Source organism: Streptomyces sp. MGP-P1 (assembly GCF_057766565.1).
In genome coordinates this window covers 671549-899506 of sequence record NZ_JBYMEM010000005.1, presented here as the reverse complement: position 1 = coordinate 899506, position 227958 = coordinate 671549, and the positions used below count along the sequence as shown (strand labels likewise).

The following is a 227958-nucleotide window of genomic DNA, read 5'->3' as shown; positions in this document are numbered from 1 at the left end:
GGGGACCGGGGCGGATGCGGGCGGCGGGGTGAGGAGGTCACCAAGCCACGTGGGGAGGGGGGCCGGGGGCGCGTCGTGAATGATCTCGTACGAGCCGGTGCCCACGGTGCTGCCGGCAGCGACCACGTACCCGCCCCAGGCTCGCGTGTCGACCTTCCACCCCAGACGTCCTGCGCTCCCACGTAGCTGCTTTTCGGCAGGCGCGGTGAAGTACAGGTGCTGTCCGCCACGGCGGGTGCGCACGGTGTACGTCTCGGTCGGCAACCGCTCGCCCGCCCGCTCACACAGCGCGGCGAACACGTCCAGCCCATCGGCCATACCCGCCCACTCGGACGGTGCGGTGTCGTCAGCGTCCTTGGGCAGGTCCAGGTCCACCACGACGAGGCCGGCGGGACCGGTGGCGATCCCGACGTTGTACGGGGCGGACTCCCAGCACGCGCGGATGCTGGCACTGTCGAGAGTGGCGCGCTGCTCCGGGGTGCGGTGACCGTCCGCGCAACGCCCGGTGCCGGGGCAGGACCGCTCCGGGTGCCCCGCAGGGCGCTTGTCACCGGGACGGACGGGGAAGACGGGCCAGCCGCGCTCAGCAGCGGCCAGGGCGGCGTTCAACAGGTGTGTGCTCATGCTGCCGCCTCCTCGGTGCGGGTGAGGAACGCGGTACCGATCCATCGGGTGTAGGCGGGCGGCAGCGCCTCGCGCAGGGCCAGGTGGTCATGGGACCAGCCGATGCCCTTGGCCTCGCGGATCTCCTGCACGGTGGCCTTGCCTCCGCCCTTGCCGTAGGCGGCGACGTAGGAGCCGTCGAAGTATTCGCCGTGCCGCCACCCCCGCACCCTGCCCCGGTGCGCGGGGTGCGCGGGCTGCGTGGCGGTCCAGTTGCCCAGCTCGAAGTAGCGGTGCATCAGTACGGCCAAGGAGAACTGCTCACCGCACAGCCGGAGGTCTTTACGGACCTCGGAGCCGGCCACGTTCTCGATGACGTAGGGCCGGCCGACGACGTCGAGTGCCGCGCGGGTGGGCGCGATGAGGCGAGGGTGCCGGCGGCCGGTACGGGCGTTGCGGGCGGCGTTCGTGCCCTTGGTCGGCGCTCCCTCTCCCTGGCAGGGGGGTGAGGCGTGGATGAAGTCGAACTCGTGGCCGTGCTCACGGATGAACTCCACGGCGTCGCCCTGGTGGAAGGCGTCACCGCAGTAGTCGGGCTGGGCCTTGATGTCGACGCCGGTGACGTGCCAGCCGAGATCCTGGTAGCCGCGTGCCGCGCCACCGATGCAGCAGAACGCGTCCAGGACCCGGAAGCGGGATCGCCGGATGAGGGTGGGTTGAGTCATGCTGGGGGTTCTCCTGTTTCTGCGAAGGGACAAGGGAGCCGGGGCGGTCGCGGTCTTTGGCGAGAGGCGACCGCCCCGGGCATAGCTACTGGTTGTTCTTGTGCCAGATCGCGAACTCCTGGCGGACGTAGCCGCGAGGGTCACGGACGCTCTCCGGGTGGTCCGGGTGATAAGGCCCGTCCGCGTAGCCGGAGGGCCCGAGCCCGGCAGCGCTGTCGAGGTCCATGAGGTTGATGGCGGCGTCGACGGCGGCCTCCGGGGTCGCGTCGTGACCGAGGGCGAGTCCGAGCGCCATGCGGTCGAGGGCGGCCGCGCGGCGAAGCCAGTACTCACGGTTGAGGTCCGGGGACAGCGGCGTGTCCATGAGGATCTCGCGCGTCACTTCGAGTTCGTAGCCGATGCCCGGGGCGTCGGCGTAGGCCTGCTCCGGGGTGGGGAACGGGTTGGCGGCGGGGAGGTCGGCGGTGAAGTAGAGGCGCTCGCCACCGGAGGTGAGGGAGAAGCTGCTCCGGACGCGGCCGATGTTGAACTGAGACCGCAGGCCGGTGACGACGCTCTCGCGGTCGGCGCTCTCGCAGATGATGCGAATCTCGAACACGGGTCAGTGCTCCTTGGTGATGTCGACGGCGGGGAGTTCGGGGAGCCCGGCGCGAGTGAGCGCGGCGGGGTCGTAGCCGGGCAGTGCGGCGCGGGAGATGAGCGCGGTGGCGAGCTGTTCCGCGTAGGCCACGCCGGATCGGGCGACTTCGATCTGTGCCCCGGCGCGGAGGGCTTCGACGCGTTCGACGTGTCCGTGCTCATCGCGCCGGACGGTCGTCTGCCGCTCGTAGGCGACGGTGTCGCGGCGGTCGGCGCGCCAGTAGCGGGCAGCGATTCCGTACGCGGTGGCGGTGGCGAGCACCCACAGCAGCAGCGGCAGCGGGAGACCGTCCGCGTATCCGGCGACGCCTGCGAGCGCGAGCCCTCCGGAGGCGGCGAACGCGGTTCCGGCGATGACGGGGTCACCGGCGCGACCGGCCGATGCGAAAGCGCCGGCCGCCCCGGCTCCGGCAGCGAGCACGACCATCAAGGCCGCGTTGCCCACGGAGTGTTCGGCGCCATTCGCGTTCCAGATCCTCCCGAGGATCAGCACCGTGGACGTGGCAAGGGCCGGGGCCACTTTCGGCGCTGCGAGGGTGAGCCAGTGGCGTTGGACGAGGGGTTCGTTCATCGTCTGCCTCCTACAGGTCGGGGATGGCGTTGATGACGGCGGTGGTGAGTTCGTTGATGGGCCCGGACGCTCCGGTGGAGGCGAGGAAGAACCCGAACATCACGGCGATGAAGGCGGAGCCCCATCCGAGGGTCTTGGAGCGGAGCAGGAAGAACAGGACGAGGCCGAACAGGGCGACGAGGGAGACGGTGATGGCCATGCGGGGTTATCCCTTCGAGGTGGTCTTGAAGGCGGGCTTCCTGGGGGTGTCGGTGCCGTCGCGGTAGAGGCGCAGCCACACGTTGAAGAGGTGGCGGCCGACGCGGATGCGCTTGCGCTCGCCCCGGCAGCGGCGGCAGGTCTTGCCGGGCCGGAGGTTGCCGCGCCGGTCCTTCTTGAGCGCGTAACCGAAGCCCTTGCACTTGCGGCAGTCCCCGAACGGGCTGGCCGCGCACAGACTGACGTAACTGAGGGTGACTATAATCAGGCAGGCGCTAGCAAGGAGGATGAGGGTCATGGGGCGCCTTCCAGGCGGGGTTTCCGGTGTTTGCGCAGCTGGGGTGCTAGGTGCGAGATCCCTGATGAGGGCCGCTTTGGGCTGCTAGCGGGGGTGCTAGACCTAGCAGCGGTGGCTGCTAGGTCTAGCAGCGGTCCGCGTCAGCTCCCGGACCGGCTTCCGTCACGCACCGTGATTGCTTTGGTGATGTCGGCGCGGGCGATACCTCGGCGGGTGGTGCCCTTGCCCTTGTCGCTGGTGCCCCAGACGTCCTGTGCGGTGACGCCGTGGGGCTTGAGGTTCGAGGTGACCGTTTCGGCCTTCCACCCGGTGTAGACCTCGGGGCGCAGGGCGGTGAGGCGGGCGGCGATCTTCTCGTTCCACACCTTGTCCTCGTCGGCCGGCACAACCTTAAGGATGTCCGCGAGGAGGTCGAAGGAGGCTTCCCCGCTCTCCGGCTGCTGGCCGATGGCGTGGCCGGTGAGGTTGCCGTACTCCTCGCGCATCTTCCGGGCCCTGGCCACGACCTTCTCCGCGCCGACCGCGTCCACGAACGCGGACGCGACGATGCGCGGGTCGTCGCCCTCACCGGCCATCCAGCAGATGCCACGGTCGGTGCGGGAGAACATCGTGGCCCGGTACCCGGCCTTGTACATCGACGTGCCCAGCACCATGTCGTTGGCGGGCTGCCCCATGACCTTGAGGCAGAACCGCAGCACGGCGTTCGCTGAGATGCCGGTGGGCAGCGACTTCGCGTCCGGGCGCTGGGTGCCGAACAGCATCGTCATCCCCAGCGCCGGACCCCGCTTGCCCAGGTCGGTGCAGATCTCCTCGATCTCCGGCCCGTACTTGTCGTGCTCGAAGGGGACCTGGCACTCATCGAACCCGGCGACGATCGGGTGCAGCCCCAACGTCTTGTCGTTCGCCAGCTCCGGGGTCACCTTCGACTCCGGGCAGCGCGAGCGCGGCAGGGACTTGATGACCTTCGCCCTGCGCCGAAGTTCCGCCCGCAGCTCCCGCAGCGATTCCAGGACGTAGAGGATGTCCTCGTCCTCATCCCCGGCCCGGTAGCGGTGGCAGACCGGCTCCAGGGCGCCGAAGTCGCCGGTGCCCTTGAAGTCGAACGCGTACAGCTCCGCACGCGGGTCCAGGGCCGCGATCAGCAGGAACAGGCGCATCAGGAACGTCTTGCCCATGCGCGGGATGGACCCGACGATGACGGACGCGAACATCAGGGTCACGGCCACGTCGCCCATGCGCTGGTCGTTGCCGAACACGACCGGACTGAACAGGTCCACGCTGCCGGACTTCAGCAGCGGCCAGGCGGGCTTGGTGGTCTCGTTCATGGGCTTGTCACCCACCCACAGGATCAACCTGCCCTCGTGCTCGGTCGGGTCGGAGGAGGGCCACACACAGCCGACCTTGCGGCGCAGACCGGAGGCGAGGGGCTTGCGGGCCTCCATGATGTCCTCCGGGGTGACACCCCACGGAAGGTCCAGGTCAGCGCGGTATCCGGGCCCGTCCCGGGTGATCTCGGAGGTGAAGCGCATCCCGTTCATGTCGCCGCCCTTCTTGATGGCGGCCGACAGCTTCACGTTGCCGATGTTGTCCAGGGCGCGCAGCACGATCGGCCCGGTGAGCTTCTGCAGCTCGGTCTTCAGTACGGCCGGGCCGATGACCGGCTGATCCTGCGGTGAGCCCCAGTACCCGGCGACCAGCACCGCAGCCGACCCCAGCACGACCAGCAGCGCGGGAGCCATGACATACAGGGCCAAGGCCAGGCCGGTACCGAAGACGATGGAGACCAGCGTCACGAACGACCGCAGCCGCACCCGCCGGTCCCGCTGCCGCGACAGCTTCAGATACTCGGCGGTGTTCTCCCTGTAGACCTCGTATGCCCGCAACGGGGCGGCCTCGGCGTCCCACATCCACCGGTTACTCTCCTTCACCAGCCGGGCCGCACCCTGCGGGGCGCGCAGACCGAGCTGGAGCACGTACCAGGGGGTGCGGATGCCGTGGAAAGCGGTGGCGTAGAACGCGTTCGACGCGGCCCGCTGGGTGGTCGAGACGAACCCCGGCTTCGAGGTCAGCCAACTCGGGAGGATCTGCCGCCGCTTGTAGGTGGTGATACCCGGGTCGGGCAGGGCGGGCGAGTCGACCGGACGAAGCCGCGGCGACTCCTCCTCGTCGTCCGCCTCGGTCGGCGAGGCAGGGGTGGGTGCTCCGGCCGGTTCCGGGGCCGAAGCGGTGGGGCGCTTGGTGGTGATGTCGAAGACCTCGGCGTCGGGACGCTCGGGCGCTTCGGCCTGTTCGGTGACATGCGTGTCAGACACGATGAGTCCGTTCTCCAGGGTGGGTGTGGGCCCGGACGCCGGGGCGGGGAGCCGTCCGGGCCCGAGGGGCGGGGATCACGTCCGGTCAGGCGGCGAGCTGCGGGGAATCCGCGCAGGTCACGCACACACCGAGCGAGGTGGGGATGCGGTATCCGGCATCGGTGTTGCACTCGGGGCAGACCTGCCGGGCGGCGTTGGCCTTGGCGAGGGCCGCCCATTTGGCCGGCGTCATCGGCCGGACCGTCTTGGCCAGGTCGATCCGGTAGAGGTAGGCGACGCGGACGGGGCTGGTGCCCTTGCGCCAGTAGCGGCGCGAGTGCCACAGGACCTGTGCAGCGATGTCCTGCCCACCGGGCCTGAGCCCTGCCGCCCTGAGCTGACGGCGCGTGGCATAGCCGTCCGGGGCCATGCGCCACGGGAACGTGGGCACCCCGTAGCGGGCACCGGACGGGTCGTAGAAGCGACTGCCCATCAGGCGGCCTCCGCCTCAGACACCACCCGCTCGGTCCGCTCGGCCTTCAGCGCGTCCCGCAGGAGGCGGCCGTTGGCCGACGAGGTGCGGACCGCCTTGCGGATCGCTTCGGCCGTCAGCTTCTCGTCGGGCCAGTCGGCTGTTGCCGACCGTGCCTCGGCCAGCAGCTCATCCGGGGTGCGGGTCGGTCGGGGTGTGCGGGCCGACTGCGGTACCCGACCGGTCGCCCGGCGCGGGGCCGACTCGACAGCAGCCACCGGCCGCAGCACGGGCGGTTCAGTCGGCTTCACCGGCTCGACTTCCGCGACCGGCTCCGGGACGACTGCCGGGGCCGGTTCAGCCGACTCGGGAGCCGGGGGCTCGGTCACGGCCGCAGCCTCCTCGGGGGCCGACTCTTGCAGGTCAGACCCCAACCGATTTGTTAGCTCATGATCTGTTTCGTTCTGATCTGTGATCGGGGGTGCTCGGTGGTGGAGGACCTTGGCGACTAGGTCGGAGCCGAAGAAGATGGCCCCGACCGGAAGAGAGGTCGCCAGCAGGACTAGGGCCCAGTTGGCAGGGTCCCAGTCGGCCAACTGCATCCGGACCTCTCCCCCGCGCAGCGCGGGCACCAGGCCGTGCACGTAGTTGAGGACGAGGGACGCGGCGGTGTATCCGGCGAGCACCCTCAAGGCGAAGGCGCGGTCCCTGCCGGTGAGGACGAGGGTGGCGACGAGGGCCAGGGCCATCAGGCCGTCCACCACGAATGGGTAGAGGAAGGCTGCGGTCTCGTCGGCTCCGACCGTGCGCGCCACGTCGTGCTGTGCGTTCCACGAGACGCGGAAGGCCATGCCGACCACACCGACCAGAGCAGCGACCAGCAAGGTCTTGGCGAAGCGGTTCATGCCGCCGCCCCCGTTCCGCCCGTGGTGCCGGGCCGGCCCTCGCGGCGGCCGTTGACCGTCCGCACGGACGTGGCCGATCCGAGCGCCGGGGCGATGCTCCAGCCACCACCCTCCTGCTTGGTCCGGTACATCTGCTCATCCGCCCGGCGCAGCAGCGCGGACAGGTCAGCCTCACCGGAGCGCCAGCACAGGGCGGCGCCGATCGACGCGTACACGTCGATGCGCTGTCCCTCGAAGTCCACCGGCTGCTCCAGCCGGTCCAGCAGATCCGCGAGCTGCACCAGCAGGTTGCCCGTCACGGTGCCCATGCCCGCTTCCACCGTGGTGACGGCGGCGAACTCGTCCCCGCCCAGACGGCCCGCAACTCCGGCGTTGTCCTCGGCCCACTCGCCGAAGCGCTGCCCGGTGGCTCGGATCACGGCGTCTCCGGCGGCGTGGCCGAAGGTGTCGTTGATCTGCTTGAACCAATTGAGGTCGATCACGTATACGGCCCGCTGCTGGCCCTGGGCCAGGCTCTTGCGGGCTCGCTCCTCGAACGGGTCGCGCGTCCACAGACCGGTCAGCGGATCGCGCCGGGCCGCGTCGTACCGGCGGCGCATCCACAGACTGTGGACCGACCAGCCGGAGGCGAGCGGAAGGGCTGCGGACAGGGCCGCAAGGGTGTGACTCATGCCGCTTCCTCCGTCCCGGCGAAACGGCCGGCGGAGCGGGCGGCGCGCAGGAAGGGCACGGTGCGGGTGAGCGCGTCGGCGTAGAGCGCGTCCCACGCGGCGACCTCGTCACCGCCCGACCCCTCGGCGGCCAGCTCCGCGATGACCTCACGGGCCACGTCCAGACGGGCGGCCCGCTCCTGGGGGGACTCCGGGGTGAGCGGGCCCCGGAACAGGTCGCGGTCGAGACCGAGAGGCAGTTCGTCGTAGCCGAGGGCCAGTTCCTCGAACTCGGCCGGGTTGAGCACCTGGTGATTGCCGATGTACGTACGCATGGGTGTTCTCTCCTGAGAGGCGAAGGGAACCGGGGCGGCCTCGGTCTTTGGCGAGAGGCGGCCACCCCGGCAAGGGGGTGAAGCAGGAAGGGTCGTTCTCCGGCTCCCCCTCACCGCCTGTGCAAGACAGGCGGATCGGGCAACCGGCCGCAGCATGAACCCGCTGCGAACAGGTACGGGGTTGCGCTGTACATCACGCGGAAGACCGCGTGGCCGCCTACTTGGCCGAGGAGAGGCGGCATGATCCCCATTCAGTTGTCAAAGAGCAGTCACTCCCCGGCAAGCTCGGTAACCCCTGGTCAACAGGGGTTCCCGTCCTCACGGGACCTGTCGGGCGCTCTGCGGTCGTGCAGTTCAGGACCTGAGTCAGCGCCGCCGAACAAGTACTGCCGAACGAGAGGTACATGTAGCACGTGTTCCTCATCATGCGGAGAGAGATTCGCTCCGTCAAGCCCTTCGGCTGTTCGGGCCGCGAGCCCCGCGCTGTCGATGTGCTTACAGATTGGCCCCGGAAGGGCAGACGATCGACCCCGTACATGTACGACCCGAGGACGTCTTCGCTAGGGTGAAGTCGTCCCAAGTCGTCCCAGCAGGGAGAGCGCGACATGGCGAACGAGAGGCTCCGAGGCGCGATCGTTGAAAGCGGCCTCACCCTCGATCAAGTAGGCGCCCGTTTAGGGGTGTCAGCAAAGACAGTCGAGCGGTGGATCGGCGATCCGAAGCGAAAGCCCTACCGGCGATTCCAGTTCGCCACTGCATCGCTACTGCAATGCGAGGTTTCCTACCTGTGGCCCGAAGAGCGCACCTCAGCCGAGGTCACTGAGGCCGGGAACGCTGAGCTGATCAAGCTGTACCCGCACCGGTCTGTGGTGCCGAACCGGTTGTGGCCACAGCTCTACTCGCAGGCGCGGGAGCACTTCGATGTGCTCGTGTACTCAGGGTTCTGGCTTACCGAGGACCCGACGTTCCACCGTGTCGTCAAGGAGAAGTCGGCGGCCGGTGTGCGTATCCGGTTCATGCTCGGAAGTCCTGACAGCACCGCCGTGGCCGTTCGCGGCGAGGATGAAGGAATCGGCCCTGCGATGGCCAGCAAGATTCGCAATGCCCTCGTCAACTACAGCTCGCTCTTCGGGCTGCCCGGGGTGGAGTTCCGGCTACACGACACGACGCTCTACAACTCGATCTACCGTGCTGACGACGAGATGCTGGCCAATGGCCACCTGTACGGCGTCGGCGCGTACATGGCCCCAGTGCTGCACCTGCAACGCGTCCCAGGGGGCGAGCTGTTCGATGCATACGCTGAGAGCATCGAGCGGGTCTGGGAGTCGGCCCGCCCCATCTCATCCCCCACCTATGGAGGTCTGCCGGCATGAGCCGCATCGACTACTTCCGAGATCCCAACGCGCCCGAGGCCAACTCCGTCGTACCTTCGGTCACTGCGGTCGTCCGCGACGACGAGGGGCGGATTCTGATCATCCACAAGACCGACAACGACCTGTGGGCCCTTCCCGGGGGTGGCCATGACATCGGCGAGAGCATCGGGGACACGGTCGTCCGGGAGGTAGTTGAGGAGACCGGGATCATCGTGCAGGTCGACAGCATCGTGGGTCTGTACACGAACCCCGAACACGTACTGGCGTACGACGACGGAGAGGTTCGCCAGCAGTTCTCCATCTGTTTTCGCGCACACCCGACTGGCGGAGTCCTGCGAACGAGCAGCGAGTCGAAGAGGTCCGCTGGGTTGCCCCAGCGGACCTCGACAAGCTGAACATTCACCCGTCCATGCGTCTGCGCATCCAGCACGGACTGGACGACTCACGACGCGAGCCCTATATCGGCTAACTGTCGGCAGGCGCGGCGACAAGACGGCTCTCTACTCGCTCTGCGGCCGCATAGATCTCCGGTGCCGCACGCTGGATGAAGCGTCCGACGATCGTGTCGGGGCCGTACCGCTCCACGATCTCGCCCAGACGTTGCGCCGGTGTGGTGTGTCCACCGGTCGGCGTGGTCGTCATGTCGCAGAAGATCAAAGCGTCAACAAGCTCGGGGCGTTCGAGCTCGAACTCGCACTCCAGTTCTTGCCGGAGGCCCCGCTCCTCAGCTTCCAAGAGCGCACAGGAGTGGTGAGCCACCAGGCTAACCACTCGTTCGTCTGCGCCTTCCTGGTCTCGCAGGAACCGGGCGCCGTCCAACGGGTGAAAGCCGGTGGTGGCGATGCTCGGTGAGTAGCCGATGTCGTGTAGGACCGCAGCCGCTTCCAATAGCTCCGCATCATTGCCCAGAATCGGCGCCAGAGAGCGGGCGCGTCCAGCGACCCCGAGGACGTGTGCCCACCGGCGGGGGAGCGGTTCAGACAACAGCGCTTCGGATAGCGGGTACGCCCACTCATTCAGTCCCATGGCTGCCAAGGCTACGACCGGCCGACGGATGTCGGGAGGGCGCACACCGTGCGCCCCTTGCCGTGAACGGTGGCCAGCACGCCTGTCCCCTCCATGTGGGCCAGTACGCGCCGCACGGCCGTTCGCGACGCTCCGAAGCGCTCGCAGAGCTTTGACTCGGACGGATACGTGTCGCCGATCGTCAGCGAGTCTTCCGCGATCACGTCAGTCATCCGCTCGGCGAGGGAACGACGGTCGCCGCCTTGCGCGGTACGCCAGCCGATCCCTGGTACGGACTCCACGGAGCCCTCAGCTTCGAGCACCTTGAGAGCACGGCGGATCGTGTTTCGCGCGACCCCATGCGAGCGCGTGAGAGCAGCCTCCGATGGCAGCGGTCCGCTGATCTCCCCCTCTTCGATCCCCTTCCGCAGCGCCTCCGAGATGACCAGATAGGTACCGCGCGGACTCGCCTCCGACACTTCGGCTCCTCTCACGACACTCAATTGCTCGCTGCCAAGGGTCCCACGAGCGGTGGCAGCCCTACATGACCAAGGTTGTCGCAGATTCTTCACCTCCATCAAGACAGGGGTCTACTCGTTCAGCTCCCGGGCAGGACGCCTTACGATCCGCTACGCCAACCCAAGGTTGACCCATGCGCGCTCCAAGTCCTCTAGCATCCTCCTGTGCTCCAATTGCTGATTGACACCTCTGTATGGTTGAACATCGCTAAGCGCCGCGACGGCCAACAGATCATCGTTCCCTTGCGCGTCTTGCTGCACCAGAAAAAGCTAGAGCTTCTGGTACCCAACTTGATATTAGACGAGTTTGACCGAAACCGACCGCGCGCCGAGGCTGCAACGGAACAAAGCGTAAAGGAGAGATTCAGACTCCTGCGTCAGGACTTGCATGATTATGGCAATGATGACGCCCAGCGTTGGATTGCAGAGATGGCTCACCAGATCCCACATGTGAGCGCGCGATCTTTGCAGAATTTTTCTGAGATTTCTGACCTGCTGCGCCGAGGGACGCTAATGGAGCCGTCCGAAGAAGATTACTCGGCAGTTGTCCGGCGAGGCCTCGAAAAAAAGGCCCCCCTACATCAGGACAAGAACAGCGTTGCGGATGCACTCTTAATGGAGCAGTACTCTTCGGCCTTGAGGCCTGACATTGAGGAAGGGGATGAGTATGTTTTCGCGACGGCCAACTACACTGACTTCTCTTTTCCAAAGGGGGATCGTCGGCAACCGCACCCAGACTTTGCAGAGATTTTCGAATCCCCCAACTCGCATTACGTCTACGACGTCGATGGGCTTGTTGCGCTGCTCGGAGAAAAACTTGGCAGCGACTATTTCGATGAAGCCCAAGAAGTTCAGTTAATTCAGGCCGACACTGCAACCAGATCCTTGGCAGACATTTTGGCGGCAGAAAAAGAGTACTTTGACAAAATCTGGTACGGCCGAAGCCTCATGCACGAAGGCGAGACCGGGCAGATAGATCCAGACGTTTCGGATTCGCTGAAAGAGACAATCCATTCCGCCCGGGAGCGCATCGAAGAAGAATTTGGGGTCGGCAACCTGCCGCCTTTCGATAATTGGGAATGGGGTTTCATGCACGGGAAACTGTCAGCCCTTCGCTGGGTTCTGGGAGAAGAATGGGACTTTCTCGATACGTGACCTTCTGAGTCCTCTCCACCCGCCCTGGTGCGGACCATCTCGATTCTTTATCCCGCTCCAGGGCACATGGACTCCGCCAGGGTGTCATTTTTGCTGGAGTCAGAATGGGCTTTCCGCACTCAATTCCGGGTTGGAGTCAGGCAAGGCGTCGTTCTCAAAACGCAACGCCCTGTCGGCAGCATCGAGGAGATCGTCATAGGTCAGCACTTCGACGCGACTAAGGTGCGAGTTGTAGGTTCGGAGCGTCCTATCGACGATCTTCTTATCCACGCCCTGGATTTTATGTGCATTCCCAAGCACGACAGTTCCCCGAATGCGACACATGTCATAGGAATCCCCCAGCGAGTTGGCGAAAGTCCATTCCATCGCGGGCCCCTGATGGTCGAGCGCCCGAAGATAGTTCATCACCTGCCCCACTGCCTCATGCACTTCTTTGCCTACGATCCAGTGATTTCGGTGATTCTTCACGAGGCCGGGAATGGATGGCCCCTTGAGTTCTACGATGTGGAGCGTCCCATCGGCGCCAAGCAATGGAATGTCGTGCGAATCGAGCATCGTGAGACTGCGCCGCTGCGCAATGCCTACGTATCTGCCACCAAATAGCCAGTGATGCCCCTCCATAGCCCTCTGCATGTCAGTTTCAGTGGCGGAAGGTTGCTCTGCAAGATCTCGGAGAGTCTGCACCACCCTGCGCCGTTCAGCGATTACTGCGGACTCAACTGCGGAGAGGCCAGCTGCCGTTGTTGTTAGAGCAGCAACCATCTGTGGTAGGTCGCCATGGGTAGCCAGGAGAGATCCCAACCCGTGAGGGTCAATCTCGCCTGTTTCAAGCAGTCCGAGCAGCGAGGAAGCTGCCGATGCCGTGTCAATAACGCGGTAGCGCCCCTGCTTCCTCACGTCATTCGAAAGGAAGGCCATCAGCCTTTCAATCTCGCCATTCTCGCAGGACCATGAGTCCTTTACATTTTCGAAGTCAAACTCTGTGGCCCCCACTTTCCTTTCGTGTGATGTGAAGCGCAGGGTCTCAGTTCTAATCTCGTTAGTTGCGGGGTTACCGAAGGTCGAATAAGTGACCTTCTTGTAAACTTTCGGCCCATTCTTTATCTCGGCGCTTCGTGTTCCGAATCGCCCTGTACCTTCCTCCGCATCCAGGCCCCACATGTGCATCTCTTCACCAAGACTCACTATCAACCTCCACCAAAGAGACAGGGGCCCTGATTGTGACAGTCAGCGGGTCGCTTCGTGCGCGTTTGGTGAAATTCGAACTCTTGAACGAATCTATTGTTGCGGGCCCCTGCAGGGCCTCCTCCCTGTGCACGAGCCAGCTAGACGCAGTGCTGGAATCGGAGACCCGGGCGCCTAAGGGCGCACCGGCGACTCCAGAGCCGTCGGCCGACCGGCCGTCCGTCTCACTTTCCGTCTCATTCAGCTCCGTGCATCGGGGTTCACGCCCGTACGAGCCACAGCCGTTCTGCGGGTTGCGGACCGCCCTGAACGCGCGCGGACGCCTACGAACATGGCTCTGACCTGCACCAACAGAGTTGGAAAGCGTGATTGCGGCCGAGCGCGACGGAGGATCAAGTTTCTTTACTTCATCAAGGCGCCCGCGCTCCTGCCTTCGGCCCGCTCGGCGCTGCCGCCGCCGACGCGCGCCCGCAGTGGATAGGCCCGGAGGGCATGAGTCCAGAACCAAGCCCGCGGCTTCAAGACGATGCCTCCGGCGGGGGCGCTCAGACTCCGGGATGGACGGGGCACCGTTCGCGAGTGCCGGCCGGAGCGTGGCGAGCGTCGTGGGGCTCCCATCCCGACCACCTTCGACCCAGGCAGAGCCGAGCAATCGTGGCCCAGGGCGTCAAGGTCGTTCGTACAGTGGCGCGCTCCACCTTGACGCCCTGAACCACGACCGCTCCACGACGTGTGGGTCGAAGGCGGACGGGATGGGAGATGGAGCGAATGGTGAGATAGGGCAAGTGGGGCCGGCCGAGGATACGCCATGCGGGAACGCCTCAAGCTGGAGGCCGTAGGGTCCGTGAGCATGGAGCCCATCTCGACTACCGTGATCGTGAACCTGACTGACCACCCTGGCGTTGAGCCAGAGGTTTCTTGGATCCTTCCGCTGGACGCTCTCGATATGTCGGTTGAGGAGACTGTCGAGCAGCTCCAGGCCCTGACCTGGTCGACGGGCGAAGAATACCCCGTCATGAGTAGTTTGCAAAGCCGATATGGCATTCACAACTGGGGATCGTCATCCTCTTTCGCCGAGTTCATCCTCAGCCTGTCTGCCGGCGGACTTGGTTCGCTCGGCGCTACAGCCCTTGATGCCGCTGTACGAGAGAGCTTCAGGAAACTACGGGACCGGGCTCGTGGTGATGACTGGGGCGACGTGATCTCAGAGGAATACGCGCTGAGCGTAGCAAAATCTAGGATCGCGTCTCAGTACAACGTCGAAGCAGAGGCACTCACCGTCCACAGGGCTCAGACGGATGCCGTTGAGCGGTCACACGAGTTCGAGTTCACCCACACTGACGGCCGGTCTTTCGGAGCGGTCGTGGGGATCTTCAAGGACTCTCCTACGTGTACGCGCATCTGGCGCAGTGGCCCGGATGCCGCCTCCTGAGAGGACATCCTCGCACCCGGAAGCGCCCTCCCGTGGCCGTCTCGGAGCCACGGAAGGGCGCTCCGCGATGACCAAGGCTGACAACTTTCGATGGCTCAACAGCAAGTCCCGGCGTTGATCGGTTGCGCGACCGAAGGTCGGAAATTTGACCCGTAAATTCCAACGCTATGCATTTGCAAGCATCCTGCGCACCACAGCGGGATAGTCCTGCAAATCCTGAAAGTAGGAAACTGCGTTCCTGCCGAAGGCTTGATGAATGGTAGTTCCCGCCCGCGCGATCAGTGAAACTCGGCCACCGATTGCTTGGGCCAGGCCAAGTTCATAATAGCAACTCGGCCTTTCGAGGGAGAGGTCGGCGATTACCGCAGTTGCTTCTCCGATCGTGGCAACAACTGCTCGAAGGTCAAATTCCTTGCCAGCTGCAGGCAATCCTCGATCCAACGGAAAGTGCACCGAAAGCCCAAATTCGGCTGCGACCCTATCTAGGCAGACCCGCTTCTCCGAATAGTCAACATCCGAAGAAACAGGCATAATTGAGTAGATGTAGCGATCCATCATTTTCCCTTCTTTTCGGGTTGCTCTGAATTGCTGAATGGTGATGGATGATCAGTGACATTGTCCCAGCTAAGCGCCGAGAAGGTCACCACGGAGAGAAAAATCAAGGCGAAGATTGCACCGAAAGCGCGGGGGATGAATCGCTCTGCACTTGAGGATCGAAGTCCGCGTACGAACCCGCTCGCCGATGGAGCCTGAAGTGCCTGCACTCTAGAAAGTTCCTGCCACTCTTTGCCGAAGCAGTTGAAGGACTGCGCTGAAGACGGGCCGCTGGCGCCTTCGAATATTACGAGAGGCGCCATACTGTTCAACACCTCGAACTTAGCAGTATTAAGCGCCTTGAAGTCGTCAATTTGTCGGAGCCAAAAAAAGCACATCACGCAAGCGATCGCGCTCAGAACCAAGACTCCGATGATCCCCGCTAGGAGAAATGTGTCGTGAGAGGAGGCCCAGCCAAGTGTGACGCCGATTGCTAGAAGGCTCGCCGTTAGCACTGAGTAGTTCCAGCGATTCATCGCCAAACGTCTTTCGGTCACCTTCTCCGTCGTCTCGTAATAGAGGCGGTATTCTTCAAAGGAAACGGGAGGCTGAACTTGCGGAGGGGTCATGTGGCCTCATCTGGAGACGAAATAGCTTGATGCGGCTAAAGGCTAACAGTGATGCGGTGCTTGGAGGCGGTAGATGCCGGAGATCGTTACCTGATGGGCTGCATGACAAGTGACACGAAGGAAGTGCGTTGATGACGATGCTGCAGGAGCGCTTGGAGGGTCGCCTGGGGTGCCGACTGGACTAGTGCTAGCTGGGCAGGTCGGGGGTCCCACGGCCTCGCACTGCCGGCGGGGTCAGGAGTGCGACGGAGGAGCTCGGCTGCTCTGCTCCAAGAGTGGCGGCCCCGCACGGGCAGGCGGAGAGCCCAATGGGGGAGCCAGCGCCCGCGACCGGATGCGCACCCATGTGGACGGTCGTGGAGGGTAGACCGCTCCGATGTGAGCTTCCGTCGCGCTCAACCGCCGTCCACCTGAGCGCCTTCTTAGCCTCTCCTCAAAGGGACCGAAGCCATCGACTGAAACCAACAGTCAAGGTGCTTGAGCCACAACAGCCAGAGGATGCCTATAAAGATCCGATTTTGAGGGAGGCAACCCAGATCGACCTAATCAAGCACTAGGCCCTGGGGCGGGGATACAGCAGCGAAGTACAGCTACCTTTGTGACCGGCCCCATCCGTCAGTGCTCCCCCACACCCTCAGGGCGACCGGTTTGACCATCGCTGACCGATCCAGCTAGAGCTATGGATCAGGGGCTTGCGCCATTTCGCCGACAAAGCCAGTAGACGGCGGTCAGACTTGCAGCATGACGATTGATTCTGCGATCAACCCTGTAGTGGCAGCCCTCCCTGGAGGAGGCTGGATGGCTGAGTACAAGCAGGATGACGGCAGCCTAGAAGCCTATCCGCTCGTGGCCTGGCTCGTTCTCGCGGATGGTGAGATGGTTCCGAGAGATGCATCGGGTGAGGGCGACGCCCACGACCCCCGCGATGTAGGGAACTTCCAACGGCTTTACCACCCGGACGCTATCAGTTCTGATCCCGTGAATTGAGCTTCGGCGGTGCCACCCCCCCCGGCCGATGGGCCATGTGTGGGCCAGGGGGCAGGCATCGAGCCATCGGAGCATCGCTGCTGCAGGTCAGAGACTTGTGAGAGCAACTTATGGGACGGTCTTGAAAACCGTCGTCGCAGCGATGTGACCGTGGGTTCAAATCCCACACCCACCGCAGGCGAGAGGCCCCTGACCAGTACGTATGGTCGGGGGCCTCTGCCATGTCCGCTCCCTGCCAGGTACCGCTGTTCCCCCTGGTTTCCCGCTCTGTCGGGCACGGAAGGGGCACGCGGGGGGCACGGATCCGGAAGTTCAACAGCTGAAGCGGCTCCGATCGCGCTCGTATGGCAGCGACCTACGCTTGTTGTGTGCCCTTCTCCTGGGGAGAACGAGCCCGCATTGCTCTGGGGAGGGGAATCAGATGGCGAACTCGTGCGTGATCCCGGCGCAGATGTCGTCTTCGAATAGCAGTGCGATGTGGTAAACGTCGCTTTGCCACTGCAGGAGCACCTGATGGGGGCCTGCCACGCTAAAGCTGGAGTAGGGGCCCACCGCAGCGACGATCTCAACCTTGCTGCGGCCTGCCAAGTTGCCGAGCCCGGCAAAGCCCTGAGCTAGTGCTCGTCCACCGGGCAACAGTCCAGAGTCTTCACTCGTGATGCCTGCGAACTGGCCTTGATCGAAAAGGACTCCGATGTGGTAGCTCTCGCTTTGCCACTGGAGCAGGGTTTGCCCTGGCCCCATCATGCTCTGGCTGATTGGTGCACCGACTGAAGAGATGATCTCGTCCGCTGTGCGGCCGGTGAGGTCCCCTAGTTCGGCGAAGCTCTGTTGCAGTCTGTGCGCCGACAAACCAAACATGGCCCCTCCTCCACGTGATGACGGCCGCACTCTACGGGCCTCAAGTGGTGGGGCGAAGTGGAAAGGTTATAAGTCCGTGAAGGGCTGTGATGTCGGGTGAGTAGCAAGCGCTAACGCTGGGTGGGGATCTCGTAGACGATCTCGCAGTGCGCTGCGGGCATCACGATGTCCGCTGTCTCCACGGGACGGCTTTGGTCGCTGTAGTACGTCCTCCGGATATGCGTCACGAGTGCGGCCTTCTGGATGTCGAGTAGTGACGCCTCCTCGGCGGTTGCGTGCCTCGGTTCGGGCTGCTCGACCGCGTGGCTGATGGTGACTCCGATCACGGCTATGAGGTTCACGACCCCGGCCCCGGCGTGGGGCCCCTCGGGGAGAGCGACGAGGGTTCCGCCAGTGACGGCGTACGCTCCCAACTCGTCGACAACTGGAACGGCTTCCCGTCCGCAAGGAACTCGTACGTCGTCCGCACGCACAGCTCGCCCTCTGCGATCCCGAGCCGCGTCGCGATCTCCGCCGAGGCCTGCACCTTGGCGTCGGTCCGGCTCTCCCAGTCGGCCTGTAGGCGAAGGGACTTCATGTCCTGGCGGAAGGGGGGCCCACTGGGCTGCTCACGTGCCGACGATCGGACGACTCTTACGCGCTCCCGGGGCTCGGCGACGTACGTCCCTGATCCTGCCCGGCCTTCCAGGGCGCCTTGGGAGATCAGCAACTCCTATGCTCTGCGCCCCCCGACCAGGAGAATGCGGTCGGGGGCCTTGCGCGTGCGCGTCGTTCGGCGAGGCACCAAAGAGGGTGCGTCCACGGGGGCATTTCGCCGTAGCGTGGCCGAATGTTCGATTATCTGGAGATCGGTGTGCTGCCGCGAGGGTGCCGTTTCCCGCCCAGTCTGCGGATCCTGGTCAATGGCGAGGACGTGGTGGCGGGCGCGGTCGATGACGGAGGGCGGGGGCCGCTCGTCGTCGATGCCCTGCCGGCCGGCGGCCCCGGCCTGCTGTGGGCGACCGGCGAGGCTCGGCGGGTGGAGTTGGGGGAGCCGGAGTGTTCGGGAGGGTGCTGCGGGTATCTGACCGTGGTCGTTCAGCGTCTCGGGGGCATCGTGCAGTGGTCTGACTGGGAGGTCCCGTACAAGGAGGACGCTCCGCTGGAATTCCAATTCGACGCCGAGCAGTACGACGCGGAACTGGCCCGTACGGAAGGTGAGGTCGGGGCAGCCCGGTGACGCGCAGAGTCGGAGCGGCCGGGCGGCGGCGTTCCGAGACACTCCGCCGGGGCCGGTCCGAGCGGTGTCACTCCCCCGGGACGGGCCCGAGCGGTGTCCCTCGTCCGGGACGGGTCCGAGTGCGCCGAGGGCGGCGGGTGCGTCCTTCTTCCGTGTGACGGCGAGGACCGGTACGCCGTTGTCCTCGCACTCCACGACCACCGTCCGGCCGTCGTAGTCGGGACGGTCCGTGGGGTCCGTCAGGTAGGGCGGGCGGACACGGAGTGGAGTCAGGGTGCGCGGGGCGGCCTTGCGGTGGAAGGCGCCCGTGGGGTCGGGAGTCGTGGCCAGGACGTCGGGGCCCGCGACCAGGTAGCCCGCGTGGCCCGCGCACGGGACCTCGCCCATGATCAGGCCGGGGAAGCACGCCTCCTCGGTCGGCACGGACGGCCCCAGCGCGATCGTGTCGTCGCCGCGATGGCGCCGGTGCAGGAATGGGGCGGCCAGGGCGTAGAGCGCCAGGGACACCACGCAGGTCACACCGGGGAGTTGCAGAGCGTCACCGATGTTGTCGCTGTGCCGGGCAGCCTTCGCGCTTCGCGCCGAACGCGGTCAGGAACGTGCCGCCGGTGATCGTCAGGCCGACCTGTCAGGGAACGCCCGGGGCGAGCGCCTGTTCCTCCAGGCTGTCGCGGCCGAGGCAGCCAGGAACATCGCCCCGACGAGGCCGAGGAGCAGACCGATGGCGAGGGGCATCCGGAAGGACTCGCGCGGGTCCGCGTTCGTGTGGTGGCGGTCCGGCCCGAAGCCGACGTACCGGATCTGGTCCTGCCAGTACGTGACGTCGATGTTCGCTCCCGGACGGGCTGCCGGAAGCCGTTCCAGGTCGCTCTCGATCCGGGTGCGGGTGGACGTTCCGTCGGCCTCGGTGAGGTATAGCCAGTACGACGGTGTCTTGCGCCCGGTCTCCTTCTCGGTGCGGTCGAGCACCGCGGTGACCGTCCGCAGGCAGCCGGAACCGCCGCCACCGGGGGCCGTGCACGCGGGCGCGGTGGTGAAGGCGCGCTCGTCGTCGCGGGCGTCCGGCGCGGTGATCAGCAGCAACCAGGCCGCCACCAGGGAGAACAGGATGCCCGCTGCCAGGTGGGCGAACATCGGCCCACGGCGGGCGGGCGCTGCCACATGGCTTGGTGTCGGGGTCACCTCCGCATTCTGAGCCGGTGGGAGCGGAAGCGATATGAGTGACGCCCGCATGTTCTGAGGCCGCTTCCTGCCGGGATTCGGCAGTGGGCGGGAGCGGCGGGCCCCGGCGGAGCCGCCGGGCCCTCTCTCGGCGAGAACCCCGTCAGGCCGCGCCGTCCCGCTCCTCGCCCCGCCCCGAGGTCAGCCGTGCCGCCGAGGCGATCGCGGCGCGGGCCTCGTGTTCCGGCAGTCCGGTGCGGACGGCGGCGGCGGTGAGCCCGTCGGCCAGGGCGTCGCCGAAGCCGTGCTCGTAGGCGCGGCAGGCCGCCCAGAACAGGCGGGTGTTGCGCTGTCCCTCGTGGGCGGCCAGCACGAACTGGATCAGGCCCTCCCCGCGACGGGCCGCGGTCGCCGGTGCGCCGGGGCCCGGGCCGGCGGCCGGTCCGGACGTGGCGCCGGAGGCCGGGCTCGTAGCCGTGTGCGGGGCGCGGCCGGGCGGCGGGGCCAGGAGGCGGAGCAGGGCGCGGGGGCAGGAGGCCGGGGTGAGGTGGGCGGTGCCGGGGGCCAGGCGGTAGCGGCCGTGGGCGGTGACCGAGCCGGGTCCGACCAGGTAGCCGCCGCTGCCGCGGATGTCGATGCCCGGGGCGAGGCGGCCGGCGGAGTTGGGGACCGTGGCGTCGGCGGGGCCGGTCAGCCAGAGGTGGCGGCCGCCGCTCGGGGTGAGCACCGTGACCGTCGGCGGGATGGTGAACAGGTGCTGGAGGGCCAGCTGCCGCAGCGCGCCCGCCGCGTCGCTGCCGTACGCGGGGTCGACATCCAGATCGATGCCGACGAGGCGGTGCGGGGCCCGTCCGCAGGCGATGCCGTAGCCAGTGGCCCGGGGCGCGGCGGCGAAGAGGGCGCGGACGGCCGCGGGGTCGGTGGTGGCGTCGTGCACCCCGTGTCCCGGCAGCCCGCACTCGCCCCGGCAGTGCGTCGGCGGCTGCTTCCCCCGGTGTGGCGAGCGCAGCGCGGGGAGCTTGGTGGCGGAGAGCGGGAAGACGGGGAGGCCGCGCCCGGCGGCGGCGAGGGCATGGGCGAGGGCCAGGGTGGGGGTCTGCCGGTCGATGGTGGCCATGCCATTAGTTTCGTACATGTGTTCGAATAAAGGAAGGGGGGGCGGTGTGGAGCGGGGTGGAGGTGTTCGGGAGGGGTGGGTGGCGGAACGCTTCTTCCCGGGCGTGCCAACGGGTCTCCGAGGTCACCTCGCTGACCTGGACTTTCGTGAGGCGTGGGAGGTTTATCCGCTCTTCGTCATACGTGAGGGGGAATCGGGGGGTGGGGAGGGGTTCCCTGAGGGGGCGCTGGGCAACTCTGGTCTCGCGACGTTGTGAACAGCACCGGGGTTGTCGGCCAACTCCCCCGGAACCAGCCGAATATGAAGCCGCAATTCCGTTTCCTGGAGGAAATGACATGGCAAGTATCCGTACCGCTCGTGCCCTCGCCGTTGTCGCCGCTCTGCCCCTGACCGTCGCGCTCTGTGGCGGTGTTGCCATGGCGGACAACGGCTCCTTTGCGAACGACGGATCGAACGCGGCTGTGGCGACGGTCGGCGGCAGCGGTGTCGGCGGCATCAACACCGGCAACTCGTCCACCACCCAGCAGCAGGCGGTCGGGACCGGTGCGTCGAACCAGAACACGTCCGCCCAGGTGAACGACTCGGCCTTCGTGCCGATCGATCAGTCCGACCACAGCGTCGCGGTGAACTTCACGCCCATCTTCTGGTGATCCTCCTCGGACGACACGGACGACACGGACGACACGGACTGGACGGGTGAGCGGACTGGACGGGTGACGCGGTCGTCGGGACCTCCCGGGGGGTGGGTTCCGGCCGACCGAACGGCAGCCCGCGCGAAGGCACTCAGGTGCCCGCGCGCGGGCTGCCGCTGTCTTGACAGGGGCCCATGCCTGACGGGTAGTCAGAAACGTCGGAACGCGGACACCGGTCGCCGGGTACGCCGGTAACCGGACGGGGGCGCTCCGGCCTTTCCGTTCGGTAATCGCAGCTCTGGAGGCTCCTCCGTGCACCTCGCCCCGACGGAACGCCAGCAGCGGCGCCCGGCGCTGCCTCCACGCGTACGGCCTGGACCCGGAGGTCTTCGGGCATGTGGCGGTGGTCGACCGGCGCCACGGGGCGCGGAATCCGGAGGCGTACTTCCACGGGAAGCCGATCACCCTCGCCGACCACGCCGCGTCCCGCTGGATCGTGGAGCCGCTGCGGCTACTGGACTGCTGCCAGGAGAAGGACGGCGGCCAGGCCCTCGTCGTCACGAGCCTGGAGCGCGCCCGCGACCTGCCCCGACCGCCCGCCGTCGTCGTCGCTGCGGCCCAGGGCGTGGGCCGGTCGCAGGAACATATGACGAGCTTCTACCGGGACGGGCTGACCGGCCTGCCGGAGACCGTTGTGGTCGCCCGGCAGCTGTGGCGCGGCCCCGGACTGTCGCCGGCCGACATCGACGTGGGCATCCTCTACGACCACTTCACCCCGTTCGTCCTGATGCAGCTGGAGGAGTTCGGTTTCTGCGACCCCGGGGAGGCCGGGGCGTTCGTCGCTGCGGACGTGCTGCCCCTGAACACCCATGGGGGTCAGCTGGGGGAGGCGTACCTCCACGGGATGAACGGCGTCGCGGAGGTCGTCCGGCAGATCCGGGGAACCTCGGTGAACCAGGTGGCGGGGGCGGCGAGATCGCTGGTCACGGCGGGTACGGGGGTTCCGACGTCGGGCCTGGTCATCGGTGCGGACGGCTGAGCGACGACGCCCGGCCCCCTGGGGCTCTCGGGGGCGGACCCTTACGGCCGGGCGGAGGCCCGTCCACCTTCAGGAGGTGCAGGGTGCACACCCCCTACAACCTGAGGCGGACGAGCCTTCGGGACCTGGGGGCGATCCCCTCGGCGGCGCCCGCTCCTAGCGTGGAGTACATGACCACGCCAGTCTGCACGGGCGCCTCCAGGGCGGCCTCCGCCACCGCCGCCGGCCACCCTCACGCGCCCTACGCGTCCTTCTCCTCGTACGTACGGGCCCGTGGGCCGGTCCTGCTGCGTACCGCGCGCTCGCTCACCGCGAACCCGTGCGACGCGGAGGACCTGCTACAGACGGCGCTGGCCAAGACGTACGTCGCGTGGGAGCGGATCGAGGACCACCGGGCGCTGGACGGCTACGTGCGGCGGGCGCTGCTCAACACCCGCACCTCGCAGTGGCGCAAGCGCAAGGTCGACGAGTTCGCGTGCGAGGAGCTGCCTGAGCGGGAGGCCTTTCCGGCGCCGGACCCGGCCGAGCAGCAGTCGTTGCACGACGCGATGTGGCGAGCGGTGCTCAAGCTCCCGGACCGCCAGCGCGCGATGGTCGTCCTGCGCTATTACGAGGACCTGAGCGAGGCCCAGACGGCTGAGGTGCTCGGCGTGTCGATCGGTACGGTCAAGAGCGCGGTCTCCCGTGCCCTCGGCAAGCTCCGCGAGGACCCGGAGCTGACGCCGGTCCGCTGATCCGGACGGCCCGGAAGAGCCCACCACCGGTGCCGCCCCATGCTCCGCCGCGGGTGCGACGCAGGGCCCTGGGGGCAGGCTCGCCAGCAGGAATGTTCCCGCGAGTAGTGACATACCGCGTGGTATGTGCGCAGAATCAGCGGAACCTTACTGCCGCGTAGCGCCTACCGGGAGGACGCCGTGCTGAGCACCATGCAGGACGTACCGCTGACTGTCACCCGCATCCTCCACCACGGGATGACGATCCATGGGAAGTCGCAGGTCACGACCTGGACCGGCGAACCCGAGCCGCATCGTGTCACCTTCGCCGAGATCGGCGCGCGCGCCACCCGGCTGGCCAACGCGCTGCGCGACGAGCTGGGCGTCGACGGCGACCAACGGGTTGCGACGCTCATGTGGAACAACGCCGTCCACGTCGAGGCGTACCTCGCCATCCCCTCCATGGGCGCCGTGCTCCACACCCTCAACCTTCGGCTGCCGCCCGAGCAGCTCGCCTGGGTCGTCAACCACGCGGACGACAAGGTGGTGATCGTCAACGGCTCGCTGCTGCCGCTCCTCGTGCCGCTGCTGCCGCACCTGCCGAGCGTCGAGCACGTGGTCGTGTCCGGCCCCGGCGACCGCTCCGGCCTCGCCGACGTCGCGCCGCGCGTGCACGAGTACGAGGAACTGATCGCGGGCCGCCCCACTACGTACGACTGGCCGGAGCTGGACGAACGCCAGGCCGCGGCCATGTGCTACACCTCCGGCACCACGGGTGACCCCAAGGGCGTCGTCTACTCGCACCGCTCGATCTACCTGCACTCGATGCAGGGCAACATGACCGAGTCGATGGGGCTGACCGACAGGGACACCACGCTCGTCGTCGTGCCCCAGTTCCATGTGAACGCCTGGGGGCTGCCGCATTCCGCGTTCATGAGCGGCGTCAACATGCTCATGCCGGACCGCTTCCTCCAGCCCGCCCCGCTCGCCGACATGATCGAGAGCGAGCGCCCGACCCACGCCTCCGCCGTTCCCACCATCTGGCAGGGCCTGCTCGCCGAGGTCACCGCCAACCCGCGCGACCTCACCTCCATGGCCAACGTGACCATCGGCGGCGCGGCCTGTCCGCCCTCGCTGATGGAGGCGTACGACAAGCTCGGCGTCCGGCTCTGCCACGCCTGGGGCATGACGGAGACCTCGCCGATCGGTTCCATGGCCCACCCGCCCGCCGGCCTGAGCGCCGACGAGGAGTGGCTGTACCGGGTCACCCAGGGCCGCTTCCCCGCCGGGGTCGAGGCGCGGCTGGTCGGCCCCGGCGGGGAACACCTTCCGTGGGACGGCGAGTCGGCCGGCGAGCTGGAGGTCAGGGGCCCCTGGATCGCCGCCGCCTACTACGGCGGCGCCGACGGCGAGCACCTGCGCCCCGAGGACAAGTTCAGCGAGGACGGCTGGCTGAAGACCGGTGACGTCGGTGTGATCAGCACCGACGGCTACCTCACCCTCACCGACCGGGCCAAGGACGTCATCAAGTCGGGCGGCGAGTGGATCTCCAGCGTCGAACTGGAGAACGCGCTGATGGCCCACCCGGACGTCGCGGAGGCGGCCGTCGTCGCCGTGCCGGACGAGAAGTGGGGCGAACGGCCGCTCGCGACGGTGGTCCTCAAGGAGGGCGTCACCGGGACCGACTACGAGGCGCTGAAGGAGTTCCTCGCCGAGTCGGGCATCGCCAAGTGGCAGCTGCCGGAGCGCTGGTCGCTGATCGCCGCCGTGCCGAAGACGAGCGTCGGCAAGTTCGACAAGAAGGTGATCCGCAAGCAGTACGCGGAAGGCGAGCTGGACGTGACCCAGCTCTGAGGCTTCGGTTCCTCTTCTGTTTCACGTGAAACAGGGCGGGGCGGTACGGGACCACCCGCACCGCCCCCGCCCTGTTCCGCTTCCCGCGTCCGTCGAGGGGCCCTAGTTGGTGCCGATCTTCGCCAGCAGGTCCACGATCCGCGACTGGACCTCGTCGCTGGTCGACCGTTCCGCCAGGAAGAGGACGGTTTCACCCGACGCCAGCCGCGGCAGCTCCGCCTGGTCCATCCCGGCCGAGGTGTAGACGACCAGCGGGGTACGGTTCAGCTGCCCGTTGGCCCGCAGCCAGTCGATGATCCCGGCGCGTCGGCGGCGTACCTGCATCAGGTCCATCACCACGAGGTTCGGCCGCATCCGGCTCGCCAGGTCGACGGCCTCGCTGTCCGTCGCGGCACGCGCCACCTGCATCCCGCGCCGCTCCAGGGTCTGCGTCAGCGCCACCGCGATCTCCTCGTGCTCCTCGATCAGGAGCACCCGCGAGGGATGCTGCTCGCTGTCGCGGGGGGCCAGCGCCTTGAGCAGGACGGCCGGGTCGGCACCGTACGCCGCTTCCCGGGTCGCCTGCCCCAGACCGGCGGTGACCAGCACCGGGACCTCGGCCGCGACGGCCGCCTGGCGCAGCGACTGCAACGCGGTACGAGTGATGGGGCCGGTCAGCGGGTCGACGAAGAGCGCGGCGGGGAACGCGGCGATCTGGGCGTCGACCTCCTCGCGGGAGTTCACGATCACCGGACGGTAGCCCCGGTCGCTGAGGGCCTGCTGGGTCGGCACATCGGGCGCGGGCCAGACCAACAGCCGACGCGGGTTGTCCAGCGGCTCGGGCGGCAGCTCGTCGTCGACCGGGTGCGGGTGCGGCCGGTTGGCGACCTCGACCGCGCCTCCGGGCCCGTCCAGCGGCTCGGGACCCTCCGCCCCCTCGTCGGGCGCCCCTATGGCGTACGCGCGCCCCTCCGCGACGGGCGGCGCGAGCAGTTGCCCCTCACCGTAGGCGGCACCGGGCCCACCCTGCGCCGGCTGACCCGGCTGCTGACCCGGCTGACTCGGCCGACCGGGCTCAGGCATCTGGTCCGGCCCCTGATCCTCGCCCTGGCCCTGGGGGTGGGTGCGGGGCTGGTGCTGCTGCGGCCCGGGAGCCTGCGCGGAGCCCGCCGGCTGGGCCGGACCCGGCCGGTCGCCCTCCGGCGGGGCGGCGAGCTTGCGGCGCCTGCCGGCCCCGCCGAGGCTCTGATGCGGCTGGTTCTGCTGATGCGCGAGGTGCTGGGCGAACGGAACGCCCTGGCCCAGCGTTCGCACGCTGAAGGCCCTCCCCTGCGTCGAGTCGGGGTTGCTGCCGTCCGGCATCGGCTCCTCGGCGGGCAGCGGTTGCCGCCGCGCGTCCGGGTCCGGGTCGGGGACGCCCGCGTCACCGTCGGCCGGGTGCGTCACCGGGTCGGCGACGGCCGCGACGCCGGTGGTGTGGGCGGTCCGACCGGCGCCGGTCTGCCCGGTGTCGGGATGCGCGTTCTGTCCGGTGTCGCCCCAGGGGGCGAGGTCCTGCGCCGGGCTCTGAGCCTCCGGTACGCCGCTGTCGTGCGGGCCCGGCGCATGGGGCGCCGCCCCAGGGAGTCGGGGCGCGTGGGCCGCCCCGGGCGCGGCGGGGAAGCCCGGCCCGGAGGTTCCGTCCGTCTGCGGGCCGGGGTGCGCCGGGGCGACGGGGTGCGCCTGCGGAGGCGTGTGACCGACCTCCGGTGCGGTACGCGCGTGGTGCGTGCTCGCCCCGTCTCCGGGGGCCACCGGGGCGCCGGGGGCGAGCGGAGCCCGGTCCGCGTCGGCGGGTGGCAGGGCGAAGGCGGTGCGGGGCCCGGCCTCGGCCGCGGTGCGCTCCTGGGCGGCGGCCAGCGCGCGCCGGGCACGCCGCCCCCCGGGCTGCTGGGACTGCTCCGTCCCGGGGTGACCGCCGTTGCTTTCCATGCCGTTGTTGCCGTTGTTGCCGTTGTTGCCGTTGTTGCCGGAGGCGAGGGCGGGCAGGGCGGGGCGGGCGGGCTCACCCTCACGACGGGCCCGCCGCCCGGTGGGCGGTACGGGCTGCTGCGGGTCCACCGGGACGCCCTGCGGCGGCACGGTCTGCCCGAGCTGCGGGCGACCGCCGCCCTGGGCGTTCTCGGCCGCGGTGACGACCGACCCCTCGGAAGGGGCGGCGGCCGCCGCGGACGGGCCGGAGGGCAGGGCCAGCGCCGCCCGCTGCGGTGGCTGGGGCTGCTCTCGTACTGCGTCGCCCACAACCGTGCCCGGGGCCGCCTCGGCCGGGCTGGGCCGGCCGCGCCGCCGCCCGGAGCCCTCGCCCTGCTGGGCCGGGATCAGCTCGGAAGCCGGCTGCTCGCCGGGCGCGGCCGGTGCACGGCGCGCCCGCCGTCGCCCGGTCGGCTCGGCGTCCGGGCGGTCGTCGGGAGCGGGCGCCACGGCCTCGACCGCGTTGTCGCCGATGCTCTCCGTACCGGCGGGGCCGTCCAGGAACGCGTCGGTGGAGGACCTGCGCGCCCGGCGCCGGCCGCCGCTGGTGACGCCCGGGGCCCCCAGCCCTTCGGGCGACGAGGAGGCGACGGGGGGAGGTTCCGGCAGCAGGGCGGCGCCGTCCGTCTCCGGCGGCGCGATCGTGCCGGACGCGGTGCCGATGGGCAGGTCGAGCACGTACGCGCTGCCGTTCATGCCCGGCATCTCGTGCGTCTGGAGGACCCCGCCGTGCGCCCGGACGATGCCGCGCACGATCGGCTCGTGCACCGGGTCGCCGCCGGCGAACGGGCCGCGCACCTCGATCCGTACGACGTCACCGCGCTGGGCCGCGGCCACGACCACGGTGGAGTCGACATAGCCGCCCCCGGGAACGGCCCGGGTCTTGCCGGTCGAATCGACGCCGCAGACGTCCGCGACGAGGTGGGCGATGGCGGTCGCGAGCCGGGGCGCGTCGACCTCGGCCTCGATCGGCGGGGCGTGCACGGCGAATTGGGCGCGGCCGGGGCCGATCAGCTCGACCGCCCCGTCGATACCGCCCGTGACGATGCCGTCCACCATCGCCGGGGCCTTGTGCAGCCCCTCCACCCCCGCGTCCAGGCGCTGGTACCCCAGCACGTTGTCGACGAGCGTGGTCATCCGGGCGTACCCGGCGGCGAGATGGTGCAGGATCTGGTTGGCCTCGGGCCACAGCTGACCGGCCGGGTCGGAGGCGAGCGTGGACAGCTCGCCGCGCAGCTCCTCCAGGGGCCCGCGCAGCGAACCGCCGAGGACGGCGGTGAGCTGGGCGTGCTGGGCGCCCAGGGAGGCGAGCAGCTCGGCCTGTCCCTCGATCTCGGCGGCGTACCGCTCGCTACGGTCGGCGAGCTCGGCGGCGTGTGCCTCCTTCAGCGCCTCCAGCTCGGCGGCGTGCGCCTCCTTGAGCGCGGTGACCTCGGCTGAGTGGCTCGTGGTCAGCTCGGCGACGACGCTTCTGTGCTGCGTCGACAACTCCTCGTACGGGCGGCGGTCGGTGAACGTCATCACCGCGCCGACGAGCTGGTCCCCGTCCCGTACCGGCGCGGTCGTGAGGTCCACCGGCACCTGCGCGCCGCTCTTGGACCACAGCACCTGCCCACGCACCCGGTGCTTGCGCCCGGACTTGAGGGTGTCGGCGAGCGGGGAGTCCTCGTACGGGAACGGCTCGCCCTCCGCCCGCGAGTGCAGGATCAGCGGATGCAGCTCCTGGCCGCCGAGGTCGCTGGCCCGGAAGCCGAGGATCTGCGCGGCGGCGGGGTTGACGAGGACGACGCGCCCGTCCGTGTCCGTGCCGACCACGCCCTCGGAGGCGGCCCGCAGGATCATCTCGGTCTGCCGCTGCGAACGGGCCAGCTCCGCCTCGGTGTCGACGGTGCCGGAGAGGTCCCGCACGACGAGCATGAGTAGCTCGTCACCGGTGTAGCTGGAGTGGATGTCGTTGTACGCGGCCTGCCCGCTGTCGAGGCTCGCGCTGGTGACCTCGACCGGGTACTCGCGGCGGTCGGTGCGCCGCGCGGTCATCCGCGTCGGCTTGGTCCTGCCCTGCTCGTCCGCAGCCTCGGGCCGGCGCATCGAACCCGGGATCAGCTTGGAGTCGAACTCCGGCAGCAGATCGAGCAGTCCGCGACCGACGAGCGCGGTGCCCGGGGTCTCGAACATTTCGAGGGCGATGGCGTTGGCGTTGACGACCGTGCCGTTGCAATTGACAAGCAGAAGCCCGTCAGGAAGGGCATCGAGTATGGCTGCGAGGCGAGCAGTGCCTCGGGATGGCCTGCTGCTCACGACGACGCTTCCTCCCTGATTACCGCACCTTGCCGACAGCGGGCCCCATCTTGCCCCTCGGGCCGCAGACTGTCACGGGAGGAGTCTAAGGGCAGGGGAGGCCCCGGAGGCGGCGGATGAGGGGGAGCTCTCACCAAGGTTCTGTGCGCGGCGTGTACGCCGCGGGCCCATGACGTGAGCGTCCGCGCACCCTGTGACGTGCGCGGACGCGCGACGAGGCCGACCCCCTAGGGACGCGCGGGCCCCCGGAGCCGGCTGCGGCAGATACACGGAGGCGAGCGCATTTACGCCGTCGGCGACGGACTATCGAACGTCCGGGAGCACCGGCACGAGGCTGTTCCAGCGCGCGATCTCGCATCCGTCGCGGCGGCTCGCGGTGGTGTCCACGGCCCGCCCCTCCCAGGTGCCCACGATGCGCGCGGTGGCGTCGCCGCCGTGGATCATCGTGCACATCGTGCCCTCCGGGGTCGGCCGGAACAGCTCCTGCCGCCCGGACCGGGTGGTGCCGGCCTCCGCCAGCCGGTCACAGGCCGCCTGCCCCTGCGGATGACTGCCCCCGGTGGGCCCGCACTCCAGCTCGAAGGTGCCGTCGGCCCCGGCGACCCCGGTGTTCTCGACGGACACGGTGAGCCGCGTCAGGACCTCGCTCGGCTTCCCCGCGCCCTTCCCGCCCCCGCCCTCCAGGAACCCTGGCAGCGGGATGGGCATGGGCAGCGGCCCGAGGGAGGGCCGGGCGGCGGCGAACGGCCCAGAGGTGGGCACGGCGGCGGGCGTCGGACCCGAGGCCATGGGGCCGGAAGCGGTGGCGGTGGACGCCGGCACGGCGGTGGCGAGCGCGGCGAGCGAGACGACGGCGGTGAGAGCGAGACGGCGCAGCATGCGGAAGCTCCAGGATCTCTGCAGCGGGGTCGGCCACGGGCGGCGGTCACGGGTGATCACCGACCCGCCCGGGCGCCACGGCTGACGGACGACTGACGGGCGACGACGACTGACGGAGACCGGGGCCCCCACCCCTCTCTAACGCGCACCGCGCCCGGACGTTGCGGCACCACGCCGAACTGCTTTGCCCTGGCCCCCGGGGGCCTAGTAACGTGTGCGGCGATTGGTGGCACGACGCTCGACTGTGTCATCATCTGCACGCACCACTCGCGTCCGCGCGAGGTGTGCTGGAGGCGTCGCCTAGTCCGGTCTATGGCGCCGCACTGCTAATGCGGTTTGGGTCTTAAAGCCCATCGAGGGTTCAAATCCCTCCGCCTCCGCCCCGACCCGAAGCCCCGTGCCCCTGGCACGGGGCTTCGGCCGTTCCGGGACGCGCGAGCGCGCGGAGGGGGAGGCGGCACCCGGTTCATGGCTGGTTCAGGAGGGTGGCCGAGACGGCCCTCGGGAGGCTGTTTCCGCAGGTCGGCAGTGGTGCGACTAATGGATTTCGCGTCACGGCGCAGGTCATGTAATGTTGTTCTCGCAACGCCGACCGGGGAGAAAAAAGCCCGGAACGCCAAGCACTCGTAGCTTAACGGATAGAGCATCTGACTACGGATCAGAAGGTTGCAGGTTCGAATCCTGCCGAGTGCACAGCAGCCCAGAGGCCCCCAGGAGAAATCCCGGGGGCCTCTCGCGTTGTCCGGGAGCAGTTTCTAGGCGGCCTCGGCGGGCACCGCCGCTCGCTCCGCCGTGACCCGGCGGCGGCGGGTCGGCAGGCCCATCGTCGGGTTCGCTGCGCCCCAGGCCGCGGCCTTGCAGACCAGTTCCTTGTAGAGGGCGGCCGCGCGGCCGGTCAGGGCCGCGCTGACGGCTCGGTCGTCGGCGGTGACGTACTGGATCAGGCCCTCCTTGCGGCCGAGGGAGACGCACTGGTTGAAGTAGCGGGCCGAGATGGTCGGGAGCTTGGTGCCGGTGAGGCGGGCCGCGATGGCGTCGGCGGCCTGCCAGGCGGTGGGGACGCCCGAGGCGCAGGACATGCGCAGGGGCTTGCCGCCGGGGCCCGCGACCAGGGCCGCGTCGCCGATGGCGTACACGTCCGGGTGCGAGGTCGAGCGCATCGTGTCGTCGACCACGATCTGGCCGTTGTCGGCGGTCTCCAGGGTCGTGGCCCGGGCGATGGGGTGGACCGCGAAGCCCGTCGTCCAGACCGTGACCGCAGCCGGGATGTCGCCCTCGGTGGTGGTGACGCGGTCGGCCTCCACGGCGGTGACGGTGGTGTGTTCGTGCGCGGTGATCCGCAGGTGGGCGAAGACCTTCCTCAGGTGCCTGGCGCCCTTCGGGGAGAGCCAGTCGCCCAGTGCTCCTCGGGCGGCCAGGGAGACGTCCAGGTCCGGGCGGGTCTCGGCCAGTTCCGTCGCGGCCTCCACGCCGGTGAGGCCGCCGCCGACGACGACCACGGGCGTGCCGGGGGCGAGGGAGGCCAGGCGGTCGCGCAGGCGCAGGGCGCCGGGGCGGCCGGCGATGTCGTGGGCGTGTTCGGCGGCGCCGGGGACGGCGTGGGTGTTCCAGGCGCTGCCCAGGGCGTACACGAGGGTGTCGTACGGCAGGGTCTCCGGCTCACCGGTTCCGTCCGGGTCGGCGACGGAGACCGTTCGGCGGTCGGCGTCGATGCCCGTGACCTCGCCGAGGCGCAGCCGGACGGCGGTGCCGGCGAACATCTCGTGGAAGGGGCGGGGTCGGAGCTCCTGGCCCACCGCGAGCTGGTGCATCCGGACGCGCTCGACGAAGTCGGGTTCGGCGTTGACGAGGGTGATGGAGACGTCCTCGCGGCGCAGCCGCCTGGCGAGGCGTCCGGCGGCGCTCGCTCCGGTGTAGCCGGCTCCGATGACGATGACGCGGTGCTGCTGGAGGTTCTGCTGCATGTCCTTCGCTCCTGTCTCGCGCGGTTTCGCCCCTTGAACCGGGCAGCCCGGCGATTCCTGACAGGGGGGCGATGTGACCTGCGCCACGAGGGGGGCTAGGAGATGCGGAGGGCCGGTTCTCCGTGGGCCGTCGCCGCCCACTGACGTGTCGCGCGTTCGAGTTTGTCGGGGTTGGCCTGGTTGCGGAACGCGGCGATGCCGTCCGCCGTGATCTCCAGGCACATGACGCCGATGACCCGGCCGTCGACGGTTACCACGAGCGCGGGCAGCCCGTTGGCGTACGAGACGTGGACCTCCGCCGTGCCGCCGAGGAGGTTGCGAGCGGCCTGGTTGGGGGTGAACAGGCTCCGCATGAACTTCGCGACGGCCGACGCGCCCTCGAACGGCTTCGCGCGGGCCGGGACCTTTCCGCCGCCGTCGCCGATCGCGACGGCGTCCGCGGTGAGCAGCCGGACGAGCGGTTCGGTCCGGCCGCTGGTCGCGGCCGTGAGGAACTCCTCGACGATCCGCCGGGCGGCGGCCTCGTCGATCTCGGTCCGGGCCCTGCCCTGCGCGATGTGCTTCTTGGCGCGGTGGAAGATCTGCTGGCCGGAGGCCTCGGTGATGTCGAGGATCTCCGCGATCCTCCGGTGCGGGTAGTCGAAGGCCTCCCGCAGCACGTACACCACCCGCTCGTTGGGGGAGAGGCGCTCCATGAGGGCGAGGACCGCGTACGAGACCGATTCGCGCTGTTCGACGGTGTCGGCGGGGCCGAGCATCGGGTCCCCGGCGAGCAGCGGTTCGGGCAGCCACTGGCCCACGTAGGTCTCGCGGCGGGCGCGCGCCGAGGTGAGCTGGTTGAGGCAGAGGTTGGTGAGGGCCTTCGTCAGCCAGGCCTCGGGGACCTCGATGCGGTCGATGTCGGCGGACTGCCAGCGTAGGAAGGTGTCCTGGACGGCGTCCTCGGCATCGCTCGCGGAGCCGAGGAGGCGGTAGGCGATGGCCTTCAGCCGGGGCATGGAAGCCGCGAACAGGTCCGTCTGGTTCCCGGTCAGCGCCATGGGCCGGATCATAACGGCCGTCCGCGGGCGGTCGTTCGGAGGGCCGGTGGCGGGGTAACCGACGTTGTACGGGGCGTGACGGTCCCGTTCCTCTCGGAGGTCGGCGATGAGCTCGAAGGAGCACGGGCGGGAAGAGCGTTGGCAGGACCGGTGGTGGGCGATGGGGCTGCTGGTGCTGGTGGTGTGGGTCGGTATCCAGCTGGCCTTCTACGGATGGTCGGGGTGGCCGGGCATTCTGGTCGGCGGGTTCGTCTACGCGGGTTTGATGACGTGGCTTCTGACGCGGCGCCGGCGGCGGGACGCGCGTGCCGTGGGTACCGAGGCCGCCCGGGTGCCGGAGCTGGAGCGGCGCATCGCGAAGAACGGTGAACTGCCCGAGGACCCGGCCGAACAGGTCGCCATGGTGCGGTTGATCCGGCGGCGGGAGGAGAAGCTGCGGCGCAACCGGTGGTGGGCCCTTCCCTTCCTCGGGCTGCTCTTCCTCACCATGCCGTTCTTCTGGTTCGCCGCGGGCAACGTGCCGATCGGGCTGTGGGGCCTCGGTTTCGGCGTGGGGTTCATGGGCTGGATCATCTGGCTCAACCGGCGGTTCGAACGGCGCATGGCCGCGATGCGGCGGCGGATCGAGGGTGTCGGAGGCTACGCGTAGCATCGCCGGGCCGCCGCTCCGCGGTGGTCAGGAAGCGGTTGCGGCCGGAGAGCGCGAGGCCGTCCGCGTCCCGGACGGTGGGTTCGACCGGTGCTCCGGTGCCGGTGGAGGAGAGAGCGGGGTCCGGGTGTCCGGTGGGTGGTGGTGCGCCGGGGTGCGGTGGCCGGGGCAGGTGCCCGAGCTGGGGTGGAGCAGGGGCGGTGACCGGCGGGTGAGCGTGCTCGCGTACGGGGTCGGCCTCGGGTTCCGGGCCCTCGGGGAGCGGCACTGCGTGGGGGCCCGGGGGAATGCGTGCCCGCTGGGCGCTGTGGTGCCGGGGCGTTCGACCGGCGGGCGGTGTGCCGAGTGCGCGCGGCTGGACCGGGCGCACTCGGTGGCCGCCGACACGATGGCGGACGACCCCCGGACGTACCGCGTGTACCTCGCCTGGTTCGGGCCCGGCATGGTCAAGGTCGGGATCACCGGGGAGGAGCGGGGGGCGGCCCGGCTGCGGGAGCAGGGGGCCGTGGTCTTCAGCTGGCTGGGGCGGGGGCCGCTCATGGCGGCCCGGCGGACCGAGGAGGTGCTGCGGGCGGCCCTCGGAGTGCCCGACCGGATCCCGTACGCCAGGAAGCGGGCCGTGCGCGGGCGGCTTCCCGGGCCCGAGGAGCGGGCCGCCGAGGTGGCGGAGCTGTACGGGCGGGCCGCGCGGCTCGAAGGGCGCGGCTGGCCCGAGTCGTTGGAGCGGCTGCCGCTCGAAGTCGTCGATCAGGCGTCGGCCTTCGGGATCGACCGGGCGCCCGCTCCGGTGCGGTCGGTGCGGGAGCTGGTCGACGGGGGCGTCGTCGCGGGGCGGCTCGTCGCTGCGGCCGGGCCCGATCTGCATCTGGCGGTGGACGGCGTGGGCGTGGTCGTCCTGGACACGCGGCTGATCACCGGGTGGGACCTCGCGGCCGTGCCCGCGGGGGCCGTATCCGGGGAGGTTGCGTCCGCAGGGGCCGTATCCGCGGAGGCCGCGTCCACGGGGGCGGTGTCCGCCGTGGCGGAGGGTGATGTACGTGTCCCCCTCATCGACATCGGCGGCGGCGGTGTGCAGGGTGGGTTGTTCTGACCGTCGATCGAGGAGAGCGTCCGTGGGGCCGGAGAGCGATGACGTGGTGCGGTTCTGGGAGCGGCTCGGACTGCCCGGGATCATCGACGTGCACACCCACTTCATGCCGGAGCGGGTCCTGCGCAAGGTGTGGGCCTACTTCGACGCCGCCGGGCCCCTCACCGGCCTGGAGTGGCCGATCACCTACCGGTACGAGGAGGAGGCGCGGCTGGCGGTGCTGCGGTCGTTCGGGGTGCTGCGCTTCACCTCCATGCTCTACCCGCACAAGCCCGGCATGGCCCGCTGGCTGAACGGCTGGGCCGCCGACTTCGCCGCCCGGACCCCCGACTGTCTGCACACCGCGACCCTCTTCCCCGAGGAGGACGGGGAGGTGTACGTGAAGGAGGCCGTCGAGAAGGGGGCCAGGGTCTTCAAGTCGCACCTCCAGGTCGGCGCGTACGACCCCAACGACCCGCTCCTGGACCCCGTGTGGGGGCTGCTCGCGGAGGCCGGGATTCCGGTGGTGATCCACTGCGGGTCGGGGCCCGCGCCGGGGGCCCACACCGGGCCGGAGCCGATCGGGCGGCTGCTGGCGCGTCACCCCCGGCTGCGGCTGGTCGTCGCGCACATGGGGATGCCGGAGTACGCGGAGTTCCTGGCGCTGGCGGAGGCGTATCCGGAGCTCCGGCTCGACACGACGATGGCGTTCACCGACTTCAGCGAGGGGTTCAGCCCCTTCCCGCCGGCGGAGCGGGGGCGGCTCGCCGACCTCGGGGACCGCATCCTGCTGGGGACCGACTTCCCGAACATCCCCTACCCGTACGTCCATCAGCTCCAGGCGCTGGAGCGGCTCGGGATGGGGGAGGAGTGGTTGCGGGCGGTCTGCCACGGGAACGCCGCCGCGTTGTTCCCCGTACAGGGCCAGTAGAAGCCGCGCCGCTTTCTCAGGGAATTCACAGGAACGGGTCAGGCTTCTCTCACGGGTGCCTCACAGAGTGGTCCCCATGACGACGACGACCTCGCCCCAGGCGCGTACCGAACTGCTCAGGCCGGACCGCACCCCCGTGCGGGTCCTGGTCGTGGACGACGAGGCTCCGCTCGCCGAGCTGCTCTCGATGGCCCTGCGGTACGAGGGGTGGGAGGTGCGCAGCGCCGGGGACGGGGCCGGGGCCGTCCGGGCCGCGCGGGACTTCCGCCCGGACGCGGTGGTCCTGGACGTGATGCTCCCGGACATGGACGGGCTGTCCGTGCTGGGCCGGCTGCGTCGCGAGTACGACGATGTGCCGGTCCTCTTCCTGACCGCCCGGGACGCCGTGGAGGACCGGATCGCCGGGCTCACCGCGGGCGGCGACGACTACGTGACCAAGCCGTTCAGCCTGGAGGAGGTCGTGGCCCGGCTGCGCGGGCTCATCCGCCGCTCGGGCTCGGCCGTCGCCGCCGGCCGCGCTGAGTCCACGCTCGTCGTCGGGGACCTGGTGCTCGACGAGGACAGCCACGAGGTGAGCCGGGGCGGGGACGCGATCCACGTCACGGCCACCGAGTTCGAGCTGCTGCGCTTCCTGATGCGCAATCCGCGCCGGGTGCTCAGCAAGGCGCAGATCCTCGACCGGGTCTGGAACTACGACTTCGGCGGTCAGGCCAACGTCGTGGAGCTCTACATCTCCTACCTCCGCAAGAAGATCGACGCCGGGCGCACGCCGATGATCCACACCCGGCGCGGCGCGGGGTATCTGATCAAGCCGGGTGAGTAGGGGCCGGGGCGGTGTGGGGGTGCCGCGGCGGCCGTGGACGCTGCGGACGCGGCTCGTCGTCTCCGCCGTCTCGCTGATCGCCGTCGTCGCCGCTGTCATCGGGTCCGTCACCGCGATCGCCTTCCACAGCTACCTGTACGGCAAGCTCGACGACCAGCTGCACGCCGTCGCCGAGCGCGCCCAACGTCCGCCGGGCCCGGTGCCGCAGGCGTTGCGCGAGGCGGGTCCGCTCGGCTTCGTCGGCGGGGGCGGGCAGCCGCTCGGCACGTTCGGGGCCCTGCTCGGCGAGGACGGGGACGTCACCGCGTCGAAGGTCGTCGAGGACAGCGGGCTGCGGGCCCAGGAGAGCGCGAAGCCGCTGACCGGGGAGCAGCGGAGCGCCCTGGAGGCGGCCGCTGCGACCACCGGCGAGGGTGCCCGGAGCGTCGACCTTCCGGGGCTCGGCGGCTACCGGGTCGAGGCAGCCACCACCGCCGAGGGGTACACCGTCCTCGTGGGCATCCCCAGCGCCGAGGTGAGCGGTGCGCTGACCACCCTGATCGTCGTCGAGGTCTGCGTGACCGCCGCCGGGCTGCTGGCCGCGTCGATCGCGGGCACCGTGCTCGTCGGGGTCGCCCTGCGGCCGTTGCGCCGGGTCGCCGCCACGGCCACCCGGGTCTCCGAACTCCCCCTGCACAGCGGCGAGGTGGCCCTCCTGGAGCGGGTCCCGGGCGCCGAGGCCGATCCGCGCACGGAGGTCGGGCAGGTGGGCGCGGCGCTCAACCGGATGCTCGGGCACGTCGGTTCGGCGCTCGCCGCCCGCCAGGAGAGCGAGACGCGGGTCCGGCAGTTCGTCGCCGACGCCAGCCATGAGCTGCGCACTCCGCTGGCCTCGATCCGGGGCTACGCCGAGCTGACCCGGCGGGCCGCCGGGGGCCGGGAAGCGCCGGGGCCCGACCCGGTCACCCGGCACGCGCTGGGGCGGATCGAGTCGGAGGCGGACCGGATGACGGGCCTGGTGGAGGATCTGCTGCTGCTGGCCCGACTGGACGCCGGGCGCCCGCTCTCGTACGGGAGCACCGATCTGCTGCCGCTGGTCGTGGACGCGATCAGCGACGCCCGGGCGGCGGACCGGGGGGCGCCGGGTGGGGATGCCGGGGTGGTGGACCGGGGGGCGGCGGACCTGGGTGCGCCGGGCCACGGTGCGCCGGGCCTGGGTGCGCCGGGCCTGGGTGCGGCGGACCGGGGTAAGCCGGACCTGGGTGCGCAGGACCTGGGTGCGCAGGACCTGGGTGGGCCGGGCCCGGGTGGGCCGGGCCCGGGTGGGCCGGGCCTGGGTGCGCCGGGCTACGGTGCGCCGGGCCTGGGTGCGCCGGGCCAGGGCCTCCCGGACCGGAGTGCGCCGGGCCCGGATGTCCTGCACCGCTGGCGGCTCGAGCTGCCCGCCGAGCCCGTGACCGTACGCGCCGATCCCGAACGGTTCCAGCAGGTGCTGGTCAACCTGCTGGCCAACGCCCGCGCCCACACCCCGCCGGGGACCACCGTCACCGTGGCCGTACGGCCGTCCGCGCGCCCCGGGGGGCCGGTCACGCTGGAGGTGGGCGACGACGGGCCCGGCATCCCCCCGGAGTTGCTGCCGCACGTCTTCGAACGGTTTGCCCGCGGTGACGCCTCCCGCTCGCGCGGGGCCGGTACGGGCAGGGCGGCCGGGTCCACCGGGCTCGGCCTCGCCATCGTGCAGGCCGTCGTCTCCGCGCACGGCGGGCGCGTACGGGTGGAGTCGGAGCCGGGCCGCACGGTGTTCGTGATCGAGCTGCCGGCGGAAGCGCATGAAGCGCTCCGCACGCCCTCAGAGGGCAAGGACGGCGCGCACCCGCAGGGCAAGGACGGCGCGCACCCGCAGGGCAGGGACAGGGCGCACTCACAGGGCGGGGACAGGCTCAGCACACCGGTGTGACAGCGCGGTTGGCGAACGTCGGAGCATGACAACCGACAGCCTCCGGAGCGGCCCCGGCGCCACCGGCCGCAGCAGCGGGGGCGGCGTGCAGCGCGCCCGTCTGCCGGTCAGGGAGCACCTCCCGGCCCGTGGCCCGGCCACCGCCGCCGACGTCCCCGTGCTCGACGTCGTCGTCCCCGTGTACAACGAGGAGAAGGACCTCCGCCCCTGCGTCGTGCGGCTGAACGGCCATCTCGCGCGGACCTTCCCGTACCCCTTCCGCATCACCGTCGCCGACAACGCCAGCACCGACTCCACCCCCGCCGTCGCCGCGTCGCTCGCCGCGGAGCTGCCCGGGGTGCGGTACGTGCGGCTGGCGGAGAAGGGACGGGGGCGGGCGCTGCGTACGGTCTGGGCGGAGTCCGACGCGCCCGTCCTCGCCTACATGGACGTCGACCTCTCCACCGACCTCAACGCCCTCCTCCCGCTGGTCGCCCCGCTCATCTCCGGCCACTCCGACCTGGCCATCGGCTCCCGGCTGGCGCGGAGTGCGCGGGTGGTGCGGGGGCCGAAGCGGGAGTTCGTCTCGCGCGCCTACAACCTGATCCTGCGCTCCTCGCTGGCCGCCGGATTCAGCGACGCCCAGTGCGGGTTCAAGGCGATCCGGCGCGAGGTCGCCGAGCGGCTGCTGCCGATGGTGGAGGACAGCGGCTGGTTCTTCGACACCGAGCTGCTGGTCCTCGCCGAGCGGGCCGGGCTGCGCATCCACGAGGTGCCCGTCGACTGGATCGACGACCCCGCGTCGACGGTCCGGATCGTGCGGACGGCCGTCGAGGATCTGAGAGGGGTGTGGCGGGTGGGGCGGGCGCTGGCCGTCGGCGCGCTGCCCCTGGACCGGCTGGCCCGGCCCTTCGGGGACGACCCGCGCGACCGCGCGCTGGCCGGGGTGGAGCGTGGTCTGGCCCGCCAACTGGTCGGGTTCTGCTGCGTGGGCGCGCTGTCGACGCTGTTCTACCTCGCGCTGTACTCCCTCTTCCGGCTCGGCGTCGGCCCGCAGCTCGCCAACGGCGGCGCGCTGCTCGTCTCCACCGTCGCCAACACGGCCGCCAACCGCCGCTTCACCTTCGGGGTACGGGGCCGGGGCGGGGCCGTCCGCCACCAGGCGCAGGGGCTCGTGGTCTTCGCCGTCGGCCTCGCGCTGACCAGCGGCTCGCTGGCCGCGCTGGGGGCGACGAGCGGATCGCCCGCGCACGGCACGGAGCCGGCCGTGCTGATCATCGCCAACCTCGCGGCCACCGTGCTGCGTTTCCTGCTCCTGCGCGCCTGGGTCTTCCCCGAGCGTCGCACCACCGAACGGGACCACGTGGGGCGGCCGTTGCCCGCGGCGGCCGTCCTCCCGGTCCGCGACGAACCCGAGGATGTCCGATGACCACGCCCGCCGCTCCCGCGATGCCCGTCGCCACGCCGCCGACCGGTCGGGAAGGCCCCCCGCTGGGCGCGCCCGGCGCTGTACGGGCTGCTGCTGGCCGTCGGCCTCGCGTACTTCTGGAACCTCAGCGCCTCCGGATACGCCAACTCCTTCTACTCCGCGGCCGTCCAGGCGGGCAGCCAGAGCTGGAAGGCACTCTTCTTCGGCTCGCTGGACTCCGGAGGCGCCATCACCGTCGACAAGCCGCCCGCCGCGCTCTGGCCGATGGCCCTGTCGGTGCGGCTGTTCGGGCTGAACTCCTGGGCGATCCTGGCCCCCCAGGTCCTGATGGCGCTCGCCACGGCGGCCGTGCTGAACACCGCCGTACGCCGTCGTTTCGGGCCGGTCGCCGGGCTGATCGCGGTGGGCGTGTTCGCGTTGACTCCCGTCGCGGCGCTGATGTTCCGCTTCAACAACCCGGACGCGCTGCTCGCCCTGCTGATGACTGTCAGCGTCTGGTGCGTGCTGCGGGCCTTGGAGCGGGGGCGGACGAAGTGGCTGCTCTGGGCGGGCGCGGCGGTCGGGTTCGCGTTCCTGACGAAGACCCTCCAGGCGTTCCTGATCCTGCCGCCGCTGGCCGTGCTGTACGCGGTGTGCGCCCCCGTTCCCGTGACGAAGCGGCTCGGCCAACTCACCCTGTCCGCGCTGACGGCGGTCGTCGCCGGCGGCTGGTGGGTCGCGATCGTGGAGCTGACGCCGGCTTCCTCGCGCCCGTACGTCGGCGGCTCGCAGAACAACTCCTTCCTGGAGTTGACGTTCGGCTACAACGGGCTCGGCCGGATCAACGGCGAGGAGACCGGGAGCGTCGGTGGCGGTGGCGGTGGGGGCGGCGGTGGCTGGGGTGAGACCGGCATCGGCCGGATGTTCGACTCCGAGGTCGGCGGCCAGATCGCCTGGCTGCTTCCCGCCGCGCTGATCCTGCTGGTGGCCGGTCTCTGGCTGACCCGACGGGCGGCCCGGACCGACTCCGCGCGGGCCGCGCTCGTCGCCTGGGGCGGTGCGCTGGTCATGACCGCGGCCGTGTTCAGTTTCATGGCCGGGATCTTCCACCAGTACTACACGGTGGCCCTCGCCCCGTACGTCGCGGCGCTCGTCGCCATGGGCGTCACGGTGCTGTGGGAGGAGCGGGGCGCGTGGTGGCCGCGTGCGGTGCTCGCGGGCACGACCGTGGTGACGGTGGTCTGGGCGTACGTCCTGCTGGGCCGCACACCGGACTACCTGCCGTGGCTGCGGTGGGCGGTCCTGGCGGCCGGGCTGATCGGTGCGCTCGGGCTGCCGGCCGTGGGCCGGATCGGCGGCCGGGGGCTGACGGCCGCCGTGGTGGGGCTGAGCTGCGCGGCGTCGCTGGCGGGGCCGGCGGCGTACACCGTCTCCACCCTGAAAAGCGGCCACCAGGGCTCGATCGTGACCGCCGGACCTTCGGCCGGCTTCGGCAGGGGCGGGCCCGGGGGCGGTGGCGGCGGCCGGGGCGGACCCGGCGGCGGTGACGGCGGGCAGCGCGGCATGCCTACGTTGCCGGGAGGGGCCGCACCCGGAGGTACGGCACTGGGAGGGACCCCGCCCGGCGGTACGGGGGCGGGCGCGGGGGCGGGCACGGGCACGGCCCCCGGCTTCGGCGAAGGGATGAGGGGTGGCGGAGGCGGCGGCCTGGGCGGGCTGCTCAACGGCGCGGCCGTCGACGCCGAGGCGAAGGCGCTCCTGGAGAAGGACGCGGACGACTACACCTGGGTCGCCGCCGCCGTCGGCGCGCAGAACGCGGCCGGCTACCAACTCGCTTCCGGCGAGCCCGTGATGACGATCGGCGGATTCAACGGAAGCGACCCGTCACCGACGTTGGCCCAGTTCAGGAGTCACGTCGCCGAAGGGAAGATCCACTACTTCGTCTCGGGCGGAGAGCTGGGCGGAGAGCTGGGCGGCGGCCCGGACGGCGGGACGGAAGGCGGCGGCAGGGGCGGCGGCAACTCCGCTACCTCGTCGCGGATCTCCTCCTGGGTGACGGAGAACTTCACCGAGGTCGCCGTCGGCAGCGCCACGTTCTACGACCTGACACGGCCCGCGGGTTGAGGACGGGGCGTACGCGGGCGGGCTCAGAACCCGGCCGCGTACGTCCAGAAGTCCCGCATCACCTGCGGAGCGGCGGGCCCGGCCATCTCCATCTGGGTGAGCAGGACGGCGACGGTGCCCGTGGACGGGATGACGTGGGCCGTGGTGCCGGTGCCGCCGATCCAGCCGTAGCGGCCCCGTACGTTCCAGGGGGCCGCGATCTCGATGTCCACCGCCCCGCCGAATCCCCAGCCCTGCCCCTCCGTGAACAGCCCGCTCGCGGCGCGTTGGTCCGGGGTGAGGTGGTCGGTGATCATCTGGCGGACGGACTCGGCGGCCAGCACCCGGTGTCCTTCGTCGTTCAGACCCCCGGCGAGCAGCATCCGGCCGAACGCGGCCCAGTCGTCGACGGTCGAGACCAGGCCGCCCGCGCCGGACGGGAAGGCGGGCGGGCTGCTCCACTGCCCGTCCGGGCCGTCGACCAGCACCGGGTCGCTTCCGCTGTCCGCCCCGGCCCGGTAGTAGCCGGTGAACCGGTCCAGCGCGGCGGGCTCCACGGCGAACCCGGTGTCCGTCATGCCGAGGGGCTCGAACAGCCGCTCCGCCAGATACTCGGGCAGCGGGCGGTCGGCGACCCGGGCGATGAGGACGCCGAGGATGTCGGAGCACGTGTTGTAGAGCCAGCCGTCGCCCGGCTGGTGCAACAGGGGGATACGGGACAGCGCGGCCATCCAGGCGTCCGGCGCGAGGCCGGTCCGCGGCTGCGGCGGGCCCTGTTTCAGCTCGGCGAACAGCGGGGCGACGGCCGGGAGCGAGAAGTCGGAGGGGAAGCCGTAGCCGGCCCGGAAGGTCAGCAGGTCCAGCAGGGTGATCGGGCGGACCGCCGACACCACGTCGTCGACCGGGCTCTGCGGCGTCCGTACGACCAGGGGCGCGGCCAGCTCGGGAAGCCACGCCGCGACCGGGTCGGCGGGGGCGATCAGGCCGTCCTCGACGAGCGTCATGGCCGCCGCCGCCACGATCGGCTTGGTGATCGAGGCGATACGGAAGATCGAGTCCCGCCGCATCGGCGTGGACCCGGCCGTACCGGCCGTACCGGCCGCCGCCACCTCGGTCCTCCCGTCCCGGGCGACCAGGGCCACCGCGCCCGGCATCGACCCCTCGGCGATGTGGGCGTCCAGCAGTTCGGGCAGGGTCGTGGTGGTGCTCATGGGTCGTCCTTCGTCCGGTACCGCGTGTGCTGTCGGAGGCCTGCCCTCCGGGGGCGCCCCGCGGCGCGCGTCCGCGGGTGGTGGACCGGGCGCGGCCCTCGGACAGAAGGACGCGCGCCGGCCGTAAAAGGAGGCATGCGGGCCGAAAAAGATGACTCCCGGCCCGCCCGGGACTCATCGGCCCGGGCCCGGGTGGTGTGGGCCGAGTCCGGGACTCATCGGCCCGGTTCTGGGTGGTGTGGGCCGAGTGCGTGGGGCATGGGCCCGGACCCGGGTGCCGTGGGCCGAGTCCGTGGGGCATCGGCCCGGACCCGGGTGGTGTGGGCTGGGCCCGGGGCTCATCGGCCCGGCGCGCCGGGTCTTGCCGCCCGAGTCCGTGGGGCATGGGCCCCGTTCCGGCCCCGCTCCATCTCGGCGACGGCGGAGACGACGAGCCGTAACCCGTGGCCGCGGACGAACTCCTCGGTCGCGGGCCCCGTCCGGGCTCGTCCGTCCGAGCCCCGTCGGTGGGCTCACCGGCCCCTTCCTCCCCGTACCAGCAGGTCCGCCACCACCGGCCGGTGGTCGGAGGCGACGCTCTCCGGCACCCACGCCTTCCGTACCGTGATCGCGGCGCCCGGCCTGCCCTTCGACACTGCCACGTAGTCGATCCGCTTGACCGGGTCCCCCGCCGGGAAGGTCGGCGCCCCCGGGTCGGCGTCCGCCAGTTCCCGCCACAGCGGGGCCAGTTCGGGGGCGGCCGGCTCCGCGTTGAAGTCGCCGAGGAGGATCCGCGGGCCCGGGTCCTCGGCCATGATCCGCCGGGTGTCGGCGACCTGGGCGACGCGGACGGCGGGATCCGGGCGGTAGTCGAGGTGGGTCACGTACACGTGCACGGGCAGCCCTCGCACCCGTACGACGACCTCGCCGAACCCCGGGGCGGGGGCGGGGGCCGGGTTCGGGTCCTGGGTGGAGAGCCGGGTGATCTCGTGGTTCTCGGCGCTCACGATCCGGTGCCGCGACAGCACGGCCACCCCGTACTCCGCCCGGGGGCCGCCCGGTCGGGCCGGGTCCAGGCTGTAGATGGGGGCGAAGGAGACGTGCATGCGCAGTCGCCGCGCCAGCTCTCCCGCGAGATCCCGCCACTCGCTGCGGTCGCCCCAGTGCCGGTCGACCTCCTGAAGGCCGATCACATCCGCTTGCATCGAACGGAGTTCGGCTGTCTGACGGTCCAGGTCGAAGGCGCCGTCCACGCCCGCCCCGGCGTGGATGTTGTACGTGGCGACCCGCAGCGGCACGTCCCCGCGGGAAGGGGGGTGGGTCGTGGTGACGGCGGCGGCGGGCGGCGCGACGAGCGCACCCAAGAGGGACGCGGCGAACAGGAGTTGAGGGATACGAGAGGTACGGCGACGCTGCGACATGGCTCTCCAACCGGCCGAAAATCGCGCACTTTGTCAGGTCAGCGTCGAGAACCGTACCGTCCGGCCGCCGCGCGGGCCCCACCGGCGCGGCCGGTTCGATGGCGCGGAATTGACTTGTACGTCGTACAGGACGTGCCATACGCTGTATATCAATGATCTGCCGTACGCCGCCGCACAGCGCCGAGCCTCGCGTGCGCTACGGCCACTCCGGAGCGAGCTGTCACCGCACCGGACCCCCGGAGCCCAAGGAGTCCGCATGACGGCACCCGCCGCACAACGACCAGACCTCGCCCGTCAGGGGCATCCGCGGCGCTGGCTGATCCTCGGCGTCATCTGCCTGGCCCAGCTCACGGTGCTGCTCGACAACACCGTCCTCAACGTCGCGATCCCCTCCCTCACCTCGGAGCTGGACGCCTCCACCGCCGACGTGCAGTGGATGATCAACGCCTACTCACTCGTCCAGGCCGGGCTGCTGCTCACCGCGGGCAGCTCCGCCGACCGCTACGGGCGCAAGAAGATGCTGATCGTGGGCCTCGCCCTCTTCGGCGTCGGCTCGCTCGCGGCCGGGCTCTCCCAGTCCTCGGGCCAGCTCATCGCGGCCCGCGCCGGGATGGGGGTCGGCGGCGCGCTGCTGCTCACCACGACCCTCGCCGTCGTGGTCCAGATCTTCGACGACGCCGAGCGGGTCAAGGCGATCGGGATCTGGTCCACGGTCTCCTCCCTCGGCTTCGCGGCGGGTCCGCTGTTCGGCGGGTTCGTGCTCGACCACTTCTGGTGGGGCGCGATCTTCCTCATCAACATCCCGGTCGCCCTGATCGCCCTGGCCGCCGTCGCCCGGCTCGTACCGGAGTCGAAGAGCGGCCGGGGAGAGCGGCCGGACCTGCTGGGCGCGCTGCTCTCCACGATCGGCATGACCGCCGTCGTCTTCGCGATCATCTCCGGCCCCGAGCACGGCTGGGCGTCCGGCCAGGTGCTGCTGACGGCGTCTCTCGGAGTCGCGGTGCTGGCCGGATTCGTGCTGTGGGAGCTGCGCGTTCCCCACCCGATGCTCGACATGCACTTCTTCCGGAACCAGAAGTTCGTCGGCGCGGTGGCGGGGGCCCTCCTGGTCGCCTTCGGGATGACCGGATCGCTCTTCCTGCTCACCCAGCATCTTCAGTTCGTCCTCGGTTACGGGCCGTTGGAGGCGGGCCTGCGGACGGCTCCGATGGCGCTCACCGTGGTCGTCCTCAACCTCATGGGCCTCGGCGCGCGCATGGTCCAGAAGTTCGGCACGCCCGCCGTCATCGCGGTGGGGATGAGCTGCCTGGCGGCCGGTCTCGCCGCGATCGCGGTGCTCGGCGGGGGCGACGGTGGGTACGGCGGGATGCTGTTCGGCCTGGTCGTGATGGGTGCGGGCGTCGCCCTGGCGATGCCCGCGATGGCCAACGCCATCATGAGCGCGATCCCGCCGGAGAAGGCCGGGGTGGGCGCGGGGGTCAACGGCATGCTCGCGGAGTTCGGCAACGGACTGGGGGTCGCGGTGCTCGGCGCGGTGCTGAACGCCCGCTTCGCCGCTCTCGTCCCGGCCGCCGTCGGCGCCGCCTCGCTGCCCGCGGCGCTGGCCGCCGCCGACGGACCCGCCGCCCGGGAGGAGATCAAGGACGCCTTCGCCTCGGGCCTGGAGGTCAGCCAACTGGTCGGCGCTGCCGCGGTGCTGGCGGGCGGGCTGCTCGCGGCGCTGCTGCTGCGCCGGGCCGAGCGGGCGGAGACGTCGCCGACCGGGGCTGCGAAGGCACGGCCTGTCGACGTCACAGAGATGCCGGTGGCCGACGCCATGGAGACGTCGGTGGCCGACGCCACAGAGATGCCGGTGGCCGAGGCCGGGAAGGCCGGGGCTGTGAAGGCCGAGGCCGGGAAGGCCGGGAACGGGGCAGACTCGACGGGACCGGCGGCATAGCATCGGACCGGACGCGCGTACCGGACCGTCAGTGTCCGGTACGCCGTCCTTCCGGCAGGACGGCTCGGTCCCGCCCTTCCGGCAGGACCGCTCGGGGGAGTGTCCGCGCAAGACGAGGAGAGTGCGCCATGGTGTCCGAGTCCGACCGCGATTCCGACCGGGAGTCCGTGCCCGAGCCGGGGACCGGTGCCGGCACCGGGGGCGGGCCCGGGGCGGGGGCCGAGACCGATCCGGCGAACAACGCCGCGCGGACCAGCGTATGGCTGGACCGCCGGGCCCCCTCGCGCTCGCGCAGGACCGAGTCCCCGGTGGGCCTGGACCGCAACCGGATCACCGAGGCGTCGGTGCGGCTGCTGGACGCCGACGGGCTGGCCAAGTTCTCGATGCGCCGGCTCGCCGCCGAGCTGGACGTCACCGCGATGTCCCTCTACTGGTACGTCGACACCAAGGACGACCTGCTGGAACTGGCGCTCGACTCGGTCTACGCCGAGATCGCCCCGCCCCGCGAGGACGCCGACTGGCGGGACCGGCTGCGGGAGCTGGCCCGCAGCTACCGCGAACTCCTCGTCCGCCACATCTGGATCTCCCCGCTGGCCGGGACGTTCCTCAACATCGGCCCGAACTCCATGCTGTTCTCGTACGCCGTCCAGGACATCGTCCGGGCCACCGGGCTGCCCCTGGAACGGCAGACCGGCGCGCTCTCGGCGGTCTTCCAGTTCGTGTACGGATTCGGCACCGTCGAGGGCCACTTCAAGGCGCGGTGCGACGCGACCGGGCTGACCCAGGACGAGTACCACCACCAGGCGCTGAGCACGATCAGGGCGCAGCCGCACCTGCGACAGATCACCGAGGCGTCGGACGAACTGATGGCGGCCCGGGGTGGGAAGACGGTCGAGGAGATGCGCGAACGGGACTTCGTCTTCGCGCTGGACCTGCTGATCGCGGGCATCGAGGCGGTGCGCGACCGGAGCGGGTCAGCGGCTCAGTAGTGCCTCGCCGAGGGCCGCTCGGTGCTCGTGCCGGTCCTTCGGGGGACGGGGGACGCTCAGTACCCGCGCCCCGCGTCCACCGCCAGCTCGGGCCTGCGGCCCGCCGTCACGGCCTCCCAGCAGGCGGTGAAGTCGACGGAGACGTCCTCGTCGGTGGTGATCCCCGAGGAGTGCGAGGTGATGACCGTACGGGGCAGCTTCCACACCGGGTCGCCGGGCCCGGCCGGTTCCTCCGGCAGCACGTCCAGCACCGCCCGTCGCACCCGGCCGTCCCGCAGCGCGGTCTCCAGCGCCCCCATGTCGACGGTCGCGCCCCGCCCCACGTTGACGAACGTCGCCCCGCGCACCGCCGCGAACCGGGCGGCCCCGAAGAAGCCCTCCGTGGCCCCGGTCAACGGCAGCGTGGAGATCACCCAACGGGCCTGGCCCAGCACCTCGTCGTCCTCGGCGGCCCCGATCACGCGGTCGAAGCCGGGCACCACCCGGGCGGTGCCCGGCGCGGGCCCGAAGCGCGTCGTGCGGGCGACGCCCACGGTGCGTACCCCGCAGGCGCCCAGTAGCCGCCCGACGGCCGCGCCGATGCGGCCGGTCCCGTAGATCAGGGCGGTCTGCCCGGCGACGAGCTCCGAGGGGAGGCGCTCCCAGTGCGCGCGGGCGTGCAGGGCGGTGAACTCCGGCACGGACTGGCACTCGGCGAGCATCCAGGCCAGGACGTACTGGGCGATCCGCTCGCCCATCCGGCCCACGGTCCGGGTCAGGAGCGCCGAGCCGGGCCAGGGGCCCCCGGCGAACAGCGGGTCCGTCCCCGCGTTGACGCTGTGGAACCAGAGCAGCCGGCCCGTCCGCAGTGCGTCGGGCAGCGTCTCGCCCACGCACAGCAGGGGCCCGTCGGACGTCGGGGGGACGTCCTCCAGGAGCTCCGCGTCCCGCCCGGTGAGCCGCTCCAGCTCCCGTACGAGTCCGCCGTCGAGCGAGGGCGCGACCAGCAGCCGGGCCTTGGCGAGGGCGTCGGGCGAGGGCAGCGGGGTCGGGACGGGCATCCCGCACGCGAGGAGCGAGTGGGGCTGCCCCGGAACGGGCGCCGGCGGAACGGGAACCGACGCAACGGGCGTCGGCGGAACGGTCTCGGCGTTCCCGCTCTCCCCGTCCCCTGTGGCTTCTCCGGTCATCGCGCGGTCAGCTCCCCGGGGCCAGGTGGGCCGGGAAGCCGCCGGTGGCGACGGGGCCCCAGCGCTCCGGGGTGACCCGGATGATCGACTTGCCCTGCTTCACCATCGCCGCCCGGTACTCGTCCCAGTCCGGGTGCTCGCCCGAGATGTTCCGGAAGTACTCGACGAGCGGCTCGACCGAGTCCGGGGCGTCGATGACCTCCGCCGAACCGTCGACCTGCACCCACGGCCCGTCCCACTCGTCCGACAGCACGATCACGCTGACCCGTTCGTCGCGCCGCGCGTTGCGGGTCTTGGCGCGCTCGGGGTACGTCGACATGACGATCCGCCCCGCGTCGTCCACGCCGCAGGTAAGCGGGGAGCCCTGGGGGCGGCCGTCGGCCCGGGTGGTGAGCAGGACCGCCCGGTGCCGGGGGCGTACGAACGCCAGCAACTCGTCGAGCTCCACGGCGGTGTTGGTCGCGATGTTCGGTGCCATGCCCACCACCCTACGACCGGGCCGGGGCGGGCCCGGGGCAGCGCCTCGCCGAGGGCTAACCGGGCAGCGCCTCGCCCTGTACCGCCTGGATGTCCAGTTCCACGCGCAGGGTGGTGCCGATCGCGGAGATGCCCGCCTGGACGACCTGGTTGTAGTTCATCGCGAAGTCGGCGCGGCGCAGTTCGGCGGTGGCGTGGAAGGCCGCGCGCACCCCGCCCCACGGGTCGGGCCCGGTGCCGAGGTAGCTGAGGTCCAGGTCCACGGGGCGTGAGACGCCGTGCATGGTCAGTTCGCCGTGCACGGTCCAGCGGTCGGGTCCCGCCGGGTCCAGCGCGGTGGAGCGGTAGGCGATCTCCGGGTACCGGTCCACGTCCAGGAAGTCCGGCGAGCGCAGGTGCTTGTCCCGCATCTCGTTGCCGGTGTCGATGCCGGCCGCCCTGATCACCGCCTCGACCCGGGAGCGGGAGACGTCCTCCGCGATCTCGATCCGGCCGCCGAAGTCGGTGAAGCGGCCGTGCACGCTGGAGATCCCCAGGTGCTGGGCGACCGCGCCGACCGAGGAGTGCGCTGGGTCCAGCGACCAGACGCCCGGCGGCGGCAGCTCCACCCCGCCCTGGCGGGCCAGCACGATCTGGCCGCCCTCGATCCGGCCGCTCGCGGTGACGAGGGCCGTGGAGGCGGCGGGCGCGTACCCGACCGCCGTGACGATCACCGTGTACGCGCCGGCCGCCAGGGAACCGTCCGTCCGGACGGCCCCGTCCTCGTCGGCCGCGGCGCGCAGCACCTGGGCGCCGGTCATGTCGGTGACGGTGACGACGGCGTGCTGGACCGCCCAGCCGTCCCGTGTCCGTACCTGTGCGCGAAGTCCCATCCCGTATCTCTCTCCTAGCTCGATGACCCGCGGCCGCCCCGAAGGAACCCGGGGCCGCATGGGTCGGGCCCCGGGGCGGTCACGGCAGGCCGTCCCCTGCTCGCCGTACCCGCCACCGGGGCCCGTTTCCACCCGGTCGTGACAGCCTCTCCGCTGGAAGTGCCGTCCGACCAGGGGTCTTCGCGATCCCTTCACGTGCTCGCGCGCATCCCTATAGGTGCACGCGCGCCCGTTCCGCGGGGATCAGTCACTCACCCGGGTGGGCGAGTTCGATGTCGTGCCCGTCGACTCCCGGGCCGCTCACGGTCAGCGATCCGGCCACCGGCGGGTAGCCGGTCGCGATGACCGCGTACTCGCCCGCGTCCAGGTCGGTGAACGCGTACGCCCCGTCCTCGCCGGTCGTCGCGGTGGCGACCACGTTGCCCGCCGCGTCGATCAGCGTGACCCGCGCGTCGGTCAGCGGGCTCCGGGCGGACCCGGCCCGCACGACGCCCCGGACCAGCGCACCGGACCGCAGCGCGGCCTCGACGCGGGTGACGCCCTGGCCGCCGATCTCCACCGGCAGCGCCAGCGGACGGAAGCCCGCGGCGTTGACCGCGACGGTCACGGAGCCCGGGATCAGCTCGCCGAAGGCGAACTCCCCGGACGGGCCGGACGCGCCGGTGGCCAGCACGTCGCCCCGGACGTCGGTCACGACGACCATCGCGCCGTCGACGGGTGCGCCGGACTCCGCGGCCTTGACGTTCCCGGCCAGTCCGCTCGTACCGGAGAGCAGGATGTCGAAGGCCAGCGGCTCCTCGCCGACGACCACCGTGGACGCCTGCGGCTGGAAGCCGTCGGCGGAGGCGATCAGCACGTAGCTGCCGGAACCGGGGGCGTCCAGGGTGTAGCCGCCGTCGGGCCGGGCCACGGAGCGGCCGAGCTGCCGCCCGCCCAGCGAGATCAGGGTGACGGCGGCGCGGGCGACCGGAGCGCCCTCCGCACCACGCACCACACCGTGCACCGGGGTGCCGCCCTGTACGCCGCCGCTGTCGACGGTGTCGTACGAGGGCGAGGGCGAGGTCGAGGCCGAGGTCGAGGCGTAGGCGAGGGCGGGGTCGGAGGCAGAGCCACGGGCGGTGTCGACCGAGGTGGCCCCGGCCGCGCCCTCGGAGACCGGACCCGTGACCGCGCCGACGGTGGCGGGTACGGGGATCTCGGCCGTCTCGACGGCGGCGGAGGCATCGGCCGAGGCGCCGGCGGCCGCATCGGCGGGGGCGTCGGTCGCCACGCTGCTCTTCAACGCGACCTCCTTGATGAAGAGCGTCACGACGAAGGCGACGAGCGCGGCCGGGGCGGCGTACAGGAAGACGTCGCCGACACCGTGTCCGTACGCGGCCTCCATGACCAGGCGCAGGGGCTCGGGCAGCTTGTCCAGGTCGGGGATGCCCCCGCCGCCGGTACCGCCGTGGCCGAACGCCGCGCCCTCCGGGCCGAGGTCGGCGATGCCGTCCTTGACGTAGTGGGTGACCCGGTTGCCCAGGACCGCGCCGAGCGCGGAGACGCCGATCGCGCCGCCGAGGGAGCGGAAGAACGTGACGACGGAGCTCGCGGAACCGAGGTCCTCGGGGGCGACCTGGTTCTGGGTGGCGAGGACCAGGTTCTGCATCATCATGCCGATGCCGAGCCCCATGACGAACATGTAGACCGCGACGTGCCAGTACGCGGTGTCGTACCGGATCGTGCCGAGCATCCCGAGCCCGGCCGTGACCAGGAAACCACCGGTGACCAGCCACCCCTTCCAGCGCCCGGTCTTGGTGATGACCTGGCCGGAGATGGTCGAGGAGAGGAAGAGACCCGTGATCATCGGGATGGTCATCACACCGGACATCGTCGGCGACTTGCCGCGCGCCAGCTGGAAGTACTGGCTGAAGAAGACGGTGCCCGCGAACATCGCGATGCCCACGAACAGTGAGGCGATCGAGGCGAGGGTGATGGTGCGGTTGCGGAAGAGGCGCAGCGGGATGATCGGCTCGGCGGCCCGCGACTCGGTGAGGACGAAGAGCAGGCCGAGCAGGACGGAGCCCCCGACCATCACGCCACTCTGCCACGACAGCCAGTCGTACTTGTCGCCCGCGAAGGTCACCCAGACCAGCAGCAGGGAGACGGCGGCGCTGATGAAGAACGCGCCGGTCCAGTCGACCTTGACGCCCTCGCGCTTGACGACCGGAAGCTTCAGGGTCTTCTGGAGCACGATCAGCGCGATGATCGCGAACGGCACGCCCACGTAGAAGCACCAGCGCCAGCCCATCCAGCTGGTGTCGGTGATGACGCCGCCGAGCAGCGGACCGCCGACGGTGGCGACGGCGAAGACCGCGCCCAGGTAGCCGCTGTAACGGCCGCGCTCGCGCGGGGCGATCATCGCGGCCATGACGATCTGCGCGAGGGCGGAGAGACCGCCGACGCCGATGCCCTGGACGACCCGGCAGGCGATGAGCATGCCGCTGCTGGTCGACAGACCGGCGACGACCGAGCCCAGGACGTAGATGATCAGGGCTATCTGGACCAGCAGCTTCTTGCTGAAGAGGTCCGAGAGCTTGCCCCAGAGCGGGGTGGTGGCGGTCATGGCCAGCAGCGAGGCCGTCACGACCCAGGTGTAGGCGCTCTGACCGCCGCCGAGGTCGGAGATGATCTCGGGCAGGGCGTTGGAGACGACCGTCGACGACAGGATCGCGACGAACATGCCGAGCAGCAGCCCGGTCAGCGCTTCCATGATCTGCCGGTGTGTCATCGGCGTGCCGTCGGGGGCGCCGGAGGCGGGGGCGCCACCGTGCCCTCCGTGCTTGGCGTGGCCGCCCCGCACACCGGTGGGTGTGGTCGTAGCCATTGAGTTCCTTATCCGTGCGAATTTGCTTCTGTTACACAGGTGTACGGGTGTGGGCCTCGTCGCCGAGACCGGTCCTGCACTCGCCGGTGTGACGTCCGGGGGCGCAGCCGCCGGATCCGCGACAGGCGAAGCTGTCACGCAGCCGGGACAGCAGCGCGATGAGCCGGCCGACGTCGTCGTCGGACCAGTCCTGGAGGTTGTGGGCGAACACCTCGGTGGTCCGCCGGGTCAGTTCGTCGAGCTGCTCGTGCCCGCCGGGGGTCAGCCGCAGGATGCGGGACCGCTTGTCCGCCGGGTCCGGAGACCGCTCGATCCAGCCGCGATCGGCCACATGGGCCACGTGGCGGCTGGTCACCGACATGTCCACGGACAGCAGCTCGGCGAGCCGACTGATCCGCATCTCGCCGTGCCGGTCCAGGAGGGTCAGTACGGCGGCGGATCCCGCGGGACATTCGTGGGGCAGTGCGCGGGCGAGCCCCCTTTTGACGGCCCCGACGGCGCTGAGCTGCCGGGCCAGTTCCTCGTAACTACTCCGTGCGGCCACGGGAACCCCCAACACACTCACGACTATGTTGTTGCTTAGGGCAACGATAGAAGCCGTTGGTTGCTACAGGCAAACGAAAACGGCCTTGCAGAAGTAAAGGAACGCAAAAGCCTCCGTAGGGTCCGGGTCAAGCCCGTTCCCCGGCTGCGGCGACGCGGCTCGGACGGGGTGCGGGGAGGCCCGGGGGTTGGGCGGTGGGCCCGAGTTCGCTAGGGTCCTGCCCCATGGCACACAACCCCCACGCCCCTCAGCCGGGCCCCGAGGGCACCCCTGACCCGGCGGGCAGCACGCAGATGTTCCGCGCCTTCGTCGACGAGGGCGAGCCGCAGCGCCGGCAGCAGCCCGCGGCGACCTCTTCCGGGCCGAAGGCCGGGGTGATCGCGGCGGTGATCGCGGTCGTCGTGGTCCTCGGCGCGGTGGCCTGGCTCGCCCTGGGCTGACCCGCGCTCGCACGGGGCCGCCCCGGGACGGTGCGGGGCAGGCCTACGACGGTGCGGGCAGGCCCACGGCAGCGCGAGCGGGCAGGCCCGCAGCAGCACGACGTACGACAGCGAGGCGTGCGACAGCGCGACGCGTGCGACAGCGCGACGCGTACAACAGCGCGACGCGTACGACAGTGCGACGTGTACGACCGTACGATCCGGCCGCACGGGGGACGGGAAGCGGAGCCGCACAGCCGGCCGCCGCTCCACCTCCGGGCGGCCTTCGTGCGTACCCGGACGGCTTGCGTGAGTGGCGGGCTCTCCGCCGTACGGTCAGTCACTTCCACAAGGTCACTCCCACACGGCGGAGACGTCCTGTGTCTCGACGCGCATCCCCAGGGGGACCCGCCAGGACTCCACGCAGACCGTGTACGTCTTCGAGCGCGCCGAGCGCGCGCCGATCGGGGCGGGCAGGGGCTGCGACGAGGTGATGGTCGCCCAGTCGACGCCGAGGGCCCCGATGACGTGGGTGGCGAAGGTGACGGCCCCCGAGCGTGCCGGGGAGGAGGGCCCGGACGAGGGGCTGCCGGACCCACGACCGCCGGGGCCGCGCTCCCCGCCGCCGCTGTGGCTGCCGCCGTTCCCGTCCAGCGGGACCAGTGTCACCTCGCCCGAGGGCTTCCCGCCGCCGCCCGCCGAACGGTCCCCGCCCTCGGCGGCGGCGCCCACGGCTACGTACCCCTCGTCGTCCGGCCCGCTCCCGCAGGCGGCCAGGCGGCCGCCGCCCAGACACAGAGCGGCCGCCGAGGCGACGATGACGGTGCCTCGGCGGCGGGTGGAGCCGCATGTCTGACGTCGCATCGGTCAGCGTGACTGACGGACCGTCAAACCTGAACCCGTGTGCGGGAACCGGCGGGGACCGGCGGAGCCCGGCCGAACTCCGCCGGGCCGACCGGCGTCAGTCCGCGATGAGCCCTTCCCTGAGCTGCGCGAGCGTGCGGGTCAGCAGCCGGGAGACATGCATCTGGGAGATGCCGACCTCCTCGCCGATCTGCGACTGCGTCATGTTCGCGAAGAACCGCAGCATGATGATCTGGCGCTCGCGCGGGGCGAGCTTGGCCAGCAGCGGCTTGAGCGACTCGCGGTACTCGACGCCCTCCAGCGCCGCGTCCTCGTACCCGAGGCGGTCGGCGAGGGAGCCCTCGCCGCCGTCGTCCTCGGGCGAGGGGGAGTCCAGGGAGGAGGCGGTGTAGGCGTTGCCGACGGCGAGACCGTCGACCACGTCCTCCTCGGAGACCCCGAGCGCGCGGGCCAGCTCCGGCACGGTCGGCGAGCGGTCGAGCTTCTGCGCGAGCTCGTCGCTGGTCTTGGTCAGGGCGAGCCGCAGCTCCTGGAGGCGACGGGGGACCCGCACGGACCAGGAGGTGTCGCGGAAGAAGCGTTTGATCTCGCCGACGACGGTGGGCATCGCGAACGTGGGGAACTCGACACCCCGTTCGCAGTCGAACCGGTCGATCGCCTTGATCAGGCCGATCGTGCCGACCTGGACGATGTCCTCCATCGGCTCGTTGCGGCTGCGGAACCGCGCCGCGGCGTACCGCACCAGCGGGAGGTTCAGTTCGATCAGTGTGTCCCGCACGTAGGTCCGCTCCGGACTGTCCGTTCCCTCGGGGCCCGAGGCGGGGCCGAGCGCGGCGAGCCGCAGGAACAGGGAGCGGGACAGCGTGCGGGTGTCGATGGCTTCCGGCGAGCTGGTGAGCACGGCGGGTGCCGGCACGCTCTTCGTGAGCGTGAGCACCTTCGAGCTGCCCTGTTCTTCGGACATGCCACCCCCTTGAGGTCGCGGACGGTCGCGGTGGCCGCGACCATCGGAGGAACGCAGCCTCCACCTGAATACCGGAGGCGGGGCTGCGGCAAACGCGCTTCGAGCAGAATGTCACATGTCGGCAACGCGCTGTAGTGACATGTCGACAAGTCAGCGCCGAATCCGCCCTGGAAACAGGGGGTGTAGGCCTTTTATGCCGCCAGAACTGCTCTCTGGACGGTCTACCCGTTCCGGTTACGCCTCGATCCTGTTTGCGGATCTCAGTCGGGCGAAACTTCTGGCGAGAAGCCTTGACACATGCATCTGGGAGACGCCCAGTTCCGCGCTGATCTGAGACTGAGTCAAGTTGCTGTAGTAGCGCAGGAGGAGGATGCGCTGCTCGCGCTCGGGGAGCTGGACGAGGAGGTGCCGTACGAGATCGCGGTGCTCGACACCCGCGAGCGCGGGGTCCTCGTAACCGAGGCGGTCGAGGAGCCCGGGCAGCCCGTCGCCCTCCTGGGCGGCCTCCAGGGAGGTGGCGTGGTACGAGCGCCCGGCCTCGATGCAGGCGAGCACTTCATCCTCGGAGATCTTCAGCCGCTCGGCGATCTCGGCGGTCGTCGGGGACCGGCCGTGGGCGGTCGTCAGGTCCTCGGTGGCGCCGGTGACCTGGACCCACAGCTCGTGCAGCCGGCGGGGGACGTGGACGGTGCGCACGTTGTCGCGGAAGTACCGCTTGATCTCGCCGACGACGGTGGGCATCGCGAACGTGGGGAACTGAACCCCGCGGTCCGGGTCGAACCGGTCGATGGCGTTGATCAGGCCGATGGTGCCGACCTGGACGACGTCCTCCATCGGTTCGTTGCGGCTGCGGAACCGCGCTGCGGCGTACCGCACGAGGGGGAGGTTCGCCTCGATGAGGGCGGCCCGGACCCGCCCGTGCTCCGGAGTGCCCGGCTCCAAATTCTTGAGCTGGCCGAAGAGGACCTGGGTGAGCGCCCTGGTGTCGGCGCCGCGGGTCCTGGCGGGCCTGACGGAAGGGTCCGGGGTCTCGGTCTGGATGTCCTCGGCCCGGACGGTCTGGACGGCCTGGACTGTCTGGGGAGGCACTTGAGGCGCTGTACTGGCCGGCACGGTGACGCCACCCCTTCGCGGTCAACTACGGTCAACTCATCCGTCAAAAGCGGTCATAGCATCACAAGACATGTCCACTGTGTGCAAGCACCTCATAGTGCCGTGTTGAGGTCATAAAGGTTTAAACGGAACGGAGAAACCCCCCGCCCGACGGGCGAGGGGTTGCGGGAACCGGACCGAACCGGCGCCGGGGAAGGGTCAGAAGGGGTAGTCGGCGATCACCCAAGTGGCGAATTCCCGCCACTGTCCGGCGGCGGCCTGGTGGGCCGGGTGCTCGATGTACCGCTTGAGCGCGTCCTCGTCGGCGACGGCGGAGTTGATGGCGTAGTCGTAGGCGATCGGCCGGTCGGTGATGTTCCAGGCGCACTCCCAGAACTCCAGCTCCGGAACCTGCCCCTCCAGCTCCCGGAAGGCCCGGTCCCCGGCGACGACTCGCGGGTCGTCCCGTTCGACGCCGTCGTTCAGCTTGAAAAGGACCAGGTGGCGGATCATCGCGCTACTCCTACTTCACGAGCTCTGACATGAAGTCACCGACGCTCTGCGCGGCGGTGGATATGCCTTCGAACCCTACCTGGACCAGCTCGGCGGCCCGCTGCGGAGACATGATGATCGTGTACAGCACGAAGACCACCACTATGTAGATGATGATCGTCTTTGCCTTGGCCACAATCCTGCCTCCCCGTCGACCCCATGTGCGATCGGGCGATTGTATCCGCACGGATGGCCGTATTCGGTGGCTGTTTTCGATCACTGATGCGCCTTTTAAGGACCTACGTCCCCACCATCGAGGCCTTTCGCCCGACCACACGACTCCCGCCGCCCGGCAGGATGGATACCGAGCCCAACGGGACCAGGCAGGACCCGGAGGGCCGGAACAGGACCTCTCTGTGGGGTCACCGCCGCGCGATCCCCCCTGACCGCGGCGGAGGACCAGCAGGCCCTGTTCCCACCGGGGGAAGCGGCTTGTCCCCCCGATGCCGCTTCCCCCGACCTGAACCATGAACCGGAGCGCCCGGTCGCCGTACATCCTCTGTACGGCGACCGGGCGCTCCGCTGTTTCGCCGCTTGCCGAAGGCGGACAGGGAAGGCCAGAAGCCCGCGGAAGCTCCTGGGCGCGGTGACCGGGGAGAGCCGGTGGGCGTAGGCGAACGGCTGACGTGGGGGTTCCCGCCGCGTTGTGGCTACCCTAGGTGTCCACCGGGAGCCGTCGGTCCGGGGCGCTCGCGCGGGCGCAACAGCCCCGCACGCGCGGGGACGACAGCGACAGGTCGACCTCCAGGAGGTCGAGGCCGGGAACAACCCCGCACGCGCGGGGACGACGTCGGCATCTGGCGTCCGGACCTCCTGACACCGGGAACAACCCCGCACGCGCGGGGACGACTCTGACCGCAGCACCGTGAAAATGCGCCTGACGGGAACAACCCCGCACGCGCGGGGACGACATCACGTTCCACGGAACCGACGCTTTCGGGAAGGGAACAACCCCGCACGCGCGGGGACGACTCGTCGCGGAGGCCGGAGAGTGCGGTGCGGGCGGGAACAACCCCGCACGCGCGGGGACGACCTCGCTGCAGACGATCAGGCGTCGTCCGTGGAGGGAACAACCCCGCACGCGCGGGGACGACAGTCACTGACCTGGTGTTCTATGCGGGCAGGAGCCTGTTTTTACCCACTTCATTGGATTCAGGCATAAGGGATCTTCCTGCCCTGTGGTGTACGCCGACCTGCCCCTGCCCTCGACGCCGCACCTACCTCCCGCCCCCGAACCGCCGTCGCTTCGAAGCCTTGCTCCAGCCCTGGCGGGGAACATCGGCCGCCGCGCTCCCCGCCCGCGGGGCATGGGTGCTCGGGCGGTGGATCAGGGTGAGGCCCTCGTGGTCGGTCGGGTGCCAGGTGTGGTCGTGGGTTTCGAAGGCGTAGCCCTGCTCGTTGTCCGTCTGGTAGGCGAGCAGGGCGCGGCCCTGGCCGGCGTACTCGCGGACTTCGGCCCACAGGAGGTCGCGGATGCGGGTGGACGGAGAGCCGAGGAAGACGCCCGGGGAGATTTCCAGCAGCCAGCGGGTGAGGAAGCCCCTGAGGCCGACCGGGCAGTTGGTGAGGACGATGACGGTCACCAGATGATCTCGTCTCCGTGGTTGCGCCCGCCCTCGACCATGACGTCTCCGTCGGACTGGAGCGTGACCCGGTCCGACGACGCGCTGTCCGCCTGGGCCGTGTCGCGGGTGCCGTCGTAGCCGAGCAACTCCTTGATGTCCTGGACACAACGGTCGAGCAGGCCCGTCCGATTGATGTGGTCCCGCAGCATGCGGCGGGTCCGGGCCGCGATGTCGTCCACCCCCTCGACTGCCGCGTCGAAGGCGGCGGGAATGGCGATGTCCGTCTTGTAGAAGTCCGCGACGTCCATGACGAACGAGCGTTCGTGGCCGGAGTGGACGAACCCCAGCCCCGGCGAGCAGCCCAGGGCCGCGACGACGGAGTGGGATACGCCGTACATGCACTGCGCGGCGGCCGTTACGGCCTGGTTGGGGGCATCCCCCGCGGAGAAGTCGTCACGGTGGTACTCACGCTTGCGCCAGGGCACGCCCGTACGCTGGGACTCCCGTCTGTAGCACTCCCGCAGCCGCGTGCCCTCCTTGCCGAGGAGTTCCTTCCGCGAGAGGCCTGTGGTGTCCTCGCCCGGAAACCGCAGCCGGTACATGGCGCGCGCCACGTCCAGTCGGGTGCGCCGGTTCGCCCAGGCCGTGGCCTGTGCCTCGATCAGCCCCGAGGAACGGGTGAGCGCCCGGCCACCCGCGTAGTACCGGACTCCGTGCTCGCCGACCCACGCCACGCCGGCTCCGCTGTCGCCGAGGAGCGCCATCGCCTGGTGGGTGACGCGGGTGCCCGGGCCGAGCAGGAGCGTGCCGATGGTGGCGGACGGGATGTGCGTGACGCCGTCCGCGTCCTCGGCGGTGATCGCGTTGGAGTCCCGGTGCACCGTGCACCGTTCCAGGTAGACGAACGAGAGCCGGTCACCGACCCGGGTGAGCTCCCGAGGAGTGGAGGCCCCCCTACGGCCGACCGTGCTCACCCTTCCCCCCTCCCCCGTACCGGGGCCAGCGTCATCAAGCCGCAGCCGTACGCCTTGGCCTTGCCCAGGCCGTGGGTGAGCGTGCGGCGGAGAAGGTCCGGATCCGTGACGCGCAGACGCCCGTCGAAGGTGACCTTGGTGATCTGTACGTCGCTGTTCCCGCGCGTCGCCTCCGCCGTGCGTCGGAATTGAAGCGGGATCCGGTCGCGGACGACCAGTTCGTACTCGTCGCCCTCGGGCAGCAGGCGTTGTTCCGCCGACTTGCGAACGACCTCGAAGCCGGCCTTCTCCTGCCGCTCCAGCAGCCAGTCCATCTGGTGCCGGGCGGTCTGGTGCGCGGCCCGCTTCGTCCGCTCCCCCTCCTTCACGTACGCGTGGCGCACGTTGTGCACGGGGTTCGCGGTGAGCCTGAATGCCCATGTGTCGTTCGGGTGGAGCGCGGTGAGGAAGTCGGCGTACGCGAACGTCGTCCACCCGGGTTCGTCCGAGGCGGGCCAGCCCGCCTGCTCCACCAGGTGGGTCAGGTCGGGGCGGCTGGGGCTGACGACGTAGAGCAGCGTCTCGGAGGTCCCGTTGCGGTCCACCCGCCACAGCACCCGGGGGCCGGATCCGTCGCGGGAGGGCGGGGTGGGGAAGGAGGCGTTCACCGCGCCGTGCACGCGGTGCGGTGAGCCGAGCAGCCGGCGGCCCTCTGACCGGCCGGTGTTCACACGGAATCGGGTGAGGTACATCAGTCGGTCCTCGTTGCGGCGCGCGTGACGGGCGTGACGGGCGTGACGGGTGTGATGGGCGTGACGGGTGTGAGCAGGGCCGTGGGTTCATGTGGCGGCCGTGCCGGCCGGGCCCCGGCAGCTGTGGGCACGCTGGTCTCGGTCGTCCGTACGCCCCGCAGCCCGTACCGGCGGTGGCGCGGGTCGAAGCTCACCGGGAGGTCCCGCAGAGTGATGTCCGGCAACCGGCCGGGGCCGGGCGGGCTGTCCAGCAGGAGGTCCAGGCGCACTTCGGCGGGCGGTGACTGACCTCGGCGACGGAACGAGGTGTCACGGCGCTTCCGGTACCAGCCGGACGCCTCCCACGGCGCTTCCCTGAGTGTCTGCTCCAGCTCCCCGTCCAGCGGCTCCGCGAGCGTCACCGGCTGCGATGGCGGGCAGGAACGACGGCCCAGGTAGGGCAGGAACACCGGCTCCAGCAGCGCCTCGTACAGCCGCTGTACGAGGCCGGCCTCACCGCTCACCCCGGCCACGAACACCGCGTCGGCGAGGTAGAAGCGCTCCGACAGCGGCATCGACTTGAGCGTGTCGCTGTGGTGCGCCGTCTGGAAGTCGCGGAGCCGGGTGCCGGGCTGGTCGACACGGACACCGAACTCCAGCGCCGCGAGGTCGGTGAGACCGGCGTCCCGTCTGCGGCCCTGGGCTGCGGCGAGGAGGCCGATGACACCACTCTTGGTCGGCGCGTTCTCCGTGGTGCGGCGGGTGAAGCGGGCGGCCGACCCCCAGGACTGGAGGGGGCCCGCGAGCCGCAACAGCAGCACGGTCATGCCCCGGGCTCCGGCACGAGACCCGAGGCGCCCCTCGCGCCGGGGACGCCGGTGACACGCCCTGTGCCCTCCGGCGCTACCCGGGCGACCACAGCGTCCCCCACGGCGGCCAGCAGCTCGGGCAGGCTCACGGACGTGCCCAGCGCCTCCAGAGCCTTCGTCTCTTTGCCCACCCGGACGACCCAGCCCTCCGGGCCGTCGGAGAGGCCGAAGCTCGTCTCCAGGTCCGGCACGAACTCGGCCAGCTTCTCGCAGCTTCCCGTGAGAAAGCCACCTTCGCTGCGCATGGCCACCGGCTCCTCGAACGCGGCCACGTAACTGACCGGCCGTCGGGAGCGGAGCTTCACGAGCACCGCGGCCGGCAGGGTCTGGTTGCCGAACGAGTTGATCTTTCCGGTGGGGAGGGACGTGATGAACCCTTCGAGGAACGCCGTGACAGCACGCCGCGTTGGTTCCGCCGGCCGGGCAGAGTCGTGCCCGGCGCCCAGATTCTCCTGGAGGCGGTTCACATCCAGTGCGGCATAGCGGTAAAGAGTGGCGGAGTTGAAGTCGACGGTGCCGATCATTCCGGCGCCGGTTTCAGCGTTCGTGTTCTTGTCGTCGACCGCTGTGTAGTAGTCCGATTCGACCTCCACCGTGTGCACGCTCAGCGCATGGGCGACCTGGGCCGCCGCGTCCACATTCAGATCGGTCGAGTCCGCGACCATGCGCCCGAACAGGGCGATGTCCACGGAGTGTTCGGTGAGAACGAGCTGCTTGACCCGTGACTTGTTCTCCTTGTCCTTGTAGAAGTCCTTGAGCGCCTTGACGTCGCCGCCCTTCCCGCCTTCGATTGTCATCGCGGCAAGGGCGTCGTACTGCCGGCCGCTCAGGAACATCAGGTAGGTGGACTCGGCGGCGGCGTCCTCCACGTCCTGCTTGCTCTTTCGGGTGGGGACGGCGACCTTCGAGCCGGTCGCCGTGGTGATGGTCTCCGCCGCCAGGCTCTGCGCGGCGGCACGCGACAGCGAAGGGTCCAGATCCAGGATCCGGTCGGCGAGTACCTCCACGACCTTCTTGGTACGAATGCCGAGTTCGGATGGGTCGAGCAGCTCGGCGAACGCCGTACGGGTCGCCCGCTTCCACGCCTGGCTGGACACGCGGGAGCGCCGCACGCCCCCGTACGTCGCCGATTTCGGCGTCCCCGTGTCATCGCGATTCAGGTTGCTCGGCGGAACGGTCTGGAGAATGTGGATGTCGAGAATCGTCCGGTTCAGTGGCACGCGTGCTCAATTCCTCTGTTCGTCGTCGTGCGCGAAATGTTCTGAGAGGGGCGCGGGGAGGGCGAAGGAGCCCGCCGCGACGGTGTAGGAGCGCGGGGCGTTACTCCCCGGCCGCGTAACCGCCGTACTCCTCATCCGGGGGCAACGTCCGGTCGATCGCATCGCCGGTCTCACCGTCGGAGGGCGTCTTCCCTCTTCTCGCGGCCGAGGCGGTGGCCAGATGGAACTCGCGGCCCCATTCCCGCTGAACCCCGCCCCGGTCGGGGCGGTGCTGCCAGCGGTAGAGCTGGCCGGCCAGGCGCGCGTAGTCGAGGGGCTCCCGCGCGCCGCGCAGGAGCAGCACGATCTCCCTGAGCCGTACGGCGACCGAGTCGAGGGATTCGGCCGTTCCGACGCGCACCAGGCGCTTGCGCAGCGTGGAGTCCTCCTCGTCCTCGCCCGAGGCCCCCTTCAGTCGGATCAGCGCGCGGACGGCACCGCCCAGGTTCTGCCTCCGGTCGTGCATGCCTGTGTCGCGTCCGGACTGCTGGTGCAGGGCCCACAGGGTGGAGGCGAGGAAGACGGCCTCCTCGGCGTATTCGTGGCGGATGGATTCTTTCCTGCCATCGAGCAGCCGGGCCAGCTCCTCCGTCCCACCGACGCCCCACAGGTCCTGGACCTGGTGAACCCGCTTCCCCGCTCCGCGCCGCAGCCGGGCGAGCTCCGCCACGGCGGACGAGGTGTCGGACAGATACTGGGGCTGAATCCGTGCGATGTACGAACCCGTCGCGCGGGCGACCAGCCGATGAGCGGGCAGCCGCTCGGCCGCGCGCCCGCTGTCCCGGGGACGTGGCGAGGTGTCCGCGCCGGTCGTCGTAGGTGTGATGGTCATGCTGTTCCCTCCGGAGGAGCCGAAGCGGCGCGGTCGGGATCGGCCGCGACGGGCCTGTCGGGCGGTGGCTTGGGCAGCACCTTGTTGATCCGGGTCCGGAACCACAGGTCCGCCCGAGAACTGTCGATCCAGCGCTTGCCCACGCCCGGCAGCTCGATCACCCGCCCCTCGGCCGCTCCCCGGCCCGCCGAGTCGAGAAGCTCACGGCCGAGGCCGAGCACGGTGAGCCGAACGGTGGCGTGCCACACGGCACGAGCCCGCGCCAGATCCGTGTCCTCCGCGAGATCCACCAGCCAGCGCCGGTACGGCCCGTCCAGCGCCCCGAAGCCTTGGTCCCGGGCGGTGGTTGTAGCCGGCCCGGCCTCCGAACCGGACGCGCGCGCCAGATTCCCGGCCAGGTGCCCGAGAGCGGACACGGCCCGCTCGGCGTCGGCGACGGCGTCGACCGCGACCGCCCCGTGCAAGCGGCAGCCCTGGTGGAGCAGAACGACCGGCAGGGCGATGGAGTCGTCCACCACTTCGTCCACCACGGACTGCTGCGTTCCGTAGACCGCGCCGACCAACCGCGTACGGATCAACGACCCTTTCGGCAGCACGCCCTCGGTACTGAGCAGGGCCAGCCATCCCACGACCCCGGGCGGCCGGCTCCGGTCCGTGCCCCGCCCGGTCGTGTCGCCGTCCTGCCGCTGGGCGTACAGCAGGCTCGCCAGGCCACGCCATGCCGCCCGGTCGGGGTCGTGCTGACGCGGCAGGTAGACCAGCGGCCGGCCGAGCTTCTTCTCCTGTGCGGGGCTGCGGCGCCAGCCCGTCATCGGTTCCGCCTTCTGCCGGTTGGCCGGGGCGAGCGGGTCCCCGTAACCGAGGACGACCCCGATGACGTCGGAGCCCTCCGTGTGGAGGAGAAGCCGCCGGGACTGCCAGGTGTAGAGGTCACGGGGGCCCGCCGGGCGAGGCACGGAAGGGTCGACTTCCGCCACGCCGAGCCCCGGGGGCGTATCGCGGCGCCATACGGGGAGATCGGCCTTCGGCTCCGACGTCAGGATGTCCTCATCCGTCGGAATCAGATTCAGCAGGAGGGTCTCGCGCAGGGACGCGCCCTCCGCGAAGACACCACCGAGGCCACCTACCCAGCCGACGCCCTGCGGGTAGACTTTTCCACCCTTGACCCGCGCGTCGCCCTCCATACCGGACTTGATCCCGGACGAGTCGTACGCATGGGTGTGGACGAGCCAGCGGGCGGCCTCGGCGAGACCGAGCCGATCGACACCGGGTCGGCGCATGGAGAAGAACGCCTCGCCGTTCGGCACGTCGGCCACGATCCGGTTCAGCGAGGCGACTTCGTGCTTCTGCGTATGCAACCCCGCCACCTGGAAGAACGGGCGCTCCGGGTGGAGAAGGTCGAAGCGGTGCCGGTGCCGGTCGAGATAGCCGGTGACGACCTCGAAGGAGCCCGGCGCGTCCCACAGCGCTTCCCAGTCCTCCAGCTGCGCCGGTGCGCCGCCTGATCGGCCTTCGGCCTCGTCCAACGCGTCGTACAGAATCGCCAGCAGCAGCCGCAGCAGGGCCAGCTCCTGCGTCGGCAGATCCCCCACCAGTCGACGCACCTCGCCCGCCCGCGCGAAGACGTCCGTCAGCGAGAGCTCGCCGGTGGAGCCGTCCTCGTACTGGACGGGCAGCCACGGCCGGGAGACCAGGTCGAAAGAAGGCACTGAGGACGCCACCGCTTCGAGCCCCTTTGCTCTGCTTGCGCTGCGCGCGCCGGCAGGACCCACCCGGAGTCCGTCGTCGGCGCTGTAGTGGACCTCCAACCCTGACAGGTGGGTCTGACAGTCCTCGTCCAGAACGAGCAGCAACTCTCCTGCCAACCAGGGGCACTCCTTCACCTGCCAGGCCGGTACGACGAAGCGCTCCAGCTCCGCGATGGTCCGGTCGATCACACCCGGATGAGTGAGCGCCCGGGGCAGCGTCACCGCGCACGCGGCGACGATCTCGGCGGCCCGGTACGGCGGAGGCGCGTGCTCCGGCAGGTCAAGCCCGCCGCGACCGCCGTCGAGCCAGCCCACGGTGGTCAGCCGGCCGTCCGCCCGGCGCTGGACGACCAGGACCTCAAGGCTCTCTTCGCTGTCCCGCACCTGGGCGCGCCCGTCACGACTGTCGTCCGCGTCCCCGGCGTTGCCGTCGAGCCAGCCGAACAGGGGCCGGCCCGCCCGCCGTACCGGCCCCAGCCGGAACACGTCGGCCCGCTCCCGCTTCTCGGCCAGCCGGGTCAGATACTGTCGCCGGGCTTCGGCCAACGCGGGAGCCCAGTGCGCGGGCCCGACCGGCCGTTCGTCGTATGCGGCCTGTACCAACGGACTGATGTGGTCCGGCAGCACCAGCGGTACGCCGTCGAGATGCGGACCCAGCACGGCGAGCGCCCGCAGCAAGGTGTGCGGTCCCTGGTACACGGCGAGGGAACCGCGTACGGGCACGGGCTGGTCGGCGTTCCAGTCCTCCACCCCGGTGACCAGGCAGCGGGCCTGCGCGAGTCGGGGCGGCCGGGTCCGCGGATGGCGGTGCAGCCGCCCCATGCGCTGGAGCACCAGGTCCACGGGGGCGAGATCGGTGACCAGCAGGTCGAAGTCGATGTCCAGGGACTGTTCGACGACCTGGCTGGCCACCACGATGTGCGGGCCGCCGGGACGGTCGCCACCGGGCCCGAACCGCTCACGCAGCTCGGTGTCCTTGCGCGCCCGGTCGGCTGGGATGAACCGGGAATGCGCCACGGTGACGGCCTCCGCCCCGAAGTGGGCGCGGAGGTGCTCGGCGGCCTCCAGTACCCGGTCGACGGTGTTGCGTACGACGAGGGCGCAGCCGCCGTCCCGAAGTTCCTCCTCCAACCGCCCGACCAACAAGGGCAGTTCGTCGCCCACCCGCTCCAGGACCACTTCGGTACGCCGGCCGGAGGCGGGTTCGGGCCGGGCCGTCAGGACGGCGTCTCCGGGGGCCACGGCGGTGATCAACGGATAGGCGTCGTCGGGCAGGTCGAGGGCTTCGGCGAGTTCGGGAGTCTCCTCCCCGGAATACGCGGCGGCCAGCTCGCGCCGGCGCCGGGCGGGCAGGGTGGCGGAGAGCATCACGACGGGCACCCGGTAGGCCGCCAGCCACTCCAGTACACGGTCGAGGTAGGCGTTCATATACGCGTCGTACGCGTGTACTTCGTCGATGATGACGACCTTGCCCGCGACGGCGAGGTGCCGCAGCGCCAGGTGCCGGCTCTTGAGCCCGGCGAAGAGCACCTGGTCGATGGTGCCGACGGCGAAGGAGGAGAGCAGCGCCTTCTTGCGGCCTCGGAGCCACTGGTGGGCGTGGAGGGAGGAGGGATCGACGCGGCTCGCGGCCCCGGCAGGGGAGACGTCCTCGATCGAACCGTCCAGGTCGACGGCCGTGATCGTCCGCCGGTCGGCCTTCGTCATCCCGGCCCAGATCTCGTTGAGGGCGGCCTTGGCGTGGGCGAGGACCACGGATCGGGGCCCGTCCGAGGGCAGCCGCTCCAGCCAGCGCAGCAGACGGGGAAACATGGCGTCCCCGGTGGCGCGGGTCGGCAGCGCTACGAGACACCCACCGGCACCCGAACGGGCAGCCAGGATCTCCGCCGCAGCGAAGGCGGCCTCGGTCTTGCCCTCACCCATGGGCGCCTCGATGATCAGGAGGCCGGGGCCCGGTAGCTCCCGGGCCACGCGCACCGCCTCGTCCTGTACGGGTCTGATCCGGGCGCCCTGCGGAAGATCGAACCGCTCATGGAACAACTCGGCTGCGGTGCCGGGTGGTTGTTCGGCTCGCCACGGCCCGGGCAGGTCCAGCCCGGCCCAGGCGGCCGCGAGTCGACGGAGTTCCCCTTCCGGCCCCACGGGGGACCAGGAATCGGGATCGTACGGGAACAGCTCGGAGGAGCTGGCGATCCAGTCGGAGACGATGACGATCGCGGTGAGCACGACCTGGACGGGCTGCGGCAACCGAACGGACCGCCATGCGGCGAGCCGCTCCTGCACGCCCGCCCGCCCGGCGCAGGCATCCATCAGCTCGTACTGGACATCCCGCCAGACGACCTCGCTCTCCCCTCCCGTACGCAACAGGTGGGGCCGAAGCCCGAGATCGTGGATCTGCTGGTGATCCGGGGGCGTGCCGTGGTGTCCGCCCGCGACCACGGCGAACTGCCCGGAGACCCGCTCGGTCCACCCGAACCGCTCCCCCAGCCACTCCTGGATGAGCAGCTGCCCGGCCAGTCCGTGCGGAGCCATCCTGCGGTCCAGCCCGAACTGCTTCTGATACGGCATGGAGAGCCCGGCCGCCCGCATCCGGTCGGCGAGCCCATCCACCTGACAGGCGAAGGCGGGGGTGGCCTTGCCGATGTCGTGCACACAGGCGAGGTAGACGGCCACTTGCCGGGCGTCCCGCGCACCTTGGGGGAACGCATCAGCGATGAGCGCCTGGACGTTGTCGGGCACCCACTCGTCCCAGAGCCGGCCTGCCACGGCGGCGCTGTCCGCCATGTGCCGCCAGAGGGGGAGCCACTGTTCGGTCTGCCGGTCGTGCTTGCCCCAGGCGGTGCGGGAGGTGGGGGACAGGCGGGCGAAAGCCGAGAGGCTTTCCGGATGATCGCGGCTCATGGGCGTATTGGACATCGTCGAAGTAGCCGACGGTTGCGATGACCGAGAATGAACGCAAGTGCACTTATCTGATCGAGTGCGGCGGTGGGGAGTGATCTGCTGATGACTGCCGCGCTTCATGCTGGCTGGAGGTGGCGGTGAGCATGGTCGCCGGGCTCCGTTGGTTGACTCGAGGAGGGCGGACCCTGGCGGGAACCGTGGGGAACGGGTCCGATCGCGCGCGAGGCGCATCCCTCGCTGAGGCAGGACGGCTTGATTCGCACGTGTTCCGTGCGCGGGGGACCAGACCTCTGCTGGGATGTTGGACCTTTCCGACGCAGGAATACCCCCCGCATGTGCGGGGACCACTGCTGGGCGCCGTGGGGGACAGGCTGTCCGAGGGGACCACCCCTGCACGCGCGGGGACCACTGGAGGCACCACAGCTGCCCCTCGGAGTCGACGGGACCACCCCCGCACGCGCGGGGACCACCCCACCTCCCACACCTGGTTTCGGAAACCTCAGGGACCACCCCCGCACGCGCGGGGACCACACGTCTCCCGTGATTCGCGCCGACGGCAGCCTGGGACCACCCCCGCGTGCGCGGGGACCACGGCTTCGGGGTGTACCGGTCGATGAGCAGGGCGGGACCACCCCCGCGTGCGCGGGGACCACAGTTCGTGACCTGCGGGTTTATGTGCCCGAGGGGCTGTTTTTACCCACTTCTTGAGAAACGGACATATCTCCTCGATGTGGCAAACCGTCCTGGCCCGGAGTTGGGCATGCGCAGGGGTGATTCTGCCCTTTGCCGGTCGCGTGCGGTATCTAGTCTCTGCAAGAGGAAGGGCGTTCGTCGTCGTGTGATCGTGGCGCTCGTGTTCAGACGGGTTTGAGCAGGTCGCGGAGGTTGCTCATGTGGGCTTTGACGTCGGCGATCTCGGCAGGGTGGGGCGGGGTCTCGTCTGCCGCCGAGTGGGCGGTGCGGCAGAGGCGGCAGAGGCCGTCGGGGAGGGCTTCCGGCTGGCCGGGGCGTCCGCAGTCGGTGCATTCCATGAGGAGGCGGCGGGTTGGGGCGGGGGTGGCGGGTCGGGTGTTTTCGGTGGGGAGTTGGGGTGGGATTTTGTCGGTGAGGCGGCGACGTAGGAAGCCGAGGGGGCTGTCGACCTGTGCGGGGAGTCCTGCGGTCAGGGCGTGGGTCAGGTAGTCGATGCTCACGCCTCTGGCGAGCCATTCCGTTGCCTGTGGTTCCAAGATTGCGCAGTCGTCGGCGGAGAGGGCGAGGCGGTGGTCGTTGCGGCCGAGACGGGCAAGCGCGAGGTAGGCGGGGCCGGCTTCGACGGCGTGGGGCGCCGCGTGAACGGTGGTCGGGGCGGGCGGCGTGGGCGGCGTGGGCTCGGTGTCCGGGGCCGGGGTGCGTTGCCGCGGTACGTCGCTGGGTTCGGGGGCCCGCTCCGGGCCGGGGCACTCCGGCGCGGGCGGAGGCGGCGGTTCCTCGGCCGGGACCCACGGTGGCGGCGGTGCCGTGTCGGAGGCGCAGGTTTCCGGTGCGGAGTCTGTGGCCAGGGCGGCCTGTTCGGTGGCGAGGTAGGTGTTCCACCACTCGTTGTCGCGGGCGGTGCGGGACCAGAAGGTGCGGAAGACCCAGCGGGTCTCGTCGCCCGCGCCGACGGGGCACCGGACGCGCCGCAGGTGGCCGGCGACGGACAGGCTGGTCAGGGCGGTGGAGATGGCTTGCTGGCCGTAGAGCGGGAGCTGCTTGGCGAGTTGCTTCACGCTCATCGCGGCACCTTCGGGGAGGTGGTCGACGAATCCGGCGACGTACCGCTCGCGGGTCGGGAGGAGCGCGAAGTCGTACGGCGTACGGGCCTGTTGGTCGGGCGCGGAGCGTTTGCCGTAGCCGGGCTTGGCCATCGGGTACGCGGCGGGGCGTGCGGGGGCGGGCAGGGCAGGGCTAGGGTGCTGAGTAGCCACGGGATCGGCTTTCTGGGTTATCGATCTTGCGGTGAGACCCCGGCCTGGTGCTTACAACACCGGTCGGGGTCGTTTAGTTCTCGCACCGTAAGCAGTCGTGACACTGTGCCGCAAGCCGTCACGATTAGTCATACTTGCTGACCGTTACGGGGTAGGGAGGTGGGGGAGGTTTTCCCCAACCCCCCTTCTTCTGCCTGCCGGTTAAAGAAGGCGCTCGAACCTTGGGTCCCGTATCCCGACGCCCGAGTCCCGGCACCCGAGCTTCGGGTCGGGGCCTCATCCACGTACCCCGGAAGAGTGACCAGACCCTCCCGAAGCCCGAAGCCCGAAGCCCGAAGCCCGAAGCCCGAAGCCCGAAGCTCACGCCTCGGCGAGGCGGATCTGCCTGCCCTGATCAGGAGTTGTGAGGCTGCGCCTGGTGCGCCGTCGCGATCTTGTCGATCCGTGCGGCCAGGTCGAAGTCGGCTGCGGTGAGCCGGTGTCCGGCGTCGTGTGTCGTGATGGTGAACCGCACATGGTCCCATCGCAGGTCGATGTCCGCGTGATGCCCGACGAGCCGTTCGACGTCCGCGACGTTCACAATCAGCGCGACGCCGCCGTGGTAGCGAATCTCGAACGTGCGGGTGATCATGTCCCCTTCGCGAACCCAGCCCGGCAGCTGGGCCAGCCGCCGGACGATCTCCTCGTCCGGCAGTGGATCCTTGCCCATCGTCAGCTCCCCTCGATCACCGGCACTGGGATCTCCGCAAGTCCCCGGCCGACCGGGGCATCGTGCCACGGAGTCCGAACCAATGGCCGGGAAGATGACGCGGTGGCTGACGGCCGCCCTAGGCTCGACGTGTGAAGACGTTCGTGTTCGACATTGGTGAGACCCTCGTCCGCGACGACCGCTACTGGGGTTCCTGGGCCGATTGGCTCGGCATGCCCAGACACACCCTGTCCGCCCTGGTTGGTGCTGTGACCGCTCAGGGGCTCGACAACTCCGAAGCGCTGAGGCTTTTCAAGCCGGGCATCGATATTCCGGCCGAGTACGCCGCCCGCGAGGCAGCCGGACGGGGTGAGCACCTCGATGAGTCCGACCTGTACGTAGACGTCCGCCCCACGCTTGCGAAGCTACGGCAACTCGGGATGCGGGTCGTCATCGCAGGCAACCAGACGGTGCGCGCGGGTGAGTTGCTTCGGGCGCTCGACCTGCCCGCCGATCTCGTCGCGACCTCTGAGGAGTGGGGCTGCGCCAAGCCTTCGGCAGAGTTCTTCGAGCGGGTCCTCAAAGCGTCCGGTGCCCCCGCGAGGGAAACCGTGTACGTCGGTGATCACCCCGCGAACGACACGTTCCCCGGAGCCAGGGCCGGGCTCCGCACCGTACACATCCGCCGCGGCCCCTGGGGGCACCTATGGGGCGCTGACGACCAGGTGAACGCGACTGCCGACTGGGTGATCCAGTCGCTCACAGAACTCACCGCGATCACCGGAGAGTAGAGGAATCAGGCTCCACAACGTCAGCGCGCGAGTACGGTCAGTGGGTGTCTTCCGACAGCCCGCAGGAGATCGGCAAGCGGATCGCCGCCTGCCGCCGTGCACACCGGTACACCCAAACCGCACTTGCGACGGCCTCCCACGTGTCCTACGCCATGGTCCGCGCCATCGAGCGAGGTGCCCGCCGCCCCAGTGATGAGGTACTCGAAGCGATCGCGGACGCCCTTGAGGTGGATGTCGCGCGTCTGCGCACGGATCATGTCGGCACGGAGCGACGTGTCCACCGGGCGCTGCCTGCCCTGTCGGAAGCGATCGCTGGTTTCGACCTGGCTCTGGGCCCACCCTCGCGTAGACCGGAAGAACTGGCCGATGGGATCACCACGGCGGTGGGCTGGCGTCTCGCCGCCCAGTACGGCCGCATCGCCACCGTCATCCCTGGCTTGCTGAGCGATGCGATTCGGTACGTCCATACTGCGCCCGGTGCCGAACACCAGGGTGCCGCGCGGATGCTGGCCTCCGCAGCTCGAAGCGCTGATGCCGTCGCCTACAAGCACGGGGCACACGACCTCTCCGCCCGCCTCATCGACCTGATGCGCTGGGCTGCGGACCGCGCTGCGGACCCTCTCGTCCAGGCGACCGCCTCATACGTTCGCGCCGAGACGTTCTTCGCTGCCCGTGCTCACGCTGCTGGCCTGGTAGCGCTGGAGCAGGCCATCGAGGCCGCTCCGCCACCGGACGGGCGCACGCAGGCAGCCGCTCGCGGCGCACTTCACATGAGGGCCGCAGTGATCGCGAGTCGCGCTCAGAACGTAGGGGCGACCGACACTCACCTGGTTCATGCCCGACAGCTGAGCAAACAAGTCGGCCGAGAGGGCTGCTACCTCGGCACGGCCTTCGGGCCTGAAAGTGTCCGCATCCACGAAGTGTCCGTCGCGGTCAGCCTCGGACCTGGCCACGCCGAACGGGCTCTCCGCGCTGCTGCCGCATGGGCACCGGGCATCGATCTGCCGGCCGAGCGTCGCAGCGGGTTCTACATCGAACTCGCCAGGGCTCAGGATTGGGCAGGCCGCCCCGTAGAGGCCTTCACCAGCCTTCGGATGGCACGTGCTGCGGCACCCCAGCACACGCGCGAGCATCCTTGGGCGCGCGAGGTCGCCCGGAACCTACGGCGCTTCCATCGCTCCGACTCCGAGAGTCTCACGCACTTCGCCCACTGGGTCGGAGCGGTCTGAACCACGCCGTGCTGCTACAAGCCGTAGCAGTCAGACCCGGTCCCAGCCTCCAAGCTCTACCCGTCCGTGCCAGACAGGTAGTTGAGGAGACTGCATGACCATTCCCGTGCTGGTTGAGGGACGGCGCATCGCCTGGCCACATGGCGGGGCAAGCTCCAGGAGGGGCAGTCGGTGCGAGGGTGGCGACACCGCGTACCGGATCTGGCTCGGCCACACCCAGCGCTGCCCCACCTGCCGTGCCGGAGTCTCCTGTACGACTGCTGTGCACCTTGGGCGTGCCTGGCGGGAGGCCCGAAGCGGATGAGGTGCTACGCAGAGGGGGACGCGCACGAGTTGCCTGTCGAGGACGACACCGGTGCGTACTGTCCGGAGCACGAGGTGACGCTGTTGTGGCGGGGTGACCCGATCACGGCCGCCGATGTGGCCGAGGGCGCGGTGGCCGCCCTGGGTGGGATGCGGGCGGGGGCGGACGGCCCGTACGGAGTTGTCTGCCGCAGCGCCTTGGTGACGGGTCTGGCCGAGGTGCACGCCTACTGCCTGCGGCCGGACTGTGTCTGCCCGTGCCATGAGGTGGCCACCGCTTTCCGTGAAGCGGTATGAGCATGAACTTCTCGGCAACGGATCTTCACACCTGCGAGGCGTGTTGGCGCGCTCCGGTGACCGCCGTACGGCGCACTGAGGGTGGCCGGGATCTGCTGTGCCGGGCGTGTGCCGAGAGCGGCTCTCCGCGCCGGGTCGATGTCTTTCCGCCGTACGGGATCTACCGGCTGCACCGTCTTGCCAATCGAACTGTTTCACCGATCAGAGGAGATGAATGATGACTACCAACCTCGTACGGGCCGATGCCGGCAAGCATGGTGGTGCGCCGTCGGACAAGCCGTGGACGCCGCCGTCGGAGCCGAAGCCGTCTCCGGACGGCAGCCGCCCCACGTATGCCCCGCAGCCATGAGCACCGCACCGCAAGCACCCACGTATCCGGATCTGGTGCGGTATCTCGCCGACCGTGGATTACTGGATGCCAGGTGGCGGCGGGTGTTCGAGGCTGTTCCGCGCAGCCGGTTCGTTCCGGCGGATGTGTGGCGGCAGTTGCCCGACCGGTGCGAGCCCGTGGTGGGGGCGGATGCGTGGCTGGCGTTGGTGAACTCGGACGAGCCGGTCGTCACCCAGCTCGACGACGGTGCCGAGGGCGGGCCCGGTGTCGCTACGTCGTCGAACTCGATGCCCTCGATGGTCGCCCGGATGCTCACGCTCCTCGAAGTCGTCGACGGGCAGAGGGTGCTGGAGATCGGCACCGGCACCGGGTACGTTTCCGCGCTGCTCTGCGAACGGCTCGGTGACGATCTCGTCCACAGCGTCGAGCTCGACCCGGTCGTGGCCCAGCAGGCGGCCGACGCCCTCGCGCAGGCCGGGTACCGGCCGCACCTTCGCGTCGGGGACGGCGAGCAGCCCTGGCCCGGCCTCGGTCCCGTCGACCGGCTGATCGCCACCTGCGCGTTGCGGTACGTCCCGTACGCCCTGCTCCGCCAGGTCCGCCCCGGCGGGGTCCTCGTGGTCCCGCTGGCCCGGGAGTTCTGGTCCGGGGCGCTGGTCCAGCTCCGCGTTCAGGCTGACGGCACTGCGACCGGCCCGTTCTGCGGCGGGGCCACGTACATGCCGATGCGCTCCCACCGCATGCCCGACCTCCACGAGGTCCAGGGCAAGGGGCGGGCCCGTGCGGCGGGCCTGGACCCCGCCCGGCTCCTCGACCTCGGATTCGCCCTGTACGCCGGGGCGCGGCTGCCCGGCGTACGGCTCATCCACCAGAACACCGCCGAAGGTGTTCAGGTCTGGGTGACCCGGGAAGATGGAGGCGCTGCCACGGCTGCCTCGGGTGAGGAGGTGTGGCAGTACGGGCCCGGGTTCCTGTGGGAGGAGATCGAGCAGATCTGGTGGGAGTACGAGGTGGCGGGGCGACCCGACGCCGAGGAATTCGGGCTGACCGTGACCGGCCGGGGACAGCAGGTATGGCTCCGGGACCCCGCCGAAGTCATCCGGCCCGCCAGGACGTAGTCGGCGTGATGGCCGCTGCGCAGACCCCTACTCGTTGCCTACGCGCCAACTCGGCGAGCGAGACACGGACCGCGTCGGCGATCACAGAGGGGAGCTGGGGAACGACGGGTGACACGCCAGGCGGTCGGTTATCGGGCCTGCTGGGCGTACCAGGCATGGGTCCCCGCGTGCGCGGGGACCACGTGTCCGAGGTGCGCCAAGCGAGAAACTCACCGGGAACACCCCCGCGTGCGCGGGGACCACATGCGGGGGTCGAGCATGGCGCCGACGAGGATGGGAACACCCCCGCGTGCGCGGGGACCACCGCGCTTCCCCCGGACGACTCCTACGGGCTCTGGGAACACCCCCGCGTGCGCGGGGACCACACGTCCTGGAGCCACGTCGTGGTCCCGGAGCTGGGAACACCCCCGCGTGCGCGGGGACCACTGCACCGCCTACTCCGGCGACACGTCGTGGCGGGGAACACCCCCGCGTGCGCGGGGACCACCGCTGCCCATCCGCGTCGGCGACCTGCGCACCGGGAACACCCCCGCGTGCGCGGGGACCACCGTTCGTGACCTGCGGGTTTACGTGGCGACGGGGCTGAATTTACCCACTTCTTGAAGAAAGAACATATCCCCCACCCTGAAGGCCATCTTGTTTGGAGAGCTGTGTGCGGCAACAGTCATTCTGCCCCCCCCATAAGCCGTAGGAGGCGCTCCCTAAAAGCTGCCGTGTGCGGGACGGCTCGGGGGGAAATGGTCGCTGTGCGGGTGCGTCGGCCCCCGCCGAGTGCGCTCTGGTGGTGTCGAGTCGCGAGGGGCTGATGAAGGGTCAGACGCGGACCCATTCCACGGGGCTGTTGCGGCCCACGGACGCCGCGTGGCAGAGCTTCGGAATGTGGGAACCGTCGGTGGAAGCGACTTTCGTCGGCCCGTCGGCGCAGGCCGCTGTGGCGACGACGAGCGCGTCCACGACGTTCTCGTGACCGTCCAGGCCCGCGTCCTCCAGCAGCTTCGCCGCGCGGTCGGCGATGATCTCGGTCGCGGGAATGACGGTGAGCCGGGAACGGAGCCAGCGCAGGTGGTTCGCGGCGTGTCCGGTGCGGCGGACTTCGGCGATGCTGACCGTGGAGATGGCGGCGGCGTACCCCTCGGCTTCGGCGACCTTGAGCATCAGCGTCATCCTGCGGTCCTGGTCGGCCAGGAGGGAAAGCGGCTGCGCGTCAAGGAGGAGGAGGGCGCGGGGGAACGCCGGGGCTACTCGCCGTGCCATGTTCGGCGGGCCTCCTCGATCTCCTCGGGAGCGAAGGGGCCGTGTTCGTCCTCGTACGCCTCGACGATTTCTCTGGTCTTGGTCAGGGCGAGGGCGTGTTCGACGGCGTCGGAGACGAAGCGAGAGAACCCCCGGGCGCCTGTGCGGGCTTCGACCTCGCTGGCAAGTGATCGGGGGATGGTGACGGACTTTTTGACGGTGGTCTCGTCCGGAGGCGCGTACTCGGTAGCCATATCTGAATTATCCCACCAGGAGTAGGACTGCTGTCCAGTCGCGTTCCTGCGGCCATGCGTCACGGGGCACATGCAAAAACCCCCTCGACCGCGTCTCCGCAGATCAAGGGGGCTTCGTAAGAGCGGTAGCGGTGGGATTTGAACCCACGGTGACGGGTTACGCCACACTCGCTTTCGAGGCGAGCTCCTTCGGCCGCTCGGACACGCTACCGAGAGAGAGCTTAGACCATCCCGGGGCGTGGACAGAAATCGGTTCTCGGGAGCGGGGCCTGTAGCCGGGGCCTACCTGGTCAGGGGGGCGGGGCCGTACCGGTCAGAGTGCCCGGAAGAAGGCCGTCAGCTGTTCGGCACACGTGTCCTCCAGTACGCCGCCGATCACCTCCGGGCGGTGGTTGAGGCGGCGGTCGCGGACGACGTCCCAGAGGGAGCCGGCCGCGCCCGCCTTCTCGTCGCGGGCTCCGTAGACGACTCGGGCGACGCGGGACTGGACCAGGGCGCCCGCGCACATCGTGCAGGGCTCCAGGGTGACCACCAGCGTGCAGCCGGTCAGGCGCCATTCTCCGTGGGCCTCGGCCGCCCGGCGCAGGGCCAGGATCTCGGCGTGGGCGGTCGGGTCGCCGGTGGCCTCGCGCTCGTTGTGGGCGGCGGCCAGCTCGGCGCCGTCGGGGCCGAGGACGACGGCGCCGACCGGCACATCGCCGGCCGACGCCGCCTTCCCGGCCTCGGCCAGGGCGCGGCGCATCGGTGCCTGCCAGGGGTCGCGTACGGGGTCGGGCTCGGGTACGGGATCCGGGGCGGGCTCGGGTGAGGGGTCCGGCGGTCGTGCGGTCACCCCGCGGACCCTAACGGACGGGGCAGGACGGACGGGACAGGACGGACGGGACAGGACGGACGGGACAGGTGGTGGAGGGGGGAGGGGAGCTTGCCGGCCCGGCCTAGCGGGCCGACTCCAGGACCTCCGCCGCTCCCACGGCCTCCGCGATCTCGGAGAGTGCGTCGGTCTGCAGGGTGAGCAGCTCCTTCTCGGACAGCCCGAGGTCGGCGAGGATCCCGAGTTCGCCGATCGGTCCCGCCGGCACGGCGTCCGGGTCGGGGCCTTCCTCGTCCGGGTCGACGGCCGCGGGGGCGGGCCGTTCCGGTTCGCCGTCCTCGGTGCCGTCGAGGTCGACGAGCTCCTCCAGGGCGGCGATCTCGTCCTCGGCCCCTGGTTCGCGGCCGAGCACTTCGTCGGTGAGCAGGATCTCCCCGTACGAGGAGCGGGCGGCGGCGGACGCGTCCGAGACGTAGATTCGGGGGTCCTCCTCACCGTCCACCCGGACGACGCCGAACCAGGCGTCCTCCTGCTCGATGTAGACCAGGACCGTGTCCTCGTCCACCGAGACCTCCCGGGCCAGATCTGTCAGATCGGACAGGGTCTCCACATCGTCGAGCTCTGTATCGCTCGCTTCCCACCCGTCTTCGGTGCGCGCGAGCAGTGCGGCGAAGTACACCGTGACTCTCCCACTGGTCATAGGCGAATCGGTCCGGCGGGAGGGCGAACGGTGATCCGTCCGTCCTGCGCCCCGCCCAACCGGCATCGTGGCAGAAACAAGCGCCGTGCGAGACCTCTTCGGCCGTTGCGTCGGCCATCAGTTCCAGGAGTGCCTGGTCGGCCGTCTCCCTGACGAGGCGATCCGCGGGGGGAGTGCGCCGGTGGTACGAGGAGGTTTCACCAACGGAACGTGCGCATCCGCATCTGTTGCCGCATACGGGCCGCACGGGCCCGGCGCGGCTGCACGCGGTCGCGCAGCTGCTTGGCCTCGTGGAGCTCACGGAGGAACTGGGCGCGTCGACGCCGGCGGGCGGCGTCACTCTCCTGCGCGTCGTCGACGTCACTCGCCGCGCCCTCCGCGTCGCGCCCGTCGCGCCGCCCGCGCGAGGCCGGGTCGCGCCGCAGTTCCCCGTCAGCCATCGACACACCACCCCAGTGCTGGGTCCGTATGCCCCCACCTTCCCCCCGAACAGGTGGTTGATGCCAGCGCAGAGTGCCGGGCGGCGCGGTTACTGTTGACACATGCGGATCCACGTCGTCGACCACCCGCTGGTGGCGCACAAACTCACCACGCTGCGCGACAAGCGCACCGACTCCCCGACCTTCCGGCGGCTCGCCGACGAGCTGGTCACCCTTCTCGCCTACGAGGCCACCAGGGATGTGCGCACCGAGCTGGTCGACATCGAGACCCCGGTGACGCCCACGACCGGGGTGAAGCTCTCGCACCCCCGGCCCCTGGTCGTCCCGATCCTGCGGGCCGGTCTGGGCATGCTGGACGGCATGGTGCGGCTGCTGCCGACCGCCGAAGTGGGCTTCCTCGGCATGATCCGCAACGAGGAGACGCTCCAGGCGGAGACGTACGCGACCCGGATGCCCGAGGACCTCTCCGGTCGCCAGGTCTACGTCCTGGACCCGATGCTGGCCACCGGCGGCACCCTCGTCGCGGCCATCCGCGAGCTGATCAAGCGCGGCGCCGACGACGTCACCGCCGTCGTCCTCCTCGCGGCGCCCGAGGGCGTCGAGGTGATGGAGCGCGAGCTGGCCGGGACCCCGGTCACCGTCGTCACCGCCTCCGTGGACGAGCGGCTCAACGAGAACGGCTACATCGTGCCGGGCCTCGGGGACGCGGGCGACCGGATGTACGGCACGGCCGAATAGGTCGCGGCCCCACAGGTCCCGGACGCCGCCGCCGTACAGCTGCGTACGCCGCCGCACGGCCCGCCACGTCGCCGCGTGGGTTCGGACGCGCGAATCGTTCCCCGTTCCATGATTGCGCGCCCCGTGCCGGCACCGTACGGATACGTACGACGCCGGCGCGGGGCGCGCAATCATGTGCGGGTTCAGCAGGAGCGTGCGTGTGCGCGCATGCGGGGTTCAGCAGGAGGAGGACGGGGCCGGGGCCGGCTTCGTCAGGGCCGCCATCGCGGCGGTGGCCTCCCGCGGGGTGCTGAACGCCTTGAACTTCGTCCCGAGGATCAGGTCGACCTCGCCCGTCCTGCGGGTGTCGGTCTTCTGCACCGTGCCCGCCAGCTGGGTGCCGAGTACCGTGAAGCTGCCGTTCGTCGCGGTCGGTGCGCCGACGAGCACGCCCGTGCCGGGCACCTTCTTGTCGTACGCCTTCGTCGCGTTTCCCACCTCGCCGATGGCGAAACCGCGTTTCTTGAGCTCCTCGGCGGCGGACTTGGCGAGCCCGCTGCGTGTCGTCGCGTTGTAGACGTTGACCTTGATGGCGGCTGGTTTCGGCAGCGCCTTGGCGGGGGCCGCCGACGGCTTCGGGGTGGGGCAGTCCCGCTTGTGGTCGGCCGCGCTGGCGCTCTTGTCGCCGCCGGTGAAGACGTCGATGAGCTGCAGCGTGCCCCAGCCGGCGAGGCTGAGGGCGACGACGGCTCCGATGCTCGCGAGGACCAGCCTGCGGCGGTGCCGGGGGCGGCGCATACGGGGATAGGCGTCGCCCGTGATGCGGTACTTTCCGCCCATGCCGGGGGGAGTGAGCATGCTCATGGGGGAAGCGTAATGCGACCCTGTGTCCATGCGTACAAGATGATCAACGTATGGCACCCGGATGAGCGTGAATACACCCGAAAGGCCCGAATTTGCCCTCGGTGAGGTGTGGAACCCGGGTGGGGTGTGCGGGTCCCCTCGCGGAGATGCGCGCGGATAGCCGGGGGCGGCGTCAGCCCAGGTCGAGGACGCGTGCGTGCAGCACCTGGCGCTGCTGGAGCGCGGCCCGGACCGCCCGGTGCAGGCCGTCCTCGAGGTAGAGGTCGCCCTGCCACTTCACGACGTGGGCGAACAGGTCGCCGTAGAACGTGGAGTCCTCGGCGAGGAGGGTCTCCAGGTCCAGCTGGCCCTTGGTGGTCACGAGCTGGTCCAGGCGAACCGGACGCGGCGCGACATCCGCCCACTGTCGGGTGCTTTCCCGGCCGTGGTCGGGGTATGGCTTCCCATTTCCGATGCGCTTGAAGATCACACGGAAAGCCTACCGGGCAAGGGCCGTCGAGCGCAGCCAGGGAAGCTCACCGCGATGCCGGTGCAAAGGGTGTATAGCGCCGTATTGGGCTGGATAACCGGGCAGGTGGCGCGGGAGCCGCGGGAGGTCGTCGGGGCGTGGGGGGGCGCGGTAGGGGCCCGGTGCGGGATCCGTGGGGATTCCGCACCGGGCCCACTGGTGGTCCGTCGCGCCGACTCGCGTTCCGCCGCCTGCGAGACGGCTCGCGGGACTGCTTGGGGGATGGCTCGCGGGACTGCTCGCAGGGCTGCTTACGGGACTGCTTACGGGGCTGTTTGCAGGATGGCGTCTGGGACGGCTTGTGGGGCGGGCCCGTTTCGGGCTGCCGCTCCTACTCCGCGACCCTGCCGTGCCCCTCGCGCAGGCCGCCGCCGCTGCCACCGCTGCCGGGCGTACCCGTGCCGGTGTCGGGGGTGACCGGGCGGGTCAGGGAGCGCAGGTCGTGGGCGTACGTTCCGACCGCGTTGGCGATCACGTCGATGTTGGTGTCGAAGTGGCCCATGTCGATGTTGTCCAGGTCGTCGCAGGCCGCGTGGTAGCAGGGGTCGTACGCGATGCCCGCCTCGCCGCCGAACACCTCGGCCTGGGCCGCCGTCTTGATGCCCTCCGCCCCGGTGTCCGTACCGCCGGACGGGATGCCGACCTCGATGAACGGCCCGTAGTCCGAGCGGCCGGTGAAGTCCGTGCCCTCGTGCGGCTTGCCCTTGCCGTCGAGGAACTCGTTGATGTCACGCTCCAGTTGGGCCGAGCCCTCCGGGCCCGCGCCCTCGCCGACCTCGTCGGAGTTGTCGCCGTCGAAGACGAACTGGACGCCGTTCGGCGAGGCGATCATGTCGAAGTTCAGATAGAGCGCGATCTGCTCGCGCTGCTTCTCGGAGAGCGCCGCGACGTACTTCTCCGAGCCGATCAGGCCGTTCTCCTCGGCCGACCACCAGGCGAACCGCACCTTGTTGGCGGGCTTGGTCTTCGACTTCGCCAGTTCCAGGGCGACTTCGAGCAGGCCGGCGGAGCCGGAGCCGTTGTCGTTGATGCCGGGTCCCTCGGTCACCGAGTCGAGGTGGGCTCCGAGCATCACCGTCCGGGCCGTGCTGCCGCCGGGCGTCTCGGCGATGACGTTGCGGGTGGGGCGGTCCTGCTGGAGCTCGCGGATCTCGAAGGAGACCGTGACCTCGCCGCCCGCGAGGTCGGCGGCCAGCTTCTCGCCCTCCGCCTGGGTGAGGCCCCCGGTCGGGATCCTGCCCGCCGCGACCTCGCCGAGCGTGCCGGACAGGGCGCCCTCGACGTTGTTGTAGATGACCGCCCCGGCCGCGCCCGCGTCGGCGGCGGCCGCCTGCTTCGCGGCGAAGGAGCAGCCTCCGCGCTTGATCAAAGCGATCTTGCCGGTGAAGGTCGTGGACGCGTAGTCGGTGGCCTCGCAGCCCGTCGTCCCGTCGACGGGCACCGCGACGAGCGCCGCCGTCAGGCCGCCCACCTCGGTCGACGGGGTGTACGTCATGGCCTTGATCGTGACGTCGCGGGGCGTCGGCGTCACCACGGCGAGCTTCTCGGCCAGCGTCTCCGTGTAGGTGAAGCGGAAGTTCTCGTACGAGACCTTGTACCCGGCCCGCTGGAGCTGGCGGTAGACGTACGCCGCCGAGGCGTCGTGGCCCAGCGAGCCGGCGGCGCGGTGACCGTCGGTCGAGTCGGCTATCGCCTGGAACTGCTGGAGGTGGCGGTAGGCGTCGCGTGCGGACGCCTTCCGCACCAACTCCTTCGACAACTTGGCCGCTTCCTTACCGGGGTCGTGCGGCGCGGGGCGTCCGGGGTGCGGGGACGCGGCCAGGAGGAGCGGTGTGGCCAGGGCGGTGGCGGCCACGACAGCGATGGCTCTGCGACGTGTTGCGTGCACAGGAGTCCTTCCGGTCTGAACGGCTGGTGCTCTGAGCGGCTCAGTACCTGAACCGCCGGTGCTTCGAGCGGCTCAGTACCTGAACGGCTGAACAAATGTGCTGCGAAAGCTAGCGAGTGGGGTGACGCCTGTGAACACATGTGGCCGGATTCGATCGTTGAGAGGGGGGTGTCGGCCTGATCCGGCGCTCGACCACGCCACTTCTCCGTCGAGCGTCGGATCAGCCGACTACTTGCCCGACTTCTCGGGCGGTGAGCCGCCCGCCTTCTCCTTCGGTGAGCCGCCCGACTTCCTGGGCGAGGGCCCGCTCGGCTTCTTCGCTGGTCCGGCCGCCTTCTTCGCCGCTTTGGCCGCCGCCTTGGCCTCCTGCTTGTACGCGCGCACCTCGACGAGCGACTCCGGGCCCGTGATGTCGGCGACCGAGCGGTGCGATCCGGCCTCTCCGTACGGGCCCGCCGCCTCCCGCCACCCCGCCGGCCGTACGCCGAACTGCTTGCCGAGCAGCGCCAGGAAGATCCGGGCCTTCTGTTCGCCGAAGCCGGGCAGTGCGGTGAGGCGTTTCAGCAATTCGTCGCCGGTCGCCGCGTCCCGCCACACCGCGCCGGCGTCGCCGTCGTACTCCGCCACCAGGTAGCGGCACAACTGCTGCACCCGCTGGGCCATGGAGCCGGGGTAGCGGTGCAGAGCCGGCTTGGTGGTGAACAGTTCGGTGAAGGCGTCCGGGTCGTAGGCGGCGATCCGCCCCGCGTCCAGGTCGTCGGAGCCCATGCGTTCCGCGAGGGTATACGGGCCCGTGAACGCCCACTCCATCGGCACCTGTTGGTCCAGCAGCATGCCGACCAGAGCGGCCAGCGGGCTGCGGCCGAGAAGCTCGTCGGCCTCCGCGTTCTGCGCGATCCGCAGGGTGATGTCCTTGCCGCTGTCGCTCGTGGTCATGCTGCCGATCATCGCGAGCACGGCGGACGACGGCGACCGGTACTGAGCCGATGGCCTCTCCCTGTCGGCCGAAGGGAGTAGGGAGGCCGCGACGGCCATGGTGTGCGCGTCCGTCCGTGTCGCCGCGCTGCCCGATGAGGCAGCGCCGGATGCCCCGGCCGGGCCCGCCGGTTCCGGCCCGCCCGCGTCGGGGAGGCCACCCGCACCGGGGGCGGTGCCGCCTGCTCCCCCGCCCACCGGGCCGCCCGCGTCTCCCTTGGTCACGCCGCCCGCGCCCGCCCCGTGCCGTCCCACGTGCCGTCCCCCGCGCCCATGCCCGTAACTGCCCCGCTGCCCCCGGCCCCGACGACGCACCCCGGCCCCGACGACGCCCCCCGGACCGCCGGTGCCCCCGCGGGCAGCGGCCCCCGGCGTCCGGGCGAAGCGCCGCCCGGTCCGGCTTCCGGGCCCGACGCGTGGCCGGACGGCGGGCCGGGGCCCGCCACCGGGCCGCCCCGCCCGGGACCTGCCGGCACGCCTCGGGCTCCTACGGGTCCAGCCGGTCCGCGCGCATGCGCAGATAGCGGGCCTCGGGTTCGCTGAGCGTGCCGTCGGCTGCCGCGCGGTAGGCGGCACGGGCGGCCGCCGGCTCCCCGGCCCGTTCCAGGAGATGCCCGCGTACGGCGTCGAGACGGAAGTGCGGCTCCACCGCCCCCGTCAGGGCGTCGATGGCCGCCAGCCCCGCCCGGGGCCCGTCCACCATCGCCACGGCGACCGCCCGGCCCAACGCGGCGGCGGGGTCGGGGGTGCGCCGCACGAGGACGTCGTAGAGGGCGAGGATCTGCGGCCAGTCGGTGTCCTCCGCGCGCTCCGCCTCGTCGTGGAGGGCGGCGACGGCGGCCTGGAGCTGATAGTCCCCCGCCGGGCCCTGGGCGAGCGCCTCCTCGGCCAGGGCGGTGCCTTCCGCGATGGCCGTACGGTCCCAGAGCGCCCGGTCCTGTTCGTCGAGGGGGACCAGCTCGCCGTCCGGCCCGGTGCGCGCCGGCGTGCGCGCCTCCGTGAGGACCATCAGCGCCAGCAACCCGGTCACGCGCCCCTCGTGGGGCAGCAGCCGGCGTACGGCGCGGGTCAGCCGGATCGCCTCGCGCGCCAGGTCCGTGCGGGTGAGGTCGGGGCCCGCGGTGGCGGTGTAACCCTCGTTGAAGATCAGGTAGAGCACCTGGAGCGCGGCGCCGAGCCGCTGGTCGAGGTCCTGGGCGTCCGGCCGCCGGAACCGCGTACCGCGCAGCGTCCGCTTGGCCCGGCTGATCCGCTGCGCCATCGTCGCCTCCGGCACCAGATGGGCGCGGGCGATCTCCGCCGTGGTGAGACCGCCGACCGCGCGGAGGGTGAGCGCGATCTGGGCGGCAGGGGAGAGCGCGGGGTGGCAGCAGAGGAAGAGCAGGGTGAGCGTGTCGTCCTCGGAGGGGGACCGGTCCAGGCCGGAGGGGCCTTCCCCGGGCGGCGGCGCGACGAACGCGTCCGCCGGGGCGAGGGCCGCCGCCGTCTCCTCCCTCCGGCGACGGGCCTCGTCGCTGCGGAGCCGGTCGGTGAGGCGGCGGGAGGCGACCCGGATCAACCAGCCGCGCGGGTTGTCGGGGACCCCGTCCCGCGGCCACTGCTCGGCGGCCGCGAGCAGGGCCTCCTGGACGGAGTCCTCGGCCGGGTCGAAGTGCCCGTACCGGCGCACGAGCGCGCCGAGGACCTGCGGCGCGTGGCGGCGCAGCAGGTCCTCGACGATGTCGTCGGCCGTACGTTCCATCCGCGTCCTCGGGTGGTGCGTCAGTCGTCGGTCCCGCCGTCGACGGGCCGGATGAGCACCGGGTAGTCGGGCGCCCCGGCCGGCTGCGGACAGCGTGCCACGCGGGCCGCGATCTCGGTCACCCTTTCCAGGCTCTCGCAGTCGAGCACCCAGAACCCGGCGAGCAGCTCCTTCGTCTCGCTGTACGGCCCGTCCGAGACCACCGGACGGCCCTCGGCGTCGACGCCGACGGCCCGGCCCGAAGCGGGCTCCCGCAGCCCGTAGCCGGTGACCAGCTCGCCCGACTCGGCGAGGTCGTCGGTGATGCTGCCCATGTAGGCGAACATCTCCTGCATGGCCTTCTCGTCCCAGGCCGGGCTGTCCGCGGTGCCCTTGCCGGTCTGCGCGTCGTAGTCCGCCTGGCTGCCCTGGACCATCACCAGATACTTCATGACCGTCGCCTCCTGGTCGCTCGTTCGCTCGGTGGTGTTTTTCCTCTTGCACAGGGGACGTCGGGGCCGGTGCGGGGTTCTCGACACCACGCGCGAAGTCTCTTCCGGATTCACCCGCCGGAAGGGGCGGAAGGCGAGGGTCAGTAGAGTTTTGGCAGCGTTGCCCCGCGCCTTACGCTCCGTCTCCTCCGTCCCCTCCTCCACCTCTGCCTCCTCCCGCCGCGCCGAACGAGGTCCCGACCGTGTCTGCCGCCCCTCCCCCCGCCGCTCCCCCGCACCCCGTCTCCGTCGTGGGGATCGGCGCGGACGGCTGGCCCGGCCTGTCCGGTACGGCCCGCGAGACCTTGCGGGAGGCGGAGGTGCTGATCGGTGGGGCGCGCCAGCTGGACCTGCTCCCGCCGGAGTGCCCCGGCGCCCGGGTGGCCTGGCCGTCCCCGCTGCGACCGGCCGTCCCCCGGCTGCTGGCCGAGCACAGGGAGCGCCGGATCGCGGTGCTGGCGAGCGGGGACCCGATGTTCTACGGGGTGGGGCGCGCGCTGGCGGAGGAGCTGGGCCCGGAGGGGCTGCGTGTCCTGCCGCACCCGTCCTCCGTCTCGTACGCCTGCGCGCGCCTCGGCTGGCCGCTGGAGGACACGGAGGTCGTGACGCTGGTGGGCCGTCCGGCGGCACGTCTCGCGGCGTCGCTGTACGAGGGCCGGCGCCTGCTGGTCCTGAGTGCGGACGCGAGCACCCCCACGACGGTCGCCGCCCTCCTCACGGAGCGCGGCTTCGGCCCGAGCGGGCTGCGGGTGCTGGAGCAACTGGGCGCCGAGGGCGAGGGGTGCGTGGACGGCCTCGCGGAGACGTGGGAGCACCCCCCGGGGGACCGGCTGAACGTCGTCGCGATCGACTGCCGGGCGTCGGCGGGAGCCCTGCGGCTGGGCACGGTCCCCGGGCTGCCGGACGAGGCGTACGAGCACGACGGCCAGCTCACCAAGCGCCACATCCGGGCCGCCACGCTCGGGTCCCTGGCGCCCGCGCCCGGAGAGCTGCTCTGGGACGTGGGCGGCGGCTCCGGCTCGATCGCGATCGAGTGGCTGCGGGCGCATCCGTCCTGCCGGGCGGTGAGCGTGGAGCGGGACCCGGTACGGGCGGAGCGGATCACCCGTAACGCGGAACGCCTGGGAGTCCCCGCGCTGAAGGTCGTCACGGGCCCGGCCCCGGCGGCCCTGGCCGGACGGGAAGCGCCGGACGCGGTGTTCATCGGCGGCGGGCTGACCGCGCCGGGCCTGCTCGACGCGTGCTGGGAGGCGTTGCGGCCGGGTGGCCGGCTGGTCGCGAACACGGTGACGCTGGAGTCGGAGGCGCTGCTGGCCGAGCGGCACAAGGCGCACGGCGGCGAGCTGGTGCGCCTCGCGGTGGCCCACGCCGTGCCGGTCGGCGGCTTCACCGGCTGGCGCCAGGCCATGCCCGTAACGCAGTGGTCGGTCATCAAGCCCTCGGGTTCCGGGGCACGTTCGCACAAGGGAGATCGATCATGACGGTGCACTTCATCGGCGCGGGCCCGGGCGCGGCCGACCTGATCACGGTGCGCGGCGCCCGGATCCTCGCCGCCAGCCCGGTCTGCCTGTACGCGGGCAGCCTGGTCCCGGTGGAACTGCTGGCCGAGTGCCCGAAGGACGCCCGCCTGATCGACACGGCGAACCTGGACATCGAGCAGATCACCGCCGAGCTGGTCCGGGCCCACGCGGACGGCCACGACGTGGCGAGGCTGCACTCGGGCGACCCGTCGGTGTTCAGCGCGGTGAACGAACAGATGAAGCGCCTGGACGAGGCCGGGGTCCCGTACGAAGTGGTCCCCGGCGTCCCCGCGTTCGCCGCGGCCGCCGCGGCGCTGAAGCGCGAGCTGACGGTCCCGACGGTCGGCCAGACGGTGATCCTGACCCGCATCGCGCAGCGCGCCACGGCCATGCCGGAGGGCGAGGACCTGGCCACGCTGGGCCGCAGCGGCGCCCTGATCGTCCTGCACCTGGCGGCGCGGTACGTGGACCGGGTGGTCGACGAACTGCTCCCGCACTACGGGGCGGACTGCCCGTCGGCGGTGGTGGCGATGGCGTCCCGCCCGGACGAGATCATCCTGCGGGGCCCGCTGGACTCGATCGCCGAGCAGGTGAAGGCGGCGGGGGTGATCCGGACGGCGGTCATCATGGTGGGCCGGACCCTGGGCGCGGAGCAGTTCCGGGACAGCCACCTGTACGCGGTGGGGCGGGACCGGGGGGAGTGCTGACACGGGGAACGGGGGGGCGAGCGGGAACGTGCCTGGAGCGCCCGGCTGCGTTCCGTCCCGGCGCCCGAGACCCCGCGCGGCCTCGGTGACGTGGTGCGCGACATGCTCGCGGCCGTGCCGACGGCCGTCGCCGCCCTGCCGGGCGCCGGTGCGACCAACGGCGGCTGCGGGGCTGGGCGTCGGCCGTCGCCGAACTGGCCGACGGGCCCGGCAACCGGATGCTGCACCGGGACCTGCACTACGACAACGTGCTCGCCGCCGAGCGCGAGCCGTGGCCGGCCATCGATCCCGAGTCCCTCGTCGGCGACCCGGGGCTCGACCTGGGGTCGGCGCTGGACACCGGCTGTAAGAGACCTGTAGGGGCTTCGATGTCGGCCAAAGGTTCCCTGACCGCCTCCGGGCGGTGGAGGGACCGCAAGCCGACGAGACGCGGGCGTGCCCGTGCCCGGCGGCGAACACGTCGCTGCCGGGCACGGGTAGGGGGCCAAGCCCCTGACAGACGCCTCGCGCGTCAGCCCTTGATCTCGATCTCGCCGTTCTTCGAGGCCGACGCGTCCGTCTCCGGGGCGTCCGAGCTCGCGGGGGCGGGCACCGTGTGCACGCGGCCCTTCAGGTTCTGGAGGAGGGACGCCATGTCCACGCCCGTCGTCGAGGTGAGCAGTTCCATGCCCTGCGCGACGTTGTCGGTGACCGTGCGGGCGAGCTGGCTCGCGCCGTCCGTGGAGATGACCGTCATCTTGTCGATGGCGCTCAGCGGCTCGGAGGCCTTCGCCACCACGCTCGGGAGGACCTCGACCAGCATCTGGAGGACAGCCGCGTCGCCGTACCGCGCGAACGCGTCGGCCTTCTTCCGCATGGCCTCCGCCTCGGCCGCACCCCTGGCGGCGATCGCCGCGGCGTCCGCCTCACCCTCGATGCGCACCGCGTCGGCCAGCGCGGAGCGGTGCAGCTTCTCGCCCTGACCGGTCAGGCGCGAGCGCTCCGCGTCGGCCTCGGCCTCCTTGACCTGGGCGATGCGGCGGGCCTCCGCCTCCTGCTCGGCCTGGTAACGGGCGGCGTCGGCGGGCTTGCGGACCTTGGTGTCCAGCTCGCGGTCGGTCAGCGCGGCCTGGCGCTCGGCGACCTTCTCCTGCTCCTGGAGCACTTCCTGCTGGCGGGCCGCCTCGGCGAGCGGACCGGCGGCGTTGGCCTTGGCGGCCGCGGCTTCGGTCTCGGCCTTGATCTCGGCCTGCTTCAGGTAGTACGTCCGCTCGGCGATGGCGATCTCCTCGGCCGCCTTCAGCCGGGCCTGCTCCGAGGCCCGCTTCGCGATGGCCTCGGCGATGTCCGCCTCCTGCTTGGCGCGGGCGGCCTCCGGGCGGCCGAGGTCCTCCAGGTAGGAGCCCTCGGTGGTGATGTCCTGGATCTGGAAGGCGTCCAGGATCAGGCCCTGGCCGGAGAGGCTGGCCTCGGCCTCCTCCGCGACCTGACCGGCGAACGCGGCCCGGTCCCGGATGATGTCCTCGACCGACATGCGGCCGACGATCGCGCGGAGCGCGCCGGAGAGCACTTCCTGGGTGAAGCCGACGATGCCGTCCTGCTGCTGGAGGAAGCGCTGGGCCGCGGCGCGGATCGCGTCCTCGCTGCCGCCGACCTTGACGATCGCGACGCCTTCGAGGTTCGACTTGACGCCGCGCAGCGTCACCGCGCCGCGCACGGCGATCGGGATGTGCCGGCTGGACAGGTCGAGGGTGAACTTCTGCTGGACGAACGGCACGACGAAGACGCCGCCGCCCACGACGACCTTCTGGCCGCTGTTGTCGATGCTGGTCTGTCCGGTGACCGGATCCGTCGACTTCTTGCCGCGGCGGCCGGTGATGATGAACGCCTCGCTGGGCCCGGCCACCTTGTAGCGCGTGATGACGACGAGGCCGAGCAGAACGAGGAGTACGACGATGCCGATGACGGCGATGACTACTGGACTCATGTGATGTGTCCCCCCTGCCTCCCGTGGGGGACGGCAGATTGTTGTGGAGCGTGGCGGTGCTGTGGAGTTGACCGGCGCGGTGTGCCGCGTGACGGTGGGTCGTCAGTGGGATCGGGGTGGATACGTGGTCAGCGCTCCACCGGGCGGACCGCGACCGACGTGGTCGACAGTGCCTCTTCCACCCAGATCTCGGTCCCGCGCGCGACGGGCGTGGCCGACTTGGCCGCGTACTTCACGGGCTGACCGCCCAGTCGCAGCAGCACCTCGCCGTAACCCTCGGCCGGGATGGCCGTCACGACGGACCCCGAGGTGCCGATCAGGTCGGAGCCGCGCGGGGTGGCGTCCGTCTGGTCGCGCATCAGGGCCTGGCTGAGTTTCCAGGTGAGCCAGGCCGCGACCAGGCCGGCGGTGACGCCGATGACCGTGGCGACGAGCGTTCCGGCGCTCGTCGAGCCGAGCACGATCGCCCCGCCGAAGCCGAGCATCGAGATGAAGCCGGCGATCACCGGAAGCGACAGCAGCCCGTCGAAGAGGCCGTCGAGCACACCGTCGAAGAGCCCTTCGAGGATCCCGCCGAAGATCAGGGAGAGCGCGAGCAACACGATCCCCGCAATGCCGAGACCGAGAAAGATGGTCACGCGATCACTCCCCTGTCGCTCCCGCTGCCGACTTCCCCCGAACGTTCTTCCCCCGAACGTTTTCCGTCGATCTGGCTGGATGGTCCCATACAGCACCTACTTCGGTCACTGCCGGATTCCGGCAGTCTTTACGCGTCTTTGATGCCGGACAGGCGGTCCGTGAGCGTGGTGAGCGACTGGAACGTCGCACCGAGCAGGGCCACGTGCTTCCAGCGCAGGACCCCGTCCGGGCCGATGAGGAAGACCGCCCGCCGCACCCCGATGCCCGGCGCGGAGACCCCGTACGCCCTGGCGGTCTCCCGGCCCTCGTCGGCCAGCAGCGGCATGCGCAGCCCGAAGGAGCGGGCGAACGACTCATGGCTGTCCACACCCTGTGGACTGATTCCCCAGACGTCGGCGTCGAGGCCCTCGAAGGCCTCCATGCCCGAGGAGTACGAGCACAACTGCTTCGTGCAGACGCTGGTGTTGTCCCCGGGGTAGAACGCCAGCACCACGGACCGGCCGCGGGCGGTCGACAGCCGGTAGTCGGCGCGCTCGAAGGCGTCGCCCGAGAGGGCTCCGCCCGGGAGGGTGAAGTCCGGTGCGGCGCTGCCGAGTTGAGGGCCTGATGCCATGGGAGGCTCCTTCGCTTTCGTATACGGGGATGGCGCCGAGGGCGCTGATGGTTCCGCGATCGTGACCGTACAGTGGAGGGCACCGGCCCCCGGTCGGGCCGGCGGCCCGGCGGCCCGTCGACGGCGATTCCTCGATCCGGCGATCCGTACGCCCATCCGGAGCGGCCCCGGCGTCGAATACGGGGCGAGGGGGGCAGCACGCCCCGCAGCCGCACCTGGAGGTACGCGTGGCCCAACGACCGCCATCGGCAGCGGTTCTCGTTCTGCACGGGGGGCGCGAGAGCGGTACGGGCCCCCCGCCGTCGGGGCTGCTGAATCTGCCCGGTACCCGGATGCGCCCCTTCGCCCGTGCCATCGCCCGGGCCGCCCGCGCGGCCGGCGACGACATCCTCGTGACGCGGGTGCGGTACGTCCACCGGGGCTGGAACGGCAGCCGCGCGGACCCCTTCCACGACGCCGTGGCCGCCCTCGACGCGCTGCGGGAGGAGGCGGGCGAGGAGCTGCCGGTGGTACTCCTGGGGCATTCCATGGGGGCGCGCGCCGCCCTCCGCGCCGCCGGGCATCCCCTGGTGCGGGGCGTCGTCGGGCTCGCCCCCTGGTGTCCGCCGGGGGACCCGGTCACCCAGCTCGCGGGCCGTGACGTCGTCCTCGTCCACAGCAACCGGGACCGGATGACCAGCCCCCAGGCCAGCCAGTCCCTCACCGCGCGGGCCCGTCGCGCCGGAGCCCGTAGCTGCATGGTCACCGTGCGGGGCGGCGACCACGCCATGATCCGCCGGGCCGCCGCCTGGCACCGGCTCACCACCGCGCTGGTCACCGGACTGCTCGGTTCCGGCAGTCTGCCGGGCCCGGTGGCCCAGGCCCTCGCCCTGCCGCCCGCCGCCGAGGCCACCGAGGGCACCCTCGATCTGGACGCCGATCTCGGCCCCGGCTCCGGCCCGCATCCGGACCGGGCGGACGCCCCACGCTGACGGCCGCGCTGCGGATGCGGTGCGGGAGCGGGCGACCGACGATGGAGGACCGGGAGCCGGAAGCCGGAGCTGGGAGCAAGGACCCGGGAGCTGAGAGCCGACGACGGCGGGAGGCATGCTCTTGCAGGCCGACACGTGCGACGACGGGATGCCGTCGTCCTTCGACCCGGGGACCGTCGCGGCCCTTTTCGACGGGAACCCGGCCGCCGTCGCGGTCCTCGACCACGATCTCCGCTACACCTACGTCAACCCGGCCCTCGAACGGCTCAACGGCCTCCCCGCAGGCTCCCACCTCGGGCGGGTGTTCTCCCGGGTGCTGCCCGGGCTGCGCGATCAGGCCGCCGCCCTGCGCGCGGTCCTGGCCGACGGAAAGGCCCGTGAGGAGACGCTTCACGGGCAGACCTGGGCGGCGGACGGGGCGGACCAGCGGTTCTGGCGGGCCACGTACAGCCGACTGGACGTGGACGGGAAGGCGTGCGGTCTGATGGCGATCGTCGTCGAGATCACCGACCTCGCCCGCCAGCGCGAGGAGCTGGTGGAGGCCCGGGGCCACATCGTCCTCCTCAGCACCGCCGCCGTCCGGATCGGCACGACGCTCGACATGGACACCACCTGCCGGGAGCTGGCCGCCTTCGTGGTGCCCGACTTCGCCGACGTCGCGGCGGTCGACGTCTTCCCGGCAGAGGTGGGCCACTCCGTACGCCGCCCGGAACCCGGCGTCGTACGACTCCGGCGGGCCGCGGTGCGGGGCGACGGCGAACTCGACGAGCAGGCGCAGCGGTTCGGTCACCCCGGGGAGTACGTCGACTTCGCGGCGGACTCCGCGGTGGCCCGCTGCCTGGCGGAGAACGAGCCGGTCCTCGACGACTGGGAGGACTACAGCAGCGGGCGCAGCGCCGTCACCGCGGACCGGATCAGCGCTTCCCGGGCGCTCGGGCTGCGCGAGGCGCTCGCCGTCCCGCTCACCGCCCGCGGGCGCCTGCTCGGCGCGCTCACCCTCGTCCGGGCCGACGGCTCACCGGCCTTCAGCGACCAGGACGTGGCCGTCGCCCGCGAACTCGCCGTCCGGGCGGGCGTCGGCCTCGACCACGCCCGACGCTACGACCACGAGCACAGCATCGCCCGCGAGCTCCAGCGTTCCCTGCTCTCCGAGCCCTGGGGGCCCCACCCGCACGTCGAGATCGCCACCCGCTACCTCCCCGCCGACGAGGGCGTCCTGGTCGGCGGGGACTGGTTCGACGTCGTGCCGCTCAAGGACGGCCGACACCTCAAGGCGATGGGCGACGTGATGGGCCACGGGGTGGAGGCGGCGGTCGCCATGAGCCAGTACCGCTCCCTGCTGCGGCTGCTGGCCGGGGAAGACCTGCACCCCCACCAGATCCTGGAGCAGCTCGACGGCATGGTCGAGCGGTCGGGCCTGGACCGGGCGGCGACCTGTCTGCTCGCCGTCGTCGACCGGTTCGGCGGGGTGTGCGAGGTGGCCAGCGCGGGCCATCTGCCCCCGGTCTTCATCGACCCGGATCCCGCCGGGGCCCGGGTCGTGCCGGTGCCGGTGGGGCCGCCGCTCGGCACCGGGTTCGGCGGGTACCGGACCACGTTCGTGCCCTGCGGCCCCGGGACCGTGCTGTTCATGTACACCGACGGCCTGGTGGAGCGCCGGGGCGAGGACATCGACGTGTCCGTGGGGCGGCTGGCCTCGCTGACCCTCCCGCGCGGCGGGAATCTGGAGGACCTGCTGGACCAGGTGCTGGACCGGTTCGGCGAGGACGCGGAGGACGACATCGCCGTGCTGGCCTCCCGGATCCGCGAGGGCCGGCCGGTGGTGCGGCCGACCCCTCCGGAGTGACGCGTCGCCGAGCGACGGAGGACCGGCCCGCTGCCCGGGGCCGCGGTGTGTACCGGGTCAGCCCAGTTCGAGGCTCGTGATGCCGTACAGGCCGGTCCGGTCGATGACCGGTTCCGGACCGCTGTACATCCGCGCCGTGTCGAACGACGGGGTCAGGCCCAGCTCCCCCGCCAGCCGCACCGCCGCCGGATTTACGTCGGGCACGTCGATCGCGACCGGGGTGCCCGGGGCGGTGGCCGCGAGCGCGCCGACCAGGGCCGCCGCGACCGCGGGGGACGCGGCGTACAGGGGGCCGATCCGGGACGCGGCGCGGCAGGCCCGCAGCACCGCGAGGCCCTGGAGCTCGCCGTCCCGGAGCGCTGCCAGGGCCGTGCGGCCGGGGGCGGTGATCCAGGAGGCCAGGAAGGTGTCGCGCGGGGCCGGGAAGTACCGGCGGTCGTAGGCGGCGAGCAGGTCGAACGGCACGCTCCTGGCGTCGACCAGTTCGGTGCCCGGCGGCGGCGCGACATCCCCGGGGGGCGGGGGCGTGCCCTCGTACCGTGCGTTGCTCCAGCAGGTACGGAAGCCGGAGCGGCGGTAGTTGTCCTGTTGCGCGGGCACCCCGTCCAGCCCGACGGTGCGCCCGGCGAGCCGGGCCGTGCCGGCCTGCCAGGTCCGCAGCCCGTAACCCTGGCCGCGCAGCTGGGGGCGGGTCAGGTAGAAGCCCAGGAAGCCGTGGTCGCTGCCGTAGCGGACGACGGAGACGGAGGTGACCGGTTCGCCGTCCAGCCGGCCGAAGAGGAAGCCGCCGGGGTCGGTCGCGAAGAACACCCCACCGTCGTTCAGGCCCGGGTTCCAGCTCTCCTCGTGGGCCCACTCGCCCAGCGTCACGATGTCCTCGGCGCGGGCCGCGGTGATCTCGAAAGGTTTCGGCACGGCACAGTCGTACCCCGGTGGGTGGCTGTTCAGCGGCCTGCGACAGGGCGGTTTCCGGCCTTTCGGGAGGCCTTTCGCGAGGAGTTGGCGTCGGGTCGGCGCTCGGGCCGGCTCGGCCCGGACGCCGGGACGGTGCTCAGGCCGCTTCCGGGTTCTCCCGGCGCCGGCCGCGCAGTTGACGCAGTACGAGGGCGGCCGAGGTGATCAGCGGCAGCAGCCCCGCCACCGCGTCGGCGGTGTTCAGCCTGTCGTGCGAGCCCTTGGCCCGGCGGACCTGCTTGGACGCCCTGATGACCGCGAGCGCGCTGCTGCCCAGGCTCAGCACGAGCCCGGCCTTGCTGCCGCGCAGGCCCTTGGCGGGCGCGGACCGGTTCTTCGCCATCGGAGGTACCTCCAGCCTGCGGGCCGTCCCGTTCGCGGGCAGCCCTCCCCGTACACGTAACCGGGTGTCCGCCGCCCCCGCAAACGGGACGGCCCGCGCGGACGCCGCGCTCTGCCCCGGTGACGCCGGTCAGGGCGCCGTCGGTCCCAGACGCATCGAACTCAGACGCATCGGACCCAGACGAATCGAATCCAGACGCATCGGACTCAGACGAACGCGTACGCCACCGTCGTCGCCGCGCCCAGGCCCGCGCCCGCCACGGTCTGGGCGACGGTGTGATAGCCGAGGGCGACCCGGGACCAGCAGACCGCCGCCGTCACCGTGTACGCGGCGATCCACCAGGGGGAGTGCACGACGGCGAGGAGGGAGACGGCCGCCGAGGCCACCGCCGAGTCGACCGAGATCTTCCACACCGTGTTGACGGCCAGCAGGCCGATCGTCATCACCCACAGCGCGAGCATCGCGACGAGGATGCCGGTGGGCGCGTTGCCCAGCACCATCACCACCGAGCCGGCGCCGATCGAGCCCAGGATCACGAAGAAGATCGGCGCCCGCTTGGTGCGGTCCACCACATGACGGTCGCCCCAGGTGCCGCGCCCGCGCTCCCACTCGATGTACCCCGCCGGTATGAGCCCGGCGCAGAGCGCCCCGAGGAAGCCCCAGAGCAGTCCTGTCCAGTCGCCCGCCGCCGCCAGGCCGATGCCGAGCATGCCCGCCAGCAGGACGTTGCGCGGCTGGAGGGCGTCGGTGACGGTGCGCGCCGCGGAGGCCGTGCGGGCGGAGGCGGTGGGGATCCCCTCGCCGGTCGTGGTGCCGGTCATGCGCTCGTCTCCGTCGTGCGGGTGGTGGTGTCGGCCGTCGCGATCGCGAGGACGGTGCGGGCGCGCTCCTCGTCGACCGTCCGGTACGCGGCGGCGACCCGGACCAGCCGGGCCACCTCGCCGTCCTGGTCCGCCGCGTGCTGGGCGGCGACCGTCGCGGCCGCCCCGGGGGGCGCGCCGGAGTCCTTCGCGAGCAGGGCGGCCCGGATCCAGTAGGCGTCCGTGAGGGACTCGGCCCGGCGCGGGTCGTCCGTGTCGCGGGCGGCTGCCCTTTCGGCGGCGGCGAGCAGCCCGTCGGGCACGTAGTGGCGCAGCTTCTCGGCGGCGTCCGCGATGTCGGCGGCCCAGCGGTCCACCCGCAGGTCGGCCGGGACGTTGAACCGGGTCAGCTCGCGGGCCAGCGGCGCGGGCGGGTCGAACGGCTGGTCCGGGAACGCGGCCATCAGCTCGTACCAGAGGGCGTGCAGCCGGACCTGGGCCCGCCAGAGCCGGGCCCGGCGGGCGCCGGCCGCGAAGGCGGGGACGGACGCGCCGAGGGCGAAGAAGGCGAACAGCACCAGCTGCGCGGCCTCGGTGACCTGGTCGAACCGCAGGGCGAACGCCTCGCTCGGCTCGTCCACCACGCTGATCCACAGGAAGAGGGTGCGGCTGACGGTGTAGCCGACGCCGATGAACATCGCGAACGTCATCATCCCGAGCCCGATGCGCAGATGGCGGCTCCGGGTGTCGAGGGTGGCCAGCGCCCACTGGAAGGCGCACACGGCGGACGCGGCCCCGAGGTAGAGGTAGAAGACGCTCATGTAGAGCGTGGCGCCCCACTCCCCGGCGTGGTCGGAGACGAAGCGGTCCGAGGGCTCGGAGCGGTCGACGACGGTGAAGAAGAGGACGGTCAGCAGGATCAGCGTGGCGACGGAGGCCTTGGCCGCCAGCTTCTGGACGAGCCGCGCGAACCGTACGTGGCGGGGGACCGCGCCCTCTTCGGGGTAGCTGCCGTAGATGGCCACGATGTAGCTGAGGATGGCCAGAATTGCCACGGTGGCGGTGTAGTGCTTGATGAGGACGGCGAGGTCGGTGACGGCGCTGTTGTTGAGGCCGATGCGCACCGCCTCGGTCTTCGTCCACAGGGCGATGGCGAATCCGGCGTAGCAGCCCCACAGCGCCCGGCGTCTGCGGTCCTCCTCGTCGCCCCACAGGGCGGCGGGCATACGCCACAGGGCAACGGCCGTCATCAGGCCGGCTATCAGGTAGCCGGCGAGATCGAGGGGGGTCACGGCGGTGTTCGTCCTCGGGGTCGGGAGCGCGGGGCGGGGGGCCCGCGGGTGGGCAGGTGGCACGTGTCAGGCGTCGCCGGACCGTCTTCCGGGGAAGAGGCCGCGCCGTCGGTGGGCCACCGGGCGGGACAGGGAGTTGTCCAGCCGCCCCACCATGTCATCGGTGGTGAGATCCCGCGCCATCCGAGGGATCAGGGAGGCACCGAATTCGGCCATGCGTTCGTCGTGTGTCGCGTACTGCGCGCGGGCCTGGACGGTGCCGCCGCCGGAGGCGAAGGACGCGGCGGCGGCCGGGGAGATCATCCGGGCGATCAGCGAGGTGTCGAAGACCGGGAGGAGCGTCCGGAGCTGTTCCGCGTCGAGCGTCGTCCCGTGGTCGAACCACTCGTGGCACAGCTCGTGCAGGATCACGTGCTGGGTCTGGTAGGCGGTCGGCCGACGGCGGTAGAGGACGAGGCTGGTGCCGCCCGCCTTCAGGCGCAGTCCGCAGGCTGCGTTGACGCGGGCGAGGCGGTCCGGCATCTCGTGCAGCCGGATCGTGCGCCCGCTCGCCGCCTCCATGTTGGCGACGAGCTGGTCCAGCGTGAAGGGAACCGGGATGGGCAGGTCGGCGAGCCCGGCCTCGCACTCTTTCCGCAGTTTCCGCAGGGACATGACCAAGACGCTACGCTGCCGGACCCGCCGGGCGGTGGTTCGCGGCGGAATCGTTGCCGCCGCTTTCCCCCTCCGGCCCGTCCTTCTCCCGGGCCGCGTCCTCCAGCAGGGACAGGGCGAACCGCAGCAGTTCCGGCGGGAGCCCGTCGTCGTCCAGGCCCCGGCCGGCCAGCCCGCTGATCTCCCCGGTGCGCCGCTTGGCCAGGAACTGGAGTCCGGCGACGACGTCGTCGACGACCTCGGACTCCTCCTTGAAGAAGCGCCAGTCCACGCCGAACCCCAGGCCGAGGGCCTTGAGGATGTCCTCGGAGGGCTGGGTGACCTTGCCGGCCAGGATGTTGGAGAAGTAGCTGTGCGACAGCGAGCCGCCGCGGTCGCGGACCAGTTCGGCGAAGACCCGGCCCGAGATCTTCTGGCCGGGGAAGGTCTTCTCGACCATGTACTCGACCTTTTCCCGCAGCGAGCCGAGGCGGGGAAGCTCGTCAGGACCGGGGGGTTCGACGGGTTCCGGACCGCGTTCGTCGCCGTCGTCCATGGCCATCCGGGCCTCCACGATCACCTCGGAGTCGGAACTGAGCTTGCGCAAACACTCTACGTCACTGTTAACTCGAAAAAACACGGGCAGGGGACCACGAGGGGAGTCCCTTGCCCGTGAATGATCCTGTGCCCCACGGTGCCCTGAGCGGGCTCCGGACAGGGGTGTAGCCCTTCACGACGGGGGATGCGTGAAGGGCTACGCGTGCATTATGGCCCCACGGTCCTCCCGGCGACAACTGACCGGTCGGTCAGCGATCCATGGGGGTGTGTCCGCCGTGTCCTTCTCGATGGCCCAAATCTGTTCCGGCCGCGATAGACATGACCTTGCCCGGCGATTAGGGTTTCTTGTGCAGTCACGTGAAACAGGTGTACGCAGCAGAGGCGCACCCCGCAGGCGGGCGCCGCCCGGCTCCTCCGGTCGCGCGTGACGGAAGAGGTGCAGATGCCCCCGGAGACCCCCTCGCACGCCACCGACCGGCTCGACGACGACGATTACCCCGCCTACACGATGGGGCGAGCCGCGGAGATGATCGGTGCGACGCCGGGGTTCCTCCGGGCCATCGGCGAGGCGCGGCTGATCACCCCGCTGCGGTCCGAGGGCGGCCACCGCCGTTACTCCCGCTACCAGTTGCGCATCGCCGCCCGCGCCCGCGACCTGGTCGACGCCGGCGCGCCCGTCGAGGCCGCCTGCCGCATCGTCATCCTGGAGGACCAGCTGGAGGAGGCGCTGCGCCTCAACGAGGAGCTGCGCGGCCGGTCCGCCCGCTCCGGCGGTCCCGCCGAGCCCTGACGGGCGCCGCGCCGCAGGTCACGCGGGGTGTCGCGCGACCCCGGCGAGATATCTGCATTCGTCAGCACAGAATTTCGCGCAATGCGCGATGAGGCTTTTCTCTGGCCGGTCTGTTCCGACACGGCCGGTGATATTAGGCACCCGCCTCTCCCGGCCCCCTCGTGCTAGTGTTGATCTCAGTTGCAGTTGTGGTTCCCAAAAACTTCAAGTGTTCTTGCCGGTCGGATGTCGGCGGGCGCACTTTTGTATTTCCGGTGTTCTTCCGGACGGGGTAATCATCGCGGCGACGTGGGGTCCGCACAGTGTGGGCCCGCGGGCTCTGCCCCTAAAGGAGATATGACATGGCTACTGGCACCGTGAAGTGGTTCAACGCGGAAAAGGGCTTCGGCTTCATCGAGCAGGACGGCGGCGGCGCCGACGTCTTCGCTCACTACAGCAACATCGCCGCCTCCGGCTTCCGTGAGCTGCAGGAGGGCCAGAAGGTGAACTTCGACGTCACGCAGGGCCAGAAGGGCCCGCAGGCCGAGAACATCACCCCCGCCTGATCACTCAGGTAGTACTGCGCAGCTGGGGCCCGCACCTTGGGGTGCGGGCCCCGGCTCGTTGTCGTTTCCGGGGCCCGCTCTGCGCGCCCCCCGACGAAGCCGCGTCCGGTGCACTGTTTCCCGGCGGCCGGGCTTCGTTTTCTTTTGTCATTTCATCGGCTCGTTCTTGCGATTCTGGGTGCCGTTCACGGTCGCTTCCCGAAAAAGAATCCCTCGATACGTGCCCCATCGAGGAAAGGTTCTAGATGAACCGCGAACGCACGCCCCGCTCGAACGACCGATTCTCCCGCACCCGCTCCGGCGGCGGCGCCCCCCGCTACTCCGGCGGCGGCGAGCGCCGTGCCGCGGGCTTCGGCGGCGGACCCAAGCGCTCCGGCGGCTCCGGCGGCTCCGGCCGGTCCGGTGGCTACGGCCGCCGCTCCGCCTCCGGCCTCAAGGGTGAGTTCGCCCTGCCGGTGACCGTCACCCCGGCCCTCCCCGCCGCCGAGACCTTCGGCGAGCTGGAGATGCCCGCACCCCTGAAGGCGGCGCTGGTCGCCGAGGGCATGACCGTGCCCTTCCCGATCCAGGCGGCCACCCTGCCGAACTCGCTGGCCGGCCGGGACGTCCTGGGCCGCGGCCGCACCGGCTCGGGCAAGACGCTCGCCTTCGGTCTCGCGCTGCTGGCCCGCACCGCCGGCCGCCGCGCCGACGCCAAGCGCCCGCTCGCCCTGGTCCTCGTCCCCACCCGGGAGCTGGCCCAGCAGGTCACCGACGCGCTCACCCCGTACGCCCGGTCGCTGAAGCTGCGCATCGCCACCGTGGTCGGCGGCATGTCCATCGGCCGCCAGGCCAGCGCGCTGCGCGGTGGCTCCGAGGTCGTCGTCGCGACGCCCGGCCGCCTCAAGGACCTGATCGAGCGCGGCGACTGCCGGCTGGACCGGGTCACCATCACCGTCCTCGACGAGGCCGACCAGATGGCCGACATGGGCTTCATGCCGCAGGTCACCGAGCTGCTCGACCAGGTGAACCCGGACGGGCAGCGGATGCTCTTCTCGGCCACCCTGGACCGCAACGTCGACCTGCTGGTGCGGACGTACCTCAAGGACCCGGTCGTGCACTCCGTCGACCCGGCCGCCGGCGCCGTCACGACGATGGAGCACCACGTCCTGTACGTCCAGGGCGCGGACAAGTACGCCACCACGACCGAGATCGCGGCCCGCGACGGCCGCGTGATCATGTTCCTGGACACCAAGCACGCGGTGGACAAGCTCACCGACCACCTGTTGCACAGCGGGGTCCGGGCGGCCGCACTGCACGGGGGCAAGTCCCAGCCGCAGCGCACCCGCACCCTGGAGCGCTTCAAGACCGGGCACGTCACGGTGCTGGTCGCCACCAACGTCGCGGCGCGCGGCATCCACGTCGACAACCTCGACCTGGTCGTCAACGTGGACCCGCCGAGCGACCACAAGGACTACCTGCACCGCGGCGGCCGTACCGCCCGTGCCGGGGAGTCCGGCAGCGTCGTCACGCTGGTGCTGCCGAACCAGCGCCGCGAGATGACCCGGCTGATGGCGGACGCCGGGATCACCCCGCAGATCGCCCAGGTCCGCTCCGGCGAGGCCGAGCTGAGCCGGATCACCGGTGCGCAGGCGCCCTCCGGCGTCCCGGTCGTCATCTCCGCCCCGGCCAAGGAGCGCGGCAGCAGCCGCGGCGGCGCCTTCATGGGCCGCGGCACCAAGCGCGGCGGCAGCGGTGCTCCGGCCCGGGGCCGTCGTCCCGGCGTGCCGACGCCCGAGGCCCGTGCGGCCGCAACGCAGCGCCGGAACAACCGCGCCGCGTGATCCGTGCGGCCGGCGGTCCGCCGCCGGCCGCCCCGTACGCCCGGCGATCCCCCCGCCGGCGTGCACCGGGCCCCTCGCCCGGGCTCCCTTACGTCCCCTCCGTGCACTCGACACGTCCCCCGTGCACTCGACCCCTGTTGAGGAACCATGCGCTGTGTCATCGCCCGCTTCCCCTTCGATCTTTTCAAGAACGAGGTGGAGGACTCGATGAAGGGCATCAAGCCCGAACCCGTCACCGGCGACGCGGTGGTCATCAGCCGCCGGGTCTACCCCGTCAAGCAGGTGGGTGAGGTCATCACCCGTCAGGACCGCCGGGACTTCAGCTCCGCCGAGGTGGTCCGGGCGCTGTCCAAGCTCGGCTTCACCTGCCGCACCGCCGAGTCGGCCGTGCCGGCCCCGGCCCCCGCCCGTACCCCGCTGGAGACGGCCTCCGCGCTCCTGGGGACTCCGGCCGAGGCGCGCAGCGAGGCTCCCGGAGCGGTGTCCGCACCCCGGGCCGACGGGGTCTGAGACCTGTTTCCCCGCCCCGCGACGCCGACTTCGGGTGTCGCGGGGCGTGCGATGATCGCCGCCATGATGAGGAAGCTGACGGTGTTAGGTGTGACCGTGGTGGCGTTCATGCTGCCCGCCTCCACCGCGTACGCCGACGAGACACACACCAACGCTCACAACGGTCCGCAGGTGGCCCTGATCTCGACGGGCCAGATCGACGATCCGCTGGAGGACGTGCTGGAGCACGTCGCGGTCCTCGGCGACAACGTCATCGTGGACTGAACCTCCCCCGGAACCTCCTCCGGAACCTCCCCGGGATCTTCCCCCGCTCCCGGCCGTTCGGCGTCTCAGGACGCGCGGGCGGCCGGTGGTCTCTGCCGGGCCCACTCCATGCGCGGCTCCAGGAGCGGACGCAGCAGCCACCGGACCGGGGGCGTGCAGAGCAGGGTCATGATGACCACCGCGCCCAGGGTGACGGCGACCGTGCCCAGCGTGGTGTCGAAGAACGGGTCGTCGTAGAAGCCGCCGTACCGCAGGCCCCGGACGACGAAGCCGTGGAGCAGGTACCCGTACAGCGTGCAGGTGCCGAGCGTGGTCATCCAGCCGCGGCCCTTGGGCACCCAGGCGAGGAAGCACGCGCCCAGCACGATCGCGGCCGCGAACAGCAGGAGCGTGGCGGTCGGGCCCGTCCACTCGGAGACGCTGAGCTCCTCGGTGCTGTTCTTCCGGAAGAACCACGAGGTCGACGTCCGGGGCACCAGCCAGTACGCCAGCAGCATCCCGGCCACGAAGACCGGCACCGAGACGACCCGCACCCAGGTGGAGCGGAGAGCCGTGAAGTGCTCCGGGCGCAGCCGCAGGCCTAGTACGTAGCACGGCAGGAACTGCAGGATGCGCTGGATCTGGAGGCTTCCGTCGGCGGCCGGTGACACCGTCGCCAGGGCGGCGATGGCGAGGGAGACCAGCACGGGGAAGCGCACGGTCTGCCAGAGCGGGGTGGACAGCCGCCAGAGGAAGAGGGCGGGCAGGAACCACAGCAGCCAGTAGGGCTCCAGCAGCGAGAGGGCGAACTCCGGGTCGCGGGTGGCCCGGTGGAAGAGCGTGTAGAGGATTTCGAGCAGGATGTAGGGCACCAGCAGGCCGGTGACCAGTTTCCACACCCGGTTGGGCCGCAGTTCGAAGCTCCGTGAGAAATAGCCCGCTATCAGGATGAACACCGGCATGTGGAACGTGTAGACGAAGGTGTACGCCGCTTCCACGAGGCGGCCGGGGGGCAGGGGCTCCCACGCGTGTCCGACCGCCACCAGGACGATCGCCAGGTACTTCGCGTTGTCGAAGAAGTGGTCGCGGCCGCCGTCGGGCGGTGGCGTTCCGGTCGCCGGGGCGCCGGCGGCGGCGGTGGGGCGCGGCTGCTCGGAGGTGAGGGGGGAGGACATCCTGACACCCTAGAACGCGGAGGCGTTCCCTCCGGCCCCTGTGGTGTGCGTCACTCCCGATCGGCAGTTCGGACGGCTCCGCGCTGCCCACGGCGACCAGGTGCAGCAGGATGGGGCCCAGGGGGCTGCCCGGGGGCTGCCCGGGGGCTGCTCGGGGGGCGGGACCTGGGGGTGGTCCTGGGATGGGTCCTGGGGGTGTCCCCACCTCGGTCCACCGGGCTCCCGTATGGGCAGGGCGTCCCGGCTCGACAAAGCTGGTTCCATGACCACTTGGACCCGAAAGGCCTTACTCCTCACCGTCTCCGCCGCCGCCGCGGCCGGCACGCTGACCGCCGTCGGCGCGCCCGTGGCGCACAGTCGTCCGGCGGGCCCCGCCACGCCCCCGCTCAGCTGGGGTGCCTGCGACCCGATTCCGGGGACGCCCGTCCCCGACGGGCAGCAGTGCGCGACGCTCCGCGTCCCCCTGGACTACCGCGTTCCCGGCGGGCGCACCGTCGACGTGGCGGTCACCCGGCTGCGCACCGACCGGCCCGAGGCCCGGCGCGGGGTGCTGGCGGTGATCCCCGGCGGCCCCGGCTCCTCGGGGGTCCAGCGCCTCGCGCAGAAGGGCGAGGCGTTGCGGGCGGCGACCGAGGGGGCGTACGACCTGATCAGCCTGGACCCGCGCGGGGTCGGCCGGTCCATCCGGGCGGGCTGCGGGATCCCGGAGGCGGACCGGCACCTGGTGACGCTGCGCTCCTGGCCCGCGGCCGACGGCTCGATCGCGGAGAACGACGAACGCGCCCGTCGCTCCGCGGCGGCCTGCGCCCGCAACGGCGGCCCGGAACTGCGGTCCTTCACCACGCGGAACGAGGTCCGCGACATCGACCGGCTGCGCGCCGCCCTGGGCGAGCGGAAGGTGTCCGTCTGGGGCTCCTCGTACGGCAGTTACGTCGGCGCCGTGTACGCGCAGGAGCACCCGCTCCGCGTCGACCGGCTGGTCCTGGACAGCACCGGCGACCCGGACCCGGCGCGGGTGGCGTACGGCTGGCTGTCCAACATGGCTCCGGCCGCCGCCGTGCGCTTCCCCGACTTCGCGGCGTGGGCGGCGGACCCGGCCCGGGAGGCCGAGGGGCTCCGGCTGGCCCGGCGCGCCGAGGACGTGGAGCCGCTGTTCGTCGCCCTGGCCCGGGAGCTGGACCGTGACCCGAAGGAGTCGAAGACCCCCGGCGTCCCGCTGACCGGGAACCGGCTGCGGCAGGCCCTCCAGAACGCCCTGTACAGCGATGCGGCGTTCGCCCCGCTGGCCCGGCTGATCCGGTCGGCGCACGACCCGGAGGCCCGTCCCGTGCTGCCGCCGGAGCTCGCGGGCGCGATGCCGGACGAGGACGCGGCGCTGGCGATGGCGGTGATCTGCAACGACGTGCGCTGGCCGGGGCCGGGCTCCGGGTACGCCCGCCGGGTCGCCGCCGACCGGGTGCGCCATCCGCTGACGGCCGGGATGCCCAGGAACGTCACTCCGTGCGCCTACTGGAAGCACGACGAGGAGCCGCGGCCCACCCGGATAACCGACGAGGGCCCCTCGAACGTCCTGATGATCCAGAGCCTGCGCGACCCGGCCACGCCCTTGGCCGGGGCCCTGAAGATGCGGGCGGCGCTCGGCGAGCGGGCCAGGATGGTCACCGTCGGACAGGGCGGGCACGGGATGTACCTGGGCAACGGCAACGCCTGCGGCGACCGGGCGGTCAGCGACTTCCTGGTGACCGGGAAGCGGCCGGCCCGGGACGTCCACTGCCCGAACTGAACCGATGTCCTGGGGAGGTGCCCGCCCCGGGTCGCGGGGGAGCAGAGCGGGGACGAAGGGTGTCATAGCGGCTGATTCCGGGGTGTTCCTTGCTATACACGAGCGATGGAGCACCCCGGGACCCTCGTCCTGATCATGGCCCTGGCGGTTCTCGCCCCGCTGCTCGGTTACGCGACCGGGAGGTGGCTGCCGGTCCCCGTCGTCATCTTCGAGATCGTGCTCGGTGTCCTGGCCGGGCCGGACGTGCTCGGCTGGGCCCACCACGACCAGGTCATCGACACCCTGGCCGACCTCGGGCTCTCGATGCTGATCTTCCTGGCGGGCTACGAGATCCGGTTCGCCGAGGTTCGTGGCTCCACCCTGCGCCGGGCCGGCGGGGCGTGGGTCCTCTCGTTCGCCGCAGGGCTCGGCGTCGCGCTGCTGCTCAGCGGGGTGGACCTGGCGAAGAGCCTGGTCATCGGCACCGCGCTGACCAGTACGGCGCTGGGCGCGGTGTTGCCGATCCTGCGGGACTCGGGGCGGCTGGAGGGACGGTTCGGGTCGGTGGTGATGGCGTTCGGGTCGGTCGGGGAGTTCGGGCCGATCATCGCGATGGCCCTGCTGTTCAGCGGCCGGAGCCCGGGGGCGGCGGGTGCGGTGCTGGCCGTGTTCGCGGTCGTCACGGCGGGCGCGGTGTTCTGGGCGATGCGGCCCCGGCCGCCGTGGTTCGCCCGGCTCATCGCCGTGACCCTGCACTCCAGCGGTCAGTTCGCGGTCCGCTTCGTGATGCTGCTGCTCGCCGGGATGCTGGGTCTGGCCCACGTCTTCGGCCTGGACACCCTGCTCGGCGCGTTCGCCGCCGGGATGCTGACCCGGCTCGTCCTCCAGGGGGCGGTGCCCGGGCGCAGCGGGGAGATCCTGGAGCGAATCGAGGCGATCGGATTCGGCTTCCTCGTGCCGTTCTTCTACATCGTCACGGGCATCGACTTCGACCTCGCGGCGCTCCTGGACGGCGGGCGCCCGCTGCTGCTCCTGCCGGTCTTCCTGCTGTTGTTCCTGCTGGTGCGCGGGGTTCCGGCGTATCTGCTGGCCCCGCGCGACCTGAAGGGGCGCGCCTCGCGGTCCGCGCTCGGGCTGTTCGCGTCCACCTGTCTGCCGCTGGTGGTCGCGATCACCGCGATCGGCCTGGACGAGAAGGTGATCGGGGCGGGCGAGGCCGCCGCCCTGGTGGCCGCCGCGATGGTGTCGGTTCTGGTGTTCCCGCTGCTGGCGTTCCGGCTGCTGCGCCGGGAGGAGGGCGACGGGGGCAGGGTCGTGCCGGGCCGGACGGCGGAGACCGGTGAGGCCTGGTGAGGCCTCGTTTTGGATGAAGCGCCAACGCCGGTGACCTGTCACCCGAACGGCCCGCTCCTCTGCGAAGCCGGAGGCCGGACCGCAGGGTGGAGTGCATGTGGTCCCGCCGAATCGTCCTGGGCGCTCTGGTCGTGCCCCTGGCCCTCCTGGTGTTCGGGGACGGCCCGGCGTTCCGCGCGCCGGGGCCCGAGCTGGCCTCCGGGCCCCGCCCGCCGCGCGGACTGCCGCAGCCGGCCGTCGTCAGCCGCCGGGAATGGCACGCGGACGAGGAGCTGGTCCGGGAGGGGCCGCACTACACGGGTGCGGCGCGGGCGGTGTTCGTCCACCACACCGGCAGCCCCAACGACTACGACTGCGCGGACGCCCCCGGCCTGATCCGGGGCGTCCAGGGCGACCACGTCCGGCAGGACGGCTGGGACGACATCGGCTACAACTTCCTCGTCGACCGCTGCGGCACCATCTACGAGGGCCGCGCCGGCGGGGTCGGCCGCTCGGTGCTCGGCGCCCACACCAAGGGGTTCAACACCGACACGGTCGGCATCGCGGCGATCGGGGACTTCGGTGCGGGGGCCGAGGTCCCGAAGCCGATGATGGACGCGCTGGTGAAGCTGGCCGCCTGGAAACTGCGGCCCGGGGCGGATCCGCTGGGCAGGGTCGACCTGGTCTCGACGAACGACGAGAGCCGCTTCGACGAGGGCCAGGTGGCCCGGCTGCACGTCATCTCCGGGCACCGCGACAGCTTCGAGACCCGCTGCCCCGGCGACGCGCTCTACGGGCTGCTGCCCGAGCTGCGGGAGCGCGCCGCGAAGCTGCGAGCCGCCGCCCCGGGACACTCGGCGTCGGCCCGGCTGCGCCCTTACGTCTGAGCCCGTACGACTGAGCCTGTGCGTCTGAGCCCGTACGACTGAGCCTGTGCGTCTGAGCCTGTTACGTCCGAGCCGAGCCGTCCGAGCCCGGATGGCTCGGCTACCGGGCGACGAACTGGGTCAGTATGGCCTGTACCTCGTAGATGTCGACGCCCTTGGTGAACGTCTTCTGGAGCGGGGTCGCGCTGCCCGAGATCCAGATCTTCAGCTCCGCGTCGAGGTCGAACGTCCCGGCCGTCTCCACGGAGAAGTGCGTGATGCTGCGGTACGGGACGGAGTGGTACTCTGTCTTCTTGCCGGTGATGCCCTGCTTGTCGACGAGGATCAGCCGCCGGTCCGTGAACAGGATCGTGTCGCGGATCAGCAGGAACGCGGCGTGCACCTGCTCGCCCTGTCCGAGCAGCCGCGCGTAGTCCTGCTGGGCGGTGGCCGGATTGATCGTGTGGGCGTTGCCGAACAGTGCCATGAGGTCCCCGTTTCTCCGTGCTTCGTCGCGTGTTTCTCTGTCGCGTCGTACTGGAGTACGTGTGCGGTGGGGTTCTGGTTCCCGGACGGGACCGGCCGACACCTCCCCCTACAGCGGGACGATGGTCGGCTCGGTGGCCTTCACGCTGGTCCAGACGGTGCTCCCGTCGGCGATGCCGAGATCGGCGGCGGCCCCCGGGGTGATCTCCGCGACCAGGTCCGGGGCCTCGGCCGAGGTGATCAGCAGCCGGAGCCGGCTGCCGCCCGAGGTGATCTCACGGACGGTGCCGGGCCAGACGTTGCGGGGGGAGCCGGTGGGCCTCTCCCGGTGTACGGAGACGGCTTCCGGCGCGATGACCGCCAGCGCCTCCGTGCCCGCCGGGAGGGGTTCGGCGACCACGAGGTGTCCGCCGCCCGCCAGGGCCAGGCCGTCTGCGGTGGCGGTGCCGGGCCAGGCGTTGCGGCCCAGCATCCGGGCCACCCACGGCGAGCGCGGGTGCCGGGTGACCTCGGCGGGCGGCTCGTCCTGGACGACTCGGCCGTCCTCCAGCACCAGGACCCGGTCGGCCAGCGAGACCGCCTCGACCGGGTCGTGGGTGACGATCAGGCAGACCCCGCCGAAGTCGGCGAGGTGGCCGCGCAGGGTGTGCCGCACCCGGGCCCGGGTGGTCTGGTCGAGGGCGGCGAGCGGTTCGTCCAGCAGCAGGAGGCGGGGGCGGGCCGCCAGCGCGCGGGCCAGGGCGACCCGCTGGGCCTGACCGCCGGAGAGCTGGGCGGGCCTGCGGTGGGCGAGGTGGCCCACCCCGAGCCGGTCCAGCCAGCCCTGGGCCTCGCGCCGGGCCGCGGCGCGGGGGGCGCCGTGGGCGCGGAGCCCGTACGCCGTGTTGGCCAGGGCGCTCAGGTGCGGGAAGAGCGCCCCGTCCTGGGGGACCCAGGCGACGCCCCGGCGGTGCGGGGGGAGTGCGGTGACGTCGCTGTCGCCGAGGCGCAGGGCGGCGTGCGCGCGGGGCGTGAGGCCGAGGAGGGCCCGCAGGAGCGTCGTCTTGCCCGCGCCGTTGGGGCCGACCACCGCGATGGTGGTGGAGCCCGGGGCGTCCAGCGTGAGGTGCGTGAAGCCGGTGACGTCGGCGTGCAGCGGCCAGGGCTCCGGCGCGATCCTCGGCGGCGGGTCGGCGGCGGGCCCGGGGGGCGGGCCCGGGGCCGTGGCCACCGGTTCCTCCGGGCGGGCCGCCGCCGCCCGGCTCGCGGGGTCCCGGTGATGGCCCGGGGAGCCGGTCCAGCGGCCCCGCAGCGCGATCAGGACGATCATCGCGATGGCCAGGAGCAGCAGGGACACCGAGGTGGCGGCCTCCGGCGAGTCCTGGAGCAGCAGATAGACCTGGAGCGGCAGGGTCTGCGTGGTGCCGGGGAGGTTCCCGGCGAAGGTGATGGTCGCGCCGAACTCGCCGAGCGCCCGCGCCCAGGTCAGGGCGGCTCCGGCGATCAGCCCGGGGGCGACCATCGGCAGCGTCACGGTGAGGAACACCCGGACGGGCGAGGCCCCCAGCGAGGCCGCGGTCTCCTCGTACCGGGGACGCAGGCCGCCGAGCGCGCCCTCCAGCGAGATGACCAGGAACGGCATCGCGACGAACGTCGCCGCCAGCACGGCCCCCGAGGTGTGGAAGGGGAGCGTGACGCCGAAGGTGTCCTCCAGCCAGGGGCCGAGCAGCCCACGCCGCCCGAACGCCAGCAGGAGGGCGACGCCGCCGACCGTGGGCGGCAGGACCATCGGCAGCAGCACCAGCGAGCGGACGAACGCCTTGCCGGGGAACGGCACCCGGGCCAGCAGCCAGGCCAGCGGCACCCCGAGCAGCAGGGAGAGCCCGAGCGCCCACAGGGAGACCAGCAGGGAGAGCCGCAGCGCCTCGGTGGCGGCTTCGGCGGTGAGGTGGGCGCCGAGCTCGCCCCAGGAGGTGCGGACCAGGATCCCTGCGAGCGGCAGCATCAGGAACGCCACGGCCAGCAGGGCGGGCACCGTCAGCAGCAGGGGTGCGCGGGCCCCTGCGGTGCGGCGGCGGCCAGGACGTTTCATCGGGTGACCTCGTGGGCTGGGCGTGGAGTGCCCGGCAACCCTGGCGGACGGTACGGGGCTGCCGGGCGGGGTGCGGTCACGGCTGCTGGAAGCCCGCTCCCTCGAAGATCTTCTGCGCGGCGGGGGTGGAGAGCCAAGCGACGAACGCGGCGGCGGCGTCGCTGTGCTCCGACGTCTTCAGTGTGGCGGCCGGATACGAGGCGATGGCGTTCTGCCCGTCCGGGATCTCGATCGCGTCGACCTTGTCGGTGGCGGTCGCGGCGTCGGTCCTGTAGATGAGGCCGGCGTCGGCCTCGCCGAGCGAGACCTTGGACAGGACCGCGCGGACGTTGGGCTCCTGGGAGACCGGCTTCACCTCGACCTTCTGCGCGTCGAGGATCTGTTCGCTGTAGCGGCCCACCGGCACCTCGGGGGCGGCCAGGACGACCTTCAGCTTCGGGTCGGAGAGGTCCTTCAGGCTTTCGACCTTCTCCGGGTTGCCCTCGCCGACGGCGATGACCAGGCGGTTCTTGGCGATGACGGTCGGCTTCCCGGTGTCGCCCACGAGGCCGTCCATCGTCTTCGTGTCGGCGGTGACCAGCGCGTCGGCGGGGGCGCCCTGCTTGACCTGGGCGGCCAGTTCCTGGGAGCCGGCGAAGGAGAACGTCACCTTCGTGCCCGGGTTCTCCTTCTCGTACGCGGCCCCCGCCGCCTCGAAGACGTCCGTCAGGGAGGAGGCGGCCAGCACGGTCAGGTCGGCCTTCGGGGCGCCCGTCGCGGCTGCCGAGCCGTTGCCCTCGCCCTCGGCCGAGCCGGAGTCGTCGCCGCAGGCGGCGAGCGGGATCAGGAGGGCGGTGGTCAGGACGGCGGCGGCCGCGCGGCGGCGGTTGACCACACGGCGGTGGTTGATCAGCGGGGACATGAGGGTCGGGCTCCTTGGATTCTCGTCGTCGGCCGGTCTCAGACGCGGTCGATGTGCACGCTGGTCGACTTCACCCGGGCGGTCGCCCGCATGCCGACCTCGAGACCCAGCTCCTCCACCGCCTCCCGGGTCAGGAGCGAGACGAGCCGGTGCGGACCGGCCTGGATCTCGACCTGGGCCGCGACGTCGCCGAGTTTCACCGCGGTGACGATGCCCGGGAACGCGTTGCGGGCCGAGGTGTACGTGGCCTCGTCCTCGCCGCCCGTGCCCTGGCCGACCTCGATCGAGAAGGCGGCCAGCGCGCGGCCGTCGATCAGACGGCGGCCGGCCTCGTCGCGATGGGTCGCGACCCGGCCGGCGTCCGCCCAGCGGCGTGCGGTGTCGGGGCTGACCCCGAGAAGTCGTGCTGCCTGGCCGATTGTGTAGGACTGCATGTGCGACACGCTAGGCCATATGGGCTGGCATTTACTATTCTCTGGATGATGATCCATCGCAGCTGCGAGGCGTGTCGGAGGAACGTACGGGCGTGGGTGCGGGGAGCGTGATCCGGGGAGCCCGGGTGCGCGCCGAGACCCGCCGGGCGCGCGTGCGGGCCGCGCCGGTTCCCCGGTCGCGGCCCGTACGGTGTGACGGCCCGGGTCAGGTCACCGGGCTCGTCGCCGGCATCTCCCCCTCGGTGGTGGTCACGTCGATCACGGTGAACCAGGCGCCCTGCGGGTCGCTGAGCGTCGCGAACCGGCCGAACGGGCTGTCCTCCGGCCCGGACCGCAGCACCCCGCCGCGCTCGGTCGCCTTCGCCACGGCGGCGTCGCAGTCGGGCACGGCGAAGTAGACGTTCAGGTACGCGGGCACCTCCGGCGGGAAGTCGTCGCCCATCGCCATCCGGCCCAGGACCGTCTCCCCCCGGACGTCGAACAGGGAGAAGTCCATCGACTCGTCGTCGAACTTCCGCACGGTGTAGGGGAAGACCGAGGGGTAGAACGCGTCCGCCTTCTTCGGGTCCCGGGTGAAGACCTCGCCCCAGCAGTACCCGCCGGGAGCGCCCATCTCCGTCTCGAACCCCTCGTGGCTGCCGGCCTGCCAGATGCCGAAGACGGCTCCACCGGGGTCGCGGGCCAGGGCCATCGTGCCGAAGTCCTCGACCCGCATCGGCTCCATCAGCACCTCGCCGCCGTTCGCGCGGACCTTCTCCGCGGTGGCCGCCGCGTCCGGCGACGCGAGGTACAGGCACCACGCCGAGTGGCCCTCCGCGCCCGGCATCGGCGGGACGACGGCCGCCGCGGCCTTTCCGTCCGCGTACGCCTGGGTGTAGTTGCCGAACTCCGACGCACTCTCGCCGAACGTCCAGCCGAGTACGTCACCGTAGAAGCTCTTGGCACCCTCGACGTCGGCGAACATGGCGTCCGCCCAGCATGGAGTGCCCTCGGGTTGTACAGCCATGGCGCCGGTCCTTCCCTGGAGTCCCTGTCGTCGGCCCCACCCGTACGGGCCCCCTGCCCGCACCGGCAACGCTAGTCAGCCGGGGGCCGGTCCGCGCGTCGGGCGATCCGGGCACGGTTATGCGCTAGTGCGTATTCGGTGTGCGCTAGTGCGAAGAGGGCGGGAGGATAGGATCGGTCCATGTCCGCACTTCCTCCTCGGCCCGTGACGCTGACCGGGCAGCACGTCGAACTGGTCCCGCTGACCTTCGGCCACCTCGACGACCTCTTCGCGGCGGGCGGCGGGGACGAGGAGGTGTGGCGCTGGCAGGGCGGCCCGGCGCCACGGACCCGCGAGGAGCTGCGCGAGCGCATGGAGAGGGTGCTGGGCAACGCGAAGTACGTGCCGTTCGCCGTCGTCCACCGTCCGAGCGGGCGGGCCGTCGGCTGGACCACGTATCTGGACGTGGCGGTGGCGGACGAGCGCCTGGAGATCGGCTGGACCTGGTACGGCCGGGCCCACTGGCGCTCGGCGGTGAACACCGAGACGAAGCTCCTGCTGCTGACGCACGCCTTCGAGGAGCTGGGCATGGGGCGCGTCCAGCTGAAGACCGACCACCGCAACGAGCGCTCGCAGGCGGCCATCGCCCGGCTCGGGGCGCGGCGTGAGGGGGTGCTCCGGAGACACCGGCGGCGGCCGGACGGGAGCTGGCGGGACAGCGTCTACTTCTCGCTGCTGGCCGACGAGTGGCCGGCGGCGAAGGCGCGTCTCACCGAGCGCTTGGCCGCGGGCTGAGGAGGCCTTGGCTTTCCGGTCAGGAGGAGCCGGTCCGGTGCCGGGCGGGCCGTTCCCGCGCGGCGTACTCGACGCAGTCGGGGTTCTCGCAGGGGCCCGCGCGCCAGACGGGGACGAAGATCCCGAGGGACTTGTGGCGGTGGATCTCGGAAGGGACGGGCTGCTTGCAGGTCGGGCACATGAAAGCGGCCCGCTGTCGAGTGTCACGCTCTTTGTTCGCCATTTACTTACGATAGGCGCGGCGGGAGATTTTGGAAAGTCTTTCCCTTTGCGTTGCCGATGCGTGACGCCCTGCATTGCCAATAGAACGCGTCGTAGGTGAACGGCGTCGCTTTCCGTGACCCTACTTGTCCGTATCGGCGTCGGACGCGTCCGCAGAGCCCGCGCTCTTCGCCGGACGGCGCATGCTCAGGGTCACCGAAACGGCCAGAATGAGGATGATCACCGCGAGGCTCACCGGCGACGGAATCTCCGGGATCGAGGTGCTGATCATCTTGTGGGAGGCCTGGAGGATGAGCTTGACCGCGATGAAGGCGAGGATGATCGCCAGCCCGTGGCTCAGGTAGTGGAACCGGTCCAGCAGCCCCGCCAGCAGGAAGTACAGGGCCCGCAGCCCCAGGATCGCGAAGGCGTTGCTGGTGTAGACGATGAAGAGGTCGTCGCTGACCGCCAGCACCGCGGGCACGCTGTCGACCGCGAAGATCAGGTCGGCCGCCTCGATCGCGGCGACCACCGCGAGCAGCGGGGTGGCGACCCGCCGGCCCTCCTCGCGGACGACGAAGTGCGTCCCGGAATAGTGGTCCTGGACCGGCATCACTTTCCGCAGCAGCCGCACCGCGAAGCTTTTACCGGGGTCGAAATTCTCCTCCTGGCCGCTGAGGATTTTATAGCTGCTGTAGAAAAGGATCGCGGCGAAGAGGAACAGGACGAAGGTGAAGCGGTTGACCACCGCGACGCCGAGGGTCAGGAACACCGCGCGGAACACCAGTGCGCCGATGACGCCGAAGAAGAGCACCCGGTGCTGGTACTCCCGGGGCACCTTGAAATACGCGAAGATCAGCGCGAAGACGAAGAGGTTGTCGACCGAGAGGCTCTTCTCCAGCAGCCAGGCGGTCGTGTACTCCGTTCCGGCGGTGCTCCCGAGCGTCACGAAGACGACCGCACCGAAGATCAGCGCGAGGCTCACCCACAGAGCGCTCCACAGCCCGGCCTCCTTGAAGCCGATGACATGCGCCTTGCGGTGCGCCAACAGGTCGACCGCCAACGAGACGACGACGGTCACGGCGAACACGATCCAGAGCCACACCGGTACGTCCACGCCGGAGACCTCCCACTCGGGTTTTTACGAGTGTGCCCCGCCCGCCCCGTCGCCGCCTGCCGGAGAGCGCCGGGTGGCTGCCGCGACCGAGGCCATCAGCTCCGCGTCGAGGAACGAGGGGTCGGCCAGCCGGGTGGCGGCGGCGTAGGAGTTCAGCAGCGCCTTGGTGACCCGCAGCGCGGCCTCCGGGCGGCGGACCACCGGCTTGGCCCAGGCGGCGACCGCGGCGTCCAGCTCCGCCTCGGGCACCACCCGCTGGAGCACCGACAGCTGGTGCGCCTCGGCGGCGTCGAAGGCCCGGCCGGTGAGGATCAGCTCGCGGACCCGGGCCGCGCCCACCTCGTGGATCAGCCGGGGCAGCAGCCCGCCCCAGGCGGTCGGCAGCCCGAGCGCCAGCTCCGGCAGCCGGAAGGCGGCGGTGTCCGCGCCGACCCGCAGATCGCAGGCGAGGGCCAGCGCGAACCCGGCGCCGACCGCCCTGCCCTGCACCCGGGCGATGGTCACCGCCCGGCCGCCGGAGATCGCCTCGCAGACCCGGCGGGCCTTCTCCCCGGCGACCCGGATGCCCCGGCCGGTGGGGTCCTCCGCCAGCCACTCGGCGAACTCGGTGCGGTCCCCGCCCAGGCAGAAGTCGTCCCCCGCGCCGCTGAGCACCAGCACCCGCACCTCGGGGTCCGGGGCGGCGACGACGTCCAGCAGCTCGTCGAGCATCGCCTCGGTCACCGCGTTGCCGCTTTCCGGCGCGTGCAGCTCCACGTACAGGACGGGCCCCTCGCGCCGGGCGCGTACCGTCGGCGGGCGGTCCTCCGAGCGGCCGGCCGGGGTGAGGAATTCGGGGAGCGAGAGCTTCACAGGGCCACGCCCAGGGAGGTGATCCGTCTGAAGACCATCCGGGAGGCGTACACCGGCCGCGAGACGGTGTGCAGGGTGGGGAAACGATCCAGCATCCGCGCCAGCAGCGTCCGCGCCTCCAGCTTGGCCAGCGCCGCGCCCAGGCAGTAGTGCACCCCGCCGCCGAACGTGAGGTGGCTGCCGCCGCGCAGGATGTCGAAGGCGCCCGGGTCCGGGTTCCGCCGCGGATCGTGGTTGGCCGCGCCGTACAGGACGTGGATCATGCTGTCCTTCTTGATCGGGACCCCGGCCAGGACGGTGTCCTCGGCGGCGATCCGGGTGTTGATGTGGATGGGCGGGTCGTGGCGCAGCACCTCGTCGACGGCCGCGTCGATGTGCTCCGGGTACTTCCGCAGCCACGCCCACCGGCCGGGCTCGGTCAGCAGGGAGGTCATCGAGGTCAGCAGCGTCGCGGTGGTCTCCAGCGAGGCGATGGTGACGAACATCGTGAGCCGGTAGAGGATCTCGTCCGCCCGCTCCCGGTCCGGCTCCATCGCGTCCCAGGTGTGGATCCAGCCGGTCAGCACGTCGTGGCGGGGCTCCGCCCGGCGCCGGGCGACCAGGCCGGTGAAGTAGGCCCGCAGCCGCATGGTCGCCTCCTCGGAGACGGCGAGCTGCGACTTGGTGGGGAGCAGTTCCTGGGCGAACACCTGGTTGTGGGTGATCTCCAGGATGTCCGGGTAGTCCTCGCGCGGGATGCCCAGCCAGGAGCCGACGGTCATGACCGGCAGCTGCTCGCTGACGGTGGAGACGAAGTCCGCCTCGCCCCAGCGGAGCTTCTCCGCCAGCTCGTCCAGCAGCCGGTCGGCGTCGCGCTCGACGTCGGGGGTGAGGCGTTCGATGGTGGAGCGGTCGAAGAGATTGCCCAGGGAGCGGCGCTGGCAGGTGTGCTCGGGGGCGTTGAGCCGGGCGAGCGTGGTGGTCATCTCCCGGGTCGCTATCGCGTCCCACTGCTTGGAGTCGTCCTGCCGCTGCTGCCAGGCGAGATCCGGGGCGAGCCAGTTGCGGCCCCGGAGCACCTGGCTGCAGGCGTCGAAGCCGGTGACGAAATACCCGTTCCACGGAGCGCGGACGACGTCACCCATCGCCCGGAGCTCCGAGAGTATTCCGTAGGGCTCGGCCTGTCCTTCCGGGGAACTGAGTCTGCGGAGCAGACCGATGACCGCGCGCCGTCCGTCGGGCGTCCTGGTTGTACCGCCAGTGATGCTCACGCAGAGTTCCTCGACCTAGGCCCGTGGTTACCGCACTGAACCTACCCCTCCGGATATCGACGCCAAGCATCGTTCTTTGTTGCCCCCGTCACATGCAATCGTCACTAAATGCCCGTTGTCATATGCGAATTGTCGGCCCCTGGGTCATACGCGGAACACGTCGAGGAACGAACTCCACCAGCCCTTCTGCTTCTTGGCCGGCTCCCCCGGCGTGACGGGGCGTCACGGAGGGGGCGGAGGGGGTGGTCCGGAACGGGTCGGGCAGCTGGGCCGAGGTCGGGGCCGGGGGCTGTGCCCCGGTCCCCGCACGCCGCGCGGCCGTCGGGGTGAACCGTACGGGCAGCGCGACCAGGGCCCGGTGGAACGGGCCGGGCCGCCACGCCACACCCGAGGCGGGCACGGCCAGGGCGAGGTCGGGGACGGTGTTGAGGATCTTCTCGATCGCGGTCAGCGCGATCAGCGTCGCGGGGGACTTGGCCGGGCACACGTGCGGGCCCGCGCCCCAGGCCAGATGGGCGCCCTTGCTCAGGGTCTGGCGGGCGTCGGTGAGCCCCGGGTCGCTGTTCGCGGCGGCGAAGCTGATCAGCACGGGGGTCTCCGCCTTGAGCACGACCCCGTCCAGCTCGATGTCCCGCACCGGGTAGTGCGTCGCGTAGTTGGCGATCGGCGGGTTGTTCCACAGGACGTCGTCCAGCGCGTCCTCGACGAGCAGCCCCGAGCCACGCCGCTCGGGCGTGCCCGGCTGGTCGCCCGCGAGCATCAGCAGCAGCGCGTTGCCGATCAGATTGCGCTCCGGCTCCACGCCGGCGCCCATCAGCATCACCAGCTGGTCCTTCAACTCCTCGTCCCGCAGCCCCGCCGGGTGCTGGATCAGCCAGGAGGTGATGTCCTCGGCGGGCTGGCGGCGCTTGATGGCGACCAGCTCCATCAGGCACTCGGTCAGCTCGGCGTTGGCGCGGAGCACGTCCTCGCCGTCGAAGATGGCGGACATCGAGCGGGTCAGCCGGTCGCCGATGTCGCCGGGGCAGCCGAAGAGCTGGTTGAACAGCAGCAGCGGCAGGAGCTTGGCGTACTCGTTGAGCAGATCGGCGGTGCCGCGCTCGATGAACTGGTCGATCAGGTAGTCGGCGATCCGCTCGACGTCCCGGCTCAGCCTGGAGCTGTTGAGCCGGGACAGCGACTCGGTGACCGCCTTGCGCAGCCGCAGGTGCTCCGCGCCGTCGGTGAACAGGCAGTTGGGCCGGTACACCATCATCGGCAGGACGGGGCTGTCCATGGGTACGGCGCCGTCGCGCAGCGCGGCCCAGCGCCGCGAGTCCCGGGCGAACAGCGCCGGGTTCTGGAGCACCCGCAGCGCCGCCTCGTGCTGCACGATCAGCGTGGCCTCCACCCCGGGGGCCAGCTCGATGGGCGCGGCGGGGCCGTGTGCCCGGGACGCGTCGTAGAAGCGGTGCGGATCGGCGGCGAACTCCGGTCCGTACAGCGACGTCTGCTGCTGGTGCATGGGGCACCCGGCGGGCGCGCTGTACGGGGTGGCTCCCGGCTGCGGGTCCATGTCGGCTTCCTCGGTGTGATCGCGGGGCCCGGTCGGCCCCGGCTCGGGTTACGTCTGGGGTGGGTCAGGCCACGTGCGCGAGAAGGTGGCGGACGAGGATGATCAGGGCCTGCGCGGAGGAGTTCTGGTCCCGGGCGTCGCAGAAGACGACCGGGGTGTCCGGCAGCAGGTCGAGCGCCTCGCGCAGTTCGTTCTCGGCGTGCTGCGAGTACGGGTCGAAGCTGTTGACGGCGACCGCGTACTCCAGCCCGTACGTCTCGACCAGGTCGATGACGGGGAACGTGTCGGCGAGCCGCGCCGGGTCGACCAGGAGCAGCGCGCCCAGCGAGCCGCGCGCCATGTCCTCCCACAGCTCCACGAACCGCTGCTGGCCCGGCGTGCCGAACAGGTACAGCACCAGTTCGTCGCTGAGCGTCAGGCGCCCGAAGTCCAGGGCGACCGTCGTCGTCTTCTTGTCGGGGGCGCCGCGCAGATCGTCGACCTGGGCCGCGGCCTGGGTCATCCGCTCCTCGGTGCGCAGCGGGGTGATCTCGGACAGTGTGCCGATCAGCGTCGTCTTGCCCACGGCGAAGTGCCCGACGACGAGGATCTTCGCCGCGCGCTGCACCGCGTCCGGCACATAGATGCTCTCAGCCGAACCGGACTTGGAGTCCATGCAACACCTCTTCGAGGATCTTCCTGTCAACGAGCTGGGCCGGCGGCGGCGCCTTCCGGCGCAGCAGATGTCCCTGCTGGTTTAAATCCTGGAGCAGGAGACGGGCCACCCCGACCGGCAGGCCGAGGTGGCCGGCGACCTCCGCCACCGACAGATAGCCGCCGGAGCACAGCTCCCAGATCGCCTTGACCTCGGGGCTCGGGTTCGGCGGCGGCTGGCGGTCGGGTGCGAGGGTGACCAGGGTGACCAGGGAGAGGTCGTCCGCGTCGGGCAGCCCCCGTCCGCCGGTGATGACGTAGGACCGGACGAACCCGCTGCTGACCTGCTGCTCCTCGCCCGGCGCCGTCATATCTCGCTGCTCGCGTTCTGGCGGGGCGGTGTGGTCATCGCCTTCCCCAGTGCGGTGACCTGCTGCTGCATCCGGAAGGACATCGCCTCCATGTCCACGTCGGCGGCGGCGGTGGCGGCCAGGTAGGCGCCGGTGCCGGCGGCGATCAGGAAGATCCAGCCGTCCTCGTACTCCAGGAGCGTCTGCCGCCAGCGGCCCGGCTCCCGGGTTCCGATGAAGGGGGCGACGGCCCGGCTGAGGGACTGCATGGAGCTCATCGCCGCGGCGACGGTCTCCGCGTCGTCCCGGCCGATCTCGCTGGAGTTGGCGAGCAGGAGACCGTCGGCGGACACCAGGATCGCGTGCCGGGCGCCGGGTACCTGGAGCAGGTCGTTGAGCACCCAGGACAGATCGGGGTTCACTGGAACTCGGGTCCTTCCGTCGTCGTCGTGTCGCGTCCGGACCGGGTGCCGCGCTGGAACGCGCCGAGTCGGGAGGCGGTCTCCTCGTTGCTGCGCACGGGCTGCGGTTCCGCCGATGGCACGGCGGAGACCGGGCTCTTGCGACGACGCTTCGGCAGCCCCCCGGGGGTGGTGGTGATCTGGGCCAGCGGCTGGGTGGCGGTGTCGGGCTGCTGCGGGGCGGGCGGGAAGAGCGGGGTGGGCGCCGGAGCCGGGGCCTGCCACTGGTCGGCCTGGCGCGCCTGCTGCACCTGCGGCGGGTGGTGGGGAAGGGCCGCCGCTTCGGGTGCTTCGACGGGCGCCGAGGTGGGCGGCGCCTCGGTGGTGAGCAGTTCGTCGGGGATGAGGACCACCGCGCGTACGCCTCCATAGGGGGAAACGGAGTCCACCGAGACCCGGAAGCCGTAGCGGGCGGCGAGCATCCCGGAGACGGCGAACCCGAACTGCGGCGGGATGCCCAGGCTGGAGACGCTGATCGCGGCCTGGGGGGAGAGGAGTGCCGCCGCGCGGTCCTTCTCCTCCTGGCCCATGCCGAGGCCGGCGTCGTCGACGATGAGGCAGACGCCCGTCGGCACGGCCTGGATGTTGATCTCGACCGGGGTGCCGGGGGCCGAGTAGTTCGTGGCGTTGGCGAGCAGCTCGGCGAGGACCACGGCGACGGGTTCGACGGCCCGGCTGACCACGGAGAAGTTCACCTGGCCGTTGACCCGGACCCGGTCGAAGTGCCGGATACGGCCCTGGGCGCTGCGGGCCACGTCGAAGACGGAGGCCACGGTCTCACGCCGGCCGAGCCAGCCGCCGCAGAGCACGGCGATGCCCTGGGCGCGTCGGCCGAACTGGCTGTTGGCGTGGTCCATGGCCATCAGGTCGGCGAGGATCCCGGGGTCGTCGCCGTACTTGCGCTGGGCCTTCTCGATCACGACCTGCTGTTCGTCCGCGAGGCCCTGGAGGGTGCGGACGGCGGCCTTGAGGACGGCCTTGGTCTCCTCCTCGGCGTCCTTGCGGACCTCCGCCAGCTCGGTGGACTGGCGCTGGAGCAGACCGTTGTGGACGACGTGGAGTTCGTCCCGTTGGTGCAGGAGCGCGTCGCGCTCCTGGCGCAGCTCCGCATGGTGTCTGCGGAGCTTGACGTTGGTCGCGCGAGCCCGCAGAACGGCACCCACGGCGACCAGTGCTACGACAACCAGCGCCCAGAAGACGGGGCCCTGTGGAAATGTCATGAGACTCACTTCAAGTGCCATGGCGGAAACGGCTTGACACCCCGTCAGGCGGCACGCAGTCAGGGCTCGTTCGCCACGACCGTGCGCCGCTTCGGGAGGTGCCCCTCCGAAGGTGGGGCCGAGGATTTCATCCCTCCCGGAATGCCCCCATACGCCATCAGCCCACTGGAAGTAAGATGATCTTATCACCGGCCGCGCGGTGAAATGTCAAGGCCGCCACGCCAGTTGCCAGTCGACTCACAACGTTCACATTGCGGAGAGACGGAGGACTGCAACCGGTCGCCGTCCGCCGGAGGTTGGTCAGCTCGGTGACCCCGTGGAGGCCCGGAGCTCCAGGGACCACGCGTGGCGGCGGACGGTGTCGGGGGCCGCGCGGCCCCCGAGGATGTCGCAGAGCAGCTCCGCGCAGGCGCGCCCGTACGCGGCGGGGCGCAGGTCGACGGCGGTGACGGGCGGTTCGGCGCCCCGGGTCGCGGCGCCGTCGACGCAGGACGCGACGAGGAGGCCACCTCCGGGCGGGGCGCCCGGGTCGTTTCCGTCGGGTGCCCCGCCCGGGTCGTCGTTCCTCTCGGGTGCGCCGACCTCCCGGCCGAGGGCCGCCGCCGCGCGCAGGACGCCGGGGGCGGAGCCGTCGGGGGCGCAGATCACGGCGTCCACGGCGGGGTCGGCGGCGAGCAGCGCCCGGGTGGCCGCCTCGGCCTCGGCCGGGGTCGCGGCGAAGGGCACGGTGCGCAGGGCCACCGCCACCCCGTGGGCCCGCCCCCAGGACCCGGCCGTCGCGCGCAGGGCGGTCGCCCAGGCGGAGGAGCCGGACGGGGCGAGGAGCGCGGGGCGGCGGGCGCCGCGCTCGGTGACATGGTCGAGGAGGGCCGTCAGGGAGGCGGCGTTGTCGCAGACCACGGCGCCGCTGGGGCCGCCGGCCGGGCCGAGGTAGCGCTCGCCGGTCACCACCGGGACGCCCGCGTCGAGCAGCCCCGGCACCGCGCTGTCGCCTACCTCGGGGTCGATCACCAGCAGGCCGTCGACGCGTGAGGCGATCCGCCCGCCCGCCGCCCCCGAGGCGGCGAGCAGCACCAGGTCGAGCCCGTCCTCCTGGGCGCGCTCGACCGCCCCGAAGGCGAGGTTCATGTAGTAGTCCAGCCGGGTCGCGGTCGCCGGCAGATGCAGCCCGACGGTTCCGGTGCCGGCGCGGCGCAGCCGCCGGGCGGCGCTGTTGGGGCGGTAGCCGAGCTCCTCCGCGACGGCGTGGACCCGGTCCCGGGTGGCCTCCGCGACCCGTCCCGAGCCCTGGAGCGCGTCGGAGGCGGTGCTCTTGGAGACCCCGGCGGCGCGGGCGACATCGAGCAGGGTCACGGTCCGGGAGGTCACGGGGGTGAAGTCTAGACGTTCCCCGGCGGCGGGACGGAGGGTTGCCGGAACGTTCCGGCACAGCTAGATTCCCGTCAGTGCCGGAACGTTCCGGCACGCCTGTCCCGCCTCGCGCCCGTCCCGACGGCCCCTCCCTCCCCGAGGACCGTCGGCCCCTCGCTCCCCAGGAACCCGCCATGCGTCTGATCACCGCGTACGACCCGCCCGCTTCCCCGACCCGGACCCGCCCCGCCGAGCGCGCCCCCCTGCGCGTGGCGGCGGTCCAGCAGCGTTGGCACCGGGACCCCGCCGAGCACCGGGCCGCCCTGCTGGACGGCATCCGGATCGCGGCGGCCGAGGGCGCCCGCGTGGTCTGCCTCCAGGAGCTGACGCTGTCGCCGTACTTCGCCGTCGTGCGCCGGGCCGACCACCCCGAGCCCGCCGGGGCGGAGGAGCTGCTGACGGGTCCCACCTTCACCTTCGCGGCCGAGGCCGCCCGCGAGCACGGCGTGTACGTGCACGCCTCGCTGTACGAGAAGGCCCCGGCGCCCGCGGGTGAGGACGACGGCCTCGGCTACAACACCGCGATCCTCGTCGCCCCCGACGGGACCCTCGCCCAGCGCACCCGCAAGACCCACATCCCGGTCACCGAGGGGTATTACGAGGACGACTGGTTCCGCCCCGGTCCGGCGGGCGACGACGCCTTCCCGCTGGTCACGGTCGACGAGGCCCGCCTCGGCCTGCCGACCTGCTGGGACCAGTGGTTCCCGGAGCTGGCGCGCGCCTACTCGCTCGCCGGGGCCGACATCCTCGTCTACCCGACCGCCATCGGCTCCGAGCCCGGCTTCCCCGGCTTCGACTCCCAGCCGCTCTGGCAGAAGGTGATCACCGGGAACGCCATCGCCAACGCCACCTTCATGATCGTGCCGAACCGTATCGGCGCGGAGAACGGCCTCACCTTCTACGGCAGCTCCTTCGTCGTGGACCCGTACGGCCGGGTCCTGGCCCAGGCCCCGCGCGACGAGCCCGCCGTGCTGGTCGCCGACCTCGATCTCGACGCCCGCCGCGACTGGCTGGAGCTGTTCCCGTTCCTGACCACCCGCCGCCCGGACGCGTACGGTCCGCTCACGGAGACCGGCCGCTCCACGGGGTGACCGGCGCCCCCGGCGACAGCCGTCCGCACCCGCGGCGGGCGCGGGCCGAGCCGGCGACGAGCACGGGCCGGGCCGGCGACGGCCCTCGCGCCGGTGATCGTCCGCCCGGGATCGACGGCGGGGGCCCGGCCGCGGGTTCGGCCCCGGCCGTCCGGGGCGCGCGTCACCCCGCCTTCGCGTAGCGGCTGGTGGGGCGCTCCAGGCCCAGGTGGCCGCGGAGGGTGGTGGAGGTGTACTCCGTACGGAACACCCCGCGCCGCTGGAGCTCCGGGACCAGTCCCCGGGTGATCGCCGTGAGGTCGTGCGGCAGGACGGCCGGGCGGAGCCGGAAGCCGTCCAGGCCCGTGGAGTGCCGGTCGACCAGCAGGTCGGCCAGTTCGGCGGGCGTACCGGTGAAGATCTCCGCGTCGGAGGCGAGTTCGGCCCCCGCCGCCTCGTCCAGCCGGTCCTTGCGCCGCGCCGCCGCGCCCGGTTCCTCGTCCAGGAGGACGATCAGGTCCGCGAAGGTCCGCAGCGGGCGGTCGTTCAGGTCCCGGCCGGTTCGCTCCACCGCCTCCGCGACCTGGGCGAGGATCGCCGCCGTGCCCGGCCGGTCGTGCGGGGTGACGGCGACGACGTCGGAGCTGAGGGCCGCGAACTCGTACGGCGTGGTCGCGTGCGCGAGGCTGACCACGGGCGGCTGGCCCTGGGGGGTGCGCGGGGTGATCGACGGGCCCTTCACGCTGAAGTGCGCGCCCTGGAAGTCGATGTGGTGGACCTTGTCGCGGTCGATGAAGCGGCCCGTCGCCGCGTCCCGTATCTCCGCGTCGTCCTCCCAGCTGTCCCAGAGCTGTCGTGCCGCCTCGACCACCTCGGCCCCCTCCGCGAAGAGGGCGCGCAGCGGCCGGGAGATCCGCTCCGGGTCGGTCACGTCGTCCTCGGTGAGCTGCGGTGTGGTGCGGCGGCCGAAGTGGGCGGCGTCGGCGGCGCGGGACGCGATCTGCGGACGCCAGCCGGCCCGGCCCCGGCTCGCGTGGTCGAGGGTGGCGATGCCGATGGCGAGGTGGAACGGTTCGGTGTGGGTGACGTTGGTGGTCGGCACCAGGCCGATGTGCGTGGTGAGCGGGGCGAGATGAGCGGCGAGCAGCACCGCGTCGATGCTGCCCCTGACCTGGTCGGTGCGGTCGTCGGGGAGGTGGAAGGCGGCGGACTGGAGGCCGAGGGCGTCCTCGAGGGTGACGAAGTCCAGCAGACCGCGTTCGGCCTCGGTGACCAGGTCGGCCCAGTAGGCGGCGTCGAGCAGCTCGCCGGGGCGAGCGCCCTCCTCGCGCCAGGCCGCCGGGTGCCAGCCCGCCCCGTCGAGCGCGACGGCCAGGTGGAGGGAGGCGTCGGGGGCGCCCTGCGTGCCGGTCATGCGGAGGTCTCCTTGTCGTCGCGCCCGGTGCGCAGGGGCTGCCCGGGGCCGCCCCATCCGGCCGGGCGGGGTGCGTCGGACAGGCCCAGGTGGTCCCGGAGCGTGGTGCCGGTGTAGGCGTCGCGGTGGACGCCCTTCTCCTGGAGGATCGGCACCACCCGGTCCACGAAGTCGTCCAGGCCGCCCGGGGTGAGGTGGGGGACGAGGACGAAGCCGTCGGCGCCCTCGGTCTGGACGTAGTCGTCGATGGCGTCGGCGACCGTCCGCGGGCTGCCGACGAACGTCTGGCGTCCGCCGACCTCGATGACCAGCTCCCGGATGGAGAGGTTCCGCTCCGCGGCGAGCTTGCGCCACTGCCGGGCCGTCTCCGCCCGGCCCTTGCGGAAGACGGAGTGCCCCTTGAGGAAGTGGGCGTCGTCCTCGGGCTCGATGTCGGGGAGCGGCCCGTCGGGGTCGTACGCGGACAGGTCGCGGCCCCAGACCGCCTCCAGGTGGGCGATCGCCGTCCGGGGGCTGACCAGTTCGCGGCTGATCTCCGCCGCGTAGGCGGCGGCCTCCTCGTCGGTGTCGGCGACGACCGCGTTGGCGGTGGGGAGGATCAGCAGGTCCTCGGGGCTCCGGCCGTACGCGGCGAGGCGTCGTTTCACGTCCCGGTAGAAGTCCCGGGCCACGTCGATGCGGTTGTGCTTGCTGAAGATGACCTCCGCGTCGGACGCGGCGAACTCCCGGCCCGCGTCGGACTCGCCCGACTGGATGATCACCGGGTGGCCCTGCGGCCCGGGCGGAGTGGTGAACCGGCCGGAGATGTCGAAGTGCTGCCCCCGATGGGCGAAGCGGCCGGCCCCGGGGGCGATGAACTCGCCCGACGCCGCGTCGGCCCGCGGATCGCCGCCCGGCCAGCTGTCCCACAACTCCCGCGCGGTGGTGAGGAATTCCGCGGCTCGGGTGTAGCGGTCCGCCTCGGGGAGGAAGCCGCCTCGGCGGAAGTTCTCGCCGGTGAAGGCGTCGTAGCTGGTGACGACGTTCCAGGCGGCCCGCCCTCCGCTGAGCCGGTCCAGGGTGGCGAACCGGCGCGCCGTCTCGTACGGCTCGTTGAAGGTGGCGTTGACCGTGGCGGCGAGGCCCAGGTGCGTGGTGACGGCGGCCAGGGCGCTCAGCACGGTGAGGTTCTCCGGGCGTCCCGTGATGTCCAGGTCGTAGACCTGTCCCTTGTGCTCGCGCAGCCGCAGCCCTTCGGCGAGGAAGAAGAAGTCGAACTTGCCGCGCTCGACGGTCTGTGCGAGCCGGATGAAGGAGTCGATGGATATCTGGCTCCCGGAGCGCGGGTCCGACCAGACGGTCACATTGTGGATGCCGGGCAGCTGCGCTGCGAGATGCACCTGTTTCTTGGCGGTGGCGGGCACGGTGCGGTCTCCTCCTGCGAAGTCCTGCGAAGTCCTGTGAAGTTCGGCGAAGTTCTGCGAAGGCCGGCGGACGGTGGTCGCGTTCAGAGCGTGCCTGTGCCCGATGGTCGCTGCACAGGCCAACCGCCGCCGTTTCACGAGGTGTTCATGCCGTTGCGACAGTTGCGGCCTCGGGGGACGGAGCGGCGGCGGGCGTGGTGGACGGGGTCGGCGTGACGTACCGCACCCGGTTCTCGAAGGCGACCCCGTGGCTCTTCACGTCGATGGCGATGCGGTCGCCGTCGGCGATCCGGAACCCGTCGTGGAAGCTGGCCTCGTCGGCGCCCAGCAGCACGTAGTTGACCAGTCCGGGCCGCCGTACCGCCGGGAAGGTGAACAGGTGGTCCGCCATGTCCCGCACCCGGTAGTAGAGGGCGTCGTCGCCGCAGTCGAACGGGCCCTCCCAGGCCGTCGCCCCGTCCCGCACGATCGTGACCCGGCCGGTCACCGTGCGCGGCGGCGGGCCGAGGAACAGCCACGGGGTGAGGGCGGTGTCGCAGAGCTTGCAGTACGGGTTGTAGCCCGGGTCCTGGCGGTGCAGGCCGATGTCGCACAGGTCGTTGCCGAAGGTGTAGCCGGCGTAGTGCGGTGTGCCGTCCGCGTCGTTGACGTAGACGAGGGCGACCTCCGGCTCCTCGATGAGGGCGACCGGCCGTGCGGGCACGTTCAGGTCCTCGCCGGGCAGCTTCACCCAGTCGCCGAACCCCTTGAAGAACCACTTGGGCGGGGTGAACTCGCCGTCCTCCGGAGCTGTTTCGCCGCCCCACTTCTTCTTGTGCGTGCCCATGAAGCCGCTCAGCAGGGCGTTGCCCGCGCCCCCCGGCAGCAGCGGCGGCAGCAGCCGCAGCTCCGGGTCCCCGGCCGTGACGACGGTGCTCGTCGCCCCCTCGGTGAGGTAAGCCCGCAGGGCCTCCAAAGACCCGTCGGTGGCGATGAAGGCGGCGGCGACCCGGCCGTCCTCCACCCGGTACAGGGTGTGCGGGGCACCGTCCTCGGGGCGGCCGAAGCCGACGTGGCGTTCGCCGGCGTAGAGGGCCTCGAAGAGGACGGGGAGGTGGGAGTGGGGCATCGGTCTTCTCCTTCAGTACGTGGATGGGTCGGGTGACATCAGGCGGTACGTGGATGGTCGGCGGGCATCAGGCGTGCGGGGCGAGCGTGGGGGCCGGTGCGCCCGCGAGGTCGGCCAGGACCTCGCCGATCCGGTCGACCGAGCCCCGTATCCACGGCAGGGCGAGCGGATCCGCCCCCGTCTCCGCCGCTTCCAGTGCCGCCGTCCGCTGCTCGGCGGTGTCGCCGTAGAAGTGGCTGGTCGCCGCGCGGATCCGCAGGGGCCGGCCGGCCTCCCCGAACGCGCTCGCGGGCAGCACGCCGACTCCGTACCGCTCCGAGAGCAGTGCGGCCAGTCCGTCGCCGCCGTGCACCCCGTGGGCCCTCGCCAGGTGCTCCCGCAGGGGCTCGAAGTCCGGGTAGAGGTAGCAGGTCGCGGCCACGGGGGCGAGCTCCGCGCCCACGGCGGTGAAGCGGGCGGCGACCGCGCGCACCACCGTCCCGTGCAGCCGCCGGCTCGCCGCGACCCGCTCGACGACCTCCGGCGGCTCCCCGAAGGCGTACGCGGCCGCCGTCTGCACCGGTGCGGGCGGGCTCGACCAGATCTGGCTGGCGACCGCCACGAGCCGGGTGTGCAGGGCCCGCCCCCGCTCGCTGTCGGGCAGCCGGGCCACGCCCGTACGCCAGCCGCCGAGCGCCAGGTTCTTGGTGAGCCCGGTGGTGACGACGGTCCGTTCGGGTGCGTACAGGGCCGGGGAGACGGCCGGCTCGGAGCTGTCGTACACCAGGTCGCCGTAGATCTCGTCGGAGACGACGACCAGGTCGAGCTCGCGGGCCGCCTCCGCCAACCGCCGTACGGTGGCGGCCGACGCGACCGTGCCGGTCGGGTTGTCCGGCACGGTCACGACGACGGCCCGGGGGTGCTGCCCGGCGGCCCGCGCGTCGGCGACCGCCTCGCGCAGTCGGTCCGGGTCGGGCACCCCTCCCTGCCCCGGCAGGATCGGCACGGGGAGGGGGCGGGCCCCGGCCAGCCGGGCCTGGGCGGCGTAACTCACCCAGCCCGGCACCGGCACGATCACGTCCCCGCCGATGGCCAGGAGCAGGGCGAACAGCAACGACTTGCTGCCCGGACCCGCCACGACCAGCCCCGGGTCGACGCCCAGGCCGCGCCGCTGCCAGTACCCGGCGACGGCGGTGCGCAGGGCGGGGCTGCCGGCCACGGAGCCGTACGCGTTCTCCTCGGCCGCCGCCGCCAGCCGGTCGCGGAGCGCGGGAAGCACGGGCAGGCCGATCTCCCCGCTCGCCATCGACAGGACCCGCTCCCCGGCCCGGCGGCGGCGGGCCAGGGCCTCGTCGGCGGCGAGGGTCGCCGACAGGGTGACCGGTACGGGGACCGGTGGGTCCGGGGTGCGTTCGGGCATGGCACAGCTCCAGCGCTCGGTGGGTGAGGGGGCGGGGCGCGGGGACGCTCCGGTGGATGTCAGGCGGGGGTCGTGTCCGTGGTGTACCGCTCGCGCAGTTCCGCCTTGCGGACCTTGCCGGTCAGGGTCTTGGGGAGGGCGGGGAGGAGCTCCAGCCGGTCCGGCAGGAAGCGGGTGTCGTGGCCCGCCCGTGTGACGCGGGCCCGGATCTCCGCCAGCGTGGGTCCCCGGCCGCCGCGCGGGACGACGACGGCGACGATCACGGTGCCGGGGCCCTGCCCGCCGGCCGCTTCCAGGCCGACCAGTGCGGCTTCCTCCGCCTTGGGATGGCTGCCGATGACCGCCTCCAGCTCCGTCATCGGCGCGACCCGCCCGTCCCGCACGACCGCGTCCCGGGCCCGGCCGATGATGCGGATGCCGCCCCGGCCGTCGTCCCGGGCGAGGTCGCCGGTGTCGAACCAGCCGTCCTCGTCCAGCTCGGCCCCGAACGCCTCGGAACGCCGGTGGTATCCGAGCGCGAGGGACGCGCCGCGTACCTTGAGCCGGCCCACCGCCCCCGTGACGTCGGTACTCCCGTACGCCTCACTCCCGTACGCCTCCGAGGTCTCGATCCGGGTCTCCATCGCGTCGATCGCGCTGCCGTTGCTCCGCGCCGCCCAGCCCTCGGGGTCCTCGGGGCGGGTGGTCGTCACGGGGCCGTTCTCCGACATGCCCCACAGCGAGTGGGCGCGCGCGCCGAGCGTCTCGTGGACCTCGTCGGCCAGCTCCTTCAGGACCGGGGCCGAGCCGATCACCACGTGCCGCAGCGTGCTCGTGTCGCGCCGCTCGGCCCGCTGGGACGCGGTCACATCGGCGAGGGTGGCGGGCGGCCCGTACAGCAGGGTCGCCCCGTACCGCTCCACCAGGTCCAGCAGCGCCTCGTTGCGGCGGACGTCCTGGAAGGCGACCGTGCCGCCCAGCATGACCCCGGCCAGCACGCCCTGCGCGAAGCCCGAGTAGTGGACGAGCGGCGTGGAGACCGCCGCCACCCACTCCCGGCCCTCACCATCGGCCGCCCCGAACGCGTCGACGTATCCGCGTACGGCCGAGTGGACCGTGTTCTGGCTGTGCACCACGCCCTTGGACAGGCCGGTGGTGCCGGAGGTGAACAGCACCACGAACGGGTCGTCCGGGCCGAGCGCCAGACCCTCCAGCCGGGCGACGGCGCCTTCCCGCTCCTCCCGTTCCTCCGCCACGAAGTGGTCGTGGAAGGGATGCGCACCCTCGGGTACCGGGCCGTCCACCACCAACACGTGCTCCAGCGAGGGGAGTTCGTCTCTCAGCCGCGCCGCGATCCCGGCCAGCGGGGTGCCCGACCACGCGGGGAGCGTGACGCACACCCTGGCCTCGGTGAGGCCCAGGCGATGGCGCAACTCCTCCTCCGTGCAGAGGGGCGAGATCGGGATGACGACCGCGCCGACCCGGATGGAGGCGAAGATCAGCGGCACCATCTCCCACCGGTTGGGGAGCTGCACGGCCACGAAGTCGCCCCGGCGGACGCCCAGGTCCAGAAGTGCCAGCGCGAAGCGGTCGGTCAGCCGGTTCAGTTCGGCGTAGTCGAGCGTGTCGGTGCGGGACTCCGCCACGCGCCGGCCCGCTATGGCCGGGCGGCGTGGGTGCTCGCGTGCCTGGCGGTGGAGATCGTCGAGGAAGGTCTCGTCGCGCCACCAGCCCCGGCGGCGGTACTCGGCGGCGCGCTCTTCGGTAACGGCCGCGCCTCCGGAAGCCGACCGCTCCCCGGGCGCGGTGGCCCCCACAGCCGAGCTCGGCCGCTCCCTCGCCGCCGTGCCCATCAGCGCTCCTTCCGGCGGGCCGCGAGCAGCTCGGGCAGCGGGTCGCCCGCCCGTGCGGCCGCGATCTCCAGCAGGTCCCGGGTGTTCTGCCGGACCCGCTCGCCGACCCAGTCGAAGACCCACGCCTTGCGCGCCTGGGCCGCCAGGTCGAACGGGACGACCCGGGTGACGGCCAGGGCCGCCGAGGCCGCGCCGCCGATGTTGGCGATCACGCCCGGGACCAGCCCGGCCCCCGAGGCGGCCACCTTCTCCTTGGCCGCCGCGCTGGAGGCGAGGTTGGCGCCCTCGACCACCAGGCCGGCCCGCAGCCGGTGGGCGTTCTCGGCGTTGATCGCGTACTTCTGCGCGGCCAGGATCAGGAGGTCGGCGTCCACGTCGAGCCAGGCGTCCGGTTCGCCGGAGAGCTTCACGTCCTGCGGCAGCCGGGTGCGGTCGACGGCCCCGAACTCATCGGTGATGGCGACCAGTTCGGCGACCGGAAGCCGGTCCGCGCTGATCGTGCCCCGGACGTCCGCGATGCCCACGACGATGTGGCCCCGGTCCTCCAGGAACCGTGCCACCGCCCGGCCCACCGCGCCGAACCCCTGCACCACGACCCGGGCGGGCCCGGTGCGGCCGCTCGCCTCCAGGGCGGTGATCGCGGCGACCCCGACCCCGTGACCGGTGGCGTCGATCAGGGGCTCGTAGTACGTACGCCAGTCGATCGGCATGTCCGGGGCCCCGAGCCGGTAGCGGGGGTCGTACTTCGCCTCCTCGAAGAAGACGGCCCGGTCGGCGGGGGTGACGCCCATGTCGATGCCGAGGTGGATGCCGCCGTGCAGGAGGGGCTTGACCGTGCGGCCGAAGGTGCGGAAGGTCTCCTCGCGGCCCGCGCCCCGGGCGTTCGCGGCGTCGGCGACGATCCCCGCCTTGGCGCCGCCGATGCGCAGCCCCGCCAGGGTGAACTTCTCGGTCATGTCCCGGGCCAGGCCCGCGACTTCCTCCTCGGTCACCCCGGTGGTCATCCGGGTGCCGCCCATCGCCAGACCGTCGACGAGGGTGTCGATCACCACCCATCCTTTGATGGCGCCGCCGCTGCCGTTGAGGTGCACGGTGAGGGCGGGGTCCTGCGGTTTCTCCACTGCTGCGCTCATGGCGAAGTCCTTGTCCGGTACGAAGGGGTCGTCGGCGGGCTCGGTGGCCGGCCCGGTCACTGGTAGAGCCGTGCGAAGCCCCGCAGGATCTCCAGGCCGTCCCTGCGGAACTCCAGATGGGCCTGGGCTCCGTAAATCCGGCCGTCGTCCGAGCGCAGGAACTCCACGGGCGCGTGCTCGGAGCGGCCGATCGAGCGGTAGCCCGCCGGGGCCTCCTGGAGGTAGAGGGTGTGCCGGTGGAAGACGGTGACCGTGGGCTTCACGTAGCTGAAGAGGGGCTCCTCCGTGTCCACCCGCGCCTCGTGGCCGCCGACCCGCTGCGGCCCTTCCACGAGCCGGCCGCCCGCCGCGACGGCGAGGATCTGCATCCCGCCGCAGATGCCGAAGACGGGCACGTCCGCCGTGGTGACCAGGTCGATCAGGGGCTGGTAGAACGCGCTGTCGTACGCGCGCACCTTGGTGCCGCTCAGCACGATCGCCTGGTAGCGGCCGTTGATCCGGGAGGGTACGGACGAGGCGTCGACGGTCTCCGTGTCCGAGCCCAACTCTTCGAAGCGTGCGCGGAGTTGTGGCAGGGACAGTGTTCCGTTGTTGACGACCAGCACACGTGATCTGCTCATGCGCCCGCTCCTGCCGTGGTGGCACGCTCCGGGGTGATCAGCGTGCCGGTGGAGCCGTCCAGCAGCTCCGTGACGGCGGCGCTGCCGATGACGACGCGCTCGACGCCGCGCTCCAGGGCCTCGCCCGCGGCGCGCAGCTTCTTGCGCATGCCGCCCTTGGCTCCCCGGTCGCGGAAGACGGCCGCGTCCTCGGCGCTGATCCGGCGCACCGGCTCGCCGTCGATGAGCAGATGGCCGACGTCGGTGACCAGGACCAGGTCCGCTGCGCCGGTGGCCCCGGCGATGGCGGCGGCGGCCCGGTCGGCGTCGGTGTTGACCTCCTGGCCCGCCGCGTTCCGGGCGAGCGGGGTGACGAGGTGGGCGCGGCCCGGCCGGAGGTCCTTCAGCGGGGCCGGGTCGACGCCGGTGATCGGACCGACGAGGTTCTCCAGCTCGACGAGCTGCTTCTCCCGCCACCACCAGCGTTCGCCCGGGCCCGCGCCGACCAGCCCGTCGCTGCCGAGCAGCCGTTCGGCGGTGATGCCGCGGGTCGCCAGCCGGGCGAGGACGTCCTCGGCCAGCACGGCGCTGACGGTCTTGATGTCGTCGATGACCTCGGGGGTGGTCCACCGGCTCTGGTTGCCGTACCGGTCGCGCAGGATCGCCGACGGTTCGCTGTAGCGGGCGTCGAGCTTCTTCAGCGGCTTGGACCAGCCGTGGACGAGGATCAGCGGGCGGTCCCGGCCGAGCCGGGCCAGGTCGTCCCACCAGGTGCCGTCGAGGTCGTCCAGGCAGCTGCCGCCGAGCTTCACCACCGTGGGTACACGGGGAGTGGCACGGTTTGCGCTCATGCCGGCATCACCGGCTGCTGCGTGAGTCCCGTCTCCTCCGGCAGGCCGAACCGCAGGTTCGTCGCCTGCACGGCCTGGCCCGCGGCTCCCTTGACGAGGTTGTCGAGCGCTGCCAGCACGACGATCCGGCCGCCCTCCTCGTCGAGCAGGACCGTCACGTCCGCGTAGTTGGAGCCGAGGACGACCTGCGGGTCGGGCACCGGGATCAGCGTCTCGTCGTGCCGCCGCACCCGGACGAAGGGCCGCCCCTTGTAGAAGCGGAGGTAGGCCCGGTTCAGCTCGCGCTGGTCCACCTTCTCGTCGGTGAACACGTACGAACTGGTCAGCAGGCCCCGCACGTTGGGGACGCCGTACGCCGACATGGAGAGGTTGCCGATGGTGCCGGGCTTGCTCCGCTCCAGGAAGTCGCCGACCTCGGCGGCGTGCCGGTGCCCGGTCGGGGAGTACGGGGCGATCGCCCCGGCCCGGAACGGGTGCAGGTCGGAGGTGCGCAGCTGGATGCCGCCACCGCTGGACCCGCTCTTTCCGTCCACCACCACCGTCTTCAGGTCGAGCCCGAGGCCGAGGGTGAGCGGGGCGAGGCCCAGGGTGATCGCGGTGGCGTAGCAGCCGGGCAGCGAGATCAGCGGGGCGTCCTTCAGCTGGTCGCCGACCAGCTCGGGCACGCCGTAGACGAAGCGGTCCGCCAGGTCGGTGCGCCGGTGGACCTTGGGGTACCAGCGGTCGTGCAGTTCCGGCGTACGGATGCGGAACGCGCCGCTGAGGTCGACGATGGCCGGGACGCGGTCGGCGAGCAGCGCGGACAGCTCGGCCGAGACCGGGGCCGGGGTGGCCAGGAAGAGGACGTCGACCTGGTCGACGACGTCCTCGGTGACCGGCTGCACGGTCAGCCCGTGGCCGAGCCGGAGGCCCGGGTGGAGCTCGGAGGGGCGGCGGCCGATGTTGGAGGAGCCGCCGAGGAAGGTCAGCTCCAGGTCGGGGTGCTGGGTGATGAGGCGGATGAGTTCGCCGCCGGCGAGCCCGGAGGCCCCGACGACTCCTGCGCGGATCATGCGAGTAGCTCCTGCAGATAACGGCCGATGGCCGAGGGGATGTCCGCTCCGGTGGCCGAGGCCACGGCCCGGAAGCCGGGGGCGTGGTTGACCTCGTTGACGACGTGACCGTCGGGGGTGGCGAAGAGGTCGATCCCGTAGATCCCGGGTCCGAGGACGTCGACCACACCGTCGACGATCTTGAGGACGTCGGGGTCGTGGTCGATCGCGCGGTTCTTGTTGCCGAGGGCCGCGTTGTTGCGCCAGTCGCTGCCGCCGCTCGCGAACTCGGCGGCCCCGATCAGCTCCCGCCCGACGACCAGGCACCGCACCGAGCTGCCGCCGAGGTACGGCTCCACCACACTGGCCTGCTCGAAGGCGTGGGCCAGGTCCTCGATGTAGTCGTACACGGAGTGGGCGGTGTCGGCGTGCCGGATGAGCGTGACCCGTTTGCCCATCCCGCCGAAGACGGGCTTGAGGACGAGGGGGAGGGGCAGATCGGCGAGCGCCTTGGCGAAGTCCTTGCGGGAGAGGACGAGCCGGTGGTCCGGGACGGGTACGCCCGCCGTGTGGAGCAGGGCGCGCAGGGCGGCCTTGTTCTCGCAGGCGTGGATGGCCCGGGCGGTGTTCAGGGTGGGGACGCCGGCGGCCTCGGCGAGGGTGGCGATCAGCCCGCCCCGGGTGTAGCTGCGGCTGCGGACGAGGAGGGTGTCGTACCCCTTGATCGACGGGGCGTCCGGATGGCCCAGGGAGAGGGACTCGTCGTTGACCCAGTCGATCCGGAGGCCGAAGGCCGGGGCCGCCTCGATGAGCCGGCGTTCCTCCCAGGCGATCCGGTCCGCGACGAGGGCGACGGGGCGGTCGGCGGCCATCTCACTGACCCCAGTCGCGCAGCTGCACCTCGACCATCTCCAGCGTCAGCCGGCCGTCCTCGACGGCCTCGACGCGGAGGGTCAGGACGCACTCGGGGCAGGAGAGGGTCTCGCCCAGGGTGACCGGGGGGACGGTCAGATCGGTCTCGCACTCGGGGCATACGCCGGTGAGGGTGGCGATGGGCATCGTGAACTCCGTATACGGGTGGTGGGGTTGGCATGGGGGTGAAGTGCGCGGCGCGGGTACGGGGCGGGCCGTGTTGGCACGGGCCGGACTGCGTGGGTGGGGGGTCGGGTACGCGGGTCCGGGGTCGGGTTGCGCCGGTACGGGGCCGGACTGCGTGGGTCCGGGGCCGGGCTGCGCGGGTAGGGGCCGACCACGTGGGTCCGGGGTCGGGCTGCGCGGGTCCGGGGCCGGGCTGGGTAGTCACGGGTCAGGCTGCGTGGGTACGGGGCCGGGCTGTGTTGGCACGGGCCGGACTACGCGGATCCGGGGCCGACTACGCGGGTACGGGCCGGAAGTCGACGGCGGCCTTGCGGATCGTGTCCCGGTCCAGCAGCGGGCGGCCGTCCCGTTCCTGCCGCGCGGCCAGCCACGGGGTGAAGGCGTCGACGTCGACGTCCAGGCCCGAGTCGGCCAGGGCCCAGCGGACCAGGGCGCCGGTGAGTCGGGTCCGGACGCGCAACTCGCGCCGGTTCCCGACGAGTTCGGCGGGCAGCGTCTCGTACGCGTGCGGGTGGCTCAGCTGGCCCGGCAGCTCGTAGGCGAAGGCGTGCGGGGTGGTCGGCCCGGACTGGAAGGCCTCCCCGAGGCCGGCGCCCCGCAGGGCGATCCGGGACAGCTCGGTGAGATGGGTGAGGTCGAAGCGGGTGTCGCCGTGGATGACGCGCAGCGAGGTGAGCAGCTCCGCCAGCGGGGCGTTGCCGCCGCGCTCACCGATGCCGCCGACGGTCGCGGAGATCCACTGGGCCCCCGCCCGCACGGCGGCCAGGGAGTTGGCGACGGCCATGCCCAGCATGTTGTGCGAGTGGATCTCGATCTCGGAGCCGTCGATCACGGTGAGGTCCGCGATGACCTCCTCCATCTGCCAGGGCGAGAGGTGGGCCACGGTCTCCGCGAGCCGGAAGCGGTCCGCCCCCGCCGCGAACCCCGCCTCCACATAGGGGACGAGCCGCTCCCGGGGCGTACGGGCCCCGTCCTCGCCGCTGAACGTGACGTGGAAGCCCCGGTCCTTCGCCTGCTGGATCGCCGAACGGGCCAGCGCCTGGAGGAACCTGGGGCTCGCCGAGTCGAGCTTCAGCTGTGCGTGCTGCTCGGAGGTGGGGATGGAGTACATGATGTGGCGCACGCCCAGGCGCTCGGCCTCGTCCAGCGCGCGGGCGACCTGCCGCCGGTCGCGTACGACGACGAGCGTCATGCTGCGCTCGGGGGTGACCGCCTCGTGGGTGGCGAGGACGAGCGCGGCGTCCTTGGAGTCCGGGCCGGAGACCATGCCCACCTCGACGAGCTCGACGCCCGTCCGCACCAGCAGATCCGCGATGACGGCGGCGTCCGCGGGGCCGAACTCCACCCCCGCCATGTGCGCGGAATCCCGCAGCGTCGCATCCGATATGCGGGGCCGCCGCTCCTGTTTATCCGGTCCTTCTGCTGCCATTTCCTTTGCTCCGCTTTCCGTGAAAGGGGTGGGCGATCGGGGTTGCATTCGCTGACTCGTATCCTTCGTCGCCTGGCCGAAAAGAACAACGCCTGTGGTGTCAGGGCTGTGTTGCGGAGTGTCAAGGAGTGTCAGGAGACGTCAGGGCAGGAAAGGGAGTGCCCATGAGCGGGCGTTCGGCGGACCATTGATGGTGAGCGTGTCCTACGGTGCGTCCATGGATCTCTTCTCGCTGCCTCGTCTGGGGGTTGTCGTGCCGCCGGAAAACCCCACGGCGGAACCGGAGTTCAACCAACTGCTCGGCGCCGGAATGAATGTGTACGCCGCCCGCTTCCCGGTGACTCCCGGGGCCGGGCTCAGGGCGATGCTGGAGACGTACAACGCGGTGCTGCCGGACGTGCTCGGGAGCTTCGGCGCGCTGCGGCTGGACGCCGCCGTGGTGGCGTGCAGCGCCTCGCACTATCTGCTGGAACCGGAGGGCGACCGGGCCTTCTGCGAGGAGCTGTCCGAGCGCGCCGGCTCGCCCGTGCACTCCTCCACGCAGGCGATACTCGCGGTCTGCGAGGCCCTCGGGGTGGACCGGCTGACGCTCGTCTCCCCGTACGAGCCGTGGCTCACCGACACCTCCCGCGCCTTCTGGGAGCGGGCCGGCCTCAGGGTCGACGGGGTGGTGCTCGTCCCGGCGGAGGAGGCCACGGCGCCGGGCGGTCAGGCGCGCTTCGACCCGTACGCCGTGACGACCGGGACGATCCTGCGGCGTCTACGGGAGCGGGAGCTGCCCGCGGACACGGCCCTGCTGTTCACGGGTACGGGCATGGGCACCCTCGCCGCCCTCACCGAGCTGGCCCGGCAGGACTCGCACCGGCCGCTGCTGACCTCGAACCTGGCGTCCGCCTGGTGGGCGCGGCGGGCGGTGGGGGCGAGCGGCGGGGCCCACCACCCGCTGCTGCGGCGGCTGGAGGAAGCGGCGGCCTGAGGCGGGCGGGGGCCCGGGGACGAGCGCGTTCGGCCGGGACCCCGCCCGCCCGAGGACTGCTCAGCCGGCGGACGTCTCCGGCATCCGCCAGGCGTACCCCATGCGGTAGCCGACGCCCCGGATCGTGATGATCCAGCCGCTGGAGCCGAGTTTCGCCCGGAGGCTGCTCACATGGGTGTCGATCGTGCGGCTGGTGTGCCCCCAGTCGCTTCCCCAGACCCGGGCCATCAGTTCTTTCCGCGTCACGACCGTTTCCGGAGTGGCGGCCAGGGTGTACAGCAGCTCGAATTCCTTCGACGTGACGCCGACGAGCCTTTCGTGCAGTCGAACTTCCCGCAGATACGGATCGATATGCAGGTCGTTCAGGGAAATTGCGGCGGGAAGTGTCTGCCGGGGTCGGGTGCGACGCAGAACCGCTTCGATACGGGCCCCGATTTCCCTCGATCCCCAGGATTTCACCACGCAGTCGTCCGCGCCCGCATGCAGTACGAGGACTCGCTCGCATCCCGAGTCGGCGGTGCTGACCGCTATCAGTGCCGCGTCTCCGCCATTCCGAAGGGCCCGGCACAATTCCAGCCCGTCGATATCGGGCAGGTCCAGCGAGAACAGCACCAGATCCGCGTCGCCGTGCGCCCGCAGGGCCCGCGCCCCGGTGGAGACGCCGTGGGCGGCGAACCCCTGCCGTCGCAGATCGCCGACGACGGCCGCCGCGGTTGAGGTGTCCGGCTCCACCACGAGTACCCGTCTCACCTGCTGCCCCGTTTCTCTCCTCGGCCCCACGTCAGTTGGAGACGCCGGTGAGAGCGGCGGCCGGGACCCGGCGGGGCGGCCCTCCCGGCGGCGGCGCGGTCGCGGGGCCGGCACCGGGGCCTGGGCCGGTCCCGGCACCAGGACCGGGGGACAGGCGCTGGTGGACGTAGGCGGCCGACGCCATGGTCATGTGGTGGTGCCAGCCGGGGAACGAACGGCCCTCGAAGTCGAGGACCCCGAACCGCTGACGCAGCACGGCCACGGCCGAGAGGGCCGAGGTGTGGCTGCGCGCCAGCCGCAGGACCTCCTCCACCCGGTGGTCGGTCAGCGTGGTGAGCCAGTAGCGGGGCGGCCGCCGGCCGTCCGGGTCGGGTCTCTCCAGGACGCGGTACGTGCGCCCGGCCCCGTCGTCGCCGGGCGCCGGCCGGGGCGTGGTCACCGTGCCCGCGTAGGTGTGGACCGGTACGGCCCTGACCCCGCCGTCGGGGGCCCGCCGGAGCAGGACATGGGTCTGCCGGGCGTGCCGCACCTCCATCAGCGCGCTGACACCTGTCACGACCGGCGGGTGCTGTCCCGCGAGGAGCACCTGATGGTCCGGCGGGACCTCGCACACCACGTCCGCCCGCTGCCGGGCGAGACCCGCGAGGACCCCGGCCGCCTCCGTGCACCGGGTGAGGTCCAGCACCCAGGGAACGCGCGGCAGCCGGGGCTGCGCCGCCACCTCGGCCGCGTACCCGGTGACATGGTCGGCGGGGGTGCGTCCGGCCTCGGAGTCGGGGATGCGCGCACGGCGTCGGCGCTCCCGGTCCGAGTCCCACGTACCGTCGAGCAGGAGGCTCCAGCCCACCGGATAGCTCCGTCCGCCCGAGGCGAGGAAGAACACCAGCGCACGCTGGCAGTTGACGGTGCGCCCGGTCTCCGCGTCCACGCGTCGGTGCACGCCCACCGAGTGCTCGCCCCGCTTGGGGATGATGAGGTCGGCGACGGTCCAGGCGTGCGGCGTCGTCCGCTCGGCGACCAGTGCGGTGAGCCGGTGGCGTACCGGATTCCAGTCCCACGGGCTCGCGTTGATGAACTGGTGGAGACCGTGTGCCGCTGCCGAGGGCAAGGGCTTCGCCAGCGCCATGCGGCGGGGTGTCTTCTTGCCCGACGCATGGATCAGGGCCCAGAGATAGGCCTGGGCCCAACGGCGCTGCTCCGGCCGCCCTAACGCCCGGAAGACCTCGTCCATGAACGTCCGCATGCTCGCGCCCTCGCCCGGCATCGCCGCGCGTACCTCAGTTGACGACATGAAACGCTACGCCCCCTCGATACTCGTCATCGCTCGCACCCGAGTGGATACATGGCACATCAGTACGGGGTGAAAGTACCGTCCGTGGCGGAATTTGCCCGGGTCGGCCGCCTATTTTGCAAGTTCAGGGTCTGACCTGCGCAAACGTGCTGCGGCGGGACGGGGACGGGGGGTGCGTACGGGCGGAAAACCCGGTTTTAACCGGGGTGGAGCCCTGTTCCGGGGCCGCCCGACGAAGTGTCAACAAATCATGAACATGCCCCCGGGACGGTCCCCGGGGAGGGTTTCCCGGGTCCGTCCGCGAGGGGAGGGGGACCGCCGAAGGACGGGGAGGGGTGTCCTCCGGCGGTCGGCGGTCGGCGGTCGGCGGTCGGCTGTCGGTCGTCGGCTGTCGGTCGTCAGGCTGTCGCGACCGGGGCGGACTCGGACTCGGACTTGGAATCGGACTCGGACTCGGACTCGGACTGGGCCTCGGTCACCGGCCGCCGCGCGGGGAAGCCCGCCCGGCGGGCGTAGAACACGACCGCGATCACCGGCAGCAGGAGCAGCAGGACCGCCCAGGGGAAGGACTCGCTGCCGAGGGTGTCGAGCAGGATGCCGCCGACGATGCCGCCGCCCGCCATCGCGACGTTCCAGAGCGTGACGAGCATCGCCTGCGCCGCGTCGGCGGAATCCCCGCCCGCGTCGCCGGCGGCAGTCTGCAGCAGGGTCGGCACCCCGCCCCAGCCCAGCCCCCACAGCACCGCGGCGACGTAGACGAGGGCCGTGGTGTCGGAGAGGACGGCCAGGATCAGCGCGGCGACGGCGACCAGCAGGGCGCCGCCGACGGTGAGACCGCGCAGCCGGCGGTTGATCTGCGCGCCGACGATCCAGATGCTCGCCAGCGAGGCGGCTCCGAAGACCAGCAGAATCAGACCGGTGGAACCGCCCAGGCCCAGGTCTTCGAGGTACGTGGCGATGTACGCGTACAGGATCGTGTGCGCCAGCACGAAGACCAGCGTGACGAAGAGGACCGGGGAGACCCCGGGGATCTTCAGGGTCGGCAGCAGCTTCGGCCGCGCGCCGCGCTCCTGGCCCGGGAAGTCCGGTACGGCCGCGAAGATCCACACCAGCAGCACGACGGTGAGTACCGTCATCGACAGGAACGCCACACGCCAGCCGAGCCAGTCGCCGAGGAACGTACCGGCGGGCACGCCGAGGGAGAGCGCGACGGGGATACCGGCCATGGCGACGGCCATCGCCTTGCCCTGGAGGTGTACGGGGGCCATGCGGCGGGCGTACCCGGCGAGCAGGGCCCAGGCGAGACCGGCCGCGACGCCGGCGACGAACCGGGCCACCATCGTCAGCTCGTAGACGGAGGACACGGCCGTCACGGTGTTGGCGAGGGCGAACCCGCCCATGGCCGTGAGCAGCAGCTTCTTGCGCCGCCAGCCCGCGGTGGCCGCGGTGAGCGGGATCGCGGTCAGGGCGGTGCCGATCGCGTAGACGGTGACCGTCTGGCCGGTCGCCGACTCGCTCACCCGCAGGTCCTGGCTCATCGAGGGCAGCAGGCCGGCCGGGAGGGTCTCGGTGAGGCTGGTGATGAAGACGGCGGTGGCGAGGGCCAGCAGCGCGAAGAGCGGAAGCTTCTGCTGGTCCTTCCCCGCGCTCGCTGGGTCCGGTGCCGCGGGGGCGGCGGACGCCGTGTCGGGTGCGGTGCTCATGGGGTGTGCTCCTGGTGTCCGGAAGGGTGGTGCGGGACGCGGGGACGGTGGCGGGAGGGAGAGGAGGGAGGACGGGAGGGAGAGGGGAGAAGGCGGGGCAGAAGGGGAAGAGGGCGGGGCGGCGGCGGGCGCGGGTTCACGGGTGGCCGAGACCGCCGTCGACGGGGAGCCGGGCCCCGGTGGTGAACGTCGCCTCCGTGGCCAGGAAGAGCGCGGCGCGTGCCACCTCCTCGGCCGCCCCGAGACGCCCCAGCGGCGGCAGGGGTACGGCGTCGGAGCCCGGTGACGCGATACAGCCCGGGGCCACCGCGTTGACACGGATGCCCCGCGAGGCGAGTTCGGCGGCGAGCGCCCGCACGGCGTCGGGGCACGGGGTGGGAGCGGTCAGCACGATCGAGCCGCCGTCCCCGAGGTGCGGCAACAGGGGGCGCGCGGTGGGGATCGCGTCGGCGAAGAGGAGATCGACGCCACCGGCGGGGAAGCCGGACCCGCCGTCCCCCGCGAGGGCGGCCGCCACGGCCGACGGTGTGACGACGCGGGCGGTGGAACCGAGTTCGGCGACCGCGTGCGCGCGCTCCTCGTCGGTGCGGGCGGTCAGCAGGACCGTCGCCCCGCCCTCCACGAGGCGCTTGGCGATGGCCAGGCCGATGCCGGTCGCCTCACCGGCGACCAGGGCCCTTCTGCGCGCGTACTTGGTCATGGTCGCCGCTCCCTCCGGGCCGCCCGTTCCTCGCCGGTGGGGCAGTGCCACCGGCGGGGACGACTCTGCGCCCGCGCGCTTCGGGAAACCTTCGGGAAAACTACGGACGCCGACGGGGCGGGGCGGGGTGACGGATGGGGCGACGGGCGGGGCGGAGCGACGGATGGGGCGGAGCGACGGATGGGGCCGGGCGAATGTCGAAGCCGTGCCGGGCGGTTGTCGAAGCGGGGCCGGGTGGTTGCCGAGCCGGGGCCGGGTGGCCGATGGGCCCGAGTGCCGGTCCGGGGGCCCTGTACGGTGGCGACCATGCGGTTTGGGGTGCTCGGGCCACTGGTGGTGTGGGACGGCGAGGGACGGGAAGTCAGGGTCCCCGAAGCCAAGGTCCGGGCCTTGCTGGCGGATCTGCTCGCGCACGACGGGGCGCCGGTCTCCGTCGACCGCCTCATCGACGACCTGTGGGGGGACGCGCCGCCGGCCAAGCCGTCGGGCGCGCTCCAGGCCAAGATCTCCCAACTGCGCCGGGTCATCGGGCGTGACCGGGTGGTCCGCCAGCCCCCGGGCTACCGGTTGCGGCTCGACGACGGCGGTGACGAGGTGGACGCCGTACGGTTCCGGGCCCTGGTGACGCGGGCCCGCCCCGTCCGGGACCCCCGCGCGCGGGCCGCGCTGCTCACCGAGGCGCTGGAGCTGTGGCGCGGGCCGGCGTACGCGGACTTCGCGGACGGCCTCTTCGTACGGGCAGCCGCCCAACGCCTCGCGGAACAGCGACTCTCGGTGCTGGAGGATCAGGCCGAGGCGCGGCTGGAGGCGGGGGACGACACGCTCCTCGCCGGGGAGCTCACCGACCTCGTGGCGCTCCACCCGCTGCGGGAGCGCCTGCGCGCCGTCCAGATGAGGACCCTGTACGCGGCGGGCCGCCAGAGCGAGGCGCTCGCGTCGTACGAGGACCTGCGGGCCCGGCTGGCGGGGGAGCTGGGCGTCGACCCGAGCCCCGAACTGGCCGCGCTGCACGGCGCGGTGCTGCGGCAGGAGCCGGGGCTGAGCGCGGGGGCGTACGCGGCGGCGACCATCACCCCGCCGGCTCCGGTCCCGGCCCCCGTCCCCGCCTCCGTTTCCGCGTCTGCCTCCGTCCCCGCCTCCGCCTCCGTCCCCGCCTCCGCCTCCGTTTCCGCGTCTGCCTCCGTTTCCGCGTCTGCCTCCGTCCCCGCCTCTGCCTCCGTCCCCGCCTCTGCCTCCGTCCCCACCTCCGTTTCTGCATCTGCCTTAGCCTCCGTTTGCGACTCCGCCCCAGCCTCTGCCTCAGCCCCCACCCTCGCCTCGGCCCGTGCGCCGGTCCCCGACCGCGTTCCTTCCAACCTCCCCGTCCCCCTCACCCCCCTCGTCGGCCGCCGGCAGGCGCTCGCGGACCTTTCCCGACTCCTCGCGGACGCACGGCTGGTGACCCTCACCGGGCCCGGCGGGGTGGGCAAGACCCGGCTGGCCGTGGCGGCGGCCACCGCCGAGCGGGACGGGGCGCGATCCGGTGAACTGGCCGACGGAACCTGGTTCGTGGAGTTCTCCGGCATCCGCGCCGGGACCCCGGCCGACCTGGCCCAGGTCGTCGCCGCCGCCCTCGGCATCCGCGACGACGCGCCGAGCTCGCCGCCCGGGATCGGCACCGGGGCGGCCACGCCCTCCCTTCCGCACCGCCTCGCGGCCGCCCTGCGCGACCGGCACACCCTGCTCGTCCTGGACAACTGCGAGCATGTCGTCGACGCAGCCGCCGAGCTCGCCGAGCTGCTCCTGCGCACCGCCCCCGGCCTGCGGATCCTCGCCACGGGACAGGAGACGCTCGGCCTGGCGGGCGAGGCGATGTTCCTGGTCGAGCCCCTGCCGCCCGCCGACGCCGTCCGGATGTTCATGGAGCGCGCGGCCGCCGCCACCCCGGGCTTCCCGCGCGACCCGGACGCGCCGGACGAGACCGAACGCCGGGCCGTCGCCGAGATCTGCCGCCGCCTCGACGGCATCCCGCTGGCGCTGGAACTCGCCGCCACCCGCGTACGGGCGCTGGGCGTACGGGAGTTGGCGGGGCGGCTCAACGACCGCTTCCGGGTGCTCACCTTCGGGCAGCGCGGCGCTCCGGCCCGCCAGCAGACGCTGCGGGCGGTGATCGACTGGAGCTGGGAGCTGCTCAGCGCGCCCGAACGCATCGTGCTGCGCCGCCTGGCCGCCCACAGCGACGGCTGCGACCTGGCAGCCGCCGAAGCGGTCTGCGCGGGGGACGGCGTCGCCCGGGACGAGGTGCTCGACCTTGTCACCCGGCTGGTCGACCGGTCCCTGGTGGTCGTGGTGGACGGGCCCACCGGCCCCCGCTACCGGCTCCTGGAGTCCGTCGCCGCGTACGCGACCGAGCGGCTCCACGAGATGGAGGACCTCACCTCCGTACGGGACCGTCATCTGCGCCACTACCGGGCACTGGCCGAGGACGCCGAGCCGCAGTTGCGGGGCGCCGGGCAGCGACCCTGGCTGGCCCGGCTGGACGCCGAGGCGGGCAACCTGCGGACGGCGCTCGACGAAGGGGTGCGCCGGGCGACCGCGGGAGAGCCGGCGGAGGCCGTCCGGCTGGCCACCGCCCTCGCCCGGTGGTGGCTGCTGCGGGGCCGGCTGACCGAGGCCCGCCGGAGCCTCGGCGCGGTGCTGGCCGTGACGGACGGGCCGCCCGAACTCATGCTCCTGCACGCCGCGTTCGCCCTGCTCACCGGAGACCCCGCCGCAGCGGCGACCGCGGCGACCCCGGCGACCAGCAACGGCCCCGGCCCTGGTCCCGGTTCCGGTCCCGGCACGGATGCGACCATCGCCGCCGCCGCCGCGATCCCCGACCCCGTGCGCCGGGCCAGGGCGCTCTGGCTGTGCGCGTACGGCCTGTTCAGCGCGGGTGACGCGGCCGGGAGCGGGGAGCTGAACACCCGGGCCCTCGCCCTGTTCACCGCGGCGGAGGACCAGTGGGGCATTGCTGCTGCTCTTGGCCTGCGCGCGATGCTCGCGCTGGGCTCCGGCGACCTCGCCGGCCTCGGCCGTGACGGCACGCGCAGTGCCCTGATCTTCCGCGAACTGGGCGACCGTTGGGGCGAGTTGCAGACCGTGTCCCCGCTCGCCGCGCTCGCCGAGATCAAGGGAGCGTACGAGGACGCCGAGCGCCGCCAGCACGACGGGCTGCGCCTGGCCCGGGAGTGGGGGCTGGAGGCGGAGGTGTCCGCGCGGCTCTCCGGGCTCGGCCGGCTCGCCCTGCTCGCCCGTGACTGGGACCGCGCCCGCGAACTGCACGAACAGGCGCGCCGGATCGCCGCCGAACAGGGGTACAAGTACGGCGAGATCCACTCCGAGATGGGCCTCGCTCTCGGGGCCCGCCGCTCGGGCGACCTCGACGGGGCCGAGCGGCATCTGCTGCGCATCCGCGACGGCCATGCCGACGTCTCCTCCCGGGCGGGCGACCATCTGCTCCTGGCCGAGCTCGGCTTCGTCGCCGAGCTGCGCGGCGACGCGCGCGGGGCGAACGCCCACCACCTGGCAGGCCTGGAGATCGCCCGTGCCCTCGCGGAGCCCCGCGCCCTGGCCCTCTCCCTGGAGGGCCTCGCCGGCGTGGCCGCGCTGCTCGGCGACGGCCCCGCCGCCACCCGGGCGGGCGTCCTCCTGGGCGCGGCGGCGGCCGCCCGGCGGCGGGCCGGGGCACCGCTCCCACCCGCCGAGCGCGCCGACGTCGACCGCGTCACCACCGGGGCCCGGGCCACGCTGGGAGCGGACGCGTTCACGGAGGCGTACGGAAGGGGGGCGCGGCTGGACCCCGGGGAGGCGGTGCACGAGGCCGGCGAAGTCCTTTCGGGACGCTGACGGATACGTAACCGAAACAGACCCGCGCGGTCCCTGAAGCAGCGCTCTGACCGGCCGGAAGTACGGCTCGGGGACGCTGGGGGCGTACCCGACCCCCGGTGTACGTGACGTTGGGAGACCCGTGCCGTGCTGAGCACCCGGAGGGGCGGCCTGGACCCCCGCGAGGAGACCAGCGCCCGTGGGCCGGCGGGCCCCCACGAGGCCGTGCGCGGCGGCGAGGCCGTCGGCACGGACCGGGGCATGGGTTCCCACGAGGCCGTCGGCTGCGGTGGGGGCCCCGGTTTCCACGAGGCCGTGGGCAGCGGCTCCCAGGAAGCCAAGGGCACCGGCGCGGGCATCGGCCCCCACGAGGCCGTCGGCGCCGGCGGGGGTCTCGACACCTCCGAGTGCCTCGGCACCCACGAGGACTCCGTACCCGCCCCGGCGCCGGGGGCCCACGTACCCTCGGCCGCCCACGTATCCGCGGGTGCCCACATACCCCCGGCCGCCTGCGTACCCCCGGGTGCCCACGTACCCCCGGGCACCCGGGCGGCCGAGGCAGGCCGCTCCCGCCGCCCGGGCCGGCTGCTCGCCGCCGTCGCCGGGCTGTGCGCCGTGGCGATGGCGCTGCACGCGTGGGTCCCGAACACGGGGGTCAACGCGGGCAGTCTCTTCCAGACGCTGCTGCCCTGGACCGGCCTCGGCGTGCCACTCCTCCTCGTCCTCGCCGCCGTACGCCGGTCCCGGACCGCCGCCGTGGCCGTGCTCGCGCCCGCCGTCGTCTGGAGCACGCTCTTCGGCGGCGCGCTCACCGACAAACGCTCGGGCGGCGGCGGCCTGACGGTGGTCAGCCACAACGTGAGCGAGGGGAACACCTACCCGGCCGGCACCGCGCGCGCACTCGTCGGGGCGGGCGCGGACATCCTGGCGCTCGAAGAGCTGTCCGACGCGTCGGCGACCGTCTACTCCCGCGAACTGGCCGCCGGCTATCCGCACCACGCGGTGATCGGCGGGGTCGGCATCTGGAGCAGGTACCCGCTGGCGGACGTGCGGGCGGTGCCGATCATGCCGTGGACCCGCGCGCTGCGCGCCACGGCCCGGACCCCGGACGGGCCCGTCGCCGTGTACGCGGTCCACCTGGCGTCGGTACGGGTCTCGGCGGCCGGTTTCACGACGGGCCGGCGCAACGAGGCGGCCCGCGAGCTGGCCGCCGCGCTCCGGGCGGAGCCCGCGCCCCGGGTCGTGGTGCTGGGCGACTTCAACGGGACGTACCTGGACGGAGCGCTGGCCCCGGTGACCTCGCAGCTGCGTTCCGCGCAACGGGAGGCGGGCGACGGCCTGGGGTTCACCTGGCCCGCCGCGTTCCCGGTGGTCCGCATCGACGACGTGCTGGTGCGGGGAATGACCCCGCGCGCCGCGTGGACCCTGCCCGCCACCGGCAGCGACCACCTTCCGGTGGCGGCCACGCTGGGCCGGTGATCTCCCCGCGGCGGCCCGGTGGCCTTCCCACGGCGGCCCGGTGACTTCCCCACGCTGGCCCGGTGGCCTTCCCGCGGCGGTCCGGTGACCTCCCCACGGCGGCCCGGTGGCCTTCCGCGGCGGCCCGGGGGACCCGGACCGCCGCCCTCCCCCGACTACGATGCGAGCGACCGATGACCTCGAACGCCCAGGTAGGCAGCGTGTCCGAAGCCCGGCGCCCGGCCCCGACACCGGCCCCCGTCAGCGTGCTCGTGGTCGAGGACGACGCCACCATCCGCCGCGCCGTGCAACTGGCCCTGGAACGCTACGGCTACCGGGTCGACGTGGCCGCCGACGGGCTCAGCGGCCTGGAGGCCTTCCGGGCGGGCGCGCACGACCTGCTGATCCTCGATGTGATGCTGCCCGAGCTGGACGGCATCGGCCTCTGCCACCGCATCCGCGAGGAGAGCCCCGTCCCGGTCCTGATGATGTCCGCGCGCGGCGACGCCCTCGACGTGGTCGCCGGCCTGGAGGCGGGGGCCGACGACTACGTGATCAAGCCCGTCGACACCGCCGTCATGGTCGCCCGCATCCGCGCCCTGCTGCGCCGCGCCACCTTCCGCCCGGAGACGGAGGGACCCGCGACCGGGAAGCCCGGCCGGACCGACCACATCCTGGTCTTCGGGGACCTCAGCGTGGACACCCTCGGCATGGAGGTGCGCCGGGCCGACGAGATCGTGTCGCTGACGCCGACCGAGCTCCGGCTGCTGCTGGAGTTCGCCGCCGCGCCCGGCTCGGTGCTCGACCGCCGCCGGCTGCTGCGCGATGTGTGGGACTACGGCTGGGAGGGCGACACCCGGGTCGTCGACCTGTGCGTACTGCGGCTGCGCAAGAAGATCGGCAGCGGGCGGATCGAGACCGTCCGCGGCTTCGGCTACAAGCTCGTCCGCGGCTGAGTGGCCGGCGGACGGCGTGGACCTCCTCAACCCCCGCGCCCTGCGCTGGAAGATCGCCGCCCTGGCCGCCGCCGCGTGCTGCGCGGTCGCGGCCGTCGTCGGCTTCCTGGTGCACGACGCGACCCGGGAGCGCGGGCTGCGCGTCGGTCACGACCGGACCCTCACCCGGCTGATCGCGGCCGAGCGGGAGTACGACCGTACGGGGAAGGCCCCGGCCGACATCGACGTACGGACCAGGGCGGAGCTGCCCGAACAGCTGGCGCGCGACCTCGCCGAACGCCGTCCGGACACCGACGGCGGGTACGCCACCTGGTACGACGTCGAGCCGCCCAACTGGTACTGGATGTGGGGCGCCGTGGCCGTCGGCGACGACCGGATCCTCGTCGTCCGGGACGACATGAGCGCCGAGGTCCGCAGCCTCCAGCTGCTGGACCGCAGCATCGTGAAATCCGTTCTCGCCGCCCTCGTCTTCGTCGTCCCGCTCGCAGCCCTCGCCACCGAGCCGATCAACCGGCGGCTGCGCCACGGGGCCCGTACCGCCCGCCGTATCGCCGACGGCGACCTGGACGCCCGCATCGGCGCCGGCGGGCGGGCCCGCGACGAGATCACCGAGATGTCGGCGGCCGTCGACGACATGGCCGGCGCCCTCCAGCACAAGCTGGAGACCGAGCGGCGCTTCACCGCCGACGTCGCGCACGAACTGCGCACCCCGCTCATGGGCCTGGTCACCGCCGCCGGGCTGCTGCCCGACGACGACGAGGCGACCGGTCTCGTACGGGACCGGCTGCGGGCCCTGAACGCGCTGGTCGAGGACCTGTTGGAGATCTCCCGCCTCGACGCGGGCGCCGAGCGGGCCCGCCTCGACCCGGTGCCGCTGGGCGAGCTGGTCGCCGACGTGGTGCGGCGTACGGGCACGGACACCCGGGTCGACGTCGGGGCCGCCGAGGTGGTGGAGACGGATCCGCGCCGGGTCGAGCGGATCGTGGTCAACCTCGTCACCAACGCCCACCGGCACGGCGCGGCCCCCGTCGCGGTGACCGTGACCGGGGCACGGATCGCCGTACGCGACCACGGGCCCGGATTCCCGCCCGACCTGCTGGAGCGGGGCCCGCAGCGCTTCCGCACCGGTGCGAGCGAACGCGGCCGGGGGCACGGTCTCGGCCTGACGGTCGCCCAGGGCCAGTCCGAGGTGCTCGGAGCCCGGCTGACCTTCGCGAACGCCCAGGGCGGCGGAGCGCTCGCGACGCTCGACCTGGCCCCGCGTCCGGCCTGATACGGAACCGATACGCACTCTCGGGGGGCGGAAACGGCGCCGTACGGGTGCGGAAGAACGACTCCTCGAAGGTGACGGAAGTACGGGAAACCGCACCGGTCACCAGGAGGAGCCCATGCCCGACATCCCCGCCGTTCCCGACATCCCTGCCGTTCCCGACACCTTTGCCGTTCCCGACGCCCCCGCCGTTCCTGCCCCCACGCCCGAGCCCGCCCCGGCCGCCGGGAGCGGCTTCCGTGCCCGCTTCCGTACCCGCTCCCATGTCTGCTTCCGTACCCGCTCCCGTGTCTGCTCCCGCTTCCGACTCCGCCGCTCGGTCCTCGTACCGCTGACCGCCGCCGTGGTGCTCGTGGCCGGTACGGGCGGGTGGTACGCGGCCGGCGGCGGCAGGTCCACGGTCGGGCCGGCCCCCGCCGAGGGCCCGGGGGAGAAGGTGGCGCCGCTCGCCAGGTCGCTGCACCTGCCCTGGCCGCGCGAGGGCCAGGCGAGCGTGGCGGTCGAGGGGATCGGCAGCCTCGGCACCCGGGGCGAGCAGAAGCCGGTCCCGATCGCGAGCGTCACCAAGGTCATGACGGCCTACGTGATCCTGAAGAGCCGCCCGATGCGGGCGGACGCCCCCGGCGCGACCGTGGTCGCCGACCGGCAGGCGGCCGACGAGTCGTACTCCTCCGTCGAGACGACCGCCCCCGTGCTCGCAGGCCGGGAGTACACCCAACGACGGCTGTTGGAGCTGATGATGGTTCCATCGGGCAACAACGTGGCCCGGCTGCTCGCCCGTTGGGACGCGGGCGACGAGAAGGCGTTCGTCGCGAAGATGAACCGGGCCGCCGCCGGACTCGGCATGCGCGCCACCACGTACACCGGGGTGAGCGGCATGGAGGCGAGTACGAGGAGCACGGCGGACGACCAACTGCGTTTGGCCCGTGCCGCCATGAAGGACCCGGCCTTCCGGCGGATCGTGGCGACGGCCTCCGTCACGGCCCCGGGCGCCGGGGTGACCTTCCGCAACACCAACAAACTGCTCGGACACGACGGGGTCGTCGGCCTGAAGACCGGCTCCTCCACGCCGGCGGGCGGCAACCTCGTCTGGGCCACCACGCAGGAGGTCGCCGGAGTCTCCCGCCTGGTCCTCGGGGTCGTCCTGCACCAGCGCGCCGGCACCACCCCCACCGAGGGCAGCGCCGCCGCCCACGAGGCCAGCCGCGCCCTGATCACCGCCATCCGCGCGGACCTCCCGGCGGCGGCGAACAGGGCATAGGCGCCGGGGCGAGGCGCTCGCGGGTCAGCGCAGGGTCTTCAGCATCTCCGCGGTGAACGGGGTGATGTCCGAGGCGCGTCCGTGCAGGGTCTTCGCCGCCCACTCGGGATCGGCGATCAGCGCCCTGCCGACGGCGACCATGTCGAACTCGTCGCGCTCCATCCGGTCCAGCAGCTGCTCGATGCCGGTCACCTTGGAGTCGTTGCCCTGGAAAGCGCTGAAGAAGTCGTCGTCCAGGCCGACCGAGCCGACGGTGAGGGTCGGCCTGCCGCTGATCTTCTTCACCCATCCGGCCAGGTTCAGGTCACTGCCCTCGAACTCCGGCAGCCAGTAGCGGCGGGTGGACGCGTGGAAGACGTCGACACCGGCCTCGGTGAGCGGTGTGAGCAGGGCGTCCAGCTCCTCCGGTGACCCGGCGAGCTTCGCCTCGTAGGAGTCCATCTTCCACTGGGACATCCGGAAGAAGAGCGGGAAGGCGTCGGAGACGGCGGCGCGGCAGGCCGCCACGATCTCGGCCGCGAAACGGGTCCGGGAGACCAGGTCGCCACCGTAGGCGTCGGTGCGCCGGTTGCTTCCGGACCACAGGAACTGGTCGATCAAGTAGCCGTGCGCGCCGTGCAGTTCGACGCCGTCGAAGCCGAGGCGCTCGGCGGCGGCCGCCGCGTCGGCGAAGGCCGCGATGACGTCGTCGAGGTCCTGCTGCGTCATGGCGCGCCCCTTGGGCTCGCCGCTCAGGGAAAGGCCCGAGGGGCCGACCGGCTCGGCGTCCGGTACGGGCCCGGCGCCTTCGGTCCGGGTGACGCCCACGTGCCACAGCTGCGGGATGATCGCGCCGCCCGCGCGGTGCACGGAGTCCGCCACCTCTCCCCAGCCCGCGAGCGCCGCCTCGCCGTGGAAGCGCGGGACCCGGTCGCTGGTGCCCGCGGATTCGTGGTCGACGTAGGTGCCCTCGGTGATGATCAGCCCGACGTCGCCGGCGGCCCGCCGGGTGTAGTAGTCCACCACGTCCTGCCCCGGCACGCCGTCCGGGGAGAACTGCCGGGTCATGGGCGCCATCGCGATCCGGTTCCGGCTGGTGAGCCCGCGGACGGTGAACGGCCGGGAGAGGGTGTCCGCCGCGCGGGCCGCCGTGCCTGTCACGCCGGTGGTCCCGCCCGCGGTCACGCCGGTGGTCCCGTCGGGCGCCACGTTGGTCGGAGCGGGTGCCGCCACGTTGGTCGGAGCGTGTGCCGTCACGTCTGTCACGTCGGTTTCCTGTCGATAGCCGGGGGTGTCCACCCCGCGCCAACACGCTTCCGCCGCGTGGGCATCCCGGCACCGGCCCCGTTCCGGGTAAAGTCTGGGCAAAGAACGGAGTCAGCCTCCGGTGGTCGGGTCGTGGTGGGTGCGGCGCGGCGGCGCGGGACTGTGACCTGGACCACTGCCGAACGCCGATGACGTCACCGTTCACCGCCGGTCATACCTCCGACGCCTTCCGGACGGGAAGGGCACGACAGACGGGACACCCCATGACCGACCCCGTGAAGGGCCCTGCCAGCTACTTCCCCTCGATCGAGAAGAAGTACGGCCGCCCGGTCTCCGAGTGGAAGGCACTCATCCGCGCCTCGCCGCTGACCAAGCACATGGAGCTGGTCGCCTGGCTCAAGTCCGACCACGGACTGGGCCACGGGCACGCCAACGCCCTCGTCGCGCACACCCTCGCCGAAGGCAACCACCCCTAGGGCAGCCACCTCTGGGGCAGCCACCTCTGGGGCAACCACCCCGAAGGCAACCACCCCAAGGCCAGCGCCCGCTGACCCGGTCTCCCGACGGCCCGCGTTTGTCGCCGCCTCCCTGCAGCTGTGTCCGCGATCGGTAACCGAGGCATCCCAGCGGGACGTTCGCCTGTCTGGACGGGTGCACGGCAGTGCACGGCATCGGTGGAGACAGCAAAAAGGGGCGGGCGGACATGGGCAAGCACAAGGGAAGGGCATGGCACAGCCGGCTCCTCGCGGCGGCGCTCGGCGTGACGGCGCTGGCCGCCGCCACCTCGGTGTGGACCGCACAGGCCGACACCACCGGGCGGCGGCCGTCGGGAAGTGTCGCCTCGCCGACCGAGCGGGACCGACCCGCGGCCAAGGTGGCGGCGGACATCGCGCACGCCTCGGACCGCGGGGAGCGGGGCGTCAACATCACCATCGACGACGGACCGGACCCGGTCTGGACGCCGCAGGTGCTGCGCCTGCTGAAGGACGAAGGCGTGAAGGCCACGTTCTGCATGGTGGGCACCCAGGCCCGGGCGTACCCGGACCTTGTCAAGCGGGTCGTGGCGGACGGCCACCGGCTGTGCAACCACACCGTCTCGCACGACACCACCATGGACACCAAGTCCGAGGCCTACCAGTCGCAGCAGATCCTGGACGCCGAACGCATGATCACCAAGGCGTCCGGAGGCGTCCGGTCGCAGTACTACCGGGCCCCGGGCGGCGCCTTCACCCCGTACAGCCGGCAGCTCGCCGCATCCCACGGCATGCGACCGCTGGGCTGGAACGTCGACACCAAGGACTTCGAGCACCCGGGCGCGGACACCATGGTCGCCACCGTCAAGCGCGAGATCTCCAACGGGCCGACCGTCCTCTTCCACGACGCGGGCGGGGAACGCTCCCAGACGTTGGCCGCTCTGCGCGAGGTCCTGCCCTGGCTGGCGGAGCAGGGCTACTCCTTCGGATTCCCCGTGCGCTGACCGCCCAGCTCCAGCGGTACGCCGGCCCGCCGCACGGTCAGCGGACCCAGTACCCCGAAGTCCACAGCTGCTGCCCCCACCTTCGACCGCCACAGTAACGGCCACCGTCCGCGACCGGCCCGACGGAGCCGCCGCGTGACGCGGCCGGGCCGTCCCGGGGTGGGGCTGATGCCCAACGATCCACACCCGCCAGTAGAGTTCGATGCTTGTTCGATTCGACGCGAGGTGGGGGGACGGATGGTGGGAACACAACTGAGAGACACCGCACAAGAGTTGGCGGCGGTGTTGTGGCGGGAGCACACCGTGTACCGGGAACGGTCCGGGGGGATGGTCATCCGGGGTGAACACGTACGGCGGTGGATCAGCCTTGCTCCGGCGGGCGGCCGGGACGAGATTCTCGTACGCGCGGGCCGCATCCTGGACGGCGGCACCACCGCTCCGGCGCGTTCGGAGGCCGTGGTGCCCCTCTCCGCCGGTACGGGCGTGCTCGCCGCGACCTGCCGGCGCTTGCTGGCCGACGCGGCGGCCGACACGGCGCGGCCCGCTCCGGACCGGGCGGACACGGGACGGGCCCGAGGGTCCCGCCGGTCCCGCAGGTCCGCGCGGCGCAACGGCAGGGGAAGGCACACCGGTTTCAGCTCATGGGTGATCCTCGTGTGCGTCGTCGGCGTGATCGCCCTGTTCGCGTACACCTCCGCGACGCACCGCTGACGCGGGGCGTCGGCATGGAGCTACCGGGACCGGGGCCGCAACGGTGAGTGTCACGTGATTGTCAGTACCCGCTGGCAGGATCCCGTGCCATGACCGCACCGATCAGTGAGTCGTGGACGCGCATAGAGAAGTGGCTGGCCGAGCACGCGCCGACGACCTACGGGGCGCTGGCGCCGCCCGCCGCTCCGGCGGATATCGCCGCGACCGAACGAGACATCGGCCACCCGCTCCCGAGGCCCCTGGTGACGTCATTGCTGCGGCACGACGGCCTCGGCGCCCAGGGGGGATCGCTGCTGCCCGGGTTCTACAGGCCGATCGGCGCACGGCGGATCGCGGACGAGTGGCGGCTCTTCACCGGCTTCTACGACAGGCACACGGCGGAGGAGACGGGGGACGAGGAGGTGAACTTCGACTTCATGGGCACGGGGTTCAGCAGCGTTCTCTACGGACATCCTCGGTTGATCCCCATCGCACGGGACGTAGGCGGGGGCTACCTCGTGCTGGACCAGCGCCCGGAGATCGACCGGGGGCGTGTCCACCAAGCCGAGGCCGTGGAGGGCGTCATGCGTGGATCCCATGAGATGTGGGCGTCCCTGCCCGTGCTCATGGAGACCGTAGCCGCGTCGCTGGAGACCGGCAGGCCCGTCGAACACTTCAGGCCCGAGGTGGACGAGGAACAGCGGCTGCGGTGGGACGTCGTGCCGCTGCGCGACGACCGGGCCGTGGAGAAGCGTGCTGTGCGTCAGCCATGACGGGGGCACTCGCCGCCGGCCGACGACGTCAGTGAGCAGCGTGTGTCAGCGCGTGGCGTCCCGCTCCGCCGACCACACGGCGGACCGGTGAACCACGGGACCGTCGACACGGACCGCCCCCGCCGCCCAGGCGGCCCAGAGCAGTTCCTGGCACCCGAAGAAGGACTCCCCCCAGCTGTCCACCCAGAGGTGGACGCGGGACGGCCCGACCTGTGTGGCGTCCCACCACTCCCAGCCCCGGGAGCTCTCGTCGGGAGCGAAACGATGCGGCCAGTCGTGCAGCTCCCACGGCCGGCCGCCCCCGGCGTGCGTCACGTACCCGTCGCGGCCGGCCCGTGCGAACTGCGGGGCGGCCCGCTCCCCGCTCCCGGGACTCACCGCGGCGAACCAGTCCGGAACACCCTCGACCGGGAGGTTCCCCTGCTCGAAATCCGCGGTGCGGCCCAGCCGCACCGCGGCGCAGAGCACCGAACGCAGGCGCCGTCGGTACGCCGCCGCGCCCCCGGAGACGTCAACGGCGAAGAGGGCGAGAACGGACGGCGCGTTCCTCACCGCCCTCAGCATGTTCGGCCCGTTGCTGGCGCAGATCATCGGTGCGACCTTCCTGCTGTCGGCGACGGACCGTCTGCCGCCGCGCGCCGCGACCACCGGCCTGGCGTTCTTCTTCGCAGCGATCACCACCATCCTGGCCCTGCCCGGACTGTCCGTCTCGACGGTCTTCGCGATCCTGGCGGTGCAGGGCACGCTCGGCTCGGTCGGCGGCGGGGTGCGCTACGGACTGCTCGCCGAGATCGTCCCCGCCAGGGGCTATCTGCTCGGCCGTTCGGTGCTCAACATGTGTGCGGGAGCGCTGCAGATCTTCGGGTACGCCGTCGGCGCCGTGCTCGTCAACGTCCTGACGCCTCGCGGGACCCTGCTGACAGGCGCCGCCCTCTTCGTCGTGGCCGCGTCCGTCGCCCGCATCGGTCTCGCGAGCCGGCCGCCGCGCGCACAGGGGCGCCCGTCCGTGCGGGAGACCTGGCGGAGCAACGCGCGCTGTGGGCATCGAAGCCGCGGCGCCGCGTCTACCTGGCGCTGTGGGTGCCCAACGGTCTCGTCGTCGGCTGTGAGTCGCTCTTCGTCTCCCACGCCCCACGCCACGCGGGGCTCCTGTTCGCCCCCGCCGCGGTGGGCATGCTGGCAGGAGACACGTTGGCGGGTCGCTTCCTGTCCTCGCGGTGGCGCGACAGACTTGGTCCGCCACCCCTGCTACTGCTGCTCGCCGCCCCCTACCTGATCTTCGTCCTGCATCCGGCGCTGCCCGTGGTCCTCGCCGCCGTGACCCTGGCCTCGGTCGGCTTCTCCGCCAACCTGCTGCTCCAGGAACGCCTGATGACCATGGTCCCGGGCGAGCTGAGGGGACACGCCTTCGGACTGCACCACTCGGGGATGTTCACCATGCAGGGCGTCGCGGCGGCGACCGCCGGCGGCATCGCGCAGCTCACGTCGCCGACGACCGCCATGACCGTGATGGCCGCTGCTCCGTCGCCGTCACTTTCGCTCTCACGCCCGGCCTCCGGCGCCCCGGGCCGCCGGCCGGAGCCGTGCCGGCCGAGGAGGTGCCTTCCGAAGCCGCACGGACCGAGGCCGGGGCCGGCGCCGTCCGCGGAACGCGGCATCCGTCCACTGAATAGGAGACGCCTCATGCTCGGCAGCGGGCGTCGGCGGAATGCGAGCGGCGTGGGGCGGCGGAGAGCACGAAAGCGATACGCGCGCCGGGCCCGGCGCTGACGCGGACCCGCCGCGTGGCGGCGGCCGTGCCGGCAGACAGGTCCTGACCCCGATCACTTCGCCTTCCGCAGCAGTCCGATCACGGCGTTCCTCAGCTCCTCCTCGACGGCGAGGGCGACCCGGTAGCCCCCGGAGTGGACGACGGCGGTCGGAGTACCGTCCCCGAGGCGGGCGAAGTCGATCCGGTTGAGGTTGCGGTCCTCGATCTCCCTGAGCCAGTAGGCGGGGGACGCGTTGTACGGGCCGCCGCGGAAGGAACGCGTCAGCCCTGAACGGGGATCAGAGACGAGATAGGTGGTTTCGCCGTTGCCCTGGCCTCCGTGCCGGAGCGGCGCGGCCGCTGGTTGGCCGGGTTGGTACTGAGGGTGCGCCACCTGGTCCGGATCTGGTGCGCGACGCCTGAACTGGTCCAGACAACAATCAAGGCCCGGGTCAATGACCTGGGCCTCCGTCGTGGAGCGGGTGACGAGAATCGAACTCGCGCTCTGAGCTTGGGAATCAGCGGATCTCGGGCTACCGGAGCCGCTCTGAGCTGTGCTTTCCCGTTGGGCGGGATGGATGGGCATGGTCTTTGGGCGCCGTACCCGACCACTGTTGTCCGCTTCGCTGGGCACGGATGGGGCACAGCTGTTGAGGGTCCGAACAGCCCGATGCATAGCCTGCCGAGCGTCCGGCTTCCATGCGGCCATCAGTCTTCGTGCGGAACGCCCAGTTCCTGGAGTCGTTCGCCGATGCCGTCGCCCCATGCCTGTGCCCATTGCCGCAGCCCGGTGATTGCCCGCTCATCGAGTCCGTAGGCGGCGCGTTTCGTGTCGCCGATCCGGTCGGCTCCGCCCTGTCGCGCCTGCAAGTCGCTCAGGTCGAAGGAGTCACCGGCATGGCGCCGTCCGAACTCCTTGGGTTCGGCCGGTTCCAGCGGTTCGCGGAGGCCCGTATGTCGAGATGTCGGGGCGAACAGCGAGTGAGGCAAACCCACGTCCTGCCCCACTCACCAGTTCTCGTAGTCCTCGATCAGGCGGGCCACAAGCCGGTGGAGCGCTGCTGCCCTGTTCAGGTCCTCCCGCTGTTCGCGCAGGGCCCGCTCGGTCGTCCGAAGTCGGCGCCAGGCGTCCGGTTCCTTGTCCATCACGTCCTCGACCAACGGCCGGGTGATCAGTGCGAGGCACTCGGCCAGTCGCCGCCTGGTGGATGGCGCCGGCGGCGCCGGGTCGGCGACGGCGTACCCGTTCGTCAGGTATCGGACAGGGTCGGCCAGACTCCAGCCGACGACTGCCCCGGCCTGGACCAGGAGCGTCAGGTCGGGGGCGATACCGATCCGGGCATCCAGCGGAGTGTCGAGGACCGCGAGATCCCGCAGGCAGGCCAGTTCCGTCGCTTCGGGGTCGCAGCACAACACCGTTGTCTGCGCGAGGGCGAAGTCGTGTGCCTCCTCCGCGCGGAGCCCGCCCCGGACGGCCGGGGGCTCGGCGGGAAGGCGGACCCCGGCCTCTGCCGGGGCGGATACGGCGGGCAGGAGGAGGCCCACGCCGACCAGCTCGCGGCTGCCGTTGTCAAACAGAAGGTCGTCGTTCTCCGACCCCAGCCACTCGTGGCTTCCGAAGGTGCCGGGCAGCAGCCGCTCGAATTCCGCCCGGTCGGTGAACTCACCGACGACCAAGTGGGGGATGTCGAGGGCGAGGCGCGGGGTGGGCGTGAGCGGAGTGTCCGTCACCACGGCGCGAAGGGTGTTCAGGGCGATTTCCACAGATGTCCCACCTCACCGGATCTGCTCGGCGGGCACCAGCGTGCCGCCTCGGCTGTCCGGAATGTTGCCGTTCACAATATCGTCATGGGTCACCGGCAGGCCGGGGTCGTCGGGCGTCCCGCCGAATGCCTTTGCGCCGCTTTCCCCTCGGATCCCCGAAGGACCGTACGCGGTGATGACATCCCCCGCGCCGGCGCCCGGCCCCTTGGTGATCACGACGTCTTCTCCTTGCCGGAAGGTGAGGTTTCCCGCTGCCCCTGGGAGTGGTAGACCGCGTCGGGGTTCTTGAGGATCTCCTGAACCCGGTCGTCGCTGAACTGGTGTCGTGTGTCGGCGTGATAGTTGCCGGACTTCCTCATCTTCCCTTCCTGGGCCCGTTCGATCACCTGGTCGGAAACTCTTTGGGCCCTCTCCTTGGGGCACTTGGGCATGAGGCCCAGAGGGTCGCACCAGGTGAAGGGGTTGTCGTCCGCAGACTCCGGAACACCCTCCTTCCCCGCCGCGGACCCGTCACCCACGCCCTCAACTGGTCCCACTGGCGCAGACAACACCAAGTCACCGCCCGCCGCAGCCACTACCGAAGAAGGACCAGCTCAGGCAACGATTTCTCATTGAAGTACTAGCCGGACATCGCGATGTCCGTCACTTCTGCGGTGAACTTGGAGCTGCTCTTGGCGGTGGACATGGCAACGGGTTGGTAGGAAAGGGAGGTCTGGTTGGTCAGCTCCATCGTCTGGATGACGGCCCCGTCCTCGCCCCCGCGCACCTCGTACGTGATCGAGTAGGTCTCGTCGGGGTCGAGTGGCAGCAGACCGAGGTAGGACAGGGTTGGCTCCACCGTGACGTTGCACCCGGCTGAGCCGAAACACTGCTTGGACTTGGTCTTCAGGTCGAGCAAGAAATCTGTACGGTCGGGAGCTGTGTTGTAGGTCTCTTCCGAGGTGGGCTCTTCGGTGGGTTCGTCGGCCACCTCCTCGATGGCCGTTGCCGTGGCCTCAGGAGCCGCCGGCGTCGGGGGGCCGCCGTTGTCCATAGCCAGGAAGAGTCCTGTACCAACCAGAGAGGACGCCAGGATCCCGACTGTCAACCCCTTCAGAAACGCGTGGCGATCCAAAGGCTTTGGAACCTTTGGGGAGGTATCAGGCATCGCAGGGGCGTCGGCGCTGATCTGTTCGTCCATGTGTGTTCTTCTCTTGTTTCCGTACATGCGGTCGGATACCACGAATGAGCCTGGTCCGACTGTATTTCAAACACCTGTGTTTGCACTGAAAGTTGGCCCTTCTCGCTACCTGTAACGGCCGACTGTGACGCGGACGAGAGGCCAGAGGCGATCGTCACCCAGCTCGCAGTTGTCGTGAGAGTGTCCACTCGCTGCGTCCGAGGCTCGGCAGCTCGACAAACTGGGCATGTTCGTCTCGAAGTGCACGAACGCGACCAGTGATGGCGTTCCATGGCAGATCTTCATCAGCGAGGCCGAGGCGCCGTCTCTCAAGGTCGCCGGGGACTCAACAGAGCTAGTTCGAGCCGCTTACAGGAAGGGCCGGGCCGGCCTTCTGGTGCGGATCTGGTGCGCGACGTCTGACGTGGTCCAGACAACAAGAAGGCCCCGGTTGCTGACCGGGGCCTTCATCAAAGAGCGGGTGACGAGAATCGAACTCGCGCTCTGAGCTTGGGAATCAGCGGTTCTCTGGCCCCCGAAAAGGTTCTGACCTGCACTTTCCCGTGCGACAGTTGAGATGGCCAGGGTCTGTGGAGGCCGCACCTGACCGCTGTTGTCCGCTCTGCTGGGCACGGATGGGGCACGAACAGAGAGGGCGAAGGGGTCCTCATAACCAAGCCGAGCAGTCCTCCAGCGAGATCTCCGCGACGGCCGCGTCCGTAACAGCCTCCAGGTCCGGGATGTAAGGGCGAACGTCGGGAAGCGGGGTGCAGAAGGTGACGTTGGAGGTGAGGAGGGCCTCCTCGGTGTCGGCGAAGGAGAGGGAGACATACGCCTTCACCTGAGTGTCACCGAACTCCTCCTGCGCTTTCCGAAGGCAGGCATGCACATGCGCCAGGCACCTCCGGACGAGAAGGGGCGTACGTTCGTCCGGTGCGGCCGGGAGGTCGTAGTCGGTTATCCCCCTCCCGTTGATCGTCGTCTCCTCCATGAGCCGGTCGGCGTATGTGCCAGGCGCCTCCGGACAGAGGTCGGTCAGCACGCGTCCACCGGCGGCCGTGAGGGACCACCCGCGCTCCACGACCTCAAGGAACATGAGGGGAATGTCCCGATCACTCAGGTCGGTGATGTCTGTCGTCTGCAGGATCTCCCGCATCCGAGGATTGCTTCGCATGCCTACCCCTCGTCAAGTTCGTTTCTGACCCCTGTGATGAAGCCAAGTTTTTTCGATCGACTTTTGAGGAACAAGCGATTGCGCTGAGCCGGGGTGTGGTTCCCGGTTGGCCGTAACGCTAGGAATGTAGAAGGGTCACCGCCCGCTCCTCCTCGTACACCTCGAGAGCATGCGGGTCGCCCTCATAATACGCCTCCCAAAAGCCTGAAGCGTTCCACGGTTCCGGGCACAATGAAAAGGAGCCAGACTCGAGCTGAAAATATTTCCAGTTCGGTGGCAGAGAGTTCGAGGTGACAGTGAAAATTCGGCTGTCGAAGAGGCCGGACTGTCTGAGGCCAGCTTCGATGAATTCGACTCGGAACGTAGTGGCCCTCTTGAAGGGGGCGGAGACTTCGAGTACTGGGTATTCGCGGCCTTCCGTCAGGGCGCTGACGCCTTGCAGGGCGGCAGGTTCCACGGTGAATTCGGTGGCCATGCGGACGCGCATGCTAAATTACCTTCTGTTCATGATTACCTTGTAATCGTAGTTCAAAAGTCGGCCTGTTTCGGGGTTGTAATAATAGTGCACTTGGAAGTCGCCATAGGGGGACTGGTGTGTTCTGGTGGTGTACTTCCCCCAGTCGCTGAGACTGCTTCCATCAGATGTCATGGCTTCACGCACAGCGGGGTTGCCGATCTTTTCACCGTCAATCACCCGTCGCGAGTCAGCTATGGCCTCGGGCGTGAGCCACCCGTTCTCGTTGAAGATCGAGCCCGCCGACTCTCTGCGCAGCTGATCGGCGAGTCGCTGCCCCTCGGCCGAGCCCGGCACGAAGTTCTCGTTGGCCTCCTTACCCTCTCGGCCCGTTTCGTTCAGACAACGTGGGGCCAAACCCAGTGGGTCGGACCAGGTGTGTGGGTTGTGCACGTAGGCTGCGGCATTGGGCGCCGGGGCCAGGCCCAGTGGATCCGGAGTCAGGTAGCGAGCGGTCTCCGGGTCGTAGTGGCGATGGTGGTTGTGGTGGAGCCCGGTTTCGGGGTCGTAGTACTGGCCGGGAAAGCGGAGCGGTGTGTACGCCGTGCTGTGCCTTGCCCAGGTAGTGCTGCCCCAGAGGGTGGTGCGGGTGTGCCAGGCCAGGGAACCGGACTCGTCGACGAGTTCGGTGGGTGCTCCGACCAGGTCGGTCACCACGGCGAAGAACCTCTCGTCAACGGTGCGTTGGGATGCGTCGTCAGAGAGGATTCGTTCGGTCTGGGCCAGAGGGCGAAGTGCTTGATGATCCCAGGTGAGGACGACGGGGTTCGGTAGTGCGGTGGAGACGGAGGTCTGCTCGCAAAGGGTGTGCCCGTCCCAGGTGAAGCGGATCTCCTCCACCACGGTCAGATGATCTCCGCCGAGGCGCTCCTTGGCCACCCGGCGGCCCAGCGGGTCGTAGCGATACCGCCACCGGGTCCCGTCCGGAGTGGTGACAGCAGTGAGGCGGTCCTCAGGATCCCACTCGTACCGCCAGGTATCCGGCTTGCGGGAGAGCCTGACCTTCTGGCGGAGGGTGGTGCGTCCGCCGGCGTCGTGCTCGTACCGCGTGTTCCCAGCACGGTTGATGGTGGAACCGGTGTAGGAACGAGGGCCGGTGGAGTCACTGCCCGGGTGGGAGGAAGGCCAATCGGCGGCGGTCTGGTTGCCGGCGTCGTCGTAGTCGTAAGACTCGTTCCAGTTGGTGGCGGTGACCTTGGTGACGCGACCGGCTCTGTCCAGATCGAAGCGGCGGGGGCCGTTCAGTGAGTCGTCCAGGCCGATGAGGTATCCGTCGGCGCGGTAGGTGTAAGCGCGCGTGCTCAGGACGGTGCGATCGCGCCCGATAAGTTGCTGGCCGCTGAGACGGCCCGCCACATCCCGGACGAAGGCGAGGGCGCAGGCGTCATCGACGACACGTCCCGATTCCCGGCCGGCGGCGTCGTGAGTAAAGGTGATGCGTCGTTCACCGGCGGTCGTCTCGGTGAGCCGTCCCGCCGCGTCGTACCGGTATGTGGTGCGCTGGCCTGTGGGAGTGACTCGACGGGTCCGCCGGCCCAAGGCGTCGTACGCGTATGTGGTGGCCCGGCCGTCGGCTAGTTCCGTCTTCACGCGCCCAGCTCGGTCGTACTGGTAGATCAGCTCCGTGTCCGGGTTGTTCGCCTGCACCAGCCGTCCCCCAGCGTCGTACGCGAGCGTTGTCACCCGCCCCGCTACGTCCTTACGGATGACGCGTCCGAGGGCATCGCGAACGTAGGAAATGGTCTCGCCCAGCGGAGTGACCGAGGCGAGCATCCTCCCGGCCGCGTCGAGGACATAGCTCACGGTGCGACCGTCGAAGTCGGTCTCGTCAACCAACCGGCCTGCCTGGTCGTATGAGTATGACCAGGTGAGGCCCTGCGAATTGGTGACCTGGACGAGTCGCAGGGCCGCGTCGTGGGCGAACTCGAACCGGCACCCGTCGGGGTCGGTACGGGCCGACAGCAGGTCGAAGTGGGTGTATTCGAAATGGCTCGTTCCGCCGGCATCTGTGTGGGTCAGCCGATTGCCCTCCCCGTCGTAAGTCCACGACTCCGTGGCACCGTCGGGGTTTGTGCGCTCGAGGAGTTCACCGTCCACAGTCCACCGCAACAGGGTGACGGCGCCCAGCGGATCGGTGACACGCGTGGGACGGCCCAGCGTGTCCCGGTCGTATCGGCTGACGCCCCCGAGAGGGTCGGTGACCTCCACCGGTAGCCCTGCGCGGTTGCAGCGGAAGCCGGTCACGTGTCCTAGCGCATCGGTGATCGACGTGATACGGCCCGCTGAGTCATGGGTGTAGCGGGTGGTGCCGCCGCCCGGTTCGGTGACCGCGGTGAGGTTGCCGAAGTCATCGAACTCCTGCAGGCGGCGGGAACCGTCCGCTTCGACGAATTGGGTCACCAGCCCCAACTGGTTGCGTGTCACGCGCAGTCGTGTGCCGTCCGCCTGCTGAACGCAGACGGTTCTGCCCTCCTCGTCGTACACGAACGTGGTGAGGTGACCCAGCGCGTCGGTGTGCGTCAGCCGGTTCCCGGCTGTGTCGAAGGTGTCCTGACTGGTGTTCCCCAACGGGTCGGTGGTGGCGAGGACTCGGCATCTGCTGTCGATGAGATGGCGTGTGCAGCGGCCGTCGGCTGTTGTCAGGACGGTGCTGCGATGACCCGTGGAGGGATGGGGTTCGCTGTATGCCAAGGTGAGTTGGAAGTGGCCCGCATCGCCGCCTTGCGCGATGACACGATCCGACTCGTCGTAAACGTAGTTGTAACGGCTCCTGTTGGAGTCCTCCCAGGCTGTCACCCTCCGCCGGTCGTCGTAGGTGAAGATGAGTGCGGCACCTGACTGCTTTGTGACAGTGGTGAGGTTGCCGTCCGTGTAGCCGTAGGTGCGCAGTTGACGAGCCGCACCAGCGCAGGCGGTGACTTCCTCCCAGATGTCCGTGGTGCTGAGCAGAGCCAGACCGGTGACGAGCCCCTCGGCCGTAATCAATTGCAGGTGGTAGCCACCGGAGTGGACGAGTGCCTGGGGTGTGCCGTCGTCGGTTCGGTCGATGCTGATGGTGTTGTTGCTGCGGTCGCCGATCTGGACGAGCCAGGCGGTCCCGTTCTCGCCAGGCTCAGTTCCGGACGGGGCGGTGAAGTGGTGTGTGTGACCGCTGTCCGGGTCGGTGACGGTGTAGCCGCCCTCCTCGTCGCGGCTCAGGGTGGAGCGGGAGGTGCCACTTTCGGGGCGGGTGGGCAGCCCTGGGACGGGGTGCGGATAGGTGATCAGCAGGCCGTCGGCGGTGACGTGGATGGCGCCGTTGGCGTCGATCTCCAGGCGTTCGTCGACGGTGGAGGACCAGGAGGGTCCGAAGAACCGGCCGGCGGTGTAACCCGACTCCGCCCGGCGGGTGAAGGCCAGGGGCAATACGCCGGGCAGTACCACGTCCGTCTGTGGAAGGAACATGCGGCCGGAGGCGAGGTCGACCGGGTCGGTGCCCTCGCTCGTACGCTCGCCGTCGGGGCGGTTGTGAGTGCCTTCGGGAGCGGCGCGCTCCAGTCTGCGGGCGTCGGAGGCGATGTCGGCGGCCTCCTTCACCACCCGGGCGCCCTTGACACCTGCCCCGGCGCCGCCGGTGGCAACGGTGAGAGCGGCGTCGGGGAGCAGCCGGCCGAAGCCTTCGGCGGGGTCCTTCATGAAGTCGTCGAGCATCTGCTTGCCGGTGCCCCAGGGGTCGTTGGCGACCCGGACGAGCCCGGCGGCGGTGTTGTTGAGCGCGAGCCCGTATTCGGCGGGGTGGGTGATGTTGTACAGATCCATGGGGTTGACGCTGCGCGCGAAGGTCAGAATGCCTGCCGCCCCCTTGACGACGCCGCCCGCGAGGTGGGTCTTGATGACCTGGTACTCGGCGAGTCCGTCCATGGCCTGCTCGGCGTAGCGCGGCTTCTGGGGGGCGGCGTCCCGTGCCGCGGTCACCGCCTTGCGGGCGGTCTCGGCGGCGGTGTTCCGCTGCTTGCGCGCCTCCGCCAGCAGCTCCTGTGCCTCCTTCATCCGCGCCGTGCCCGGATCGCTGAAGGTCCCAGGCTTGGGCGGCAGGGTGGAGGGATCGCGCTCGTCGGAGGGCTTGGCGTTGTAGACGTCGACGGCCTTGTTGTACGTGGTCGTCTTCTCGTTGTACGCGTCCCTGGCCTCCTCCGACGCCTTCGTCCCGGCCTTCCACTTGTCGATCGCGGTCTGCGCCTGCCCCTGGGCCCACTCGACGGTCCCGGCGAAGGCGTCCAGAGCGCCCGCAGCCTTCTCGAAGGCATCGGCGGCCTTGAACCACTTCGGCGGCTCGACCGACACCGATGACCGGAAGGCGTCCGCCGCCTGCCCCTTAAGCGCGGAGGAGTCGACTCCCTTGAGCCCACCGCCGACCTTGTCGAACGCGCCTTGGAGCTTGCGCAGGTGGGTGGCGGTGGACCGAATCTCGGACGGGCTGCCGTAAATCAGCTTGGTCTTGTCCTCGGTCTGCCCCAGGTCCATCTCGTCGACCTCGGCGCCCATCCGGTTCGCCACGGACCGGGCCTTCTCGCGGACCCAGTCCGCCCCGGACTCCCAGCCGGCGTCCTCCAGCCGGTCGCCGGTCCAGTTCCCGGCGTCCTCGACCCGGTCACCGGCCCACTCGACACCGTCCTCGACCGTCTCCTCGACGACATCGGGCGTGATATCCCGGACGAAATCCCCGAACCCCATGACTCAGTTCCCCCCGCCCTGCTCCTGCTGTCGGGCCCGTTCCTCGGGGGAGGGGCCGAACATGTCGTCCACGGACCGGTCGAGCGCGTCCCGGTCCACGCCGAACATCTCGTTCAGCTGGTCCGCCTGACGTCCGCCGTTCCCCTCAGTGACGAGCGCCCGCCCGGTGTCTTTCCAGGTCTGTCCAGCCTCGTCGGCCGTGCGCTCGAACGACTCCTGGCTGTAGTCCGGGCTCAGGTAGTCCGGGGTGAACACATCGCCCCACTCCTGCTTGACGATCTCGTCCTCCGACGCATGCGGATTCCCGACACCCGCGTTCACGGCGATCTTCATCGTGCCCTCGACGTACTGGTCCTCCTCCCATACGATCCCCGCCGCAAGCCCCAGCTTCGCCGCGATCGCGTTGGCGTCCTGGACCAGCGCCCGAACGCCCCACTTCCACCGCTCGCAGAAATCCTCGAAGTCCACCGACAACCCGTGGTGGCCGGCCTCCATGCCGGTCATGGACAGCTCGGAGAGTCCCTTGCCGAGCACCGCCCCCGTACCGGTGCCGATCTCCTTCAACTCCGCCACGGCTTCGCGTAGTCCGGTGGTGATCTGCTGAACACTGACCGGACTGATGTTGAGGTCTTCCGCCCCTGTACCGCTCACAGGCCCTGCCCCCCGCTCGGTACGTCCGCGTCGACGGCGACGGCGTCCGGCACGATCCCCACCACCGGCGGAAACAACATCGACCCGTCCGGATCGGCCACATTCACCGCGACGCCGGCCGGCACCCTCATGGCCGGAATGACTTCGTCCAGCAACCGCGCCCCCCGGAACACGGCATACTCCCAGCCCCGCGAGGCGGCTCCGGTCCCCTCTACGGCAGCCCGCTCCTCGGCGAACCGGGCCAGCGCAGCCTCGTCGGTGAACCCGCACACCCACCGGATCCCACCGAACTCAGCGGTCCAGAGCCCACCCCGGTCGAACGGCACCAACAGCAACGACCGCCGTAGCTCACCCACCAGAGCCCTCGGATCACCGACCCCGGCCCGCTGCTCGGCTATCCGATCCGCCAGCGCCGCCTCGTCACCCATCGCAGGTCCTCCCCCGTACGTAGGCGAGCCGCCGCCCTTTACTCCCGCACACGCTAGAACACCATGCCCACCCGCAACCACGCGGTTCCAGCCGTCCCCAGAGCCTCCACACCACGGGCCGACGGCAAACACAAAGAAGGCCCCGGTCGGTTACCGGAGCCTTTACTGAAGAGCGGGTGACGAGAATCGAACTCGCGCTCTGAGCTTGGGAATCAGCGGTGCTTGAGTCTCCGGAAGGGCTCTGACCTGCGTTTTCCTGCGAGGAAGCTGGAGTTGCCGTGGTCTCTGGAAGCTGTACCTGACCGCTGTTGTCCGCTGTGCTGGGCACGGATGGGGCACGAGGCTAGCGGTACGGCGGACCTTGCCAGGCGGTGTGCTCGGGGCGAAGTCGGCGCGTCAGAGAGGGATGATGCGGACTTGGTTGCCGCAGAGTTTGATCATGTCGTCGCGGCCGGAGGTCAGGAGGGCGACGGGTTTTGGTTGGCGTAGGGCGACCTCGGCGACCGTGGCGTCGATGGCGTACTTGTGCCCGTGCAACCCGGCACCTTTGAGCAGCTCCGCTGCCGCCTTCGCCGCCTGTTCGGTGACCGGTTCCACCTTGACGCGGGACTGAGCCCAGTTGAGGCGAGGCAGGTTGGTGCGGGAGTGGCTGACTTCCACGATGGTGTTCGCACCGATCACCAGGTCGGCTCCCATGTCGTGGAAGACCTGAAGCATCGCGAGGAGCTTGCGGTCCTGCGCGATCCAGGCGGAGAGCCCTTCCGAGTCCAGGACGACGGTTTCGATGCGCTCGCTCACCCGGCGTCCGCTCCCTCGGAGGAGCCGGCCGAGCCGAAGATCTTTGCGCGGGCCTCGGCGAGTTCCTCGTCACTGAAGGCCCCGTGCTCCTCCTCGTGACGGCGGAGGTCGTCGCCCAGGAATTGGTGCCGGATCTGGCGGGCTACGGCTTCAGCCACGTAGCCGGAGACGTTGTCCGTGAGCTTGCGGAGCTCTGCCACCTGGTCGCTGGGGAGAGTGACGGTGATGCGAGTCGTTGAGGACATGAATCCAATCATACTGGAGTATGCACACGCTGGCTCGGGTCTCTCGTACTCAGTCTTGACGCCTGCGGTCGTCTGCTCCGGGTGAAAACAAGGGGCGATCGCTCACCGGCTGTCTCTGGCGAGTGACGCTCCGGGCCGATGCTGTTGGACGGCAAGCAAGAAGGCCCCAGTCATTGACCAGGGTCTCAGTCGTGGAGCGGGTGACAAGAATCGAACTCGCGCTCTGAGCTTGGGAATCACTGGGCAGGTTGAGGAGAAGGTGGCCCTGACCTGCGGATGTCCCGCTGTTAGCCGTTCTTAGCGGCTCGCAAAAACGCCCTCGATCGTGACCGCCAGTGACCAGGGCTCCCCAACTGGTCTGGCACGGTTCTGGCACGGGCTTACTCCCTGTGGGTGACCGGGAGACCTGATACCGGTGAGACGCGCGATCCATCAGCGCGTACTTCTGAATCACGTATCACGTCAACACCGCCCGTGAACAGCTGACTTGCGGGATGATCAGGTCAGTAGTCACCAACCTGAATGGGGAATCTGTGTACAAAGAGGTCGAGTCTGCTGGGGGCAACTCCTTCTTCCTGGTCGAAGTCACGCCCCTGGCAGTGGAGAACTTCGATCAGTCGAAGCTACTTCGAGGTGCTGGACGGCCGGCCCAACAGGCCCTAAACGGACTTCGCGACGTAGGCGAGGCCATCGTGCAGACCTGCGAAGACGTCTCGGCAGCCATTCGTGGTCGGTTCGGAGACTCGCAGCCGAACGAGTTGGAGATCACGTTCGGGGTGTCTCTGTCCGGCGAGGCAGGCGTGCCACTGGTGGGGAAGGTCAAAGCTGACTCCACCTTCGAGGTCCGTGCCAAATGGACGCCTTCAACGTAGCTCGAACCCTCCATACGTACAGAACTAGAGTGGTAAATCTAGCCTCATCGAGTGACAGCAGTGAACCGCGAGGGGCATCCCCCCTGGTTGTTGGTATGGGCTCTTGGTAACCTGCCTGCCATGGGTGCGTCAGCGTGGCAGGATAAGGCAGGTCTCAGTCCGACCGAGAGGGCGCTGCTTGAGTTGATGGACGCTGGCCTCAGGGCGGACACGCAGGCCGTTCGCGACCAGTGCCGTCGGCTCATGCGGCGGCCACCTGAGGATGCTCATCACGCTGTGACGCTACGTGCGGAGCTGAGAGCGTTGCTCACGGGGTCGCAAGGACAGAATCCGCTCAGGGGGGTCGACGTGGCCCACAGCGATGCACCAGTGGTTTCGGAGACTGTGCAGCTTCCGCGGGATCCTGAGACCAACCAAGTGCTGCTACGTGTGGCCGAGACCGCCCCGAGTTATGGTCCGATCTTGGACGAGGCTACGCGACAGAGCGTGGATGACCTTGTTGCTGAACGACCCGTGCGCGAGGCGCTGGTAGACGTCGGTCTCCAGCCTTCGCGCAGCGTTCTCCTAAGTGGGCCGCCCGGCGTCGGCAAGACCCTAACTGCGTCGCATATCGCCAGCCAAATGAAACAGACGCTCTTTGTGGTCGACTTGGCGGCGGTGATGTCCAGCTATCTAGGACGTACTGGACGAAATCTTCGAGCAGTTATGGACTTCGCTGCGGAGAATGAATGCGTTCTATTTATTGATGAGTTTGACGCACTAGCTAAGCGTCGTGAAGATGATTCAGATGTGGGTGAGCTTAAGAGGCTGGTAAATGTCCTTCTGCTGGAGCTTGACCGGTGGCCGGCCGGTAGTTTCTTGATTGCTGCCACGAATCACAAAGAACTTCTGGATACGGCAATCTCGCGGCGCTTTGACGTATTGCTGGAGCTTTCTCTGCCGGCCACTTGCGAGAGAAAGATCTTGATCTCTTCCCTGCCTGCGATTCTCTCCGCTGCGGTGTCTGCCGAAACCTGTGGCCTTGTAGCGCTGGCCACAGATGAGATGTCGCATTCAGATATTGTCCGTTTGTGCAACGCTATTGCTCGCGAATCGATTGTGCGAGAAGGTCATCTTTCCTCATTTGAGGAAGCCCTCGTGCGTTTTGCTTTGGGGAAACTGCGCGATGTCGCTGGTGAAGATCCAATCATCCGGGAGCAGGTAGCAGTGGCAGCCAGTGTGCATCTAGGACTGTCGAATCGGAAGATTGCCAACATCCTTGGCGTAAGTCATCCGACTATTAGTAGGGCGATTTCGGCGTTTCAGGAGCGCAAGCAGCAGTAATTAGCTTGGGGGGAAAATGAGTAAGGGAGCTGGCGGACGCATCCTCGTTGGAGGAGAGCACATGTCGGAGATGATTGATAGGACTGGCGGAGGTGGCAGCAAGTACCATCCTTTTTCGTTGGCTGATTCGCAAAGGATCCTTGGGCCGCAAGCGCAGATCCTAAAAAACACCGCAGCTACGCTGGACAATAGATTGCGCGCAGATCACGTCGTTTTTGAGGTGAAACTGCTTCCAAACTATCTAGCCAATAGCTACTTTCCTGAAAAGCTTGTCAGGCTGCTCGGGTTGACTGCACTAGGGTCCCGTCCCGCTACGGGAGACTTGGTACTGCGCAGTAAGACTGAGTTCAATGTGCCGACTAAATCCTTAATTGTTGCTGGCGATAATCAAAGTCTTGAGCGGCTTAGCTATATTCTCTCCGGTGGCTCTCTTGATCGGCGAGAGAAGGGGGCTGCAGAGGAGCTAAGAAGGTTCTCTGATATTCATCTACCGCGGGTAACTGAAGTAGTTAAGGTAGCGAATAATCCCGCCGCCGAATCAGTTCAGGGCCGGGAGGCATTCGAGGCCGTTCTGCATCCGGATCCTGATCTCCCCGGGATTTCGCGACGGCCTCTTTCAGGTGCAGTCTTTGAAAAATTTGAGCGGTATATCTATAGTCTTGGCGGCGAGGTTGTAAGCGATAGGCGTGACGTTGTAGGCGGGTTGACTTTCGTTCCGGTTTTCCTGCCCTCGGGCAAAGCGAAAGAAGCGGCGGCCTTCAACCCTCTGCGTTCCATACGGAAGATGCCTCGTATTCGCCCCGTGCCTGCCATCCCGTTGCGGTCCGCTCCGGGTGTTGCACGACCGGCGCCGCCCCCCGCCCAGCCGGAAGCCCCCGAGGTGCTCATCTTTGATGCTGGCATAGATGCTACTGGGGACTTCTTCGCAGGCTCCGCCAGCCAAGTAGAACTGACAGACAGGCCGGCCGCCCCTGGATGCATAGAGCACGGAAGCGCTGTGACGGGCGCTATTCTTTATGGCAACGTTGAGGCCGGAAGTCGCTTGCAATCTCCGCAGGTGCGGGCAACACATGTTCGCTGCATTCCTGGGCACGATAACGAAGGTGTCGAACTCTACTGGCTCTTGGATCAAATCCAGAAGCAGGTGGCGGACAGTGATGCCATGATTGTCAATCTCAGCCTAGGGCCCGAGGTTTCAGTGGACGATGGAGAGCCACACCGTTGGACTGCGGTGCTGGATGCGCTGGCCTATGAAAGGGATATTCTCTTCGTTGTCGCTGCGGGAAATAATGGCGAAGAACTCAATGGCGGGGCCAACCGGATTCAGGTCCCCGCCGATATGGCTAATGGGCTCAGTGTGGGCGCTTGCGATCGTCCGCACCCAGATTTGATGTGGTCAAGGGCGCCGTATAGTGCAATTGGCCCGGGTCGGCCAGGGGCGACGGTCCAGCCGACCGTGCTTGCCTATGGCGGCGACGTCGATCGCCCCTTCGCCAGACTCATGGGCAACGGGCGGCTTTCCTACGATTGGGGAACCAGCTATGCAGCACCTCTTGCTGCACATGGTCTGGCTAAGCTAAGCACGCAACTGGGCGACCGATGCAGCGCCTCTGCGTTGCGTGCTTTCGCAATTCACTTTGCTGAACCGCATCCCGACCCAGCTCTAATCATGGAAACGGGACATGGAAGGTTGCCGGTCGATTTCTCAAACGCGCTCACGTGTTCAGACCGGCAAGTGACGGTCCTTTATCAGGCGTCAATCGAGCGAGACCAGATTCTTGGATTCACGCTTCCAGTTCCTGGGGGTGTCGACAGGGGGAAGGTAAAAGTCAAATGGACGCTCTCGTACGCCTCGCCCACTGACCCGACAGAGGCTGTTGAGTACACTGAATCCGGTCTAGAGTTCACTCTTCGTCCGCACTCAGAGGTGTACTCGTTTCGGGATCCCGAAAATGCTAGCCGTACCATCAAGGTAAACATTCAGGAGAATTCTGGCCGGGCGACAGAATTGCTTGAAGAAGGCTGGAAAATGAGCCAGCAGCCCGCGACGCGTTCGCAGAAGGTGGGCCCGAAAGCCTCGGAATCTAGTCGTCGACGGGGGGGTAAATGGGAAACAATCATGCAGGGTCAGGATTGCCTAATGGCTAAGGGCCTCCATGAGCCCCGCCTCGACATCGAGTTCCTTACTCGCGAAGGCGGATCGCTGACGAAAAATACTCCGCCTGTGGATCTTTCGCTCGTGGTCACCGTTGAGTCTCTTTCCGGGCTTCCGGTGTACGACCTGGCAAAAGTTGATTTCCCTGTTCTTTCAGAGCTGCCGGTTCCTATTCCGGTACGGCTTCGGACTTAGGTCGGCGGAGCGGGTTTGGCCGGTGTCCTGCCCGGTTTGGGGTCGAGCATGATCAGGGGGCCGTACGCTGGCCGGCAACTCGGGCAGGCTGTGATCCTGCCCGGAATTTGAACGAGTGGCCCCCTGGTCTTGCTCGACGCGGGACCCGAACCGGGGAGGTGGCTAAAGCCGTGGAGCCGACCGCCCCAGCCACAGCGGGCCGAAGGCAGGAGCGTCAGGCCCCGGCGGTGAGCCGGGGAGCGCGCGGCGAGCGGAGCGAGCCGCCTTGATGAAGTAGGGAAAGTTCCACCGCGCTGGGAGCAGGTGCCCGGCGCAGCTTGTGTGCCGGACGTGGCCGCCGCCCGCGTCCAACCGGAGCGGTCGACGGCCACGTCCGGAGGCCGTCAGGACGCAGTGGCCTCACCGCCCCTTCGCGTCCGGCGGTGGAGGATCTCGTCGAAGGTGGCGCGAGCTCCCGTGGGATCGATGTAGTGCATCGCCAGGAGGGCTGCGATAACGGCGCCGACCAGGTCGTTCTGGACCTCGGACCAGGTGTGGTCGTCGCCGCAGGTGGTGAGGCCCTTCAGGCCGTGGAGGGCGTGCATCGCCTCGCCGGCTTCCTCGGCGACCTTGCCGCCCTGGAGGGCTTTGAGTTCCTCGTCGGGGAGGTGGGCGCCGGCTGCTCGGCAGACGGCGGAGAGCTTGTCGATGTTGTCCCACAGGGTGTCCACGTCGGACCTCCGATCGATGGGTTCGGCTATTCCTGTGCGGGTCGTCCGAGCTGGCGTACGTTCCATCCGGCCATGCGCCAGGCGTCGGCGTCGATGAGGTTGCGGAGGTCGACGAGGACCTGGTCCGCGACCAGTGGGGCGAGTGCTTTGGGATCCGCCTCGCGGAAGTGGGGCCATTCGGTGGCCAGGACGATCAGCTCGGCTGCCGCGAGGGAGTCTTCGAGGTCTTCGCAGTAGTCGAGTTCGGGATGGCGGCGCAGTGCTGTGGGCACGGCGTGCGGGTCGTGGACGGTGACGGTCGCGCCGCGCTGGTGCATGAGTGCGGCGATCGCCAGGGCCGGGGATTCGCGGACGTCGTCGGTTCCGGCCTTGAAGGAAGCGCCCCAGACGGTGATCCGTACGCCGTCGACGGGTCGGCCGAGCGTCTGCTCGATGAGCCTCAGCGCGGCGGTGGGGCGGGATTCGTTGACCTCCTCCGCCGCGCGCAGCATGGTCGCTGCCTCGGCGGCGCCCAGGGCACTGGCGGAGGCGGTGAAGGCGCGGACGTCCTTCGGGAGGCAGCCGCCGCCGTATCCGGGGCCGGCGTTCAGGCCGCCGCGGCCGATGCGTGGGTCCAGGCCGATGGCCTCGGTGAGCTGCTGGACATCGGCTCCGGCCGCGGCGCACATGTCGGCGACGCCGTTGATGAAGGAGATCTTCATGCCGAGATAGGCGTTGGCGGCGCCCTTGATGAGTTCGGCGGTGGCGGGATCGGTCACGAACAGCGGGATGCCGTTCGCCAGGAGGGGTGCGTAGACCTGGCGTACCGCGTCCTCGGCGCGGGCCGAGGGGACGCCCACGACGATCCGGTCGGGGCGCAGGGTGTCGTCGATGGCGTGGCCCTCGCGCAGGAACTCAGGGTTCCAGACCACCTCCACGTCCTCACCGGCCGGGGAGAGCCGGGCGAGAAGAGCACCGAGGTCGCGGGAGGTGCCGACGGTCACCGTGGACTTGCCGACGATGACGGTCGGGTGGGTCAGGTGCGGGGCCAGGGCACGGGCGGCGCCGAAGACCTGCCCGGTGTCGTAGCTCCGCCCGTCCGCGTCGATCGGCGTGCCCACGGCCAGGAAGTGGATGTCGGCGAACTCGGCCGCCTCTGCGAGGCTGGTGGTGAACCGCAGGCGTCCGGTGGCGGTGTGGGTGCTGAGGAGTTCGGGCAGGCCGTCCTCGTAGATGGGGCACTCGCCGGCGTTGAGGCGGTCGATCTTCGCCTGGTCCAGGTCCACGCCGATGACCTCGTGGCCGATCTCGGCCATGGCAGCGGCGTGGGGGATGCCCAGGTGACCACAGCCGATGACGGATACGCGCATGGGTCGACGCTCCTTTCCTTGTCCCTCGCCCGCCCAGGGGAGTCCGGGCCGGCCGGGTGCGTCACGCTAGCGCCAACACCCGGCATGGCCCTCTTCGTGCAGGTGGATCAACCAGCTTGCTGCTTCAGCAGGTTGACGAGGGCGGGTAGCGCCTCGGCGGCGGTCGCCCGGCACACCAGGTCGCCGTCCTGGGGCCCTTCCAGCGGGTACGGCATGAACTGGCCGTCGCGCCAGAAACCCTCCGGGTCCAGGTAGACGACCTGCATGCCGCGAGCGCGGGCGCGAGCCTGGACCTTGCGGCGGTCGGCGTGCAGGCCGACGACGAGAAGGGCCTTGGCACCGTCCACCCACTCGACATCGGGTACGGCCTGGTCGTACCGGCGCATGAAGCACTCGTCGAGCCCAGCGCGCGCCGCGAGCACGTCGAAGTTGTTGGTGATGACAGGGCCGACGAGGTGCCCGGCGTCCTTCAGTTCCTTGAGCGCCCACATGGCCGGGGTCGGCTCGGCCAGGAAGCATGCGCGGAACATCTCCACGAATTCCGCCGCCTTCTCCTCCGGCTCTGTCAGCAGCTCGTGGAGGAGGGTGTCCGCTGTCGGGGAGAGGGTGGAGCGGTGTTCCCGCGGTTCGTGGCCCTAGCGGTCGGTGACCCGGTAGATCTCGTGGAGACGGTGCAGGGGCGGGATACCCGCCTCGACCGACGTACCGCATCCAATCTCCACCTGGAACGGCAGCAGGTCCGCGAGGACGGACAGGTCCGTGACGCGGGTCGGCGTACCGGGGCGGTCCTTGCACCTGATCCCGGTGGAGAGGACGTTCCACGGCAGCTGCCGGACAGCGGGCGGCGGTGCGTAGGACACCAAGGCGATCTGCACGTCCAGGCTCCGGTAGCCGACGGGGAGGGTACGGCCCGCCGCCTTGTCCTGGGGGTGGGCGTCGTGCTCGGTGATCCGGCACTTCAGATCCCGGCGTGTCCATAAGAATCCGCCAGGAGCCTCCTTCCAGCCGCCGGCGGCGAGCGAGTCCCACAGGGCGTCGTGGTGCGCGTCGATCTCGTCCGCTGGAGCGGTAGCGGAGTGGTAGAGGTACAGGTTGGTCAGGCCGATGGCCGGCGCGGCGGTGGTGGGGACCAGGCCGTACCGGTAGCGGTAGTGGATGATCCGCCGCCGGGCGTCGTCAGCGGCCGTCCAGCCGCTCTGTTCGGCCGTGGCCTTCTCCTGCGTACGGCGCCAGATGCCTTCCTCGATGTAGCGGGGTCGGTCGGCGTCGCCGAAATAGGTCTTCCAGACCTGCTGTTGGTCGGGGGTGAGCTGGTCGATGACGATGTACGGGATGTCCATGATCTCTCCCTGGAGAGTCACGCCTGGATGTTCCGGGTGCATGGCAGGCTCCGTTTGCTGGGAACGTGGGGTGAACGTCCCGGACAGCGGAGCGGAGTCAGTGGTCGGAGGGCGAGCTCGCGTCCGTTGAGACGGCGGCGGGCTGGTGACCGAGGCCGTTGAGGAGCGGGACGGCCTGCTCACGCAGTGCCCAGGCCGGTCCCACCAGGCCGACGACCGCCAGAACCGTGAGCGCGATGCCTCCGCCTTCGGGGCGTACAGAGCGCGGCGCGGCTTTTCGGGCGTGGCGTCGCCGAGGCCCGGTCACGGGGTGCCGCCGAGGGCCCGTCCGTGTGCGTCGACGAGGCGGCTGGTCTGCTGGTGCAGCCACTCCAGCTCGGCAGAGGTGACGATGAGCGCGCCATCGAGGGTCGAGCCGTCATCCAAGTGGAACTCGATGGGAATCGATCCCTGCCTGGCCGGCGGGTCGTAGACCGCGTCCCGTCCGGCCGAGAGCGTGGCGTGGGTGGCCCTCACCGGCACGGGACTGAGCGTCGTTCCGTCGGCGGGCGCGGACCAGGGGGCCCCGCCCCCAGGCGGACGCAGGTGGTACGTCGTAGCAGAGCCCTCACCAGGGAGAGCGACTACGACACCCACACGGCCATCGCGAGCGCTGTCCGTGGCGAGGTCGCCGAGCAGTGGGCGGAAGGGTGCTGCCGTACCTAACTCGGTTCCCTGCGAAGGAGGATGAGAAGAACGTCGTCGCGTCATGCCCCGAAGTTAGGGACAGGACGAGCCTCGAATATGAGCCGGAGGAATACGACCCCTATCCGTCCAGGTGAAAGCGGTCGGACATGTGCCGCAGCTTCTCCCTCGTGGCTGCTCGTTCCGCGTAGACGATGCTGCGGAGCGTTGAACGGGCGATGGGGTGGTTCCGTACGAGCTGCGGCGCGATCCGCTCTGCCGTCTCCAGCTCGGTGAGGGCCTTTGCCCGGTTTCCGTCCCACAGCCAGGCCCGCGCCACGTCCATGTGGTGGTGTCCCTGACGGGAGTTGGGCAGTGAACCGATCAAGCTCGGGCTGGTGCGGCGGTTTATCTCCAGCGCCTTGCCCTGCTTGCCCATTTCCAGGGCCACGCTGATCGCGTGGATCTGCACGTTCCCGGCGGAGAACGTCAGCGAATGCCGGTCGTACACCGGTGCCCCTACGTACGCGTCCATGCGTTCCGCCGCGTCCTTCGCGTGCCCGATCCGGTCCTCCGCTTCCGATGGGCGGTTGGCCCGAGCAGCGGAGATGGCTGCTCGAAGCTGAAGCGTGCCCCAAGCCCGTACGGCCAGCGGATCACCGTGCTCGTACGGCTGTTGCACCGAGGCGATCGCCTTGTCCGAGAGGGTCAGAGCGTCGGCCCAGTCAGCCGTCGCCCACATGTCCCAGACGCGCATCCAGTCGGCGACGGCAGGCAGCACCGGGTCTCCCGACAACCTGGCAGACCACGCGGCCCGTTCGCACGCCATGGCCACCAGCTCCGGGTGTCCGAGGGCGTGCGCGGCGGTGTGCGCGAACTTACAGCACACGGCGTAGATGGCATACGCCTCCTCCCGCTCGTGCCCGTCCGAGTCCTCCGCCAGCGCGCGCTTCCCGGAACAGGTCCGGGAGAACTCGGAGGATCGCGACGTTGGAGGCGGTGTCCCGCAGGCGGTGCAGTCGGGTCACCTCACGCCATAGCTGTGAGGCCGGTCGGGGAACCCCGTCGAAGACGGGAACGAGGTCGTAGCGACGCAGCTCGCGCAGGATCGACGAGGCAGCGATCTGCCACTGGCTGTCGTCGGGGGAGCTGCTGTACGGGCGTCCGATCAGGTCGTTCGGATGGACGTGCAGCTCTGCGGCCACCTGGTTGAGCAGGCCGACCCGGTCCAGCTCGATCAGTCCACGCTCCATCTTCGACACCCAGCCCTGCGACTTCCCGAGGGCCGTCGCCAGGTCGGCCTGCGGCATGCCCAGCCGCAGCCTCGCCCTGCGAGCGCGCTTGCCGATCTCCTCGGCTTCCTCCAGCATCAGGACACCTCCCGGCCGCCGGACGATCCGGCGCGACCGCCGGTCTGTCCGTACAGAGTTCGTCTCCTGCACGGTACCCATGACGCGGCTTCAGCGTGAGACGAGCTGCAAGGACCGTCGGGGCCGCGGCCCGTGTACCGCTGTCCCGTCCTGAACGGCGAGTCCGAGACCGGAGGCACTTCTGTCCGCCATCAGTGCCCAGACGGCCATCAGGCATTGATTCCAAAGCCGCCGGTGCCGAACGACAGCGGATCATGGGGTGAGGAACTTTCCACGTCGCGCACCGCCGGAGGCAGCCAGTGATCACCGTGACCGTCCTCCACCCTGGAACCATGGGCGCGGCGATCACCGCCGAGCTCGTGGCCGGCGGCCATGAGGCGCTGTCGGTGACCAAGGGCCGCAGTGAGAACACCTGGGTCCGAGGGAGGGAGGCTGGTGCCACGGCGTACGACTCGCTCGCGGAGGCGCTGTCCAGAAGCGCGGTCGTTCTCTCGATCTGCCCACCACAGGCGGCGGAGGACGTCGCGGCGGCGGTGGCAGCGCACGGCTTCGCGGGGGTGTACGCCGATGTCAACGCCATCAGCCCTCAACGCGTACGGCGCATCGCTGACGAGATCCGCCCCGGCTCCGCAGTTGTCGACGGTGCCGTTTTCGGTCAGCCGCCGGGCGAGGGGCGTGTCACACGGCTCTATCTCGCAGGGGCCGACTCTGCCGTCGAGCTGGTGGCGTCGCTGTTCACGGACTCTGCGCTGCATGTGTGCCGCGTGGGGGACACAGTCGGTTCCGCTTCCGCGCTGAAGATGGCCTTCTCCAGCTACCAGAAGGCCGCCCGCACCCTCGCCGGAGTCGCTCACGCGCTCGCCGACGCCCATGGAGTCGGTGCCCAGCTCACGGCCGAAGCCGAGATCATGATCTCCGCGATCCTTTCCGATCCGGAGTACCTGCCGAGTGTTGCAGCCCGAGCCTGGCGCTGGGCACCTGAGATGGAAGAGGTCGCCGACACCCTCCGCGCGGCCGACCTGCCCCCGGACATGGCCAAGGCCACGGCTCGGGTACTCGCTTTCTGGGAGCAGGACAAGGACCAGTACGACTTGCCGGTCGTGCACACCCTCTCCCAGCTCCGTTCAGAAAAGAGCCGTTGATTCGTTCACGCTGAGGGGTAGCCGCTGGACGATCACCTCCGCCGAGGGCGAGACGCGGGAATGGTGAGTGGGGCCGTCGCCGCAGGAGCGGGCGAGGGCACGTGGCGTAGCCCGGTGCTGCGAGCTTGTGCCGCCGGAGCTCGTCGACTGGGAGCCGGCCTCCGCGAGAGCCGCTGTACGCGCCAGGTGAGGGTGCGTGCCGGGGAGCGTGCGTCGTCGAGGGCTCGTTCGTCTGCTGCCTGCTGCAGCAGGCGTTTGGGGGCGTGGCCCGCTGCCTCTGCTTCGGCCAATGCGGTGGTGAGCGCCTGCGAGGCAGAGTCGGCGAGGATCTGGTCGGCGTACGCCAGGGCGGCCTGGCGGATGAGCCGGACGTATTGGTCCGCAAAATTCTGGGGCGGTCGGCGTTGGCCGAGGACCAGTAGGGGCGTGGCTGCCGTGTGGTCGTAGGCGGCCCGGAGGTGGAGCAGGCTCTTGTGGGCTGCGACGACCTGTTGCTCGTGCTCCCGCCGGTCGTGCCAGCGTGCGGCGGCGATGACGGCGAGGAGTGCAGCGTCGAGGAACATAGCCAAGGCGGCTCCGTCCTTCGGTGCCGGCTCGCGAAGCATCGCCTTGACCGCGCCGCGTAGGGCACGAGCGTGGTGATGCTCGCCGCGGACGCGCGAACGGGTAGCGCGCTCGAAAGCTGAGGCCGCTGAGCGGAGTTCGGTACGAATGTCCGGCGGTGCGGTGAGAGCTACGGCGTCGAGCGCTTCGCCGAAGGCGGCCAGGTGGGCCTGGGCGGCTTCGGCGTCCGGCTGGTCGAGGTGGTGGGGGGTGCGCTCGGTGGCTGCGGTGGCTTGATGCCATGGGTGCGGCCTGAGACGCTCCTCGGCGGCGGACGCTGGAACCTCTGCTGCGGCGAGACGGCTCTGGATCTTCGGGAGGGAGAGATCCGGCGCCAGCGTGGAACCGGAGAACCACACTGGTTCTGCTTTGGCGTTCCGGTCGTTCTCCAGGGCGACCTTGTAGCCGCGTGGTTCTCCTGAGGGGAAGTGCAGGATCTCGACGAAGACTCCCTTGGTGTGGGTGAGCAGACCGAGGAACTCGTCGGTATCGGTGGCGGCAGCCGCCGCTGTGCGGACCACGGTGCGCAGGCGTTCGCGGGCAGCCTTGACCTGGCCGTTTCGCAGGGCCTTCTCCTGTTCGGCGCGATGGGGCCGTTTGGCGGCGGTGCGGTCACCGCGGATGACCCGTTGCAGCCCGTATTCCTTCTCGATGGCTGCGAGTTCGCGGTCAGCGGTGAGGTAGTCGTTCCAGTGACGTGCTGAGCGGAGGTCACCTCGGACCTTTGTGGCGGCGATGTGGATGTGATCGGGGGCGTGGCGTACGGCGATCCAGCGGCAGCCGTCCGGGTCGTCTGCCGGTGCGATGCCGGTGGCCGCGACGACGCGGCGGGCGATGTCCGCCCACTCGCCGGGACTTCCGCTTCTACGACCTCCGTCACACCGGCCACACCTTGTCCACCCAGTCTGGGGCCACGCTCAAGGACACGATGGTCCGCGCCGGCCAGTCCTCGGAGAAGGCTGCGCTGATCTACCAGCACTCCGATGGGGAGCGGCAGCGGGAGGTTGCGAAAGGTATCGATGCCAAGGTTTGTGCCGTCAGGCAGAAGGCGGTAGCTGAGGCATCGCAGGTGCATGAAGTCTGAGGGGCGCCTTGGAGGGAAAGCCGTATTGCGCTGAGTGCTCAGGCTGAGCCCCAGGCGCCTCCATGACTGAGTATGTGAAGCCTATGCGGCTGTGGTAGGTCGCTTAAACTCCCAGTGGATCTCGGGGCGGGCCATCGCGAGCCTGCGGAGCATGTTCTGGAACCGATTCTCATTGACCTGAAACTGCCCGTACGGGCCCTTGCTGAGCGCGTCCATGATGTAGTCGAGCGCCGCACGCTCTTGCGCCTCGGAAGCGAGCACACTCACGTCAAGGACAAGAAGTTCGGGCCTGTAGACGACGAAGGCCCAGCGCTCGTCGGAGTAGAGCAAGCGCTCTGGGAACGTGCGCAGACCTCGGCGTACGATCTGAGTGCGGACAGCTTGCAGGCGCGTGATCCGCAGACGATCCATCCCTTCCCGGTCGCGCACCCAAGCGTTGCGGATGACGGCCGAGCCGTTGTTCTTGTCCACCGCAGCTTCGATCGAGTCGAGCGTGCTGGTGCGTACGTAGACCATGGACGCGCCTCTCCTGTAAACCGTTCGTTAACAGGAGACATCGTCACCGTCACAGCGCGTCTATGAATCGAATTGTTGAGTTTCCAGCCTGCAGGGCTGGTTTGAGTGGTAGCGCAAAAGTTCGGCGGTGTTGTTCATCGGCGGCGACGGCCTGGCTTGCCGCAGCCGGAGGGATTGGCTGGTGACGGCTCAGGTGAGGGAGGAGTGAAGCGGGGCAACTGCGTACTTGCCGCGAGCCTTGTTCATCCTGGATGGCGCAGACCGCGTAAGGGGATCTCGGGATCCGAGAAGTCTTAGTTGCCGCGCTGCGATCTGGACGCCATCTGCCTCTTCGGCTGTGGATCGATCTGGGCGACTTAGGGCACGCGGAGGGCACGCCACTCTCTAACAGGTCTAGACAACAAGAAAGCCCCGGGCCGTCGGCCTGGGGCTTGATGTGGAGCGGGTGACGAGAATCGAACTCGCGCTCTGAGCTTGGGAAGCTCATGTTCTACCATTAAACTACACCCGCGAAGCGTGCCGATCGCCGGCGCTGCATCGTTCCACACTCTACCCCATGCCAGGCCCCCGGCGGATGAGCCGTGGGGCCTCCGTGCTGTGTGTCCGGTGGGGGAGGGGGTGTGGACGGGGGTGTGATGGGCGGGAGTTGGGGGCGTAGCGTGGGTGGTCGGAGTGCCGCGTGGAGTGGCGTCCTGTTCATCCCCTAATGTGGCTTTCTCGTCCATATGTGGTTGGGGAAGGGACTTGATGGATCCGATGGAGCGCACCGTCGTCCGCTGTGCCGAAGGGCATGTTTTTGCTACCTCGTCGTTCCCGCTGCAGCAGCTCGGGGCCGACCGGATCGGGCCCGGGCGGTTGATCCGGTGTCCTCGGTGTGCCCGGTTGCGGCAGGCCGTGCCGGTGGCGTTCGAGAAGCGGTAGGGCGCAGGGGTCGTAACGGTGGTAACAGCAGGGGGAGCAAGCGGCGGTAGGCCGTGGCGGGCAGCACGTGGCGGTGGCAGTAGTCACGGGGAAAGCCGGCCCGGGGAGTGGTGGTGGTAGCCGTTGGGGGCACGTGCGTAGTGGTCGGCAGCCGTGGCGGCGGGCGCGAGGGGGCGCGTAGGTAGCGGGGCGGAGGTGTTCCGCAGGCGCGCGGGTGGTCCGGTTGGGGCGGGCTCGCGCGTTCTGCGTATCCTCGGGAGGTGCTTCTCTCAGACAAGGACATCCGGGCCGAGATCGACATCGGCCGAGTCCGTATTGATCCGTACGACCCTTCGATGGTGCAGCCGTCGAGCATCGACGTGCGGCTGGACCGCTACTTCCGGGTGTTCGAGAACCACCGGTACCCGCACATCGATCCGGCCGTCGAGCAGCCCGATCTGACCCGTACGGTCGAGCCGGAGGGTGACGAGGCGTTCATCCTGCACCCCGGGGAGTTCGTGCTGGCGTCCACGTACGAGGTGATCTCGCTCCCCGACGATCTGGCCTCGCGGCTGGAGGGCAAGAGTTCGCTCGGGCGGCTCGGGCTGGTGACGCACTCGACGGCCGGGTTCATCGACCCCGGGTTCTCCGGGCACGTGACCCTGGAGCTGTCGAACCTCGCGACCCTGCCGATAAAGCTCTGGCCGGGCATGAAGATCGGGCAGCTCTGCCTGTTCAAGCTGACCTCGTCCTCCGAGTTCCCGTACGGCTCCGAGCGGTACGAGTCGCGGTACCAGGGGCAGCGGGGGCCGACGGCCTCGCGGTCGTTCCAGAACTTCCATCGGACCCAGGTGTGATCAACCATGGCTAGTGACGTGCGGGAAAACCTGACCTACGAGGGCTTCGGGCGGGCCGTGCGCGAGTTGGCGCAGGCCGTCGCCGACGACGGGTACGAGCCCGACGTCGTCCTCAGCATCGCTCGGGGTGGTGTCTTCGTCGCCGGTGGGCTCGCCTACGCGCTCGACTGCAAGAACATCCATCTGGTCAACGTGGAGTTCTACACGGGGGTGGGCACCACTCTGGACATGCCCGTCATGCTGGCGCCCGTGCCCAACGCGATCGACTTCTCGAAGAAGAAGGTCCTGATCGCGGATGACGTCGCCGATACGGGCAAGACGCTCAAGCTCGTCCACGACTTCTGCGTCGACCATGTCGCCGAGGTGCGCAGCGCCGTCATCTACGAGAAGTCCCACTCCCTCGTGAAGTGCGAGTACGTGTGGAAGAAGACCGATCAGTGGATCAACTTCCCGTGGAGCGTGGAGAAGCCCGTCGTGCGGCGGGACGGGCAGATTCTCGACGCGTAGCCCCCCCCGTAGGGCCCCCGGTGGCCCGGTGGCCGCACAGTCCTGAGTGTCCGTGTACGGAGAAGGCCCCCGAGGGCGTGCGCGTTCTGCGCCGCTCCGGGGGCCTTCTCGTGCGTAACGCGGCTTACTAGATCGTGCCCAGCTTGATGATCGACAGCAGCGCGATCAGCTGGATCGCCGATGCTCCCAGCGCCTTCGGCCACGGCAGGTCGTGCGACTTGCTGACCATCGACGTGAAGAGTGCCCCGGCGGCCAGCCAGGTCAGCCAGCCCACGATCTGGACCAGGAGGTTCTCGCCGCCCAGGAAGAGGGCGAAGAGGAGGCGCGGGGCGTCGGTCATCGACATGATCAGCATCGACAGGCTCACCGTCGGCTGCCACGAGCCCGTGCCGCCGAGCTGGCGGGCCAGGGTGTGGGTCACCGCGCCGAGGACCAGGCCGCCGACGACGAAGCCGACGCCGGTGAACAGGACGTACGGGATGGCTGTCGAGATCGTCGCGTTGATCGCTTCTTCGCGCGCCTGGTCGAAGCCGAACAGCGCCAGCAGGCCGTAGACGAACGTGATGACCAGCGCCGGACCCCAGACCGGGTAGTCCCGCATCTGCCAGAACGTCGGCCCCGGGCGCGCCACGATGCCGGTCAGCAGTTCCTTCCAGCGCAGGCGCGGGCCCGGCGGCGGGGCGGGGGCGGAGCCGGCCTGGTAGGTGTTGCCGCCGTTGTACGGGTCCTCGTCGACGCGGAACGCCTGGGTGTGACCCGGGTTGTTGGCGTACGGGTCATGGGGCGCGGGGTCCGCGTACGGGTCGCCGAAGTACTCCGGCTCGCCGTGGCCGTGGGGGCCCTGGCCGTGTCCGCCGTGTCCGGCCTGTCCGCCGCGTCCGCCCGGCCCGGGGCCCGCGTAGCCGCCGGCCGCGTTGTACGGGGCGCCTTGCGGTGGCCCGTACGGCGGTGGCGCTCCGGCGTTGCCGGGGCTTCCTGACGTCGGCCACGGCTGAGCACCGTACGGCGGCTGTGGTGCCTGCCCACCGTACGGCTGCTGCCGCTGCTGCTGCGGTTGTTGCGGGGTGCGGTTGTCCCGGCCGCGTCCGATCCTGAATCCAGCCACCCGTCGAACGTACCTGGTCCCCGGGGGTGAGGGGTGGGGGCCGGGGGAACCCGTCCGCCTTTGCGGCCGAGCTGTGACATCCCCTAGGGGCCGTACCTCGGGCCCTGGGAGGAGGAGGTCAGGGGGAGTTCAGGGGAGGAACAGCGCCGTGGAGAAGGTGAGGACCGGTTCGTCCGTGGTACCCGCCGTGTAGAGGGCGATCAGGTCCTGGCGCTCGCCCCGGTACGTCCGCACCACCGAGTCCTGCTTCCTGTCGGCGTCGTAGTCGCCGTGGTCCAGGAGGGTGGTGCGGGTGGTCCCCGTCCCCTTCAACGGCGCGCTGGGGAGTTCCTCCGCCCGGAACGCGTAGGCGCCGCCCGGCCGGGACGGGCCCTTCGCGGTGCCGAGCAGCAGGGTGCCCCTGGTCGCCTGGCCGGGGGCGTGCGGGCGGGCGGCGGCGACGAGGTCGTCGTAGCCGTCCCCGTCGGTGTCGGGCCCGGGCTCGGGGGCGTAGAGGTACGGGCCGCCGTCGGGGAGCAGTTCCGCGCTGCGCGGGGCCCCGGTGCGGGTGAAGGGGCCGTGCAGGAAGGTGACCTGGCCGGCGCCGGCGGTGACCGCGAGGTCGGCCTCGCCGTCGCCGTCGAAGTCGCCGCAGACCGGCTGCTCGGGCCATTCGTCGCCGGAGCGGGCCTTCTGCGGGATGCGTACCGTGACCGCCTTGCCCGTCAGGCCCTGCGGGGAGCCGAAGAGGATCTGCAGGGGGACGGGCGGGGCGCCGATGCCGTTGTACGGGGGATCGGTGGAGACGATCAGGTCGGTGAAGCCGTCCCGGTCCAGGTCGCAGGCCGACTCGGCGTCGAACGCGGCGGGCAGGGTGTCGCCGGACTTCGCCGCGTTCGCCCGGGCGCTCAGCAGTTGCCGGGCGCCCGGGTCCAGGGGGCGGTCGTCGGAGCCGTAGACGACGCCGATGCCCGCGTCGTCGCCGTGGCTGTCCTCGGGGGCCTTCACCAGGTCGTCGATGACCAGGTCGCGGTGGCCGTCGCCGTTGAAGTCGTACGGGACGCGGCTGCCGGATCCTCGCGGTACGGGGACGCGCGCCGTGTCCGCCCGGGTCCCGGACTGTGCCTTCGGCGGGGCGTCGCCGTTCTTGTCCCCGGAAGCGGCGGACGACGGTGCGTCGGCGGCCGAGGGGCTCCCGCAGCCGGTGAGGGCGAGCAGCACACCGGCGCAGCCCGCGGCGAGGGCGGCCGTCGCCCTGGTGGTGACCGCTGCCTTCGGGTGCGTGATGCGTGGGCGCACGGGGCCTCGTTCGTCGCTCGTTCGTTGTTCGTCGTGTGCTGCCGCCCGCCGCCGCTGTTCGCTTCCGCCTTCGACGTTCGCTGTCCGTCTTCGGTCGGTGCGGGGTCCCCGGCCCGTGGCCGGGCGGGGGCTCCGGGGCACATGATGCTCCGGATACGTCGTCGCGTACATGGCCGGGTTCACCGTCCGCCTGCGGCGGTCGTCACGTCCGGCGGGCGGGCGGGGCCGCTGTGCCCCACGAAGAAGCGGCCGGTCCTGCCCCCGAGGCAGGTCCGGCCGCTCATCGCGTCGACGCGTTACGTCACTGTGCCGGTTCGGGCTCCGGCGCGTCCACCTGCTCCGACTCGCCGGCCGGATCGGCCGGGGTCTTCACGGACTCCAGGAGGAGCTGCGAGACGTCCACGACCTGGATGGACTCCTTGGCCTGGCCGTCGTTCTTCTTGCCGTTGACCGAGTCGGTCAGCATGACGAGGCAGAACGGGCAGGCGGTGGAGACGATGTCCGGGTTGAGGGCGAGGGCTTCCTCGACGCGCTCGTTGTTGACGCGCTTGCCGATCCGCTCCTCCATCCACATCCGGGCGCCACCGGCGCCACAGCAGAAGCCGCGCTCCTTGTGGCGGTGCATCTCCTCGTTCCGCAGCCCCGGGACCTTCGCGATGATCTCGCGCGGCGGGGTGTAGATCTTGTTGTGGCGGCCCAGGTAGCACGGGTCGTGGTACGTGATCAGGCCCTCGACCGGGGTCACCGGGATCAGCTTGCCCTCGTCGATGAGGTGCTGGAGCAGCTGCGTGTGGTGGATGACCTCGTACTCGCCGCCGAGCTGCGGGTACTCGTTCGCGATCGTGTTGAAGCAGTGCGGGCAGGTTGCGACGATCTTCTTCGACGACTTGGGCTTCTTCGTCGTCGTGTCACCTTCCTCGCCTTCGGCGGAGTCCTCGCCAAACGCCATGTTCAGCATGGCCACGTTCTCCTGGCCGAGCTGCTGGAACAGCGGCTCGTTGCCCAGGCGGCGGGCGGAGTCACCGGTGCACTTCTCGTCGCCGCCCATGATCGCGAACTTGACGCCCGCGATGTGCAGCAGCTCCGCGAAGGCCTTCGTCGTCTTCTTGGCCCGGTCCTCCAGGGCGCCCGCGCAGCCGACCCAGTACAGGTAGTCGACCTCGGTGAGGTCCTCGACGTCCTTCCCGACGATCGGGACCTCGAAGTCGACCTCCTTGGTCCACTCGACGCGCGCCTTCTTGGCCAGCCCCCAGGGGTTGCCCTTCTTCTCCAGGTTCTTGAGCATCGTGCCCGCCTCGGACGGGAACGCGGACTCGATCATCACCTGGTAGCGGCGCATGTCGACGATGTGGTCGATGTGCTCGATGTCGACCGGGCACTGCTCGACGCAGGCGCCGCAGGTGGTGCAGGACCACAGGACGTCCGGGTCGATGACGCCGTTCTCCTCGGCGGTGCCGATGAGGGGGCGCTCGGCCTCGGCGAGGGCGGCCGCGGGCACGTCCTTGAGCTGCTCCTCGGTGGCCTTCTCGTTGCCCTCCATGTCCTTGCCGCCGCCGGCCAGGAGGTAGGGGGCCTTGGCGTGCGCGTGGTCGCGCAGCGACATGATCAGGAGCTTGGGGGAGAGGGGCTTGCCGGTGTTCCAGGCGGGGCACTGGGACTGGCAGCGGCCGCACTCGGTGCAGGTGGAGAAGTCGAGGATGCCCTTCCAGGAGAACTGCTCGACCTGGGAGACACCGAAGACCGCGTCCTCGGCCGGGTCCTCCCAGTCGATCTCCTTGCCGCCCGACGTCATCGGCTGGAGGGCGCCTAGCGCGACGTCGCCGTCGGCGTTCCGCTTGAACCAGATGTTCGGGAAGCCGAGGAAGCGGTGCCAGGCGACACCCATGTTGGTGTTGAGCGAGACCGTGATCATCCAGATCAGCGAGGTGCCGATCTTGATCATCGCGGTGAGGTAGATGAGCGTCTGGAGCGTGCCGAGGCTCAGCCCCTCGAAGGCGAGGACCAGCGGGTACGACACGAAGTACGCGGCGTCGTAGCTCTCGACGTGGTGGATCGCGCCCTCGAGGCCGCGCAGCACCAGGATCGCGAGGCCGATGATCAGGATGATGTACTCGACGAAGTACGCCTGCCAGGCCTTCGAGCCCGCGAAGCGCGACTTGCGGCCGGCCCGGGAGGGCAGGTTCAGCAGCCGGATCGCCATCAGGGCCACGATGCCGACGACCGTCATCAGGCCGATGAACTCGATGTACATCTCGAACGGCAGCCAGCCGCCGATGATCGGCAGCACCCAGTCCGCCTGGAAGAGCTGTCCGTACGCCTGGAGCAGCGTCGGCGGCAGCGTCAGGAAGCCGATGGCGACGAACCAGTGGGCGAAGCCGACGATTCCCCACCGGTTCATCCGGGTGTGGCCGAGGAACTCCTTGACCAGGGTGATCGTCCGCTGCTTGGGGTCGTCGGTGCGGCTGCCTGCTGGTACCGGCTGTCCGAGACGGACGAAGCGGTAGATCTGCGCGACGGCTCGGGTGATGAGCGCAACGCCGACGACCGTCAGCACCAGCGACACAATGATCGCGGCGAGTTGCATTTCGGGGCTCCTCGGGCCTGCGAGAGCGGGATCCAGTTACTACTGCCCACTACTACTAAGCAGTAACTTAATTAGTCTGTGCTGACACTATCCACTTATTCCACCGTGCTGTAGCCGGGTCGTCGGTGATCTGCGTCGCTCAGGTGTGCCTTGGCCCGACGGGCCCTCCGGAGCCGCGTCCGCAGGGGAGCGCTTGCGGCTTCGGCGAGGATCGCCAGGTCGAGCACCACTCCATGGTGCTCTGCGTAGTGCTGGTCCAGCAGAGCGGGGTCGTCCCACGGCATGCCGGAGCGGGCGCGCACCTGCGCGAGACCGGTCAGGCCCGGCCTCAGCTCCTGTCGCCACTGCCGGGCGCCGGACCTGGTGGCCCGCGGGTCGCCAGGGGCCAGCGGTGCGGGGCCGACCAGGGAGAGGTCGCCGCGTACGACGTGGGGCAGGCGGGAGAACAGGTCCAGCCGGAACCACCGGGTGCGCAGGCTGCGCAGCTCGAAGACCTTGCCGCCCAGGCCGGTCCGGGGTCGGCGGTCCCAGGCGCCGCCCGGGGCGCGCCGCACGCACAGGGCGAGGGCCGCCACGCCGACGGCCGGGGCGGTGAGGATCAGGAGGGCGGTGCCGAGGGTCAGGTCCAGGACGCGTTCGGCGGGTGTGCGCGGGAGGAAGCGGTCCGCGAGCCGGCCGGCCCGGTCGGCGAGGTCGGCCAGGTGGGCCACGGGGGGCGAGGGGAACTGGCCCCTGGCCGTGCCTGTCGCTGTCCGGTACGGGGACGGGTCCGGGGGCCGGCGCGGGTGCGGGGCCGCGTACGGACGGGGGCGCGGGTGCGCCTTGTGCGGTTTCGGGCCCTGCGGCTCCGCTGCGCGCGGCACCGGGCGGGGCTGGGGCTGCGACGGGTGGGGCTGGGCCGGGAGGGGAAGCGGCTGTTGCTGGGCCTTCTGGACCTGCTGGTCCTGGTTGCCTTGCCGACTCTTCCGGCCCTTCTGCTCCTTCCGGCCCTTCTGGCTCTTCTCGTTTCTCTGGCTTCTCTGGCTTCTCTGGTTCTTCCGCCGTACGCGCGGCTTCCTCGCGTTCTGCATCGCGCCCGCCCGGGGTTCGAGGTTCGATGGTGTGACGATCCACGGTGAAACCTGCCGTTCGGTGACGGTTGTGACCGTCTCGCGGCAATTTGTGACAGAACGATCCCACGGTGAGACGGTGGGACGGGTGGTGCGCGCGGGGTGTGGCGTGTGCGGGTGCGGTCGTGGGGTGGTTTGGGAGGGTGGACGCGCCCTGGGTGTGCTCTATGTGAGCACTTAAGTTGAGCGTAAGAGACTCAGGTCTGTTGACTCGGGCGTCGGCGTCATGCATCCTTGAGTCAGATCCACTCAAGTAGTCAGTTGGAGGAATTGAAATGGCACGTGCGGTCGGCATCGACCTGGGCACGACTAACTCCGTCGTCAGCGTTCTCGAAGGCGGCGAGCCCACCGTCATCACCAACGCCGAAGGCGCCAGGACCACGCCGTCCGTCGTCGCCTTCGCCAAGAACGGCGAGGTGCTCGTCGGCGAGGTCGCGAAGCGCCAGGCGGTCACCAACGTCGACAGGACCATCCGCTCCGTCAAGCGCCACATGGGCACTGACTGGAAGATCGACCTGGACGGCAAGAGCTTCAACCCGCAGCAGATGAGCGCCTTCATCCTGCAGAAGCTGAAGCGCGACGCCGAGTCCTACCTGGGCGAGAAGGTGACCGACGCGGTCATCACCGTCCCGGCGTACTTCAACGACTCCGAGCGTCAGGCGACGAAGGAGGCCGGCGAGATCGCGGGCCTGAACGTCCTGCGCATCGTCAACGAGCCGACCGCCGCCGCGCTGGCGTACGGCCTCGACAAGGACGACCAGACGATCCTCGTCTTCGACCTCGGTGGCGGCACCTTCGACGTGTCCCTCCTGGAGATCGGCGACGGCGTCGTCGAGGTGAAGGCCACCAACGGTGACAACCACCTCGGTGGTGACGACTGGGACCAGCGTGTCGTCGACTACCTGGTGAAGCAGTTCGCCAACGGGCACGGCGTGGACCTGTCCAAGGACAAGATGGCTCTCCAGCGTCTCCGCGAGGCCGCGGAGAAGGCGAAGATCGAGCTCTCGTCCTCGACCGAGACCACGATCAACCTGCCCTACATCACGGCGTCAGCCGAGGGCCCGCTGCACCTGGACGAGAAGCTCACGCGCTCGCAGTTCCAGCAGCTGACCGCGGACCTCCTGGACCGCTGCAAGACGCCGTTCCACAACGTCATCAAGGACGCGGGCATCCAGCTCTCCGAGATCGACCACGTCGTTCTCGTCGGTGGTTCCACCCGTATGCCCGCCGTCGCCGAGCTCGTCAAGGAGCTGACCGGCGGCCAGGAGGCCAACAAGGGTGTGAACCCGGACGAGGTCGTCGCCATCGGCGCCTCGCTCCAGGCCGGTGTCCTCAAGGGCGAGGTCAAGGATGTCCTGCTCCTCGACGTCACCCCGCTCTCCCTCGGCATCGAGACCAAGGGAGGGATCATGACCAAGCTCATCGAGCGCAACACCACGATCCCGACCAAGCGTTCCGAGATCTTCACGACGGCCGAGGACAACCAGCCGTCCGTGCAGATCCAGGTCTACCAGGGCGAGCGCGAGATCGCGGCGTACAACAAGAAGCTCGGGATGTTCGAGCTGACCGGTCTGCCGCCGGCCCCGCGCGGTGTGCCGCAGATCGAGGTCGCCTTCGACATCGACGCCAACGGCATCATGCACGTCGCAGCCAAGGACCTCGGCACCGGCAAGGAGCAGAAGATGACCGTCACCGGCGGCTCCTCGCTGCCGAAGGACGAGGTCAACCGGATGCGCGAAGAGGCCGAGAAGTACGCGGAGGAGGACCACGCCCGCCGCGAGGCCGCCGAGTCGCGCAACCAGGGCGAGCAGCTCGTCTACCAGACGGAGAAGTTCCTCAAGGACAACGAGGACAAGGTCCCCGGTGACGTGAAGACGGAGGTGGAGACCGCCGTCGGCGAGCTGAAGGAGAAGCTCAAGGGCGAGGACTCCGCCGAGATCCGCACGGCCACCGAGAAGGTCGCGGCCGTCTCCCAGAAGCTGGGCCAGGCGATGTACGCCAACGCCCAGGCCGAGGGTGCGACCCCGGGCGCCGACGCCCCGGGTGACGGTCAGGCCAAGGCCGACGACGACGTCGTCGACGCCGAGATCGTGGACGACGAGAAGGACACCAAGGGCGGTGCGGCGTGACCGAGGAGACTCCGGGCTTCGAGGAGAAGCCCGACGTCCCCTCCGGCGCCACCCCTGATGACGCCGAGCCGAAGGCTGCCGACTCCTCCGAGGAGGAGGCGGCGGCCCCGGCCGGGGACCTCGACCCGACCGTCGGTCTGACCGCACAGCTGGACCAGGCACGCACCGCGCTCGGTGAGCGCACCGCGGACCTCCAGCGGCTCCAGGCCGAGTACCAGAACTACCGCCGCCGCGTCGAGCGGGACCGGGTCACGGTCAAGGAGATCGCTGTCGCGAACCTCCTGTCCGAGCTCCTGCCCGTCCTCGACGACGTCGGCCGCGCGCGGGAGCACGGCGAGTTGGTCGGCGGCTTCAAGTCGGTGGCCGAGTCGCTGGAGACCACCGTCGCGAAGCTGGGCCTCCAGCAGTTCGGCAAGGAGGGCGAGCCCTTCGACCCGACGATCCACGAGGCCCTGATGCACAGCTACGCGCCGGACGTCACCGAGACGACCTGCGTGGCGATCCTGCAGCCGGGGTATCGCATCGGCGAGCGCACCATCCGCCCCGCGCGGGTGGCCGTCGCCGAGCCGCAGCCGGGCGCCACGCCCGCCGCGGCCAAGGAAGAGAAGACAGACGACGAGGAGAGCGGTGGCACCGAGGAGGTCTGACGGCAACGCGTCTGACCACCACGGTGTCCACCGACCGGCCCGGCGGCCGGCCCACGGGCCGGCCGCTCGGCCGATCGTCCGGAAGGAGGGACGTCGATGAGCACGAAGGACTTCGTCGAGAAGGACTACTACAAGGTCCTCGGCGTCCCCAAGGACGCCACCGACGCCGAGGTCAAGAAGGCGTACCGGAAGCTCGCCCGCGAGTTCCACCCGGACGCCAACAAGGGCGACGCCAAGGCGGAGGAGCGCTTCAAGGAGATCTCCGAGGCGAACGACGTCCTCGGTGACCCCAAGAAGCGCAAGGAGTACGACGAGGCGCGCGCCCTCTTCGGCAACGGCGGTTTCCGCCCCGGCCCCGGTGGTGCCGGCGGCAACTTCAACTTCGACCTGGGCGACCTCTTCGGAGGCGGCGCCCAGGGCGGCGGACAGGGCGGCGCGGGCGGCGGCTTCGGCGGCGGCGGGGGCGGTCTCGGCGACGTCTTCGGCGGGCTGTTCAACCGCGGCGGCACGGGCACCCGTGTCCAGCCCAAGCGCGGCCAGGACATCGAGACCGAGGTGACGCTCAGCTTCACCGAGGCGGTCGACGGGGCCACGGTCCCGCTCCGGATGTCCAGCCAGGCGCCCTGCAAGGCGTGCTCCGGCACCGGCGACAAGAACGGCACCCCCAGGGTCTGCCCGACCTGCGTCGGCACCGGCCAGGTCTCGCGCGGCAGCGGCGGCGGCTTCTCGCTCACCGACCCCTGTGTGGACTGCAAGGGCCGGGGCCTCATCGCCCAGGACCCGTGCGACGTCTGCAAGGGAAGCGGCCGGGCGAAGTCGGCGCACACCATGCAGGTGAGGATTCCGGCGGGCGTCTCCGACGGCCAGCGGATCCGGCTGCGCGGCAAGGGCGGCGCGGGCGAACGCGGCGGCCCGGCCGGCGATCTGTACGTCGTCGTCCACGTCGACGCCCACCCGGTCTTCGGCCGCAAGGGCGACAACCTCACGGTCACCGTGCCCGTCACCTATCCGGAGGCGACGCTCGGCGGCGAGGTCAAGGTCCCCACTCTCGGCGGCCCCCCGGTCACCCTGAAGCTTCCCGCCGGCACCCCCAACGGGCGTACGATGCGCGCCCGGGGCAAGGGCGCGGTGCGCAAGGACGGCACCCGCGGCGACCTGCTGGTCACCGTGGAGGTCGCGGTCCCCAGGGACCTGGGCCAGGAGGCCAGGGACGCCCTGGAGGCCTACCGGAAGGCGACCGCGGACGAGGACCCGCGGGCGGACTTGTTCCAGGCTGCGAAGGGAGCTTGAGATGGACGGCCGTCGACGCAATCCGTACCAGCTGACCGATGAGACACCGGTGTACGTGATCTCGATCGCGGCCCAGCTCTCGGGCCTGCACCCGCAGACACTGCGTCAGTACGACCGTCTCGGCCTGGTCTCCCCGGACCGTACGGCCGGGCGCGGCCGGCGCTACTCGGCCCGCGACATCGAACTGCTGCGCACCGTGCAGCAGCTGTCGCAGGACGAGGGCATCAACCTCGCCGGCATCAAGCGGATCATCGAGCTGGAGAACCAGGTCGCGGCCCTCCAGCAGCGCGTCGCCGAGCTCTCGGCGACGGTGGACGGCGCGGCGGTCGCCATGCGGCAGCGCGAGGCCCAGGTGCACGCCTCGTACCGTCGGGACCTCGTGCCGTACCAGGACGTGCAGCAGACCAGCGCGCTGGTGGTCTGGCGGCCGAAGCCGAAGCGGCCGACGGACTGAGCCCATCGTCCGCCGAGGGGCCGGGAGAGCGTTCATCCGCTCTCCCGGCCCCTCGGCGTGTGCGGGGCGCGGGGCCTACGGCAGGAGCTCGCTGACGGCCTCGACCGCCGTCATCCACATCGGTTGGCCGCCGGTGCCGAACGCGGCGGCCAGCGCGTAGCCGATCGCCGCGTCGAGGGGCTCGACGGCGGCCCCGGCCCGCCATTCGGCGAGCACCTTCCGGTCGCCGTCCGAGGAGAAGTCCCCGAGGCGCTTGCCGTTCCGGGTCAGCCGACTGCTCGGGATCGAGTCGGGCACGAGCCGGTAGGACGTACCCGCGCAGCGGACGTCGACGCGGTAGGAGCGGCGGCGGAGTCTTCCCTTGCCGGGCGTGATCGTCGCTTTCCGGCCGTCCACGGTGAGCGTGAGGTGGCGGGGGTCGCGGGTGCCGATGGCGATGTGGTCGTCGACCGCCGCGCCGGGGGCGCGGGTGAGGACGACGCGGGGGATCCTCTCGCCGCTCACGACGAGCATCTCGCATTGCTCGCCCGCGAGTTCGACCAGGATCTCCCCGTGGTGGTCGTCCTCGACGGCGGCGGGTACGGGGGTGGTGTCGTTCATCCGGTCCGGTGGTCCTTCTGTCGCGAGGCGGGAACGCGTCAGGTCGGTCAGGCCTGACGTACGGAATTCTCGCAGGCGGCAGGGGAGTTCAGGAGACCACCGGTGTCCGCCACGTCACCGGTCGTCCGCCACCGGGAGCGGTCCCCCGCCGCCGGGCGCGGTCATGCTCCCGGCTCGGGGGTGAGCGCGCGACCGGGGCCTGATTCCAGGATTCCGGATCGTGCGATCAGGTAGCCGAGCTGGGCACGGCTGTTGCTGCCGAGCGCGACGCTGAGTTTGGCGATGTGCGACCGGCAGGTGCGGACGTTCATGCCGAGGCGGCGGGCGATGGCCTCGTCGACGTGGCCCTCGACGAGCAGTTTGGCGATCGAATGTCTCACCCCGGAGATGCCGTCCGTCGTGGAGTCGTACGGGATCTGTTCCTGGAGGGGTACCGCGCGGTGCCAGAACTGCTCGAAGACCTTGGCGAGGTACTCCACGATGCCGGGGTGCCGCAGCTCGAGGGCTACGGTGCGGTCGTCGGTCGCCGGTATGAAGGCGACGGTGCGATCGAAGATCATGAGCCGCTCTATCAGCTCCTCGAGTGTTCGGATCTCCACCTTGCTCTCGGCCATTCGGGCCGCGTAATTGAGGGTTCCATGGCTGTGGCGGACGGTGTGCTGGTACAGGGTGCGCATGCCGACGCCACGTTCCGCGAGCATCTGACCGCGTTCCATGGCGATGGTGAGGGCGTTCTCGCTGCGCCCGCCGCCCGGCTGAATGGTGAGGACTTCCGAACGGCACTCGGCGAGGGCGAGTTCGATCGAGGCGTTGATGCGGCCGATGCCTTCGAGGACCGTAATGGCGTGTGTGGTCGGCGGAGCCTGGGCACTGATCGCCATGAAGGGTTCGAACACCTCGGTGAGCTCCACCGAGAGCCGCCTTCGCTCCTGGATCTCCCGCTCGATCGGGTGGAGCCGCTGCGTGAGCGCCGCGGACGGCGGCACCGGCCGCAGCCAGGTGGGGTCGTCGGGATCGGGATGGAGCAGGGCGAATTCGAGCAGACACGGAGCGTCTTCCGCCTCGACGCGAGCTATTTTGCCCACACTCAGCGCACTGGCGTAGACCCGTGCTCCCTCGTCACACAAGGCACTAACCGAGTGGGGATGTACCGCTTTAGTGCTGTCTGTGGTCAATTCTCCACCCCCCAGGAACATGAATCAGCAGGAACATGATGCATCGCTTCTGTGGCGTTGACGTGCCTGGATGGGCCATCGTCTTGTTCTGCGGGGGAGAGGAAACCTTGGAAGTGAGGACGAAGCCCATCATGAGTAACAAAACGCTTCGCTCGGTGCTTGCTGTTGCCTTCTCCGTTGGGCTGACGACCGGGGCGCTGAGTGTTCTTGACCTCGTTGAGGGCGGCGTGACCCACGGTACGGCCGGCGCACAGGTGCAGGCCGCTCCGCCTCCGGACCTGGCCTGGGACTCCATGCCCGCACGGACGACGGGGGCAGAAGCAGCCCCCGGGGCGCTGTCGGAGAACGCCCCTGTCGCACGGGGCCGGGTATGAGCACCCCGCCGGACGACCGGACCTTCCGGCGCGAGATGGCGACCGCCTATCGCTCAGGGTGGCATTTCATCGATCTGCTCACGGCACTCCCCCGCCGTGGCGACTCGTTGATGGTCACCCTGTTCGGAGAGCCGATCGTCGTGGTGATGGAGGAGGACGAGGACGTCCGCGCCTATCGCTGTCTCCGTCGGCCGCGCGGTGCGCCGCAGCCGGTCCGCTGTGCCGTGAGGTACGGCATGATCTTCGTCAACCTCGATCAGCGGGACCATGAGCTGTTCGACGCAGAACCACTTTCCGCCACCCCCCGCAGTGCCTGAGCGATTCCCCCGTCGTCACCTATCGCTCCGGCGCTTCCCCCACACAGCGGCGCCACCGTGACCTGAACACGGTGGCGCCGTTGTGCTGTTCCCGTACGGGGGCGGCGCCCGGGGAGCCGTGGGTCAGGCCTTGCCGAGCGCCCGGTCGAGGGTGATCTCGATGACGACCCGGGTCGGGTTGATCCGCGGGGCGCGGCCGTAGCGCGCCTCGTGACGGGCTTCCGCGTCCGCGACGGCCTCCGGCTCCGTGCGGATGACCGCGAGGCCCTCCAGGGTCGCCCAGCGGGCCCTGTCGATCTGGCAGACGGCCACGCGTGCCCCGCCGGGTCCGGCGGCCCGGATGTTGGCGACCTTGCGGCTGCCCCCGTCGGTGATCACGCGCGCGACCCCGGCCTCCGGGTCGTACGTCACGCACACCGGCACCACGTGCGGCGTGCCGTCCGGGCGGGGCGTCGTCAGGGTGGAGAGGTGGCTCTCGCGCCAGAACGCGGCATAAGCGGGAGTGGGGTCGTGTACGTCTGCCATGGGGGCAGCGTACGAGGGTCGTCGCCGGGGGGCCGCAGCGCGTGCGCGCCATGCCTTGAGTGGAATACACTCAACTTTGTGTAGGTTGACCAAGTCAACACAGGAATCGGGCGCGAGGAGGAGTGACCACACGTGGACGCCGAGCTGACCAACAAGAGCCGGGACGCCATCAACGCGGCCACCAGCAGGGCGGTGAAGGACGGGCACGCCGATCTGACCCCGGGGCACCTGCTCCTCGCGCTGCTGGAGGGCCAGGACAACGAGAACGTGACCGACCTGCTCGCCGCCGTCGAGGCCGACCAGGCCGCGGTGCGGGGCGGGACCGAGCGGCTGCTCGGGGGACTGCCCAGCGTCACCGGCTCCACCGTCGCCCCGCCGGCGCCCAACCGCGAGCTGCTGGCCGTCATCCAGGACGCCGCCCAGCGGGCCGAGGAGCTGGGCGACGACTACATTTCCACCGAGCACCTGCTGATCGGCATCGCGGCCAAGGGCGGCCGTGCCGGTGAGGTCCTCGACGGGCAGGGCGCCAGTGCGAAGAAGCTGCTGGCGGCATTCGAGACGAGCAGGGGAGGGCGCCGGGTGACCACACCCGACCCGGAGGGCCAGTACAAGGCCCTGGAGAAGTTCGGCACCGACTTCACGGCCGCCGCGCGCGAGGGCAAGCTGGACCCGGTCATCGGCCGCGACCAGGAGATCCGCCGCGTCGTGCAGGTGCTGTCGCGCCGGACGAAGAACAACCCCGTGCTCATCGGCGAGCCCGGCGTCGGCAAGACCGCCGTCGTCGAGGGGCTCGCCCAGCGCATCGTCAAGGGCGACGTTCCCGAGAGCCTGAAGAACAAGCGGCTCGTCTCGCTGGACCTCGGCGCGATGGTCGCCGGCGCGAAGTACCGCGGCGAGTTCGAGGAGCGACTGAAGACCGTCCTCTCCGAGATCAAGGAGAGCGACGGCCGGATCATCACGTTCATCGACGAACTGCACACCGTCGTCGGCGCGGGCGCCGGCGGCGACTCCGCCATGGACGCGGGCAACATGCTCAAGCCGATGCTGGCCCGCGGCGAGCTGCGCATGGTCGGCGCGACCACGCTCGACGAGTACCGCGAGCGCATCGAGAAGGACCCCGCCCTGGAGCGGCGCTTCCAGCAGGTGCTGGTCGCCGAGCCCTCCGTCGAGGACACCATCGCGATCCTGCGCGGGCTCAAGGGCCGCTACGAGGCCCACCACAAGGTGCAGATCGCGGACTCGGCGCTGGTGGCCGCCGCCACCCTCTCCGACCGCTACATCACCTCCCGCTTCCTCCCCGACAAGGCCATCGACCTCGTCGACGAGGCGGCCTCCCGGCTCCGGATGGAGATCGACTCCTCACCGCTGGAGATCGACGAACTCCAGCGCTCCGTCGACCGGTTGCGCATGGAGGAGCTGGCCCTCAAGAACGAGTCCGACCCCGCCTCCAAGCAGCGGCTGGAGAAGCTGCGCCGCGACCTCGCCGACAAGGAGGAGGAGCTGCGCGGCCTCAACGCCCGCTGGGAGAAGGAGAAGCAGGGCCTCAACCGGGTCGGTGAGCTGAAGGAGCGCCTCGACGAGCTGCGGGGCCAGGCCGAACGCGCCCAGCGCGACGGTGACTTCGACGCCGCGTCCAAGCTGCTGTACGGGGAGATCCCGGGCCTGGAGCGAGAGTTGGAGGAGGCCGCTGAGGCGGAGCAGGAGGCCTCCAAGGACACCATGGTCAAGGAGGAGGTCGGCCCGGACGACATCGCGGACGTCGTCGGCGCCTGGACCGGCATCCCGGCCGGACGGCTGCTGGAGGGCGAGACCCAGAAGCTGCTGCGGATGGAGTCCGAGCTGGGCAGGCGGCTGATCGGGCAGAGCGAGGCCGTGCAGGCCGTGTCCGACGCCGTACGCCGCACGCGGGCCGGGATCGCGGATCCCGACCGGCCCACCGGGTCGTTCCTCTTCCTCGGGCCCACCGGCGTCGGCAAGACCGAGCTGGCCAAGGCGCTCGCGGACTTCCTGTTCGACGACGAGCGGGCCATGATCCGCATCGACATGAGCGAGTACGGCGAGAAGCACAGCGTCGCCCGCCTCGTCGGCGCCCCGCCCGGCTACGTCGGCTACGAGGAGGGCGGCCAGCTCACCGAGGCCGTCCGCCGCCGCCCGTACAGCGTCGTGCTGCTGGACGAGGTCGAGAAGGCCCACCCCGAGGTCTTCGACGTCCTGCTCCAGGTCCTCGACGACGGCCGGCTCACCGACGGCCAGGGCCGCACGGTCGACTTCCGCAACACCATCCTCGTCCTCACCTCCAACCTCGGCTCCCAGTTCCTGATGGACCCCCTGGTCGAGCCCGAGGTCAAGAAGCAGCAGGTGCTGGAGGTGGTGCGGGCCTCCTTCAAGCCGGAGTTCATCAACCGGCTCGACGACCTGGTGGTCTTCTCCGCCCTGTCCGGAGACGAGCTCGCGCACATCGCCGGGCTCCAGATCGACCGGCTGGCGAAGCGCCTCGCCGACCGCAGGCTCACCCTGGAGGTCTCGCCGGAGGCGCTGGCCTGGCTCGCCGAGGAGGGCAACGACCCGGCGTACGGGGCGCGACCGCTGCGCCGGCTCATCCAGAGCGCGATCGGCGACCGGCTCGCCAAGGAGATCCTGTCCGGCGAGGTCCGCGACGGCGACACCGTACGGGTGGAGCGGACGGAGGACGGGCTGACCGTCGGCCCCGCCGCGTAAACGCCCGGGCGAGGTCGTAACCGTCGGTCACGGAGTCTCGCGGTCCGTCGGTGGAGGTCCGGCCGGTGGCCCGGCCGACGCCCGGCGGTTCCCGTCCCCGCGCGCTGTCTGTCAGCTTGTGGCGGATCGAGGCCGCCCGGGCTTGCCATGCCCCGCCCGCCATGGGAGAGGATGGCCGTACTCGTCACGAAGGGAAATAACGGTGAGCATCGATCCGTCCTCGATTCCTAATTTCGGGGGCCAGCCCGAACCGCAGGCGGCAGGACCGGAGGGCCCCGTCGTCCCTGACCAGGACCTCGTCAAGCAGCTCCTCGACCAGATGGAGCTGAAGTACGTCGTCGACGACGAGGGCGACCTCGCGGCGCCATGGGAAGAGTTCCGGACGTACTTCATGTTCCGGGGCGAGGACGAGCAGCAGGTCTTCTCGGTCCGCACGTTCTACGACCGCCCCCACGACCTCGACCAGCGTCCCGTCCTGCTGGACGCCATCGACGACTGGAACCGCCGCACCCTGTGGCCCAAGGTCTACACCCACGCCCACGAGGGCGAGGAGGGCGAGGCGGGTTCCGTCCGGCTGATCGGTGAGGCGCAGATGCTCATCGGCACCGGCGTCAGCCTGGAGCACTTCGTCTCCTCGACGGTGAGCTGGGTCCGCGCCTCGATCGAGTTCGACAAGTGGCTCGTCGAGCGCCTCGGCATCGAGCCCGCCGAGGACAAGACGGAGGGCGAGGAGCCCGCGGGCGCCTAGTTCCTCCCCCAGGGCCAGACGCCGCCCGGCAGGCGGCAGTTCGACCGACTGGCCCCAGCGACGGGCGCGGCCCGGGAGACGGTCATCACGGCCGTCTCCCGGGCCGTCTCCGTGTTCAGCCCAGCCGGGCCAGGCGCTCCACCGCCTCTTCCAGGACCTCGTCCTTCTTGCAGAAGGTGAAGCGGACCTGGCTGCGGCCCGCCTCCGGATCGTCGTAGAAGACCGAGTTCGGCACGGCCGCCACCCCGCAGCGCTCCGGGAGCGCGCGGCAGAAGGCGCCCGCGTCCTCGTCGCCGAACGGGGAGATGTCGGTGGTGATGAAGTACGTCCCCTCCGGCTCGTAGACCCGGAAGCCCGCGGCGCGCAGCCCCTTCGCCAGCAGGTCCCGCTTGCGGCGCATGCCCTCGCGGAAGTCGGTGAAGAAGGCGTCGGGCAGGGCGAGCGCCTCGGCGATCGCGTACTGGAACGGGCCCCCGCTGACGAAGGTCAGATACTGCTTCGCCGCGCGGACGGCGGCCACCAGCGGCGCGTCCCCGGTGACCCAGCCGATCTTCCACCCGGTGTACGAGAACGTCTTGCCGGAGGAGGAGATCGACACCGTGCGCCCGCGCATCCCGGGGAGCGCGGCGATCGGGTGGTGCGCCCCCGCGAAGACCAGGTGCTCGTACACCTCGTCGGTGACCACCAGCAGATCGTGCTCCACCGCGAGGGCCGCGATCCCGGCCAGCTCGTCGGGGGTGAGCACCGCGCCGGTGGGGTTGTGCGGGGTGTTCAGGAGCAGCAGTCGGGTGCGCGGGGTGATCAGGGTGCGCAGTTCGTCGAGGTCCGGCCGGAAGTCCGGGGCGCGCAGGGTGAGCGGTACGCGCTGCGCGCCCGCCATGGCGATGCAGGCGGCGTACGAGTCGTAGTACGGCTCAAAGGCGATGACCTCGTCGCCCGGTTCGAGGAGGGCGAGCAGCGAGGCGGCGATCGCCTCGGTGGCGCCGGTCGTCACCAGGACCTCCGTCTCCGGGGACCAGGTCAGGCCGTAGAAGCGTTCCTGGTGGGCGGCGACGGCGGTGCGCAGCTCCGGGACGCCGGGGCCCGGCGGGTACTGGTTGCCGTGCCCGGCGCGCAGCGCCCGGACCGCCGCCTCCCGGATCTCCTCGGGGCCGTCGGTGTCGGGGAAGCCCTGGCCGAGGTTGATGGAGCCGGTCCGCACGGCCAGCGCGGACATCTCCGCGAAGATCGTCGTGCCGAACGCGGCGAGGCGGCGGTTGAGCAGTGGCCGCCCCTCCGCCGGGGTTCCCTGGGTCGCTCGTCCCTGTGTCATGGGCGCCATCCTGGGCCGAAGCTCTGGAGTTGCTCAAGTCCGCTTTGGCGCGCGGAGGGCTGGGGAATCCCCCTGTCACAACAACGGGGAAGCGATGGGGGACCTCGCTTCGGGGGAAGGAAAGGCGGGTGGGGAGCATGAGCGTCTTCATCGCGGTGCTGGTCGCCGTGGTCGTCGTCGGAGCGCTGCTGGCCGGTCTGCGGGTCACCGGTGGGCGCGGACCGGCCAGGCCGCGCGTCGGGCGCCGGCGCTCTGCGGGCGGAGCCTCCGCCGACGGCGGGGGCGGCTCCGGCGGCTGGTGGTCGGGGGGCGACTCGGGCGGGCACTCCTGCGGCGGCGGTTCGTCGTGCGGGGGTGGCGGGGGCGGCTGCGGTGGAGGCGGCAACTGACCGGGCCGTCGGTGCGCAGTCACCGAAAGTGACATGAGGCCGGGCGTCCGGAGGGTGAACTCCCTCCGGGCGCTCTTTTGTTGAGCGGCGCGGATCTGTTGGGCGACGCGGATCCGTTGCGCGGCGGGGACGTTTTTGGCTGAACAAGTGAACCGATGGGCCCCCGGGGGGATGGAAACCACGGCAAGTTGGGCGAAAGCGCTGTGAGTGGGCGTACTTCGTGATTCCCTCGGTGAAGAGAACAATCAGCCCTCGGACCCCAGTCGGACCAGATCGGGCGCTCCCCACCTCCCACGTGCGGCAACTCGGGGCGTCCTGCTGTCCATGTGTCCATGTGTGTTTGCGGAGCCCACCCATGCTCACCACCCTCCAGACGGCCTATTCCGATACCCGCGCCGCCGACCTGGCCTGGATGCTGGGGCGGGAGCCGCTGCCCGCCCTGGCAGTCCTCGATCTCCAGCTCGGCGGCGCCGAACTCCAGTTGAGGCTGCTCGGCGCCTCCCATCAGGTCCTCCTCCAGGAGGACCGCGGCGTCTGCTCCGAGACCGTGGCCTGTATGCCCGGCAGCAGCACCCCCCTGCCCCTCGGCGTCGCGAAGCGGCTCGGGGACTGGGAGTACGAATTCGCGGCGCGCGTCGAGACCCTGACGCAGGGCCAGTTCGCCGGGCGGGCGCAGGAGTTGCTCGCCCTGGTGAGCGACCACCCGCACGGCCTGGCGGGCACCTTCCCCGGCAACCCGTACGCCTTCACCGCGATGCTCGCCCAGCGCACCGAGGGCCAGGTGCGGTGGCGCACCTGGCACGCGTACCCGCAGGAGGGGCAGTTGGTGGTGACCCGGACCAGGGTGGGGGTGCGGATTCCCGCGCCCGCGGTCTGACCGGCGGGGGGCACGGGAGTCCGGCGCCCGCGGCCCGACCGGCAGGGGGCACGGGAGTGCGGCGCCCGCGGCCCGACCGGCAGCGGCACTTACACCCGTGTGGGTGACAGGCTGCGCTGGTTCGGTGACGTAGCGTTCGCGTCATGATCGACCAGCAGATATCGCTGCGAGGGGGCGCGGCGCGGCTTCCCGTACGGCCGAGGACCGGCCGGTTCCTCGTGCTGGCCGCGGTCTTCGTCTGCGCCGCCTGCGGTCTCGTCTACGAGCTCGAACTGGTCGCCCTCGCCTCCTACTTGATCGGCGATTCGGTCACCCAGGCCTCCATCGTGCTCTCCGTGATGGTGTTCGCGATGGGCATCGGCTCCCTTCTCGCGAAACGTTTGCGCTGCCGCGCCGCCGTCGGCTTCGGGATGGTCGAGGCGGCCCTCGCGCTGATCGGCGGCTCCTCCGCGCTGGTGCTCTACGCCTCGTTCGCCTGGCTGGGCGACTCGCAGTACGCGCTGGTCGGGTTCTCGCTGGCGATCGGGGTGCTGATCGGCGCGGAGATCCCGCTGCTGATGACGTTGATCCAGCGCGTCGACCGGCAGGACGCGGGCGGTGTCGTCGCCGATCTCTTCGCCGCCGACTACGTGGGCGCGCTGGTCGGCGGTCTCGCGTTCCCGTTCCTGCTGCTGCCGGTGCTGGGGCAGCTGACCGGTGCGCTGTTCACCGGCGCGGTCAACGCGGCGGCGGGCGGCGCGCTGGTCCTGTGGGTGTTCCGGCGCGACCTCACCTCCCGTTCCCGGTGGCTCCTCGTCCTGGTCAACGGCGCGGTGATCGCGGTGCTGGCCACGGCCACGGTGCTGGTCGACGACTTCGAGCGGGCGGCGCGGCGCGCGGTGTACGGGGACCAGGTGCGCGTCGCCGTGCAGACCGGGGTGCAGGAGGTCGTCCTGACCGGCACCGACCGCGATTCCCTCGACCTCTATCTGGACGGCCGGTTGCGGGTCAGCGCCCGCGACGAGTACCGCTACCACGAGGCGCTGGTGCACCCCGCGATGAACGGGCCCCGCGCCCGCGTGCTCATCCTGGGCGGCGGCGACGGTCTGGCCGCCCGCGAGACGCTGCGTTACGAGGATGTCCGCTCGGTCACCGTCGTCGAGCTGGACCCGGCCGTCACCCGACTGGCCCGCACGGACCCCGCGCTCTCCGAGCTGAACGACCACGCCTTCCGCGACCCCCGCGTCTCGGTGGTCGGTGCGGACGCGTTCACCTGGCTCCGGGCCGACCGGGGACGCTACGACGTGGTGGTCTCCGACCTTCCGGACCCGGGCATCACCGGCAGTACGAAGCTGTACTCCGCCGAGTTCTACGGGCTGGTCGCGGAGGCCCTGGCCCCGGACGGGCGGCTCGCGGTGCACGCCGGGCCGCTGGGAGCCCGGCCGGGGACCTTCTGGACGGTGGAGGCCTCGGTGCGCGCCGGCGGCCTCGCGACCCGCCCGTACCGCGTCACCGGCCGGTACACGGGCCTCGCCGCGGGCCCGGACCGGGGCGGCGGCGAGGGCCGGGAGCGGGAGGACTGGGGCTTCCTCCTCGCCGGACCGGGCGTGGCCCCGCGGCTCGCCCTGGCCGCCGACGGGCCCGTACCGCGGTCGCTGGGCGGCCGGGAGCTGCGCGAGGGGGCGCGGGCGGCGGACGAAGCCCGGCTTCCCGGGCTGATTCCGTCGACGCTGATCCATCCGCGGTACTGGGAGGACGTGTGAGCGCGCGCGGCTTTCGGCGGGCGGAAGCGCTGACGTCCGGGCCGGGGCCGATTAGGCTCGGTCTCCATGGAGCATGAGGTGTTCGTTCCGGTTCCCGTCCCGACCCTGCTGCGCACGCTGGGCGATCCCGCTCGGGTCGCTCGCTGCGTCCCCGGCCTCCAGCAGGACGCCGACGCGTCGGCGTCGCCGCTGGCGGGCCGGCTGAAGCTGCGGGCCGACGGCCACACCATCACCTACCGGGGCGAGCTGCGGCTCACCGGCCCGGAAAAATCCGGCGGTTCGGGCGGGCAGCGCTTCTCGGTGACCGGGCACGGTGTCGAGGCCCGGGGCGCCGGTGCGGTCGAGCTGTCTCTGACCATCGGCCTCACGGAGGCGGACGGCGGGACGGCGCTCGCCTTCAGCGGCACCGCGAGCGGGGACGGGCGGCTGGTCGAGCTGGCGGAGGGCGCCGCGCTCGCGGCAGCGCACCGGCTCCTGGACCGTTTCACCCAGCAGCTGGTGACGGAGTCGCTGGCGGTGCGGGACGCGGACGCGGGTGAGGCCGGGGGCGCGGGTGAGGGCCTGGACGACGATGGCGACGGGGACGACGGCGCGGTGGTCGCCGAGGGGCTCTCGGGCGATGAGGACGCGGCCGAGGGTGACGGTGGCGTAGGCGTCGGGAACGAAGGTGTCGGGAACGAAGGTGGTTCTTCCGGGGCCGGGGCCGAGGCGGAGGCGGGGGCGGAGGCCGAGGGCGGCGAGCCCGGGGCGGAGGAGTCCGGGTCCGTGTTCGACTCGCCCGTGCCGCCGCCCTCGCTCGACCCCGTCGCCGGCGTGGAGTTCACCGTTCCGGACGAACCGCCCGCCGAGGCCGCACACGCCCGCCGCACCATGATCGGACGCAGCGCCGAGGAGGTCGACCACGCGCCCCCTCGGGGCCGCTACGCCCCCGTGCCCTCCCCGGAGGCCGGCGGCGCGAGCACCACCCTGCGGTGGGTCGCCCCCGCCGCCGCCCTCGCGCTCGCCTCCGCCGTGGTGCTGAGCCGGGCGCTGCGACGCCGGAGGTAGCGGACGCCGGTGGCGATGGTCACCGGTGGCGATGGTCACCGGTGGCGACGGGTGCCGGAGGCGATAGTCACCGGTGGCGACGGGTGCCGGAGCGGGCCAGTAGGGTCGTCGGGTGAGCAGGAGCGAAGAGAACGTCAGGCTGACCGTCGGCGAAGCCGAGTTGACCGTCGACCCCGGGCACGGCTGCCGGATCAGCAGCCTGCGGATCGGGGCGCCGAACTGCTCCGCCAGGGCGAGCGGTACGGCTGCTTCCCGATGGTGCCCTGGTGCGGGCGCACCGGGAACGGGGAGTTCCGCAACGGCGACGAGCTCCACCGGCTGCCGTTGAACTCCCCGCCGCACGCCATCCACGGCACCGGCCGCGACACCTCCTGGGAGCCGGCGTTCACGGCCGCCGACCTGGAGGAGGGGCGGGCCGCGTTCTACTACGACCTCGCCGAGCCCTGGCCGTACCGGGGCCGGGTGACGCAGACCTTCGAGCTGACCGGGGACGCGCTGACGCTGGGCCTCGCCGTCGAGACGTCACGCGACTCCTTCCCGGCCCAGGCCGGCTGGCACCCCTGGTTCCGCCGCACCCTCGACGGCGTGGCCGCCGAGCTCTCCTTCGACGCCGCCTGGCAGGAGGAACGCGGCGCGGACCATCTGCCCACCGGCCGTCGCATCGACCCCCTGCCCGGTCCGTGGGACGACTGCTTCGGCATGCCCGACGGCGTGGACGTGAAGCTCACCTGGCCGGAGCGGCTGGAGCTGACGGTCAAGAGCCGCAGCGAGTGGGTGGTCGTCTACGACGAGCAGGACGAGGCCGTCTGCGTCGAGCCGCAGTCCGGGCCGCCGAACGGGCTGAACACCGCGCCCCGGCTGGTGACCCCGATCGACCCGCTGGAGATGACGACGACCTGGAGCTGGACGCGGCTCTGAGCCGGTGCCCGGCGGTGGGCCGGTGCGGTACCGCTTACCCTCGTGGTCATGACTGACGTACGCGCTGACCTGCTCCAGCAGATCAAGGACAAGGCCGTGGTGCACGGCAAGGTGACCCTCTCCTCGGGGCTGGAAGCCGACTGGTACATCGACCTGCGCCGGATCACGCTGGACGGCAAGGCCGCGCCGCTGGTCGGCCAGGTCATGCTCGACACCACCGCCGAGCTGGACTACGACTGCGTCGGCGGGCTGACCCTGGGCGCCGACCCGGTCGCCACCTCGATGCTGCACGCCTCCGCCGCCCGCGGCGAGAGCCTGGACGCGTTCGTCGTCCGCAAGGCGCAGAAGGCGCACGGGATGCAGCGCCGGATCGAGGGCACCGACGTGAAGGGCCGCCGCTGCCTGGTCGTCGAGGACACCTCGACGACGGGCGGTTCCCCGCTGACCGCCGTCGAGGCGGTGCGCGAGGCGGGCGGCGAGGTCGTCGCCGTCGCGGTGATCGTCGAGCGCGGTGCCGCCCCGGCCATCGCCGAGGCCGGTCTGCCGTACATCCACGTCTACTCGGTGGCCGACCTCGACCTGGGCTGAGCGGCCACCCGGCAGCCCCTGAGCCCGTGGCGGACGGTTTCACGTGAAACAGGGTCCGCCGAGTGGAGCCGGATGAGGAGTCTGGGAAGATGGGGGCGACGATGACGTCGCCCCCAGGTCAGGGACTCAAAGCCTGCACACCCGCACATCCCAAGGAGCGGTCAGATGCCCATCGCAACCCCCGAGGCGTACGCCGAGATGCTCGACCGGGCAAAGGCGGGCAAGTTCGCCTACCCGGCCATCAACGTCACCTCGACCCAGACCCTGCACGCCGCCCTGCGCGGTTTCGCGGAGGCCGAGAGCGACGGCATCGTCCAGATCTCCACCGGCGGTGCGGAGTTCCTGGGCGGCCAGTACAACAAGGACATGGTCACGGGCGCGGTCGCCCTGGCGGAGTTCGCGCACATCGTCGCCGCGAAGTACGACGTCACCATCGCGCTGCACACCGACCACTGCCCCAAGGACAAGCTGGACGGTTACGTACGTCCGCTGCTCGACGTCTCCGCGGAGCGCGTCGCCAAGGGTCTGAACCCGCTGTTCCAGTCCCACATGTGGGACGGTTCGGCCGAGACCCTCGCCGACAACCTGGCCATCGGCCAGGAGCTGCTGGCCAAGGCCGCCGCCGCCAGGATCATCCTCGAGGTCGAGATCACCCCGACCGGCGGTGAGGAGGACGGCGTCACGCACGAGATCAACGACGAGCTGTACACGACCGTCGACGACGCGCTGCGCACCGCCGAGGCGCTCGGCCTGGGCGAGAAGGGCCGCTACCTGCTGGCCGCCTCCTTCGGCAACGTTCACGGCGTCTACAAGCCGGGCAACGTCGTGCTCCGTCCCGAGCTGCTGAAGGACCTCCAGTCGGGCGTCTCCGAGAAGTACGGCAAGCCGGCCGGCAGCCAGCCGTTCGACTTCGTCTTCCACGGCGGCTCGGGCTCCACCGCCGAGGAGATCGCCACCGCGCTGGAGAACGGCGTCGTGAAGATGAACCTCGACACCGACACCCAGTACGCCTTCACCCGCCCGGTCGTGGACCACGTGTTCCGCAACTACGACGGTGTCCTGAAGGTCGACGGCGAGGTCGGCAACAAGAAGACCTACGACCCCCGTACCTGGGGCAAGGCCGCCGAGGCGGGCATGGCCAAGCGCGTCACCGAGGCGTGCGGGAACCTGCGCTCCACGGGTACGAAGCTGAAGTAATCCCCGTCCGCACGGACGCACGGACGCACGGACGCACGGACGCACGGACGCACGGACGCACGGTGTCGGGCCCGGTCCTCCTTCAGGGGGGCCGGGCCCGCTGCCGTGCCAGGCCGTGCCAGGCCGCGCCGGAAGAGACCAGAAGAGAGAAGAGGGCCCCGCTGTGGGTGCGACTTACGATTTCGACACCGTCGTCGACCGCCGGGGCACCTGGTGCGTCCAGTGGGACGGGGTCGCTGACCGGTTCGGGGTCGACGGGCTGCTGCCGTTCACCATCTCCGACATGGACTTCGCCACGGCCCCCGAGGTCCTGGCCGCGCTCCGGGACCGCCTGGAACACGGGGTGTTCGGCTACACCACCTGGCAGCAGGACGACTTCCGCTCGGCGATAGCCCACTGGTACGCGACCCGGTACGACACCACGATCGACACCGGGCAGCTGGTCTACGGCCCGTCCGTGCTCAACCAGCTCTCCCAGCTGCTCCGGATGTGGACGGGAGAAGGGGACGGTGTCGTCGTCCACACCCCCACGTACGACGGCTTCCGCAAGGCGATCACCGGGCTCGGGCGCGAGCTGCGGGGGGTGCCGGTGGGGGACGAGGAGGCGCTGGAGCGCGAGCTGTCGCGGGCGGACGCGAAGGTGCTGCTGCTGTGCTCGCCGCACAACCCGACGGGGCGGGTGTGGACGGCCGACGAGCTGGCCCGGACGGCGGAGCTCGCGGAGCGGCACGGGGTCGCGGTGATCAGCGACGAGATCCACGCGGACTTCGTGCACGAGGAGCGTGTGGGGCGTGGCCATGTGCCGTGGACGCGGGTGGCGGGCGCCGGGCGCTGGGCCCTCATCTCCTCCGGGTCGAAGGCGTTCAACTTCCCGGCGCTGACCGGTTCGTACGGGTTGATCGGCGATCCGGCCGACCGGGCGGAGTACGTGCGCCGGATGGAGACGGGGGAGGGGCTGGCGTCGCCGGCCGTTCTGTCGTTGACCGCGCACATCGCGGCGTACCGGGAGGGGGCGGCGTGGCTGGACGCGGTACGGGCGTATGTGGCGGGGAACCTCGGTTACGTCGCGGAGCGGCTGGGCGAGGCCTTCCCCGAGCTGGGCTGGGCGCCGCCGCAGGCCGGGTACCTGGCCTGGATCGACCTGCGGCCGCTGGGGGTGGACGACGCCGCGTTGCAGCGGGTGCTGGTGGAGCGGGAGGGGGTGGCGATCATGGGGGGTGCCGTTTACGGGGCGCCCGGGTTCGTGCGGCTGAACGTGGGGTGTCCTCGGGAGAAGGTGGTGCGGGGGGTGTCGGCGTTGGTGCGGGCGGTGGGGGCCGTGCGGTAGGGGTGGTTGCGGGGGCTCCGCCCCCGGGCCCCCGTTGCGGGGGCTCTGCCCCCGTACCCCCGCTCCTCAATCGCCGGAGGGGCTGGAATTTGTGCCCCCGGTCCGGAGAGTGCGGGGCGGGGCGAGGCGGGGCAAGCTGCTTCCATGGCTGCTGCACCCGCGCCCGGCGAGATTCGGGTCGCCTCGTCCGTCGGGCGGTGGGTCGTTCTGACCACCGTGCTCGGCTCCAGCATGGCGATGCTGGACTCCACGGTCATCAACGTGGCCCTGCCCCGCATCGGCGAGGACCTCGGCACCGACATGGCCGCGCTCCAGTGGACCGTCAACGCGTACATGCTCACGCTCGCCGGGCTGATCCTCCTCGGCGGGGCGCTCGGGGACCGGTACGGGCGGCGGCGGGTGTTCGTGGTGGGGGTGGTGTGGTTCGCGGTGGCCTCGTTGCTCTGCGGGATCGCGCCGAACGCGGGGGTTCTCATCGCCGCCCGGGCCCTCCAAGGGGTCGGCGGCGCGCTGCTCACTCCGGGGTCCCTCGCGCTCATCCAGGCGAGCTTCCATCCGGACGACCGGGCCCGGGCCGTGGGGCTCTGGTCCGGGTTCGGCGGGGTCGGAGCGGCCGTGGGGCCCTTCGTGGGCGGGTGGCTCGTCGACGGGCCCGGGTGGCGGTGGGTCTTCCTGCTCAATCTGCCGCTCGCCGCGATCTGCGTGCCCGTCGCGCTCCGGCACGTACCGGAGTCGCGGGATCCGGCGGCGCACGGCCGGTTCGACGTGCTGGGGGCCGTCCTCGGGGCGCTGGCGCTCGCCGGGGTGACGTACGCACTGATCGAGGCCCCGGGGCGGGGCGCGTCGCCGGTGGTGATCGGGTCGGCCCTCGGCGGGGTGGCCCTCTCCGTGGCGTTCGTCCTGGTCGAGCGCCGGCGGGCGGACCCCATGCTGCCGCCGTCGATCTTCCGCTCCCGGCTGTTCACCTCGGTCAACCTGGTGACCTTCTGCGTCTACGCGGCCCTCGGCGGCTTCTTCTTCCTCTCCGCGATCCAGCTCCAGGTGGTGGCCGGATACTCGGCGCTGGGGGCCGGTACCGCGCTGCTGCCGACCACGGTCCTCATGCTGCTGTTCTCCGCCTGGTCGGGGGAGCTGGGGCGGCGGATCGGGCCCCGCATCCCCCTCACCGCGGGGCCGCTGCTGGCCGCCGCCGGGATGCTCCTGATGCTGCGGGTGGGGCCGGGCGCCCCGTCCGTCGGTTCGTACGTCAGTGAGGTGCTGCCCGCCGTCCTGGTGCTCGGCGCCGGGCTCGTCGTGGTCGTCGCGCCGCTCACCGCGACCGTCCTGGCCGCCGTGGACGCCGGGCGGGCTGGGCTGGCCAGCGGCATCAACAACGCCGCCGCGCGGGCCGCGGGGCTCATCGCGGTGGCGGCCCTGCCGCTGCTCGCCGGGATGGGGCCCGAGGCGTACCGGGACGCGGGGGAGTTCGCCGCGACCTTCAGGCGGGCGATGCCGATGTGCGCCGGGCTGCTGGTGGCGGGCGCGGTCATCGCCTGGTGGACGGTGCGCACCCCGGCCGCCGCCGCCGTCCGCGGCGAGCGGCCCGAGTGCGCGGTGCACTGCGGGGTCGTCGCCCCGCCGCTGGAGCCGGAGCGCCGCGAGGGATGACGTACGCCCGGGGGACAGGCCCCGGAGCACGGGCGGCCGGGTCGGGGCGCGGTGCCGCCGGACCCTCGCGGCAGGCACACTTGAGCCATGTCCATCCACGAGAACCTGCTCGGGGGCCCTGCCCCGACCCACCTCCCCGACGACCCGGAGCCGCGCGAGCTGCTCGCCGCCGGCACCCCGCCCGCCGAGGTCGCCGCGAAGTACCCCACCTCCTCGCTCGCCTGGGCGCAGCTCGCCGACGAGGCGTTCGAGGGCGGCCGGGTCGTCGAGTCGTACGCGTACGCCCGTACCGGCTACCACCGCGGCCTCGACTCCCTGCGCCGGGCCGGCTGGAAGGGCCACGGCCCCGTCCCGTTCGAGCACGAGCCGAACCGCGGCTTCCTGCGCGCCCTGCACGCCCTGGCGCGGGCCGCCGGGTCGATCGGGGAGACCGAGGAGCACGAGCGCTGCTCGACGTTCCTGCGGGACTCCTCGCCGACCGCCGCCGACATCCTGAGCTGAGCAGTCCTGCCCCGAGCCGCTCCCTGCCCAAGCACCTCGGGCGGGGAGCGGCCTAGGGCTTCGCTTCGGACCAGGCCGGGCTCGCGGGGTCCGGCACGCACATCTGCGGCGTTGTCGTCGGTCGGCATGGCTCCGCCATGACTCCCTCCTCCGCCTTGCAGCTGCACGCACCGGACCCCGCTCCCTGATCCGGCCTGGTCCGAAGCGAAGCCCTAGTATGCGAGCAGGGGACCGGAGCTCCATCACCTCACGGAAGGGGCGGACCGCTACCCGGAAGCTCGTGTCGAGGAGACAGAAATGTCGACGAATCACCCCGACCCCGAAGCCACCGGTGCGGACACCCCGCACCTGGACTTCGAGGGAACGACGCCGTACGAGGACTATGTCCAGGCGGATGTCCTGACCCACCTCCAGCACCTGTGCTCGGACGATCCCGGCGAGATGGTCTTCCTGGTCACCACCCAGGTCATGGAGCTGTGGTTCACGGTCATCGTCCATGAGTGGGAGACCGCGACCCGCGCCCTGCGCGAGGACCGCATACCCGTCGCCCGCGACGCCCTGAAGCGTTCGCTGCGCGAGCTGGAGGCGCTCAACGACTCCTGGCGGCCGCTGGCCGGACTCACCCCCGCCCAGTTCAACTCCTACCGGGGCTCCCTCGGCGAGGGCTCCGGGTTCCAGTCGGCGATGTACCGGCGGATGGAGTTCCTGCTCGGCGACAAGTCCGCCTCCATGCTGGTGCCGCACCGGGGCGCGCCCCGCGTCCACGCCGAGCTGGAGAAGGCGCTCGGGGAGCCCAGCCTGTACGACGAGACCCTCTCCCTGCTGGCCCGGCGCGGCTATGCGATCCCCGAGGCGGTCACGGGCCGGGACCTGACCAAGCGGTACGAGCCATCGCCCGAGGTCGAGGCCGTGTGGGCGGAGATCTACGCCTCCGACGACCAGAACGACGAGCTGGTGCGCCTCGGCGAGCTGCTCACCGACGTCGGCGAGCTGGTCTGGCGCTGGCGCAACGACCACCTCGTCGCCACCCGGCGCGCGATGGGCTCCAAGACCGGCACCGGCGGTTCCGCCGGGGTGGCCTGGCTGGAGAAGCGCGCCACGAAGAACGTGTTCCCCGAGCTGTGGACGGCGCGCAGCCATGTCTGAGACCCCCCGCGCCACGGAGACGGGTCTTCGCGAGCGCGCCGCCGTCCTCGACGCCGCCGACCCGCTGGCCGCGCGGCGCAAGCTCTTCGCGCTCGACGACGGCGTCTACCTCGACGGCAACTCGCTGGGCGCGCTCCCCGTCCACGTCCCCGCTCGCGTGGGGGACGTCCTCACCCGCCAGTGGGGCGAGCTGCGCATCCGGTCGTGGGACGAGAGCGGCTGGTGGACCGCGCCCGAGCGGATCGGCGACCGGATCGCCCCGCTCGTCGGGGCCGCCGCCGGGCAGATCGTCGTCGGCGACTCGACCAGCGTGAACGTCTTCAAGGCCGTCGTCGCCGCGGGCCGGCTCGCGGGGGAGGGACGCGACGAGATCCTGGTTGACGCGACGACCTTTCCCACGGACGGGTACATCGCCTCGTCCGCCGCCCGGCTCACCGGCCACCGGATCGTGCCCGTCGCGCCCGCCGACGTCCCGGCCGCGCTCGGGCCGCGTACCGCCGCCGTGCTGCTCAACCACGTCGACTACCGCTCCGGCCGGCTGCACGACCTGCCCGGACTGACCGCCGCCGTCCACGCGGCGGGGGCGGTCGTGGTGTGGGACCTCTGCCACAGCGCCGGCGCGCTGCCGGTCGGGCTGGACGAGCACGGGGTGGACCTCGCGGTCGGCTGCACCTACAAGTACCTGAACGGCGGCCCCGGTTCGCCCGCGTACCTGTATGTCGCCGAGCGCCACCAGGCCGCCTTCGACTCGCCGCTCCCGGGCTGGAACTCGCACGCCGACCCGTTCGGCATGACGCCCGACTACGCCCCCGCGGACGGTTCCGTGCGGGGCCGGGTCGGTACGCCCGACATCGTCTCCATGCTGACGCTGGAGGCGGCGCTGGACGTGTGGGACGGGGTCTTGGTCGACGTGGTGCGGGCCAAGTCCCTCGCCCTGACGGACTTCTTCCTGGAGTGCGTCGAGGCGTACGTCCCGGCGGGCCGGGTCACCTCCGTCACCCCGTCCGCGCACGCCGAACGCGGCAGCCAGGTCGCCCTGCGCTGCGAGGGGGCCGAGCCCGTGATGCGCCGGCTGATCGAGCGGGGCGTCGTCGGCGACCTGCGGCGGCCGGACGTGCTGCGGTTCGGCTTCACCCCGCTGTACGTGGGGTTCGCCGACGCGGAACGGGCGGCGCGGATTCTCGCCGAGGTGCTCGCCGAGGCGCCTACCGACGACACCGTCGGCTGACGGGTCGTCACCGTCTGTTCGACCGGGCGGGGACGGTGCCGAGTGCTGGTACCGTCCCCGCAGGTCAGCCCAGTTGGGCAAGAGCACAGGCACGGGACACAGGCATAGGACGGTTGAGCAGCATGTCGGATTCTGCCGCGCGTGATCGGGACGTCGCCGAGACGGAGTCGGCGCTCGCGCATCCGGAGGTCGCGCCCGACCGGACCGCCGCCTACGGGGACCACCCCGACCAGGTCGTCGACTTCTACGCGCCGCGCGACGGCCGCACCGGCGCCCCGCTCGTCGTCCTCCTGCACGGCGGCGCCTGGCGGGCCCCGTACGACCGGGCCCATGTCTCCCCGTTCGCGGACTTCCTGGCCCGCCGGGGCTTCGCCGTGGCGAGCGTGGAGTACCGGCGCGGCGGCGACGACTTCCCGCAGCAGCGCGGCGGCGAAGCCCCGGCGGGCGGCGCAGACCCGGTCGCGGGGCGCTGGCCGGAGACCTTCGACGACGTGGCCGCCGCGATGGATGCGATGCCCGTGCTGGCCGCCCGCGAGCTGCCCGGGGCCGATGTGCGGCGGATCGTGGTCAGCGGGCACTCGGCGGGCGGGCACCTCGCCCTGTGGGCGGCGGCGCGGCACGTCCTGCCCGAGGGGTCGCCGTGGCGGCTGCCCGCCCCGCCGCCGCTGCGCGGGGTCGTCGCCCTGGCCCCGATCGCGGACTTCACGGTGGCGGCCGAACTGGGGGTGTGCGGCGGCGCGGTCGCCCAACTCCTGGGCGCGGGAAGCGACTTCGAGGGACGGGTGGCGCAGGCCGACCCCGGGGTGCTGCTGCCGACCGGGATCGCCACCGCGATCGTGCAGGGCGTCGAGGACATCGTCGTCCCGCAGGCCGTCTCCGAGGCGTACGTCGACGCGGCGGCCAGGTCCGGCGAGATGGTGGGGCTGACGCTGCTCGGCGGCGTCGGGCACTTCCCGCTGATCGATCCGGCCGCCGACGCCTGCGCGGTCGTGGCGGAGGAGATCACCCAGCTCGCCTGGTGAATCTCTTCCGGCCCCCAGCGCCGATTGCGGACGGAAGGTGTCCGCAAGGGTCTCTACGTTGGTCCTGTTGCCGCTCAGAGGGAGCCGGTACCGACGAAGGGGAACCTCATGACGATCCTGGTGACCGGAGCCACGGGAACGGTGGGCCGCCGCGTGGTCGAGCAGCTGCTGGAGCGCGGCGAGCACGTCCGGGCCCTGACCCGCGACCCGGCGCGGGCGGAGTTCCCGGACGGGGTCGAGGTCGTCGCCGGCGACCTCACGGACCCGGGGTCGCTGGGCCCGGCGCTGGACGGGGTGAGCGGGTTGCACCTCATCACCTTCGGCGGCGAGCTCTTCGCCCCGCTGGAGACCGGTGGGGAGATCCTCGCCCTGGCCCGGAAGGCCGGTGTGCGCCGGGTGACCGTGCTCCACGGCGGCGGCGAGACCCCGATGGAGGCGGCGGTGCGGGCGAGCGACTTCGCCTGGGCCGTCGTGATGCCGGTGGAGTTCATGGCGAACGCCCTGGAGTGGGCTTCCGGCATCAGGAGCGAGGGCGTGGTGCGTGAGCCCTTCGTCGGCCGGCTGAGCGCGATGGTCCACGAGGCGGACATCGGGGCGGTGGCGGCGGCGGCCCTCACCGAGGACGGCCACGGCGGCCAGGAGTACCTGATCACCGGGCCGCAGGCGCTGACCGTCGCCGACAAGACGGCGGCCATCGCGGCGGCGCGGGGCGCGGACGTGGAGCTGGTCGAGCTGACCGAGGAGCAGGCGCTTGAGGCCTGGCGGGGCCAGGGCATGCCGGAGGACGTGATCGCTTTCCTGATCGACGTCTACCGGGACACCCCGCCGGAGGGCCGGACCGTGATCGACACGGTGGAGAAGGTCACCGGACGGCCGGCGCGGACCTTCGCACAGTGGGCGCAGGAGCACGCGGACCACTTCCGCCCGGGGGCCTGAGAAGGCTGCCACCAGGGGTTTTCCGACTCCTGACGCGGTAGGGCGGAGGCGGGTAGTCCTTGAGAGGGACGCCCCGGAATCCGTAGCGATGCTGACGACCCGCCGTCCGCCGCCGCCTACCGTGGAAGCGTGACCGAGACCCAGACAAAGACCAGCAGCCCGGAGTTCCGGGCCGCCGCAGGGGCGATAGACGGCCTGCGGAACGACCTCCTGCGCCAGGTGTTCGCCTACCGTCCCCTGCCGCCGCTCAACCCCGACGGACGCGTCATCCGGCTGCTGCCCGAGGGGATGCGCAGGCTCGTCGTCTGGACCCCGCACGCCCTGGTGCTGTTCGCCGCCTTCGTCGTGCTGCTGGCCGGGTTCGCGGAGTGGGACTACCGCTTCCTGATGGGCGTGGTGCCCGCGATCCCGGTCGCGATGACCCTGATCCGGCCCGTCGCCGCGTTCTGGGGATCGATGCTGGCGACCGTCTTCTGCGGGGTCCTGGGCGGCGATCTGTGGAATCCGAGCTCCTTCATGGCCCAGGTGGTGGTCATGGTGGTCGTGGCCGCCCGGACCCGCCCCCGTACGGCCGCCTGGATGTGGCTGCTGACCCTGCTGTTCGGGGTGCTGGTGGAGGCCGGAGACCCGTCGATCACCGCGCCCCTGGTGACGGTCTCCGCCCTCGCGCTGCTCGTCGTCGCCGTGGTCCAGATCCGGCGCGACGCCGAGCGCGAGGTCACCGTGCAGCGCACCGTCACCGCCGTCGAGCGGGACCGGCGCACCCTGCTGGAGGAGCGCACCACCATCGCCCGGGAGCTGCACGACGTGGTGGCCCACCACATGTCGGTGGTCGCGATCCAGGCCGAGGCCGCCCCGTACCGGGTCGAGAACCCGCCGCCGGAGCTGGAGCAGGCCTTCGTCACCATCCGGGAGAACGCGGTGGCAGCCCTCACCGAGCTGCGCCGCGTCCTCGGGGTCGTCCGGGCGGAGGACTACGAGGCCCCCGACGCCCCGCAGCCCACCCTCGCCGCGCTGGACGGCCTCCTGGACAACGTCCGCGAGACGGGCCTGGAGACGGAGAAGGTGATCACCGGGGCCGTCCGCGAACTGCCGCAGGGCGTCGAGCTGTCGGCGTACCGGATCGTCCAGGAGGCCCTGAGCAACAGCCTGCGGCACGCGCCGGGCGCCTCCGCCCGGGTCGAGCTCGGCTACGTCCTCGGCGGGCTCGGGCTGCGCGTGGTCAACGGACCCCCGCGCGGCCTGGTCAAGCCCTCGCCGGGGGCCGGGCACGGAATCACCGGGATGCGGGAGCGGGTAGCGATGCTGAACGGCGAGATGACGGCCGGGGCGACGGAGGACGGCGGATACGAGATCGCCGTGTTCCTCCCCGTACCGCTGTCGGACGGGCCGGAGCCACGGGGGACGGCCGGCGGCACGGCGGACGCCACGGGCGACGCGGACACGGTCGTCGTCGAACGAGGCGGCGGCGCATGAGCGACACCGACATCCGGGTCCTGATCGTCGACGACCAGATGATGGTCCGCGAGGGCTTCTCGGTCCTGCTCAACGCGATGCCGGGGATCACCGTCGTCGGCGAGGCGGTCGACGGGCGCCAGGCCCTCGCCCAGGTCGCCGCGCTCCGCCCGGACGTGGTCCTGATGGACATCCGCATGCCGGAGATGAACGGCATCGAGGCGACCCGCGAGATCGTCGCGCGGGACGCCGACGCGAAGGTGCTGGTGCTGACGACCTTCGACCTCGACGAGTACGTCTACCAGGCGCTGCGGGCCGGGGCCTCGGGCTTCCTCCTCAAGGACGCCTCCGCCCGGCAGCTCGCCGACGGGGTACGGGTGGTGGCCTCGGGCGAGGCGCTGCTCGCCCCGACGGTGACCCGGCGGCTGATCACCGAGTTCTCCAAGCTCGCCGAGACCCCGCGCCCGCCCGCCCTGGCCCGGATCGGCGACCTCACCGAACGCGAGACGGAGGTGCTCGTCCTGATCGCGCAGGGGCTCTCCAACGCGGAGATCGCCTCGCATCTGATCGTCGCCGAGTCCACGATCAAGACGCACGTCAGCCGCATCCTGGTGAAGCTGGGGCTGCGCGACCGGACCCAGGCGGCGGTGTTCGCCTACGAGGCACGGCTGGTCACTCCGGGGTAGCACCCCCGTACGGCCGGGGCGGGCGGTCCGGGGAGGGCGCGGGCGGGACACCCCTTGCGCCGGCGGCGGGCGCCGGTAGCGTCGGGTCATGCACGTGTCCTTCGACCCCTGGTCGCCCGCGTTCGTCGCCGACCCCTACCCCGCCTACACCGCGCTGCGCGCCGCCGGCCGGGCGCACTGGTTCGAGCCGACGGGCCAGTGGCTGATCCCGCACCACTCCGACGTATCGGCCCTGCTGCGCGACCGGCGCCTCGGCCGGACGTATCTGCACCGTTTCAGCCACGAGGAGTTCGGCCGGACCCCGCCGCCCGCCGCGCACGAGCCGTTCACCACGCTCAACGGGCAGGGCATCCTCGATCTGGAGGCCCCGGACCACCCCCGGATCCGGCGGCTGATCTCCAGGGCGTTCACCCCGCGTACGGTCGAGAACCTCGCCCCGACCGTACGGCGGCTGGCGGCCGAGCTGGTCGACGCCTTCGTGGCGAAGGGCGGCGGGGATCTTCTCGCGGAGGTCGCGGAGCCGCTGCCGGTCGCCGTGATCGCGGAGATGCTGGGCGTTCCGGAGGCGGACCGGGGGCTGCTGCGGCCCTGGTCGGCGGCGATCTGCGGGATGTTCGAGCTGAATCCTTCCGAGGAGACGGCCGAGGCCGCCGTCCGCGCCTCCGTCGACTTCTCCGCGTATCTGCGCGGGCTCATCGCCGAGCGGCGTGCGGACCCCGGCGAGGACCTGGTCTCGGCGCTCATCGCCGCCCACGACGAGGGCGAGCGGCTGACCGAGCAGGAGATGATCTCGACCTGTGTGCTCCTGCTGAACGCGGGCCACGAGGCGACGGTGAACACAGCCGTCAACGGCTGGCGCACCCTCTTCCACCACCCGGAGCAGCTGGCCGCGCTGCGCGCCGACCCCACGCTGCTGCCCACCGCTGTCGAGGAACTGCTGCGCTACGACACCCCGTTGCAGATGTTCGAGCGCTGGGTGCTCGACGACATCGAGATCGACGGCCAGGTGATCGGGCGGGGCGCGGAGGTGGCGCTGCTGTTCGGCTCGGCCAACCGGGACCCGGAGCGGTTCGCGCGCCCGGACACGCTGGACCTGTCCCGGGAGGACAACCCGCACATCACCTTCGGCGCGGGCATCCACTTCTGCCTGGGCGCCCCGCTGGCCCGGCTGGAGCTGGCCGCCTCCTTCGGGGAGCTGCTCCGCAAGGCGCCGGCCCTGCGGATGACGGCCGAGCCCGAGTGGCGGCCGGGGTATGTGATCCGGGGGCTGAAGGAGCTGCGGGCGGAGGTGTAGCGCGTTGCTGCGGCTGCTGCGGCTGCTGCGGCTGCTGCGGTTCCTGCGGTTCCTGCGGTTCCTGCGACTCCGGGGCTCAGCAGGGGTCGTAGCACTCCGGCCTCGGCGCTCCGGCCAGCGCGTCCACGCCGACGCCGACCGCGAAGAGCACGGCGATGCCCACGACGAGGCCGATCGCCCGCTTCCAGTCACCCCGGACCAGGAAGAACACGGCCAGGGCCGCCGCGATCCCGCCGAGGATCATGAGGGGCAGGCCGACCCAGAGCACGTTCCAGTTGGAGGCGCCCTCGAAGCCGTCGAGGAGGCCGCCCTTGCCGTGCGGGGCCCAGAGCACGATGCCCGCGAGCGCTCCGGCGAAGGCCGTCAGACAGCCGGCGGTTCCGACGACGGCTTCCCGCCGTGAGTTCTGGATCTCCATGCGGTGGAGGACGCGGCGGGGTGCGAGCGCGGTTCCGCTTACGGGGGCGCTGCCCCCGGACCCCCGCTCCTCAAACGCAGGAGGGGCTGGCTGGGTCGGCGGGGCTGGAGGAGCGGGGCCCGGGGCCGACCCCCGGTTTCACGTCAGCGGGTACGACGACCTGCCCGACGCCTCGTCGATCTCGTCGTGCGCCTTGGTCAGCAGTTTCATCGCCAGTTCGTTCAGCGCTCTGGCCCCCGCGATCTCCTCGCCGACCCGCTGCTGGTCGGAGTCCGAGGGATGGCGGCTGGCGTAGCCGTGGGCGCGTACCTCTGTTCCGTCGGAGAGGCGGACGAGCGCCGCCGCGCGGGTGCGGTGGGCGTCCTCCTCGAATTCGAGGTCGATGTGCCATCCGACAGCGATCCTGGTCATGACGGTCACCTCCGGGACGTCTCGGGCCGTCTTCTACCAGCGTGCGCCCGCTGCCCCGTCCGCGCTCGCCGGGCTCGGCAGCATCAACCCCCAGGCGCCCGCCCGGACCGTCCAGGTCCGGGTGCGCACCGGCCCCCCGGTCCGTATGTCCGCCCGGTAGCGGAAGTCCGCGCCGGAGACCGTGACCGCCTTGGCCTCCGCCGTGACGTCCTCGCCCGAGGCGGCCCGGACGACGACGTCGGCCAGGCCCCCGCCGCCCTGGGAGGTCACCTGGACGCCCCGTACGGGCGTGTCCAGGTCGCTCAGCAGCACCCCGTCCGCCTCGACGCGCAGCCGGTGCGTGCCCGGGTGCGTGTTGGCGGCGACCGGGGCCGGGCGGACCAGGGACGTCATCAGCGAGCGGCAGGTGTCCCAGACGCCCGTGACGCCCGCGTGCGGGCCCCCCGGGCCGGGCGGCGGAGCCGGGGCGGGGATGCGCAGGCGGCCGAGGACGACGCCGTCGCTGTCGTCGACCAAGAGGTCCAGGCGTCGCACCGCGCCGTCCAGCGCGGTCCGTGCGGCCGCCACCGCGCCCCGGGGGACGCCGAGGGCGTGGGCCACCTCCAGGGCGTGCGCCGCGCCGACGGGGATCAGGGAGAGGACGCCGGCGGCCAGCTCCCGTTCGCGGTGGAGCTGGGCCACCGCGCGCAGCAGCGCGTGATCGTCGCCGACCACCACGGGCCTGCGCGAACCCCGCCGGGACAGGGCCCGGGCGAACTCCTCGGGGGTGTCCGGAAGGCAGATCTTGGCGTGCGAGCCGGCGCTCAGCACGTCCTTGGCGATACGGACGGACTCGCCGTCGGTACGGCGGGCGACGGGGTCGATGACCACCAGGAGCTGGTCGTCTCCGTCGCCGGGGGGCTCTGCAGCCGACACCTCGGTCCTTCCTCGGGTAGCATCTTGGTGCAAGAGCCCCTTGCGCTATTGCGCCAGGGGCTTCGTCTATTCCGGGGCACCCGGTTCGACGGCTCAGGCTTTGCCGTACATCGTCGTACGGCAGGTACGACCTTTACGTACGCCCCCTGACCTTGGACATGCCCCGCCCGGAAGGGGTGTACGCCTGTGCCCGCACTTGTGCTGCTCGGTGCTCAGTGGGGTGACGAGGGCAAGGGGAAGGCCACCGACCTCCTCGGTGGATCCGTGGACTATGTCGTGCGATACCAAGGCGGTAACAACGCCGGTCACACGGTCGTCGTGGGCGACCAGAAGTACGCACTGCATCTCCTCCCCTCCGGAATCCTGTCGCCGGGGTGTACCCCGGTCATCGGGAACGGTGTCGTGGTCGACCCGGCGGTCCTGCTCTCCGAGCTGAGCGGTCTGAACGAGCGAGGCGTCGACACGTCCAAGCTTCTGATCAGCGGCAACGCTCATTTGATCACTCCGTACAACGTCACGCTCGACAAGGTGACCGAGCGCTTCCTGGGGAAGCGCAAGATCGGCACGACGGGCCGTGGCATCGGTCCGACGTACGCCGACAAGATCAACCGGGTGGGGATCCGCGTCCAGGACCTCTACGACGAGTCGATCCTGGAGCAGAAGGTGGAGGCGGCCCTGGAGCAGAAGAACCAGCTCCTGGCCAAGGTCTTCAACCGCCGGGCCATCGAGGCCGGCAAGGTCGTCGAGGACATGCTCCAGTACGCGGAGCAGATCAAGCCGTTCGTCGCCGACACCACCCTGATCCTGAACGATGCCATCGACGAGGGCAAGGTCGTCCTCTTCGAGGGCGGCCAGGGCACCCTGCTCGACGTCGACCACGGCACGTACCCCTTCGTCACCTCGTCGAACCCGACCGCGGGCGGCGCCTGCACCGGGGCCGGCGTGGGCCCGACGAAGATCAGCCGGGTCATCGGCATCCTCAAGGCCTATACGACGCGGGTCGGGGCCGGTCCGTTCCCGACGGAGCTGCACGACGAGGACGGCGAGGCGCTGCGGCGCATCGGCGGCGAGCGCGGTGTCACCACCGGCCGTGACCGCCGCTGTGGTTGGTTCGACGCCCCGATCGCGCGGTACGCGACCCGGGTCAACGGCCTGACCGACTTCTTCCTCACCAAGCTGGACGTCCTCACCGGCTGGGAGCAGATCCCGGTCTGCGTGGCGTACGAGATCGACGGCAAGCGCGTCGAGGAGCTCCCGTACAACCAGACCGACTTCCACCACGCGAAGCCGATCTACGAGAACCTGCCGGGCTGGTCCGAGGACATCACGAAGGCCAAGACCTTCGACGACCTGCCGAAGAACGCGCAGGCGTACGTGAAGGCCCTGGAGGAGATGTCGGGCGCTCCGATCTCCGCGATCGGCGTCGGCCCCGGCCGGACCGAGACCATCGAGATCAACTCGTTCCTGTAGGGGACGGGCGAGCGACACCGCGGCGGCGGCGGATGACGGGCATGACCCGTCGTCCGCCGCCGCGCGCGTTCACGCGCTCTCCCGTTCACCGCTACACCGGTTTCGGTGACGGCTCCCGCGCGGCGGATTCCGGCTGTGCCGCGCTGTCCTCGGCGAGGAGTACGGCGATGAGCGCGGCGCCGAGGACGAGCAGCCCGGCGGCGATGGTGAGCGTCAGGGAGAACCCTTCCGTCGCCGCGCGCAGCGGGCCGACGGAACCGGTCAGCTCCTCGCTGCGGCGGGTGGCCACGGAGACCAGGACGGCCAGTCCCACGGCGCCGCCGATCTGCTGCACCGAGCTGAGGACCGCCGAGCCGAGGCCCGCGTTCTCCGCGTCGGTGCCGAAGACCCCGGCGATGGCGAGGGCGGGGAAGCCGAGGCCGGAGCCGAAGCTCACCACCAGCATGCCGGGCAGCACGCCGATCGCGTAGCTGTCGTTCGGCGACACCCCGGACAGCAGCAGGAGCCCGCCCGCGCTGATCAGGAACGCCAGGACCAGGGCCCACCGCAGCCCGAGCCTGACCGCCAGGCGGGAGGAGCACCAGACGCCGGTGAGGATGCCCGCGCCGTAGGGAAGAAAGCCGAAGCCGGCCTTGAGCGGCCCGTATCCCAGCACCGTCTGCAGATGCAGCATCAGCAGGAAGGACAGGGAGAAGAAGGCGGCGGCGAAGAGCAGGCCCGCGGCGTTGGAGACCGCGCGGATCCTGACGGAGAGGAAGGACAGCGGGACGAGCGGATCCGCCGTGCGTGCCTCGACCAGGAGGAAGAGGGCCCCCAGGGCGATGCCGAGCAGCAGCGGCGCCACGACCGGCAGGTCGCTCCAGCCCGCGTGCTCGGTCTGGAGGAGGGCGTAGACCAGGGAGACGACGGCGCCGGTGCCCAGCAGCGCGCCCGGGACGTCCAGCCGGGTGGGGCGGTCGGTGCGGCTCTCGCCGACCAGGCGGGGCAGGAGCACCAGGGCCAGGGCTGCGACCGGCAGATTGATGAGGAAGATCCAGCGCCAGGACGCCAGCCCGGTGAGCGCCCCGGAGATCACCACCCCGGCGGTGCCGCCCAGGCCGGCGATGGCGCCCCAGATGCCGAGCGCCCTGGCGCGCTCCTCGCGGCCGGGGAAGAGCAGGGTGATCAGCGCCAGGGCCGCCGGACTGGCCATGGCCGCGCCCGCCCCCTGGGCGAACCGTCCGGCCACGAGCTGCCAGGGTTCCTGGGCGAGTCCGCAGAGCAGGCTCGCGGCGCCGAACAGGGTCACGCCCCAGAGGAAGACCCGGCGGCGGCCGATGAGGTCGCCGAGGCGGCCGAAGAGCAGCAGCAGGCCGCCGAACGCGAGGAAGTACGCGTTGGCGACCCAGGTCAGGTCCGTGGTGCTGAAGCCGAGGTCGCCCCTGATGCTGGGGAGGGCGACGTTCACGACGGTGTCGTCCAGCACCAGCATGAACTGGACGAAGCAGAGAACGACGAGTACGGCCTGTCGGCGGGGGTGTGCGGTGATCACCCGACGACGCTATGGAGGGGGTGTCACTCGCCGCAATGGCTCGACCGGCCATATACCCGGGGTGGGTATCAGGCCCCGACTGTCGGGCCCCGGGGTGACCGGGCGGAGCTGCAGGGCGTGGCTGGTCTAGACCTTGACAGGTTCAGACCAGGCGGGCTTGGGTGGTGGCCCGTCATGTCGGCCTGCCGGGATGCTCGGTGTGCCGCGCCGAAGGAGTGAGCAGCCCTGAACCGCATCGTTCGTCGCATCGATCGCATCAATCGCATCGCTCGTGCCAAGAGGTTCCTGACCGTCCCGGCGGCCCTGGCCACCCTCGCCGCCGCTCTCGTGACGGCGGCCCCCGCCGCGTCGGCCGCCGCCCCCGTCGGCGGGCCCTGCGCACCGCTCCACAGCGCGTCGGCCGACTACCGCGCCGGGGACACCGTCTCCCACCACGGGCGCAACTGGAGCGCCAAGTGGTGGACGCGGGGCGAGAATCCGGGGGCCGGGTCCGCCTGGTCGGACCGGGGCGCCTGTGCGGGAGGGGTGTCCGACTTCGTCATCAGCGAGCAGCGGTTCGACGAGATCTTCCCGAACCGCGACCCCTTCTACACGTACCAGGGCCTGATCGACGCGCTGCACGCCTATCCGCGCTTCGCCAACGTCGGTACGCCGCAGACGCGGGCCCGGGAGGCGGCGGCGTTCCTGACGCACGCGGACTTCGAGTCGGTGGGGCTGAGGTACGTCAAGGAGATCAACGAGGCCAACTACTGGCGCAAGTGCGACGACACCCAGCCCTTCGGCTGCCCGGCGGGGCGCGAGGCGTACTACGGGCGCGGCCCGATCATGTTCAGCTGGAACTTCAACTACAAGGCCGCCGGGGACGCCCTCGGGCTCGACCTGCTGAACGATCCCTGGCTGGTCGAGCGGGATCCGTCCGTCGCCTGGGCCACCGCCCTCTGGTACTGGAACACCCAGAACGGCCCCGGCACCATGACGTCCCACGACGCGATGGTCGGCGGCGCCGGCTTCGGCGAGACGATCCGCTCGCTCAACGGGGCCCTGGAGTGCGACGGCGGCAACCCGGGCTCGGTCACCGCGCGGGTGGAGCGGTACGAGCGCATCACCGGCATCGTCGGGGTGGCCCCGGGGGCCGGGCTCACCTGCTGAGCCTGCGGGCCCGGTGTCCGCAGGTCGTCCGAAACCGTCCGCATGCTGGGCGGGCCGGAAGATTTTACCTTCGGTTCCGCCCCCGTTCGCGGGCGATCCGGATGGACTCCTTCCGGAATAGCGGCTGTTGAGGGCCCCTTGACACGTTCGCCCCGGGCGGCGGCGGTCGAAACCGGTGGAACCGGCACCTTCTTCGAGGATGGTCTAGACCTTGACAGGTCCAGACCATCCTCGCTTGAGTATCGGCACCCCCACTGCGGCGCAGGCCGGACGTCGCGCCGCGTCCAAGGAGTGTGATCACGTGATCCGACGTGTCATGAGTCTGCTGGTCGCGCTCGCCGCGATCGTCGCGGCGCTCATCGTTCTTCCCGCCACCACCGCGCAGGCAGCCACCTGCGCCACGGCCTGGAGCTCCTCCTCCGTCTACACGAACGGCGGCGCGGTCTCGTACAACGGCCGCAACTACACCGCGAAGTGGTGGACCCAGAACGAGCGTCCGGGCACGTCGGACGTCTGGGCCGACAAGGGTGCCTGTGGCACCGGCGGCGAGAACCCGGGCGAGAACAACGGCTTCGTCGTCAGCGAGGCCCAGTTCAACCAGATGTTCCCGAACCGGAACGCCTTCTACACGTACAAGGGCCTCACCGACGCCCTGAGCGCCTTCCCGGCCTTCGCCAAGACCGGCAGCGACGAGGTGAAGAAGCGCGAGGCCGCGGCCTTCCTCGCCAACGTCAGCCACGAGACCGGCGGCCTGTTCTACATCAAGGAAGTCAACGAGGCGAACTACCCGCACTACTGCGACACCACCCAGTCGTACGGCTGCCCGGCCGGCCAGGCCGCCTACTACGGCCGCGGCCCGATCCAGCTGAGCTGGAACTTCAACTACAAGGCCGCCGGTGACGCCCTGGGCATCAACCTCCTGGCCAACCCGTACCTGGTGGAGCAGGACCCGGCCGTCGCGTGGAAGACCGGCCTCTGGTACTGGAACACCCAGAACGGCCCCGGCACCATGACCCCGCACAACGCCATCGTCAACAACGCCGGCTTCGGCGAGACGATCCGCTCGATCAACGGCGCCCTGGAGTGCAACGGCGGCAACCCGGCGCAGGTCCAGAGCCGCATCAACAAATTCACGCAGTTCACCCAGATCCTCGGCACCACCACCGGTCCGAACCTGAGCTGCTGACCCCTCCCACGCACCTCACCGGCCCGTGAGGGCCGCTGAGGGGCCCTGAGGACCCCATCCGAAACGGGGGTGCACCCGGCGCGAGCCGGGTGCACCCCCGTTTCGGTGTTCGGACATCAGGTGCGGTTCAGCGCCGTCCGGAGCGTGACTCCGTGGTGCAGGCGCGGTTGGCGCAGCTCGGCTTAGGACAGGGCGGTGACGGAGATGAGCACGCGCCCTCACGCCAACTGCGGCTTCACCGACATCAGCAGGTGCCGGTGGACGTCCGTGCCCGCCGCGTCCGTGATCATCGCGCGCTGACCGGCCCCCAGCAGCAGGAGCCGCAGGGACGGTTCCGTGAAGGAGGCCAGGGCGTCCGCCAGATAGCCGGGGTTGAAGGCCACGGTCAGCTCCTCGGCCCCCTCCAGGGCGGCCGGCAGCCGCTGGGACGCCACGTCGTCCTCGTAGCCCGCGCGCAGGGTTACGGAGGCGTCGGCGCGGGAGAAGGTCATCTGCACCGGGCTGTCGCCGTCGGCGACGACGGAGACCCGCTTGACGGCCTCCGTCAGCCGGACCCGGTCCACCACCGCGACCGCCGGGTCCGTCATCGCGAACAGCTTCTCGTGGCGCGGCAGCCGGCCTTCCAGCAGCCGCACCGTGGTCCGCATCCCGGAGTGCTCGAAGCCCGCCG

The 227958-nt window shown here is 70.9% G+C and carries 206 protein-coding genes, 4 tRNA genes, 12 pseudogenes and 3 CRISPR repeat arrays (2 of these 225 only partly in view); of the genes and pseudogenes, 88 read left to right on the top strand and 134 right to left on the bottom strand.

Going from position 1 to position 227958, the window contains the following annotated elements; genetic code table 11:
* From AC3CH1_RS13540 to AC3CH1_RS13490, 11 genes are all read right to left on the bottom strand, one after another.
* Positions 1-624: the 5' portion of a bifunctional DNA primase/polymerase gene (locus AC3CH1_RS13540; RefSeq protein WP_488463124.1), read on the bottom strand. The gene continues 294 nt to the left of window position 1, outside the view; 624 of the gene's 918 nt are visible here — the first part of the coding sequence; its start codon is at positions 622-624; its stop codon lies beyond the left edge, outside the window.
* The gene (locus AC3CH1_RS13535) at positions 621-1328 is read right to left on the bottom strand and encodes a DNA methylase (protein ID WP_488463123.1); all 708 of its coding nucleotides are present in this window, start codon (positions 1326-1328) and stop codon (positions 621-623) included. Before AC3CH1_RS13535 ends, AC3CH1_RS13540 begins: the two co-directional genes overlap by 4 nt.
* 85 nt (positions 1329-1413) lie before the next feature.
* Complete coding sequence (locus tag AC3CH1_RS13530; RefSeq protein ID WP_488463122.1) at positions 1414-1926, bottom strand: hypothetical protein; 513 nt, start codon at positions 1924-1926, stop codon at positions 1414-1416.
* A gap of 3 nt (positions 1927-1929) precedes the next feature.
* A complete protein-coding gene (locus AC3CH1_RS13525; protein WP_488463121.1) occupies positions 1930-2538 on the bottom strand; it encodes a hypothetical protein in 609 nt (202 codons plus the stop codon).
* A gap of 10 nt (positions 2539-2548) precedes the next feature.
* Positions 2549-2737 carry a hypothetical protein gene (locus AC3CH1_RS13520; protein ID WP_200722071.1) on the bottom strand — a complete coding sequence of 63 codons (189 nt, stop codon included), beginning with the start codon at positions 2735-2737 and terminating at the stop codon, positions 2549-2551.
* Positions 2738-2743: 6 nt separating this feature from the next.
* Positions 2744-3034: a hypothetical protein gene (locus AC3CH1_RS13515; RefSeq protein WP_488463120.1), complete on the bottom strand. Its 291-nt coding sequence runs from the start codon at positions 3032-3034 to the stop codon at positions 2744-2746.
* A 140-nt stretch (positions 3035-3174) separates the two neighbouring features.
* Positions 3175-5346 carry a cell division protein FtsK gene (locus AC3CH1_RS13510; protein WP_488463119.1) on the bottom strand — a complete coding sequence of 724 codons (2172 nt, stop codon included), beginning with the start codon at positions 5344-5346 and terminating at the stop codon, positions 3175-3177.
* A gap of 85 nt (positions 5347-5431) precedes the next feature.
* Positions 5432-5818, bottom strand: a complete 387-nt coding sequence (locus AC3CH1_RS13505; RefSeq protein ID WP_488463118.1) for an RRQRL motif-containing zinc-binding protein — start codon at positions 5816-5818, stop codon at positions 5432-5434.
* The gene (locus AC3CH1_RS13500; protein WP_488463117.1) at positions 5818-6702 is read right to left on the bottom strand and encodes a DUF2637 domain-containing protein; all 885 of its coding nucleotides are present in this window, start codon (positions 6700-6702) and stop codon (positions 5818-5820) included. The genes AC3CH1_RS13505 and AC3CH1_RS13500 overlap by 1 nt, the downstream gene beginning before the upstream one ends.
* A complete protein-coding gene (locus AC3CH1_RS13495; RefSeq protein ID WP_488463116.1) occupies positions 6699-7373 on the bottom strand; it encodes a GGDEF domain-containing protein in 675 nt (224 codons plus the stop codon). The genes AC3CH1_RS13500 and AC3CH1_RS13495 overlap by 4 nt, the downstream gene beginning before the upstream one ends.
* Complete coding sequence (locus AC3CH1_RS13490) at positions 7370-7687, bottom strand: hypothetical protein (RefSeq protein WP_488463115.1); 318 nt, start codon at positions 7685-7687, stop codon at positions 7370-7372. The genes AC3CH1_RS13495 and AC3CH1_RS13490 overlap by 4 nt, the downstream gene beginning before the upstream one ends.
* A gap of 605 nt (positions 7688-8292) precedes the next feature.
* On the opposite strand from AC3CH1_RS13490, the gene AC3CH1_RS13485 reads away from it, so the two are divergent.
* Both AC3CH1_RS13485 and AC3CH1_RS13480 read left to right on the top strand, forming a co-directional pair.
* Positions 8293-9060 (top strand): helix-turn-helix domain-containing protein, encoded by a 768-nt coding sequence (locus AC3CH1_RS13485; protein WP_488463114.1) that lies wholly within the window; start codon positions 8293-8295, stop codon positions 9058-9060.
* A pseudogene (locus tag AC3CH1_RS13480) lies at positions 9057-9529 on the top strand (NUDIX hydrolase). Before AC3CH1_RS13485 ends, AC3CH1_RS13480 begins: the two are co-directional and overlap by 4 nt.
* Here the strand turns inward: AC3CH1_RS13480 and AC3CH1_RS13475 are convergent.
* Both AC3CH1_RS13475 and AC3CH1_RS13470 read right to left on the bottom strand, forming a co-directional pair.
* A complete protein-coding gene (locus tag AC3CH1_RS13475) occupies positions 9526-10086 on the bottom strand; it encodes an HD domain-containing protein (RefSeq protein ID WP_488463113.1) in 561 nt (186 codons plus the stop codon). The pseudogene AC3CH1_RS13480 and the gene AC3CH1_RS13475 overlap by 4 nt on opposite strands.
* A gap of 11 nt (positions 10087-10097) precedes the next feature.
* On the bottom strand, positions 10098-10544 hold the full coding sequence (locus tag AC3CH1_RS13470) for a GntR family transcriptional regulator (RefSeq protein ID WP_488463112.1): 447 nt from the start codon (positions 10542-10544) through the stop codon (positions 10098-10100).
* Between the two features lie 204 nt (positions 10545-10748).
* On the opposite strand from AC3CH1_RS13470, the gene AC3CH1_RS13465 reads away from it, so the two are divergent.
* Positions 10749-11738, top strand: a complete 990-nt coding sequence (locus AC3CH1_RS13465; RefSeq protein WP_488463111.1) for a PIN domain-containing protein — start codon at positions 10749-10751, stop codon at positions 11736-11738.
* 99 nt (positions 11739-11837) lie between these two features.
* Here AC3CH1_RS13465 and AC3CH1_RS13460 read toward each other — a convergent pair whose 3' ends face one another.
* Entirely contained in the window at positions 11838-12923 is a 1086-nt protein-coding gene (locus tag AC3CH1_RS13460) for a Shedu anti-phage system protein SduA domain-containing protein (RefSeq protein WP_488463110.1), read from the bottom strand.
* 808 nt (positions 12924-13731) lie between these two features.
* Between AC3CH1_RS13460 and AC3CH1_RS13455 the strand changes: the two genes are divergently transcribed.
* The gene (locus AC3CH1_RS13455; protein ID WP_488463109.1) at positions 13732-14355 is read left to right on the top strand and encodes a hypothetical protein; all 624 of its coding nucleotides are present in this window, start codon (positions 13732-13734) and stop codon (positions 14353-14355) included.
* A 165-nt stretch (positions 14356-14520) separates the two neighbouring features.
* On the opposite strand, the gene AC3CH1_RS13450 is transcribed toward AC3CH1_RS13455, so the two are convergent.
* Both AC3CH1_RS13450 and AC3CH1_RS13445 read right to left on the bottom strand, forming a co-directional pair.
* A complete protein-coding gene (locus tag AC3CH1_RS13450) occupies positions 14521-14910 on the bottom strand; it encodes a hypothetical protein (protein ID WP_488463108.1) in 390 nt (129 codons plus the stop codon).
* A complete protein-coding gene (locus AC3CH1_RS13445) occupies positions 14910-15518 on the bottom strand; it encodes a RipA family octameric membrane protein (RefSeq protein WP_488463107.1) in 609 nt (202 codons plus the stop codon). Before AC3CH1_RS13445 ends, AC3CH1_RS13450 begins: the two co-directional genes overlap by 1 nt.
* 798 nt (positions 15519-16316) lie before the next feature.
* On the opposite strand from AC3CH1_RS13445, the gene AC3CH1_RS13440 reads away from it, so the two are divergent.
* Positions 16317-16505, top strand: coding sequence for a hypothetical protein (locus tag AC3CH1_RS13440; RefSeq protein WP_488463106.1), 189 nt, complete (start codon positions 16317-16319; stop codon positions 16503-16505).
* 417 nt (positions 16506-16922) lie between these two features.
* Here the strand turns inward: AC3CH1_RS13440 and AC3CH1_RS13435 are convergent, their stop codons facing one another.
* Positions 16923-17366, bottom strand: coding sequence for a hypothetical protein (locus tag AC3CH1_RS13435; RefSeq protein WP_488463105.1), 444 nt, complete (start codon positions 17364-17366; stop codon positions 16923-16925).
* A 110-nt stretch (positions 17367-17476) separates the two neighbouring features.
* Positions 17477-18075 (bottom strand): annotated as a pseudogene (locus tag AC3CH1_RS13430) (GntR family transcriptional regulator).
* Positions 18076-18195: 120 nt separating this feature from the next.
* Between AC3CH1_RS13430 and AC3CH1_RS13425 the strand changes: the two are divergent.
* Positions 18196-18585: a hypothetical protein gene (locus AC3CH1_RS13425; RefSeq protein ID WP_488463104.1), complete on the top strand. Its 390-nt coding sequence runs from the start codon at positions 18196-18198 to the stop codon at positions 18583-18585.
* Between the two features lie 615 nt (positions 18586-19200).
* Here AC3CH1_RS13425 and AC3CH1_RS13420 read toward each other — a convergent pair.
* Entirely contained in the window at positions 19201-19767 is a 567-nt protein-coding gene (locus tag AC3CH1_RS13420) for a hypothetical protein (protein ID WP_488463103.1), read from the bottom strand.
* Positions 19768-19909: 142 nt separating this feature from the next.
* Complete coding sequence (locus AC3CH1_RS13415; RefSeq protein WP_488463102.1) at positions 19910-20863, bottom strand: bifunctional DNA primase/polymerase; 954 nt, start codon at positions 20861-20863, stop codon at positions 19910-19912.
* A 335-nt stretch (positions 20864-21198) separates the two neighbouring features.
* On the opposite strand from AC3CH1_RS13415, the gene AC3CH1_RS13410 reads away from it, so the two are divergent.
* The 4 genes and pseudogenes from AC3CH1_RS13410 to AC3CH1_RS13395 all read left to right on the top strand — a co-directional run bounded on the left by AC3CH1_RS13410 (position 21199) and on the right by AC3CH1_RS13395 (position 25101).
* Positions 21199-21513, top strand: coding sequence for a hypothetical protein (locus AC3CH1_RS13410; RefSeq protein ID WP_488463101.1), 315 nt, complete (start codon positions 21199-21201; stop codon positions 21511-21513).
* 328 nt (positions 21514-21841) lie between these two features.
* Positions 21842-22534, top strand: a pseudogene (locus AC3CH1_RS13405) (thiolase C-terminal domain-containing protein); the annotation flags it as partial.
* A gap of 170 nt (positions 22535-22704) precedes the next feature.
* Positions 22705-23268, top strand: a complete 564-nt coding sequence (locus AC3CH1_RS13400; protein WP_012380021.1) for a SigE family RNA polymerase sigma factor — start codon at positions 22705-22707, stop codon at positions 23266-23268.
* A gap of 180 nt (positions 23269-23448) precedes the next feature.
* Positions 23449-25101: a long-chain fatty acid--CoA ligase gene (locus AC3CH1_RS13395; RefSeq protein WP_488463100.1), complete on the top strand. Its 1653-nt coding sequence runs from the start codon at positions 23449-23451 to the stop codon at positions 25099-25101.
* 102 nt (positions 25102-25203) lie between these two features.
* Here AC3CH1_RS13395 and AC3CH1_RS13390 read toward each other — a convergent pair whose 3' ends face one another.
* Positions 25204-29388: a response regulator gene (locus tag AC3CH1_RS13390; protein WP_488463099.1), complete on the bottom strand. Its 4185-nt coding sequence runs from the start codon at positions 29386-29388 to the stop codon at positions 25204-25206.
* Positions 29389-29691: 303 nt separating this feature from the next.
* Positions 29692-30267 carry an SSI family serine proteinase inhibitor gene (locus AC3CH1_RS13385; RefSeq protein ID WP_488463098.1) on the bottom strand — a complete coding sequence of 192 codons (576 nt, stop codon included), beginning with the start codon at positions 30265-30267 and terminating at the stop codon, positions 29692-29694.
* A 289-nt stretch (positions 30268-30556) separates the two neighbouring features.
* On the opposite strand from AC3CH1_RS13385, the gene AC3CH1_RS13380 reads away from it, so the two are divergent.
* Both AC3CH1_RS13380 and AC3CH1_RS13375 read left to right on the top strand, forming a co-directional pair.
* Positions 30557-30647: transfer RNA gene (locus AC3CH1_RS13380), tRNA-Ser, on the top strand.
* Positions 30648-30887: 240 nt separating this feature from the next.
* A tRNA-Arg gene (locus AC3CH1_RS13375) sits at positions 30888-30960 on the top strand.
* A gap of 62 nt (positions 30961-31022) precedes the next feature.
* Here AC3CH1_RS13375 and AC3CH1_RS13370 read toward each other — a convergent pair.
* On the bottom strand, positions 31023-32231 hold the full coding sequence (locus tag AC3CH1_RS13370; RefSeq protein WP_488463097.1) for an NAD(P)/FAD-dependent oxidoreductase: 1209 nt from the start codon (positions 32229-32231) through the stop codon (positions 31023-31025).
* A gap of 95 nt (positions 32232-32326) precedes the next feature.
* Positions 32327-33271 (bottom strand): RNA polymerase sigma factor SigJ, encoded by a 945-nt coding sequence (gene sigJ / locus AC3CH1_RS13365; RefSeq protein WP_488463096.1) that lies wholly within the window; start codon positions 33269-33271, stop codon positions 32327-32329.
* Between the two features lie 106 nt (positions 33272-33377).
* Between sigJ and AC3CH1_RS13360 the strand changes: the two genes are divergently transcribed.
* The 7 genes and pseudogenes from AC3CH1_RS13360 to AC3CH1_RS13330 all read left to right on the top strand — a co-directional run bounded on the left by AC3CH1_RS13360 (position 33378) and on the right by AC3CH1_RS13330 (position 42187).
* Positions 33378-33920 (top strand): hypothetical protein, encoded by a 543-nt coding sequence (locus AC3CH1_RS13360; RefSeq protein WP_488463095.1) that lies wholly within the window; start codon positions 33378-33380, stop codon positions 33918-33920.
* Positions 33921-34047: 127 nt separating this feature from the next.
* A complete protein-coding gene (locus AC3CH1_RS13355) occupies positions 34048-35010 on the top strand; it encodes a DUF2797 domain-containing protein (RefSeq protein WP_488463094.1) in 963 nt (320 codons plus the stop codon).
* A 22-nt stretch (positions 35011-35032) separates the two neighbouring features.
* Positions 35033-35917 carry an amidohydrolase family protein gene (locus AC3CH1_RS13350; RefSeq protein WP_488463093.1) on the top strand — a complete coding sequence of 295 codons (885 nt, stop codon included), beginning with the start codon at positions 35033-35035 and terminating at the stop codon, positions 35915-35917.
* Between the two features lie 76 nt (positions 35918-35993).
* Positions 35994-36740: a response regulator transcription factor gene (locus AC3CH1_RS13345; RefSeq protein WP_488463092.1), complete on the top strand. Its 747-nt coding sequence runs from the start codon at positions 35994-35996 to the stop codon at positions 36738-36740.
* Between the two features lie 19 nt (positions 36741-36759).
* On the top strand, positions 36760-38676 hold the full coding sequence (locus AC3CH1_RS13340; protein ID WP_488463091.1) for a sensor histidine kinase: 1917 nt from the start codon (positions 36760-36762) through the stop codon (positions 38674-38676).
* 25 nt (positions 38677-38701) lie between these two features.
* The gene (locus tag AC3CH1_RS13335; protein ID WP_488463090.1) at positions 38702-40084 is read left to right on the top strand and encodes a bifunctional glycosyltransferase family 2/GtrA family protein; all 1383 of its coding nucleotides are present in this window, start codon (positions 38702-38704) and stop codon (positions 40082-40084) included.
* Positions 40081-42187 (top strand): annotated as a pseudogene (locus tag AC3CH1_RS13330) (glycosyltransferase family 39 protein). The gene AC3CH1_RS13335 and the pseudogene AC3CH1_RS13330 overlap by 4 nt, the downstream one beginning before the upstream one ends.
* A gap of 23 nt (positions 42188-42210) precedes the next feature.
* On the opposite strand, the gene AC3CH1_RS13325 reads toward AC3CH1_RS13330, so the two are convergent.
* Together AC3CH1_RS13325 and AC3CH1_RS13320 are read right to left on the bottom strand one after the other, a co-directional pair.
* Entirely contained in the window at positions 42211-43377 is a 1167-nt protein-coding gene (locus tag AC3CH1_RS13325) for a serine hydrolase domain-containing protein (RefSeq protein ID WP_488463089.1), read from the bottom strand.
* Between the two features lie 512 nt (positions 43378-43889).
* On the bottom strand, positions 43890-44777 hold the full coding sequence (locus AC3CH1_RS13320; protein WP_488463088.1) for an endonuclease/exonuclease/phosphatase family protein: 888 nt from the start codon (positions 44775-44777) through the stop codon (positions 43890-43892).
* A 256-nt stretch (positions 44778-45033) separates the two neighbouring features.
* Here AC3CH1_RS13320 and AC3CH1_RS13315 point away from each other — a divergent pair, with 256 nt between their 5' ends.
* Together AC3CH1_RS13315 and AC3CH1_RS13310 are read left to right on the top strand one after the other, a co-directional pair.
* Positions 45034-46716, top strand: coding sequence for an MFS transporter (locus AC3CH1_RS13315; protein WP_488463087.1), 1683 nt, complete (start codon positions 45034-45036; stop codon positions 46714-46716).
* Positions 46717-46844: 128 nt separating this feature from the next.
* Entirely contained in the window at positions 46845-47705 is an 861-nt protein-coding gene (locus AC3CH1_RS13310) for a TetR/AcrR family transcriptional regulator (RefSeq protein WP_488463086.1), read from the top strand.
* A 56-nt stretch (positions 47706-47761) separates the two neighbouring features.
* On the opposite strand, the gene AC3CH1_RS13305 is transcribed toward AC3CH1_RS13310, so the two are convergent.
* From AC3CH1_RS13305 to AC3CH1_RS13285, 5 genes are all read right to left on the bottom strand, one after another.
* The gene (locus AC3CH1_RS13305) at positions 47762-48745 is read right to left on the bottom strand and encodes an NAD(P)-dependent oxidoreductase (protein ID WP_488463085.1); all 984 of its coding nucleotides are present in this window, start codon (positions 48743-48745) and stop codon (positions 47762-47764) included.
* A gap of 136 nt (positions 48746-48881) precedes the next feature.
* Complete coding sequence (locus AC3CH1_RS13300; RefSeq protein ID WP_488463084.1) at positions 48882-49352, bottom strand: PPOX class F420-dependent oxidoreductase; 471 nt, start codon at positions 49350-49352, stop codon at positions 48882-48884.
* 55 nt (positions 49353-49407) lie between these two features.
* Entirely contained in the window at positions 49408-50223 is an 816-nt protein-coding gene (locus AC3CH1_RS13295; RefSeq protein ID WP_398066873.1) for a YceI family protein, read from the bottom strand.
* 247 nt (positions 50224-50470) lie between these two features.
* Positions 50471-52993 carry an MFS transporter gene (locus AC3CH1_RS13290; protein WP_488463495.1) on the bottom strand — a complete coding sequence of 841 codons (2523 nt, stop codon included), beginning with the start codon at positions 52991-52993 and terminating at the stop codon, positions 50471-50473.
* Positions 52994-53120: 127 nt separating this feature from the next.
* Positions 53121-53633, bottom strand: a complete 513-nt coding sequence (locus AC3CH1_RS13285) for a MarR family winged helix-turn-helix transcriptional regulator (RefSeq protein ID WP_361873266.1) — start codon at positions 53631-53633, stop codon at positions 53121-53123.
* Between the two features lie 224 nt (positions 53634-53857).
* On the opposite strand from AC3CH1_RS13285, the gene AC3CH1_RS13280 reads away from it, so the two are divergent.
* Entirely contained in the window at positions 53858-54073 is a 216-nt protein-coding gene (locus AC3CH1_RS13280) for a hypothetical protein (protein ID WP_018958646.1), read from the top strand.
* 333 nt (positions 54074-54406) lie between these two features.
* Here AC3CH1_RS13280 and AC3CH1_RS13275 read toward each other — a convergent pair whose 3' ends face one another.
* The 14 genes from AC3CH1_RS13275 to AC3CH1_RS13210 form a co-directional block, all read right to left on the bottom strand.
* On the bottom strand, positions 54407-54916 hold the full coding sequence (locus AC3CH1_RS13275) for a hypothetical protein (RefSeq protein WP_488463083.1): 510 nt from the start codon (positions 54914-54916) through the stop codon (positions 54407-54409).
* A gap of 97 nt (positions 54917-55013) precedes the next feature.
* Complete coding sequence (locus AC3CH1_RS13270) at positions 55014-55880, bottom strand: RNA polymerase sigma factor SigF (RefSeq protein WP_003967686.1); 867 nt, start codon at positions 55878-55880, stop codon at positions 55014-55016.
* A 234-nt stretch (positions 55881-56114) separates the two neighbouring features.
* Positions 56115-56993 carry an RNA polymerase sigma factor SigF gene (locus AC3CH1_RS13265; RefSeq protein WP_488463082.1) on the bottom strand — a complete coding sequence of 293 codons (879 nt, stop codon included), beginning with the start codon at positions 56991-56993 and terminating at the stop codon, positions 56115-56117.
* Between the two features lie 198 nt (positions 56994-57191).
* Positions 57192-57485, bottom strand: coding sequence for a Dabb family protein (locus AC3CH1_RS13260; RefSeq protein WP_065486566.1), 294 nt, complete (start codon positions 57483-57485; stop codon positions 57192-57194).
* 10 nt (positions 57486-57495) lie between these two features.
* Positions 57496-57660 carry a hypothetical protein gene (locus tag AC3CH1_RS13255; protein WP_003967683.1) on the bottom strand — a complete coding sequence of 55 codons (165 nt, stop codon included), beginning with the start codon at positions 57658-57660 and terminating at the stop codon, positions 57496-57498.
* Positions 57661-58223: 563 nt separating this feature from the next.
* A CRISPR array of direct repeats spans positions 58224-58618; the repeat unit is 29 nt; unit sequence GGGAACAACCCCGCACGCGCGGGGACGAC.
* Between the two features lie 123 nt (positions 58619-58741).
* The gene (gene cas2e / locus AC3CH1_RS13250; RefSeq protein WP_488463081.1) at positions 58742-59107 is read right to left on the bottom strand and encodes a type I-E CRISPR-associated endoribonuclease Cas2e; all 366 of its coding nucleotides are present in this window, start codon (positions 59105-59107) and stop codon (positions 58742-58744) included.
* Positions 59104-60063, bottom strand: a complete 960-nt coding sequence (gene cas1e / locus AC3CH1_RS13245) for a type I-E CRISPR-associated endonuclease Cas1e (RefSeq protein ID WP_488463080.1) — start codon at positions 60061-60063, stop codon at positions 59104-59106. The genes cas2e and cas1e overlap by 4 nt, the downstream gene beginning before the upstream one ends.
* Positions 60060-60794, bottom strand: a complete 735-nt coding sequence (gene cas6e, locus AC3CH1_RS13240) for a type I-E CRISPR-associated protein Cas6/Cse3/CasE (protein WP_488463079.1) — start codon at positions 60792-60794, stop codon at positions 60060-60062. Before cas6e ends, cas1e begins: the two co-directional genes overlap by 4 nt.
* Positions 60794-61600, bottom strand: a complete 807-nt coding sequence (gene cas5e / locus AC3CH1_RS13235; protein ID WP_488463078.1) for a type I-E CRISPR-associated protein Cas5/CasD — start codon at positions 61598-61600, stop codon at positions 60794-60796. The genes cas6e and cas5e overlap by 1 nt, the downstream gene beginning before the upstream one ends.
* Positions 61597-62856 carry a type I-E CRISPR-associated protein Cas7/Cse4/CasC gene (gene cas7e, locus AC3CH1_RS13230; protein ID WP_488463494.1) on the bottom strand — a complete coding sequence of 420 codons (1260 nt, stop codon included), beginning with the start codon at positions 62854-62856 and terminating at the stop codon, positions 61597-61599. The genes cas5e and cas7e overlap by 4 nt, the downstream gene beginning before the upstream one ends.
* A 106-nt stretch (positions 62857-62962) precedes the next feature.
* On the bottom strand, positions 62963-63733 hold the full coding sequence (gene casB, locus AC3CH1_RS13225) for a type I-E CRISPR-associated protein Cse2/CasB (protein WP_488463077.1): 771 nt from the start codon (positions 63731-63733) through the stop codon (positions 62963-62965).
* On the bottom strand, positions 63730-68382 hold the full coding sequence (gene casA / locus AC3CH1_RS13220) for a type I-E CRISPR-associated protein Cse1/CasA (RefSeq protein ID WP_488463076.1): 4653 nt from the start codon (positions 68380-68382) through the stop codon (positions 63730-63732). The genes casB and casA overlap by 4 nt, the downstream gene beginning before the upstream one ends.
* Positions 68383-68762: 380 nt before the next feature.
* Positions 68763-69035: a CRISPR direct-repeat array (repeat unit 29 nt; unit sequence GGGACCACCCCCGCACGCGCGGGGACCAC).
* A gap of 204 nt (positions 69036-69239) precedes the next feature.
* Positions 69240-70331, bottom strand: coding sequence for a MarR family transcriptional regulator (locus AC3CH1_RS13215; protein WP_488463075.1), 1092 nt, complete (start codon positions 70329-70331; stop codon positions 69240-69242).
* A gap of 394 nt (positions 70332-70725) precedes the next feature.
* Entirely contained in the window at positions 70726-71040 is a 315-nt protein-coding gene (locus tag AC3CH1_RS13210; protein ID WP_488463074.1) for a 4a-hydroxytetrahydrobiopterin dehydratase, read from the bottom strand.
* A 131-nt stretch (positions 71041-71171) separates the two neighbouring features.
* Here AC3CH1_RS13210 and AC3CH1_RS13205 point away from each other — a divergent pair, with 131 nt between their 5' ends.
* The 4 genes from AC3CH1_RS13205 (at position 71172) to AC3CH1_RS13190 (ending at position 75088) form a co-directional block, all read left to right on the top strand.
* Positions 71172-71810: an HAD family hydrolase gene (locus AC3CH1_RS13205; protein WP_397930696.1), complete on the top strand. Its 639-nt coding sequence runs from the start codon at positions 71172-71174 to the stop codon at positions 71808-71810.
* Positions 71811-71854: 44 nt separating this feature from the next.
* On the top strand, positions 71855-73039 hold the full coding sequence (locus AC3CH1_RS13200) for a helix-turn-helix domain-containing protein (RefSeq protein WP_488463073.1): 1185 nt from the start codon (positions 71855-71857) through the stop codon (positions 73037-73039).
* A gap of 300 nt (positions 73040-73339) precedes the next feature.
* A complete protein-coding gene (locus AC3CH1_RS13195) occupies positions 73340-73639 on the top strand; it encodes a hypothetical protein (RefSeq protein WP_397930690.1) in 300 nt (99 codons plus the stop codon).
* A 345-nt stretch (positions 73640-73984) separates the two neighbouring features.
* A complete protein-coding gene (locus AC3CH1_RS13190; protein ID WP_488463072.1) occupies positions 73985-75088 on the top strand; it encodes a methyltransferase domain-containing protein in 1104 nt (367 codons plus the stop codon).
* A gap of 214 nt (positions 75089-75302) precedes the next feature.
* A CRISPR array of direct repeats spans positions 75303-75636; the repeat unit is 29 nt; unit sequence GGGAACACCCCCGCGTGCGCGGGGACCAC.
* Positions 75637-75901: 265 nt separating this feature from the next.
* Here AC3CH1_RS13190 and AC3CH1_RS13185 read toward each other — a convergent pair.
* The 6 genes from AC3CH1_RS13185 to AC3CH1_RS13160 all read right to left on the bottom strand — a co-directional run bounded on the left by AC3CH1_RS13185 (position 75902) and on the right by AC3CH1_RS13160 (position 78526).
* On the bottom strand, positions 75902-76342 hold the full coding sequence (locus tag AC3CH1_RS13185; RefSeq protein WP_488463071.1) for a hypothetical protein: 441 nt from the start codon (positions 76340-76342) through the stop codon (positions 75902-75904).
* On the bottom strand, positions 76327-76575 hold the full coding sequence (locus tag AC3CH1_RS13180; RefSeq protein WP_488463070.1) for a hypothetical protein: 249 nt from the start codon (positions 76573-76575) through the stop codon (positions 76327-76329). The genes AC3CH1_RS13185 and AC3CH1_RS13180 overlap by 16 nt, the downstream gene beginning before the upstream one ends.
* A gap of 123 nt (positions 76576-76698) precedes the next feature.
* Positions 76699-76786, bottom strand: a tRNA-Ser gene (locus tag AC3CH1_RS13175).
* A 102-nt stretch (positions 76787-76888) separates the two neighbouring features.
* A complete protein-coding gene (gene tadA / locus AC3CH1_RS13170) occupies positions 76889-77317 on the bottom strand; it encodes a tRNA adenosine(34) deaminase TadA (RefSeq protein WP_488463493.1) in 429 nt (142 codons plus the stop codon).
* Between the two features lie 193 nt (positions 77318-77510).
* A complete protein-coding gene (locus AC3CH1_RS13165) occupies positions 77511-78065 on the bottom strand; it encodes a tRNA adenosine deaminase-associated protein (RefSeq protein WP_488463492.1) in 555 nt (184 codons plus the stop codon).
* A 218-nt stretch (positions 78066-78283) separates the two neighbouring features.
* Positions 78284-78526, bottom strand: a complete 243-nt coding sequence (locus tag AC3CH1_RS13160) for a hypothetical protein (RefSeq protein ID WP_488463069.1) — start codon at positions 78524-78526, stop codon at positions 78284-78286.
* Between the two features lie 102 nt (positions 78527-78628).
* Here AC3CH1_RS13160 and upp point away from each other — a divergent pair, with 102 nt between their 5' ends.
* Entirely contained in the window at positions 78629-79264 is a 636-nt protein-coding gene (gene upp, locus AC3CH1_RS13155) for a uracil phosphoribosyltransferase (protein ID WP_215109612.1), read from the top strand.
* Positions 79265-79480: 216 nt separating this feature from the next.
* Here upp and AC3CH1_RS13150 read toward each other — a convergent pair whose 3' ends face one another.
* From AC3CH1_RS13150 to AC3CH1_RS13125, 6 genes are all read right to left on the bottom strand, one after another.
* A complete protein-coding gene (locus AC3CH1_RS13150; RefSeq protein ID WP_488463491.1) occupies positions 79481-80083 on the bottom strand; it encodes a LytR C-terminal domain-containing protein in 603 nt (200 codons plus the stop codon).
* 196 nt (positions 80084-80279) lie between these two features.
* Positions 80280-80576, bottom strand: a complete 297-nt coding sequence (locus AC3CH1_RS13145; protein WP_003967677.1) for a type II toxin-antitoxin system VapB family antitoxin — start codon at positions 80574-80576, stop codon at positions 80280-80282.
* Between the two features lie 370 nt (positions 80577-80946).
* Positions 80947-82503, bottom strand: a complete 1557-nt coding sequence (locus AC3CH1_RS13140; RefSeq protein ID WP_488463068.1) for a M28 family metallopeptidase — start codon at positions 82501-82503, stop codon at positions 80947-80949.
* A gap of 228 nt (positions 82504-82731) precedes the next feature.
* A complete protein-coding gene (locus AC3CH1_RS13135) occupies positions 82732-83439 on the bottom strand; it encodes an HhH-GPD-type base excision DNA repair protein (protein ID WP_488463067.1) in 708 nt (235 codons plus the stop codon).
* Between the two features lie 526 nt (positions 83440-83965).
* Positions 83966-85219, bottom strand: coding sequence for an RNA polymerase sigma factor (locus AC3CH1_RS13130; RefSeq protein ID WP_488463066.1), 1254 nt, complete (start codon positions 85217-85219; stop codon positions 83966-83968).
* A gap of 20 nt (positions 85220-85239) precedes the next feature.
* The gene (locus tag AC3CH1_RS13125) at positions 85240-85650 is read right to left on the bottom strand and encodes a YciI family protein (protein ID WP_488463065.1); all 411 of its coding nucleotides are present in this window, start codon (positions 85648-85650) and stop codon (positions 85240-85242) included.
* A 242-nt stretch (positions 85651-85892) separates the two neighbouring features.
* On the opposite strand from AC3CH1_RS13125, the gene cbiE reads away from it, so the two are divergent.
* The 3 genes and pseudogenes from cbiE to AC3CH1_RS13110 all read left to right on the top strand — a co-directional run.
* The gene (gene cbiE, locus AC3CH1_RS13120; protein ID WP_488463064.1) at positions 85893-87170 is read left to right on the top strand and encodes a precorrin-6y C5,15-methyltransferase (decarboxylating) subunit CbiE; all 1278 of its coding nucleotides are present in this window, start codon (positions 85893-85895) and stop codon (positions 87168-87170) included.
* Positions 87167-87916, top strand: coding sequence for a precorrin-4 C(11)-methyltransferase (gene cobM / locus AC3CH1_RS13115; RefSeq protein WP_488463063.1), 750 nt, complete (start codon positions 87167-87169; stop codon positions 87914-87916). Before cbiE ends, cobM begins: the two co-directional genes overlap by 4 nt.
* Positions 87917-87955: 39 nt before the next feature.
* Positions 87956-88257 (top strand): annotated as a pseudogene (locus AC3CH1_RS13110) (aminoglycoside phosphotransferase family protein); the annotation flags it as partial.
* A 170-nt stretch (positions 88258-88427) separates the two neighbouring features.
* Here AC3CH1_RS13110 and AC3CH1_RS13105 read toward each other — a convergent pair.
* The 3 genes from AC3CH1_RS13105 to AC3CH1_RS13095 all read right to left on the bottom strand — a co-directional run bounded on the left by AC3CH1_RS13105 (position 88428) and on the right by AC3CH1_RS13095 (position 91134).
* The gene (locus AC3CH1_RS13105) at positions 88428-89882 is read right to left on the bottom strand and encodes a flotillin family protein (RefSeq protein WP_488463062.1); all 1455 of its coding nucleotides are present in this window, start codon (positions 89880-89882) and stop codon (positions 88428-88430) included.
* Positions 89883-90010: 128 nt separating this feature from the next.
* A complete protein-coding gene (locus AC3CH1_RS13100) occupies positions 90011-90520 on the bottom strand; it encodes a hypothetical protein (RefSeq protein WP_488463061.1) in 510 nt (169 codons plus the stop codon).
* Positions 90521-90648: 128 nt separating this feature from the next.
* The gene (locus AC3CH1_RS13095) at positions 90649-91134 is read right to left on the bottom strand and encodes a peroxiredoxin (protein WP_488463060.1); all 486 of its coding nucleotides are present in this window, start codon (positions 91132-91134) and stop codon (positions 90649-90651) included.
* A gap of 227 nt (positions 91135-91361) precedes the next feature.
* Between AC3CH1_RS13095 and AC3CH1_RS13090 the strand changes: the two genes are divergently transcribed.
* Positions 91362-92105: an alpha/beta fold hydrolase gene (locus AC3CH1_RS13090; protein ID WP_488463059.1), complete on the top strand. Its 744-nt coding sequence runs from the start codon at positions 91362-91364 to the stop codon at positions 92103-92105.
* A 115-nt stretch (positions 92106-92220) separates the two neighbouring features.
* A complete protein-coding gene (locus tag AC3CH1_RS13085; RefSeq protein WP_488463058.1) occupies positions 92221-93951 on the top strand; it encodes a SpoIIE family protein phosphatase in 1731 nt (576 codons plus the stop codon).
* A 57-nt stretch (positions 93952-94008) separates the two neighbouring features.
* Here AC3CH1_RS13085 and AC3CH1_RS13080 read toward each other — a convergent pair whose 3' ends face one another.
* From AC3CH1_RS13080 to AC3CH1_RS13055, 6 genes are all read right to left on the bottom strand, one after another.
* Positions 94009-94866 carry a GNAT family N-acetyltransferase gene (locus AC3CH1_RS13080; RefSeq protein ID WP_488463057.1) on the bottom strand — a complete coding sequence of 286 codons (858 nt, stop codon included), beginning with the start codon at positions 94864-94866 and terminating at the stop codon, positions 94009-94011.
* 136 nt (positions 94867-95002) lie between these two features.
* Positions 95003-95248: a hypothetical protein gene (locus AC3CH1_RS13075; RefSeq protein ID WP_397918521.1), complete on the bottom strand. Its 246-nt coding sequence runs from the start codon at positions 95246-95248 to the stop codon at positions 95003-95005.
* A gap of 206 nt (positions 95249-95454) precedes the next feature.
* Positions 95455-96069, bottom strand: a complete 615-nt coding sequence (locus tag AC3CH1_RS13070; RefSeq protein WP_488463056.1) for a hypothetical protein — start codon at positions 96067-96069, stop codon at positions 95455-95457.
* Entirely contained in the window at positions 96066-97340 is a 1275-nt protein-coding gene (locus AC3CH1_RS13065) for an MAB_1171c family putative transporter (RefSeq protein ID WP_488463055.1), read from the bottom strand. The genes AC3CH1_RS13070 and AC3CH1_RS13065 overlap by 4 nt, the downstream gene beginning before the upstream one ends.
* Before the next feature lie 66 nt (positions 97341-97406).
* Positions 97407-97994, bottom strand: coding sequence for a toxin (locus tag AC3CH1_RS13060; protein ID WP_488463054.1), 588 nt, complete (start codon positions 97992-97994; stop codon positions 97407-97409).
* A gap of 10 nt (positions 97995-98004) precedes the next feature.
* Complete coding sequence (locus tag AC3CH1_RS13055) at positions 98005-98580, bottom strand: hypothetical protein (RefSeq protein WP_265600441.1); 576 nt, start codon at positions 98578-98580, stop codon at positions 98005-98007.
* A 393-nt stretch (positions 98581-98973) separates the two neighbouring features.
* Here AC3CH1_RS13055 and AC3CH1_RS13050 point away from each other — a divergent pair, with 393 nt between their 5' ends.
* From AC3CH1_RS13050 to AC3CH1_RS13030, 5 genes are all read left to right on the top strand, one after another.
* On the top strand, positions 98974-99321 hold the full coding sequence (locus tag AC3CH1_RS13050; RefSeq protein WP_488463053.1) for a MerR family transcriptional regulator: 348 nt from the start codon (positions 98974-98976) through the stop codon (positions 99319-99321).
* Positions 99322-99662: 341 nt separating this feature from the next.
* On the top strand, positions 99663-99866 hold the full coding sequence (locus tag AC3CH1_RS13045) for a cold-shock protein (protein ID WP_015609674.1): 204 nt from the start codon (positions 99663-99665) through the stop codon (positions 99864-99866).
* 245 nt (positions 99867-100111) lie between these two features.
* Positions 100112-101689, top strand: a complete 1578-nt coding sequence (locus AC3CH1_RS13040; protein WP_488463052.1) for a DEAD/DEAH box helicase — start codon at positions 100112-100114, stop codon at positions 101687-101689.
* Between the two features lie 147 nt (positions 101690-101836).
* Positions 101837-102199 carry an SCO5918 family protein gene (locus AC3CH1_RS13035; protein ID WP_056702005.1) on the top strand — a complete coding sequence of 121 codons (363 nt, stop codon included), beginning with the start codon at positions 101837-101839 and terminating at the stop codon, positions 102197-102199.
* A 51-nt stretch (positions 102200-102250) separates the two neighbouring features.
* On the top strand, positions 102251-102463 hold the full coding sequence (locus AC3CH1_RS13030; RefSeq protein WP_488463051.1) for a hypothetical protein: 213 nt from the start codon (positions 102251-102253) through the stop codon (positions 102461-102463).
* 65 nt (positions 102464-102528) lie between these two features.
* On the opposite strand, the gene AC3CH1_RS13025 is transcribed toward AC3CH1_RS13030, so the two are convergent.
* On the bottom strand, positions 102529-103617 hold the full coding sequence (locus AC3CH1_RS13025) for an acyltransferase family protein (RefSeq protein WP_488463050.1): 1089 nt from the start codon (positions 103615-103617) through the stop codon (positions 102529-102531).
* Positions 103618-103879: 262 nt separating this feature from the next.
* Here AC3CH1_RS13025 and AC3CH1_RS13020 point away from each other — a divergent pair, with 262 nt between their 5' ends.
* From AC3CH1_RS13020 to AC3CH1_RS13010, 3 genes are all read left to right on the top strand, one after another.
* Positions 103880-105400, top strand: a complete 1521-nt coding sequence (locus AC3CH1_RS13020) for an alpha/beta hydrolase (protein WP_488463049.1) — start codon at positions 103880-103882, stop codon at positions 105398-105400.
* Positions 105401-105505: 105 nt separating this feature from the next.
* Positions 105506-106732 (top strand): cation:proton antiporter, encoded by a 1227-nt coding sequence (locus AC3CH1_RS13015; RefSeq protein WP_488463048.1) that lies wholly within the window; start codon positions 105506-105508, stop codon positions 106730-106732.
* A gap of 95 nt (positions 106733-106827) precedes the next feature.
* Positions 106828-107598, top strand: coding sequence for a peptidoglycan recognition protein family protein (locus AC3CH1_RS13010; protein ID WP_488463047.1), 771 nt, complete (start codon positions 106828-106830; stop codon positions 107596-107598).
* A gap of 100 nt (positions 107599-107698) precedes the next feature.
* Here AC3CH1_RS13010 and AC3CH1_RS13005 read toward each other — a convergent pair whose 3' ends face one another.
* From AC3CH1_RS13005 to AC3CH1_RS12985, 5 genes are all read right to left on the bottom strand, one after another.
* The gene (locus AC3CH1_RS13005; protein WP_007447979.1) at positions 107699-108064 is read right to left on the bottom strand and encodes a PH domain-containing protein; all 366 of its coding nucleotides are present in this window, start codon (positions 108062-108064) and stop codon (positions 107699-107701) included.
* 108 nt (positions 108065-108172) lie between these two features.
* Positions 108173-110134, bottom strand: coding sequence for an ABC transporter permease (locus AC3CH1_RS13000; RefSeq protein ID WP_488463046.1), 1962 nt, complete (start codon positions 110132-110134; stop codon positions 108173-108175).
* A gap of 76 nt (positions 110135-110210) precedes the next feature.
* Entirely contained in the window at positions 110211-111035 is an 825-nt protein-coding gene (gene modA, locus AC3CH1_RS12995) for a molybdate ABC transporter substrate-binding protein (protein ID WP_488463045.1), read from the bottom strand.
* A 38-nt stretch (positions 111036-111073) separates the two neighbouring features.
* A complete protein-coding gene (locus tag AC3CH1_RS12990) occupies positions 111074-111469 on the bottom strand; it encodes a TOBE domain-containing protein (protein ID WP_488463044.1) in 396 nt (131 codons plus the stop codon).
* A gap of 205 nt (positions 111470-111674) precedes the next feature.
* Positions 111675-112475 carry a VOC family protein gene (locus AC3CH1_RS12985; RefSeq protein WP_488463043.1) on the bottom strand — a complete coding sequence of 267 codons (801 nt, stop codon included), beginning with the start codon at positions 112473-112475 and terminating at the stop codon, positions 111675-111677.
* 180 nt (positions 112476-112655) lie between these two features.
* On the opposite strand from AC3CH1_RS12985, the gene AC3CH1_RS12980 reads away from it, so the two are divergent.
* Positions 112656-113249: a GNAT family N-acetyltransferase gene (locus AC3CH1_RS12980; protein WP_488463042.1), complete on the top strand. Its 594-nt coding sequence runs from the start codon at positions 112656-112658 to the stop codon at positions 113247-113249.
* A gap of 19 nt (positions 113250-113268) precedes the next feature.
* Here AC3CH1_RS12980 and AC3CH1_RS12975 read toward each other — a convergent pair whose 3' ends face one another.
* From AC3CH1_RS12975 to AC3CH1_RS12930, 10 genes and pseudogenes are all read right to left on the bottom strand, one after another.
* On the bottom strand, positions 113269-113472 hold the full coding sequence (locus tag AC3CH1_RS12975; protein WP_488463041.1) for a hypothetical protein: 204 nt from the start codon (positions 113470-113472) through the stop codon (positions 113269-113271).
* Positions 113473-113592: 120 nt separating this feature from the next.
* A complete protein-coding gene (locus AC3CH1_RS12970; protein WP_488463040.1) occupies positions 113593-114567 on the bottom strand; it encodes a TerC family protein in 975 nt (324 codons plus the stop codon).
* A gap of 24 nt (positions 114568-114591) precedes the next feature.
* Positions 114592-115419, bottom strand: a complete 828-nt coding sequence (locus tag AC3CH1_RS12965; protein ID WP_488463039.1) for an enoyl-CoA hydratase/isomerase family protein — start codon at positions 115417-115419, stop codon at positions 114592-114594.
* The gene (locus AC3CH1_RS12960; protein WP_488463490.1) at positions 115416-116543 is read right to left on the bottom strand and encodes a cytochrome P450; all 1128 of its coding nucleotides are present in this window, start codon (positions 116541-116543) and stop codon (positions 115416-115418) included. Before AC3CH1_RS12960 ends, AC3CH1_RS12965 begins: the two co-directional genes overlap by 4 nt.
* A 270-nt stretch (positions 116544-116813) precedes the next feature.
* Positions 116814-118224, bottom strand: a pseudogene (locus tag AC3CH1_RS12955) (cytochrome P450 family protein).
* A 64-nt stretch (positions 118225-118288) separates the two neighbouring features.
* Positions 118289-118879, bottom strand: a complete 591-nt coding sequence (locus AC3CH1_RS12950) for a GTP-binding protein (RefSeq protein WP_488463038.1) — start codon at positions 118877-118879, stop codon at positions 118289-118291.
* Positions 118854-119228, bottom strand: a complete 375-nt coding sequence (locus tag AC3CH1_RS12945) for a DUF742 domain-containing protein (protein ID WP_018960847.1) — start codon at positions 119226-119228, stop codon at positions 118854-118856. Before AC3CH1_RS12945 ends, AC3CH1_RS12950 begins: the two co-directional genes overlap by 26 nt.
* Positions 119225-119629, bottom strand: a complete 405-nt coding sequence (locus AC3CH1_RS12940; protein ID WP_007452160.1) for a roadblock/LC7 domain-containing protein — start codon at positions 119627-119629, stop codon at positions 119225-119227. Before AC3CH1_RS12940 ends, AC3CH1_RS12945 begins: the two co-directional genes overlap by 4 nt.
* A complete protein-coding gene (locus AC3CH1_RS12935) occupies positions 119626-120888 on the bottom strand; it encodes an ATP-binding protein (protein WP_488463037.1) in 1263 nt (420 codons plus the stop codon). Before AC3CH1_RS12935 ends, AC3CH1_RS12940 begins: the two co-directional genes overlap by 4 nt.
* Before the next feature lie 300 nt (positions 120889-121188).
* Positions 121189-122256 (bottom strand): LacI family DNA-binding transcriptional regulator, encoded by a 1068-nt coding sequence (locus AC3CH1_RS12930; RefSeq protein ID WP_488463036.1) that lies wholly within the window; start codon positions 122254-122256, stop codon positions 121189-121191.
* Positions 122257-122432: 176 nt separating this feature from the next.
* Between AC3CH1_RS12930 and AC3CH1_RS12925 the strand changes: the two genes are divergently transcribed.
* Complete coding sequence (locus AC3CH1_RS12925; RefSeq protein ID WP_488463035.1) at positions 122433-123389, top strand: carbon-nitrogen hydrolase; 957 nt, start codon at positions 122433-122435, stop codon at positions 123387-123389.
* A gap of 163 nt (positions 123390-123552) precedes the next feature.
* On the opposite strand, the gene AC3CH1_RS12920 is transcribed toward AC3CH1_RS12925, so the two are convergent.
* The 12 genes from AC3CH1_RS12920 to AC3CH1_RS12865 all read right to left on the bottom strand — a co-directional run bounded on the left by AC3CH1_RS12920 (position 123553) and on the right by AC3CH1_RS12865 (position 136665).
* The gene (locus AC3CH1_RS12920) at positions 123553-124782 is read right to left on the bottom strand and encodes an LLM class flavin-dependent oxidoreductase (protein ID WP_488463034.1); all 1230 of its coding nucleotides are present in this window, start codon (positions 124780-124782) and stop codon (positions 123553-123555) included.
* Entirely contained in the window at positions 124779-126185 is a 1407-nt protein-coding gene (locus AC3CH1_RS12915) for an NtaA/DmoA family FMN-dependent monooxygenase (protein ID WP_488463033.1), read from the bottom strand. Before AC3CH1_RS12915 ends, AC3CH1_RS12920 begins: the two co-directional genes overlap by 4 nt.
* A 145-nt stretch (positions 126186-126330) precedes the next feature.
* Positions 126331-127293: a fumarylacetoacetate (FAA) hydrolase gene (locus AC3CH1_RS12910; RefSeq protein ID WP_488463032.1), complete on the bottom strand. Its 963-nt coding sequence runs from the start codon at positions 127291-127293 to the stop codon at positions 126331-126333.
* A 67-nt stretch (positions 127294-127360) separates the two neighbouring features.
* A complete protein-coding gene (locus AC3CH1_RS12905; protein WP_488463031.1) occupies positions 127361-128692 on the bottom strand; it encodes a pyridoxal phosphate-dependent aminotransferase in 1332 nt (443 codons plus the stop codon).
* 59 nt (positions 128693-128751) lie between these two features.
* A complete protein-coding gene (locus tag AC3CH1_RS12900; RefSeq protein ID WP_488463030.1) occupies positions 128752-130524 on the bottom strand; it encodes an AMP-binding protein in 1773 nt (590 codons plus the stop codon).
* On the bottom strand, positions 130524-131657 hold the full coding sequence (locus AC3CH1_RS12895) for a Glu/Leu/Phe/Val dehydrogenase dimerization domain-containing protein (RefSeq protein ID WP_488463029.1): 1134 nt from the start codon (positions 131655-131657) through the stop codon (positions 130524-130526). Before AC3CH1_RS12895 ends, AC3CH1_RS12900 begins: the two co-directional genes overlap by 1 nt.
* Before the next feature lie 56 nt (positions 131658-131713).
* Complete coding sequence (locus tag AC3CH1_RS12890) at positions 131714-132277, bottom strand: type 1 glutamine amidotransferase (RefSeq protein WP_488463028.1); 564 nt, start codon at positions 132275-132277, stop codon at positions 131714-131716.
* A complete protein-coding gene (locus AC3CH1_RS12885) occupies positions 132274-133107 on the bottom strand; it encodes an amino acid kinase family protein (RefSeq protein ID WP_488463027.1) in 834 nt (277 codons plus the stop codon). Before AC3CH1_RS12885 ends, AC3CH1_RS12890 begins: the two co-directional genes overlap by 4 nt.
* Positions 133104-134159, bottom strand: a complete 1056-nt coding sequence (argC, locus tag AC3CH1_RS12880) for an N-acetyl-gamma-glutamyl-phosphate reductase (RefSeq protein WP_488463026.1) — start codon at positions 134157-134159, stop codon at positions 133104-133106. The genes AC3CH1_RS12885 and argC overlap by 4 nt, the downstream gene beginning before the upstream one ends.
* A complete protein-coding gene (locus AC3CH1_RS12875) occupies positions 134156-135010 on the bottom strand; it encodes an ATP-grasp domain-containing protein (RefSeq protein ID WP_488463025.1) in 855 nt (284 codons plus the stop codon). The genes argC and AC3CH1_RS12875 overlap by 4 nt, the downstream gene beginning before the upstream one ends.
* A 1-nt stretch (position 135011) precedes the next feature.
* Positions 135012-135197, bottom strand: coding sequence for a lysine biosynthesis protein LysW (locus AC3CH1_RS12870; protein ID WP_488463024.1), 186 nt, complete (start codon positions 135195-135197; stop codon positions 135012-135014).
* Positions 135198-135510: 313 nt separating this feature from the next.
* Complete coding sequence (locus AC3CH1_RS12865) at positions 135511-136665, bottom strand: isopropylmalate synthase (RefSeq protein ID WP_488463023.1); 1155 nt, start codon at positions 136663-136665, stop codon at positions 135511-135513.
* A gap of 217 nt (positions 136666-136882) precedes the next feature.
* On the opposite strand from AC3CH1_RS12865, the gene AC3CH1_RS12860 reads away from it, so the two are divergent.
* Positions 136883-137641: a maleate cis-trans isomerase family protein gene (locus AC3CH1_RS12860; protein ID WP_488463022.1), complete on the top strand. Its 759-nt coding sequence runs from the start codon at positions 136883-136885 to the stop codon at positions 137639-137641.
* A 60-nt stretch (positions 137642-137701) separates the two neighbouring features.
* Here the strand turns inward: AC3CH1_RS12860 and AC3CH1_RS12855 are convergent, their stop codons facing one another.
* The 4 genes from AC3CH1_RS12855 to AC3CH1_RS12840 form a co-directional block, all read right to left on the bottom strand.
* Complete coding sequence (locus AC3CH1_RS12855; RefSeq protein ID WP_488463021.1) at positions 137702-138391, bottom strand: response regulator transcription factor; 690 nt, start codon at positions 138389-138391, stop codon at positions 137702-137704.
* 31 nt (positions 138392-138422) lie between these two features.
* A complete protein-coding gene (locus tag AC3CH1_RS12850) occupies positions 138423-139682 on the bottom strand; it encodes an IS701 family transposase (protein WP_488463020.1) in 1260 nt (419 codons plus the stop codon).
* Between the two features lie 398 nt (positions 139683-140080).
* On the bottom strand, positions 140081-141385 hold the full coding sequence (locus AC3CH1_RS12845; protein ID WP_488463019.1) for an MFS transporter: 1305 nt from the start codon (positions 141383-141385) through the stop codon (positions 140081-140083).
* Between the two features lie 136 nt (positions 141386-141521).
* Positions 141522-142085 carry an SDR family oxidoreductase gene (locus AC3CH1_RS12840; protein WP_488463018.1) on the bottom strand — a complete coding sequence of 188 codons (564 nt, stop codon included), beginning with the start codon at positions 142083-142085 and terminating at the stop codon, positions 141522-141524.
* A gap of 306 nt (positions 142086-142391) precedes the next feature.
* Between AC3CH1_RS12840 and AC3CH1_RS12835 the strand changes: the two genes are divergently transcribed.
* From AC3CH1_RS12835 to AC3CH1_RS12815, 5 genes are all read left to right on the top strand, one after another.
* Positions 142392-145952, top strand: coding sequence for an AfsR/SARP family transcriptional regulator (locus AC3CH1_RS12835; protein ID WP_488463017.1), 3561 nt, complete (start codon positions 142392-142394; stop codon positions 145950-145952).
* A gap of 564 nt (positions 145953-146516) precedes the next feature.
* Positions 146517-147410, top strand: coding sequence for an endonuclease/exonuclease/phosphatase family protein (locus AC3CH1_RS12830; RefSeq protein ID WP_488463489.1), 894 nt, complete (start codon positions 146517-146519; stop codon positions 147408-147410).
* Between the two features lie 173 nt (positions 147411-147583).
* Positions 147584-148345 (top strand): two-component system response regulator CseB, encoded by a 762-nt coding sequence (gene cseB, locus AC3CH1_RS12825; RefSeq protein ID WP_488463016.1) that lies wholly within the window; start codon positions 147584-147586, stop codon positions 148343-148345.
* Positions 148346-148361: 16 nt separating this feature from the next.
* Entirely contained in the window at positions 148362-149618 is a 1257-nt protein-coding gene (locus AC3CH1_RS12820) for a sensor histidine kinase (protein ID WP_488463015.1), read from the top strand.
* A 340-nt stretch (positions 149619-149958) separates the two neighbouring features.
* Positions 149959-150876, top strand: a complete 918-nt coding sequence (locus AC3CH1_RS12815) for a D-alanyl-D-alanine carboxypeptidase family protein (RefSeq protein WP_488463488.1) — start codon at positions 149959-149961, stop codon at positions 150874-150876.
* Between the two features lie 24 nt (positions 150877-150900).
* On the opposite strand, the gene AC3CH1_RS12810 is transcribed toward AC3CH1_RS12815, so the two are convergent.
* Entirely contained in the window at positions 150901-152016 is a 1116-nt protein-coding gene (locus AC3CH1_RS12810; protein WP_488463487.1) for an NADH:flavin oxidoreductase, read from the bottom strand.
* Between the two features lie 368 nt (positions 152017-152384).
* Here AC3CH1_RS12810 and AC3CH1_RS12805 point away from each other — a divergent pair, with 368 nt between their 5' ends.
* The 4 genes from AC3CH1_RS12805 (at position 152385) to AC3CH1_RS12790 (ending at position 155061) form a co-directional block, all read left to right on the top strand.
* Positions 152385-152597, top strand: coding sequence for a DUF4287 domain-containing protein (locus AC3CH1_RS12805; protein WP_488463014.1), 213 nt, complete (start codon positions 152385-152387; stop codon positions 152595-152597).
* 227 nt (positions 152598-152824) lie between these two features.
* A complete protein-coding gene (locus AC3CH1_RS12800; protein WP_488463013.1) occupies positions 152825-153598 on the top strand; it encodes a polysaccharide deacetylase family protein in 774 nt (257 codons plus the stop codon).
* Between the two features lie 237 nt (positions 153599-153835).
* A complete protein-coding gene (locus AC3CH1_RS12795) occupies positions 153836-154309 on the top strand; it encodes a hypothetical protein (protein WP_488463012.1) in 474 nt (157 codons plus the stop codon).
* A gap of 89 nt (positions 154310-154398) precedes the next feature.
* A complete protein-coding gene (locus AC3CH1_RS12790; protein WP_488463011.1) occupies positions 154399-155061 on the top strand; it encodes an SMI1/KNR4 family protein in 663 nt (220 codons plus the stop codon).
* A 45-nt stretch (positions 155062-155106) separates the two neighbouring features.
* Here the strand turns inward: AC3CH1_RS12790 and AC3CH1_RS12785 are convergent, their stop codons facing one another.
* Entirely contained in the window at positions 155107-155613 is a 507-nt protein-coding gene (locus AC3CH1_RS12785; RefSeq protein ID WP_488463010.1) for a hypothetical protein, read from the bottom strand.
* Here AC3CH1_RS12785 and AC3CH1_RS12780 point away from each other — a divergent pair.
* A pseudogene (locus AC3CH1_RS12780) lies at positions 155591-156734 on the top strand (MFS transporter); the annotation flags it as partial. The gene AC3CH1_RS12785 and the pseudogene AC3CH1_RS12780 sit on opposite strands and share 23 nt — an antisense overlap.
* A 150-nt stretch (positions 156735-156884) precedes the next feature.
* On the opposite strand, the gene AC3CH1_RS12775 reads toward AC3CH1_RS12780, so the two are convergent.
* The 6 genes from AC3CH1_RS12775 to AC3CH1_RS12750 form a co-directional block, all read right to left on the bottom strand.
* Positions 156885-157205: a hypothetical protein gene (locus AC3CH1_RS12775; protein ID WP_488463009.1), complete on the bottom strand. Its 321-nt coding sequence runs from the start codon at positions 157203-157205 to the stop codon at positions 156885-156887.
* Positions 157206-157519: 314 nt separating this feature from the next.
* Positions 157520-157819: a hypothetical protein gene (locus AC3CH1_RS12770; protein ID WP_488463008.1), complete on the bottom strand. Its 300-nt coding sequence runs from the start codon at positions 157817-157819 to the stop codon at positions 157520-157522.
* On the bottom strand, positions 157820-158575 hold the full coding sequence (locus AC3CH1_RS12765) for a hypothetical protein (protein WP_488463007.1): 756 nt from the start codon (positions 158573-158575) through the stop codon (positions 157820-157822).
* A gap of 12 nt (positions 158576-158587) precedes the next feature.
* Entirely contained in the window at positions 158588-158791 is a 204-nt protein-coding gene (locus AC3CH1_RS12760) for a hypothetical protein (RefSeq protein WP_488463006.1), read from the bottom strand.
* Positions 158788-158934 (bottom strand): hypothetical protein, encoded by a 147-nt coding sequence (locus AC3CH1_RS12755; protein WP_488463005.1) that lies wholly within the window; start codon positions 158932-158934, stop codon positions 158788-158790. The genes AC3CH1_RS12760 and AC3CH1_RS12755 overlap by 4 nt, the downstream gene beginning before the upstream one ends.
* A 260-nt stretch (positions 158935-159194) precedes the next feature.
* Entirely contained in the window at positions 159195-159755 is a 561-nt protein-coding gene (locus AC3CH1_RS12750; RefSeq protein WP_488463004.1) for a hypothetical protein, read from the bottom strand.
* A 226-nt stretch (positions 159756-159981) separates the two neighbouring features.
* On the opposite strand from AC3CH1_RS12750, the gene AC3CH1_RS12745 reads away from it, so the two are divergent.
* The gene (locus AC3CH1_RS12745; protein ID WP_488463003.1) at positions 159982-160242 is read left to right on the top strand and encodes a hypothetical protein; all 261 of its coding nucleotides are present in this window, start codon (positions 159982-159984) and stop codon (positions 160240-160242) included.
* A 159-nt stretch (positions 160243-160401) separates the two neighbouring features.
* Here the strand turns inward: AC3CH1_RS12745 and AC3CH1_RS12740 are convergent, their stop codons facing one another.
* From AC3CH1_RS12740 to AC3CH1_RS12710, 7 genes are all read right to left on the bottom strand, one after another.
* Positions 160402-160890, bottom strand: a complete 489-nt coding sequence (locus AC3CH1_RS12740) for a hypothetical protein (RefSeq protein WP_488463002.1) — start codon at positions 160888-160890, stop codon at positions 160402-160404.
* A gap of 136 nt (positions 160891-161026) precedes the next feature.
* Positions 161027-161395 carry a hypothetical protein gene (locus AC3CH1_RS12735; protein ID WP_359626787.1) on the bottom strand — a complete coding sequence of 123 codons (369 nt, stop codon included), beginning with the start codon at positions 161393-161395 and terminating at the stop codon, positions 161027-161029.
* Positions 161396-161401: 6 nt separating this feature from the next.
* Positions 161402-166135, bottom strand: a complete 4734-nt coding sequence (locus AC3CH1_RS12730; RefSeq protein ID WP_488463001.1) for a putative T7SS-secreted protein — start codon at positions 166133-166135, stop codon at positions 161402-161404.
* A 3-nt stretch (positions 166136-166138) separates the two neighbouring features.
* A complete protein-coding gene (locus tag AC3CH1_RS12725) occupies positions 166139-166786 on the bottom strand; it encodes a hypothetical protein (RefSeq protein ID WP_488463000.1) in 648 nt (215 codons plus the stop codon).
* Positions 166783-167214 carry a hypothetical protein gene (locus AC3CH1_RS12720; protein ID WP_488462999.1) on the bottom strand — a complete coding sequence of 144 codons (432 nt, stop codon included), beginning with the start codon at positions 167212-167214 and terminating at the stop codon, positions 166783-166785. Before AC3CH1_RS12720 ends, AC3CH1_RS12725 begins: the two co-directional genes overlap by 4 nt.
* A gap of 396 nt (positions 167215-167610) precedes the next feature.
* Positions 167611-168012 carry a DNA-binding protein gene (locus AC3CH1_RS12715; protein ID WP_488462998.1) on the bottom strand — a complete coding sequence of 134 codons (402 nt, stop codon included), beginning with the start codon at positions 168010-168012 and terminating at the stop codon, positions 167611-167613.
* Positions 168009-168257, bottom strand: coding sequence for a type II toxin-antitoxin system CcdA family antitoxin (locus AC3CH1_RS12710; RefSeq protein WP_488462997.1), 249 nt, complete (start codon positions 168255-168257; stop codon positions 168009-168011). The genes AC3CH1_RS12715 and AC3CH1_RS12710 overlap by 4 nt, the downstream gene beginning before the upstream one ends.
* Positions 168258-168790: 533 nt before the next feature.
* Between AC3CH1_RS12710 and AC3CH1_RS12705 the strand changes: the two genes are divergently transcribed.
* The 3 genes from AC3CH1_RS12705 to AC3CH1_RS12695 all read left to right on the top strand — a co-directional run bounded on the left by AC3CH1_RS12705 (position 168791) and on the right by AC3CH1_RS12695 (position 172802).
* Complete coding sequence (locus tag AC3CH1_RS12705; protein ID WP_265600390.1) at positions 168791-169129, top strand: CU044_2847 family protein; 339 nt, start codon at positions 168791-168793, stop codon at positions 169127-169129.
* A 486-nt stretch (positions 169130-169615) separates the two neighbouring features.
* A complete protein-coding gene (locus AC3CH1_RS12700; RefSeq protein ID WP_488462996.1) occupies positions 169616-170452 on the top strand; it encodes an AAA family ATPase in 837 nt (278 codons plus the stop codon).
* A gap of 61 nt (positions 170453-170513) precedes the next feature.
* Positions 170514-172802, top strand: a complete 2289-nt coding sequence (locus tag AC3CH1_RS12695) for a S8 family peptidase (RefSeq protein WP_488462995.1) — start codon at positions 170514-170516, stop codon at positions 172800-172802.
* Positions 172803-173185: 383 nt separating this feature from the next.
* Here AC3CH1_RS12695 and AC3CH1_RS12690 read toward each other — a convergent pair whose 3' ends face one another.
* The 5 genes and pseudogenes from AC3CH1_RS12690 to AC3CH1_RS12670 form a co-directional block, all read right to left on the bottom strand.
* Entirely contained in the window at positions 173186-173512 is a 327-nt protein-coding gene (locus AC3CH1_RS12690; RefSeq protein WP_488462994.1) for a MazG-like family protein, read from the bottom strand.
* Positions 173513-173538: 26 nt separating this feature from the next.
* A complete protein-coding gene (locus AC3CH1_RS12685; RefSeq protein WP_488462993.1) occupies positions 173539-174861 on the bottom strand; it encodes a UDP-glucose dehydrogenase family protein in 1323 nt (440 codons plus the stop codon).
* A 107-nt stretch (positions 174862-174968) separates the two neighbouring features.
* A pseudogene (locus AC3CH1_RS12680) lies at positions 174969-176201 on the bottom strand (SIR2 family protein).
* A 303-nt stretch (positions 176202-176504) separates the two neighbouring features.
* On the bottom strand, positions 176505-176723 hold the full coding sequence (locus AC3CH1_RS12675) for a hypothetical protein (protein WP_488462992.1): 219 nt from the start codon (positions 176721-176723) through the stop codon (positions 176505-176507).
* Positions 176724-177006: 283 nt separating this feature from the next.
* Positions 177007-178234: pseudogene (locus tag AC3CH1_RS12670) on the bottom strand (helix-turn-helix domain-containing protein).
* Positions 178235-178533: 299 nt separating this feature from the next.
* Between AC3CH1_RS12670 and AC3CH1_RS12665 the strand changes: the two are divergent.
* Positions 178534-179376: an NAD(P)-dependent oxidoreductase gene (locus tag AC3CH1_RS12665; protein WP_488462991.1), complete on the top strand. Its 843-nt coding sequence runs from the start codon at positions 178534-178536 to the stop codon at positions 179374-179376.
* Between the two features lie 32 nt (positions 179377-179408).
* On the opposite strand, the pseudogene AC3CH1_RS12660 reads toward AC3CH1_RS12665, so the two are convergent.
* Positions 179409-180836: pseudogene (locus tag AC3CH1_RS12660) on the bottom strand (mobilization protein); the annotation flags it as partial.
* Here AC3CH1_RS12660 and AC3CH1_RS12655 point away from each other — a divergent pair.
* Positions 180830-181063 (top strand): annotated as a pseudogene (locus tag AC3CH1_RS12655) (tyrosine-type recombinase/integrase); the annotation flags it as partial. The pseudogenes AC3CH1_RS12660 and AC3CH1_RS12655 sit on opposite strands and share 7 nt — an antisense overlap.
* Before the next feature lie 81 nt (positions 181064-181144).
* Here the strand turns inward: AC3CH1_RS12655 and AC3CH1_RS12650 are convergent.
* Together AC3CH1_RS12650 and AC3CH1_RS12645 are read right to left on the bottom strand one after the other, a co-directional pair.
* Positions 181145-181579 (bottom strand): hypothetical protein, encoded by a 435-nt coding sequence (locus tag AC3CH1_RS12650; RefSeq protein ID WP_488462990.1) that lies wholly within the window; start codon positions 181577-181579, stop codon positions 181145-181147.
* A 437-nt stretch (positions 181580-182016) separates the two neighbouring features.
* Positions 182017-182090 (bottom strand) — tRNA-Gly (locus AC3CH1_RS12645).
* Between the two features lie 670 nt (positions 182091-182760).
* Here AC3CH1_RS12645 and dcd point away from each other — a divergent pair.
* A complete protein-coding gene (dcd, locus tag AC3CH1_RS12640; protein ID WP_488462989.1) occupies positions 182761-183336 on the top strand; it encodes a dCTP deaminase in 576 nt (191 codons plus the stop codon).
* 6 nt (positions 183337-183342) lie between these two features.
* A complete protein-coding gene (locus AC3CH1_RS12635) occupies positions 183343-183843 on the top strand; it encodes a phosphoribosyltransferase (RefSeq protein WP_488462988.1) in 501 nt (166 codons plus the stop codon).
* Between the two features lie 127 nt (positions 183844-183970).
* On the opposite strand, the gene AC3CH1_RS12630 is transcribed toward AC3CH1_RS12635, so the two are convergent.
* From AC3CH1_RS12630 to AC3CH1_RS12615, 4 genes are all read right to left on the bottom strand, one after another.
* Positions 183971-184948, bottom strand: coding sequence for a Yip1 family protein (locus AC3CH1_RS12630; RefSeq protein WP_488462987.1), 978 nt, complete (start codon positions 184946-184948; stop codon positions 183971-183973).
* Positions 184949-185077: 129 nt separating this feature from the next.
* Complete coding sequence (locus AC3CH1_RS12625; RefSeq protein ID WP_488462986.1) at positions 185078-186226, bottom strand: FG-GAP repeat domain-containing protein; 1149 nt, start codon at positions 186224-186226, stop codon at positions 185078-185080.
* Positions 186227-186527: 301 nt separating this feature from the next.
* Positions 186528-188810: a (Fe-S)-binding protein gene (locus AC3CH1_RS12620; protein WP_488462985.1), complete on the bottom strand. Its 2283-nt coding sequence runs from the start codon at positions 188808-188810 to the stop codon at positions 186528-186530.
* A gap of 95 nt (positions 188811-188905) precedes the next feature.
* Entirely contained in the window at positions 188906-189520 is a 615-nt protein-coding gene (locus tag AC3CH1_RS12615) for a sugar transferase (RefSeq protein WP_488462984.1), read from the bottom strand.
* Positions 189521-190194: 674 nt separating this feature from the next.
* Between AC3CH1_RS12615 and dnaK the strand changes: the two genes are divergently transcribed.
* From dnaK to AC3CH1_RS12595, 4 genes are all read left to right on the top strand, one after another.
* Positions 190195-192048, top strand: coding sequence for a molecular chaperone DnaK (gene dnaK, locus AC3CH1_RS12610; RefSeq protein WP_488462983.1), 1854 nt, complete (start codon positions 190195-190197; stop codon positions 192046-192048).
* Positions 192045-192695: a nucleotide exchange factor GrpE gene (grpE, locus tag AC3CH1_RS12605; RefSeq protein WP_361873196.1), complete on the top strand. Its 651-nt coding sequence runs from the start codon at positions 192045-192047 to the stop codon at positions 192693-192695. The genes dnaK and grpE overlap by 4 nt, the downstream gene beginning before the upstream one ends.
* Before the next feature lie 96 nt (positions 192696-192791).
* On the top strand, positions 192792-193985 hold the full coding sequence (dnaJ, locus tag AC3CH1_RS12600; RefSeq protein ID WP_488462982.1) for a molecular chaperone DnaJ: 1194 nt from the start codon (positions 192792-192794) through the stop codon (positions 193983-193985).
* A gap of 1 nt (position 193986) precedes the next feature.
* Complete coding sequence (locus AC3CH1_RS12595) at positions 193987-194439, top strand: heat shock protein transcriptional repressor HspR (protein ID WP_488462981.1); 453 nt, start codon at positions 193987-193989, stop codon at positions 194437-194439.
* 75 nt (positions 194440-194514) lie between these two features.
* Here AC3CH1_RS12595 and AC3CH1_RS12590 read toward each other — a convergent pair whose 3' ends face one another.
* Together AC3CH1_RS12590 and AC3CH1_RS12585 are read right to left on the bottom strand one after the other, a co-directional pair.
* The gene (locus tag AC3CH1_RS12590; protein ID WP_488462980.1) at positions 194515-195039 is read right to left on the bottom strand and encodes a hypothetical protein; all 525 of its coding nucleotides are present in this window, start codon (positions 195037-195039) and stop codon (positions 194515-194517) included.
* A 161-nt stretch (positions 195040-195200) separates the two neighbouring features.
* Positions 195201-196235, bottom strand: a complete 1035-nt coding sequence (locus AC3CH1_RS12585; RefSeq protein WP_488462979.1) for a helix-turn-helix transcriptional regulator — start codon at positions 196233-196235, stop codon at positions 195201-195203.
* 349 nt (positions 196236-196584) lie between these two features.
* On the opposite strand from AC3CH1_RS12585, the gene AC3CH1_RS12580 reads away from it, so the two are divergent.
* Positions 196585-196905: a Rieske (2Fe-2S) protein gene (locus AC3CH1_RS12580; RefSeq protein WP_003967571.1), complete on the top strand. Its 321-nt coding sequence runs from the start codon at positions 196585-196587 to the stop codon at positions 196903-196905.
* A gap of 123 nt (positions 196906-197028) precedes the next feature.
* Here AC3CH1_RS12580 and AC3CH1_RS12575 read toward each other — a convergent pair whose 3' ends face one another.
* Positions 197029-197430 (bottom strand): pyridoxamine 5'-phosphate oxidase family protein, encoded by a 402-nt coding sequence (locus AC3CH1_RS12575; protein ID WP_488462978.1) that lies wholly within the window; start codon positions 197428-197430, stop codon positions 197029-197031.
* Positions 197431-197562: 132 nt separating this feature from the next.
* Here AC3CH1_RS12575 and clpB point away from each other — a divergent pair, with 132 nt between their 5' ends.
* Complete coding sequence (gene clpB, locus AC3CH1_RS12570) at positions 197563-200148, top strand: ATP-dependent chaperone ClpB (protein ID WP_488462977.1); 2586 nt, start codon at positions 197563-197565, stop codon at positions 200146-200148.
* Between the two features lie 202 nt (positions 200149-200350).
* Positions 200351-200896: a type III secretion system chaperone family protein gene (locus AC3CH1_RS12565; RefSeq protein ID WP_361873235.1), complete on the top strand. Its 546-nt coding sequence runs from the start codon at positions 200351-200353 to the stop codon at positions 200894-200896.
* A gap of 115 nt (positions 200897-201011) precedes the next feature.
* On the opposite strand, the gene AC3CH1_RS12560 is transcribed toward AC3CH1_RS12565, so the two are convergent.
* Positions 201012-202208 (bottom strand): pyridoxal phosphate-dependent aminotransferase, encoded by a 1197-nt coding sequence (locus AC3CH1_RS12560; protein WP_488462976.1) that lies wholly within the window; start codon positions 202206-202208, stop codon positions 201012-201014.
* 137 nt (positions 202209-202345) lie between these two features.
* On the opposite strand from AC3CH1_RS12560, the gene AC3CH1_RS12555 reads away from it, so the two are divergent.
* The 17 genes and pseudogenes from AC3CH1_RS12555 to AC3CH1_RS12475 all read left to right on the top strand — a co-directional run bounded on the left by AC3CH1_RS12555 (position 202346) and on the right by AC3CH1_RS12475 (position 220208).
* Positions 202346-202597, top strand: coding sequence for a hypothetical protein (locus AC3CH1_RS12555; RefSeq protein WP_488462975.1), 252 nt, complete (start codon positions 202346-202348; stop codon positions 202595-202597).
* Between the two features lie 355 nt (positions 202598-202952).
* Positions 202953-203474, top strand: a complete 522-nt coding sequence (locus AC3CH1_RS12550) for a DUF2617 family protein (protein ID WP_488462974.1) — start codon at positions 202953-202955, stop codon at positions 203472-203474.
* A gap of 143 nt (positions 203475-203617) precedes the next feature.
* A complete protein-coding gene (locus tag AC3CH1_RS12545; protein ID WP_488462973.1) occupies positions 203618-205216 on the top strand; it encodes a polyamine aminopropyltransferase in 1599 nt (532 codons plus the stop codon).
* A 66-nt stretch (positions 205217-205282) separates the two neighbouring features.
* On the top strand, positions 205283-206263 hold the full coding sequence (locus tag AC3CH1_RS12540) for an SRPBCC family protein (protein WP_488462972.1): 981 nt from the start codon (positions 205283-205285) through the stop codon (positions 206261-206263).
* A 112-nt stretch (positions 206264-206375) separates the two neighbouring features.
* Positions 206376-207181: pseudogene (locus AC3CH1_RS12535) on the top strand (aldose epimerase family protein).
* A gap of 48 nt (positions 207182-207229) precedes the next feature.
* Positions 207230-207769: an orotate phosphoribosyltransferase gene (pyrE, locus tag AC3CH1_RS12530; protein ID WP_488462971.1), complete on the top strand. Its 540-nt coding sequence runs from the start codon at positions 207230-207232 to the stop codon at positions 207767-207769.
* Positions 207770-207934: 165 nt separating this feature from the next.
* Positions 207935-208966, top strand: coding sequence for a class II fructose-bisphosphate aldolase (gene fbaA / locus AC3CH1_RS12525; protein ID WP_488462970.1), 1032 nt, complete (start codon positions 207935-207937; stop codon positions 208964-208966).
* Between the two features lie 163 nt (positions 208967-209129).
* Complete coding sequence (locus AC3CH1_RS12520; protein WP_488462969.1) at positions 209130-210293, top strand: MalY/PatB family protein; 1164 nt, start codon at positions 209130-209132, stop codon at positions 210291-210293.
* A 144-nt stretch (positions 210294-210437) separates the two neighbouring features.
* Complete coding sequence (locus AC3CH1_RS12515; protein ID WP_488462968.1) at positions 210438-211940, top strand: DHA2 family efflux MFS transporter permease subunit; 1503 nt, start codon at positions 210438-210440, stop codon at positions 211938-211940.
* Positions 211941-212027: 87 nt separating this feature from the next.
* Positions 212028-212441 (top strand): DUF3151 domain-containing protein, encoded by a 414-nt coding sequence (locus tag AC3CH1_RS12510; protein WP_007452918.1) that lies wholly within the window; start codon positions 212028-212030, stop codon positions 212439-212441.
* A gap of 297 nt (positions 212442-212738) precedes the next feature.
* Positions 212739-213587 carry a tryptophan 2,3-dioxygenase family protein gene (locus AC3CH1_RS12505; RefSeq protein ID WP_488462967.1) on the top strand — a complete coding sequence of 283 codons (849 nt, stop codon included), beginning with the start codon at positions 212739-212741 and terminating at the stop codon, positions 213585-213587.
* Positions 213580-214815, top strand: a complete 1236-nt coding sequence (kynU, locus tag AC3CH1_RS12500; RefSeq protein WP_488462966.1) for a kynureninase — start codon at positions 213580-213582, stop codon at positions 214813-214815. The genes AC3CH1_RS12505 and kynU overlap by 8 nt, the downstream gene beginning before the upstream one ends.
* A gap of 122 nt (positions 214816-214937) precedes the next feature.
* Positions 214938-215837 carry an alpha/beta hydrolase gene (locus AC3CH1_RS12495; RefSeq protein WP_488462965.1) on the top strand — a complete coding sequence of 300 codons (900 nt, stop codon included), beginning with the start codon at positions 214938-214940 and terminating at the stop codon, positions 215835-215837.
* 108 nt (positions 215838-215945) lie between these two features.
* Positions 215946-216773: an NAD(P)H-binding protein gene (locus tag AC3CH1_RS12490; protein WP_488462964.1), complete on the top strand. Its 828-nt coding sequence runs from the start codon at positions 215946-215948 to the stop codon at positions 216771-216773.
* A gap of 129 nt (positions 216774-216902) precedes the next feature.
* Positions 216903-218249: a sensor histidine kinase gene (locus tag AC3CH1_RS12485; protein ID WP_488462963.1), complete on the top strand. Its 1347-nt coding sequence runs from the start codon at positions 216903-216905 to the stop codon at positions 218247-218249.
* Positions 218246-218914, top strand: a complete 669-nt coding sequence (locus AC3CH1_RS12480; protein ID WP_018961803.1) for a response regulator — start codon at positions 218246-218248, stop codon at positions 218912-218914. The genes AC3CH1_RS12485 and AC3CH1_RS12480 overlap by 4 nt, the downstream gene beginning before the upstream one ends.
* A gap of 88 nt (positions 218915-219002) precedes the next feature.
* Positions 219003-220208: a cytochrome P450 gene (locus tag AC3CH1_RS12475; RefSeq protein WP_488462962.1), complete on the top strand. Its 1206-nt coding sequence runs from the start codon at positions 219003-219005 to the stop codon at positions 220206-220208.
* A 76-nt stretch (positions 220209-220284) separates the two neighbouring features.
* Here AC3CH1_RS12475 and AC3CH1_RS12470 read toward each other — a convergent pair whose 3' ends face one another.
* From AC3CH1_RS12470 to AC3CH1_RS12460, 3 genes are all read right to left on the bottom strand, one after another.
* Positions 220285-220626: a hypothetical protein gene (locus AC3CH1_RS12470; protein WP_488462961.1), complete on the bottom strand. Its 342-nt coding sequence runs from the start codon at positions 220624-220626 to the stop codon at positions 220285-220287.
* A 138-nt stretch (positions 220627-220764) separates the two neighbouring features.
* Positions 220765-221037: a DUF1876 domain-containing protein gene (locus AC3CH1_RS12465; protein ID WP_488462960.1), complete on the bottom strand. Its 273-nt coding sequence runs from the start codon at positions 221035-221037 to the stop codon at positions 220765-220767.
* 33 nt (positions 221038-221070) lie between these two features.
* Positions 221071-221952: a diacylglycerol kinase family protein gene (locus tag AC3CH1_RS12460; protein ID WP_488462959.1), complete on the bottom strand. Its 882-nt coding sequence runs from the start codon at positions 221950-221952 to the stop codon at positions 221071-221073.
* Between the two features lie 186 nt (positions 221953-222138).
* On the opposite strand from AC3CH1_RS12460, the gene AC3CH1_RS12455 reads away from it, so the two are divergent.
* The gene (locus tag AC3CH1_RS12455; RefSeq protein ID WP_215110397.1) at positions 222139-223422 is read left to right on the top strand and encodes an adenylosuccinate synthase; all 1284 of its coding nucleotides are present in this window, start codon (positions 222139-222141) and stop codon (positions 223420-223422) included.
* 91 nt (positions 223423-223513) lie between these two features.
* Here AC3CH1_RS12455 and AC3CH1_RS12450 read toward each other — a convergent pair whose 3' ends face one another.
* On the bottom strand, positions 223514-224893 hold the full coding sequence (locus tag AC3CH1_RS12450) for an MFS transporter (protein WP_488463486.1): 1380 nt from the start codon (positions 224891-224893) through the stop codon (positions 223514-223516).
* A gap of 324 nt (positions 224894-225217) precedes the next feature.
* On the opposite strand from AC3CH1_RS12450, the gene AC3CH1_RS12445 reads away from it, so the two are divergent.
* Together AC3CH1_RS12445 and AC3CH1_RS12440 are read left to right on the top strand one after the other, a co-directional pair.
* Positions 225218-226102: a glycoside hydrolase family 19 protein gene (locus AC3CH1_RS12445; RefSeq protein ID WP_488463485.1), complete on the top strand. Its 885-nt coding sequence runs from the start codon at positions 225218-225220 to the stop codon at positions 226100-226102.
* 301 nt (positions 226103-226403) lie between these two features.
* Complete coding sequence (locus tag AC3CH1_RS12440) at positions 226404-227288, top strand: glycoside hydrolase family 19 protein (protein WP_488462958.1); 885 nt, start codon at positions 226404-226406, stop codon at positions 227286-227288.
* 218 nt (positions 227289-227506) lie between these two features.
* Here AC3CH1_RS12440 and dnaN read toward each other — a convergent pair whose 3' ends face one another.
* Positions 227507-227958, bottom strand: the 3' portion of a protein-coding gene (gene dnaN / locus AC3CH1_RS12435) for a DNA polymerase III subunit beta (RefSeq protein ID WP_488462957.1). It continues 676 nt past the right edge of the window; the window shows 452 of its 1128 coding nt (coding positions 677-1128); its start codon lies off the right edge, out of view — the gene reads right to left on this strand; the stop codon is at positions 227507-227509.

Coding starts and splice junctions, on each gene's coding strand:
- AC3CH1_RS13535 (WP_488463123.1), bottom strand. CDS start 1,328: ATGACTCAACCCACCCTCATCCGGCGATCCCGCTTCCGGGTCCTGGAC.
- AC3CH1_RS13525 (WP_488463121.1), bottom strand. CDS start 2,538: ATGAACGAACCCCTCGTCCAACGCCACTGGCTCACCCTCGCAGCGCCG.
- AC3CH1_RS13520 (WP_200722071.1), bottom strand. CDS start 2,737: ATGGCCATCACCGTCTCCCTCGTCGCCCTGTTCGGCCTCGTCCTGTTC.
- AC3CH1_RS13515 (WP_488463120.1), bottom strand. CDS start 3,034: ATGACCCTCATCCTCCTTGCTAGCGCCTGCCTGATTATAGTCACCCTC.
- AC3CH1_RS13505 (WP_488463118.1), bottom strand. CDS start 5,818: ATGGGCAGTCGCTTCTACGACCCGTCCGGTGCCCGCTACGGGGTGCCC.
- AC3CH1_RS13500 (WP_488463117.1), bottom strand. CDS start 6,702: ATGAACCGCTTCGCCAAGACCTTGCTGGTCGCTGCTCTGGTCGGTGTG.
- AC3CH1_RS13495 (WP_488463116.1), bottom strand. CDS start 7,373: ATGAGTCACACCCTTGCGGCCCTGTCCGCAGCCCTTCCGCTCGCCTCC.
- AC3CH1_RS13490 (WP_488463115.1), bottom strand. CDS start 7,687: ATGCGTACGTACATCGGCAATCACCAGGTGCTCAACCCGGCCGAGTTC.
- AC3CH1_RS13485 (WP_488463114.1), top strand. CDS start 8,293: ATGGCGAACGAGAGGCTCCGAGGCGCGATCGTTGAAAGCGGCCTCACC.
- AC3CH1_RS13475 (WP_488463113.1), bottom strand. CDS start 10,086: ATGGGACTGAATGAGTGGGCGTACCCGCTATCCGAAGCGCTGTTGTCT.
- AC3CH1_RS13455 (WP_488463109.1), top strand. CDS start 13,732: ATGCGGGAACGCCTCAAGCTGGAGGCCGTAGGGTCCGTGAGCATGGAG.
- AC3CH1_RS13450 (WP_488463108.1), bottom strand. CDS start 14,910: ATGGATCGCTACATCTACTCAATTATGCCTGTTTCTTCGGATGTTGAC.
- AC3CH1_RS13445 (WP_488463107.1), bottom strand. CDS start 15,518: ATGACCCCTCCGCAAGTTCAGCCTCCCGTTTCCTTTGAAGAATACCGC.
- AC3CH1_RS13440 (WP_488463106.1), top strand. CDS start 16,317: ATGGCTGAGTACAAGCAGGATGACGGCAGCCTAGAAGCCTATCCGCTC.
- AC3CH1_RS13435 (WP_488463105.1), bottom strand. CDS start 17,366: ATGTTTGGTTTGTCGGCGCACAGACTGCAACAGAGCTTCGCCGAACTA.
- AC3CH1_RS13425 (WP_488463104.1), top strand. CDS start 18,196: ATGTTCGATTATCTGGAGATCGGTGTGCTGCCGCGAGGGTGCCGTTTC.
- AC3CH1_RS13415 (WP_488463102.1), bottom strand. CDS start 20,863: ATGGCCACCATCGACCGGCAGACCCCCACCCTGGCCCTCGCCCATGCC.
- AC3CH1_RS13410 (WP_488463101.1), top strand. CDS start 21,199: ATGGCAAGTATCCGTACCGCTCGTGCCCTCGCCGTTGTCGCCGCTCTG.
- AC3CH1_RS13400 (WP_012380021.1), top strand. CDS start 22,705: ATGACCACGCCAGTCTGCACGGGCGCCTCCAGGGCGGCCTCCGCCACC.
- AC3CH1_RS13385 (WP_488463098.1), bottom strand. CDS start 30,267: ATGCTGCGCCGTCTCGCTCTCACCGCCGTCGTCTCGCTCGCCGCGCTC.
- AC3CH1_RS13370 (WP_488463097.1), bottom strand. CDS start 32,231: ATGCAGCAGAACCTCCAGCAGCACCGCGTCATCGTCATCGGAGCCGGC.
- sigJ (WP_488463096.1), bottom strand. CDS start 33,271: ATGGCGCTGACCGGGAACCAGACGGACCTGTTCGCGGCTTCCATGCCC.
- AC3CH1_RS13360 (WP_488463095.1), top strand. CDS start 33,378: ATGAGCTCGAAGGAGCACGGGCGGGAAGAGCGTTGGCAGGACCGGTGG.
- AC3CH1_RS13345 (WP_488463092.1), top strand. CDS start 35,994: ATGACGACGACGACCTCGCCCCAGGCGCGTACCGAACTGCTCAGGCCG.
- AC3CH1_RS13335 (WP_488463090.1), top strand. CDS start 38,702: ATGACAACCGACAGCCTCCGGAGCGGCCCCGGCGCCACCGGCCGCAGC.
- AC3CH1_RS13325 (WP_488463089.1), bottom strand. CDS start 43,377: ATGAGCACCACCACGACCCTGCCCGAACTGCTGGACGCCCACATCGCC.
- AC3CH1_RS13320 (WP_488463088.1), bottom strand. CDS start 44,777: ATGTCGCAGCGTCGCCGTACCTCTCGTATCCCTCAACTCCTGTTCGCC.
- AC3CH1_RS13315 (WP_488463087.1), top strand. CDS start 45,034: ATGACGGCACCCGCCGCACAACGACCAGACCTCGCCCGTCAGGGGCAT.
- AC3CH1_RS13310 (WP_488463086.1), top strand. CDS start 46,845: ATGGTGTCCGAGTCCGACCGCGATTCCGACCGGGAGTCCGTGCCCGAG.
- AC3CH1_RS13305 (WP_488463085.1), bottom strand. CDS start 48,745: ATGCCCGTCCCGACCCCGCTGCCCTCGCCCGACGCCCTCGCCAAGGCC.
- AC3CH1_RS13300 (WP_488463084.1), bottom strand. CDS start 49,352: ATGGCACCGAACATCGCGACCAACACCGCCGTGGAGCTCGACGAGTTG.
- AC3CH1_RS13295 (WP_398066873.1), bottom strand. CDS start 50,223: ATGGGACTTCGCGCACAGGTACGGACACGGGACGGCTGGGCGGTCCAG.
- AC3CH1_RS13290 (WP_488463495.1), bottom strand. CDS start 52,993: ATGACACACCGGCAGATCATGGAAGCGCTGACCGGGCTGCTGCTCGGC.
- AC3CH1_RS13280 (WP_018958646.1), top strand. CDS start 53,858: ATGGCACACAACCCCCACGCCCCTCAGCCGGGCCCCGAGGGCACCCCT.
- AC3CH1_RS13275 (WP_488463083.1), bottom strand. CDS start 54,916: ATGCGACGTCAGACATGCGGCTCCACCCGCCGCCGAGGCACCGTCATC.
- AC3CH1_RS13270 (WP_003967686.1), bottom strand. CDS start 55,880: ATGTCCGAAGAACAGGGCAGCTCGAAGGTGCTCACGCTCACGAAGAGC.
- AC3CH1_RS13260 (WP_065486566.1), bottom strand. CDS start 57,485: ATGATCCGCCACCTGGTCCTTTTCAAGCTGAACGACGGCGTCGAACGG.
- cas6e (WP_488463079.1), bottom strand. CDS start 60,794: ATGTACCTCACCCGATTCCGTGTGAACACCGGCCGGTCAGAGGGCCGC.
- cas5e (WP_488463078.1), bottom strand. CDS start 61,600: ATGACCGTGCTGCTGTTGCGGCTCGCGGGCCCCCTCCAGTCCTGGGGG.
- casB (WP_488463077.1), bottom strand. CDS start 63,733: ATGACCATCACACCTACGACGACCGGCGCGGACACCTCGCCACGTCCC.
- casA (WP_488463076.1), bottom strand. CDS start 68,382: ATGAGCCGCGATCATCCGGAAAGCCTCTCGGCTTTCGCCCGCCTGTCC.
- AC3CH1_RS13210 (WP_488463074.1), bottom strand. CDS start 71,040: ATGGGCAAGGATCCACTGCCGGACGAGGAGATCGTCCGGCGGCTGGCC.
- AC3CH1_RS13195 (WP_397930690.1), top strand. CDS start 73,340: ATGAGGTGCTACGCAGAGGGGGACGCGCACGAGTTGCCTGTCGAGGAC.
- AC3CH1_RS13190 (WP_488463072.1), top strand. CDS start 73,985: ATGAGCACCGCACCGCAAGCACCCACGTATCCGGATCTGGTGCGGTAT.
- AC3CH1_RS13185 (WP_488463071.1), bottom strand. CDS start 76,342: ATGGCACGGCGAGTAGCCCCGGCGTTCCCCCGCGCCCTCCTCCTCCTT.
- AC3CH1_RS13180 (WP_488463070.1), bottom strand. CDS start 76,575: ATGGCTACCGAGTACGCGCCTCCGGACGAGACCACCGTCAAAAAGTCC.
- tadA (WP_488463493.1), bottom strand. CDS start 77,317: ATGCGCCGCGCCCTGGCCGAGGCCGGGAAGGCGGCGTCGGCCGGCGAT.
- AC3CH1_RS13160 (WP_488463069.1), bottom strand. CDS start 78,526: ATGGCTGACGGGGAACTGCGGCGCGACCCGGCCTCGCGCGGGCGGCGC.
- upp (WP_215109612.1), top strand. CDS start 78,629: ATGCGGATCCACGTCGTCGACCACCCGCTGGTGGCGCACAAACTCACC.
- AC3CH1_RS13150 (WP_488463491.1), bottom strand. CDS start 80,083: ATGGGCGGAAAGTACCGCATCACGGGCGACGCCTATCCCCGTATGCGC.
- AC3CH1_RS13135 (WP_488463067.1), bottom strand. CDS start 83,439: ATGACCACGAGCGACAGCGGCAAGGACATCACCCTGCGGATCGCGCAG.
- AC3CH1_RS13130 (WP_488463066.1), bottom strand. CDS start 85,219: ATGGAACGTACGGCCGACGACATCGTCGAGGACCTGCTGCGCCGCCAC.
- AC3CH1_RS13125 (WP_488463065.1), bottom strand. CDS start 85,650: ATGAAGTATCTGGTGATGGTCCAGGGCAGCCAGGCGGACTACGACGCG.
- cobM (WP_488463063.1), top strand. CDS start 87,167: ATGACGGTGCACTTCATCGGCGCGGGCCCGGGCGCGGCCGACCTGATC.
- AC3CH1_RS13105 (WP_488463062.1), bottom strand. CDS start 89,882: ATGAGTCCAGTAGTCATCGCCGTCATCGGCATCGTCGTACTCCTCGTT.
- AC3CH1_RS13095 (WP_488463060.1), bottom strand. CDS start 91,134: ATGGCATCAGGCCCTCAACTCGGCAGCGCCGCACCGGACTTCACCCTC.
- AC3CH1_RS13085 (WP_488463058.1), top strand. CDS start 92,221: ATGCTCTTGCAGGCCGACACGTGCGACGACGGGATGCCGTCGTCCTTC.
- AC3CH1_RS13075 (WP_397918521.1), bottom strand. CDS start 95,248: ATGGCGAAGAACCGGTCCGCGCCCGCCAAGGGCCTGCGCGGCAGCAAG.
- AC3CH1_RS13070 (WP_488463056.1), bottom strand. CDS start 96,069: ATGACCGGCACCACGACCGGCGAGGGGATCCCCACCGCCTCCGCCCGC.
- AC3CH1_RS13060 (WP_488463054.1), bottom strand. CDS start 97,994: ATGTCCCTGCGGAAACTGCGGAAAGAGTGCGAGGCCGGGCTCGCCGAC.
- AC3CH1_RS13050 (WP_488463053.1), top strand. CDS start 98,974: ATGCCCCCGGAGACCCCCTCGCACGCCACCGACCGGCTCGACGACGAC.
- AC3CH1_RS13045 (WP_015609674.1), top strand. CDS start 99,663: ATGGCTACTGGCACCGTGAAGTGGTTCAACGCGGAAAAGGGCTTCGGC.
- AC3CH1_RS13040 (WP_488463052.1), top strand. CDS start 100,112: ATGAACCGCGAACGCACGCCCCGCTCGAACGACCGATTCTCCCGCACC.
- AC3CH1_RS13035 (WP_056702005.1), top strand. CDS start 101,837: ATGCGCTGTGTCATCGCCCGCTTCCCCTTCGATCTTTTCAAGAACGAG.
- AC3CH1_RS13030 (WP_488463051.1), top strand. CDS start 102,251: ATGATCGCCGCCATGATGAGGAAGCTGACGGTGTTAGGTGTGACCGTG.
- AC3CH1_RS13025 (WP_488463050.1), bottom strand. CDS start 103,617: ATGTCCTCCCCCCTCACCTCCGAGCAGCCGCGCCCCACCGCCGCCGCC.
- AC3CH1_RS13020 (WP_488463049.1), top strand. CDS start 103,880: ATGACCACTTGGACCCGAAAGGCCTTACTCCTCACCGTCTCCGCCGCC.
- AC3CH1_RS13015 (WP_488463048.1), top strand. CDS start 105,506: ATGGAGCACCCCGGGACCCTCGTCCTGATCATGGCCCTGGCGGTTCTC.
- AC3CH1_RS13010 (WP_488463047.1), top strand. CDS start 106,828: ATGTGGTCCCGCCGAATCGTCCTGGGCGCTCTGGTCGTGCCCCTGGCC.
- AC3CH1_RS13005 (WP_007447979.1), bottom strand. CDS start 108,064: ATGGCACTGTTCGGCAACGCCCACACGATCAATCCGGCCACCGCCCAG.
- AC3CH1_RS13000 (WP_488463046.1), bottom strand. CDS start 110,134: ATGAAACGTCCTGGCCGCCGCCGCACCGCAGGGGCCCGCGCACCCCTG.
- modA (WP_488463045.1), bottom strand. CDS start 111,035: ATGTCCCCGCTGATCAACCACCGCCGTGTGGTCAACCGCCGCCGCGCG.
- AC3CH1_RS12990 (WP_488463044.1), bottom strand. CDS start 111,469: ATGCAGTCCTACACAATCGGCCAGGCAGCACGACTTCTCGGGGTCAGC.
- AC3CH1_RS12985 (WP_488463043.1), bottom strand. CDS start 112,475: ATGGCTGTACAACCCGAGGGCACTCCATGCTGGGCGGACGCCATGTTC.
- AC3CH1_RS12980 (WP_488463042.1), top strand. CDS start 112,656: ATGTCCGCACTTCCTCCTCGGCCCGTGACGCTGACCGGGCAGCACGTC.
- AC3CH1_RS12975 (WP_488463041.1), bottom strand. CDS start 113,472: ATGGCGAACAAAGAGCGTGACACTCGACAGCGGGCCGCTTTCATGTGC.
- AC3CH1_RS12960 (WP_488463490.1), bottom strand. CDS start 116,543: ATGGGTGACGTCGTCCGCGCTCCGTGGAACGGGTATTTCGTCACCGGC.
- AC3CH1_RS12950 (WP_488463038.1), bottom strand. CDS start 118,879: ATGGACTCCAAGTCCGGTTCGGCTGAGAGCATCTATGTGCCGGACGCG.
- AC3CH1_RS12945 (WP_018960847.1), bottom strand. CDS start 119,228: ATGACGGCGCCGGGCGAGGAGCAGCAGGTCAGCAGCGGGTTCGTCCGG.
- AC3CH1_RS12935 (WP_488463037.1), bottom strand. CDS start 120,888: ATGACATTTCCACAGGGCCCCGTCTTCTGGGCGCTGGTTGTCGTAGCA.
- AC3CH1_RS12925 (WP_488463035.1), top strand. CDS start 122,433: ATGCGTCTGATCACCGCGTACGACCCGCCCGCTTCCCCGACCCGGACC.
- AC3CH1_RS12920 (WP_488463034.1), bottom strand. CDS start 124,782: ATGACCGGCACGCAGGGCGCCCCCGACGCCTCCCTCCACCTGGCCGTC.
- AC3CH1_RS12910 (WP_488463032.1), bottom strand. CDS start 127,293: ATGCCCCACTCCCACCTCCCCGTCCTCTTCGAGGCCCTCTACGCCGGC.
- AC3CH1_RS12905 (WP_488463031.1), bottom strand. CDS start 128,692: ATGCCCGAACGCACCCCGGACCCACCGGTCCCCGTACCGGTCACCCTG.
- AC3CH1_RS12900 (WP_488463030.1), bottom strand. CDS start 130,524: ATGGGCACGGCGGCGAGGGAGCGGCCGAGCTCGGCTGTGGGGGCCACC.
- AC3CH1_RS12895 (WP_488463029.1), bottom strand. CDS start 131,657: ATGAGCGCAGCAGTGGAGAAACCGCAGGACCCCGCCCTCACCGTGCAC.
- AC3CH1_RS12890 (WP_488463028.1), bottom strand. CDS start 132,277: ATGAGCAGATCACGTGTGCTGGTCGTCAACAACGGAACACTGTCCCTG.
- AC3CH1_RS12885 (WP_488463027.1), bottom strand. CDS start 133,107: ATGAGCGCAAACCGTGCCACTCCCCGTGTACCCACGGTGGTGAAGCTC.
- argC (WP_488463026.1), bottom strand. CDS start 134,159: ATGATCCGCGCAGGAGTCGTCGGGGCCTCCGGGCTCGCCGGCGGCGAA.
- AC3CH1_RS12875 (WP_488463025.1), bottom strand. CDS start 135,010: ATGGCCGCCGACCGCCCCGTCGCCCTCGTCGCGGACCGGATCGCCTGG.
- AC3CH1_RS12870 (WP_488463024.1), bottom strand. CDS start 135,197: ATGCCCATCGCCACCCTCACCGGCGTATGCCCCGAGTGCGAGACCGAT.
- AC3CH1_RS12865 (WP_488463023.1), bottom strand. CDS start 136,665: ATGGCAGCAGAAGGACCGGATAAACAGGAGCGGCGGCCCCGCATATCG.
- AC3CH1_RS12860 (WP_488463022.1), top strand. CDS start 136,883: ATGGATCTCTTCTCGCTGCCTCGTCTGGGGGTTGTCGTGCCGCCGGAA.
- AC3CH1_RS12850 (WP_488463020.1), bottom strand. CDS start 139,682: ATGTCGTCAACTGAGGTACGCGCGGCGATGCCGGGCGAGGGCGCGAGC.
- AC3CH1_RS12845 (WP_488463019.1), bottom strand. CDS start 141,385: ATGAGCACCGCACCCGACACGGCGTCCGCCGCCCCCGCGGCACCGGAC.
- AC3CH1_RS12840 (WP_488463018.1), bottom strand. CDS start 142,085: ATGACCAAGTACGCGCGCAGAAGGGCCCTGGTCGCCGGTGAGGCGACC.
- AC3CH1_RS12835 (WP_488463017.1), top strand. CDS start 142,392: ATGCGGTTTGGGGTGCTCGGGCCACTGGTGGTGTGGGACGGCGAGGGA.
- cseB (WP_488463016.1), top strand. CDS start 147,584: ATGACCTCGAACGCCCAGGTAGGCAGCGTGTCCGAAGCCCGGCGCCCG.
- AC3CH1_RS12805 (WP_488463014.1), top strand. CDS start 152,385: ATGACCGACCCCGTGAAGGGCCCTGCCAGCTACTTCCCCTCGATCGAG.
- AC3CH1_RS12800 (WP_488463013.1), top strand. CDS start 152,825: ATGGGCAAGCACAAGGGAAGGGCATGGCACAGCCGGCTCCTCGCGGCG.
- AC3CH1_RS12795 (WP_488463012.1), top strand. CDS start 153,836: ATGGTGGGAACACAACTGAGAGACACCGCACAAGAGTTGGCGGCGGTG.
- AC3CH1_RS12790 (WP_488463011.1), top strand. CDS start 154,399: ATGACCGCACCGATCAGTGAGTCGTGGACGCGCATAGAGAAGTGGCTG.
- AC3CH1_RS12755 (WP_488463005.1), bottom strand. CDS start 158,934: ATGAGGAAGTCCGGCAACTATCACGCCGACACACGACACCAGTTCAGC.
- AC3CH1_RS12750 (WP_488463004.1), bottom strand. CDS start 159,755: ATGGACGAACAGATCAGCGCCGACGCCCCTGCGATGCCTGATACCTCC.
- AC3CH1_RS12745 (WP_488463003.1), top strand. CDS start 159,982: ATGTTCGTCTCGAAGTGCACGAACGCGACCAGTGATGGCGTTCCATGG.
- AC3CH1_RS12740 (WP_488463002.1), bottom strand. CDS start 160,890: ATGCGGGAGATCCTGCAGACGACAGACATCACCGACCTGAGTGATCGG.
- AC3CH1_RS12735 (WP_359626787.1), bottom strand. CDS start 161,395: ATGCGCGTCCGCATGGCCACCGAATTCACCGTGGAACCTGCCGCCCTG.
- AC3CH1_RS12730 (WP_488463001.1), bottom strand. CDS start 166,135: ATGGGGTTCGGGGATTTCGTCCGGGATATCACGCCCGATGTCGTCGAG.
- AC3CH1_RS12720 (WP_488462999.1), bottom strand. CDS start 167,214: ATGGGTGACGAGGCGGCGCTGGCGGATCGGATAGCCGAGCAGCGGGCC.
- AC3CH1_RS12710 (WP_488462997.1), bottom strand. CDS start 168,257: ATGTCCTCAACGACTCGCATCACCGTCACTCTCCCCAGCGACCAGGTG.
- AC3CH1_RS12695 (WP_488462995.1), top strand. CDS start 170,514: ATGTCGGAGATGATTGATAGGACTGGCGGAGGTGGCAGCAAGTACCAT.
- AC3CH1_RS12685 (WP_488462993.1), bottom strand. CDS start 174,861: ATGCGCGTATCCGTCATCGGCTGTGGTCACCTGGGCATCCCCCACGCC.
- AC3CH1_RS12650 (WP_488462990.1), bottom strand. CDS start 181,579: ATGGTCTACGTACGCACCAGCACGCTCGACTCGATCGAAGCTGCGGTG.
- AC3CH1_RS12635 (WP_488462988.1), top strand. CDS start 183,343: ATGGCTAGTGACGTGCGGGAAAACCTGACCTACGAGGGCTTCGGGCGG.
- AC3CH1_RS12620 (WP_488462985.1), bottom strand. CDS start 188,810: ATGCAACTCGCCGCGATCATTGTGTCGCTGGTGCTGACGGTCGTCGGC.
- dnaK (WP_488462983.1), top strand. CDS start 190,195: ATGGCACGTGCGGTCGGCATCGACCTGGGCACGACTAACTCCGTCGTC.
- dnaJ (WP_488462982.1), top strand. CDS start 192,792: ATGAGCACGAAGGACTTCGTCGAGAAGGACTACTACAAGGTCCTCGGC.
- AC3CH1_RS12595 (WP_488462981.1), top strand. CDS start 193,987: ATGGACGGCCGTCGACGCAATCCGTACCAGCTGACCGATGAGACACCG.
- AC3CH1_RS12590 (WP_488462980.1), bottom strand. CDS start 195,039: ATGAACGACACCACCCCCGTACCCGCCGCCGTCGAGGACGACCACCAC.
- AC3CH1_RS12585 (WP_488462979.1), bottom strand. CDS start 196,235: ATGTTCCTGGGGGGTGGAGAATTGACCACAGACAGCACTAAAGCGGTA.
- AC3CH1_RS12580 (WP_003967571.1), top strand. CDS start 196,585: ATGAGCACCCCGCCGGACGACCGGACCTTCCGGCGCGAGATGGCGACC.
- AC3CH1_RS12575 (WP_488462978.1), bottom strand. CDS start 197,430: ATGGCAGACGTACACGACCCCACTCCCGCTTATGCCGCGTTCTGGCGC.
- AC3CH1_RS12560 (WP_488462976.1), bottom strand. CDS start 202,208: ATGACACAGGGACGAGCGACCCAGGGAACCCCGGCGGAGGGGCGGCCA.
- AC3CH1_RS12555 (WP_488462975.1), top strand. CDS start 202,346: ATGAGCGTCTTCATCGCGGTGCTGGTCGCCGTGGTCGTCGTCGGAGCG.
- AC3CH1_RS12550 (WP_488462974.1), top strand. CDS start 202,953: ATGCTCACCACCCTCCAGACGGCCTATTCCGATACCCGCGCCGCCGAC.
- AC3CH1_RS12545 (WP_488462973.1), top strand. CDS start 203,618: ATGATCGACCAGCAGATATCGCTGCGAGGGGGCGCGGCGCGGCTTCCC.
- AC3CH1_RS12540 (WP_488462972.1), top strand. CDS start 205,283: ATGGAGCATGAGGTGTTCGTTCCGGTTCCCGTCCCGACCCTGCTGCGC.
- pyrE (WP_488462971.1), top strand. CDS start 207,230: ATGACTGACGTACGCGCTGACCTGCTCCAGCAGATCAAGGACAAGGCC.
- fbaA (WP_488462970.1), top strand. CDS start 207,935: ATGCCCATCGCAACCCCCGAGGCGTACGCCGAGATGCTCGACCGGGCA.
- AC3CH1_RS12515 (WP_488462968.1), top strand. CDS start 210,438: ATGGCTGCTGCACCCGCGCCCGGCGAGATTCGGGTCGCCTCGTCCGTC.
- AC3CH1_RS12510 (WP_007452918.1), top strand. CDS start 212,028: ATGTCCATCCACGAGAACCTGCTCGGGGGCCCTGCCCCGACCCACCTC.
- AC3CH1_RS12505 (WP_488462967.1), top strand. CDS start 212,739: ATGTCGACGAATCACCCCGACCCCGAAGCCACCGGTGCGGACACCCCG.
- kynU (WP_488462966.1), top strand. CDS start 213,580: ATGTCTGAGACCCCCCGCGCCACGGAGACGGGTCTTCGCGAGCGCGCC.
- AC3CH1_RS12495 (WP_488462965.1), top strand. CDS start 214,938: ATGTCGGATTCTGCCGCGCGTGATCGGGACGTCGCCGAGACGGAGTCG.
- AC3CH1_RS12490 (WP_488462964.1), top strand. CDS start 215,946: ATGACGATCCTGGTGACCGGAGCCACGGGAACGGTGGGCCGCCGCGTG.
- AC3CH1_RS12480 (WP_018961803.1), top strand. CDS start 218,246: ATGAGCGACACCGACATCCGGGTCCTGATCGTCGACGACCAGATGATG.
- AC3CH1_RS12475 (WP_488462962.1), top strand. CDS start 219,003: ATGCACGTGTCCTTCGACCCCTGGTCGCCCGCGTTCGTCGCCGACCCC.
- AC3CH1_RS12470 (WP_488462961.1), bottom strand. CDS start 220,626: ATGGAGATCCAGAACTCACGGCGGGAAGCCGTCGTCGGAACCGCCGGC.
- AC3CH1_RS12465 (WP_488462960.1), bottom strand. CDS start 221,037: ATGACCAGGATCGCTGTCGGATGGCACATCGACCTCGAATTCGAGGAG.
- AC3CH1_RS12450 (WP_488463486.1), bottom strand. CDS start 224,893: ATGCTGGTGCTGGACGACACCGTCGTGAACGTCGCCCTCCCCAGCATC.